208 protein-coding genes, 2 pseudogenes, 2 riboswitches and 1 other annotated feature (2 of these 213 running past the window's edge) are annotated in these 230,686 nt (G+C 40.0%); of the genes and pseudogenes, 29 read left to right on the plus strand and 181 right to left on the minus strand.

All coding sequences use genetic code 11. The annotated features are described in order from the left end of the window. On the plus strand, positions 1–1,178 hold the 3' portion of the coding sequence (locus tag RBB56_RS06240) for an IS256 family transposase (protein WP_306721520.1). 19 nt of this gene lie to the left of the window's left edge; the window shows 1,178 of its 1,197 coding nt (coding positions 20–1,197); its start codon lies off the left edge, out of view; it ends in the stop codon at positions 1,176–1,178. Positions 1,179–1,584: 406 nt separating this feature from the next. Here RBB56_RS06240 and RBB56_RS06245 read toward each other — a convergent pair whose 3' ends face one another. The 19 genes from RBB56_RS06245 to RBB56_RS06335 all read right to left on the minus strand — a co-directional run bounded on the left by RBB56_RS06245 (position 1,585) and on the right by RBB56_RS06335 (position 27,114). Next, positions 1,585–1,947, minus strand: a complete 363-nt coding sequence (locus tag RBB56_RS06245) for a molecular chaperone (RefSeq protein ID WP_306721521.1) — start codon at positions 1,945–1,947, stop codon at positions 1,585–1,587. 533 nt (positions 1,948–2,480) lie between these two features. Next, positions 2,481–4,709: an adenylyltransferase/cytidyltransferase family protein gene (locus tag RBB56_RS06250; protein WP_306721522.1), complete on the minus strand. Its 2,229-nt coding sequence runs from the start codon at positions 4,707–4,709 to the stop codon at positions 2,481–2,483. Positions 4,710–4,730: 21 nt separating this feature from the next. After that, on the minus strand, positions 4,731–5,627 hold the full coding sequence (locus RBB56_RS06255; RefSeq protein ID WP_306721523.1) for a DUF1919 domain-containing protein: 897 nt from the start codon (positions 5,625–5,627) through the stop codon (positions 4,731–4,733). Positions 5,628–5,661: 34 nt separating this feature from the next. Beyond that, positions 5,662–8,199: a hypothetical protein gene (locus RBB56_RS06260; RefSeq protein WP_306721524.1), complete on the minus strand. Its 2,538-nt coding sequence runs from the start codon at positions 8,197–8,199 to the stop codon at positions 5,662–5,664. A 20-nt stretch (positions 8,200–8,219) separates the two neighbouring features. After that, the gene (locus RBB56_RS06265) at positions 8,220–10,769 is read right to left on the minus strand and encodes a hypothetical protein (protein ID WP_306721525.1); all 2,550 of its coding nucleotides are present in this window, start codon (positions 10,767–10,769) and stop codon (positions 8,220–8,222) included. A gap of 34 nt (positions 10,770–10,803) precedes the next feature. After that, positions 10,804–12,174: a glycosyltransferase gene (locus RBB56_RS06270; RefSeq protein ID WP_306721526.1), complete on the minus strand. Its 1,371-nt coding sequence runs from the start codon at positions 12,172–12,174 to the stop codon at positions 10,804–10,806. A gap of 28 nt (positions 12,175–12,202) precedes the next feature. Beyond that, positions 12,203–13,603 carry a glycosyltransferase family 2 protein gene (locus RBB56_RS06275; RefSeq protein ID WP_306721527.1) on the minus strand — a complete coding sequence of 467 codons (1,401 nt, stop codon included), beginning with the start codon at positions 13,601–13,603 and terminating at the stop codon, positions 12,203–12,205. Between the two features lie 114 nt (positions 13,604–13,717). Further along, positions 13,718–15,049, minus strand: coding sequence for a glycosyltransferase family 2 protein (locus RBB56_RS06280; RefSeq protein WP_306721528.1), 1,332 nt, complete (start codon positions 15,047–15,049; stop codon positions 13,718–13,720). Further along, on the minus strand, positions 15,046–16,263 hold the full coding sequence (locus RBB56_RS06285; RefSeq protein ID WP_306721529.1) for a glycosyltransferase: 1,218 nt from the start codon (positions 16,261–16,263) through the stop codon (positions 15,046–15,048). The genes RBB56_RS06280 and RBB56_RS06285 overlap by 4 nt, the downstream gene beginning before the upstream one ends. Positions 16,264–16,314: 51 nt before the next feature. Then, the gene (locus tag RBB56_RS06290; RefSeq protein ID WP_306721530.1) at positions 16,315–17,337 is read right to left on the minus strand and encodes a hypothetical protein; all 1,023 of its coding nucleotides are present in this window, start codon (positions 17,335–17,337) and stop codon (positions 16,315–16,317) included. A 20-nt stretch (positions 17,338–17,357) separates the two neighbouring features. Further along, on the minus strand, positions 17,358–18,596 hold the full coding sequence (locus RBB56_RS06295) for a CDP-glycerol glycerophosphotransferase family protein (RefSeq protein WP_306721531.1): 1,239 nt from the start codon (positions 18,594–18,596) through the stop codon (positions 17,358–17,360). A 2-nt stretch (positions 18,597–18,598) separates the two neighbouring features. After that, positions 18,599–19,336, minus strand: coding sequence for a phosphocholine cytidylyltransferase family protein (locus tag RBB56_RS06300; protein ID WP_306721532.1), 738 nt, complete (start codon positions 19,334–19,336; stop codon positions 18,599–18,601). A 15-nt stretch (positions 19,337–19,351) separates the two neighbouring features. Next, positions 19,352–20,494 (minus strand): iron-containing alcohol dehydrogenase, encoded by a 1,143-nt coding sequence (locus RBB56_RS06305; protein WP_306721533.1) that lies wholly within the window; start codon positions 20,492–20,494, stop codon positions 19,352–19,354. 10 nt (positions 20,495–20,504) lie between these two features. Next, complete coding sequence (locus RBB56_RS06310) at positions 20,505–22,037, minus strand: xylulokinase (RefSeq protein WP_306721534.1); 1,533 nt, start codon at positions 22,035–22,037, stop codon at positions 20,505–20,507. Between the two features lie 15 nt (positions 22,038–22,052). After that, positions 22,053–22,868, minus strand: a complete 816-nt coding sequence (locus tag RBB56_RS06315; RefSeq protein ID WP_306721535.1) for a class II fructose-bisphosphate aldolase — start codon at positions 22,866–22,868, stop codon at positions 22,053–22,055. Beyond that, complete coding sequence (locus RBB56_RS06320) at positions 22,858–23,610, minus strand: glycerophosphodiester phosphodiesterase family protein (protein ID WP_306721536.1); 753 nt, start codon at positions 23,608–23,610, stop codon at positions 22,858–22,860. The genes RBB56_RS06315 and RBB56_RS06320 overlap by 11 nt, the downstream gene beginning before the upstream one ends. Further along, on the minus strand, positions 23,607–24,941 hold the full coding sequence (locus RBB56_RS06325) for a Gfo/Idh/MocA family oxidoreductase (RefSeq protein ID WP_306722103.1): 1,335 nt from the start codon (positions 24,939–24,941) through the stop codon (positions 23,607–23,609). The genes RBB56_RS06320 and RBB56_RS06325 overlap by 4 nt, the downstream gene beginning before the upstream one ends. Before the next feature lie 2 nt (positions 24,942–24,943). Further along, positions 24,944–25,873 carry a sugar phosphate isomerase/epimerase family protein gene (locus RBB56_RS06330; RefSeq protein ID WP_306721537.1) on the minus strand — a complete coding sequence of 310 codons (930 nt, stop codon included), beginning with the start codon at positions 25,871–25,873 and terminating at the stop codon, positions 24,944–24,946. Between the two features lie 41 nt (positions 25,874–25,914). Next, positions 25,915–27,114 (minus strand): sugar phosphate isomerase/epimerase family protein, encoded by a 1,200-nt coding sequence (locus RBB56_RS06335; protein ID WP_306721538.1) that lies wholly within the window; start codon positions 27,112–27,114, stop codon positions 25,915–25,917. A 365-nt stretch (positions 27,115–27,479) separates the two neighbouring features. On the opposite strand from RBB56_RS06335, the gene RBB56_RS06340 reads away from it, so the two are divergent. Further along, positions 27,480–28,553: a glycosyltransferase gene (locus tag RBB56_RS06340; RefSeq protein ID WP_306721539.1), complete on the plus strand. Its 1,074-nt coding sequence runs from the start codon at positions 27,480–27,482 to the stop codon at positions 28,551–28,553. On the opposite strand, the gene RBB56_RS06345 is transcribed toward RBB56_RS06340, so the two are convergent. From RBB56_RS06345 to RBB56_RS06460, 24 genes are all read right to left on the minus strand, one after another. Continuing rightward, positions 28,543–29,220: a glycosyltransferase family protein gene (locus RBB56_RS06345; RefSeq protein WP_306721540.1), complete on the minus strand. Its 678-nt coding sequence runs from the start codon at positions 29,218–29,220 to the stop codon at positions 28,543–28,545. The two genes, RBB56_RS06340 and RBB56_RS06345, sit on opposite strands and share 11 nt — an antisense overlap. After that, a complete protein-coding gene (locus RBB56_RS06350; protein WP_306721541.1) occupies positions 29,213–30,259 on the minus strand; it encodes a DUF3880 domain-containing protein in 1,047 nt (348 codons plus the stop codon). The genes RBB56_RS06345 and RBB56_RS06350 overlap by 8 nt, the downstream gene beginning before the upstream one ends. A 4-nt stretch (positions 30,260–30,263) precedes the next feature. After that, positions 30,264–31,907: a glycosyltransferase family protein gene (locus RBB56_RS06355; RefSeq protein WP_306721542.1), complete on the minus strand. Its 1,644-nt coding sequence runs from the start codon at positions 31,905–31,907 to the stop codon at positions 30,264–30,266. Between the two features lie 25 nt (positions 31,908–31,932). Next, on the minus strand, positions 31,933–32,853 hold the full coding sequence (locus tag RBB56_RS06360) for a LicD family protein (RefSeq protein ID WP_306721543.1): 921 nt from the start codon (positions 32,851–32,853) through the stop codon (positions 31,933–31,935). A 61-nt stretch (positions 32,854–32,914) separates the two neighbouring features. Then, entirely contained in the window at positions 32,915–33,997 is a 1,083-nt protein-coding gene (locus RBB56_RS06365) for a hypothetical protein (protein ID WP_306721544.1), read from the minus strand. A gap of 11 nt (positions 33,998–34,008) precedes the next feature. Beyond that, positions 34,009–35,190: a CgeB family protein gene (locus RBB56_RS06370; protein ID WP_306721545.1), complete on the minus strand. Its 1,182-nt coding sequence runs from the start codon at positions 35,188–35,190 to the stop codon at positions 34,009–34,011. Between the two features lies 1 nt (position 35,191). Further along, positions 35,192–36,367 (minus strand): CgeB family protein, encoded by a 1,176-nt coding sequence (locus RBB56_RS06375; RefSeq protein ID WP_306721546.1) that lies wholly within the window; start codon positions 36,365–36,367, stop codon positions 35,192–35,194. Positions 36,368–36,464: 97 nt separating this feature from the next. Beyond that, the gene (locus RBB56_RS06380; protein ID WP_306721547.1) at positions 36,465–37,304 is read right to left on the minus strand and encodes a flagellin N-terminal helical domain-containing protein; all 840 of its coding nucleotides are present in this window, start codon (positions 37,302–37,304) and stop codon (positions 36,465–36,467) included. A 194-nt stretch (positions 37,305–37,498) separates the two neighbouring features. Then, complete coding sequence (locus RBB56_RS06385) at positions 37,499–37,975, minus strand: flagellar protein FliT (protein ID WP_306721548.1); 477 nt, start codon at positions 37,973–37,975, stop codon at positions 37,499–37,501. Beyond that, on the minus strand, positions 37,972–38,358 hold the full coding sequence (gene fliS / locus RBB56_RS06390) for a flagellar export chaperone FliS (protein WP_306721549.1): 387 nt from the start codon (positions 38,356–38,358) through the stop codon (positions 37,972–37,974). Before fliS ends, RBB56_RS06385 begins: the two co-directional genes overlap by 4 nt. 3 nt (positions 38,359–38,361) lie before the next feature. Then, on the minus strand, positions 38,362–40,428 hold the full coding sequence (gene fliD, locus RBB56_RS06395) for a flagellar filament capping protein FliD (protein ID WP_306721550.1): 2,067 nt from the start codon (positions 40,426–40,428) through the stop codon (positions 38,362–38,364). A 12-nt stretch (positions 40,429–40,440) separates the two neighbouring features. Then, positions 40,441–40,845 (minus strand): flagellar protein FlaG, encoded by a 405-nt coding sequence (locus RBB56_RS06400; protein WP_306721551.1) that lies wholly within the window; start codon positions 40,843–40,845, stop codon positions 40,441–40,443. 175 nt (positions 40,846–41,020) lie between these two features. Further along, complete coding sequence (csrA, locus tag RBB56_RS06405; RefSeq protein ID WP_306721552.1) at positions 41,021–41,239, minus strand: carbon storage regulator CsrA; 219 nt, start codon at positions 41,237–41,239, stop codon at positions 41,021–41,023. Further along, positions 41,240–41,695: a flagellar assembly protein FliW gene (gene fliW / locus RBB56_RS06410; RefSeq protein ID WP_306721553.1), complete on the minus strand. Its 456-nt coding sequence runs from the start codon at positions 41,693–41,695 to the stop codon at positions 41,240–41,242. A gap of 11 nt (positions 41,696–41,706) precedes the next feature. Next, entirely contained in the window at positions 41,707–43,305 is a 1,599-nt protein-coding gene (locus RBB56_RS06415; protein ID WP_306721554.1) for a flagellin N-terminal helical domain-containing protein, read from the minus strand. Positions 43,306–43,411: 106 nt separating this feature from the next. Continuing rightward, entirely contained in the window at positions 43,412–45,259 is a 1,848-nt protein-coding gene (flgK, locus tag RBB56_RS06420; protein WP_306721555.1) for a flagellar hook-associated protein FlgK, read from the minus strand. 10 nt (positions 45,260–45,269) lie between these two features. Beyond that, positions 45,270–46,874 (minus strand): flagellar hook-associated protein FlgK, encoded by a 1,605-nt coding sequence (gene flgK, locus RBB56_RS06425; protein WP_306721556.1) that lies wholly within the window; start codon positions 46,872–46,874, stop codon positions 45,270–45,272. Positions 46,875–46,896: 22 nt separating this feature from the next. Beyond that, complete coding sequence (locus tag RBB56_RS06430; RefSeq protein ID WP_306721557.1) at positions 46,897–47,415, minus strand: flagellar protein FlgN; 519 nt, start codon at positions 47,413–47,415, stop codon at positions 46,897–46,899. A gap of 4 nt (positions 47,416–47,419) precedes the next feature. Beyond that, positions 47,420–47,695 (minus strand): flagellar biosynthesis anti-sigma factor FlgM, encoded by a 276-nt coding sequence (gene flgM, locus RBB56_RS06435; protein ID WP_306721558.1) that lies wholly within the window; start codon positions 47,693–47,695, stop codon positions 47,420–47,422. A gap of 107 nt (positions 47,696–47,802) precedes the next feature. Continuing rightward, complete coding sequence (locus RBB56_RS06440; protein WP_306721559.1) at positions 47,803–48,381, minus strand: dipicolinate synthase subunit B; 579 nt, start codon at positions 48,379–48,381, stop codon at positions 47,803–47,805. A 76-nt stretch (positions 48,382–48,457) separates the two neighbouring features. Further along, positions 48,458–49,339: a dipicolinate synthase subunit DpsA gene (locus RBB56_RS06445; RefSeq protein ID WP_306721560.1), complete on the minus strand. Its 882-nt coding sequence runs from the start codon at positions 49,337–49,339 to the stop codon at positions 48,458–48,460. A gap of 303 nt (positions 49,340–49,642) precedes the next feature. Continuing rightward, positions 49,643–51,493 (minus strand): asparagine synthase (glutamine-hydrolyzing), encoded by a 1,851-nt coding sequence (gene asnB / locus RBB56_RS06450; protein WP_306721561.1) that lies wholly within the window; start codon positions 51,491–51,493, stop codon positions 49,643–49,645. A gap of 228 nt (positions 51,494–51,721) precedes the next feature. Then, positions 51,722–53,647, minus strand: a complete 1,926-nt coding sequence (locus tag RBB56_RS06455) for a methyl-accepting chemotaxis protein (RefSeq protein ID WP_306721562.1) — start codon at positions 53,645–53,647, stop codon at positions 51,722–51,724. A 30-nt stretch (positions 53,648–53,677) separates the two neighbouring features. Then, a complete protein-coding gene (locus RBB56_RS06460) occupies positions 53,678–56,155 on the minus strand; it encodes an ABC transporter substrate binding protein (protein WP_306721563.1) in 2,478 nt (825 codons plus the stop codon). Positions 56,156–56,496: 341 nt separating this feature from the next. Between RBB56_RS06460 and RBB56_RS06465 the strand changes: the two genes are divergently transcribed. From RBB56_RS06465 to RBB56_RS06475, 3 genes are all read left to right on the plus strand, one after another. Beyond that, positions 56,497–57,516, plus strand: a complete 1,020-nt coding sequence (locus tag RBB56_RS06465; protein WP_306721564.1) for a CotH kinase family protein — start codon at positions 56,497–56,499, stop codon at positions 57,514–57,516. Then, complete coding sequence (locus RBB56_RS06470; protein WP_306721565.1) at positions 57,485–57,862, plus strand: hypothetical protein; 378 nt, start codon at positions 57,485–57,487, stop codon at positions 57,860–57,862. The genes RBB56_RS06465 and RBB56_RS06470 overlap by 32 nt, the downstream gene beginning before the upstream one ends. A 75-nt stretch (positions 57,863–57,937) precedes the next feature. Continuing rightward, positions 57,938–58,184: a binding site (T-box leader), on the plus strand. A gap of 67 nt (positions 58,185–58,251) precedes the next feature. Further along, on the plus strand, positions 58,252–59,472 hold the full coding sequence (locus RBB56_RS06475; RefSeq protein WP_306721566.1) for a pyridoxal phosphate-dependent aminotransferase: 1,221 nt from the start codon (positions 58,252–58,254) through the stop codon (positions 59,470–59,472). Between the two features lie 162 nt (positions 59,473–59,634). Here the strand turns inward: RBB56_RS06475 and RBB56_RS06480 are convergent, their stop codons facing one another. From RBB56_RS06480 to RBB56_RS06495, 4 genes are all read right to left on the minus strand, one after another. Further along, positions 59,635–60,843 carry an EAL and HDOD domain-containing protein gene (locus tag RBB56_RS06480; RefSeq protein ID WP_306721567.1) on the minus strand — a complete coding sequence of 403 codons (1,209 nt, stop codon included), beginning with the start codon at positions 60,841–60,843 and terminating at the stop codon, positions 59,635–59,637. Between the two features lie 153 nt (positions 60,844–60,996). Further along, positions 60,997–61,620: a YczE/YyaS/YitT family protein gene (locus RBB56_RS06485; RefSeq protein WP_306721568.1), complete on the minus strand. Its 624-nt coding sequence runs from the start codon at positions 61,618–61,620 to the stop codon at positions 60,997–60,999. Between the two features lie 113 nt (positions 61,621–61,733). Then, positions 61,734–62,654 carry a 1-phosphofructokinase gene (gene pfkB / locus RBB56_RS06490; protein WP_306721569.1) on the minus strand — a complete coding sequence of 307 codons (921 nt, stop codon included), beginning with the start codon at positions 62,652–62,654 and terminating at the stop codon, positions 61,734–61,736. 33 nt (positions 62,655–62,687) lie between these two features. Further along, positions 62,688–62,822 (minus strand): HAD family hydrolase, encoded by a 135-nt coding sequence (locus RBB56_RS06495; RefSeq protein ID WP_306721570.1) that lies wholly within the window; start codon positions 62,820–62,822, stop codon positions 62,688–62,690. A 103-nt stretch (positions 62,823–62,925) separates the two neighbouring features. Between RBB56_RS06495 and RBB56_RS06500 the strand changes: the two genes are divergently transcribed. The 3 genes from RBB56_RS06500 to RBB56_RS06510 all read left to right on the plus strand — a co-directional run bounded on the left by RBB56_RS06500 (position 62,926) and on the right by RBB56_RS06510 (position 64,637). Further along, positions 62,926–63,849: a helix-turn-helix transcriptional regulator gene (locus tag RBB56_RS06500; protein ID WP_306721571.1), complete on the plus strand. Its 924-nt coding sequence runs from the start codon at positions 62,926–62,928 to the stop codon at positions 63,847–63,849. Positions 63,850–63,910: 61 nt separating this feature from the next. After that, positions 63,911–64,186 carry a zinc ribbon domain-containing protein gene (locus tag RBB56_RS06505; RefSeq protein ID WP_306722104.1) on the plus strand — a complete coding sequence of 92 codons (276 nt, stop codon included), beginning with the start codon at positions 63,911–63,913 and terminating at the stop codon, positions 64,184–64,186. A gap of 22 nt (positions 64,187–64,208) precedes the next feature. Then, positions 64,209–64,637: a DUF3788 domain-containing protein gene (locus RBB56_RS06510; protein WP_306721572.1), complete on the plus strand. Its 429-nt coding sequence runs from the start codon at positions 64,209–64,211 to the stop codon at positions 64,635–64,637. 506 nt (positions 64,638–65,143) lie between these two features. Here RBB56_RS06510 and RBB56_RS06515 read toward each other — a convergent pair. The 23 genes from RBB56_RS06515 to RBB56_RS06625 form a co-directional block, all read right to left on the minus strand. After that, positions 65,144–66,562 carry a glycoside hydrolase family 1 protein gene (locus tag RBB56_RS06515; protein ID WP_306721573.1) on the minus strand — a complete coding sequence of 473 codons (1,419 nt, stop codon included), beginning with the start codon at positions 66,560–66,562 and terminating at the stop codon, positions 65,144–65,146. A gap of 13 nt (positions 66,563–66,575) precedes the next feature. Continuing rightward, positions 66,576–68,459 (minus strand): glucose PTS transporter subunit IIA, encoded by a 1,884-nt coding sequence (locus tag RBB56_RS06520; RefSeq protein ID WP_306721574.1) that lies wholly within the window; start codon positions 68,457–68,459, stop codon positions 66,576–66,578. A gap of 20 nt (positions 68,460–68,479) precedes the next feature. After that, complete coding sequence (locus RBB56_RS06525) at positions 68,480–69,352, minus strand: PRD domain-containing protein (RefSeq protein WP_306721575.1); 873 nt, start codon at positions 69,350–69,352, stop codon at positions 68,480–68,482. A gap of 222 nt (positions 69,353–69,574) precedes the next feature. Further along, a complete protein-coding gene (locus RBB56_RS06530; protein ID WP_306721576.1) occupies positions 69,575–70,639 on the minus strand; it encodes an N-acetylmuramoyl-L-alanine amidase in 1,065 nt (354 codons plus the stop codon). Between the two features lie 109 nt (positions 70,640–70,748). Then, positions 70,749–71,291, minus strand: a complete 543-nt coding sequence (locus tag RBB56_RS06535) for a calcineurin (RefSeq protein WP_306721577.1) — start codon at positions 71,289–71,291, stop codon at positions 70,749–70,751. A gap of 231 nt (positions 71,292–71,522) precedes the next feature. Further along, a complete protein-coding gene (locus tag RBB56_RS06540) occupies positions 71,523–71,618 on the minus strand; it encodes a putative holin-like toxin (RefSeq protein ID WP_306721578.1) in 96 nt (31 codons plus the stop codon). 365 nt (positions 71,619–71,983) lie between these two features. After that, positions 71,984–72,697, minus strand: a complete 714-nt coding sequence (locus tag RBB56_RS06545; protein WP_306721579.1) for a tryptophan synthase subunit alpha — start codon at positions 72,695–72,697, stop codon at positions 71,984–71,986. 2 nt (positions 72,698–72,699) lie between these two features. After that, positions 72,700–73,848: an iron-containing alcohol dehydrogenase gene (locus RBB56_RS06550; RefSeq protein ID WP_306721580.1), complete on the minus strand. Its 1,149-nt coding sequence runs from the start codon at positions 73,846–73,848 to the stop codon at positions 72,700–72,702. Between the two features lie 40 nt (positions 73,849–73,888). Next, the gene (locus tag RBB56_RS06555) at positions 73,889–74,680 is read right to left on the minus strand and encodes a BtpA/SgcQ family protein (RefSeq protein ID WP_306721581.1); all 792 of its coding nucleotides are present in this window, start codon (positions 74,678–74,680) and stop codon (positions 73,889–73,891) included. A 27-nt stretch (positions 74,681–74,707) separates the two neighbouring features. Then, positions 74,708–75,463, minus strand: a complete 756-nt coding sequence (locus tag RBB56_RS06560; protein WP_306721582.1) for a nucleoside phosphorylase — start codon at positions 75,461–75,463, stop codon at positions 74,708–74,710. Next, positions 75,460–76,413, minus strand: coding sequence for a carbohydrate kinase family protein (locus RBB56_RS06565; RefSeq protein WP_306721583.1), 954 nt, complete (start codon positions 76,411–76,413; stop codon positions 75,460–75,462). Before RBB56_RS06565 ends, RBB56_RS06560 begins: the two co-directional genes overlap by 4 nt. Positions 76,414–76,445: 32 nt before the next feature. Beyond that, positions 76,446–77,021, minus strand: a complete 576-nt coding sequence (locus RBB56_RS06570; RefSeq protein WP_306721584.1) for a cysteine hydrolase family protein — start codon at positions 77,019–77,021, stop codon at positions 76,446–76,448. A 15-nt stretch (positions 77,022–77,036) separates the two neighbouring features. Continuing rightward, positions 77,037–77,954: an ABC transporter permease gene (locus RBB56_RS06575; protein WP_306721585.1), complete on the minus strand. Its 918-nt coding sequence runs from the start codon at positions 77,952–77,954 to the stop codon at positions 77,037–77,039. Next, positions 77,954–79,027 carry an ABC transporter permease gene (locus RBB56_RS06580; protein WP_306721586.1) on the minus strand — a complete coding sequence of 358 codons (1,074 nt, stop codon included), beginning with the start codon at positions 79,025–79,027 and terminating at the stop codon, positions 77,954–77,956. Before RBB56_RS06580 ends, RBB56_RS06575 begins: the two co-directional genes overlap by 1 nt. Next, complete coding sequence (locus RBB56_RS06585) at positions 79,020–80,561, minus strand: ABC transporter ATP-binding protein (RefSeq protein WP_306721587.1); 1,542 nt, start codon at positions 80,559–80,561, stop codon at positions 79,020–79,022. Before RBB56_RS06585 ends, RBB56_RS06580 begins: the two co-directional genes overlap by 8 nt. A 29-nt stretch (positions 80,562–80,590) precedes the next feature. Continuing rightward, complete coding sequence (locus RBB56_RS06590) at positions 80,591–81,787, minus strand: BMP family lipoprotein (RefSeq protein ID WP_331526674.1); 1,197 nt, start codon at positions 81,785–81,787, stop codon at positions 80,591–80,593. Between the two features lie 62 nt (positions 81,788–81,849). Continuing rightward, a complete protein-coding gene (locus tag RBB56_RS06595) occupies positions 81,850–82,599 on the minus strand; it encodes a GntR family transcriptional regulator (protein ID WP_306721588.1) in 750 nt (249 codons plus the stop codon). Between the two features lie 275 nt (positions 82,600–82,874). Continuing rightward, positions 82,875–83,609, minus strand: a complete 735-nt coding sequence (locus RBB56_RS06600) for a GntR family transcriptional regulator (RefSeq protein ID WP_306721589.1) — start codon at positions 83,607–83,609, stop codon at positions 82,875–82,877. Between the two features lie 322 nt (positions 83,610–83,931). Further along, complete coding sequence (locus RBB56_RS06605) at positions 83,932–84,381, minus strand: helix-turn-helix transcriptional regulator (protein WP_306721590.1); 450 nt, start codon at positions 84,379–84,381, stop codon at positions 83,932–83,934. 216 nt (positions 84,382–84,597) lie between these two features. Then, entirely contained in the window at positions 84,598–85,071 is a 474-nt protein-coding gene (locus RBB56_RS06610) for a pyridoxamine 5'-phosphate oxidase family protein (protein WP_306721591.1), read from the minus strand. 319 nt (positions 85,072–85,390) lie between these two features. Further along, positions 85,391–86,302 (minus strand): AraC family transcriptional regulator, encoded by a 912-nt coding sequence (locus RBB56_RS06615; RefSeq protein WP_306721592.1) that lies wholly within the window; start codon positions 86,300–86,302, stop codon positions 85,391–85,393. Between the two features lie 121 nt (positions 86,303–86,423). Continuing rightward, positions 86,424–87,359 carry an SDR family oxidoreductase gene (locus tag RBB56_RS06620; RefSeq protein ID WP_331526677.1) on the minus strand — a complete coding sequence of 312 codons (936 nt, stop codon included), beginning with the start codon at positions 87,357–87,359 and terminating at the stop codon, positions 86,424–86,426. A 423-nt stretch (positions 87,360–87,782) separates the two neighbouring features. Beyond that, the gene (locus RBB56_RS06625) at positions 87,783–88,664 is read right to left on the minus strand and encodes a LysR family transcriptional regulator (protein WP_306721593.1); all 882 of its coding nucleotides are present in this window, start codon (positions 88,662–88,664) and stop codon (positions 87,783–87,785) included. Between the two features lie 112 nt (positions 88,665–88,776). Between RBB56_RS06625 and RBB56_RS06630 the strand changes: the two genes are divergently transcribed. Genes RBB56_RS06630 through RBB56_RS06640 form a run of 3 tightly spaced genes read left to right on the plus strand, consistent with a single transcriptional unit; the run spans position 88,777 to position 90,260 of the window. Next, positions 88,777–89,349 carry a chromate transporter gene (locus RBB56_RS06630; protein ID WP_306721594.1) on the plus strand — a complete coding sequence of 191 codons (573 nt, stop codon included), beginning with the start codon at positions 88,777–88,779 and terminating at the stop codon, positions 89,347–89,349. 3 nt (positions 89,350–89,352) lie between these two features. After that, positions 89,353–89,916, plus strand: coding sequence for a chromate transporter (locus tag RBB56_RS06635; RefSeq protein WP_306721595.1), 564 nt, complete (start codon positions 89,353–89,355; stop codon positions 89,914–89,916). Positions 89,917–89,951: 35 nt separating this feature from the next. Continuing rightward, positions 89,952–90,260: a ferredoxin gene (locus RBB56_RS06640; RefSeq protein WP_306721596.1), complete on the plus strand. Its 309-nt coding sequence runs from the start codon at positions 89,952–89,954 to the stop codon at positions 90,258–90,260. A gap of 275 nt (positions 90,261–90,535) precedes the next feature. Here RBB56_RS06640 and RBB56_RS06645 read toward each other — a convergent pair whose 3' ends face one another. Both RBB56_RS06645 and RBB56_RS06650 read right to left on the minus strand, forming a co-directional pair. Next, the gene (locus RBB56_RS06645; RefSeq protein ID WP_306721597.1) at positions 90,536–91,378 is read right to left on the minus strand and encodes a PfkB family carbohydrate kinase; all 843 of its coding nucleotides are present in this window, start codon (positions 91,376–91,378) and stop codon (positions 90,536–90,538) included. Positions 91,379–91,380: 2 nt separating this feature from the next. Further along, a complete protein-coding gene (locus tag RBB56_RS06650; protein WP_306721598.1) occupies positions 91,381–92,355 on the minus strand; it encodes an SIS domain-containing protein in 975 nt (324 codons plus the stop codon). A 50-nt stretch (positions 92,356–92,405) separates the two neighbouring features. On the opposite strand from RBB56_RS06650, the gene RBB56_RS06655 reads away from it, so the two are divergent. Continuing rightward, positions 92,406–92,534: a hypothetical protein gene (locus RBB56_RS06655; protein ID WP_306721599.1), complete on the plus strand. Its 129-nt coding sequence runs from the start codon at positions 92,406–92,408 to the stop codon at positions 92,532–92,534. Between the two features lie 310 nt (positions 92,535–92,844). Here the strand turns inward: RBB56_RS06655 and RBB56_RS06660 are convergent, their stop codons facing one another. The 21 genes and pseudogenes from RBB56_RS06660 to metK all read right to left on the minus strand — a co-directional run bounded on the left by RBB56_RS06660 (position 92,845) and on the right by metK (position 115,523). Next, positions 92,845–93,060: a hypothetical protein gene (locus tag RBB56_RS06660; protein ID WP_306721600.1), complete on the minus strand. Its 216-nt coding sequence runs from the start codon at positions 93,058–93,060 to the stop codon at positions 92,845–92,847. A gap of 409 nt (positions 93,061–93,469) precedes the next feature. After that, positions 93,470–93,667, minus strand: a complete 198-nt coding sequence (locus tag RBB56_RS06665) for a hypothetical protein (protein ID WP_442905445.1) — start codon at positions 93,665–93,667, stop codon at positions 93,470–93,472. Beyond that, positions 93,648–93,818, minus strand: a complete 171-nt coding sequence (locus tag RBB56_RS06670) for a hypothetical protein (protein ID WP_306721601.1) — start codon at positions 93,816–93,818, stop codon at positions 93,648–93,650. Before RBB56_RS06670 ends, RBB56_RS06665 begins: the two co-directional genes overlap by 20 nt. Before the next feature lie 131 nt (positions 93,819–93,949). Next, positions 93,950–94,210, minus strand: a complete 261-nt coding sequence (locus RBB56_RS06675; RefSeq protein WP_306721602.1) for a type II toxin-antitoxin system Phd/YefM family antitoxin — start codon at positions 94,208–94,210, stop codon at positions 93,950–93,952. A 475-nt stretch (positions 94,211–94,685) separates the two neighbouring features. Beyond that, positions 94,686–96,191, minus strand: a pseudogene (lysS, locus tag RBB56_RS06680) (lysine--tRNA ligase); the annotation flags it as partial. A 55-nt stretch (positions 96,192–96,246) separates the two neighbouring features. Beyond that, the gene (gene greA / locus RBB56_RS06685) at positions 96,247–96,732 is read right to left on the minus strand and encodes a transcription elongation factor GreA (RefSeq protein ID WP_306721603.1); all 486 of its coding nucleotides are present in this window, start codon (positions 96,730–96,732) and stop codon (positions 96,247–96,249) included. A gap of 49 nt (positions 96,733–96,781) precedes the next feature. Beyond that, on the minus strand, positions 96,782–97,588 hold the full coding sequence (locus RBB56_RS06690; protein WP_306721604.1) for a hypothetical protein: 807 nt from the start codon (positions 97,586–97,588) through the stop codon (positions 96,782–96,784). A 120-nt stretch (positions 97,589–97,708) separates the two neighbouring features. Then, positions 97,709–98,686, minus strand: a complete 978-nt coding sequence (gene dusB, locus RBB56_RS06695; protein ID WP_306721605.1) for a tRNA dihydrouridine synthase DusB — start codon at positions 98,684–98,686, stop codon at positions 97,709–97,711. 2 nt (positions 98,687–98,688) lie between these two features. Beyond that, positions 98,689–99,459 (minus strand): type III pantothenate kinase, encoded by a 771-nt coding sequence (locus RBB56_RS06700; protein ID WP_306721606.1) that lies wholly within the window; start codon positions 99,457–99,459, stop codon positions 98,689–98,691. A 48-nt stretch (positions 99,460–99,507) separates the two neighbouring features. Next, entirely contained in the window at positions 99,508–99,846 is a 339-nt protein-coding gene (locus RBB56_RS06705) for a DUF6145 family protein (protein ID WP_306721607.1), read from the minus strand. A gap of 380 nt (positions 99,847–100,226) precedes the next feature. Further along, positions 100,227–101,207 carry a biotin--[acetyl-CoA-carboxylase] ligase gene (locus tag RBB56_RS06710; protein WP_306721608.1) on the minus strand — a complete coding sequence of 327 codons (981 nt, stop codon included), beginning with the start codon at positions 101,205–101,207 and terminating at the stop codon, positions 100,227–100,229. Beyond that, on the minus strand, positions 101,204–102,205 hold the full coding sequence (gene argF / locus RBB56_RS06715; protein WP_306721609.1) for an ornithine carbamoyltransferase: 1,002 nt from the start codon (positions 102,203–102,205) through the stop codon (positions 101,204–101,206). The genes RBB56_RS06710 and argF overlap by 4 nt, the downstream gene beginning before the upstream one ends. Before the next feature lie 180 nt (positions 102,206–102,385). Further along, positions 102,386–103,309, minus strand: coding sequence for an SPFH domain-containing protein (locus RBB56_RS06720; RefSeq protein ID WP_306721610.1), 924 nt, complete (start codon positions 103,307–103,309; stop codon positions 102,386–102,388). A 1-nt stretch (position 103,310) separates the two neighbouring features. Continuing rightward, positions 103,311–103,754, minus strand: coding sequence for an NfeD family protein (locus RBB56_RS06725; protein WP_306721611.1), 444 nt, complete (start codon positions 103,752–103,754; stop codon positions 103,311–103,313). A gap of 141 nt (positions 103,755–103,895) precedes the next feature. Next, a complete protein-coding gene (locus RBB56_RS06730) occupies positions 103,896–105,125 on the minus strand; it encodes a cell wall hydrolase (RefSeq protein ID WP_306721612.1) in 1,230 nt (409 codons plus the stop codon). A gap of 249 nt (positions 105,126–105,374) precedes the next feature. Further along, positions 105,375–106,169 (minus strand): pyrroline-5-carboxylate reductase, encoded by a 795-nt coding sequence (gene proC, locus RBB56_RS06735; protein WP_306722107.1) that lies wholly within the window; start codon positions 106,167–106,169, stop codon positions 105,375–105,377. A gap of 91 nt (positions 106,170–106,260) precedes the next feature. Beyond that, entirely contained in the window at positions 106,261–107,091 is an 831-nt protein-coding gene (locus RBB56_RS06740; protein ID WP_306721613.1) for a TrmH family RNA methyltransferase, read from the minus strand. Between the two features lie 91 nt (positions 107,092–107,182). Beyond that, on the minus strand, positions 107,183–108,160 hold the full coding sequence (gene pfkA / locus RBB56_RS06745) for a 6-phosphofructokinase (RefSeq protein ID WP_306721614.1): 978 nt from the start codon (positions 108,158–108,160) through the stop codon (positions 107,183–107,185). A 120-nt stretch (positions 108,161–108,280) separates the two neighbouring features. Beyond that, a complete protein-coding gene (locus RBB56_RS06750) occupies positions 108,281–111,730 on the minus strand; it encodes a DNA polymerase III subunit alpha (protein ID WP_306721615.1) in 3,450 nt (1,149 codons plus the stop codon). A 214-nt stretch (positions 111,731–111,944) separates the two neighbouring features. Next, positions 111,945–113,768 (minus strand): glutamine--fructose-6-phosphate transaminase (isomerizing), encoded by a 1,824-nt coding sequence (gene glmS, locus RBB56_RS06755; protein WP_306721616.1) that lies wholly within the window; start codon positions 113,766–113,768, stop codon positions 111,945–111,947. A gap of 555 nt (positions 113,769–114,323) precedes the next feature. Further along, positions 114,324–115,523, minus strand: coding sequence for a methionine adenosyltransferase (gene metK, locus RBB56_RS06760; RefSeq protein WP_306721617.1), 1,200 nt, complete (start codon positions 115,521–115,523; stop codon positions 114,324–114,326). Between the two features lie 82 nt (positions 115,524–115,605). Continuing rightward, positions 115,606–115,721, minus strand: a riboswitch (SAM riboswitch). 182 nt (positions 115,722–115,903) lie between these two features. On the opposite strand from metK, the gene RBB56_RS06765 reads away from it, so the two are divergent. Then, the gene (locus RBB56_RS06765) at positions 115,904–116,980 is read left to right on the plus strand and encodes an HD-GYP domain-containing protein (RefSeq protein WP_306721618.1); all 1,077 of its coding nucleotides are present in this window, start codon (positions 115,904–115,906) and stop codon (positions 116,978–116,980) included. 123 nt (positions 116,981–117,103) lie between these two features. Here the strand turns inward: RBB56_RS06765 and RBB56_RS06770 are convergent, their stop codons facing one another. Together RBB56_RS06770 and RBB56_RS06775 are read right to left on the minus strand one after the other, a co-directional pair. Further along, entirely contained in the window at positions 117,104–118,396 is a 1,293-nt protein-coding gene (locus RBB56_RS06770) for a UDP-N-acetylglucosamine 1-carboxyvinyltransferase (protein ID WP_306721619.1), read from the minus strand. A 156-nt stretch (positions 118,397–118,552) separates the two neighbouring features. Further along, a complete protein-coding gene (locus tag RBB56_RS06775; RefSeq protein ID WP_306721620.1) occupies positions 118,553–120,133 on the minus strand; it encodes a M23 family metallopeptidase in 1,581 nt (526 codons plus the stop codon). Between the two features lie 275 nt (positions 120,134–120,408). Here RBB56_RS06775 and RBB56_RS06780 point away from each other — a divergent pair, with 275 nt between their 5' ends. Then, the gene (locus tag RBB56_RS06780; protein ID WP_306721621.1) at positions 120,409–121,626 is read left to right on the plus strand and encodes a Y-family DNA polymerase; all 1,218 of its coding nucleotides are present in this window, start codon (positions 120,409–120,411) and stop codon (positions 121,624–121,626) included. Positions 121,627–121,643: 17 nt separating this feature from the next. On the opposite strand, the gene RBB56_RS06785 is transcribed toward RBB56_RS06780, so the two are convergent. The 4 genes from RBB56_RS06785 to RBB56_RS06800 form a co-directional block, all read right to left on the minus strand. Continuing rightward, positions 121,644–122,210 carry a flavin reductase family protein gene (locus tag RBB56_RS06785; protein ID WP_306721622.1) on the minus strand — a complete coding sequence of 189 codons (567 nt, stop codon included), beginning with the start codon at positions 122,208–122,210 and terminating at the stop codon, positions 121,644–121,646. 2 nt (positions 122,211–122,212) lie between these two features. Then, the gene (locus RBB56_RS06790) at positions 122,213–122,809 is read right to left on the minus strand and encodes a hypothetical protein (protein ID WP_306721623.1); all 597 of its coding nucleotides are present in this window, start codon (positions 122,807–122,809) and stop codon (positions 122,213–122,215) included. Between the two features lie 597 nt (positions 122,810–123,406). Next, positions 123,407–124,042, minus strand: coding sequence for a GTP pyrophosphokinase (locus RBB56_RS06795; RefSeq protein WP_306721624.1), 636 nt, complete (start codon positions 124,040–124,042; stop codon positions 123,407–123,409). 268 nt (positions 124,043–124,310) lie between these two features. Continuing rightward, entirely contained in the window at positions 124,311–125,993 is a 1,683-nt protein-coding gene (locus tag RBB56_RS06800) for a methyl-accepting chemotaxis protein (RefSeq protein WP_306721625.1), read from the minus strand. Between the two features lie 341 nt (positions 125,994–126,334). Here RBB56_RS06800 and RBB56_RS06805 point away from each other — a divergent pair, with 341 nt between their 5' ends. After that, complete coding sequence (locus tag RBB56_RS06805; RefSeq protein ID WP_306721626.1) at positions 126,335–126,601, plus strand: hypothetical protein; 267 nt, start codon at positions 126,335–126,337, stop codon at positions 126,599–126,601. An 11-nt stretch (positions 126,602–126,612) separates the two neighbouring features. Here RBB56_RS06805 and RBB56_RS06810 read toward each other — a convergent pair whose 3' ends face one another. After that, on the minus strand, positions 126,613–127,794 hold the full coding sequence (locus tag RBB56_RS06810; protein ID WP_306721627.1) for a cation:proton antiporter: 1,182 nt from the start codon (positions 127,792–127,794) through the stop codon (positions 126,613–126,615). Between the two features lie 91 nt (positions 127,795–127,885). Continuing rightward, positions 127,886–127,959, minus strand: a riboswitch (Fluoride riboswitch). Positions 127,960–128,236: 277 nt separating this feature from the next. Here RBB56_RS06810 and trhA point away from each other — a divergent pair. Next, positions 128,237–128,887 (plus strand): PAQR family membrane homeostasis protein TrhA, encoded by a 651-nt coding sequence (trhA, locus tag RBB56_RS06815; protein WP_306721628.1) that lies wholly within the window; start codon positions 128,237–128,239, stop codon positions 128,885–128,887. 59 nt (positions 128,888–128,946) lie between these two features. Here trhA and galE read toward each other — a convergent pair whose 3' ends face one another. Beyond that, positions 128,947–129,963: a UDP-glucose 4-epimerase GalE gene (gene galE, locus RBB56_RS06820; RefSeq protein ID WP_306721629.1), complete on the minus strand. Its 1,017-nt coding sequence runs from the start codon at positions 129,961–129,963 to the stop codon at positions 128,947–128,949. A gap of 302 nt (positions 129,964–130,265) precedes the next feature. Further along, complete coding sequence (locus RBB56_RS06825) at positions 130,266–131,489, minus strand: UTP--glucose-1-phosphate uridylyltransferase (RefSeq protein ID WP_306721630.1); 1,224 nt, start codon at positions 131,487–131,489, stop codon at positions 130,266–130,268. A 280-nt stretch (positions 131,490–131,769) separates the two neighbouring features. On the opposite strand from RBB56_RS06825, the gene RBB56_RS06830 reads away from it, so the two are divergent. Next, the gene (locus tag RBB56_RS06830; RefSeq protein ID WP_306721631.1) at positions 131,770–132,909 is read left to right on the plus strand and encodes a glycosyl hydrolase family 18 protein; all 1,140 of its coding nucleotides are present in this window, start codon (positions 131,770–131,772) and stop codon (positions 132,907–132,909) included. Between the two features lie 3 nt (positions 132,910–132,912). Here the strand turns inward: RBB56_RS06830 and RBB56_RS06835 are convergent, their stop codons facing one another. From RBB56_RS06835 to RBB56_RS06850, 4 genes are read right to left on the minus strand one after another with little or no spacing between them, the layout of a single operon-like run. Beyond that, complete coding sequence (locus tag RBB56_RS06835; RefSeq protein ID WP_306721632.1) at positions 132,913–133,605, minus strand: P-II family nitrogen regulator; 693 nt, start codon at positions 133,603–133,605, stop codon at positions 132,913–132,915. A gap of 14 nt (positions 133,606–133,619) precedes the next feature. Beyond that, on the minus strand, positions 133,620–135,158 hold the full coding sequence (locus RBB56_RS06840) for a DUF1538 domain-containing protein (protein WP_306721633.1): 1,539 nt from the start codon (positions 135,156–135,158) through the stop codon (positions 133,620–133,622). A gap of 15 nt (positions 135,159–135,173) precedes the next feature. Then, positions 135,174–136,541: a citrate/2-methylcitrate synthase gene (locus tag RBB56_RS06845; RefSeq protein ID WP_306721634.1), complete on the minus strand. Its 1,368-nt coding sequence runs from the start codon at positions 136,539–136,541 to the stop codon at positions 135,174–135,176. Between the two features lie 50 nt (positions 136,542–136,591). After that, positions 136,592–137,029, minus strand: a complete 438-nt coding sequence (locus tag RBB56_RS06850; RefSeq protein ID WP_306721635.1) for a MarR family winged helix-turn-helix transcriptional regulator — start codon at positions 137,027–137,029, stop codon at positions 136,592–136,594. Between the two features lie 245 nt (positions 137,030–137,274). Here RBB56_RS06850 and RBB56_RS06855 point away from each other — a divergent pair, with 245 nt between their 5' ends. Next, entirely contained in the window at positions 137,275–137,418 is a 144-nt protein-coding gene (locus tag RBB56_RS06855) for a hypothetical protein (protein ID WP_306721636.1), read from the plus strand. A gap of 84 nt (positions 137,419–137,502) precedes the next feature. On the opposite strand, the gene atpC is transcribed toward RBB56_RS06855, so the two are convergent. From atpC to RBB56_RS06970, 23 genes are all read right to left on the minus strand, one after another. Continuing rightward, complete coding sequence (gene atpC, locus RBB56_RS06860; RefSeq protein ID WP_306721637.1) at positions 137,503–137,910, minus strand: ATP synthase F1 subunit epsilon; 408 nt, start codon at positions 137,908–137,910, stop codon at positions 137,503–137,505. A 19-nt stretch (positions 137,911–137,929) separates the two neighbouring features. Then, positions 137,930–139,318, minus strand: coding sequence for a F0F1 ATP synthase subunit beta (gene atpD, locus RBB56_RS06865; RefSeq protein WP_306721638.1), 1,389 nt, complete (start codon positions 139,316–139,318; stop codon positions 137,930–137,932). Between the two features lie 12 nt (positions 139,319–139,330). Further along, positions 139,331–140,224, minus strand: coding sequence for an ATP synthase F1 subunit gamma (atpG, locus tag RBB56_RS06870; RefSeq protein WP_306721639.1), 894 nt, complete (start codon positions 140,222–140,224; stop codon positions 139,331–139,333). A gap of 6 nt (positions 140,225–140,230) precedes the next feature. Then, entirely contained in the window at positions 140,231–141,742 is a 1,512-nt protein-coding gene (gene atpA / locus RBB56_RS06875) for a F0F1 ATP synthase subunit alpha (RefSeq protein ID WP_306721640.1), read from the minus strand. Between the two features lie 3 nt (positions 141,743–141,745). Then, complete coding sequence (atpH, locus tag RBB56_RS06880; RefSeq protein WP_306721641.1) at positions 141,746–142,243, minus strand: ATP synthase F1 subunit delta; 498 nt, start codon at positions 142,241–142,243, stop codon at positions 141,746–141,748. Beyond that, entirely contained in the window at positions 142,227–142,673 is a 447-nt protein-coding gene (gene atpF, locus RBB56_RS06885) for a F0F1 ATP synthase subunit B (protein WP_306721642.1), read from the minus strand. Before atpF ends, atpH begins: the two co-directional genes overlap by 17 nt. 50 nt (positions 142,674–142,723) lie before the next feature. After that, positions 142,724–142,954 carry an ATP synthase F0 subunit C gene (atpE, locus tag RBB56_RS06890; RefSeq protein ID WP_306721643.1) on the minus strand — a complete coding sequence of 77 codons (231 nt, stop codon included), beginning with the start codon at positions 142,952–142,954 and terminating at the stop codon, positions 142,724–142,726. 46 nt (positions 142,955–143,000) lie between these two features. Further along, the gene (locus RBB56_RS06895; protein WP_306721644.1) at positions 143,001–143,687 is read right to left on the minus strand and encodes a F0F1 ATP synthase subunit A; all 687 of its coding nucleotides are present in this window, start codon (positions 143,685–143,687) and stop codon (positions 143,001–143,003) included. A gap of 396 nt (positions 143,688–144,083) precedes the next feature. Then, the gene (locus RBB56_RS06900; protein ID WP_306721645.1) at positions 144,084–144,743 is read right to left on the minus strand and encodes a ribulose-phosphate 3-epimerase; all 660 of its coding nucleotides are present in this window, start codon (positions 144,741–144,743) and stop codon (positions 144,084–144,086) included. After that, the gene (locus RBB56_RS06905; protein WP_306721646.1) at positions 144,740–145,354 is read right to left on the minus strand and encodes a KpsF/GutQ family sugar-phosphate isomerase; all 615 of its coding nucleotides are present in this window, start codon (positions 145,352–145,354) and stop codon (positions 144,740–144,742) included. Before RBB56_RS06905 ends, RBB56_RS06900 begins: the two co-directional genes overlap by 4 nt. 3 nt (positions 145,355–145,357) lie before the next feature. Further along, positions 145,358–146,068: an L-ribulose-5-phosphate 4-epimerase AraD gene (araD, locus tag RBB56_RS06910; protein WP_306721647.1), complete on the minus strand. Its 711-nt coding sequence runs from the start codon at positions 146,066–146,068 to the stop codon at positions 145,358–145,360. A 68-nt stretch (positions 146,069–146,136) separates the two neighbouring features. Then, entirely contained in the window at positions 146,137–147,852 is a 1,716-nt protein-coding gene (araB, locus tag RBB56_RS06915; protein ID WP_331526699.1) for a ribulokinase, read from the minus strand. A gap of 27 nt (positions 147,853–147,879) precedes the next feature. After that, positions 147,880–148,725 (minus strand): sugar phosphate isomerase/epimerase family protein, encoded by an 846-nt coding sequence (locus RBB56_RS06920; RefSeq protein WP_306721648.1) that lies wholly within the window; start codon positions 148,723–148,725, stop codon positions 147,880–147,882. 22 nt (positions 148,726–148,747) lie between these two features. After that, positions 148,748–149,722 carry an ABC transporter permease gene (locus RBB56_RS06925; protein WP_306721649.1) on the minus strand — a complete coding sequence of 325 codons (975 nt, stop codon included), beginning with the start codon at positions 149,720–149,722 and terminating at the stop codon, positions 148,748–148,750. Between the two features lie 26 nt (positions 149,723–149,748). Continuing rightward, a complete protein-coding gene (locus RBB56_RS06930; protein WP_306721650.1) occupies positions 149,749–150,696 on the minus strand; it encodes an ABC transporter permease in 948 nt (315 codons plus the stop codon). Continuing rightward, on the minus strand, positions 150,693–152,204 hold the full coding sequence (locus tag RBB56_RS06935; protein WP_306721651.1) for a sugar ABC transporter ATP-binding protein: 1,512 nt from the start codon (positions 152,202–152,204) through the stop codon (positions 150,693–150,695). The genes RBB56_RS06930 and RBB56_RS06935 overlap by 4 nt, the downstream gene beginning before the upstream one ends. A gap of 81 nt (positions 152,205–152,285) precedes the next feature. Then, positions 152,286–153,338, minus strand: coding sequence for an ABC transporter substrate-binding protein (locus RBB56_RS06940; RefSeq protein ID WP_306721652.1), 1,053 nt, complete (start codon positions 153,336–153,338; stop codon positions 152,286–152,288). Between the two features lie 66 nt (positions 153,339–153,404). Further along, positions 153,405–154,274 (minus strand): MurR/RpiR family transcriptional regulator, encoded by an 870-nt coding sequence (locus RBB56_RS06945; protein ID WP_306721653.1) that lies wholly within the window; start codon positions 154,272–154,274, stop codon positions 153,405–153,407. Positions 154,275–154,773: 499 nt separating this feature from the next. After that, complete coding sequence (hxlB, locus tag RBB56_RS06950; protein ID WP_306721654.1) at positions 154,774–155,325, minus strand: 6-phospho-3-hexuloisomerase; 552 nt, start codon at positions 155,323–155,325, stop codon at positions 154,774–154,776. A gap of 69 nt (positions 155,326–155,394) precedes the next feature. Further along, positions 155,395–157,404, minus strand: coding sequence for a glycoside hydrolase family 31 protein (locus RBB56_RS06955; RefSeq protein ID WP_306721655.1), 2,010 nt, complete (start codon positions 157,402–157,404; stop codon positions 155,395–155,397). Between the two features lie 21 nt (positions 157,405–157,425). After that, positions 157,426–158,250 (minus strand): carbohydrate ABC transporter permease, encoded by an 825-nt coding sequence (locus tag RBB56_RS06960; protein ID WP_306721656.1) that lies wholly within the window; start codon positions 158,248–158,250, stop codon positions 157,426–157,428. Positions 158,251–158,267: 17 nt separating this feature from the next. Beyond that, positions 158,268–159,146: a carbohydrate ABC transporter permease gene (locus RBB56_RS06965; RefSeq protein WP_306721657.1), complete on the minus strand. Its 879-nt coding sequence runs from the start codon at positions 159,144–159,146 to the stop codon at positions 158,268–158,270. A gap of 17 nt (positions 159,147–159,163) precedes the next feature. Next, entirely contained in the window at positions 159,164–160,489 is a 1,326-nt protein-coding gene (locus tag RBB56_RS06970; protein ID WP_306721658.1) for an ABC transporter substrate-binding protein, read from the minus strand. 197 nt (positions 160,490–160,686) lie between these two features. On the opposite strand from RBB56_RS06970, the gene RBB56_RS06975 reads away from it, so the two are divergent. Together RBB56_RS06975 and RBB56_RS06980 are read left to right on the plus strand one after the other, a co-directional pair. Beyond that, on the plus strand, positions 160,687–162,489 hold the full coding sequence (locus tag RBB56_RS06975) for a sensor histidine kinase (RefSeq protein WP_306721659.1): 1,803 nt from the start codon (positions 160,687–160,689) through the stop codon (positions 162,487–162,489). Then, complete coding sequence (locus RBB56_RS06980; RefSeq protein WP_306721660.1) at positions 162,486–163,259, plus strand: response regulator transcription factor; 774 nt, start codon at positions 162,486–162,488, stop codon at positions 163,257–163,259. Before RBB56_RS06975 ends, RBB56_RS06980 begins: the two co-directional genes overlap by 4 nt. A 394-nt stretch (positions 163,260–163,653) precedes the next feature. Here the strand turns inward: RBB56_RS06980 and RBB56_RS06985 are convergent, their stop codons facing one another. The 15 genes from RBB56_RS06985 to RBB56_RS07055 all read right to left on the minus strand — a co-directional run bounded on the left by RBB56_RS06985 (position 163,654) and on the right by RBB56_RS07055 (position 180,041). Next, positions 163,654–164,430, minus strand: coding sequence for an SDR family NAD(P)-dependent oxidoreductase (locus RBB56_RS06985; protein ID WP_306721661.1), 777 nt, complete (start codon positions 164,428–164,430; stop codon positions 163,654–163,656). Positions 164,431–164,669: 239 nt separating this feature from the next. Then, positions 164,670–165,626, minus strand: a complete 957-nt coding sequence (locus RBB56_RS06990; protein ID WP_306721662.1) for a D-2-hydroxyacid dehydrogenase — start codon at positions 165,624–165,626, stop codon at positions 164,670–164,672. An 86-nt stretch (positions 165,627–165,712) separates the two neighbouring features. Continuing rightward, complete coding sequence (locus tag RBB56_RS06995; protein WP_306721663.1) at positions 165,713–166,618, minus strand: magnesium transporter CorA family protein; 906 nt, start codon at positions 166,616–166,618, stop codon at positions 165,713–165,715. 123 nt (positions 166,619–166,741) lie between these two features. Continuing rightward, a complete protein-coding gene (locus RBB56_RS07000) occupies positions 166,742–167,677 on the minus strand; it encodes a HEPN domain-containing protein (RefSeq protein WP_306721664.1) in 936 nt (311 codons plus the stop codon). A gap of 8 nt (positions 167,678–167,685) precedes the next feature. Then, the gene (locus RBB56_RS07005; RefSeq protein WP_306721665.1) at positions 167,686–167,820 is read right to left on the minus strand and encodes a hypothetical protein; all 135 of its coding nucleotides are present in this window, start codon (positions 167,818–167,820) and stop codon (positions 167,686–167,688) included. Between the two features lie 34 nt (positions 167,821–167,854). Then, complete coding sequence (locus tag RBB56_RS07010; protein ID WP_306721666.1) at positions 167,855–169,375, minus strand: ATP-binding protein; 1,521 nt, start codon at positions 169,373–169,375, stop codon at positions 167,855–167,857. Positions 169,376–169,391: 16 nt separating this feature from the next. Next, on the minus strand, positions 169,392–171,728 hold the full coding sequence (locus RBB56_RS07015) for a DEAD/DEAH box helicase (protein ID WP_306721667.1): 2,337 nt from the start codon (positions 171,726–171,728) through the stop codon (positions 169,392–169,394). Continuing rightward, positions 171,725–172,411: a hypothetical protein gene (locus RBB56_RS07020; protein WP_306721668.1), complete on the minus strand. Its 687-nt coding sequence runs from the start codon at positions 172,409–172,411 to the stop codon at positions 171,725–171,727. Before RBB56_RS07020 ends, RBB56_RS07015 begins: the two co-directional genes overlap by 4 nt. Before the next feature lie 22 nt (positions 172,412–172,433). Continuing rightward, complete coding sequence (locus RBB56_RS07025) at positions 172,434–174,404, minus strand: LlaJI family restriction endonuclease (protein ID WP_306721669.1); 1,971 nt, start codon at positions 174,402–174,404, stop codon at positions 172,434–172,436. 11 nt (positions 174,405–174,415) lie between these two features. Further along, complete coding sequence (locus RBB56_RS07030) at positions 174,416–176,128, minus strand: AAA family ATPase (protein WP_306721670.1); 1,713 nt, start codon at positions 176,126–176,128, stop codon at positions 174,416–174,418. After that, complete coding sequence (locus tag RBB56_RS07035) at positions 176,121–177,161, minus strand: DNA cytosine methyltransferase (RefSeq protein ID WP_306721671.1); 1,041 nt, start codon at positions 177,159–177,161, stop codon at positions 176,121–176,123. The genes RBB56_RS07030 and RBB56_RS07035 overlap by 8 nt, the downstream gene beginning before the upstream one ends. Continuing rightward, a complete protein-coding gene (locus RBB56_RS07040) occupies positions 177,161–178,384 on the minus strand; it encodes a DNA cytosine methyltransferase (protein WP_306721672.1) in 1,224 nt (407 codons plus the stop codon). Before RBB56_RS07040 ends, RBB56_RS07035 begins: the two co-directional genes overlap by 1 nt. After that, on the minus strand, positions 178,385–178,651 hold the full coding sequence (locus RBB56_RS07045) for a winged helix-turn-helix domain-containing protein (protein ID WP_306721673.1): 267 nt from the start codon (positions 178,649–178,651) through the stop codon (positions 178,385–178,387). 17 nt (positions 178,652–178,668) lie between these two features. Then, positions 178,669–178,857 carry a helix-turn-helix domain-containing protein gene (locus RBB56_RS07050; RefSeq protein WP_306721674.1) on the minus strand — a complete coding sequence of 63 codons (189 nt, stop codon included), beginning with the start codon at positions 178,855–178,857 and terminating at the stop codon, positions 178,669–178,671. Between the two features lie 293 nt (positions 178,858–179,150). Beyond that, positions 179,151–180,041, minus strand: a complete 891-nt coding sequence (locus RBB56_RS07055; RefSeq protein ID WP_306721675.1) for a hypothetical protein — start codon at positions 180,039–180,041, stop codon at positions 179,151–179,153. On the opposite strand from RBB56_RS07055, the pseudogene RBB56_RS07060 reads away from it, so the two are divergent. Further along, a pseudogene (locus RBB56_RS07060) lies at positions 180,041–180,634 on the plus strand (site-specific integrase); the annotation flags it as partial. The gene RBB56_RS07055 and the pseudogene RBB56_RS07060 sit on opposite strands and share 1 nt — an antisense overlap. On the opposite strand, the gene RBB56_RS18490 reads toward RBB56_RS07060, so the two are convergent. The 3 genes from RBB56_RS18490 to RBB56_RS07075 all read right to left on the minus strand — a co-directional run bounded on the left by RBB56_RS18490 (position 180,524) and on the right by RBB56_RS07075 (position 181,557). Continuing rightward, the gene (locus RBB56_RS18490; RefSeq protein ID WP_306721676.1) at positions 180,524–180,931 is read right to left on the minus strand and encodes an Arm DNA-binding domain-containing protein; all 408 of its coding nucleotides are present in this window, start codon (positions 180,929–180,931) and stop codon (positions 180,524–180,526) included. The pseudogene RBB56_RS07060 and the gene RBB56_RS18490 overlap by 111 nt on opposite strands. A gap of 15 nt (positions 180,932–180,946) precedes the next feature. Then, positions 180,947–181,135, minus strand: coding sequence for a helix-turn-helix domain-containing protein (locus RBB56_RS07070; protein ID WP_184092689.1), 189 nt, complete (start codon positions 181,133–181,135; stop codon positions 180,947–180,949). A 254-nt stretch (positions 181,136–181,389) separates the two neighbouring features. Then, positions 181,390–181,557: a hypothetical protein gene (locus tag RBB56_RS07075; RefSeq protein ID WP_306721677.1), complete on the minus strand. Its 168-nt coding sequence runs from the start codon at positions 181,555–181,557 to the stop codon at positions 181,390–181,392. A gap of 164 nt (positions 181,558–181,721) precedes the next feature. On the opposite strand from RBB56_RS07075, the gene RBB56_RS07080 reads away from it, so the two are divergent. From RBB56_RS07080 to RBB56_RS07090, 3 genes are all read left to right on the plus strand, one after another. Then, the gene (locus RBB56_RS07080; protein ID WP_306721678.1) at positions 181,722–182,273 is read left to right on the plus strand and encodes a helix-turn-helix domain-containing protein; all 552 of its coding nucleotides are present in this window, start codon (positions 181,722–181,724) and stop codon (positions 182,271–182,273) included. A gap of 1 nt (position 182,274) precedes the next feature. Then, positions 182,275–183,708 carry a hypothetical protein gene (locus RBB56_RS07085; RefSeq protein ID WP_306721679.1) on the plus strand — a complete coding sequence of 478 codons (1,434 nt, stop codon included), beginning with the start codon at positions 182,275–182,277 and terminating at the stop codon, positions 183,706–183,708. A gap of 66 nt (positions 183,709–183,774) precedes the next feature. Beyond that, entirely contained in the window at positions 183,775–184,656 is an 882-nt protein-coding gene (locus RBB56_RS07090) for a toll/interleukin-1 receptor domain-containing protein (RefSeq protein ID WP_306721680.1), read from the plus strand. Between the two features lie 79 nt (positions 184,657–184,735). Here the strand turns inward: RBB56_RS07090 and guaA are convergent, their stop codons facing one another. From guaA to RBB56_RS07120, 6 genes are all read right to left on the minus strand, one after another. Next, positions 184,736–186,277: a glutamine-hydrolyzing GMP synthase gene (guaA, locus tag RBB56_RS07095; protein WP_306721681.1), complete on the minus strand. Its 1,542-nt coding sequence runs from the start codon at positions 186,275–186,277 to the stop codon at positions 184,736–184,738. A gap of 360 nt (positions 186,278–186,637) precedes the next feature. Then, on the minus strand, positions 186,638–187,972 hold the full coding sequence (locus RBB56_RS07100) for an MATE family efflux transporter (RefSeq protein WP_306721682.1): 1,335 nt from the start codon (positions 187,970–187,972) through the stop codon (positions 186,638–186,640). Between the two features lie 52 nt (positions 187,973–188,024). Continuing rightward, positions 188,025–188,291: a sporulation transcriptional regulator SpoIIID gene (gene spoIIID / locus RBB56_RS07105; RefSeq protein WP_306721683.1), complete on the minus strand. Its 267-nt coding sequence runs from the start codon at positions 188,289–188,291 to the stop codon at positions 188,025–188,027. An 83-nt stretch (positions 188,292–188,374) separates the two neighbouring features. Further along, positions 188,375–189,055 (minus strand): 3'-5' exonuclease, encoded by a 681-nt coding sequence (locus RBB56_RS07110; RefSeq protein WP_306721684.1) that lies wholly within the window; start codon positions 189,053–189,055, stop codon positions 188,375–188,377. A gap of 98 nt (positions 189,056–189,153) precedes the next feature. Continuing rightward, the gene (locus RBB56_RS07115; RefSeq protein ID WP_306721685.1) at positions 189,154–189,942 is read right to left on the minus strand and encodes an HD domain-containing protein; all 789 of its coding nucleotides are present in this window, start codon (positions 189,940–189,942) and stop codon (positions 189,154–189,156) included. A gap of 18 nt (positions 189,943–189,960) precedes the next feature. After that, complete coding sequence (locus RBB56_RS07120) at positions 189,961–191,376, minus strand: deoxyguanosinetriphosphate triphosphohydrolase (RefSeq protein ID WP_306721686.1); 1,416 nt, start codon at positions 191,374–191,376, stop codon at positions 189,961–189,963. Between the two features lie 273 nt (positions 191,377–191,649). On the opposite strand from RBB56_RS07120, the gene RBB56_RS07125 reads away from it, so the two are divergent. Together RBB56_RS07125 and RBB56_RS07130 are read left to right on the plus strand one after the other, a co-directional pair. Further along, positions 191,650–192,564: a hypothetical protein gene (locus RBB56_RS07125; RefSeq protein WP_306721687.1), complete on the plus strand. Its 915-nt coding sequence runs from the start codon at positions 191,650–191,652 to the stop codon at positions 192,562–192,564. Between the two features lie 16 nt (positions 192,565–192,580). Then, positions 192,581–192,997, plus strand: a complete 417-nt coding sequence (locus tag RBB56_RS07130; RefSeq protein WP_306721688.1) for a DUF3842 family protein — start codon at positions 192,581–192,583, stop codon at positions 192,995–192,997. A 130-nt stretch (positions 192,998–193,127) separates the two neighbouring features. Here RBB56_RS07130 and RBB56_RS07135 read toward each other — a convergent pair whose 3' ends face one another. The 4 genes from RBB56_RS07135 to cls all read right to left on the minus strand — a co-directional run bounded on the left by RBB56_RS07135 (position 193,128) and on the right by cls (position 198,782). Further along, positions 193,128–194,369: a C40 family peptidase gene (locus RBB56_RS07135; RefSeq protein WP_306721689.1), complete on the minus strand. Its 1,242-nt coding sequence runs from the start codon at positions 194,367–194,369 to the stop codon at positions 193,128–193,130. Positions 194,370–194,417: 48 nt separating this feature from the next. Next, positions 194,418–195,809 carry an asparagine--tRNA ligase gene (gene asnS, locus RBB56_RS07140; protein ID WP_306721690.1) on the minus strand — a complete coding sequence of 464 codons (1,392 nt, stop codon included), beginning with the start codon at positions 195,807–195,809 and terminating at the stop codon, positions 194,418–194,420. A gap of 252 nt (positions 195,810–196,061) precedes the next feature. Further along, positions 196,062–197,132: a trigger factor gene (gene tig / locus RBB56_RS07145; RefSeq protein WP_306721691.1), complete on the minus strand. Its 1,071-nt coding sequence runs from the start codon at positions 197,130–197,132 to the stop codon at positions 196,062–196,064. Positions 197,133–197,315: 183 nt separating this feature from the next. After that, positions 197,316–198,782: a cardiolipin synthase gene (gene cls, locus RBB56_RS07150; protein WP_306721692.1), complete on the minus strand. Its 1,467-nt coding sequence runs from the start codon at positions 198,780–198,782 to the stop codon at positions 197,316–197,318. Between the two features lie 266 nt (positions 198,783–199,048). Here cls and RBB56_RS07155 point away from each other — a divergent pair, with 266 nt between their 5' ends. Then, positions 199,049–199,525, plus strand: a complete 477-nt coding sequence (locus RBB56_RS07155) for a hypothetical protein (RefSeq protein ID WP_306721693.1) — start codon at positions 199,049–199,051, stop codon at positions 199,523–199,525. Between the two features lie 35 nt (positions 199,526–199,560). On the opposite strand, the gene RBB56_RS07160 is transcribed toward RBB56_RS07155, so the two are convergent. The 5 genes from RBB56_RS07160 to ispE form a co-directional block, all read right to left on the minus strand. Next, positions 199,561–200,073, minus strand: a complete 513-nt coding sequence (locus tag RBB56_RS07160) for a DUF1934 domain-containing protein (protein ID WP_306721694.1) — start codon at positions 200,071–200,073, stop codon at positions 199,561–199,563. 154 nt (positions 200,074–200,227) lie between these two features. After that, entirely contained in the window at positions 200,228–201,070 is an 843-nt protein-coding gene (murI, locus tag RBB56_RS07165) for a glutamate racemase (protein ID WP_306721695.1), read from the minus strand. Beyond that, entirely contained in the window at positions 201,036–201,455 is a 420-nt protein-coding gene (locus tag RBB56_RS07170) for a hypothetical protein (protein WP_306721696.1), read from the minus strand. The genes murI and RBB56_RS07170 overlap by 35 nt, the downstream gene beginning before the upstream one ends. 177 nt (positions 201,456–201,632) lie before the next feature. Further along, complete coding sequence (locus RBB56_RS07175) at positions 201,633–202,316, minus strand: GntR family transcriptional regulator (RefSeq protein ID WP_306721697.1); 684 nt, start codon at positions 202,314–202,316, stop codon at positions 201,633–201,635. Positions 202,317–202,352: 36 nt separating this feature from the next. Continuing rightward, positions 202,353–203,225 carry a 4-(cytidine 5'-diphospho)-2-C-methyl-D-erythritol kinase gene (gene ispE / locus RBB56_RS07180; protein WP_306721698.1) on the minus strand — a complete coding sequence of 291 codons (873 nt, stop codon included), beginning with the start codon at positions 203,223–203,225 and terminating at the stop codon, positions 202,353–202,355. 412 nt (positions 203,226–203,637) lie between these two features. On the opposite strand from ispE, the gene RBB56_RS07185 reads away from it, so the two are divergent. Next, entirely contained in the window at positions 203,638–204,240 is a 603-nt protein-coding gene (locus RBB56_RS07185; protein WP_306721699.1) for a hypothetical protein, read from the plus strand. Between the two features lie 61 nt (positions 204,241–204,301). Here the strand turns inward: RBB56_RS07185 and RBB56_RS07190 are convergent, their stop codons facing one another. The 5 genes from RBB56_RS07190 to RBB56_RS07210 form a co-directional block, all read right to left on the minus strand. Next, positions 204,302–205,864 carry a DUF3794 and LysM peptidoglycan-binding domain-containing protein gene (locus RBB56_RS07190; RefSeq protein WP_306721700.1) on the minus strand — a complete coding sequence of 521 codons (1,563 nt, stop codon included), beginning with the start codon at positions 205,862–205,864 and terminating at the stop codon, positions 204,302–204,304. Positions 205,865–205,979: 115 nt separating this feature from the next. Beyond that, the gene (locus RBB56_RS07195; protein WP_306721701.1) at positions 205,980–206,888 is read right to left on the minus strand and encodes a dihydroorotate dehydrogenase; all 909 of its coding nucleotides are present in this window, start codon (positions 206,886–206,888) and stop codon (positions 205,980–205,982) included. A gap of 200 nt (positions 206,889–207,088) precedes the next feature. Next, positions 207,089–207,871: a dihydroorotate dehydrogenase electron transfer subunit gene (locus tag RBB56_RS07200; protein ID WP_306721702.1), complete on the minus strand. Its 783-nt coding sequence runs from the start codon at positions 207,869–207,871 to the stop codon at positions 207,089–207,091. Between the two features lie 52 nt (positions 207,872–207,923). Then, a complete protein-coding gene (locus RBB56_RS07205) occupies positions 207,924–209,198 on the minus strand; it encodes a dihydroorotase (protein WP_306722109.1) in 1,275 nt (424 codons plus the stop codon). 55 nt (positions 209,199–209,253) lie between these two features. Further along, a complete protein-coding gene (locus RBB56_RS07210) occupies positions 209,254–209,688 on the minus strand; it encodes a protease complex subunit PrcB family protein (protein ID WP_306721703.1) in 435 nt (144 codons plus the stop codon). Positions 209,689–209,954: 266 nt separating this feature from the next. Between RBB56_RS07210 and RBB56_RS07215 the strand changes: the two genes are divergently transcribed. After that, entirely contained in the window at positions 209,955–210,695 is a 741-nt protein-coding gene (locus RBB56_RS07215; RefSeq protein ID WP_306721704.1) for a lysophospholipid acyltransferase family protein, read from the plus strand. Here the strand turns inward: RBB56_RS07215 and RBB56_RS07220 are convergent. The 14 genes from RBB56_RS07220 to RBB56_RS07285 all read right to left on the minus strand — a co-directional run. Then, positions 210,692–212,077 carry a UDP-N-acetylmuramoyl-tripeptide--D-alanyl-D-alanine ligase gene (locus tag RBB56_RS07220; protein ID WP_306721705.1) on the minus strand — a complete coding sequence of 462 codons (1,386 nt, stop codon included), beginning with the start codon at positions 212,075–212,077 and terminating at the stop codon, positions 210,692–210,694. The genes RBB56_RS07215 and RBB56_RS07220 overlap by 4 nt on opposite strands. Positions 212,078–212,844: 767 nt before the next feature. Further along, a complete protein-coding gene (locus RBB56_RS07225) occupies positions 212,845–213,903 on the minus strand; it encodes a D-alanine--D-alanine ligase family protein (RefSeq protein ID WP_306722110.1) in 1,059 nt (352 codons plus the stop codon). Positions 213,904–214,029: 126 nt separating this feature from the next. Continuing rightward, the gene (locus RBB56_RS07230) at positions 214,030–215,622 is read right to left on the minus strand and encodes a glycoside hydrolase family 9 protein (RefSeq protein WP_306721706.1); all 1,593 of its coding nucleotides are present in this window, start codon (positions 215,620–215,622) and stop codon (positions 214,030–214,032) included. 203 nt (positions 215,623–215,825) lie between these two features. After that, complete coding sequence (locus RBB56_RS07235; protein WP_306721707.1) at positions 215,826–216,716, minus strand: M23 family metallopeptidase; 891 nt, start codon at positions 216,714–216,716, stop codon at positions 215,826–215,828. A 56-nt stretch (positions 216,717–216,772) separates the two neighbouring features. Further along, positions 216,773–217,783: a SpoIID/LytB domain-containing protein gene (locus RBB56_RS07240; RefSeq protein ID WP_306721708.1), complete on the minus strand. Its 1,011-nt coding sequence runs from the start codon at positions 217,781–217,783 to the stop codon at positions 216,773–216,775. A gap of 55 nt (positions 217,784–217,838) precedes the next feature. Beyond that, positions 217,839–218,933 (minus strand): hypothetical protein, encoded by a 1,095-nt coding sequence (locus tag RBB56_RS07245; RefSeq protein WP_306721709.1) that lies wholly within the window; start codon positions 218,931–218,933, stop codon positions 217,839–217,841. Between the two features lie 540 nt (positions 218,934–219,473). Next, complete coding sequence (locus RBB56_RS07250; RefSeq protein WP_306721710.1) at positions 219,474–221,768, minus strand: hydratase; 2,295 nt, start codon at positions 221,766–221,768, stop codon at positions 219,474–219,476. A gap of 291 nt (positions 221,769–222,059) precedes the next feature. Next, positions 222,060–223,208, minus strand: a complete 1,149-nt coding sequence (locus RBB56_RS07255; protein ID WP_306721711.1) for an anaerobic sulfatase maturase — start codon at positions 223,206–223,208, stop codon at positions 222,060–222,062. A 363-nt stretch (positions 223,209–223,571) separates the two neighbouring features. Beyond that, a complete protein-coding gene (locus tag RBB56_RS07260; RefSeq protein ID WP_306721712.1) occupies positions 223,572–224,924 on the minus strand; it encodes a sulfatase-like hydrolase/transferase in 1,353 nt (450 codons plus the stop codon). Positions 224,925–224,948: 24 nt separating this feature from the next. Then, positions 224,949–227,132 carry a 1,3-beta-galactosyl-N-acetylhexosamine phosphorylase gene (gene gnpA / locus RBB56_RS07265; protein ID WP_306721713.1) on the minus strand — a complete coding sequence of 728 codons (2,184 nt, stop codon included), beginning with the start codon at positions 227,130–227,132 and terminating at the stop codon, positions 224,949–224,951. Between the two features lie 190 nt (positions 227,133–227,322). Then, the gene (locus RBB56_RS07270) at positions 227,323–227,499 is read right to left on the minus strand and encodes a DUF6903 family protein (RefSeq protein ID WP_306721714.1); all 177 of its coding nucleotides are present in this window, start codon (positions 227,497–227,499) and stop codon (positions 227,323–227,325) included. 10 nt (positions 227,500–227,509) lie between these two features. Next, the gene (locus tag RBB56_RS07275) at positions 227,510–228,394 is read right to left on the minus strand and encodes a carbohydrate ABC transporter permease (protein WP_306721715.1); all 885 of its coding nucleotides are present in this window, start codon (positions 228,392–228,394) and stop codon (positions 227,510–227,512) included. A 15-nt stretch (positions 228,395–228,409) separates the two neighbouring features. Further along, positions 228,410–229,324 carry a carbohydrate ABC transporter permease gene (locus tag RBB56_RS07280; RefSeq protein WP_306721716.1) on the minus strand — a complete coding sequence of 305 codons (915 nt, stop codon included), beginning with the start codon at positions 229,322–229,324 and terminating at the stop codon, positions 228,410–228,412. Between the two features lie 139 nt (positions 229,325–229,463). Continuing rightward, positions 229,464–230,686: the 3' portion of a carbohydrate ABC transporter substrate-binding protein gene (locus tag RBB56_RS07285; protein ID WP_306721717.1), read on the minus strand. 196 nt of this gene lie beyond the right edge of the window; the window shows 1,223 of its 1,419 coding nt (coding positions 197–1,419); the start codon falls outside the window, past its right edge — the gene reads right to left on this strand; the stop codon is at positions 229,464–229,466.

A 230,686-nucleotide genomic window follows, 5' to 3' on the forward strand; every position in this document is an offset into this window, starting at 1 on the left:
AATTGAATGAGGACTTAATAAAGCACGATTTAAAGAATCTTGTCCGTAGCAGTGTAGAAGAAACATTGAATGCTCTGCTTGACAAAGAGGCTGATGAGCTTGTGAATGCCCAGAAATATGAGCGTTCTTCCAATCGGCAGGGTTACCGTTCCGGCCATTATAAGCGGAACTTCCAGACCACTTCCGGAGAAGTGGAACTTAATGTTCCAAAGCTTAAGGGGGTTCCTTTTGAAACTGCTATCATCGAACGTTACCGCCGCAGGGAATCTTCTGTGGAGGAGGCCTTGATCGAAATGTATCTGGCGGGTGTTTCCGTACGCCGTGTAGAAGATATCACAGAAGCACTGTGGGGAACCAAGGTTTCTCCGGGAACCATCAGCAACCTCAACAAGAAAGCTTATGAACACATTGAAACATGGCGTTCAAGACCTCTATCCGGTACTTATCCCTATGTCTACGTGGACGGGGTATATCTCAAGCGCAGTTGGGGCGGTGAAATTCAGAACGCATCCATCCTTGTGGCAATCGGTGTCAGCATGGACGGCTGCCGTGAGATCATTGGTGCAGCCGAAGGCATGAAAGAGGATAAGGAGAGCTGGAGGTCTTTCTTTGTATGGCTGAAAAAACGTGGTCTTACAGGCGTTCGCCTCATCATCGGTGACAAAAGTCTTGGAATGCTTGAAACGATCCCGGAAGTATTTCCAGATGCCCATTATCAGCGTTGCACGGTACATTTTTATCGAAACATTTTTTCTGTGATTCCACGCAATAAAATGAAAGCGGTTTCCATGATGCTCAAAGCGATTCATGGGCAGGAAAGCAAAGCGACTGCTCTTGAAAAGGCGCAGCAGGTGGCTGCAAAACTCATAGAAATGAAGCTCTCAAAAGCAGCAAAAAAACTTCAGGATGGAATCGAAGAAACACTAACCTATATGGATTTTCCTACTCAGCACTGGACCAGAATTCGGACAAACAATACGATTGAGCGGCTAAACCGGGAAATCAAACGTAGGACCAAAGCCATCGGTGCTTTCCCGGACGGACAAAGTGCCCTGATGCTTGTATGTGCCAGACTGCGTCATGTAGCCGGAACGGTGTGGGGGACACGATGCTATATGAACATGGATCATCTCAATCACCTGGCTGATGATCCGCTGTCTGATAACATAGCCGGTTAACTACTGGTTGCTAAACGGTAGAAATAAAATTTGCGAAAAAATCTTGACACTATCTGGATTTTATCCTTTTACCTCTTAATAGTTCACAAAAATATTTATCTACAATCACTTAATAAAGAATATCAAAAAAGGATAGAAAACATTAGTTTTCTATCCTTTATAATAAGCTTATATAAAATACATTATTTCAAGGTTAACTCCGCGCTCATTCCCCTTTTACACACTATTAGCTAACACTTAAAATGAATTTTATATATAAGCTAACTACCTTTTTTTTCCATTTCTTGTTCACAATTAGAATTATATAACATTTCTTTTAAAAAGTAAATACCTTTTTTCATTTTTTTTATTTACTTTTCATATTTCTTTTATGAAATCATTAACTATGGGGAAAAATACACATCTTTTATATCGCTTCATCAATTGCATTCGATAAATTATGTAAAAACATTATAATATCTTTTTCCATTGATTCAGCTATTCTGTTATCATCCTTACTCTTCACAGCCTCATTGAATCTCAGTATACTTTCATTTGCTTCCTCTTTTTCAATGCGTACTTTTCCTTCATTAATGAAATCCGCAGTTCCATTATATATCTGTATCAACCAATTAAGTCCATCCAGGCATTGCTTCATGAAGTCATCCGTATCAGGTTTTCGATTACCTCTTAGCTCTAATACTAGCTCCTCCATTCCTATCGTCAACTTTACCAAATATTCCTTGCTTACCTGTAATGCTTCTTTTTGTTCTGCTCTCAATTGTTCCATAACCTTTTATCCTTTCATGTAAGTTTATAAGTAGTTTCATTAAGTATCATAATAATGGCAAACCAGTATTCTCTCTCACTATTTGAAGATACTGAATTACTCTCTCATCCTCAGATGCATATACACTTAATTTGTCCAATAATTTAAGCCATAAAATATCTTGATAAATCTATCACATAAGGATTATATCTTGCAATAATATAATTTTCCAATTCCATAAGTAATGAATTATTCATATCATTAGATTGATAAGGATTTTTATAACTCTTTGGAATATCCTTAACAATGCCATCCTTAGCAAAATAATATATATTAGAACAGAATCAATTCGGAATTATATAATTAACATCATATTTCTGAGATATTTTTTCAAAGAATAAATCAACATAACCGTACCATAATCCCTTGGGTAAATTCATATAATTCACTAACTGCATATCATACAAGTCCATTATGAGATATTTAGCATTAGAGTTTAATAAAAGCTCTATCGTATCTTTTATTGTATCTTAAGAATAATACAATCATCCATTTTACAATAAAGATTTCTCGATTATACCTTTTAGCTTAGTGGAACTTGTTCCCGCCGTATATGGAAAAAATACCATATCTACTCCTTGTTTTTCTAAGAAGGTTTTTGACCCTAGCCAATCTGGATTGTTCACGTAATCACTGCCGGAAAACTGGCAGTCAAAATGATACATCTTATAGGCATCTTCCGTCCCTGCGCTATCTAACGGGATTTCAACCGCCTCGTCTACATATTTGCATGCACGGACTATTTCTATTCTCTCTTTAAGCGGTATAAAGGGTTCTGTTTTTTTATTCTTCCTCACTCCTTCGTCCGTTACTATACCTACAATTAAGTAATCGCATTGCTCCTTAGCCCGTTTGAACATGTTCAAATGTCCAATATGAAATAAGTCAAATACACCCGCAATATACCCAGTGCGATACTTTTTTGGTTCAGAACCCGCATCATCCTCTTTCTTTATTACAACTGCTTTCTTTCTTGAATACTCCACATTTCTGTCATAGACACAATAATCCGTCACTCCCATTCCCTGTAATTGCTTGATAATCGCAAGATAATTCTTAACGCAAATTATAACCCGGCACTCTTGTTTCGGTATTTCATCTATGAGTTGGGGCGCTGTTATCTCTATGCCCTCCAATTGTGTTCCCCATTTCGACTGGTTATTATCCACTATGGCATAGATTTCATATTCCTTTTTAAACTGTGCCAAAAAACGTTTCGTAAAGATTCCTGAACCGAACACAATGATTTTTTTCCTCTCAGCATCCCGAAATAAATCTACGAAAATCCTTTGATATTCCGTCTCCGAATAATTTATCCTCTGCCTATTCGTATGAATTACCCTTGTATTCCCTTTAAATCTTTGATTGAAGCTCCCCAACTCTCTTTGATTTCTCAATTTATACAGGAACTCTGCTGCTAGCTTTATCCATAGTTCTAGATTTTCTTCCAATCCGTATCTTTCGTAGAAGTATTTTCTGGGCAATATCGATTCCATTTCCGGATCATTCATATAGATCACTTCAATCGCTCTATAAATAATGACATTCGCCGGATAATTTTCTTCATAAAATTCCTGGTCATAGAATATATATTCGCCATTATCATAGAAGCAGTTAAGAGGAACTAAATCGATATAACCTTTCTTCAACAATATACCTCTCTCCTCGTCTATAGCTACATGATCTGAAGAACGCAATATAAAATCCCGGAATTTATCTACCTCTTCTTTAAACTTTCCTACGTCTTCCTTTGCGAGCCTCCGAAAGTATACCATTGCTATCTCACTGTCTACATATGGCATATAATAGCTTTTATTCTCAAGGGTTCCTTCCAATACATTTAATCCATGGAGTCGTAAATCCTCTTCGTTCTCTTTAAGCCCTGTTAACTTATCAATTCCCTCTGCATATAGCGCGCGCTTTTCTACTATGTTATTATTTCTGATAATCGTCGCCATCGCGTTATCTTTTCCCCTATCCATAGAGACCGTAACATGCTTTATATTTGCAAAGATATTATTCTTGGAACATTCTATCAGGAAAGAGTTTGCGATAGTATGGAACATTCCATTTTTAATAATATCGGTATATAAGAATTGTTCTTCCAAGAAAACAGAGTCAGGATGTCTATACATAGGGAAAAATCTGATAGACAATTCTTCAGCCGGAAGATAGTCCTGTGCATAAATCAATTGGGGAACTTCCAAATTAGGCAAAACCGAGTAAAACTTTCTATGTATCCAGCCCGATTGTTCTAAAAGATTGATAATTTCTTCTTTTGAATAATTACGCCCCTCCAACTTCTCCCTGTCCACCCCGAGCAAGCTTCGATAATTCTCAATCCCATCAAAGCTTCTGTCAGTAAAGGGATCCCTATCCCCGCAAAAGTATCGCAAGCCTAATCGATTATCCATGCCTAAGAGCATTCGTCCCTCTTCATGAAGCAATTCCCGCCATGAGGAAAGGGCATATACCGGATTAGATAGGTATTCAATCTTACCTACTACAATAACATAATCAAAGTCGGCTCTATATCTATGTTGAAATTCCTCTCGTAAAGAAGAATTAACGGATACTTGAATAACATCGTTACACTTCTCATTTAAAATTTTTGTAATACTACTGTCCTCATCCCCTATACATAATACTTTTCCTTCTTTTAAAAAGTCATACCAATTAAGCAAGCCTTGAGGGAAATCTTGAATCATCTTATCTATAGTCATACTATTCTCCACGCAAAATCATTATTTATTCTCTTCACATCTATAAAAATGTTCATCACCTGATAACAATTTTAATACATTGTACGAATAACTGCCATTTCCAATACCGGCATTATTGTTCACAGCTATATAAAACGCTTTTGCATCACCTGTTTTATGTATGTTGATTAACTCATTTCTTGAATCTTCAAACGGTACAAAGCCTATCTTCGGCGATACCTTTATATTTAAGAACCTTTCTATCATTTCTTTATTTTGGGTGAACATGGCTACAAAAAGATTATTATAATTAATTTTGCTACATCTCCTATTCCAGTTTTCTTGTACCTTTTCAACCTCTGTATCATGATTACAGTGAATTTTAATATCTCTTAATCTCATAACTGGATATTGTACACCTAAATCAGTTTGTTCTTCAAATTTCGAAAACTCAAGTGGATATTGGAGATATTCTTTCATATTGCTTAACAACATTAAATAGGCCCTATCCTTTAAATAAAGATTTTTAAATGGTGAGCAGCATTCGAGTCCTAATGTACGATATACGAGCCCACCCCAACAATTATTGGAAATTATACTAATTCGACTTTCTTTTACTCTGACATATTCATCAAAGCTTAGGTCCGGCACATCTAAAATTCTATATGGCAATATTTTTTCTCTCGTTATACCTAACTGCAACATTTCATAGAGAAATTCCTCTTCATTATCTCTCATAATAATCAAATAATCAAACAATATATTGCTCAGATTAGCTATATCGACAACTGGATAACCATCTATATGGCTAAGAAAAAAATAGTCCTTATCAATTATTGCTACAATTTCTATTTCTTCCTTGTATGTCAAATATTTCAACGTATTAACATGTTTATTATATATTTCTCCGATTCCCCATATTATCACTCTATATTTCATGAAATTCTTCTCCTCTTATACCAAAAGAATCCTTTTATCTATTTTCTTCCAGAATGTGCATCACATATTCGTGCACCTTATCCCCGCAAGTACCATCCAAATTAGCAGCCAAATCTGATAGTTCTTCTATCTGTATCTTCTTAATATCTTCCAATCTACCCAAAATCAAATCATCGAAAAAGTCTTCCAAAGAAAAAAGTTTGCTTTCCCTCTTGAAGAATCCGCGTCCTCTGCTTATCCGTTCAAAACCACGCTCTCCTTCCATCAACTTTATAAGGTCCGCTTCCGTCAAAGCAGGTTTAAACATCTCATATGTTTCTTTTTCTACATGTAGGATTGCCGTAACATCATCACAATTACGTTGGACAAATATGTTATCCGAACCTATTTTAGATCCGAATTCACTAGATAAGTGAAAACCCGGAGTATACCCATTGGCAGGTTCCTCCGCTCTCTCCCAAAATTCCTTCGCAAGCATAGATATTTCACCCGTCGACTTTGAGAGTTTCACCATGCCGTTAGAAAAACCGGGAATAGTTACGATCCATTCCCCCATATCCAATAAACGTAAATGAGTTAATGGGGTCCTTGCAAGCTCATTCCATGAACGAAACGTCTCCGGCATACTGTAGACTCTTGCTTCGAACGTTTGCTTGTTCCACCGAACAATATTGCCGTTTTGAACTTCTGCCAACCAAAGAAAAGTATCATCTACAGATATCCCCGAATAACTGTATTCCGCATTTTCTATCGCACAGCATTTATATGTTCCGTCATCCATATGGAATTTCAAGAGATAGTTTGTGCTTTGTAAACTAATCCACAATTCACGACCATATGCTGCATAATCGCAAAATACTATTTCATGGATACCACTCACTTTTCTTATCTCTTGTATACACTTTAAGTGATATTTCCATTCTTTTGTTTCCATATTAAGTTCTGCGATATAGTCTCCCGTTCCTGAAAGATAGAAGATTCTATTTTCATATACTACGGTTTGGCGGTATCGCAGGCTTTCTTTTGTCCTTTCCCTCGACAGCATACTTATTCTTTGACTATGTCTGTTATACACTGCCGGGTCATCCGCAAGAAATGGTGAAAGAATAAGCTCATCTCCCAAGGACACCATATGCGGATAAGCAGCATCCCATTTAGGCTGCCCTGCAACGCGCTCTATGTAATGGATTTGTTTTGTATCCATATTCATATGAAAAAGTGCATTATAACGATTTGTTGTAACCCACAACACACCATTCTGCTCCACGGTATCTGTAATGTGTATACTTCTTTTCTCTTCTTCTGTATATCCTCCTGTTATGTGATTATTGAGAATAAAAACAGGTTTTCCGATCGCTCCGAACAGATTGACCACCGATGTACTTTCTTCCCCTATATATGCATCTGCAATAGCCACCGTTCTTGAAATATCGGTAGTTGCATCCAATATACCGTTCTCACAGGATAGAAAATCTTCTATCAGTGCACGATATTCCTCCAACAGCCCGGGCCGCATCGCTTTAAGGGTCGCTTCCAGAAGCGGATGCGGCCTCCATATCAATACCAAATTTTTACTTTTTCTGATCGTTTCATATATATATCTGATTTTGTTAAAGTAAATACTACCCTCTTGGAGAATACATCCAATGCTTGTATTTAACATTAATACTTTCTTCCCTTTAAGGAGAGTTCTCCATTGTTCAGGGATGACCGATTCCTCCCGATTCAAACGAATCACGCGGTCTAACTTGGGCGAGCCGAAGGGAAGTATTTTATCATAATAAGCTTTTCCTCTACAGAAACTCTTCGCATATTCTGATTGTACAACCATATAGTCCATATGACGATATATTGGTAAATCGAGATGCTCCTGCGTGATAATTCCTGTTGTAACATAATAAGGAACATAAATAAGCCTTCGTATATATTGCTTTATTTTATCCGAATGAAATGCCGGATGAATACATGTAACAAAATTGCTTCCATCATATGGATTATGAATATAAGCAACATCCGGACTATTTAACTGCAAAGAATATTCTTCATAATGAGTAATAGGAACTTCGGCCGGAAACAAATCGCCTTCGTAACGATATTCCCATTTCGTATTTTCCGAGTCGAACTCATAATATGGCAGCGGCATGACATGGCATTCGCAGCTCTTATCCTCTTTACATGCACGCCATATGCTTTCAAGGCTATCCCACATAGAAGCTTTATAGGGCATAAATATTATGTGATAAATAACAGGGAATTCATTCAAAGCTTTCATCGCCTTACTGGCTAGTTCCTCTAAAATAGATACGTCTTCTTTACTAAGAGCTCCTTCGTAAGATTCTGAAATAATAAAAAGCTCTTCACAATATCGTTCTAAAAGTGAGACGAAATCACCGCTATTCGCAATATTCGCAATCATCCCTTCCACAGCTTCTCCTACTGTAATAGCTGATTCCTGACAGCTCATGAGCATCTCTATCGCTTGCTCTTGATCTTCCGTTATTGTCAGTTGGAGATGAAGTTGTTGAACCGTTTTTAACAAATTCATGAGCTGTTCTCTGATAAATACGCGCATATCCCCTCTTCTTTCCCATACTACTTCTCTTGTTCCAAAATATCCATCATATACTCATGTACTTTAATTCCGCAGGTTCCATTCGGATTAGCCGCCAAATCCGATAATTCCTGCAACTGGCGCTTCTTCGCTTCTTGCAACCTGCCTTGCGCCAGATCATTGATAAAATCTTCGAAAGAAAATATCCTGCTTTCTCTTCGGAAGAAACTATAATGCTTCCCTATTTTCTCAAATCCATCCTCTCCTTCTATCAGCCTATTAAAGTCTTCTTCCGAAAGCATAGGATAAAATATATCAGCAGTTTCTTCCTCTACATCAATAATTGCCGCCGCATCATCATAGCTTCTCTGAACCATAACGAAATCTTTATCTATTTTCACTCCGAACTCACTGGATAAATGAAATTCCGGATTATAATCCTTCTGTTTCTTATCGGACTCTTTCCAGAAGTCTTCCAAAAACATGGATACTCTTCCCGTCTCCTTCTCCAACTTCACCATACTATTGGAAAATCCGGGAATAGTTATCAGCCACTGTCCCATATCGATTAGGCTTCGATGAACCAAAGTTCGAAATGCTTTACGATGCCAAAAACGGAATTCTTCCGGCATAGAATATTCGATAATGTCATTCGCAAACGGATTCCATCGGACAATATCCCCGCTGTGTGTCTCTGTGAGCCAAAGATATCTACCGTCCATAGCAATTCCGGAATAACATTTCCTCCGCTCACCTATAGGATGCAGAGAATATGTTCCATCCACCATACAAAACCGCAACACATAATTCGTATAAGCGGCACTAATCCATAAGTCAGCCCCGCTCATAGCATATCCATATGTCTTCTCTCCCTGTATGATCATTTCTTTGATGAATTCTTCCCCTATTGCCATAGTCTCTTCCAGTTCTCGGATACAGGTAGAATGATATACAAAGGAAGAAGTGCTCGCGTTATATTCTATTATCGTATGGCCTATTCCGGGAAGATAGAATATCCTACTACCATAAGCTACTGCATGCCGGCATTGCAGATTCTCTTCCCCCAAGTCTGTATGTAACGCATCTATCTTTCGAGAATCTGTATGATATACCATAGGATTCACCACATTATAGGGAGACAGGTATATGTTCTTGTCAGAAATCGTAATGGAAGAATAAGCCACTCCCCATTTAGACTGCTCCCCCACCTTTTCTTCCCATCGAACCTTCTTCTTATCCAAATCCAGAGAAAATAGCGAATTATATCTATTACTCACCAACCATATGGTATCCGGCTGCTTCGCCATATCCGTTATATGGACTTTCCGTCTATTTTCCTCAACGTCTTCTTCTATAATATGATTATTCAGAACAAAAATCGGCTTCCCTGCTGCCGCAAATAAATTAAGAACTGACGAGCTCTCCTCTCCGATATACCCGTCTGCAATCGCCACTGTCCTGGAAATATCTGGTGTATTGTCAAATACACCTATTTGATTCTGTATAAAATACGCTATCATCGCATTATATGCTTCTAATAAATGAGGGCGCATAGATTCAATAGTCGCTCGTAAAAGTGGATGAGGCCGCCATATTAATGCAACTTTATCCTGTCCGGTAACTATTTCACAAATATACTTTATCTTCTCTAAATACACCTCTCCATCATGCAGAAGACAATTAACACTCGTATTAAGCATCAAGGTCTTCTTATTCCCCAATACATCTTCCCATTCCGACGGTATCTCTATTCTCTCATTACACAGGCGTACCACTTTATCTATCTTCGGCGACCCTAACGGCAATACCTTATGGTAAAAAGGCATATCTTTGCAATAACTCTTCGCATATTCCGATTGGACTATCATATAGTCTATATTGTCATACACCGGCAATCGCAGCTGATCCCATGACAAAAAGCCCTGTGTCACGTAATAAGGTACATACACGAGCTTGTTAACATGCTGCTTTATTCGCTCCGAGTAAAACGCAGGATGAACATTAATCACGCGATTCTGTCTATCATACGGATTATGGATATACGCGATATCCGGGTTAATTCCTTTCAAATCATACCTTTCGTAATGAATAACAGATATATCGGAATCGAACAACTCCCCGTCATAACATTCTTCCCATTTATTCTCACCAGCATTATATTCAAAATAAGGAATAGGAACGACATGGCATTCACACCTTTTATCGTTCTTGCAAGCCAACCATATACTTTCCAGGCTGTCCCACATAGATGCCTTATATGGCATGAATACAGCATGATATGTATTGGGAATTCCACGAATCATCCGCTCTGCCTTATCTATCAGCTCATTCAAAGTTGAAATATCAGCGGTGAGAATTACCCCGAGCTGCACCAGTAAATAGACCTGTTCACAGTATTCTTCCAAAATCTCTACAATATCCACATTCTCTTCATTATTCTCGATGGTTTCTCCAATTGTAATGGCCGTCTGTTGGCAAGCTGTCAGGATTGGAAGTATTTGTTCATCTTCGGTCAGATTTTCGAGTAATATATGCAATTGTTTCATATCATTTAACAATACAACAAATTGGTCCTTAACAGATACACGCATAAATTACTCTCTTTCTATCTAAAAATTTCAATTATTAATCCAAAAGACTTTCAATCACTTTGTCTATTAATACAATATTTACGTCATTATACTGTTCTAGCATCCTTAAAAGATCATATTGATCTTTCTCTTTTACCGCTAAGATTATAAGTGAATTCTTTTCTATATTTTTATATTCTGAAATTTGACAAACAGATTTATTTTCAATATTTTCTGGATTTCTATTCTTATCTGTAACCAAAAAACCTGCCACTCCATCACTTTTATTACTTAACTCTAAATATTTCCATACTTTTTGCGCTACTTTTCCTGCACCCACAATATATATTGTATCGGCTTCTGCTATTAGCTCTTTAAATCCCTTTACAACAAAGGAATGATTCCATACTTTCGTATGATATATTCGCAAATCAGGATAATCCTTGCTTGTTTTTTTAAAAAAAGAATCCGGGTTCGTTAAGATTTCATTTAATGTCTCCCTTTCTTCTTTTCTCCAATCTTCCCAATCCAACCATTCTCTCTCGGACTCCCTAAATACTTTCATCATCTCCAGAAGAAACATATATTGATACGGCAACGCTATTCGATTATAGTTCCATAAGTATGCCCTATACTTTAGAAGCGTTTCTATCTTTAATAATTTTTCATATCGCTCTTGATTTATATTATCCATACGTTTTTGCTGCTCAATATAAGCTTCTATCTCATCAAACTCACCGCAGATGCAAAAAACCTTATCTTGGTTCTTTACCGAAGCTTCCATATTATCACGGCGGTAATTAATTACGGCATCCTTTATAAAATACACTTTATCTGCTTTCATAAAGGCCTTGAATGCAAAAGAAGTATCCTGGTAAGATGCTCCCGGTGTTTCTCTGAAATAAATATTATTTTCTTCCAAAAAAGTGTGCCTGTATATAGCACTCCAAATACTAGGAGTCATATAAAATACCTGATGTATATCATCAGATGAAAATATGCGATTATAAGGACAGCCCTCCAATACCTCATTAAACATAACGGGCAATGCCGAAGCTTCTTTAAAAATACTATAATTTGCCTTCACAATCTCTGCGTCCGTTCTTTCAGCTGCTTCAAACAGCTTCTGATACATATCTTTTTCTATAAAATCATCGCTTTCTACAATTCCGATATATTCTCCTCTGGCAATTTTAATTCCTTCATTTACAGAATTACCATATCCCGTATTCTTTTTGTCGATAATAATAAATCTTTTATCCTTATCGGCAAATCGGTGTAATATATCCAAAGAATTGTCCGTAGAGCCATCATTTACACAAATAATTTCTATATCCGTCAATGTCTGATTTTTTATACTCTGCAAACATTGCTCCAAGTATTTGCCTGTATTATATACAGGTACGATAATTGATATACAGGTCATATTTCTTCTCCGCTTCTATATCTTAATTTTACCCAAAATAACTTATAAAATCATTGTTATTATATAAATTAATCCGCTTAAAATCTCTTCCCAACGCTTCATCTATCTTTTCATTTATCATACGCTGAAAAATGAAACTTGATATTATAATAATATCTGCTTTCCCTTTTACATTATCAATATTTAATAATGGTCTTCCACAATATTCAGCATTTTCTTCCGTAATATATGAATCTATAAAGAAATAATCGCTTTCTATGTTGCCTATCAGCTCTTCATAGCGACCGAGCAGTTCTTGCGTATGTTTTCCAATACCATATATGCCCACTCGCATTTCACGCGAGCGAAAAGGAAGTGGCTTTATTTTTTCTGCAACTAACCTATTATACTTTTTTTCAATAGCAAAACTATTATTCAAAAGATTAATAATATGCTCCTTTTCACAATTAATCTTATTTTCCCTTATAAGGTTTATCAAATATAACTGACTTTTTAGTTTTACAAAAGAATCTTCCAGTTCTGTTTTAAAGGTTTGGCATGTTTCTAAAAAGATATTTATAATTATTTCTTTATTAAGGCTGCCATCAATTTCAGATATCGTTTTACTAATATCAAATATTTTTTTTAAGTTCGTATATAAAAGAGCCAATATTGTCTCTTGTATACCCGATACCGCGATTAGCTCTCGCTTATCTCTCAAAAAACAGCAGATTTCTAAATATCCCTTATAAATTCCCTCCCACCTTTTATATGACCACCCTGATGTCATAACAGAATTTTCACGGTATCTTCGAATATAAAGCTCTTGTTTTAAATATTTTACACTTTCAGCCAGCATCATAACTTTAAAACTAAATACATCATCTTCGTGGAATATTCCCTCCGGAAATAAGATTTGGTTTTCTAATAAAAACTTGCGGCGATATGCAGCTAAACAAGCAGAAGTAGTGTAGTTCAAAGGATATAATCTGGAAAATAACTCCTTTCCCGAAATAATCTTGGAGTCCAATACCGCACTCCTATTATACAAATATTTTTTTAAGGGATAATCGCACTCCATTAAAGTATCTGCATCATAGCAAAGCATGTCTATACTATTATTTTGCAAACAATTTTTTATCTTGCTTACAGCATTTTTATTAAGCATATCATCTGAATCAACAAATATTATGTAATCGGCTTGCGTCATACGCATTCCCAGATTCCTTGCCGCTCCCTGCCCTTTATTTTCTTGGTGTATGAGTTTAATATTATCTCTCTCACTTGCAATTTTCTTACACTTCTTATAACTTTCATCTATCGAACCATCATCCACGATAATAATTTCATCAATCGTTTCTGTCTGCTCTAGCAAACTATTCAGACAGTCTTCAATGTACATCTCAACATTATAAACCGGTACAATTACACTAATTTTAATATCGAGCATATCAAGTTTTCTCCTTAGCACTCTTATTAATTACAAAATATTATTGTCAACAATATATTCCTATGTACTTTGAACATATAATGATCAGAATTCCTTTTCTTGTTTAGTTCAAAATTATAAACTTGTTTCATAATCTTCTGAAATATTTAATATATTATGATCAAAATCCAATATATTGTCAAATCCATATTCGCCCAAAGTTTTTTTCACATCGTCCTTATAATCAGTAATTACCCCGATTACAATCAGCATATCCTCTTTATGTTCCAGTTCCTGAATTGATATTATCGGGATGCCTTCTATATTATCAACATTTTGGCTTTTATTACTGACAACAAAGTATCTTGGTATAATCCCTTTATTTTTTAAATATTGGCAGGTCTTTTTACCCACTAATCCAGCACCATAAATGACTATTTCTTTATTTTTCTGCAACAATGTGTCACATTCTTCTCTTTCTCTATATAACCTCTTTAAATAAAGCATATACTCTTCTTTATTCATTAAATATTCTATCGGAACCTTTTCTCCAAATAAATCCATTCCTTTATTCAAAATCTCATTCACTTTAAAAACAAGTTCCCACTTATCACTATTCAACAAAATAGTATACAAATATGTTTTTGCAAATTCATTTAAATCTCTTGATATTAGATTAAATAACTCAATAAGCTCATTATTTAATGCCATCACCATCGTGTCTATCATGGCATTGATAAAGTCTTCCGCCTTTTGGGGGGAAAACTTTTCTTCTTTATGCCGAACCCTATACGCATAAACATCCTTATCTATTGCATAAAATTCCTCAGCACATATCAATACCCGAACCAAAAATACGGGATCCTGTCCTCTTCTATATGAAGGATAGCTAATGTCATTATCTAAAAGCAATTTCCTTGAAATAATATAGCGCGCATGCACATACGGATATTGATAATCTTTAAATAAAAGTCTTTCCTCTCTATCAAATCGAATTTTCCTTTGTTTATTAAGAAATTTATTAGAAAAAACACCGTCAAAGTACTTAACTACATTTCCTCCACATACCAAAACCTGTTCTTTCAATGCTTTATAATACAATATTTCTAAAGCATCATCAGATACCAAAAAATCATCCGGATCTACAAACATCACATATTCACCTCCCGCCATTTTCAATCCGTTATTTCTTGCCGGTCCAGAACCTGAATTCGCTTGTGTAAGAATAATCATATTGGAGTAGGTACCTTGATATTCAGCTAATATTTTTGATGAATCATCTGTAGAACCGTCATTAACACAAATAACTTCTATTTCTTTCAATGTTTGATTCAAAATGCTATTCAAACATTGGCACAAATACTTACCCATATTATATATCGGAATAATTATACTTACCTTTACGTCCATTTTAGTATTATTCTCCATTCTTATTAACTCTTTATCGTAATATTCTACATTTTTCATTTCATAATTATGTAATTTGAAAAACCTTTCTTTGAAATATGTTCTATTATTTCCTTATGATAATTTGAAGAAGTAGCTAAAACAATTATTGCCGTATCTATATATTCTTTCATTTCTTCTAATTCATAAATTGGATATCCCATAAAATAATCTTGTTCCTTTTTATGAGTTACAGCAACACCGATTATATTTTTATGCTTCTTTTCTAATAAACTTATAACTTCATTAGCAACTAATCCGGCCCCATATACAATGACTCCCGAAAAACTATCTATACATTGTTCTATTTCTTCATCAATACCCTCGATATATTCATATTCAGGCACTGTTACCGCTAATTTTTTATATAAATAATTACATGCTTCGTCTTCAAATTCAATATTCAATATATTTCCATTCTCTCTTAATGTCATATATATTCTTCTATGAAATAGGTTCAACCTCTTTTTTATCCCTTCACCTATCTCCTTTTGGCATCCCATATTCATCCAAAGTTTAAGTACTTCATAATATACAATCATATATGATTTGACTTGTGTAATTCCATGATTATCCGTAATTGATCCTTTTCTTTTTCTATAAATATGCAAATTTTCGTTTATACATACAACCCTATCAGCATCTAACAATATCTGTAAACTATATAATATATCTTCGTGAAAAATACCTTCATAAAACTTAAATGAATGATCTATAATATATTCTCTTTTCCAGAATTGCATCCAAACAGCATTATAATATTCATTTTCATCATTTGCTTTAATAAAAAATTGTTTTCCTGTGCAAACCTGATTGCTAAACTTTCGATATCCCATTTCCCATCGTACTTTTTTTTCATTTTCATATATTACTTTAGAACCACAAAAAACGCCTTGCAAATTTTTTTCTTCCGCATATGAAAATAAAACTTCCATTGCATTAATTTCTAAATAATCATCCGAATCCAAAAAATAAAGATATTTTCCTTTGGCGCTTTCCATTCCTCTATTTCTAACAAATGATAAACCTTTATTTTCAGACAATTGAATTAATTCAAACCGAGAATCACTATCAATAAATCTCTTTGCCACCTCATAGGAATTATCCGTTGATGCATCATCAATACAGATAACCTGTATTTCAGAAAACGTTTGATCAGCTACACTCTGTAAACATTCTACTACATAATTTTCAACATTATATATAGGTATAATAATTGACACTTTCGGTATCATGAGGTTTCTCCTTCTTCTAATTTATAATGCTTTCATAAAATAATATAATAGCTAAAACAGCTCATTCGCTCTCATTATCTTTTCAAGCAGTTTCGCTCTTTGACTTGTTACATGCTTTTCCAAGTATATATTGTATTTCTGAATATCGACGTCTTCCTTAAGGTACTGGTTCATTAAACTTTCAAATTCATCATACGACTGTACACATTTACATATATTACTTAATTCATACCATCGTGTATCTGCGTTATCTGGATATCTTGCTATAATATGGCATTGCCCTGCAACTTCTTCTAAAAAATGTGGAGTAACCTGATTCCATCCGTTAGCATCTTTTCTTGTCTCATCCATTCCCGGCGTGGAATAAACTGCGATTTTAGACCTCCTAACTAAGTTAATATATTCTTCCCGGGTATCACCATAACTTACGGTCTTTCCTGTTCTTGACTGATAATATATATAGTGCCCGTTTTCATATTTTCTTCTTACCAGATTAAAATCAGGATATTTGTCTTCATATTTATCAACATATTTTTGCAATAATGGATTTTGTCTTGCAAATAATACCAAATCATATTCTTTAACAAATCGTTTTTCCATTTGTATATAATAATCCGGCAAAGATAATGGAAAATGGTATGTTTTAATTGGACATTTTTTTTCAGTAAAATATTCATATACTTCACGACTTGAAACTAAAACAAATGGATTTTTTTTATAAGCATTTATAAAAAATTTATACTGCTCATTATCAAGATAATAATCAATCAAACACGGTATATACTTTTTATTATTATAAATCCCATCTTGTTGCTTTGTAGCCATATCAAACATAAATATACCTTTATCACGTTTTATATCAAAAAGCGAAAATATTCTAAAAATAGGAATTCCAGTTTTTTTCCAAATTCCCCTGCATTTTTCATCAAATTTAAATTCAAATTCGCTGCGGCTATAAATAGGTTTTGATAGCTTTTCTGACAATATATCCTCCCATTCGAAGGCTATATCAAAACAATATTTTTTATGATTTTCTTTGTTCTCCATTATTTTTCTTTTTGTTAAAATAATCATTTATATTTGCTCCATATCTTTTATGAATTTCTTACCATCGATTTTATAGCCTTTTTATTATATAAATATTTCTCTATCCACTCTACAATTCTCTCACTGGCATGTCCATCCTCTAATACCCCATGTTCCTGCGAAAAATCATCTATTTTGTTCCGATACTCTTCTTCCTCAAATGCTTCTATATTTTCAATCAATTCATCATTATTCACTGCTACGGAAAACGGTAAAGAATACATATCCCACATGAGCTTACCTCGTTCCTCCGTATATTGATTCAAATCATCTGCATAGATAAATACCGGCATATACATATTTATAACATCGAATGCTGAACTGGAATAATCCGTTATCAATATATCCGAAGCTGCCGCCAGCTCATTCATATCATCTGCCTGACTTACATCGATCATATTAGCAACTTTATTTTTTAATGGATATTTATCGAGTTGTGCCGCTAATTGCGGATGCAAACGTAAGAATACATACCACGTTCCACCAAACTTTCGCCCCAACGCATCCACCATTTGCTTAAAGTCAATTGTTGGTTCTTCTATAAATACCTGTCGATTTCCTTTTTGACTTCCTCCCCTGAATGTAGGGGCGAATAACGCTATCTTAATATCCTGCGGTACTCCATACCGTTCTCTCACACTCTTATATGTATCATTTCTTTTATTGATAAATATATCACAACGAGGAGAACCTGTCTTGATAATATCGCCGCTGTAAAGCAGCATTTCCGGATATAATCTCGTACACCAATCAGAATTAGATGTAACATAATCTATCAGCCTTGAATCATATTCGCTCACCATGTATGCAATTCGGGGGAAAAGTTTTCCTCTAAACTTCCCTACTGGTTTGAATTCCAACGCAGCATGCCAAGTCTGTATATAGAGCTGCTTCTTCCTCTTAACTGTACCGTATGCCTTTCTACTATTGTCTATCCAGACTTTGGCTGTTGATAAATGATATGCTCTATTAAGAAAGTTATTTTTCACCTTTTTGATGCCGCTCGGGAACTGTCTTTCCATATTATTAACTAGCCAGATAATTTCGAACTCCTCATTCCGCTTTAGCAGTTCTTCTGCTATGTATCGAGGGTTGCAGCAATATCCACCATCTCCTTCAAATGTCGTAAATACAATCTTATCTTTATGAATAGGGAAAATCCTCAGCAAATAATAAAACATACTTGTTCTAATACATTCTCTTTTTCTCTTTCTTATGTATCTTTCTTCAATACTTAACCGCCCCATTCTTAAGACTCCTCTTTCACTATTTTGATAAGAGAATCGGGAATTCCTGCACTTGCTCTTTGATAATCCTCAATAAAATCTACTTCACTCCAAAAATAATCCTGCGTAGATATCGCTTTTATATAAAAACTATTCATATCAATTATTCTCTGTATGGCTCCTTCAAAATAGGAGGAAAATTCTTTCTCTTTCATTATTTGAGTCGTTGCTTTACGCAGATCTTCAATTACTCCTTTACTAATTTTAGCTATCCCGATGAATTCTCCTTCTGAGCTATCACATGGCATTGTCTTATTTATCTCTATAACTTTTCCATTACTTATCTTTACCTTCATCGCCTCTTCATCACACAAACCATATTCTACAGGCAATATCATATCTCCTTCTTCATGCAACATTGACTCAAATATTTCAGGTGCACATAATGTATCCGCATGCAAATACACAAAATCATCATAAAGAAAATCTTTGGCCATATAGAATGACCCTAACACATTAACCTGCTCATAAAATGGATTAAATACACATTGAACTCCATCTATCTTTTTCGTTAATTCTTCAAACCTTTCACTTTGATAACCCGTTACAATAATAATATCTTTAATCCCAAATGCATGAAGCATAGAAATATTATATTCAATCATTTTTATACCTTTAATTTCAAGAAACGATTTAGGAATATTCTCTGTAAGGCTTCCTAATCTGCTACCTTTCCCCGCTGCCATGATAATTGCCTGCATATTTAATCCCCCATTCTATAATGAATCATTGTAAATATTTTCTATTATATCTACCTGTATACTTAATTTGTCATTCCCTATGTCTCCCATTACCTTATGTGCCAATACCGATACCTCTTCTCTTTTGATACCTAAATCAGCAAGGGATTTATTAACATTTATAAACTTCATAAATTCAATCAATTCTTCTTTTGATTCTTTTCCCGATTGAACGTTCTTGCCCGTCAACCAAAATATTGTATCCTTCACTTTCTTCTCATTTACATCGTACTGCCTTTGTATCCATGCCGGATATAATGCCGCAATACCAATCGCATGGCTTGTATCGGTTCTGGCTCCTACTCCATACTGCATCCGATGCGGTAGGCATGTCCCTATGTTAGCCAGATTCATTCCCATAATCATACTCGCATAACTCATAGCTTCTCGGGCTTCATGGTTATCTATATTCTTTTTCAAGAGCGGAAGATTTTCCGCTATTATTTTAATAGCCTTTTCAGATAACATTTCAGACCAATTATTCGCTTTTACCGCCGTGTATGTCTCTATCGCATGTGCCAAAGCATCGAAACCGGTCTCCATCGTAACATCCATTGGGAGCGTCCATGTGTATCTTGGATTCACAATCGCCACTTTGGGTAATATTGCATCACCCCTGATTCCACCTTTTATCCGATATTTTAAGCTGGATACAATAGCGCCCTTACTCAGTTCGCTTCCGCTGCCGGCAGTCGTAGGTATTGCTATAATAGGTAATACCTCCCCTGTAGGTTCCATTTCTTCCAATAGAAAACGTTCTAACTTTTCGGATATACCTATTCCTACAGCCGCTGCCTTTGCTGCATCCAAGGCGCTTCCTCCGCCAAAGCCGACTATTGCCGTTACCCGTCTATCTCTTCCCATCTTAACTGCTTCTTCAATTTCTTCCAGTCTGGGATTCGCACTTATCCTATCAAAAATTATAACTTCTTCCACATTCGGACATCCATCCAAGATATTCTTCAGTTCATCCAGATACCCATATTTCTTCAAACTTCTTCCGGTTGTAACTATCATAATATTTCCGCATAACAACTCTTCTTCTTTTCTCAAGGCACCTTCCACATTATGATTCCCAAAATATATTCGTGTAGGTATTTTTAAAATGAAATCTTTCATTAATGAAACCTCATAAGTTTTCAATTCTGACTTCTCTGTCATCAACCATTTCTTTAATTATTTTTTTTCTTCTTACATACAATTCTTTCACTGTCCTGTATGTATCTTTGTAAAGCTCATACATATATATATACTTTTGATGATTTGTCATATTAGGCTTTATTATCATGCGTACGGATACAAAGCGTTCTGCTGCTTCTCTTAAATCTGAAAAATATCCTTTCCCAAGCAAAACCATCATTGCTGCACCCGTCGACGTCGTTTCAAATTCGGATAAAACAAGAATATCCCTTCCTAAAATATCAGCTTTTATCTGTGAAATGAGATTAATTCTTGCCAATCCTCCCGACAACCGAACTGATTTAATCTTTGTTCCCGTCTCCTCAACCGCCGCAATCATATCCATATCTATATATCCAGTGCTTTCAAACACCGCCCTTGTCATATCTTTTCTTGTATGCATTCTTTCTATTCCGAAAAATACCCCTCGCGCATTGTCATCCCAAATCGGCGCGCGTTCTCCAAGCAAATAGGGAAGAAACACCAGACCTTTTGCTCCTAAAACAGATTCCCCCGCTTCTTTTTCCATGATTTCATAAGGATAGACTTCGTTCTGATAATAGCATTGCTTTACCCATTCTATCAGCCCTCCTCCCAGATTATTGCTTCCCCCTATAATATACGCTTCTTCACTATAAAGCGGAAGATTATAAATTAAGGAATTGTTCTTCGGATTCTTATTTCTTGATAAAGCGCGCAACACCGTCACAGTACCCGATACATCGCTTGCATCCCCATCTTCCGATGCCCCGCTTCCGATAAATGAGCAGATTGCATCATAGGATGAGATCACTACTTCTACTTCCTTATTAAATCCCAATTCCTTTGCGAGATTGGGAAGAACCTGCCCTATCGTATCTCCGGGATTCAACACCTCCGGAAGCTTTTCCTTTGAAATTTCCAATGCTTTCAGAAGTTTCTCAGGATAATATCCCCTTTTTGCATTATAGTGATACTTTATTGCATTAAAATAATCAGTAGCACAAACTCCGCTAAGCATAAACAACATATAATCATTAGGTGTCATGAACTTATCTGTCCTATTAAACGCTTCCGGCATGTTTCTTTTTACCCATAATATCCTAGGCAGCATGAGACTTGCTGACATATCTGTCAAAGTTTCTTTGTATACTTCCTTGAACTCATCCATCTTTGCAATATATAAGCTCTCATCTTCCGCCCTCTTATCAGAAACCATAGAAGCCCTCATCAGTGGTACACCATTTTCATCTATGCATACAAGGCAAGACGCAGACGCTGTAACAGTTATATAGTCAATACACACCTCTTTGCATTCACGAACTCCTCTTATTATGAGTTCCTTCGCACTCTGCCACCATTCTTCCGGATCCTGTTCAACTTTCTCTGCACTAATAGCTGTCTTTATCGGAAGCGCCTCATTGTATAATTTTGTCCCCATTTCATTGAAAATGATACATCTTATACTTTTCAGCCCCATATTAATAACCATTACATTTTTCATTACCTGCTATCCTCTTTATCCAATAATACTAAACTTGTTATATGCCATGTAGTAAATAGCTTCATAAATTTTCTTCTCTACATATATTGCTTGAAATCCATTCTCTTCAAGCAATCCCCCTTCTATCGATTCTAAAATTCCTTTTCTATATGCCAACTTAACTTCTGTCGATATATTTATTTTTTTTACATTTTCTTTTTTTGTCAATTTTCTAACTTCTTTGTCTTCAAGCCCACTGCTTCCATGTACAACAAATGGCACATCCGAGATATTGGCCACGTAATCTATTAAACTATAATCCAAATCCGGCTTTCCTTTATACATTCCATGAACAGTTCCAAAAGCGGCGGCAAACATATCTACCTTTGTCTCTCTTAGAAATTTCTTTATTTCATCTCTATCAGTAACATGGTATTCATCTACAGTAAGGTCATCTTCCGTTCCTTTTATTTGTCCGACCTCTGCTTCCACCAAGATACCTTCTCTGTGGGCTTTTTCAATTACAATATTTGTCTTTTTAATATTTTCCTCGATATCTGAATCAGAAGCATCTATCATGACAGAATCCCACTTTTTTACAATGGCATCTTCAAGTATTTTCATATCCTTACAATGGTCCAGATGCAGCCACACATTAATGCTCTTTTTATCCGCATAACTTTTAATAAAAGCCCTTACTTCCTCCGCATCCATCTGATTATATACTCCCGCTGATGTCTGCAGAATAACATTTCTCTTTTTCGCAGCCGCCGCATCAATTATGGCTTTTGCAGAATTTATATCCCATATATTAAATGCAAGCATACATTCTGCTAACAAATCATTTATCATCCCTTATCTCACTTCCCAAATCCGGTTTATTGGTAATAATCCCATTTACCCCCATATCACAGAAGCGACGGATTTCTTTCCCGCCGTTTACCGTCCAGATGTTTATTTCTATTTCTCTCTGCCTAAGGGCTTCGAAGGAAGCGTTCCTATCCATAAGGTACCATGCCGGGTGAACTGTATTAACATTATATCGCTGAGCATAATCTTCGACATTCATAATACCATCGCAGTAAAGAAATGCGACTCTCGCTGCCGACTCCAGCTCCCGAATCTTCAACATGGAGGCGTGAGAGAACGAAGAAAATAAAGTATTTTCCAATACATTTTTCTCCTTTACTATCTGTAAAACCTTCTCCTCCATGCCATCATAAGGAAAAACATTGTTTTTCAACTCGATATTAAATAGAAATTCTCTCTTATCCTGATTGCATCTTTCCCTTAACTGTTCCAACACCTCTTCTAACAAAGGAATAGCGCTGTCTTCCTGTTCCGGATGCAACTTATTAAACTTAAATTTTCTTAATTCTTCCAAATCATAGTCCTTAACACATCCCGTACCATCGGAGACTCTGTTAATCCACTCATCATGAGTAACTACAAGATATCCATCTCGAGTCACCTGTATATCGAACTCAACTCCATCAGCTCCCATATCGTATGCCATGTGGAATGCTTTCATCGTATTCTCTGCGGCATATTCACTCGCCCCACGATGCCCATATATTTTCGTCTGATATTTCATCCTCTTGTCTCCAAAAACTTCTCTACGACCCCTGCCATAGCAATCGATTCCGCTTCCGTGAATTTATAAGACTTTCTTTCCCCATTATGAATCAACGATACAAATTCGCTTAATTCATACCGCAACCCATCTCCTAGGAATTTGGCCGTATATTGTTCTTTCTTGGATGGATCCTCGAAACGGACTTCAAAAGATTTCGTCAGCCACCATGGGGATTCCGCCAGAATATACCCCTTCGTCCCTGCAATAATAAGCTGACCTTCCGACTTTACCTCTACGCCAGTCTTGGATAATGCCATTCCCTTATCGAAAGAGAACGATGCTTTGGTATACAAATCGATTCCTTTATCATCCTTGATACTATCAAAATGTACACTCTTATACTGCGTACCCAACAACTTGAAAATAGGAAGCATAGTGTGATTACCGAATTCCAGAAAACCACCTCCATAGCGAGCATCCTTTCTTTCTCTGGAACTCGGATCCGTAATCCTGGTAAAACAAGCCTCTACATCCACAATACTGCCTATGATTCCACTCCGAGCCACCCCCAGAAGCTGCCCAAATCCCGGACAATACGCCGTCTTAATTGCTTCTAACAATAAGCAATCATTCTTCTTGGCTATGGCAAATAATTCTTTCGCCTGACTTTCCGAAAGAGCCATTGGTTTTTCACATAGGACATGTTTCCCACATTCTAATGCAGTCTTTACATATTCAAAGTGTGTTTGGTGAAGAGAAGCTACATAGATAGCTTCTAACCCCTCCATAAAATCACAGAATTCTCCCCAATAAGCCTGAATGCCAAAACGCCTAGAAAACCGCTCCACGCTCTCCTTATTTGGATTATAGGCTCTGATTACTTCGATTCCACTGACATACTTCGCTTCCGGTATGAACCTGGAAGCAATACGTCCGGTACCCACAATACCCATTCTTATAATTGGATATTTCTGCTCTCTTAGTAAGGTACTGGATATTTCTTTCGTCCGCTCCAGGTATACTACTTCACAGAAGTCCTTAATATAGTCAAAAGCTCCTACCCAATCGGAACCGATTGCGAATATATCAATTCCGTATTTATGTATATCCTCAACCTTCTGTCCCACATGGTCTTCCACAATAATTCGATCTGCAAATCCAGTCTTCTTCACATTTTCAATTCGATCAATAATAGAATCTACAACATTGAGTTTACCGCGGGATTCGTCATATTGCTCTGTCGTAATTCCTACAATCAAGTAATCACCCAGAGCTTTTGCCCTCTCTAATAGCTTATAATGTCCCTCATGGAACAAATCGAAAGAACCATATGTAATCACTTTCCTCATTCTCACTCACCCAATCTCCCAGCGAAATATTTTCCTATATCCGCAACCATCCTCAGCACACTGTCATGAAGATCCTCCGGAAAGCACTTCAACGCCCCAAAAGTTTCAAAACTGAGCACCCCCTTGTATCCTATTTCCTTCAATCCACTAAGATAACCTTTCCAATCGGTACTCACCTCTCCCGCTAATTTTTTCGTAAAGGTGAACGGAAGCTGGTGCAAGTCATTAAGCCCATCGTTATCATGAATATGTACTGCTTTTATCCTATTTCCTAAGATAAGGATGGTATCTTTCATATTCTTACCCAAAATATTCGCATGGCCTATATCAAAACAGAAAGCAAAGATTTCTTCTTCGGCTATCCGATTTAATTCATCAATATACTCGGATGCTTGATAAGGATCTGCACATACTCCTTCACATATCCTTCCATTGAAGCCATCGTATAAATTCTCCAAGCAAATCTTCACTCCGTATTCCTTAAGCAACGGAATCAGGCTTTGGAAAAATTCTATATTCCTTTTATATTCTTCCTCTCTGTCCAACGGATATGCTAATTTAAAAGGATGGACAATTAAATATGGGGCATGAAGCGCCGCACAGATTGCAACACTTTTCTCAGCCACCATATGTAAATAATCCTTATCTTCCTCTTTACCATAAATATATAATGGATATGGGGCATGTACCTGTGAAAATTCTAGTTCTGCCTTTACCGCCATATAATAATATTCCGAGAAAAAATTACATAACTCCTCGACAGAACGATCGAAGAAATGGTTTATTTCTCCCCCATAAATAAGATAATTAGGTAAAAAGCGATCCAAATTAAAATCTATACAGTCAAAACCTGCTGCCTTTATTCTATGAAAATCTCCCTCTTTCGGAATATCTCCAAGCAAAAGACGCGATTGAATTCCTATCTTCATCATAAATAAGCTCTCCTATCTATTTTCGGGACTTTCTTCTATAATTAAAGCGGCCGACCGGTCATCCGGAGAATCTCTTCCGTCAACTCATATTGACATATGCCCATATCTTCTAATTGCTGTATTACATCCTCATAGTACCCATTGCATAAAATTACAATTCGTTCTTCTTCTGGCAGATTTAGAATATCTTGAGGATTACGAATATCAAATCCCAATTTATTTCTCCCCCATAGAGAAGGATTATTATCCACAACAAAATAAGGTGGATTCTTTTCACCGAACTCTTTCATGTATACATCAAACATTTTTCCTGTTCCAAATAAGATTTTCTTCTTATTTCCCATTTGCTCTAATATTTCTTCAAAACAAATAATTCTAGAAAAATTAGTACCTACACTCTGAAGAAAACTAAGCACTGCTTCCTGCAGAACTCCCGGAACACCTGAAAAACAACCATAGGTTTCAAAACTAAGCACTCCTTTATATGAGATTTCCCGAAGTCCCGTTAAAAATCCGCCCCAATCGGTAGTGGAAAGCCCAAGCCGAGAAAAAGTATGGGGAAGTTGATGAGAATCGGTAACTCCATCGTTATCATGAATATGCAACACTTTTAAATGGGTTCCAAGCACTTTTACCTCTTCCTTGAGGTTCTTACCAAGCACATTGGCATGTCCTACATCAAAGCATGCTCCAAAGCACTCCTGCCTAGCCGCTTTATTCAATTGATTAATGTAACCCACCATCTCTCTTGCTTGAGAACATGCTCCTTCCCATAATCTTCCATCCTTTTTACTGGGCATATTCTCAATGCAGATTATTATGTTCTGGCGTATAGCCTCTTCGGCCAAAGCTCCGAAGTACTCTAAATTAATTCTTCTTTCCTCCGCTTTTCCAAGTTCAAAAGCCAATTCAAAGGGGTGTATTACAAGATAACGACTCCCGAGCAGGCGACAAATTGCAATACTTTTCTTCATTTCCTCCAGAATATATGTCATTCGCTCAGGCTGTTCAGGCTTATATTTAAATAAAGGGGCATGAATTTGCTCAAATCTTAATCCATACCTCGCCGCACACTCCCTATGCCTTTTAAAATACGCAACCTCTATCCTCTCCATCTCATCTTTCGGAGTCATAATATTATAATCTATACAGCTTATTCCGGCTTGCATAATCTTCTTATATCCATCTTCCAGTACATTTTCTCTAATGATTCCTCTTGATTGTATACCAATTTCCAACATTTCTTAAGTACCTCCATCTTCCAGTACAATGCTTTATAGATAAAAAGGGAACATCAAATCCGATGCCCCATTCCGCTTTCCCATTTTCACGGCTCCTTCCGTAAAATCATCTGCCTCCATGCATCCTCTTATTCTACTATTATATATATCGACAACATTTGTAAAATAATAAGTTTATATCACAATATTATTCCGCCCAGCATATTCTTCTTTCTTACTTTTCTTCATACATAGTCACTGTATCAAATATGCTCCTCTTTCATATTTCGATTTTTCATGCTATACTACATCAATAACTTCTATAATTATTATAAAGATTATAAAGCAAAACATGAGCTTTGTGAAGATAAGCAAGGGAGGGATATATGTTTCCAATATCTGTATGTATCATTGCCAGAAATGAAGAAAAATACATCGGCGAATGCTTAAGCCGCCTCAGCAAATACGACTGGGAAATTGTAGTTGTAGATACTGGTTCTACCGATCAAACATGTGATATCGCTCTTACCTATACCCCGCAAGTCTTCCACTTTGATTGGTGCGGCGATTTCAGCATGGCTAGAAATTACTCCATTTCTAAAGCCCATAACGATTACATATTGGTAGTGGATTGTGACGAATATCTGGAAGATTTTCCTGTTACAGAAGAAGTCATTTACAATCTAACTCACTTAATTTCCCCAAATCAGATTGGTATGATTGATATCACAAATATTTATTCCTCTGACATCTCGGGCGACAATTCCTTCGAGATAATACATGAGCATATTGCCCGTTTCTTCCATAGACAATACACTCGTTACCAAGGCTCAATACATGAACAGCTTGTTTCCAAAGAAGGAAAAAAACTATCTTTTGTCCACTTACCCATTTGCTTTCATCATATTGGATATAGTACACATAACATTAGAGAAAAAAAGGCAGAGCGAAATATTTCTATGCTTAAACAGTTCTTAAAAAATGAGACAGCTAATCCTTATCTATATTTTCAATTGGGACAATCTTACTTTGGGATTTCAAATTATGAAACTGCACTTTTCTACTTCGAAAGAGCATTATCAATAGCAATCAGCGAACAGGAGGATTATGCTCAGACGCTTGTTGAATCATATGGATATTGTCTGTTATACCTGAAACAATATAAAACAGCTTTGCAATTAGAAGGAATCTATGATATTTTTTCCAGACGTGCAGATTTCGTATTTCTGATGGGATTAGTTTATATGAATAATGCTATGTTTGAACAAGCTATCGATGCCTTCCTTCATGCTACTTCCATATCAAACTATGCGGTGGAGGGAGTCAACAGTTATAAGGCATTCTATAATATCGGAGTCATCTATGAATGCATGGGCAACACTTCAAAAGCATTGGAATATTACGGAAAGTGTTCTGATTATCTGCCTTCCTTGCAGAGACTTGAAACGCTCACCCTTTAGTAATTGTCACCTGCATATCTTCTGTATATTCTTCCAAAAATCTCCGTCTATACTTATCATGATTCCATAAGTTAGTAATTTCTTTATCATCATGGATATACCACGGTTCTTTTTGCAAGGGAACTACTACAGAATATTTTCTTCGTTTCATCTCAAAACATTGAGAAATATCATAGTAATCCCATCCATCAAACAAGTCTTCTCTCCATGGGACATCATACTGAGTGACCATAAGAAGTCCATCTACCGCTTCTACTTCCCAATATCCATCCTCCATTACGCTGTATCTATAATTTTCAACCGGAACCTCTTCACTTCCAAAAGCAACCCTCTCTCCATACCACATAACAGCATCAGCAGGCAAAACAAGGCTACCTACTAATCCAATCAACCCTATCTTATTATCCTCCTTGAAAATATTCATTATATCCATTATAAAATATTTATTTCTAATAAATACATCCTGATGCATATACACTTTATATTTTGCATCGCTGCTTTGCATTCCCTCATTATATCCTGCAGTCATTGATGACGCTTCTCTTATTTCAATAAGTTCAATTTCAATATCTTCCGGCTTTATCAATCGCTGTATATACCGTACACACTCAGAAAAGAAGAATTCATCATTAGAGCATATAATAAAACTAATTTTCTTTTCATTCATTTCCATATTGTCTCCTCAATTCCTGTAATCTTTTATTTACCTTCGATTTATCAAATATCCTCGCTTCTTTTATGATATATTCTAAGGCAGTTTCAGATAGCCTTTCCTGCGCGATATAGCATAAAATTTCTTTTTCCTCTCCTAAATCTATATCATATTCAATTCTTCGAAGATAGAAGACCGTCTGTAAATAAGTATGACAAATTTCTTCCAAACTATCATATTGAAGAATGCTCGATATTCCAACTCCATTATTCTTTGACATTTCCTCAATTGATATATTTAGGAAAATAAGTAAACAGGTAAATTCCCAACAAGATGCATGCAATTCTCCAGAATAGTTGCGATTATACCACATAATAATTTCCAAAAGTATATTTATATCTTTATCTTTAAGCAGACGATTAATATAATCTATTAACTTTCCCTTAAGAAAAAACGTAGCTTCTTTTTCTTCTTTCATCAAATAATATATCTCATCTGTTGTAGTACTCTTTATATTCCTATAATCTTTGAAGCAACTATTTATCTCTTGAATCCAACAGCGATTGTCATTTCGTTTTCTTACGGCCTCTAACCGCTGCATCGCATCAAATACATCCAATTCACCTTCCTTAAACAACACAGAAAACATAAACTGAATATAATATCCGTAATTCCTGATATCTTCTACTTCTCCCAGAGGAAGAAAAAAAATACGCTTGCATCCCCGCGCTACAAAGTCTTTATATAATGCATTATCATTCAAAAATATATAATTTGTATATTCTCCAATATTTCTTAGATCATCTAATAAAAGAAAAGCATTATAAACCCACGACACATACTTAGTAGATATTTTTTTACATACTCCAGCTACTAATGATATGTAATTTACTGTAAAAACAAAGTGGTATGTCTTCTCTCTCAAAGTTCTTCCCAGCTTCTCTTCATCCCCATCCCAAGAATATATAACGATGTTACAATCTGACAGCTTTAACTGATTCAACACCTGTCTTTCTTCTGGGAAATCACCTTTTAAAAATAATACTTCCAACATCCTGCTATCTCCCGTTTTCACATATTTTATTGCACTTCTCACTTTCTATTATTTCAAGCAACTCTTTCCCTCTATGATTCCATAGATGTCTATGATTAGCTTTTCGATATCCTGCCTCCTCAATTTGAGCCAGTCTTTTATCATCCTCCAATAACCTCTTGGTAATTTGAACCACTTCTTCTAATTCCTCTAAATCAAAAAGGACTAATTCTTTTCCTTCTTCAAACACTTCTGTTAAATATCGACTTTTATCAGACAATACCACTGAGCGGCATAACATAGCATGTAAAATCCGTTCCGTAAATCCGTCTTTATGCCATGACATAATATTAAGAGAAATCTTAGAAGCACTCATCACCCCTATACTCTCTTGAAATATAACCCCAGGGTGACATGTAATGTTCTCATGTCTTGCAAATGAAGCCTTTTCCCAACTTTCTCCAAATACATCAACACATATTCCCCCATCCAACAAGGCTAAAAGTATCTTCTCCCTATAATAACTCATCACACAAAAGCATGCTTGCCTTGATTCATAAAACAATTCAAGAAAATTGGTATCACTTAGCTTCCAGCCATAATAGTCCAAAACCCTTTGAAAAGCCTCTTCCGCTGTTATATTAGGATAGCGCTTCATAATATGGAGGTATCGCGCGACTAGAAAACGTTTTTCACGCTCATATCCCTTAATTATAGCAAGTCTCTCCCTATAATCATGATAAGTCCCAATAAAGGAAACATCATATCTTTTCTCAATACGCCCAATGCCTGATGATACTCCAGCAAGAGGAAAATGATAGTTTCTCCCAATATGTTTATAAAAGCGATTAGCAAACATAAGATAATTTCTATCATGTATAAGTAAATGGTAATCCTTGGGAGCATGTGAGAAATGCTCCTTCATCCAAGCCGGGTGATCAAGAATCAGATTATATTTAGGTCCCACAACAAGGTCATGTAGATTTGTTTCCTTATCTTTCATCATAATCGAAAACACATATGTCTGAATCCCTATAATTGCTTTAAATCTCCGTCCTATCAGCCTTGTAAGAGCAGCATTCCCTTCTTTTTGCACGTCAATTACTTCTACTCTCTGTCTGCAGGCAATAAATGACGCTGCTATCTGCTCAGCAAAAAGATTTAATAAATTGAAAACAGAATCGTTTGTTTTATATATTAATATGGGTCCAATATTATCTTCTATCTCATAGTATTCCCACTCATACGCAATCATCTTTTCCAGCCATTTTACTCCTTTTTCAAGACAATCAAGCTGCACTGCACGGGAAAGTAATATTGTTACCGCCTGGTCAAAATATCCTGAGGTCAATAGTTCCTGCTGATACTTCCCTAGCACATAGCAATCCGTTTTCAATGCCTCCCACGTATCCTCTTGGGATATATCATCACAGCCTTCTATCCCCGCTCCAATAGCCTTTACCCGGAATCTTTTAGCAGCTCTCAACACAAATTCATAGTTTCGCTTTTGTGAAAGGCAGGTATTCTTATCCCCTATCTCCGCAACTAAAGAATCTTCATATTGGATATTGTCCCCCACCCAGGTGTCGTCTAATAAAATATCTAAAAATGATAATTCTTTCTCTTCACCTCTCGGCAAACGCCTTGTATAGCAAATCACTGCGTTCATAGTTGTCATTCATTCCTTTCCACCTCTATTCACTATACTCTGCTTTCTGCTTGTTGAGCAAATGTTCCTCCCACTGTTTTTTCTGTTCAGCATAAAATGGATACGCATGAAGTTCCTCACGTACCGGTACGCTATAATCACCATACTTCGCCTTAAGTATTTCATCATATCCTATAGGAACAGGAAGTGTGATATTCTCAAAAGGCATATCTACCACCTGTTCATACCACTCCCTCTTGTATATATTTGATCTGTTCGCTCCCATATACACGAGAATTGACATATCTTTAACTTCATCCTTTTCATAAAGTCTGAGAATCTTATCTGCCAAATGTAATAATTCCGATATGATATTGCTTTTCTCCAACTTTACGTGACACAATTCCTCTATTCCCGCTACACCTTCCCATACCTCAGGTGTATCAATTCCCTCCTTAATGTGGCTAGCAACTGTTCTGATCAGCATGTATAAATCTATCATGAGCTCCCTTTCCTCAAGATTATCGGGCAAGTGATCGATAGGAAAGATATCCACTCCGATTACCCACGGACATCGATGCCACCGTTCTAAATGCCCCTTCGTAAAGTTTACTTTATCACCATTTATAATACGCATAAAGGGTTCCTCCCATCCTACGTTATTATGGATATTTCCTATCTTATAGGATCTTGGAAGCTCTTCTTTCGCAACTACAAAAAACCTTTCATAGTCTTTTCTTTTCATCGCAATATCCAAATCATCATCCCATGGAATAAAGCCTTTATGCCTTATAGCCCCCAATAAGGTACCAGCATCCGCGTAATATTGAATATCATGTTTTTTACATATCCGGTCTATCTCCATCAGCAACTCCATCTGAGCTGCCCATGCTCGCTTCATTTCCCCTGCTACAAAAAAATCTCCCCGCCATTCTCCATCATAAAAACTATCCTCAAATACTAGCATATATATTCCCACCTTGTCATTCTCTTATCGTTTATCTCTAATCACTTTCTCTTCTTCCCCATTACATATGGGTATTAATAATGTACTCATTATCATTTATGAACTGATTACAAAGCGCAAACTTAAAATTCTTCTGCCATGCAGCATAATTAAAACCATATCTGCCATAATTGAAATCACTTACTGCATCTCTCCACCAACTTTCTAATACCTGCCACAGCAACTCATCTTTATGGTTCCGGAAAATACACCGGATATCAATAAGTCCAAAATGTCGAGGGTAGCCTTCCTTTTGATATTCATAAAGCTTCTTTCTGTGAGCAATATTATTGTCATCATCCTTTAATGTTGTTCCTATAATATGATGAATACCATCTGCTTTATCATCTGGAAATGCCAAAAAGGATGCATTCTTTCCATAGGCTTCATACCACTGTTCCAATTCTCCTACCATCTGCATCTCCGGGGTAATCCATATACTAAAATCATGATCCGGAAATATCTGATGAGGATTGATCATATAATAATCTCTAAGCAAACCATTATGCCACCCCTTAGGATTTTTCATTTCGTAAAACTGCCAAACGCCCTCTTTTTTTCCCCATTTTTCTTTTTGATCAGTAAAACATATATAATCCCAAAAGGCATTCTTGTATATTGGTTCCCATATTGACATATTTCCCCCAAACAAACACATATAAATAACACCTCTGCTATTTGCCAAAGGCTTCTCATAGCCTTCCCAGCTCCCCTGCCTCTGCTCATGAAGTTCATATTGTAATTCCGACCATGCATTTCCTGCCTCTTTTACTCTATTCCGATATCTATCACAGTGCTCCAATGCACCATATAGACTTTTGTACTGTATCCCGAATATCCTAAGCAAATCAGCACATCCCTTAGCATCTTTTTCATCACGCAAATGCTTAAACAAGCGCCTATATACCTCAAGAACTTCTTCAACCTCCTTCCTATCTCCCCCCTCTGTACGGGGCCAGCAAGTCTTCCCTATGGTACTTTCCAACAAATTAGAAATAGTTTCCATCGGAAATTCTTCTACCGATATCTTCCCCTCCTCCAAGGCTTGTCTTATCTTACCAATGCTTTGTAATATTCTAGGATTCACGCTCGATATACTATCCACACATTCTCTCCTTACTGTCTTCTCTCGCCATATATTACATCCAATATCACATCTAAACGGTTTTTATAAGAATGATATTTTTTAATCTTCTCATAACCATTTCTAGCAATTTCTTCTCTCTCTTTTTCATGAACCAAATAATATTCTGCCTTCTCCATCAGCTCCTCATAACTACTATAGCAATCAAAATCTTCCCCTGGAATAAAATAATCCAAGAAATCTGCTTGAAAATTGGACAAAAGAAAACCACCACTGCCCATAATTTCAAATACTCTATAGGGCATGCCCGAAACAATGCTACGAAGCGATATATTCAAATTAATCTTAGAGCAACGGTATATATACACCGATTCCTTCAATATTCCGGCTGGCCCCCTATTCTCTACCTTAGTTAACTGGGGGGTTTTCTCATTCGTATATAGAACCACTTGATATTTCTCTGACAGCATCTTGAGTACCTCATATCTTTCCAATGAGGTTACCCTTCTGGCCAGAAAATAATGGGAAAATACCCAAGAAGGTCTTTCAAATCCATCCTCATTCATCGTCCATGGCTGAACCTTGGATATCTCCTCCATAATATCCGGAGTCATCATCTCCTCGAGGATTAATTCGCCATATATCTTCTTCTGAGCTTGAATCATACCTTCTAAATAACCCCTCGTATAATCATTCACATTCTGCAAGCGGCTATAAAGTTGATGCTTCTTCTCTGTATAAGTAGAACCAACAAAAGCAATGGATGCGGTATATATATCACGAATACCCTGATTAACATTATAATTATCATACGTTCCTGCATCCGTAGCCATAGGTAAATAGTACACAGTATTGACACCACACTTTATCAAATCGATATACGCTGCCTTATCAAAAATAAATACATAATTATAGGGAAAATAAATAGTATTGGAATACAAGGCTACCATTGGACTATCATATACCCACGCAATATATTTCACCTGACAAGCATTACACGCTAATGAGACTACAGGAAAATAGTTATATGAGAACACGAAATCAAACTTTTTTTCTGCTATATAATGAACCATTTCCCCTGCATATTCCTGGTTCAACCGCATATTCTCTGCACGATTCAACACAAACTGCTCTACCTCGTATCCTCTATTTATAAATTCCTTATAGATTCCATCTCTTCCAAAAGAATCCCAATCCATCCATAAAATTTTCATTCTACTTCAGTTCTCCTTTTACCCGATCCAGCATTTCTCGAATTCTACATTCATATGTATGATAGCCGGATACCTTTTCGTAACCATTCCTGGCAATTCGCTCACGCTCATTCTCATGTGTAAGGTAATATTCTATTTTCATAAGCAAATCCTCATTATCTGTATAATAAACATAGTCTACATCCGATTCGAAGAATTCCAAAAAGTCTTCTTGATAATTGGTAAGAAGAAAACCGCCACATCCCATAATATCCATAGCCCTTAACGGAATTCCTGTATAGATGCTTCTAAGTGTCATATTCAAATTAATTTTAGTGTTTTTAAAAACATATGGCATCTCACGTACGTAATCTATGGGGCCGCAATTATCCACATAAGGCAACGCAGGCGTCTTTCCAGGTGTATATAACTTCACCTTATGAATCTCAGAGATTATTTTCAATATTTCTTCTCTTTGTATTCCTGTCAATCTCCTTGCCAAAAAGTAATTGGCATATATCCACTCTTCTGACTCCCACTCATCTTCTCCTCTGGCAACCGGACAAACTCTACGAAGTTCCTCCACTATCGGCCCTTTCAATAGTTCCTCAAGAAAAAACATTCCATATATATTCTTCTGCGCCTGAATCAACGCCTCCAGGTATCCTTGCGTATAGGCATTAATACCTGTTAAATTTTTATAAAAGTTCTGAGTTTCCTCCGTATAAAGTGATCCTACAAAAGAAATTTCCGACTGAAAGTATTTTCCCACATTCTCATTTAAGCTATTATAATACTCTACCGGCGCTGCCATAGGCATATAGTAAGCATTATTGATACCATTTTTGTTCATTTCTCTACAAAGAGTCTTATCAAAGAGATATACCGTGGTGGTCGTATATCTGATATGATCAGAATACAATAATAAATAAGGTGTATCGTATACCCATGCTATATAATTAATTCCTACAGAATGGCATACTTTAGAAACCACTGGAAAAAAGTTCAGAGAAAAAACAAACGAGTATATCTCACCTCGTAATTTTTTCTCCAATTCATCTTCTAATATACGATTATCTCTCATATTCTGTTGACCGAATGGCCATGGATATATTTCTACCTGGCAGCCTGACCTTTGAAATGCAGCACCGATATATTCCTGTGCAAAGCTGTCCCATTCCAGCATTAGTATCCTCATTTTATCAAATGTGCCTTTCTAAACTAAGCTTTATTTCGAAAAAAGAGAGCTGATATAATCAGCTCTCTTATCAGTTATTATTGTACGATAGTTTATCTTACTGAATTAAGGATAATACACCCTGATTAACCTGATTAGCCTGTGCAAGCATAGCCTGACCTGCCTGTGCAAGAATCTGGTTGTTAGAGTAAGAAACCATTGCCTTAGCCATATCTGTATCACGTACACGAGATTCAGCTGCTGTAGTATTTTCAACAACGTTATCCAAGTTACTAATTGTGTGTTCTAAACGGTTCTGCATAGCACCAAGCTGGGAACGCTGAGATGAAACTTTCTCAAGACCATCTTTAATATTAGTAATCAAAGTTGTAATCGAAGAAAGCGCTGCTGAACTCCATGTAAGGCTGCCGTTAAGACCAGTGGTGATAGCAGATGCGCGCATATCATGAATCTGAATCTTCATTGTCTCATTTACTTCATTACCAACCTGAAGTACCATAGCTTTACTAGCTGTCCCGAAGCCACCAGATAAAAGCATCTGATCATTAAATCTCGTTGTTGTAGCAACTCTGTCAATTTCAGATGTTAACTGGTTGATTTCATCCGCAATATACTGCTTCTGTGTTGTTGTGTAAGTACCGTTAGCAGCTTTAACTGTAAGCTCATTCATTCTCTGAAGCATAGAAGTAACTTCACTTAAAGCACCTTCTGCTGTCTGAACCATAGAAATACCATCCTGAGCATTCGTAGAAGCCTGTGTAAGACCTCTAATCTGACGTCTCATTTTCTCAGAGATAGAAAGACCTGCTGCATCGTCTGCTGCGCGATTGATTCTGTAACCTGAGGATAATTTCTCTGTCTGTTTTGCCTGTGCACTTGTTGTAATACCTAAGTTTCTGTTAGCGTTCATCGCTGTAAGATTGTGTTGTACTACCATAATATATTCCTCCTTGAATATGTAGTGGCTTCCTTGCCACCAAATTTTTTTATAATATTTCCTATCGGATCGTACGCTTCCTTTAAGAAACATTAATTTTCTAAGTAATGATTTACTTGTACTATATATCGGCACGAATTTTGGATACTTTATACCTTTTTTGTAATTATTTATTTTATTTGCTTCAAAATTTATTATTTCTTTTTATCCATAAATTGAGGCGATATTGACTGAGAGTTATTCATACTCTTATAATAATTGAGCGCCGCTTTCGAAGATGTCCTATTTTTCTGGATATTTTTTCTTTCAATCGTAAAATAACTCTTGGCAAGTTTATTATTTCTCGTTTCTTGCGTCTGAATAGCTACACTTTTTTCCGTCACCTTGGTTATTAGTCCTTGTAGACGACTAATTTGGTTACTATATTTCTCTTTACCTACCGAAAGTTGCTCCTTCACATGATTATACAAAGCTTCGAAACCTTCGTCTAACCGCTCTAGTTCTTCTATCAATAATTGCTTTTCATCAATACTAGCATCAAAAGCCTCTGCTGACACCTCTTCTTTCTTCAGAAGATACTCCTGCTTTATACTCACGTCCTGTATACGAGATAGTATATCTATTTTTTTATATAGACTTTGCTCCAGAACTTGAAGATAATTTTCTATCATACAGCTCCTTTTTCCTTATTCAAGCGCATAACTTCCTTCCATGTATCCCTTACTGAACGAAGATGTTCGCATATCTCTTCCAAGATAGCCACATCCTTCTTTACATTCGCTGCTACTAACCGCCTATCCAGATAGGAATAGATATTATCGAAGTCCTGAGCTACCGGATATTTCATATCTAATGTTGTCCTAAGATATTCCACAATCTTCTCCGCCTTCACAATATTAGTATGTGCCTTACCCATATCTTTCTTCTCTATTGCTACTATAGCAATATTGCAGAACTTAATTGCCCCACTATATAACATAAGGGTCAATTCTGCCGGAGTAGCTGTCAGTACCTGATTATTATTATATTGCGTATATCCATTCGGTAAAGCCATACCCTACAAACCTCCTAGTAAACTCGATACAGCACTCTGATTAGACTGAAGCTTAGCTAACGCTGTCTCCATTGCTGAGAATTGTTTATAGTATCTATCCTCCATAGCATTGAGCTTCTGCTCCAATGTCTTAATTCTAGTAGTATAGCTGTCATAATCCTCTTTCATCTTTTTATCATCATAAATTGAACCAAAGCTTCTTAAATCTGTACCTGCTGTCATTTTATTCAGATTACTATATAGACTCTGTGATAGTTGTGAAAAGAAAGCAATTACAGTATCCGAATCGGACGCAATCGCCGCCTTTAATTTATTTTCTTTTGTACTCGTATTACTATCATTTTCATCACCATCGATATGATAAGCACTCTTTTCATTATTCGCCGAGCTGAAATATCCTAATGTTTCTATGCCAAAATCCGATAAATTCATTCTTTTTCCATTCACTTCCGTTCCGGCAAGCATAATACTTTTCAAACTAGAAGCAACAGTAGAAAGGTTAGAATCTCCCTTCAGGATAGCATCCTTAACCTTAGATTCCCATTTCTCTACTTCGGATTCTGACATCTCCTTCTTCTCTTCTTCCGTCAGCGGCTCATAGCCTTTCGCCCGATCCGCATTATAAAGCTTATCCATTTCATTTATTAAAGAATTATATTCCTTAATAAAATTGGTAATCATATTATAAATACCATCGGTATCCTGTCTCGTCGTAAGGGTCGCTTCATCTCCCTCCTGTCCGAGCACCGTTATTGTAAGGCCATTCACTTCGAATACATTGCTGGTCGATGTATATTCCACACCATTTAATGTGATAGTTGCGTCTTGTCCGTCAATTCGTTTCATATCAGCATTCGTCGATGCGTTCGCTAATACCTCGATTGCCGATTCAATCTTGTCATTAACCATATCCGTCACTTCATCAATTAACGTATCACTCGCACTGATTCCATCTTCATCAAGATAAGACTCCACTTCAGCGAGCGAAGCTTCCGTAGCAGCAAGACTTGCCTTCGCCTTTTCATAAGAAGTCACATACGCCATTTCTTTCCGGAGCTCCGCAAGCGCTTCATTCTTCTCCGCTAATGCCGTCGCTTCAGGAGTTCCCTCTTCCGGCGTTCCTAAATTCTCGATTTCCGACTTCAAATCATCGATATCCGCCTGAAGCTTCGACTTCGTATCCGCATCATCTAAATTTCCTGTATAACCGTCCCTGGTATAATCGGTCTTAAGTTCCTGCAATTTCGTTTCTTGCTTTTCTTTCGTTTCGTTCAGACTCTTTTGCTGCTTTATGTAGGAAACGAGACGTTTCGCCACTTCCGCATTGATAGTTGCCTCCTTATCCTCTTGAGTCATATCCGCATATTTCTTATATTCTTTCATGACAGCCGTATCTTCACCATCGTCGCGAATACCATTATCGAAAATACCTAGCGCACTGAGAGCCGTAATGCCTTTTTTATTGGAAGCCGTAATGGAGAAGTCACCGTTTGTCCCGCTTGTAGTCGCTCCGATGAATAATCTTTGATTCTTTTCATCGAAGTTAGCATCCACACCGGCACTTTTCAATGCACTGACCAAACTCCCCATGGTCATATTCTCGGTAACCGTAATATCCGTAGTCTTTCCTCCTACCGTAACGCTAAAGGAACTTCCTGCTTCAATTTTATCACCATCTGCATCTGTTATATCTACCAACTTACTACTCTTCGTATAACTACCACCATTCAACTTGGCTCCGGTCAAAAATCCAGCAGATGCCTTTCGGATAATCTTCAACTCCTGTGCTGCATTCATTGCATTATCACTACTTACCACACTCGCTACAGATGAATCAGAAACAGAGGTTATCTTCTTGCTATAATCTGTTGAAAAACGCATATTATTAAGAGTAGTATTAAACAACTTATATACCTTGCTATTCAAGTCCTTCCATGCATCCTGTTTCCACTGTAACTTTGTCTGCTGTTTCTTTACATTATCTACACTTATTCTTTTTGCCTTCATTAATTCCGAAATAATTGATTCTGTATCCAATCCGGAATTCATACCTGTAATTCTTATCGGCATGCTACTTTCCTCCTATCTTTTCTCATCCACTAGAATACCTGCTAATTCCCATACCTTAGCGATCATATCCAAGGTCTCTTCCGGTGGATATTCCTTAATCAATTCTTTTGTATCTTTATCCACAATTTTAATCATAACCCTATTAGTTCCTTCATGGATACCAAACACAGCTTCTGAATGGGGCATTTTTTTGTTAAGCTGTTCTACCGCCTTTTTAACTTTTTCGCTGTCTGACTGCCGCGCTTCTCTGCTATCAACGTCTGCATTCTGATTATCTGTCTTCACAGATGTACTAATATTGGCTGATGTTTCAGATGAGAAAACCTCCTTGTTCTCCGTGACCGACCTGGGCTCTGTCACACTCTGCGCCATCTGTGTCTGAATATTTCTAATATTCCCTACCGGTTCCATTGCCATTGTAACCACCTCCATGTGATAATATGTTAAATTAGATATTTCTCTACTACATGCTTATTTATTATATCGGATAAATTTGATAAAAACTTAGTCCCTTTTTCTAATATAAGCCTTGCAGCAAGTTCTCACCTGCCCAAGGCTCATTATTTGCTAAAAATTAGTCTTAACTTCTAAATTATCCCAATAACTTCTTCAACGCATCTACACCCTCGACATCCATAGATGCTTTGTTTTCATCCTGTATCTGAACGTACACCTCTTTACGGTATATAGGCACTTCCTTCGGTGCTGCAATTCCGATTTTCACTTGCTCGCCTTTGATTTCAAGTATTGTAATTTCAATGTTATTGTTAATAATCAAGGCTTCATTTTTCTTTCTCGATAAGGCTAACATCTATTCACCCGCTTTCTTTGCCTGAAGAATATCGTAAATAGGATATTTAACCTGATATTCATCTCCCTCTATGATTACCTGGCATGCTTTTTTGGCTCCTGCATTGATAACGATAGGGCCTCTTAGGTTCACAGACATCTTCGTAAGATCCCCGGGCACCGTAACAGTTACGAGTACAAGCAGTTCCTCGGGATTCAATTCACCTAACGGCTTAATCCATTCTTCCTCAACTTCCGGGTTATAATCCTCCTTTATCAGCAGTGGATCCATAACCGGCATTGCAAAGGCAGGTTCCTGTATGGACTGCAGCCAATGAATAGAACCGGCTCCCGTTTCTTCATCGTGAATCATCGTAAACTCTGTCAAATCAGGAAAGCCTACAATCCCTTTGGGGAATGTAATAATCTTCTCTTCATCTATCGTAATTTCACCAAATACCTTCGTCTGTATTATCATGGCTTCTCCTTTTAAATGTAATGCATCAATGAGTTCTGCAGAATCTTACTCGTCGCCATTAGGGCTGACTGATAAGAATAATTCATACTCGTAAGCTGTATCGTCACTTCTGTAATCTCCACATCCTCATTCGATGACTGTAATGTCTGGAATGTAGTCTTCTGAGTCATCAAACGGTTCGTGATTAAATCAAGACGGCTGCCCCTCGTACCATTATCCGTAATCGCCACATTCGTAGTGCTCAATGCTCCCTGAATCTTGGTGGTCAACCCTTCGAACATTTTCTGCATATTTTCACGAATATAGGTGTATGCTTTATCTGCCGCATCATAGGTAGCTTTTAAATTATCATACCCTGTCTGACCTTCTTCCATACCATCCAGCATTCTCTTCAAATTCGTCCTGCTCTTATCGATTTCCTTCAGCGCTTCCAACGCATTCACCATATCATCAATATTTCTATCTATATCGAGAGTAAAGACTTCATCTGCTGTTGTGTTGATACGAATCTTCTGGTTATATCCTACATCGTATTGGATTACTTGGGAAACACCTTCTCTGGTTATATAGTAATCATTGGGAGGTAGCGCCGTTTCATCTGCGTTTTTGTTATAATTATATTTTATTCCGTCTGCTGACTCACATGCAAAGTAATGTTGAGGACGCAAATCCCCTTCCTTCCACGAGTCTTTCGTATAACTAATTCTTATCTCGGCATTCGAATCTACGAAGTTGGGAGAAGTATCATCCGTAATGTCATCATATACCGCTTTCCCTATCAAAAGCTCTCCCGTCTCAGGAATCAACACTACTTTATCGGGATTATTAATAATATATTCATACGGATTCGGTGTTGCTGTCGATGACATAGCTGTCACCGATGTTCCTGCCGGAAATAAAGGAGCCTCTGTCGGAGGAGTCGTCGTCTGATTCGTCACTTTTGTTAAATTAGCTGCACTGAATGCCGCAGCATCGGCTGATAAATTGTCATAAGACAATCGAATACGATAGATATTACTGTTCTCTATTGTAGTATCGCTGATTGCCGAGGTTGCCGGGTCATAATTCTCCTTCGATATCCCCTTCAAAGCTCCTATATTCGTATAATTAATCGTATCGATAGCGGAAATATTAAGCTGTTCGGTAATCTTAAACTCTTCCTTTGTATCCTCCGTATAGGTCAGTGTAGTATCTGTACGGTATCCGGTAAATACATAGCGTCCGGCAAAGTCTACATTACCTGTTGCATAGAACTCATCTCTTAAAGATTTCAGCTGCGTAATGATGATTTCCAACGTATCTGCGCCCAGGTCCTTATTACTTCCCTTATTACTTTGCTCTATCATATTATAAATAACTTCTGTCGTTGTATTCAGAGCATCCGCGGTCACCTTAATCCAGCTTTCCGCATCGGGAGCATTTTTCTCATAATATTGCTTAATTTGGGATACATCGCTTCGAAGTCTTAACGCACGGATTGCAATAACAGGATCATCCGAAGGTCTCGTTATCTTCTTCTGTGTGGACATTTGCGTACTTAACTTATCTTGAAGCACTTTATTATTATTAATATTATGCAAAGAGTTATTCTGCATAATTTTATTCGTCATTCTCATCGTAACACCGTGCCTTTCTCCTGCTTATACATAGCTACCTGTCGAACTTTATAATTCCATACACACTTTCTCAGAAGAGAACTCATCATATGTGAAATTCCTATACTCCGGTTTCAAGTATCAGACGGTCGTAGATTTCCGTTAATACCTGTACCATCTTAGATGAAAGGGTGTAGGCGTTCTGGAACTTTATCATATTCGTCGCTTCCTCATCCTCGTCCACACCGGAAATGGATGCTCTTTGATTCTCAATCGTTACCGCAATCCCAAAATAGGTATCATAGAAGGTATTCGCATTGCTGGCATTAAGAGCCACATCGGACAGAAGATTCTGCAAGAACTCGCTGGCTGTTGCATTGCGGAAGTTGAACTTCGTCTTATCGCTCAGTGTGGCGATTAACTCCGTGATCTTGCCGCATTCTTCCACACCTACCTCTTTGCTGGATCTTGTTCCGAGTAAGTCGGCATTGGCGAGCAGTTTATTGTTGATTTGGAGATTGAAGGCAGTCATCTCATAATAGCCCTTATCACTGCTAAGAAAATCATCCTTGTCATACTGCGAATCATTCGCGCTGCTTCCTGTCATTGCTTTTGCTGCGGTAAAAAGTATTTCACCTTCTTCACCTGTTGCTCCGAATCCACTCGCAAATATTTCATTCACCTTAGCTGCAAAAGCACGGACGAATTCATTCATCTGAGATAAGTAGTAGGGAATTCCCTGATAGGAAATATTCTTACCTACTTCTGCTTCCTTTGCAATTTTAGAAGCATCGATAACGGAATCGCATTTTGCATCATCCATACGGAAAATATAAGTGGAATTCGCTTCATCGTATTCCCAAGATTTATAATAATAAATCGTATTTCCTATAACAATACTTCCTCCCGTATCGGAAAGATTATTTTTGTCCATATTCTTCAGGTGTTCCTGCGTCACTTTGATCCTAACTTCCGCATCCGCACCATCAGCCGTCCTTCCTACATTTGTTACAATTCCGGAAAACGCCTGACTATTATTGCCGTCACGCATCGCCACAAGGCCTTTTAGCGCTCCGCCCATAGCCGCATTATTTAAATTGAACTCATTGCCGTTATTCCAATAAATATCATACAGACCATCCGCGTCCGTCATATTGATTTTCTCATTTTTCGCTCTGGAACGGCATTCCAGCGTATTGAAATCATTGCCATTCACAAGCGGTTGTCCACCGGCGATAGATACGATAAATCTCGTTCCGCCAGTCTCTCTATTCGGATTGTTGGCATCCGTAACAGCCACTTCCTGAGTCTCAATATCTACGATTTCAGACAGCTCATCCAGCATCAAATCGCGTTTGTCACGCAACTCATTCGCTGCAGCACCTGTCATTTCAATTACATTTATCTGCTTGTTCAATGTAGCTATTTCTGTAGCAATCGCGTTAATTCGATCCACTCTTATCTTAATCTCGGAGTTAATATCTTTCTGTAATTCTTTCAGGTTACCCGCTGTATTGTTGAAATATTCCGCCATGCTCTGTGCTGCTGCAATAAATTGTGCCTTGCTGTCCGTGGCGCTTGCTGCGGTAGACACTCCCTGTAATGTTGCCCAGAAAGCATCATAGATCGTTCCGAAACCCGAGATTCCATCATCATCCAGATACTGTTGAATCGTACCTGTATAATACTTCTTAACATCGTACTCACCAAGCGTCGTATTATTATTGCGAAACCGCATATCATAGTAGCTATCGCGGATACGCTCGATTGCCACCGTATCAACTCCGGCACCGGCACAGCCATATGTGGCAAATACGCGAAGAGCATCTGTAGCCTCCTGTGATACCGTTTGTCTGCTATATCCATCTGTATGTACGTTGGAAATATTATTTCCCGCCGTATTCAGTGCTGCATTCGCTGCCCGAAGTCCTGATGATGCGATTGTCAATCCGAAAAATTGTGATGGCATCTACCTCACCTTACCTTCCTAATGTATTTAAAATATGTTCCATCATTTCGTTGATTACGTTAATATACCTGCTGGATGCATTATAAGCATTCTGGAACTTAATCATGAATTCCATTTCTTCATCCGAGGACACGCCTACAATCTGCTCTCTTGCGGAGAAAGCTTCATTTACCGTATTGACCTGCGCCGCCGCAATTGCTTTATTGGCTTCTCCAGTATTACTTATCTGGGAAATCAAGCTGGAATAATATTTCATCAAGTTCGTAGTTGTCTTAAGGTTAGGATTTAATGTATGCGTTTCTTCCGAAAAAGCCTTGATCAACTTACCTGTTGTTTCCTTGTCCTCTTTACCATCCGCAAGCCGGAAAGAAAGCTTGGCCGGGTCGGCTACAAGAGCTTCATTTATAACAATATTTCCAATCGTAAATCCTACTGCTCCATCCGGCGAAATAACCTCAAACAGCTTATACGGATTACCATTCTCATCTTTCATATAATCACTGTCCGGTTCGCTCAGCGCTGCTTCCTTCAATACATCATTGATTATCGTCGTAATCTTATTCACTAGCTGATCGAATTCCGCCTGTATATTCATAAGTAAAGACTGTGATATATTAGTATTGTAGTGATCTGCATCCTGTACATCGTGGTAAGTCGCACGTTTCTCGCCTCTGGCAAGCAATATCGCTCTCATGGAACCTATATCCGTATTGAGATCGGAGGAAATAATCTGTGTTGGGTCATACAATCTCGCTGCTTCCAAATCCAATGTCATCTCACCATAAGCATTGGGTTTGTAGGTCGCAAGCTGTGACCAATAAGGAGTATAGAATCCTGTGGACTTATCTTCGTATAATTCCAACTTGTTAACACTGTCCGATCTTACGAAATCCACGCCTTCGAACTTCACGGTCACAATGCCATACATATCTTCTTCATAGCTCATATTTCCCATCTTGGAAAGCTCGTCGAGAATTTGATTCCTTCTATCCCGTAAATCGTTGGCTTTTTCTATATTGCCCGATTCAATTTTCAATATTTGCTTGTTAATATCAACTAATTGCTGGCCATAATTGTTAATCGTATTGATATTATTCTTCACTTGTATATTCAGGTTATCCTGCTGATCGCATAATCCCTGATAAATAAGACCTGCTCTTTGCAGAAATTCCGCACTGCGGGTCACAAATAAGTTCTGATTCGTAAGCTTCAAAGGATCCTTGTCCAGTTCTTCGATCGCTGTCCAAAGGTTCTCTAAAGCTTCTGAGAATTCCACGCCTTGGAATTCACCGAACAAGTCCTCCATCTCCTCGATGACTTGTGTATTCGTCTCATAGAACGCACTGCGCCCTGATTCCTTGCGATATATTTTATCCAGAAATTGATCTCTGACTTGTTTTGTTTGGGAATAGAGTACGCCTAGACCTGTCTGTTGGTATGAAATAGCAGAAGCATTGACCGAGAGAATATTATAACTTCTCGTGCCGAGCTGGATTTGTTGTCTCGTATATCCTACGGTATCGACATTAGACATATTGTGCGCTGTTGTGTTGAGCGCATTTTGACTTGTTTGTAAGCCGGATGTACCGACATATAAGCTTCCAAATAATGACATATGATATTACCTCGCCTTGGGATTATTGTTTTGCATCGAAATCGCTTCTGTCCACCCCAATTACACTTCCAGAGCTGTATGCACCCTTATTGTAATTGGCTGTTGCAGGAGCTGCCTTCACTGCCTGGAGCATATTTATTTCAAACTCGACCATCTCAAGCGCGCTGGATAAAAGCTCTCTGTTCTGGGAATTCACCCTACGTACCTGACCGACTACTTCCGTCAGTCTGTCATATACTACCGCCAGCTTCTGCTGCTCTACCGGTCTTGGCTCAAGCATCTGAATAATGTTAGCAAGCTTCAAATCTTCAACATCCCTGTTTACTACGTTGGCAATATCACGAACCGCTTCTTGCCTGCTGCGGTCCAAATGATTGATTATACTTACAACGATTTGTTCTTCATCCGTGATTTTTGATAGCTCTTTCAAATCACCGGCAATAATTACCGGTGTCTTTTGTGTGGAAAGTCCCAGCAAGTTCTCATACTCATCGCATAATTTCCCTAATACATCTATTAGGTTCTCCATCAAACTTGCCACGGGACTACCTCATTTCTTCGTATTTCTGTAATAGCTTATCAGCAAATTTCTCCGTGCTCACCTCGTAAGTACCCGTCTGAATACTCTTTTTGAGAGGAGCGGTTATTTCTTCTCTGACATCCGCACTGTTTGCTATCGCCTGCTTCGCAAGCTGGTACTCTCTTCCCATACTGGAAATCTGAAGCTGATCCGACGCACTTTGGCTGACCGCTTTCTGGCTTTTGTCAATTTTTGTTTTTTTATAGATCTGCTGAACCTGTGAATAAGCTTCTATACGCATCTTTCACTCCTCCTTTCTGAAACTTTGCATAAAACTCTTACTGATATCTTATTATAAATATCGGTTTTTTTTCGAATAACTTTATAGGAAAAGTTTTTATTTTTGTTTTATTGTATTAGCGGCTGGCACTGTATGCCTTCCAACGCGTACTCCATAGCAGGGATGAGCCATTCGGTCTTCGCTATCATAGATTTTGTTTTTTGCATGGCGTTATCTTGGCCAAAAGGTACAAAATAAATTTCTTTCGCATTCATCAATACACCGATATTGGTAAGATTCAATCCGAGTGCATCATTGGTAGATACCGAAATAACGAGAGGCTTATTATTCCTCATATGCGCTTTTGCAGCCATTAATACCGGTGTATCGGTAATACCTGCGCTTAACTTCGCAAGCGTATTCCCGGTGCAAGGGGCAATAACGAGAATATCCAACATATTTCCGGGACCTATCGGCTCCGCATCCTCAATGGTAAGAATCAGTTCATTCCCTGTGATTGCCTTTACTTTCTCCTTAAAATCAGCCGCTCTACCGAAGCGGGTATCCATAGAGCTGGCATGGAAGGAGAGAATCGGTACAATATTCACATCCTCACTTTTTAACTTTTCCAGCTCCTTTAGTATATTATCGAACGTACAAAAAGAACCCGTAATAGCGAATCCTATATTTTTTCCCTTAAGCTTCATCTTTTACACCTTTCCCTTTCCCCATCTTTCTATTCATACACGTAACCATTCAGTCCCCTCACAGTTACCCATACTTTTACAAACGCTTCTCCTTCTCACATATAGGCAGCATTGCCCGGAGCAAAATATCAGCACTCGTCTTCGGAGAATACCTCCCCGGAATTCCAAGGGAGAGTACCGCTTTTATCCCGAGCCGTTCACACGTTTCAAAGTCAGTTCCGCCAGGTGCGGATGCGATATCCACAATGACTGCATCTTTTTCAAGTCTGTCTAGCAACTCCCCCTTTAGCACCATCGCCGGTATCGTATTAAAGATAAATGTCATACTTCCTATCCGCTCCGTTAACTGCTCTAAAAGCACTCCATGAAACCCCTGGCTTTCTGCTTCTGCCCTCGCCTCTTCCCTTCGCACAGCAACGGTGGTAGGTATCTGCCAGCCCTTCAGCAGATTAGCAATTGCTTTCCCGCACTTTCCGTATCCGAGGATCAGGCAATTGCCTGTATGAAGGTTGTTAACACTAAGGGTAATCGCTTCTGCCAAAGCCCCTTCCGCCGTAGCAAGTGAATTCTCTTCCTCCACCTGCTCCATCTTCATAAAATCATGGCAAATTACCCTCTTCTCTTTTATCTTATTTATCAGAGTCTCAGGTATCTTCCCTGCAAACAGTTGCTGCCCTTTTTGCATATATTCACCGAACACATCTATCGTAACCATCTTTCCTCTTTCACTCCACACATGCACACCATCTCTGGAAAAAGGAATGGGCCCCACGATAATATCTGCTTTCGCAAATGCTTCTTCCAAAAAAGCTATCTCGGAATCGGAAATCTCCTTGCCATGGTCACAACTATGAAGCGGATAGGTAATTACCTCGGTAAAATATTCCGTCAGCCCCTCGGCCAAAAAGGTAAGCCTTCTATCTCCCCCAAAAACCAGAACTGTACCATTTGCTTCCATATTTCTCCTCCTTCTATCTTACCAGCTCTATTTAGATAATTGCGAAACTCATCAACTGTTACAATTTCATACACAATTCGCTACATTAAAGACAGAAAGAATTGTGTGAAAGATTTTTCAGGCGATTCTATGCTACGTAGCTGAGACATAGAAAGCCTTGAAGCCTCTGCTGAAAAGGCTGACTGTTTTGGCTCAGTGCAGTGTATAGCATAACCAGAGCATGGAAAACTTTCATACAATCTTTCTTTGCAAACTGCACTTATTGTGTGTGAAATTTTCACAACTTAATCGTTTCGCAATTACCTATATCAGCTCTATTTGATATTTCTTAATCCAATAGTTCACTTGATATAGATAAGCCAGCATCTGCGGACCCGCCATTAACTGGCCATACCAAGGTTTCCCATAATCCGAAGGAGCTGACAAGAACTTCTCCAATTTGTTTTTATCGATGAATTCGAGTACCGGAGAAGAGCTATCCTCTGTTATCTCCTGCATCTTAAGAATAAGAAGCTGTTCGTACTCCCTATCATAGGTTTTCGGATATGGTGATTTACGCCTATATAATATTTCCTCCGGCAAATATTCTTTTGCACTCTCTCGCAATAATCCTTTTACCACACCGTCAGGGCACTTCATATCCCAGGGAACATTCCATACATATTCCAGAATCCTATGGTCTGCAAACGGCACCCTCGCCTCAAGTCCGGTATACATACTAGCCCGGTCCATTCGGTCCAGAAGAGTCTGCATGAACCATTTTTGATTCAGATATGCAATTTCCCGTCGTCTCGCCTCCTCTTTCGTATCCTCTGCAAGCCTGGGTGTTTCCGCTATGGATTTCTCATAAGCCGCAAGTACATATTCATCCATATCCAAATATTCAATAAATTCATCTCTAAGCAGAATCTTCCTCGCCTCCAGATTCATGGTCCACGGGAATGTATGCGCCCGGAAACATTCTTCCTTATGGAACCACGGGTAACCTCCGAAGATTTCATCCGCACATTCGCCCGTTAAGGCGACCTTATTATATTGACTCACCTTGGCGCAGAAATAATGCAAAGAAGAATCCACATCCGCCATAGCCGGCAGATCTCTGGCATCCACCGATTGTTTCAGCAACTCTACCTGGTCCGGCGTTGTGCATTCCAGATACCTGTGATCGGACGCCAAATATGCGGCCATTTTCTCCGCATAAGGTCTGTCTTGAGATGGTTGAAATGCAGAAGCCTTGAAATATTCATCATTCCTTACAAAGTCAAAAGAAAAGGTATTCAGACGCTCCCCTTTCTCCTGAAGCTTTTTCGCGCACACTGCCGATACCAGACTACTATCCAACCCTCCGGATAAAAAGGTACAAATAGGAACGTCGGACACCATCTGGCGTTCGATGGCATCGACCACTAACTCCTTCGTCTTCTCCACCGTCTTTTCATAACTATCTTCATGAGGTAAGCTAACGAGAGACCAATAAGACCGTTCCTTCACCTCTCCTTTTCCAAAGCATAAGTAATGGCCTGGCAATACTTCATCAATTCCCATGAATACACCACTGCCGTATGTTTTTGCCGGTCCAATAGAGAATACTTCATTTAGCCCCTTTTTATCCAACACGGGCTTTACTCCGGGATAAGAAAGTATTCCTTTTATCTCCGAAGAGAAAATTATCCGACTTCCTTCTTTCTTATAAAAGAGCGGCTTCACTCCGCTTCTATCTCGATATAAGTACAGTTGTTCCCTTACCGGTTCCCATATGGCAAAAGCAAAAATGCCGTTTAACCGGCTTACGAACTCAGAACCGTATTCCAGATATGCCATAAGAACTATCTCCGCATCGCTCTTCGTGCGAAAGGTTCTTCCTCTTGCACTAAGCTCATCCTGCAGTTCTTTCATATTATAAAGCTCTCCATTATAAACAATCGTCCATGTATGCCCTTCCGCCGCATAGCTTATGGGCTGCTTTCCCGTTTCCAAGTCGATAATAGAAAGTCTCACGTGACCCATACCGATATGGTTGTCGAGAAAAATACCCTCTTCATCCGGTCCGCGATGCTTTTGTACCGCATTCATCTTCATTAGAATCTCCGTGTAATATACCGGATACTCCTTGTAGTTTATTTCCGAATCAAAAAAACCTCCAATACCACACATGCTAATTTCTCCCAATTAGAAAACGACACCATTCTTCCTTATTATATGTTCAAATCCAGAGACGGTCACAATCCATCTCTTTGAAACCTCAGCACAAACCTAACGTCTGCAATGTAATCAATGTAAATACGTAACTGTGAGGTAACCTGACTATTACGTAAATACAATGCGGGGAAGAAATCTGTTGGATTCCTTCCCCGCTTCTCACTCTTCTTATTCCATTTTTCTCTATTTCGTCTGGAACGTATTGATCAAACTGTCCAATTCCTCTGACATTTCGCTCAATTTAGCTATATTTCCCGTAATTTCATTCACTGTCATGGACTGCTCTTCCGCGGCCGAAGAAATATTCTCCATAGCAGATACATTTTCTTCCGCTGTCTCCGTCACACTTTTCAACATTCCTAGAATATGATCCTTCTTCTTGTTCGTCTCCTGATTATGTCCGACGATTCCGTGGATATCGGAAAGAAGATTCTTTAATTCTCCAGCCATTTCATTGAAAACATCTTCTGTAGAAGCCACTGACTTATTAATATTCGCCACACCGTCCCGGTTCTTGCCAACGAAGTGCACTGCATCTTCTGATTGTCTCAGCATCTCCTCCACTTTCTCCCTGATGCCTTCCGTTGCTCTTGCAGTTTCGGTCGCCAAACTGCGGACCTCACCGGCAACTACCGCAAAGCCTCTTCCTGCCTCTCCGGCTCTCGCTGCCTCAATATTGGCATTCAAGGCCAGTAGATTCGTCTGTTCTGCAACACCGGCGATAATATCTACGATTTCCTTTATCTTCTCGGAATGTCCGTTAATTGCATTGATAATCTCTTCCATCTTCCTGGAATTATCGTCATTTTCATCGCTTGCCCTTTTCAGCTCCTTCACAGAATCAAGCCCTTGTTCTTTTAAGTTCATAGTCTTTTCTGCAGCCTGTGCTATCTTACTTCCGGCTTCAGCCGTCCGTTCGATATCTCCACCCAGCAAGCCAACTTCTTCCACACTCTTTACCGTATTCTGCGTCTGTTCCTCACCGAACTGCGCCATATGGGTAATGGAAGCCGTTACTTCTTCGGTCATACAAGAAACGTTATCCGCAGCCTCCTTCAACTCCCCTGAAAACTGGCTTAGTTGATTGCTGGAAGAAATCATCGACTTAATGATGAGATTCAGTTTATCCGTCAGGAGATTCACAGAATCCGCCAATACCTTCGTCTCATCCTTTGCCTTAATATTGATTTTTCCAACGGTCAAATCCCCTCTGGACACCTTTTCCAGAATCCCTGAAATCATATTAATCGGCCTTGTCAGCCTTCTCGTCATCAAAATACCTAATCCTAAAGATACTGCCAGAATAACAGCTAACGCTATCAGATTGTAGTTCAAAATAATCTGAGATCCCCGGAAAAGGTCATCATTGTAAATCACTGCCGCAACCGACCAATCCCAATGCGGAAAATATTGTGTATACACCGTCTTCTTACCGGATATGCTGCTGACCTCTTCTCCTAATTCATAAGTTAAAATACCGCCGCCGCTCTTAGCAGTCTGTATCATTTCCTGAATGACCTGTCTACCATCTAATGTCTCTACGTCCAGAATATTACCATCTAAAAAAGGATGGAATATAACATCACCATCGGAATTAACAATGAAAAAGTATCCTCCTTCTCCCAGATTCAACATATGATCTTTTAAATGTGAGTTAGCCGTAGCCGCCGACACTGCGTCCACATTTTCTCCCGATGCCGAATCTTCTGTCGTTGCCCCGGATACCGCATCCGCACCTTCTGCCGTTGCACCTGATTGTGCAGCCTCATTCTCCTGTGAAGATGCATTTTCTGTCGTTGCACTAGAAACTGCATCTGCGGAATCTCCTTGCAACTCCCCGTGCAGCTGTCTTATAGCTCTCAAAGAAGCGGCCTGTGCCTCTTCCTGCGTCATCCATCCATTTCCCTCCAATGTACTTTGATAATTCTTATTGATTTCAAACAGGCTGGATTCAATTACATTCTTTAAGATAATCTCATTGGAGCGAGTAATTTCCGCTTTCGCTATTATATAATTAACGGCAGACACGCTCGTCAATGCAATCAGAATAATAGCAATGATAAAAATACTGATCTTTTTATTTATGGTATCTAATTTAAAATATCTCATGGTCTTTTCTCTCTTCGTCTCTCTCAACTCTTATCCTTTAATAGGATTCTTTAAAAGCGCTACCTCTCCCCCTGTTATTGGCTTACTAAAATAATAGCCCTGTATACAATCACATCCAAAAGCTGTCACTTTGTCGCTTTGATGTTTTTCTTCAATTCCCTCGACCGTCACTTTAAGACCAAGGCAATGCGCCATCCGTATGATATTTTCAATGAACTCACCGCCTCTATCATCAAGGAAAATATCAACGAGCGATTTATCTAACTTTATCTTCTCCACCGGTATGTAGGTCAGATAATTGATGGACGAATAACCGGTACCGAAATCATCCAGTGCCAATCCAACACCGATCGCCGAGAAATCCTCAAATAGCTGCATAGCATTTTCATTGTTATTGATAAAAATACTTTCTGTGATCTCAAGTTCAATTAAATGAGGAGAAATTTCATTTTTCTCCAAAAGACCCTTTAAATAATTGACATATCCTTTATCCCGTATTTGCTTACTCGAAAAGTTAATCGCCACCGGATATAACTCTAAGCCATTACTGCGCCATTCCACCATTTGCTCGATTACTTTCTTTGTTACTATACGTCCTATGTTTAAAATAAGCTCTGTCTCCTCCGCTATGGAGATAAACTCCATTGGAGAAATAAGGTGATTCTTCAGCCGTATCAAGGCCTCATAGCCATTAGTCCTACCTGTTCCCGCATCGACCTGAGGCTGATACAGAATATAGAATCCATCATTGATACAAGCCTCGTTTAATATATTTTTTATGTCTTTTCTTTTTACTGCCTCATCCTTCATGTTGACATTATAATATACCCATTCATTTTTCCCGGATTTCTTAGCAGTACACAGCGCAAAATCCATATTGGAGACAATTTCACTGGCTTCCGTCTCATCCCCTTTAACTTCCGCAATTCCCATACTCATTTTTATATAATGTTTCTTATCCTCGAAAACAACAGGTAATTCAAGCACCTGCTTAATCCGATGCATGTACTGTTCGTTCTGCTCGTATTCAGCTCCATTCATAATGAGCAAAAATTCATCGCCGCCGAACCTGGAAACATAGAAGAGCTTATCATCTGTAATTTCCAACAATCTTCCGGCAATCTCACGCAGCACTTCATCACCGCAAATATGTCCGTAGGAATCATTGATTTCTTTGAAATCATCAATATCCATAATAATAACAGTACATTCTTTTTTTTCATGAATCAGAAGCTCTATTTTCTCCATTGCCGCGCGCCTATTAGGCAGATTAGTCAAATAATCGTGTTCTGCCTGATATAAAATATATTCATTAGAACGCTGCAGATCCTTCATCAAGAGACGTCGTTTCAAACTATCAATAACAATAACTAAAGATACGCACAAGCAAAAGAGGGAAAATACAAATACAGGAATCAATACGACTTTGTACTTTTCAAATATAGTAGGTTCCTTATTAACAATGACCGTATCATCCGGTACAAGTGAAAGATCAATGTCATACTTTCTAAGAATATTATAATCGAAATAATACTGGCTTTCTCCTGTCAGATATACCGGCATATCTGCAATATCTACTCCCTTTAAAAGATCGAGCACCATAGCAGCCGCCATATATCCTGACTTATCATATGATACCATCCTGCCGCCGATTAAACCATCTCCGACCCCCGAAACCGAAACCCGGTATACCGGGACTTTCGCACGTTCTGTAATATAGCGTACACTTTCAAATATCGTATAATAATTATTATCTATATCTTCGAATTGATCCATAAAAATAAGAATGGTATCATCTTCTATCCGGCCGAGTATTTGCCCGAATTCATCCAGCGTATATTCCGATGCATTAATTCCCACGAATTCATATTCAGGATAACTGGATTTTATATTATTAAACTGCTTCCAATCCCCCTTCCCAGTCAATGTATTATCATAAATTGCAGCGACCTTGGTTGCCTTAGGCTGAAACTTAATGGCAATGTCTATCGTGTCCTTCAAATAGAGCTCTTCTACTGCACCGGTAATGTAAGGATTCTCTCCTGCCGTTATCGCCAGTTCTTTATCATTAATACAGAAAAAAACCATAGAAATCCCTGCGAAAAGCTCCTCCTGATGAGCCATCGCGAACTTCAGCGCAGCATCATCCCCTAATAGGATGGCATCATACGCCTTACTATTTTTAATCTTATATTGAAGACTCTGATAGAATAAATCTTCGTTTTCTTTCCTATCAAACCTCTTCATATCCATATATTCAATATCGAGTTGAATATTATTGCCTTTAAAGGCCTGACGAATCCCTTCCTTCTGTAAATCTACAGTATCGAAACTTTCGCTATAGGAGCTTATAAAAAGTACACGCTTTGCCGGAAAATAATCTTTCTCAACAAATACACTCCTTTCCCTGTAAAAAAACAGATAAAAAACCAATACCGATAAGATTAACACAAGTAAGCTAACCCCTATCGCTACTCTTCGTGCCGTTATCTTTTCTTCTTTTGTCATATTACTAAATCCCCTCTATAATGTATTACAAAAAATGTAAAACAAGTGTCTGATCTAACGAAGTATCGTGAAAGGCTAAATATAGAGATGAAAATAAGTTTTCAATCCTCAATTTGGAGGATGATTATGCAAGCATATTATAACTTATTTTAATAGAAAGTGAAAGCTTTATTACCAACTAAGGATAAGATTGTTTTAAGATTACTTTGCGTTTTACAAGACAATACCGTTTATCTTTTCAGTAATTGACATAACCAGACAATATTGTATAACAAAAAGGTATAATATGGGAATTAATTTTCAATAGGGATTTTACGAACAATGAGCAGGAAATTAAATTAATGGACAAACGAATTATAGGACTTATAAGTATTATCATTACTTTCTTTTTGATTGTAACCGTTACCACACAAATAGATAATAATTCATCGGCAAGTATAGATTATTTTGAAGGTTTACACTTTTCTATCGGTAAAGGTGTAAATACACAGGATATTTATTGCTATTATGCGGAAGCCGATGATTCCAATTATTTATTTCTACCTGCCTATGCGTCCGATATACAAGTAAACATTTCACATCTGGATTGTGCCTATTTTACCTATCAGGGCACCGTCTATCAGCAGGGTGATCTTTTCATTGACAAGCGCGGAAAAACGAACGAACTGATTTTCTATGACAAAGACGGAACTATCCTTCAACAAGGAAATTTGAAAGTTTATCAATCGGCCAATATCCCGTGCATCGATATTTCTACCGCTTCAGGAAGTATGTCTCATATTTATGAAAACAAGGAAAACAAAGAAGAAGGTATGATAAAAGTACTTTCCGAAACCGGAGATTTATTACGTTACGATAACTTCTCTGCTCTTCACGGTCGAGGAAATACCTCATGGGAAAGCGACAAAAAGGGATTCGAGCTCCGCTTTGACAACCCGGTCGATATGCTGGGTATGAAGCCTGCCAATCGCTTTATATTATTATCCAACTACTATGACAGCACCTATTTGAGAAATAAAATCGGTATGGATCTTGGTACGAGTCTTCTTATGGGGTCTACTCCCCAATCACAATTCGTCGACCTTTATATCAACGGCAATTATGCCGGGTTATACCAGATTATGGAAAGAATTGGATTAGAAAGCAATCAAACCGACGTTAAAAGCGACTATTTATTGGAAATAGATTATTTAGAAAGAACCGTTGACAAAAACTATATTCTACTGGAAAATAAGCAGCCTATTGTAATAAAAGAATGGAACAATACCCTTTCGGATAAGGAGCTGAAACAAATAGAAAGTAAGATTTCGAACAGCCATCAAGGAGCCTATGGATTTAATCTTTTTATTCTGGTCTATTAGCGTAGGTATTATATGCGGTGCAGGTTTGCCTCAAATAGCGGTACTCATGTCGCTTTTTGTTACTGCGGCCGTTATCTGTCTCGAGAAGATTCCACTCGTTCGACCGCCGATGATTCTGGTGATTCACGCGGCAAGGGGAACAGATGCGGATGAGATCGTAAAGACGGTAAATACTTATTGCAAATACAGCAAAATTAAAACCAGAACATTGCTGGAAAGAAACTTAAATCTTGTAATCGAGGTTCGCACAGATAAAGGTAATAACTTACTGCAAGCTATCGATTCTCTGGATGGAATCAATTCAGTCTCGCTGTTGGAGCACAACGGGGAAGTAACTTATCAATAAAAGCTTATTAATGAAAACACAACTTTGCTATTGACAAAACTTTTATCAGTCATTAGAATGTGTTTAATGATAAAGATAAATGCAATGAAGGAAAGTAGTAAGCATGAACGAAATTGCAGAGAGAGGATGGCTGGTGAAAATCCTTATGGAGTCCATGGTGAAGCAGTTCCGGAGCAGGGGAGCCCAAAGGCACAGTAATGTATGTGTTCAGTAGGTTTCAACGTACTCCCACGTTACAGGGGAACACCATGATTGTGGTGGCTGAGAGCAGGTCTTCCTGAATTTAGGTGGTAACACGGATATAAGTATATTCGCCCTAAGCGTAAAAGTTTTTACGTTTAGGGCTTTTTCTTTGTCATAAAATAGTCGGAAAGGGCATGGTATTTTATATGAAAACGTTTGAAAAATCATCAAAGCTTAACAATGTGTGTTACGACATCAGAGGACCCGTAATGGATGAGGCTAACCGAATGATTGCCTCCGGAGAAAAAATAGTAAAGTTGAATATAGGAAATCCGGCACCATTTGGTTTCCGGGCGCCGGATGCCGTAATAAAAAGTATGTCAGAGAATCTTACGAGCACGGAAGGCTATTCGGACTCTAAGGGACTCCTCAGTGCAAGAAACGCAATTGTTGAATATTGTAAGATCAAACAGATGCCCGATGTTTCTGTGGAAGATGTGTATACAGGAAATGGGGTCAGCGAATTGATTACCCTATGCATGCAGGGTCTTCTAAGCGACGGCGATGAAGTACTCGTTCCCATGCCTGATTATCCTCTGTGGACCGCTTCCATCACTCTTTCGGGAGGCCGCGCTGTCCATTATCGATGCGACGAAGAAAATGAATGGTATCCGGACATTGAAGATATGAGCAGAAAGATTACGGACAGAACGAAAGCAATTGTCGTTATTAATCCGAACAATCCAACCGGCGCACTTTATCCGAAAGAAATACTACTACAAATCGTAGAATTGGCAAGACTGCATGAACTGATTTTATTCGCGGATGAAATCTATGATCGTCTTGTCATGGATGGGCATGAGCACATTGCTCTGGCTTCCCTCGCTCCGGATCTTTTTACCATATCCTTCAACGGCTTATCAAAGTCTCATCTCCTAGCCGGTTATCGATGCGGATGGATGTGTCTTTGCGGTGATAAATCCCGGGCACAAGGATATATAGAAGGAATCAATCTTCTCTCTTCCATGAGATTATGTTCCAATGTACCCGCACAATCCTTAATTCCAACTGCTCTGGAACATCTTGACGATGCAAAAGATATGCTTTTACCGGGAGGAAGGGTCTATGAGCAAAGAGAATATATGTATAATGCCATTAAGGATATTCCGGGGCTTAGCGTCGTCAAACCTAAGGCTGCTTTTTATATGTTCCCACGCCTGGATATTGAAAAATTCGGTATTGTGAACGATGAACAATTCGTCCTGGATTTCCTTAAAGAGAAAAAAATACTGTTCACACACGGCGGAGGCTTCCACTGGGCAACGCCCGATCATTTCCGTATCGTATACCTGCCTTATGTAGATGAGCTCGGTATGGCTGCAGAAGCATTGAGGGATTTTCTCCAAAGTTATAAGCAACATTGTTAATAGAAGCTATTCCGTAACTATTCAGCAGGTCTGCGCATTTACTGCGCTGACCGTAAGATAATGTCGAATAACAAGTAAAAATCCCATCACCGAAGGTGATTTTAATGGATTTTTACAAAGCAATCTTTGCTTTTGTGACTGTGAGGGTACTGAACAGTTACGCTATTCCATAAAGGTGAGCACTTTATATGCCCATTGAACGGACTCCAAATATCCTTCATATAGCAAACCGGTATTGAGCCGGATCGCTTCGGCGTATTGATGAACTTGCGCCCAATCTCCTTGTTCATATGATAACATCAGGGAGCAGAAAGGTTTTAAACTACCCTTTCCATAAACAAGCGCATCAAATACATCCCCGGAAATCAACATCCCTTCCAAAGCCTTTTCCATCGGCTGATCTAAAAGGGCATCCAAAGTGCTGAACAGACACATCATAGAAATCTCTTTTTTACGATTCTTATATATGCTGTTGTCTGCCACAAATTCACCAAATCTCGAGCGGACCAGCGATAACGTCATAAGCTCTAACGGCTTATTATGAGCAATATCTTGGAGCATTAATATATTTATCCATCTCTCCAAATCGGTAAGTCCCATGCGCACCAATGCATATCGAATGGAATGGAAGGCCGATTCCCCTTTCTTATGGCTGATAACTTTCATAAAACGATAGGCAAGATTTACGTCCGTTTCAATAATTTCCGTCATAATATCATAGGAAGGCTCTTCTTTCTTCAATTCCTTAAGGAGCATGAAATATTGCTCCTTCGAGCTCCTCCTCACGCTGAATCCTGTCACGATTGCGGGTTTACTGAAAAAATATCCTTGAAACAGATGAAACCCCATATCGGATGCTTGACGGAATTCACTTTCCGTCTCAATTTTTTCTGCCAAAAGAGTCTTTTTCTCGGAAAGTGCCCGTCTTACATCGCTGACAAGTGTATCCAGGGGTGTAATCCTAATATCATATTTTATGATATCGGCTAATGGAACCAGAGGATAGGCGTCATAGCCTTCTTCAAAGTCATCCAGCGCAATCTGATAACCTTGATTTTTTAAATATTCAATTCTGTTCATTAATGTTCCATCCACCTTCACGGTTTCAAGCACTTCAATAATAAGCGCATCCGGTTTGATTAACTCTATATAATCGGACATAATAAAATCATAGTCAAAGTTAATGAAGGCTTTGGCTGTGCCGACAACCCTATCAATACCCTGTTCGAACAGATTACCGACAACAGAGGCTGTAGCTGCCATAGCGGAAGCACCTTCGAATTTCCCTGAGTTCGCATCGGAACGGAACAAAAGTTCATATCCATAGATTTTCATTGCCTTATTGAATATAGGCTGCCTTGCCATAAACATAAATAACCACCGGATTCTTTCTTATGAGAGTTATTTTATCGGGAGTAGGACAATTGATGCTCTAAGTAAAATACAATAATTTATAATTAATATTTTACCATAAAATGTACAGATTATACAACATATGATATTTTATAAACAAAAAAACCGGGGTCATCCCGGTTTCTTCTTTTGATAAAGTAATATTGGCTGTGCTAAATGCTTGTTAAAGAATTGGATTAACGGTCCCATACAAAAGGCGGTAATAACTGTTCCCACTCCTACTGGTGCGCCCAAAAGTCCACCCGTAATTACGCAGAATAAATCGGTACCAATACGGCATATGCTGAATCGCGCCACCTTTTTCTCAGATAAATACAGTGCGATTGAATCATAGGTCGAAACACCGAGATCTGCCGTAAAATACAAAGAGGACGCTATACATAAAAGCAATAATCCCAAACACAAAAATATGATCTTACTGCTAATGCTTTCTACAGGATATTGTCTTTGTAACCAGCCATATGTCCACTCCACTACATAGCCAAGCAATGTTATATTTAGGACCGTTGCGATTCCTATGTATTTTCTCTGTACCAAGAATACAACAAGTAGCATAAGTCCATTAATTATCATATATAATAATCCAAAGCTAATTCCTGTTAATTCCTGTATTCCCGCGCAAAATGTTTGAAACGGATCCGTTCCCCAATGTGCCATTCGAAATAATGCAACGCTAATACCGCATATAATTATTCCGACACATGACATCACAATTCTTCGATTTCTATTTTCCATTGCTTAGTATCTCCCTTTGTCTCATATGTAAAAATTGAGCCGATTTTTCTATTTTAACGGATTTGTCTCCGGAAAGCAAACATAATCAGAATAAATAAAAGGGCATCTCACAGTTACATTCCATTCATGGTACGAACTTCTCGATATATTGCTTCTATTTCTGCCCTAGTCGCTAATTTCTCCGAATAAGCCGTTGCACAACCGGCTGACAATCCCCAATGAAATGCCCGCCCATAGTCTCGGCTCTCCATCCAGGCATACATAAATGCAGCCAGCATTGCATCCCCTGCACCCACTCCGTTTACAAGATTTCCTTTGGGCACCGGACTGCTATGAACAGTCCCATCTTCAGCCAGCAAAACAGCACCCTCGCCAGCCAGAGAAATCAGCACATTCTTCGCACCCATTTGCTGAAGCTTTCTACCATAAGGCAGAACCTCCGCTCTTGTCTTTAATTCCACCTGAAAGAGTTCACTTAATTCGTGATTATTCGGCTTAATTAAAAATGGGCGATAAGGAAGCACATTCAGCAGCAAATTTCCTGTAGCATCCACTACCGTCTTCACGCTGCGTCCATCCAAGTTTTTCATAATCCTTTGATAAATATCCTCAGGCATAGAGGCAGGGATACTGCCGGATAAGAACAAAACATCGCCCTCCTCAAGCTGATCAAGTTGCTCCATAAGTTGAGCGATTTTTTCTTTATTAATCTTAGGTCCTTGTCCGTTAATCTCTGTTCCTTCGATTGATTTTAGCTTTAAGTTTATCCTGGTAAGCCCCTCTTTCACCCGGATGAATCCGTTATTAATCCCAAGACTTTCAATATACCTACTGACCTCATCTCCTGTAAATCCGGCAACAAACCCTAATGCCGTGCTCTGAATGCCCAGATTCATCAGTACGGCAGAGACATTGAGGCCCTTTCCTCCCGGCACTAAACGCTCAGAACCGGTTCGATTAGTATGTCCCAACCGAAAATCATCGACAGCTACAACATAGTCCAATGAAGGATTGAGGGTTACTGTATAAACCATACAACATCCTCCTTTTCCAATTCTATTATCACATTATATAAACCTTAACTGTTTAAGCCCTATCGTCACTCTATCCCGGGCAAACTTTCCTGCCACTAAGTCAGCTATTTTTTTTACTTCTTCAGGAGCATCACCCATGGCAATTCCTACACCAACATATTCTAACATTTCTATATTATTTTGACTATCCCCAAAGGCATAGGTGCTCTCTTTTCAGACACTTACATAGAATCTGTCAATATTCCGTGCTATAATAATCCATAATACTATAGTGATTGGAGTGAAGGTCATAAAGAACTATCGTTTATTTCAAATAATTTATCTGCTGTTGGAAAAGGGTACGATGACTGCCCCTCAGCTTTCCCATGTCCTAGAGGTTTCCGTACGCACCATTTATCGGGATGTGGAAACACTCTCTATGGCAGGCGTTCCGATTTATACCTCGGCAGGAAAAGGCGGAGGCATTTCTTTGCTGCCCGGTTATACCTTTGACAAAATGCTGCTCTCTGATGATGAACAGAACGAACTTCTTTTTGCCATACAGAGCTTGAAAGTAACTGACCGAAATGTGGATGCTTTGTTACAAAAGCTCGGAACCACATTCCAAAAGCCGCGCCATAATTGGATTGAAGTGGATTTCTCCCGTTGGGGTATGAGGGAGATGGATACTGCCCGATTTGAAATGCTCAAGACAGCAATTATAGGGCGGCAAATGCTGAACCTGACATATTGCGGCGTATCCGGTGCAACAACGAATCGCATCATTTGTCCGCTTAAGCTAATTTATAAGGACAAGCATTGGTATTTACAGGCATTTTGCCGCAAGGCCGATGATTTTCGCTTTTTTAAAGTGGGACGAATCATCGAGATGTCAGGAACAGGTGATACCTTTAGCGATGAGTATGAAGATGAAATTCCACCCATTGAAGTGGAGGCACCGTATTTTTCTGCGGTCCATTTGAAATTGCGCATGACGGATCGCCTTGCTTTTCGAGTCTACGATGAATTCGACCGACCCCTTATTACATCACAGCCGGATGGCAGCTTTATGGTAGAAGTAGATTTCCCAATGGACAGTTGGGTAATTAGCTATCTGCTCTCTTTTGGCACTGAAATTGATGTGTTGGAACCTCCTGAACTTCGGAATGAATTATCGAAATACGCACAAAAAATTGCCGACCACCACAAAACATGACATACAGTTGTCAGCTTTTGTTTGGTATCATAGGATTATTAAAATCAAGGAGGAAATTATAATGAACTATGAGAATCAGAATTTTTGTCAGAGTTGCGGTATGCCTATGGGCGACACAGATGAGTGGTACGGTGCAGAAGCGGACGGCAGTAAGAATACCGACTACTGCAAATATTGCTATGAAAATGGGGCGTTCACCTCAAACAGCACGATGGACGAGATGATTGAATTCTGTGTCCAGCCAATGGTAGAACACACACCCGGCATGACCGACCAAAAAGCGCGGGAAATGATGCAGCAGTTTTTCCCCACACTAAAACGCTGGAAAGCACAGTAAAAAGAGATGGGGGCATAGACAAGTGAACTGGCATGAGTTTTATCCCAAAGATAACCGACCGGATCTATCAGCAATATCCGCATATATCAACAACCCCTTGTGGGATGAGCTGTGCAGCCATCTGGAAAATTCTTATGGCGTTTCTCCCACAGTGGAATATAGCATCTGTTCCGGTGCCCCGGGCTGGAACCTCAAGTATAAAAAGAGCGGACGTGCCCTTTGCACACTCTACCCTGCAGAGGGATTTTTCACCTGTCTCGTGTCCATAGGCAGCAGGGAAGCCATGGAAGCTGATCTACTACTTGTCACCTGTACCGACTATCTTCAGGAACTTTATCAAAACACCGAACCGTTTAACGGCGGACGCTGGCTGATGATTCGTGTTGCCTCTCCGGAAATTCTATGCGATGTCAAGGCTCTCATTGCCCTGCGTGTGAAGAAAAAGAAATAATCGGGTAAGAAGTCATCAATTAATTGCTCGCTGCCCATTACAGAACAAAAGTGTGCTTCGCCCACTCTCGCAATTAAAACTTTTAGCAGCACAGCTTTTGTTCCGCGCGCGTAGCTGCGCATCAATCGGTTCTTTAATAGGAGCACTTTCCTATTAAAGAACAAAAGTGTGCTTCGTCCACTCTCGCGATTTAAACTTTTAGCAGCACAGCTTTTGTTCCGCGCGCATAGCTGCGCATCCTGCACGGAGTGCTTTTATTCTATAGGATCAACACTTTTATACTTTAATGCAACAAGGTCTTTCCTATAGAATAAAAAAAGGACATTTCCCACTCAGGAAATGTCCTTAAAATATCACTTATTAAATCTTTATGGCTGAATACTTACGTCTATATAGTGGGGATATTTTCCCCTTAGTATAACCCACATACATCGAGGCTTTTTGGATGGTGCATCCGGAAGTTCAGACAAGTAATTCATGTGGTTAATTTGGGTAGGTTATACTAGTCATTCCAAATCATTTCCATTTGTTTCTATAACTTTTTTATACCAATAAAAACTATCTTTTCTATATCGATTACCCGTACCTGTTCCATCGTTATTCAAATCTACATAGATATATCCATATCTTTTGCTCATTTCTCCCGTAGATTGGGAAACCAAGTCGATACATCCCCAAGTCGTATAACCTAACACATTAACCCCATCATCTATAGCTAAACGGAGTTGTTCGATGTGTTTTCTCAAATAGCTGATTCGATAATCGTCGTGTACTTTATAATCTTCAGTTAATATATCGTTTGCTCCTAATCCATTTTCAACAATAAATAACGGTTTTCCATATCTGGTGTAAAAATCATTCAATACTATACGCAATCCTATCGGATCTATCGACCAGCCCCACTCACTCGTTTCTAAATAGGGATTCTCAAAAATTGTCGAACCACTGCTATCCGAAAGATCCACCTTATCCAGTTCCACCGGCATTCTGCTCATGTAATAGCTGAACGGAATATAATCTCCGGTTCCTTCTTTTATAATCTGAAGATCCTCCGGACGCATATCTATTTTCAGATTTTCTTTTTCAATTCTATTTAGCCAGTAATAAGGATATTCACCCTTAAGCAATACATCCAGATAAGCATATGTGTATTCTTGATTCGATGATAATGTCTTAAATACATCCGCAGGATTGCAAGTTGGTTGATAGGCAATTGCCGCCTCCATCATTGCGCTGATATAAGAACCGGGAATAATTTCATGACACAGTTTTACGCATTTTGCATTTGCAACAAATTGATTATGAGCAACTTGATATTGCAATTGTTTAATGTTATCTCCTTCGCGTAAAATGACCCCGCCATTTTGATATAAAAATCCTTTCATAAAAATAAAATTAATTTCGTTGAATGTGATCCAATATTTTACTTTATTTCGATATCTTGTAAACACGGTTTTCGCATATCTCACAAAAATATCAATCATATCTCTATTTTTCCACCCACCATACTTTTTCAATAATGCTACCGGCATTTCACAATGGGATAATGTGACTAACGGTTCGATACCGTATTTATGACATTCATCAAATAGATCGTCATAATGTCTGAGCGCTTTTTCATTAGGCTGTTCGTCATCACCGTTGGGGAAAATTCTGCTCCAGGGAATGGACAACCTAAAGCATTTAAATCCCATTTCTGAAAACAATTGAATATCCTCTTTATATGTGTGATAAAAATCGATCGCTGTGTGGCAAGGATAATAATAATCAGGATCTAATTCCAATTTCATCTCATCTTTACCATACGTTTCTTTACACAATAAATCAGCGGTACTCAACCCTTTGCCATCTTCATGAAAAGCCCCTTCACTTTGATTAGCTGAAATAGCCCCTCCCCATAAGAATTGTTCCGGAAAATTTTTCATTTTTAATACTCCTTTATTCAATGCCGAAAATGACATCTCCACTTTTGATCTTACCTTTCGCTACTATATTCATGTTGCTATATGAATCCTCGTTTGTAACAATAACAGGAGTTACGAGATTATAGCCTTTATCTTCTAATTCTGCTTTGTCAAATTCAATTAATTTATCACCGACATGAACATAATCACCCACTTCTACAAACTCTCTGAATCCATTTCCTTCATTCATTACTGTATTTAATCCAATATGAATCAAAATATCCGATCCATTCTCTGCTCTTATTCCTACCGCATGCTTTGATGGGAACAAAACAACTACTTCACCGTCACAAGGGGCCGCCACTACATTATTCTGGGGAATGATAGCACAACCCTTTCCCAGAATTCCCTTTGAAAACATTTCGTCCTCTACATCTTTAAGTTCGATTGCCTTTCCATCTAACGGAGAACATACGTCTAACTTTTTGAACCCATCGGCACTTGATTCAATTGCCTGGAATGTTTTTGATACTAAAGGAGCTATATCATTTTTTTGAATTCTGTAATCTTCCATTTCACTTTCCGGAATAGCCCAAAAATATGTCAATGCCGTTGAAATAACAAAAGCCGTAATGATAGCAATTAAAATTCCATGCATCGGAGTATATGACATAAATCCTAAGGAGAACACATTATGCAATACGTATGCTTTTTCAGCCCCTCCAAATAATCCGGCGATAAAACCGCCAATACCGCCTGCAATCATTGTAGTAGGAATTAAACGTTTGTGCTTTAAGACAATACCATATAAAGTAGGTTCACCAACTCCGGCTAATAATTGTGAGGATAAACAAGAAGCTGCAACTGCCTTCATTTTAGAATGTTTTTCAGCTTTTAAATACGCACCGAATGCAACTCCGGCACAACCGTAATTCGAAGCGATACCACCGGTTCCTTCATAGGGATCTAATCCTGTTCTCGATAATGAATCAAAGCATATGGGTGCTAATCCCCAATGAACACCGAAAATAACAAAAATTTGATAAAACATACCTAAGATTGCGCCTGCTATGGCTGTATTTAAATTGAACAAATATGAAACGATACCTGCGATAGATTCTGATATAATAGTTCCAAAAGGTCCAAAAACAATGGCTCCCAAAGGCACAAGAATAATTAATTCTAAGAAAGGAACCATAAACATCGCAATTCCATCCGGCACATATTTCCTTAAGAATTTATCAAAATAAGCATAGATCAATATGATTATAAATATAGGCAATAGTGAGGAGCCATAATCGATTGCTTTCAAAGGAATGCCTAAAAACGTGGTTCCTGATTCGCCGATGATACTTTGAAAATTCGGTTCGAGTAAAGTAGCTCCAAGTACTGCTCCTACATACGGGTTTACATTTAATTGCTGAGAAAGCGTAAAGCCGATTAAAATAGGCAAGAAATAAAAAACAGCGTTTGCTGCTGCCGTCAAAACCAAACATGTTGAACTGGTTTCATCAAGGACACCGAAATTAACTAAGGCAGAAAGAATTGCTCTAATTAATGCACTTCCGCAAATAGCCGGTAACAAGGGGGTAATGGAACCCGAAATACAACGAATTACAAAGTCCGCTAACCCGCCCTTTTTTATTTTTTTGTTTGATTCTTTCGAAATTTTAATATCTATTTGATCATTAATTGCATCAAAATACTTTAAAACTGACGGTCCTATTACTACTTGATACTGTCCACCTTTATTTACTACTGATAATACGAATCTTAGTTTATTAATCGCTTCAGTATCTACTTTATTATCATCATTTAACTGAAAGCGTAATCTCGTTGCACAATGTACTAAAGAAATAATATTCTTTTCTCCGCCAAGAAGCCTTATTAACTCCTTGCTCTCATCTATAATGCTCATATTTTCATTCCTTTCATAATTTAAACATTCTTTGAATCTGAATCTTTTGCAATAGTAGAAACCCTATTAAGATGCAATGTTAAATATAACAGTTCGCTTTTACTTATTTTCCATTTGTAGGCACGAACAAGAAATTCCTCTATCTTTTTCGCACAAGAATAGTCAAACGGACATTTTTCCGCAATGACCTCCATTAATTCAGAATTGTTATTAACCTCAATTCCTCCCAATTGTCTTCGCACAAAATAACGAATATGAACGACAAATCGTGAAAACTCAAAGGAATTCTGATCTACTTTAAATCCATAATGATATCGCGTTATATCCAATATATTTTGAATTATTCCTGTATATAATATTGTTTCTGTCATGTCATTCAAGCTATTGGATTCATTTATTTGAGAATTAATGAAATGTAAAGCAATGAATGGAGCTTCTTGATTAGGTATGACAATTTTACAATAATCCGATATATATTGAATTGCTTTTAATGAGAACTCATACTCTTTTGGGTAGATCACTCGAATATCCCATTCTAATGGCGTACTAAAGAACGTATTGTTCTTCGCACGTGTAATGGCAAAATCCAAATGATCTGCTAAAGCCAATAATATCGAATCATTACATCTATACCCTAATTCTTTTTCTCCCGCTTTGATAATTTTGCTGGCCAGCACAATATTATCAGGCTGAATATTCTGAATCGCTTTTTCTACGTCCGAATTCTTAGTATCTTCATCTTTTACAATATATAAATTTTGAATTTTACTTTGCTCAACTTCATCCCCTGCTCTTTTTTTAAATCCAATCCCATTTCCTATGGCGACTTGTTCAATGCCATTTTTATCTTCTGTTAATACTGCATTATTTCCTAACGGCTTTTTGATCTTCATCAAAATCACCTCCTATTCTTAAATTAAGGCACAAAAAAAGGCACAACTTTACACCATAGTGCAAGGTTGTACCTAATCTAATAGTAATACGCTTGATATGATTGTATTATATTAAAAGTGCACAATTTTGTCAATCAATCTTTCCATATAATCATATTCTTGTATAAAATGTAGATTTTATAGTTCGTCTTTTATTAGTATTAAACAACTTTGATTAAATTATTATTGAAAGTATTCATCAATTCCATTTGCGATACCTTCTGCAATCAAATACTGGTACTCATCCGTCGCCATTTTCTGATCCTCATCCGGATTAGTCATATATCCCATTTCCACAATAGTAACCGGAATTAAACTCCAGTTAATCCCGCTCATTGTATCTGTTTCCCATACAGATTGCTTTCTACAGCCTGTATTATCTACCATTGCATCGAGTATGCATGTAGAAAGCTTTTTGCTTTGATCGTAAAGCGATACATAAGGGCTATTAGCCGTCTGGCAAATTGTCATCGCTCCATTTATACTTGAATCTTCAGATCCATTCGCATGAATTCGAATTAATATCTCGGCACCGGCATCATATGCCATTTGTGCTCTTTCTGAATTACTGATATTTACATCATTAGTTTCTCGAATCATATATACATCATAACCCTTATTTATCAATTCTTCTTTCAACTTAATCGCTACTTCCAGATTTAATTCATACTCCTTAAGTCCGGTAGAAACTCCGCTGGTACCGCCGGATACTTTTGCTTTCATCTCACCGGATCCCGGCCCAATAGGTTCTTTCTCACTATTACCTTTACTCTGATGGCCTGCATCTATTGCAATTAGATGCCCTTCCGTAGTTGAAACTACCGGCTTCTCATCTAAATACTCCGTTTTGGCATAATATTCATTTCCATCCAGCGCTATCCGGCTCCATCCGTCTTCTATATCCTCAATTTTTTCTAACGCCGTACCGCGGGCTAGTGTTTTATAAACATTCTCTCCCATTGATGGACTTGTTCTTATATTAATACGATCCGTTGTATATACCTGTATTACCTCTATTTCTGCTGACCCTTCAGCCAAGTCAGAATCTTCTGCCATTTCTTCCGAAGTATTTTCTTGGGATTGTATCGCCTCTTCAGATTGCATGGTATCTTTAATGATTTCTTCAGTTCGCTCCGCTTCTTCGGCTACTTTTATCTCACCTTCAACACCGGCATTTTTATCGGCCATACAGCCTGCGCCTAAAACGGTACATAGGCTGATTGCCACTATAAGTATAATATTTTTCATAGCATCCTTCTTTCCCCTTCTTTTTACATTATGATACAACTTAAATTCTGACAAAACCCACGAAGCGAATTTGCTCCGGCATAAACATTGATTATCGCTGTAATATTACTTATATATAATATTCAGTATTATCATCAATCCGATACATTGATATTTTACCGCCGTCTTTTCTATAACCGGAACCCGTATCCATACACATATACTTCTTTTTATGTACTATCTTGTATGAGTTATCATCATTGATCGACATAACCGGAACATGTCCGACTATAACGAACATATTTATTCTATCTATTAGTCTTGCAGGTACATAATGCAAATCATTTGAAATAAGATAATCAAATTCATCTTCTTGTACTGCTCTTTCAATCGACCGCACAATATCAATTTCTCCATCTGCAAGCCCCATTATATAATCTGCATGCAGACCTGAATGTGTCAAAACAGCCTTTTTATATTTCGAAAAATCAATAATTTTATAATGTTCTAAATCTCGAAGGAAACCATGCAACTCCTTTAACTGAAAGTCTGTCAACGCTTCTATCTCTCTTATTGTACCAACACCGCCCCATAATTTCCATTGCTTAGCTTCTAAACGGCTTTCCAAATACATTTGTGCAAATAATTCGTGATTTCCTTTAATTAAGCACATTACTCCTCTATCTATATATTGCTTAATTTAAAAAAGAAGTTCCCGACTTTTATCCCCTCTATCCAAAACATCACCCAAAATATATATGAAGTCATTCGTTTCACCTCTTGCAATTTTCCGCATCACATACTATAATTAAGACATAAAAAGAGAGTAACCGTCCACAAAGTGGTTAACCTCCAGATAACTGTTAAAGCCTACCTGTACCGGTCAAGTAACAAGGTAGGCTTTTTATTTTCGCTTGTTGTTCCTATCTATGTAGGCAAGCAGTGCTATGATTAACATTCCAAACGTTATCATTAAAGATATTGCTTCATATGTACTCATCTGCACCACCTCCCCTCTATCTCTAGTTTGGGAGGCTACCACCCTATAACACGATTACTCTCTCCAAAAATCATAGCACACTTTTTCGTTGCAAACAATCCTAAAACTCCCAAAATCTCTATGTTCAAATACACTGTTTTTCCTCGCGAATATCTCTTGCTACACTCACATTGCGTGCCTATTATACGCCTATTGTAATTTTCACTCTAATATTGTGGATGGGGACGCCGTCCTCACATAAACCAATGCATTATAGCTTTTCAAGGGGGATTAGCGCTGCGTGTACCCTTTCTCTAATAATCCTTGTATATCGCAAAAAAGACGTATGAAACTGTTACCTCTCATACGTCTTATCTTTTATTCACTTAGCACTGTGCCTTAAATTCCCGAATCGTCTCCTTCATTAACGGAATATTATCATGCAATTTTAAAATTGTACTTCCGACAAAAGCAGCATCGATTCCTGCTTCCTTCGCCATCTTCACGTCCTCCGGTGTATGTATTCCTACGCCGCAGTAAATCGGGCGTTCGATACCGCAATCGCGCAGGTGCTTAACACAGTCTTTTAAGGTTCTATACCGAGGGTTGATTTCATCGCCCGGCTTAGCCTGTATATAAACAAATCCATTGGACTGTATCGCCGAATCAATTTCCTCCTGCATCATCTGATACTGTACATAGCATGAAACTTTTAATCCGCTGGCAATAATTTCATTTTTTATCACTTCATCTTTTAATCCAACCAGTAAAATGTCCTCAATTTCGTTCTGTTTACAGAAACCAATGAATTTTTCAATTCCGATCTCCTCAACTGTATTTTCATAAGCCAGCAGTAAAAACTGAGTATCCGGCAGTCTCTTTTTTATGGCAATGATACTTTCCATATACTTTTCATAGTCATCGCAGACGCTCAAAGCATGCTTCATTCGGTCAGCAATGTACTCACTTTCTAAATATGGATTGCGGGAAGGAAAATCAATTTCTATAATTTTGCAGCCTGCATCTGCATATTCAATTGCTGTCTGATAACTGCTCTCCAGGTTCGGATATCCATTGGATAAATATAAAATAATTTCCATGCCTATTCTCCCTTATATGCCTTTATGAAAAGTTCCTTAAACTGCTGTAAACTTGGTTTTATAGGATTTGTTTTCGTGCATCCATCCGCACTGGCTGCCATCGCCATATCATCGAGACGGTTCATATATGCCGCTTCATCGGAAATGACTTCACAAAAACCAGTCGGAATATTAAGCTTTTTATTTAGCTCACGTACCATATCTGCCAAATTAGTTCCGCCTGCCTTCTCAGCGAGCTGACGGTAAATTTCTGCTGCCCTTTCATCCTGACTGTTAAAATCAATCACATAAGGCAAAAGCATCGCATCGCCCAATCCATGCGCAATATGAAAACATCCGCCCAAAGTATGCGCCATTGAATGTACAATTCCAAGAGATACATTGGTAAAAGCCATTCCGGCTGCCATAGAGGCATTCAGCATATGTTCTCTTGCCTCGCCGTCATTGCCATTCTCATATGCTTTTGGCAGATAGGTAAAGATATCGAGAGCCGCTTGCGTTGCCAGAATATCACCGATATAATTCGCTCTTGTGGAAGCCAATGCCTCAACCGCATGAGTCAGCGCATCCATTCCTGTCTCGGCGGTAATTTTATCCGGCATCGACATTGTCACCTGTGGATCGCAGATCGCAATATCCGGCATCATTTCCATGTTCCCTAGACCATGCTTCATACCCGTTTCCTTATCGGAAATTACAACCGAACGCGATACCTCGCTAGCCGTTCCGGCTGTAGATGGAATACAACAAAAAATCGCTTTTTTCCGTAGCTTTGGGAATGGATTGGCTTCCAGCAACTCCTCCAGGGTTGTCAGCTCCGGATGCTCATAATACACCCACATCGCCTTTGCTGCATCCATTACAGAGCCTCCGCCCAAGGCGACAATCAGATCAGGTCCAAATTCTTTCATTTGTTCGGCTCCCCGCACTACAGTCGAAAAAGCCGGATCAGGTTCTACTCCGTCAATGACCATCGTCTCAGCGCCTGCCTCCTGTAGATAAGCTCTTACCGTATCGAGCATTCCGCTCTTTATCATACTGGATCCACCAATTACAATGGACGTCCTTTTGGTATTCAGGCTCTTTAAGTGCTCCAGACATCCTTCTCCAAATAACAACTGGCTTCCTGCCAGCTTCATCGGTCTCATCATAGCTTTCTTCCTCTTCTCTCTATTTCAGTTTGTTCATCTCTTACATTAATCCTTCTATTACTTCCCTTACCAGTTCGTAGGAGATTGGGTTGCTAATCTTTCCATTCTTTTTCAGACTGGAACCGATTATCGCACCGTCTGCTATCTCCATTTGATCTTTTATATTATGTGCATTCACGCCACTGCCCGCCAAAATAGGTATCTTTACCACATTTTTGGCTTTCTTAATTGCCGCAATCGGTGTCTCAGCTCCAATTACACTACCGGTCACAATAATTGCATCAGCACCATTATCAGCGGCCTCTTTTGCCGACTGTTCAACCGTTATTCCCGAAATCAGCATATGGGCATGTTTTACCTGTATATCGGCCAAAATTTTTACATGCTCCAACCCCATATTCTTACGGAAAATCATACATTCTCTGGCTGCCGGATAAATAACACCGTCGGTGAATACTACCGTATCCACAAATACCGGAATCCTTACAAAGTCAGCACCCGTGATACCGGCAATCGAAAGGGAAGCTTTACAGTCATTAAACGCGGCATCAATCCCTATCGGAATTTTTACAGCCTGCCGCACCGCCATAGCTGCCACCGATAGGGCTGCAACCTGTGGGGTATCCATAATGGCCGAAAACGGCGTATCTCCCATGTTTTCCACAATTAATGCATCCACACCTGCCCTCTCTAATGTCACAGCATCCTCTACTGCGCGTTCTATAATCCGTTGATAATTTCCGTCGAAACCTGCCGTCCCCGGAAGCGCAGGGCAATGTACCATACCAATAATCGTGGTTTCTTTTCCCGTTAAAATTTCCTTCTTGCTCATCGTTTCACCCTTCCTTTCAACCAGTTACTATGCTTCTACCGCCTGATGATACTGATAGATTCCTTCAAGAGCGACGCGGCACAGCAAATCTTCAGCCGCCACTCTTTCTTCTCCAAGGAGAACCTCCTTTAAATTTTCCAATACCGTCGTAATCGTTACGACACAGGCTTTTATTCCCATTAACCGTCCAAGCGTCAGCATACAGGAGGACTCCATATCAATTCCAACTACATGCAGTTTTTTTAATTCCTCAAAAGTCTGGCTCATATCTCTGCCCCATTCCTTTGAAAATTTGGAATCGTGCATATGACTGTAAAAACCGTCCATCGTACAATTCAATCCGTTACGATACTCTGCTCCCATCTCGGTTACGGTCCGATTCATCGACTGCACCAACTCAAAATCAGCCACCGCCGGATAACTTTCCTCCACGTAAGTGCCGCTGGTACCTTCCCGTCTCATTGCCGCTACCGGAATAATAAATTTTCCGAGTAAGTCATCCTCCAGTGCCATCACAGTTCCCATACGAACCGCTACTTCCATACCGGCCTCATACATCTCCTCCATTGCAATTGCTGCAGAAGGAGCACCGATTCCGGTACTGGTGACAGTGATTTCCACACCCTTATAAGTTCCTGTATAGGTATTGAACTCTCGCCGAAAGGCTATCTGCCTTGGGTTGTCGAGATATTTTTTTACATTTTCCACCCTCCATGGATCGCCGGAAAACACTACATATTTTGAAATGTCCTTCGCTTCTACTCCGGAATATAAAGTACTCATTTTTTATCCTCCTTTACCTGATGGTATTTTTTCAAAAACTCCTCTTCTGTCGGCAGATTCGTACAGCAGCCTTCCTTTTGCAATACGAACCAAGAGAGCACACTTCCCATACGGCAGCACTCTGCGCAATTCATTCCGTTCAGATAGCCATACAGAAACCCAGCCATATAAGAATCGCCGGATCCGGTCGCATCCACTACCTTTTCCACCGGACACACACCGATTTTCTCTGTTTTAGCTCCCTCTGAAGTCCGTTCATAGTAAATACTGCCTTCACTCCCAAGGGTTGTAACTATCACACGTGCACGTCCGATTTTAAACAACTCTGTAATATCTTTAAACCCGTATAGTTTTTCTATAATTTCCCGTTCAACTTCGTTGGTAAAAATAATATCACTTTCGGTTAAAATTTCTCTCAAAAACGGTTCGGGAAAGGCATCAAAATCATCCTTCATCCCAAATACTATCGGTACATGATGTTTTTTACACTGTTCAAAGAATATGCGGTTATCTTCTCTGGAAGCTACAGTCATCACTCCAAGCCGCACACTTTGAAACAAATTATCTTCCACCGGCTCTGCTAACGAACCATCCATCGAACCAGGATAAAAGATTGTAATATGATTATTGTTATTATCTTGAATCAAGTAACAAAGAGAGGTAGTCTCCTCCGGCAGAACTTTAATCCCATCAAGAGGTACCCTGCCATTTTCCAGAAATCCTTTAAATCCATTATTCTCCCAATCGCCTCCTACACGCAAAAGCGGTAAGGCCGACTTTCCCAGCCTGCAGAGCGCATAGGCAATATTTACAGAACAACCGCCATACTGAATTCTAGCATTGTCCCTATTGGTCACCAGCGAAGTAAATCCTACTTTTGCCGGTGTAGCAATTTTGATAATATGGTCCATGCTCACATATCCGCTGGTAATTACATCATATTGTTTCATGTCCGCTCCCTTTCGTAATAGTTACCTTTCTTCTATAATTCTCCTTCGCTCAGCCTGCGAAACAACTCGTGACTATCGATGACAGTACCTAAATACTTGTTAATATCCTCAAGATGAACCTGATTCACCACTTCGGAATTAGTTGCCACACAATCACCGATTACATATCCGTCATAGTCCAGATAGAAGGCATCGGTAATCGTTGCCCGGATACAGCAATTGGTCTTAGTCCCTACCACCAACACATTTTTGATTCCGTTTTCCCGCAGCACCAGATCCAGATCCGTACCGAAGAATCCGCTGTAGCGTCGTTTCTTGATAATATAATCCTTTTCCTCATCCACCAAAAGCATCGGATCTATTTCCTCTCCACCGCTTCCTTCAATACAATTAGGGCGCATACTTGCCGCTTTGCGGTCGAATTTCCCCTTTCGGTTACAGTGCTGTAAGAATACAATTAAAACCCCATTTTCCCGGCAGGTTTCAAGGACCGTTCTTATCCGCGGCAGAATTTTTCTATTTTGGGGGTAGAAAACAAGCCCCTCCGGATCAGTAAAGTCCTTTACCATATCTACAATTAATAAAGCCGTCTTCGTCGTCTTTGCCATCTGTCCCTACCTCCATCACATCGCGGATCCAAGTCCCCGCTCTTTTATATTTTTATATTTTACGCCGGAAACTATTGCCAGTACGGCTACCATAATAATATATGGAATAATATCGAACAAACCGGAAGCCGGTCCCGCATAAATACTTAAATTTACCGCCAATGCCCTGGCCACTCCGAATAAAATCGCATACATCGAAGACAACACCGGACGTCCCTGACCGCAATAGATTGCAGCAATGGCAATGAATCCACGCCCGGCCGTCATGTCGTTGGTATATAAGCCCAGACGTTCCACCGAAAGATTCACCCCTGCCAAAGCACAGCAGAAAGCACCGATTAGTACTGCCGCATACTTATAATAATTTACCTTGATTCCCAGGCTGGAGGCAGAGTCCTCATTTTCTCCTGCCACTCGCACATAGATACCGAATCTAGTCTTATACATCAGCACATAAGAGCAGGCGATTCCAATAAATGCCAAGTAAGTAATCGGCGGATGTCCGCTTATGATACTTCCAAGAAGCGGAACTTTTCCAATCAGAGGTATATGAATCTTATAGTTTGCAATATTAACATTCTGCAGCGTTATGTTTGCCGTACCCATTATCTGCATGACAAACCCGGCAATTGCAGAAGTTATCAGATTGATTGCAAGACCTACCACAATTACATTTCCACGATAGCTGATTCCGAGTATCGAAAAGATAAAACCGTACACAAGCGTCGATAAAACAGCTAGAAAAATGGATAATGGCAAGCTTCCGCTAAAGAACATCACAAGGGTTGCCACAAAAGCACCATTAAGCATCATTCCTTCCAGCGCAATATTTAAAACATTTGCCTTATAAGCAAACATTCCGCCGATAACACAGAGAATGATCGGTGTGCTGTGATAGATCGTGTCATACAAAATATTACTCAACAAACCCATTATGCTGCCTCCTTTTTATCTTTTCCTACTTTTTTGAACCGTGCAAATATATCGCGGTTATCGGATATGAATTTTACGGCCAGGAATAATATAATCAGCCCCTGAATCAAGGCCACAATTTCCTTCGGAACATTCGTATACATATTGATATTATCGCTTCCTGTTTTAAGAGCTGAATAAAAAACAGCAGCAATCAGAATACCAATCGGTGAATGTCCTCCTAAAAGGGCAATCAGCATTCCATCCCAGCCAAGGCCGGGAGTACCGGAGAAACTCAGCGTATATTTAAACTGTTCGCTCATCATAAATCCTGCTCCTGCCAGCCCTGCCAGCGCTCCGCTTAACAGCATCAGTACAATAGTCTTTTTACCAGTGTTCATTCCTACCGCTTCTGAAAATTCCGGGTTCATTCCGAGTGCAGTCAGTTCATATCCAAGCTTCGATTTTTTCATCACAATATACATAATTATCAGCACTACAATCGCTATAAAAAAGAACATCGTCAGCCGCGACCTGCCAAATCTGGAAAACATCGCACCTTCCGCAATAGTAGGGGTTGCCACGTAGCCGGAGCTCAAATCGCGGAATACACCGGTGGATAAAAACTCCAACAGCTTTGCCATTGCATAATTCAACATCAGAGTTACTACCATTTCATTGACACCGCATTTTGCCTTTAAGATTGCCGGAATCAAAGCAAACAGCATTCCGCAAAGGATGCCCACTGCAAAACAGATAAGTTTGTGCAGGAGGGGATTCATATTGTGTATGTAAGCACCGCAGATTCCTGCAAAAAATCCTCCAAGCAAAAGCTGTCCTTCCACACCCATATTGTATAAATTTGCCTTAAAGGTTACCGCAATCGCCAGACCGGTAATAATCAGCGGCGAGGCATAATGTAAGGTGTTCATAAAGCCTGTGGAAGTTAGAAAAGATTTCTCCAACAAAATCCAATAAGTAGATAGAGGATTTTCACCTATCCCTGCAATTACAATGCCGCCAATGATAAAAGCCAGCAAAATCGGCAATATCGAGTTTAGTATACTTTTTATCAGTTGCTTTTCTTTACTCATGCGCGGCCTCCTTTGCTTTCGAATTTATTCCTGCCATAAACAATCCAAGCGCTACCGAATCTATCTCATTGCGGTACATTTTACCGGAAATTTTCCCTTTATACATAACCAGAACCTGATCCGAAAGACTGAGTATTTCGGAAAGCTCACTGGATACCAGTATGACTGCATTTCCTTCATCCCTGAATTTCAATATCTGTTTGTGAATAAACTCGATGGAACCAATATCCACACCGCGAGTAGGCTGACAAGCAATTAAAAGCTTTGGATCTGCCGAAAGCTCCCTGGCAACAATAATTTTTTGCGCATTTCCACCCGAAAGGCAGGAAACTTTACCGTCTAAGTCACCAACTCGTATATCAAATTCTTTTATGAATCCATCTCTTCTTTGGCAAATGGCTTTTTGATTCAGGATTCCCCTCTGGCAGACCTCTTTATCTCCGTGATAACCGGCAATACAGTTTTCCGCAACGCTCATATCCTTACACAGTCCTTGTGCATAACGGTCCTCAGGAATAATTCCCATCCCTTCCTCTCGCAACCTTGCCGGCCATTGGTTTGTAATATCCTGTCCTAAAAAAGTGGCCTTCCCGCTGGTGGATTCCATCAACCCTGTAATTACCTTTATCAACTCTGACTGCCCGTTTCCTTCTACTCCGGCAATTCCGAGAATTTCTCCTTTTCGCACACAGAAGGATACATCGGAAACAACTTCTTTGCCGTAAGCATTGGTCGTACAAAGCTTCTCTGCTTCGTATACCACTTCCTCTTGAATCGGCTTCTTTCTGCTGCTGTCCACCGTCAGAACAACGTTTCTCCCTACCATCATCTGGGCTAATTCCTCTTCGTTCGTCTCCCTGGTCAAAACGCTGCCTACTACCTTTCCGCGTTTAATTACGGTAACACTGTCACTGACCTCCATAACTTCACGCAGCTTATGAGTGATAATGATGATCGTCTTCCCTTGTTTCTTCATATTCTTCAGATTGACCATAAGTTCATCGACTTCCTTCGGTGTCAGCACAGCCGTTGGCTCATCCAGAATCAAAATATCGACATTGCGGTAAAGCATCTTTAAAATTTCTACTCGTTGTCTGCCGCCTACGGAAATATCTTCAATCTTATCCAATGGATTCAACTCAAAATGATATTCCTCAATCAAGCGCTGAACCCGTTCAATCTCTGCTTTTTTGTCCACAAACGGAGTCCTGCCCTTGCAAATTTCAACACCCAGAAGAATATTTTCATATACTGTCAGGCTGGGCACCAGCTTAAAATGCTGGTGCACCATGCCTATCCCATTTGCGATAGCATCAATAGGGCTGTTTAACCTGACTTCCTTACCGCGAATCAGGATTTTCCCGCTGGTAGGCTGTAGAAGGCCATAGAGCATATTCATCAGAGTAGATTTTCCCGCACCATTTTCTCCTACGATGCACTTTATCTCTTCCGCTTCCACACTCAGGTTAATCGCATCATTGGCTGTGAAATCTCCAAATTTTTTTGTTAAGTTCACTACTTCTATCATGCTCATACGTAGAATCTCCCATTTTATTGTTTATATCATTTAATGGTTATATTTGTACATGATGCTGTATCAAGTTCTTCTCCAACCTGAGCATTGGTAACCTTGATGCTTCCGTCACCAATCTTTGCTTTTAAATCATCAAGATACTTAATAATCTCATCCCACTTTGCTTTCGCTTCATCAGTATCTGCCAATACCTTCTGAATCTCTGTCAAATCCGTAATCGAGGTTGCACCGGAAGCCAATGAAAAGGTCTGTAAATTTTCTGTCTCACTTATTGTTCCTTCCACAACCGCTTTCGTAATGTCATATACCGGCACTTCGGTATTTTTGATTACACTGGTTAAAATATATCCCGGCTGTAAGGCATCCTTATCTGCATCTACATGGATTGCCAGCTTACTTTCTTCTTTTGCCTTAGCCGCAACACCGTCGCCCACACTTCCCGCTACCGCATATACCAAATTAGCGCCTTGATTATAGAAGGTACCCGCTACTGTGCTTCCGGTTGCCGGATCAGAAAAACCTGCATCATATTTTGCATAGTAGTCATAGTTAACACCTAGATCGGCAGCAGCCTGATTGATTCCTTCAATAAATCCATAAGAAAATACAGTAATACCGTTAGAATTTGTTCCGCCTACAAATCCAATAGTGCGTCCTCCCTGATCGATCGGAGTAAATTTGTACTGATTGGCAGCAAACAAAACATCTGCATTTTCCAATGCTTGAACAGATAGAGCACCTGCAATATAGGATGCTTCATGAACATCGAAGAGTACAGAAATTACGTTTTTGTGCAGTACATTTCCACTCGCATCAATATTCGGATTGTCATTAAAGATTACAAATGTAGTATCCGGATACATCTCCGCAATCGGCTTGGAACCTCCTACTACTTTTATCAATGCATCGAAGTCGTACTCCAAACTGAAAATAACATTATAACCGTCCCCTGACAGAGTTTCCAAAGCCGCCGGAACTCCATTGGTAGGTTCCACGACCTTATATTCCACGCCAAGCTCGTCCGCAACTTTCTTCGCCCCTGCTACTGCAGATTGGTTATATCCATTGTCGTTTTGCCCTGCGGAATCACAAACAATAGCAATTTTAACATCGGACTTCGCACCGTTTTCTTTATTTTCTTCACTTTTTGCACCGCAACCGGTGAATAATCCTACTGCCATGGTTACCGTTAAAACAACCCCTAAAAACTTTTTCATTTTATTCATCCTTTAACCTCCTACATTATAAGCCCCAATTTTTATCTTCTTCTCCCGGGACTGTCTGCACTTCACTTCCTGCTACTGCTATCACCTATCTGCTCCATATAAAACTTGTACTGGTCGGTTCTGTAATAGCACTGGAAATACTCAATCGGTATCTCCTTTCCATTCACGACTCCATAGGTCACACAACCGAACAAAATAACCGGTAACTGCTCGTCAATATCCAGATATTCAGCGATCTCCTCATCCGTTAGAACAGCTTCCAGTGTCCTTCTGGATTTTGCAAATTTCACATGATACTGATTCTGGATCAATTGATATAATGGCTGTTCGTTAAAATCATACTGTTCAATCCCCGGAAATATCTTCTGCGGAAGATAAGTAATCGTATAATTCAACGGTTCCCCATCCGCCATCGTAATCCTCCCTAGCCGAAGCAGCTTATCATTGGCAGCCACATTTAAAATCCTTGCTCTCTTTGCATCTGCTGCAATTACCTCACTGACCGTTACTTTTTTTGAAGGCGTCTTTCCCAACCGAATTACATCCTCGGTACAGCTCGTAATAGCAAACAAGTTCTGGCTGTATACCTCATCATTCTTGACATATGTACCCTTACCCTGAATTCGATAAAGGTAACCCCCTGCCACCAACTCATCAATCGCTTTTCGCACCGTAATCCGGCTAACCTGATACTGCTCCATCAATTCTCGTTCGCTGGGAATCAATGTACTGGGGCCATACTCTTCCTCTTCTATCTTCTGTATCAGTTCTTTTTTTAATACAAAATATTTGGGAATTCTGCTTTCCTCCATTCTTCTCCCCTTTCTTTTTTATTGTTATGTCATCATGTTGTCATGTCGTCATGACCAGTTGTATTTTTATTATAACGCTATTTTCTATTTTGTCAACATATTATCCAACTTTTTTATTTTATCTCTATGTATTTTGTGTGTTTTGTACTATGTAATTTTCTGACGCATCAAAATACGTTGTAAGAACCACTACAAATAACATTTAAAGTATTGATATCTGTATTTTTCTATGAAAACTCTTCGGAACAATCTTTTGCAGAAAAAAAGGTTGCCATTTACTTGGCAACCTGATCAATGTAAAATTTGTATTTGTCGGTTCGATAATAGCACTTAAAATTCTCGATTGGCAACTCATGTCCATTTATAAGCCCGAAGGTAACACAGCTAAAAAGAATGACCGGCATCCGCGATTCAATTTCTAAGTACTCAGCAATTTCGTCCTTTACCAGAACCGCTTCTATGGTTCTTCGTGCCTTTGTAATCACTACGTCATATTCACCAGTCAAAACCTGATATAAAGACTCCTTTGCAAAATCATGTTTTTCTAATTTGGGGAAAAGTTTAAGCGGAAGATAGGTTAACGTGTAATTTAGAGGCTCCTTGTCGGCATATAAAACCCTGCCTAAACGAAAGACCTTATCTTCGTCTGCAAGATTCAACGCTTTGGCTCTTTTTCTGTCAGTTTTAACAATTTCGGAGATTATTACCTGTTTGCTCGGCTCCATCCCCATATCGCGCACAGCCTGTGTGCAACTGACAAGTGAAAAGAGATCGTTTCCTCTCTCATCTCCCTTTACATAAGTTCCCTTTCCCTGTATCCGGTATAGATAGCCTTCAATTACCAATTCATCAATCGCTTTGCGGACTGTTATCCGGCTTACATGATATTGCTCCATAAGCTCGCGTTCACTTGGAATCAGATTCTGGGTCGTATATTCTTCGGCTTCAATTTTGCGAATGATTTCCTGCTTTAACAGATAATATTTTGGTACCAGCCTTTCTTCATACATTCGTATTGCCCCTCTTTTTCATAGTATTTGTGATTTTGTGGATAGATCTTTACTCAAATGTTTTACGAAATACTGTCACTCTAATAACCTTATCAATATTGAAACGAGATCTATTCACTCTCTTCGAATGCTTCTCCACAGGCGTAAGAATCGAACAGCCATGTACGACTTACATCATCCTTTTTCCCCTTTATTATAGCATCCCACCTCCCTTGTTTCAATTAGATTCAACATGGATTGATTATTCGTCTCTATAAATCCTTCCGCCAACAGAACCACTGATATTTTCCCGATCGGGAATATCAATAACAAATGTGCATTCTTAGCCTTTTCTATTCCAAATTTGTGCTAAGATATCTTTCAGAACCAGAAAAGCGTCTTCGGCACTATATCCATATTCCTGTTGCAATCGGGCTAGCATTTCTTTTAATTTTATAATATAAGCCTCAACTTTAACCTCCTGCTGATAGGTTGTCAAAACCGGGTATTTTTTCCCCCACATCTTTGTCCAATCAATTTTCTTTTGAGTTTCTTCGCTTGTCTTTTCGATGACTTCTTCAATTTCTTTTACTTCGATATCAAAACTTACTAATTCATCCAAAGTAATATGATATAGGGCAGACAATTTTTTTGACTGGCGTATATCCGGGAGTGTTTCATCAAGCTCCCATTTAGAAATAGTCTGTCTGCTTACACCTAGCTTTTCTGCCACTTCTTCCTGCGATAAGCCGCTTCTTTTCCGGGCACTGAATAAACTGTTTCCTAAACTCATAGTTATTACCTCCTTCTTTTTATATGTAAACCAAGTATAGGTGATATATGGATAGAAATCTACCAACAGCATTTCACATTTATGCCCGTTTTCTTAACATTACGGAGCTCAGATCATAACTCATTGGGCACTGTCTTCATTGTTTTCGACCATAACAAAAGGACACTGACCAAATTTTCAATTGGAAAGTGCCCCTAAAAATACTCAAATTCTGTCTTATTGGCAAGTCTTATTGGTAAAATCCATGTGATATAGTTTTTCCCAATGGTTTACATTTAAAATTCCCTTTGTGAGATGAATTGCTAAAAAAACGCAGTTTTCATCCTTTTCATTATTTGCCATGTCGTACCAATCGGAAAAGGCTTTGCGAAGCTTGTTTCTTATTTCAGCATTTTTAGGGTCGAGCACCCAACCGAGATTTTCACCTACTCCGCAAGCAGTAAACATCTCATGACAAGCCGCAATTGAAACTTCCGAGTTTTGTGCAATTTCCTGCATTTTGTTCGATTTTCCATATGTGACAACATAAAATGCACCGTCTTCATAATAAGCGTCCACAACACGGACGTTAGGGCAAGGTTTTCCGTCTATACTCGGCTCAAGCGCAATTGTCGCCAGCGAGATGTTATTATCCTTTCCATTGCCGAATGCCTCATCAATTAATTTTAATCCTTCTTCATACATACTCATTTCATTTTCCTCCCAATTAATTTTATTAATTTAGATGATTGCGAAACTCATCAACTGTTATAATTTCATACACAACTAGCACAACTTAAATATGAAAGAATGGTATGAAAGATTTTTCAAGCGATTTTAGGCCACGGAGCGGAGATATAGGAATCCCTTGAAGCCTTTGCTGAAAAGGATTCCTTCTCTGGCTCAGCATAGTGCTTGGCATAACCAGAGCTTGGAAAACTTTCATACCATCTTTCTTTACCATCTATATTTGTTGTGTATGAAATTTTCACAACTTATCTGTTTCGCAATTACTTAAACTTTACTGATCTTATGTCTTTTCCCGTTTCTTAAAAGGAATCCACAACTCCGCATAAGCGACACCGGACGTATTTTGATAATACATCTCGGGGAAAAATCCATCGGCAATCAAATCATGCTTTTTCAACCAAAATCGAGTGTATTTCATCGCTTTTCCCATACAAATAATCATCTGGTCGTGACTCTCTGCCTCGAATCCGCAAACTACATATTCCCGTACAGGCAGCTGCCAATTTGCAAAATTACGGCTTTCCTTATCTTTTGCGACTTCTGCTCCAATAAAATAACTGGAATAACCGTCTGGTGCATCGCCGTGATAAGAAACACCGATCAAACGTCCTTTCGAGACACGAGGAATATTCGGAAGTTCCCCGAAAAACCTGTCCCAAATCTCACTGACCGTATCGACACCGGTTCTTTCTCCGGACATTTTACCATATTTGAATGGATAATATCCCGTCACACCGAGAAAACAAATCGGTTCTTCAAGAAATTTTCGGTTCATTTCCAGCACCAATCCGTCACTAATCAGCGGCACACCTTCATCTATCACTATGTAGCCAAGGAGTAAATCAGGTTTATGAAAATTCTGTAAGCTAACAGGTTTATCCCGGTACTGCGATGGGGTAATACCGTAAGTTTCCTTAAAAGCTCGCGTAAAAGTTTCGTGACTGCCAAAACCGTATTCCATTGCAATGTCGATAATATGTTTTTTCTTATCACGCAGCGGAGCGGTTGCCCTTGCCAATCGACGTAATTTTATATAATCCCGGACCGATGTTTTTACCAATCGCGTGAACAATCGCTGATAATAAAACAGTGAAAGTGCGGCAATTTCTGCCAACTCCTCGATTTGCATTTCCTCGCCGATATGCTCTTCGATGTGATTCAGCGTTTTCTGTATGGCTTCCCATGCATGCATTATAATTCCCTCTCTATAAAAATATACCACGGTCGAAAAACAAATGCTTGACCGTGTCTGCTCTTTTTGTCAACCGTGTGAAATATAAATTCATAACGACTCTGACATCATTTAATAATTGTTAAGACGAAGTTATCTGACCACCATTTACATGAATTGTTTGCCCGGTTACAAAACGTGAATCATCGGAGGCAAGATAAACATAGGCAGGTGCAATTTCAAAAGGCTGCCCGTTACGCTGCATAGGGTTACCGGGTTGAGTAACGGTATCTGCAGAAAAGCTAGAAGGGATTAACGGAGTCCATACCCGCCCGGGGGCAACGGCGTTCACACGGATACCTTTACTTACCAGATTATTGGCAAGTGCACGGGTGAAGCCGACGATAGCAGATTTCGATGCACTATAATCAATTAGTTGATCATTGCCATAATAAGCTACAACGGATGCTGTATTGATGATTGAATCACCTGGATTTAAATGGGGGAGTGCAGCTCTCGTAGTATAGAAATGTGAATATATATTAACTTTAAAGGTATCATCAAACTGTTCGTCTGAGATATCAAGTAGGCTTAACTGTTGAAATTGTATGCCTACATGATTGCATAAAATATTAAGCTTACCAAAGGTTTTAATCGTCTTATCAACGATAAAAATACACTGTTCTTTTACCCTTAAATCTCCAGGTAAAAGTAAGCATCTCCGTCCTAATTCTTCGACTCTCTTTTTCGTTCGATGAGCGTCCTCATGCTCGTCTAAATAGGAAATGGCAACATCTGCACCTTCTTTGGCAAAAGATATTGCTATGGCTGCACCAATACCACTATCACCACCTGTTATAAGTGCAACTTTATCTTTTAGCTTTCCACTTCCTATATAATTACAGTTTTCTATAATCGGCCTTGGTAACATTAACTTTTCAAGGCCAGGCTGTCGTATTTGACGTTGTTCAGGTACTGCAATCGGAACCTCTTCATATTGTGTTATTTTCCCGTAATTAGGATACATGGGATAATCCTGTTCCTTATTTTTAATGCTGTAAAATTGATTACCTTCCAATTTAATATTGTCCTCAGAAAACATCTTAACATTATTTTATGCTACTAAGGCCTTGCAGTGTATACTTTTCAGATTTCTATATTGATTTTACTATCAATTATTAAGTTATTTAATATACTATGAATATAAGTGACTAAAAAAGATTGGAGACATCGATTGTGTTACACGATAATACCTGTAAGGATGTAAACTTACTTTTAGTATATGATTCTGATGCTAAAGTAGGAGTAGTGTATACAGCTAATAATCATACATTTGAATTACCAGAAATAGGATTTAGACCACCATATTATTGTAATCCTAGATGCGAGCCTTATTACACCATTATTTAGATATTCAATTATAGTATATCTTCTTTTAATGGTATCCACTGCTTTATCCATTTTCCTTTGTTTTTCTCTTTGTTCTACACTGGAAAACAATTCAATCTGTTCCCTCAACATGGCACAGGCTAATAAACTCTCGCATGATGCCTGTGATGTATTTGTTTTTGTGGTGGATGATGAAAAACTTCCGTTTGAGGGACATCCCTTCAATCGGCCTGCTGATAAGGCTGCCTTGCACCAGAAGGGGTTCCACCAGCATGAGGGGCAATACGGCTACCCCCAGACCATTGACTACTGCCTGCACTATGGCCTGAGTGCTGATGCTTTCCCATGCGGGTTCGATATCGATATCATGCAACAGCAGGGCACTTTCCAATATCTCACGTCCTCCGCTGCCACTCTCCCGCATCAGAAAGGGTTCCTCTTTCAACTGGCCCGGTGTCACCGATATCTGCGTCTCCCAATGATGGCCAGGGGCAAATATTAACACCAACTCATCATCCCGGAACGCCTCACTGACAAGCTGTGAACTGTGAGCCACCCCCTCTATTAGACCCAGATCGATTTGGTTGTTCAATACAGATTGCTCAATTTTTTTGGAATTGTCCACCTGCATTTTTACGGCTATACCAGGTCGGTTTTTGGCAAAGGATTTCAACAAACCCGGTATTAGATAATTTCCTATGGTTATACTAGTCCCGATATGCAGAGTGCCTCTACTATCTAAATTCTGTGCTTCGACTTCCATTTCGTCGAACATCAAAACGATGTGCTGTGCATAAGGCAGTAGTTTCCTTCCGGCATCAGTCAAATATAGCCGCTTGGAGAGCCGGTCAAACAACTTGACTCCATAGTGCTTTTCCAACTCCGACACTGCAAAGCTGACAGTAGGCTGCGCCATAAACAGTTTTTGTCCGGCTTTGGTGATACTGCCTTCTTCACATACCGCCACAAAGATCTTCAAGTGCCGAATAGTCATATTTCTTTCCTTCTCTCTATACATGGTTAAATAGCTATGATATTCATATAATAATACTATTTTTATTATATGAAGGCAAGGCTTATAATGTATATAGTAAAGGAGGATATCTGTGGAAAAAAATCTAAAAAATTATTTTAAGCTATTCAAATCTATGTTCTTTCTAAGTGCTTTCACTTTTGGCGGTGGGTATGTCATCATCCCATTGATGAAGAAAAAATTTGTGGATGAATTGGCATGGCTGGAGGAAGAGGAAATGCTGAACATGGCAGCAATCGCCCAATCCTCGCCAGGAGCAATGGCAGTCAATGCTTCCATTCTGGTAGGTTGGCGGATAATGGGCTTATCAGGCGCACTGGTGGCGATCCTTGGCACCGCGTTGCCACCGTTCATCATCCTCTCCGTCATCTCATTGTTCTACGCCGCCTTTCGTGACAATGCCATCGTGAGCGCCGTGCTCAAGGGCATGATGGCCGGCGTATGTGCAGTAATTTTCGATGTAGTATTCATAATGGGCGGCAATATCATCAAGGCAAAAAAGTGGTTGCCCATTCTCATCATGGCAGGGACTTTCGCCGTATACTTTTTCCTGCATATTAACATCATTTACATTATTCTATTCTGCGGTACTCTGGGGGCATTGGTGAGCCTGCATGACAAACGAACCGGAAAGGAGCACATATAAGATATGATTTATCTGCAACTATTTTGGAGTTTCTTTCAAATCGGTTTGTTCAGTTTTGGTGGTGGCATGGCTGCTATGCCGTTGATACAAAATCAGGTGGTTGATCTCCACAACTGGCTTTCTCTTACGGAATTTACAGATCTTATCACCATTTCAGAAACAACACCGGGTCCCATCGCTATCAACTCGGCCACATTCGTGGGAACCCGAATCGCAGGCGTGGGTGGGGCCTTAGTATCTACCTTGGGCTGTATCCTGCCCTCATGTTTCATTGTGTTGCTGCTGGCATGGCTATACAACAAATACAATGAGATGGCGGTAATAAGGGGCGTGCTTGCGGGCTTGCGGCCCACAGTGGTCGCCCTGATTCTGTCGGCAGGGATGTCCATTCTTGTGCTGGCGTTCTGGGGGACAGATGGCTTCACTGAGAATATAACCTCTATTGACTTCATCGCCGTTTCTCTATTTGCAGCCGGGTTTTTCCTGCTACGGCGGTTTAAGCTGAACCCTATCTTTATCATGCTGGGCAGTGGTATAATTGGCGGAACCTGCTATCTCCTAATTTAAGGAGGTAATAGAAATGATTATCATAGTAAAAATTCATGGCTATTCGGTGGATACTGACCATTATTTCTATCATCATTTTTTCCTGGATAGCTGACAAAATGATAAAAGATAAGGACTTGCAGGGCAAAGTGCTGACACAAGCGGGGCTTCACATCAATCGGGATGCCTGTATGGGTTGTACTCTCTGTGCAAAAAATTACCCCGAAGTATTCGAGATACAAAATAAGAAAGCCTTTGTAAAATCGTATGAAGAATTGGACATGGATAAATTAGAAAACACAATAAAGTCATGTCCAACTATAACAAATATATTTATTCTATCTATTAGCCTTAACGGTACGTAATGCAAATAATTGGAAACCAGATAGTTAAATTCATTTTCTTGTATTGCTTTTTCAATCGATTACACAATATTAACTTTTCCGTCTGCAAGCTGCACTACATATTGTAAAACATATTAATTATATTAGATGCCTGCCTACACAGAAAAAGATAGCTAGTTATTTATACCGGCTATCTTTTTGCTCATATTATTTATTTACATGTTCTTTGGATATTTGCTTAGTGTCCGCGGATAATGTCCGGCCTGGATATCATTATATCTATTGAATTTTATCGATTATTCTACCGGAAACCCTCCTGCCACCATGCAGTTATCTGCCGAATATTCTGCTGCCTTGCTAAGCGCAGCCTGAATAGCCGTTCTCTCCGCTTTTTTTCCCTTCCGCCACCCCTGATTGAATAATTCTACCACCAGAGCGGCGACAAAAGAATCCCCGGCACCCATGGTGTCTACAGGCTCCCGGTACTGCATCGCACCCCCGATCAGTTCGCTGCCGTTATAGAAATACTGCCCTTTGCTGCCTTGGGTAATTAATACATTCTTCGGACCGTATTCCATGATTTTCTTCGCAAATTTATAGGCCTCCTCTTCGGTATCATAGTCACAGGAGAATAACGCCAATTCAACATAAGGTCCCACTTTGTGCAGATAATCCGGTGTCCGGTACTTCTCTTTCGTGGAAAAATCAAAGGTTACAAGCGCGGATAATTCGTTCAATTTATATATTTCATCTTCCATCTTCGCATTACAGCTGCTGTGAATGACATCGAACTGCTCCATGAATTCCAGTTCCTTCGTTCCAATCGTCAGCGGACCGGACCATTGATTCCCCAAATCTAAGCGAACGAAGCTCCGTTCTCCTTCCACGACCTCATAATAGCAGCATTTTGTCGTTCCTCCGGGTATTGTGATACAGCGGGATATATCGACTCCTACTTTATGTAAAGAAGTACGGATACAATCCGAGAAAGAATCTTCCCCGAGATTCCCCAGGTAGGACGCCTGCTGCCCCAATAACGCACCGTGAGCAGCTACATTGACTGCATTACCGCCGGGATACATCACATTCAGATTCGTATAATAATCGATTACATTATCGCCTAAACCTAATATCTTCATAATTAATAATCACTCTTTCTATAATATCTTCTGATATCCAGAGAATGGTTTGTAATTACCTCGATATTCTTACTGATTCTCTGAAGAACCGCCGCCATAACTACCGGCGATAGGTAACATCGGAAGCATTTGCTGATTCCGGGGAGCTGATAGTCTTTTGTATCAAAGCAGGTAAGCTTCTTCGTATGCTGTCCGGCAAACCTCTTTACCCGTTCATCCAGCAGTCTTGTCGGTCCCTCGGTTAACAGCAGTGTCACACAGACATCCTCCTCTAAAAGCTCCAGAGTGCCGTGGAAAAACTCCGGCGAGCTGACGGATTTAGTTCGAATCCACTGGGATTCCTCCAATACACACATAGAATAAGAATAGGCGGTGGGCCAAAGATCTCCCGATCCAATCCATATATTATACGGTTCTTTATGATAATCGGCGGCATATTTCTTACACTTTTCATCCGCCGCCTTCCTTACCTGTACCAATGCCGACGGCAAATTACGAAGCTCCTCAGCAAATTGCGGGTAATCGGGAAAGGCTCCCTGAATATATAATATTTTTCCGATTAAGAGGTAAAAGACCAGCTCCTGGGGACGTCCCTCTTTGTATACAATGCTGTAATCCGATATTTCTTCCAGAGGTGACTCCTCCACTCCGACTACCGATACCAGTCGAACTCCTCGTCCCTTCAAATGTTCCGCTGCCCGGAGCGTTTCCTTGGTGTCCCCTGACTTCGAGGTGAGAAATGCTACCGAACGGTCGCTCAACCGATTATACCCTGTCAGCAGCAAGTCCGCTGACAACATACTTCCTACATTTATTTCGGACATATTATTTATCATGTGTTCAAAAGGCTGCATCATCGCCAGAGAACCTCCTGAGGAGGTGAAAAACAATAAATCAAAGCCTTGTCCACAAATCTCTTCCGCTATTTTTTCTATCTTAGCCCGTTGATTATAAATATAAGCCCCATTTTCTATCATTTGTTCTTCATTAAAATTAATCAGAAAAGTGGCACATCTCTCAAAGAAGAGTGGCTATTTATTGTAAAGAAGGAAGATTTGAAGGAGCGGTAATAAAAGGGAAGATTTGGCTGATTCCAGAAAATGTAGAAAAGCCCAAAGATCCGCGCCGGTTGAAAAAGAAGATAAACGAGGAATAGTATACATGGGGACAGACATCAAGCCAATCATTCATAAAATATCGGATGATATAAGTACTTGATGCGGATGTCCTGGTCGAAAGGGAAATATCTGATGAAGATATGATAAAAAGTTTATTACATGTGGTTCTATGTCCAAAGAGTACAATACCTGAAAATGTACGATGTAGAAGTTGCTGCTGTAGTTAAATATTCCATTGTTTTTCCTCCATCAAAGCTACAACATATACCTTTTTAGTATATTCTTATACACGAATATTTTCAACAGATTTCCATATTTTGCACATTTCTTTTCATGCTTGTGAGTAGCCTAAGCACCTTTCATGCTGCCTACTGTCATTGCCACGGTAAATAAGAAGTATTTACCGTAAGTCACCACCGTGTGGCTGACTGTTCTGTTTCCGCCCAACATTGAAAATACAATTCTCCAAGCGGCACAATAATCAGAATCTTTAAAAATATGAAATATACTGTGTACTATCAATGGATAATGTTGTGCCCGTTCCAGCCAATAGAAGATTGCCAATGAAAGTAAAAAATGCTTTCATAGTCGTCACATTATTTGCAACAAGCCATTTGGCTAATGCAACTCTTATCAGCACCTTTAAGATAACTTCAAACGCATCTTTTCCCTGACATCCACACGCTCCGAACAGAACCCGATTACAAAGAACAGAGCTACTATAACAACCCCACCACTACAAGGATTAGTTCAATCCCCTGAATAGCTGCCAGGATCCATTACCCTTAGAATCTATGAGAGACTGTCACAACATCGAAAATACTAAAGATATCTGATTATTTCAAAATCAGAACATCATTCCTAACAAAGACAGAATCTTATCATAAAGGTTAAAAATATCCATCCTTGTTCTTCACCTTCTTCCTTCATCTCTGCGAGGCCGAGCCTGCCTCGCATTCTCTGGCTGCCATTCTCAGAATCCTAAGAATGTTAATACGGTAGAAACGCCTGCCATCATGACACCTGCTGCACCGATAACTGCAATGACAAATGTCTTTAAGTTCTCAAGTGGCTGTGTAACTACCGGTGTCCCTTTACCAACTGCAAAACATGAAAAAAGCACCAGATTTTTGACGGCCTGATGCTTCCCCTTATAACTTCTCTTTATAATTCTCTAACTGATGAAAAATACCAATAACATAGACAATATCCTCTTCCACACGAAAAATAATAATGTATTCCATGTCCAAAACCACTGCTTCTTTATATCCTTTGCTTTTCAGAAAAGAATAAGTTGTATAACAGGCTGGAAGATAATCCATTTCAGTTTACGGATTGCAGAGATTCAATTCCATCCAATAAATGTTTTGCTGCAGGTCCATTCTTGAATTTATACAAAATATGATAAACGCACTGGTCAAGTAATTCCTCTGCTCTTTCTGTGATAATAAGTCTATAAGCCATATTTTTCCTTCATAGAACTAAGTGAACTTCTTGCATCTTTCGTTCTTCCTTCTACAATCTGCTGCTCTGATACTTCCAATTCTCTATATATACTAAGTTTACGAATAGTATCTTCATAGTTTTCCATACTCATAATAACCATATCTCCATATCCATTTTTTGTAATATAGATTGGCTCATCTGCTTTATGGCACATTTCTGAAATTTCAGAAGTGTTTTTCAAATCTTTAATTGGAATAATCTGTGGCATAGTATGCACCTCCTTAACAATGGATTAATTATACCATTATTATCCCACAATTTCAATCAGTTATTCTTTCCAAAGTCTTACAAAGTTGAGTGCATCTTCCCAACTTCATAACTAGTCCTTGCATCCTTGGCCGACTGTTGAAACTTTGATAATCTCATTCCGTTAAATTTCTGCGCCCTCTAAATATCAAACACATTTGCTGATCTTTTTCTTATTCTGCTGATTTTTCATCATAATTTCCATTCTTTCATTAAACTTCTTTTGACTATTTCACATAACGCGAAAAGAGAATATTTTCTAAATTTCTTTAGAAAATATCCTCTTAGTAGTGCTAATAATATTAAATTAGATTTCAAAACCTAACTGTACACTGTTTCACGTATTTTCTTACGACCGCTTATTTTCTTGGTTAAAAATTGGTCAAATTAATTTTCCAATCCTTGAACCCTTGATTTTACTGACTTTATTTATCCAAAGTCTTCATGGTTGGGAAGAGCAATACATCCCTAATTGCAGGTGAATTAGTTAAGAGCATAACCATACGGTCAATACCGAATCCAATTCCACCTGTCGGAGGCATACCTACTTCAAGTGCATTCAGGAAGTCCTCATCAATACTATTGGCCTCTTCGTCGCCTTGTGCCTTAAGCTCTTCCTGTGCCAGGAAGCGTTCACGCTGGTCAATAGGGTCATTTAACTCGGAGTATGCATTTGCCATCTCACGGCAAGTAATGAACAACTCGAAGCGCTCTGTATACTCAGGATGTCCCGGCTTTTTCTTCGTAAGCGGAGAAGTCTCAATCGGATGATCCATAACGAAAGTAGGCTGCACCAAATGTTCCTCTACGAATTCTTCAAAGAATAGGCTTAGGATATCGCCCTTTTTATGTCTGGCTTCGTAGTGAACACCTTTATCGTCCGCAAGCTTTTTCGCTTCTTCTGTCGTTGCTATTTGATCGAAGTCAATGCCTGTATACTTTTTAACGGCATCTACCATTGTAATTCTCTCGAAAGGCTTTCCTAAATCGATTTCCACATCGCCATACTGAATTGTCGTTGTTCCAAGCACCTCTTGAGCCACATGACGATACAGATTCTCGCTAAGATCCATCATGCCGTGATAGTCGGTATATGCCTGGTATAATTCCATCAAAGTAAATTCCGGATTGTGTCTCGTATCGAGTCCTTCATTACGGAATACCCTTCCGATTTCATATACTCTCTCCATGCCGCCTACAATCAGTCTTTTTAAATATAATTCAAGGGAGATACGAAGCTTCACTTCCTCATCCAAAGCGTTATAGTGGGTTTCGAAGGGTCTTGCAGCCGCTCCGCCCGCATTGGAAACGAGCATAGGGGTTTCTACCTCCAGGAATCCCTGTCCATCCAAATAACGGCGGATAGAACTGATAATTTGAGACCTTTTCACGAAAGTACGTTTCACTTCCTCATTCATAATAAGGTCTGTATATCTTTGACGATAACGAATATCTGTATTAACAAGCCCGTGATATTTTTCAGGAAGGATTTGGAGACTCTTGGAAAGCAGAGTAATCTCTTCTGCATGAATAGAGATTTCTCCCGTCTTCGTCCTAAATACTTCACCTTTTATACCGGCAATATCGCCTACATCATACTTCTTAAAGTCCGCGTAAGCTTCTTCGCCAAGGCTATCTCTTGCCACATATGACTGAATATTTCCCTCTAAATCCTGTATATTGCAAAACGAAGCTTTTCCCATAATACGTTTGGACATAACACGTCCCGCTATGGATACCTTCTGGCCTTCTAATGCTTCGAAATTATTTTTTACATCAATACTATGGTGGGTCACATCATATTTCATGATTTGGAAAGGATCTTTTCCATTTTCCTGCAATGCCGCAAGCTTCTCTCTTCTTACCTTTAACAGCTGGTTAATATCTTGCAGTTCTTGCTGCTGTCCCTGCTGCTGCCCTTGTACATTCTGTGTTTCTTCCACTTCCGCCACTCCTTTTCTCTTTATTTTTCCAACGGTACTAAAAGCGATAATTTAGTTAGTTGCTGGAACGCTGAATTTCGAGTACCTTATATTGTATTAAACCAACCTGTGTCTCCACGCTGACTATATCCCCGATTTTACCACCGATTAAAGCCTTCCCTACCGGTGATTCATTGGAGATTTTACCCTTTAGGCTATTTGCTTCCGTAGATCCAACAATTTTATATTCTAATTCCTCATTATATTCCATATCGAAGATTCTTACTTTACAACCAATGTTAATCTTATCCAGATCAACTTCATCTTCTACGACAACTTCAGCATTCTTCAATATCTTTTCCAGCTCTTCAATTCTTGCTTCGATATCGCGCTGTTCATCCTTAGCTGCATCGTATTCTGCGTTCTCGGATAGGTCACCTTGTTCCCTGGCTTCTTTAATTTTCTGCGCTACTTCCTGTCTTTTTACCACTTTTAAATCATGAAGCTCATCCTCATATCTTTTCAAGCCTTCATAAGTTAAAATATTCTTCTTTTCTTCCATTTTCGATCACCCTTCCTACGAGTGCTTATTACTCGTTATCCACAAATTTCTATTTCTTCTCTTTCTGCTTATGGGTCTGATTAACTCTAGTATTGTACCCATTTTTCGCCAGAGTGTCAAGGAATTTCACTGTTGACAGATATCTGACATCCCTTCGCTTCATTTGAAGCCTCTCTCTCTTTTCCTCTTCCGACCAAAAATCGATATACGTTGCCTCCGTCGGTATCGATGCATATGGAGGCAAATAACGATATCTAATATCCAGAACAGTCGTTTTCTTACTCTTTCCTATACGTTTCTCCAACTTGGACGCGTAGGCGGTCGGTATCCCATATTCCTCATAGACATAATCGGCGATTTCCGCATATATCCTAGGGTTGTCAGTCACTACTGTCAGATGATTAATACGTGAAAAATATTCTTGCAACAAGGCGAAAAGAAGCCTTTTTTGTTCCTCTGCCTCACATCCATCCGCCTGATCTTCCGAACCGATTACAAATAGATACTCCCAGCAAAGATTTTGTTTCATCACCTGACGAAGCAGAATTTCAGGAGGGAGTTTCTCCTCAATTTCCATCATTTGGCTCAAAGCAGGTTGCAAATAATAATCTACAATTCCCGGCTCCTCCAGCTTCTCTTTAAGAAGTTCAAGAAGCTGTTCCCTCTTCCAAGACTCCCCCGACTTTCCCTTTTTCCCCCATTTCCCACAAAAAAATTCCGGTACCTCATAGAGAAGCAGCTCGTACTCCTCCATATCGCTACGAATGCAAGGCATTTGGACGGAACTCCAGAAATGCTTTTTGGCACTGCTTTCTTTTTTTAAATAAAAATATACGATTTTCTTATCCAATTCCATCTATCATCCTGCCTAAATACTCATTTTAAATACAATTTGTTATACAATGTGTTTTTAAGCATTATCTGCATTTTAAACAGAATATGAAACTGTACTTTCTCTTATACCTGGATTTACTTTTTAAAAGCCGATTGCCTCAATACCTCTTTTTAAATCATCAAAGCTTTCCATTTCATTTACTCTTTGTCTGAATTTGGCAGAATGAGGATAACCGGCAGTATACCAGGCAACATGCTTGCGCATCTCTCTGATACCAACATATTCTCCTTTACATTCTAGTTGAAGCTCTGCATGACGCAGAATCGTATCTCTCACTTCTTCCGATGTTGGCGGCGCAAGATTCTCACCCGTCTCCATATACGCCCTGATTTCCCGGAAAATCCAGGGATTCCCCCTAACCCCGCGCCCTATCATTACACCATCACAACCTGTCTGTTCCATCAATTGTACTGCAGACCTTCCATCGATGATATCTCCATTACCAATAACAGGAATACTTACACTCTCCTTCACTTTTGCAATAATATCCCAATCTGCCTTCCCTGAATAGTACTGCACCCGCGTTCTTCCATGCACCGCAATCGCACTGGCTCCTGCCGCTTCGGCTGCCTTGGCCACCTCCACTGCATTCACATTTTCCTCATTGAAACCTTTTCTGATCTTAACAGTGACAGGTTTTCTTATCGCCTTTACCGTCTTCGACACAATTTGTTCCACCAGGGCAGGATTCTTCATCAGGGCAGATCCTTCTCCGTTATTCACTATCTTGGGCACCGGACAACCCATATTAATATCCAATATAGCAAAAGGCCTTTCTTCTATCCTCTTCGCCATCTCACTGATAATATCCGGATCCGAGCCAAAAAGCTGTAGAGATACAGGAAGCTCTTTAGGATCGATGGCAAGCAGCTCCTCTGTATTTTTATTCTGATACATAATTGCTTTGGCGCTCACCATCTCCATACATAAAAGACCTGCTCCCTGCTCCTTACATAGCAGACGGAATGGCAGGTCGGTAACACCTGCCATGGGAGCTAGTATCATATTATTTTCAAGCTCTACATTTCCTATCTTCAGCTTCTTTAATCTATTCACCATTATTATTTCCTATTCTTCTCATAAATTATCCGTAATCCATCCATCGTCAGTGTACTGTTATAGATGCCGATGCTTTCCGCTTCTTCCGATATCAATCGGCCAAGCCCTCCTGTGGCAACTACCTTCAGATTCTCATAACCGCTTTCCTTCTTCACTTGTCCTACAATATACTCCGTCTGACCAATCTGCCCATATACAAGTCCGGCCTGCATACTCGAAATCGTCTCCTGAGCCAAAATGGACTTCGGCTTCTTAATCTCTACCTCCGGCAGCTTTGCCGTATCCTCCCATAATGCTTTTGCACTGATACGAATTCCCGGCGCCGTTATTCCCGCCGCAAAGCATCCATCCGCCGTTACGAGGTCATAGGTCGTAGCTGTACCGAAATCGATTACCAATACAGGGCCTCCATATGTTTCATATGCCGCTACCGCATCCACGATACGGTCCGACCCGATTTCCCTTGGATTCTCCGTAATGATTTTGATCCCTGTCTTCACTCCCGGGCCGACAATAATGGGCGGTGTACCTAAATACCTTGTTACTGCCCCTGTCAGGGAATGCATAACATTAGGGACAACGCTGGCTATAATCGTTCCCTCAAGATCTTCTTTACGTACATTATTTATCTTCAACAACTCCATAATATTCATGCCGTATTCATCAGAAGTCCGGGCTTGCTTCGTAGTCATGCGAAACGTTGTTAAAAGCTCTTTTTCTTTATATACACCACAGGTTATATTTGTATTGCCTACATCGATTGCAAGTATCATCTTCCCAATTATTCTCCTTTTCCTACAGCACTTTTTCTATTATTACTATTAGTCTAATACAACATCTTCCTGTAAAATAAAAATCCGATAATACAGGCTTAGGGACTCGAACAGCTCCTGCCTGCTGTTTTTTATCTTTCCTACCATCAATCCGCTGCTTATCTCGTCATATAGAAAATCATCATCGGCAAAATTAGTTTCTATCGCAACATTACCATCCTCTTCAAATACGACAGTAAAGATTCCGCCGACCTCTTCCGTAAAAAGCACACAGATAATATGCAACTCATCCTTAATCGACTGTGGAATCCCGGCGAATTTCTCATTAAAATAATATTTCTGCTCATAGGAATTCGCACCGCATAAAACAATTCTATTCTCTTCCATATCCAGTTGAAAATACTCCTTTCACACTCGTTCAACCAACAAAGATATATAATTACAAAATCCATAACCTCACTCATTTACACGTATTTCGATAACGCTAGCCGGATTTCCCGGGGCAGTTTAGTTTTCTTTCCCTTCGCAAGCAGTTTATATTTTCTTAATGAAATGCTCGGAACCCAGGGCAAACGGCGCATGGATGCGACGTTTAGGAAGCACGGTACAAGGATGTACCTTGCTTCCGCCCCGGACACTATCAAAAGTCCCTCCATTTCATTTAGAAAATGACAACTGCGCGCACGGAAGGAAAACTAAAGCTGCCATGGGAAATCCCTCCCAACCTAAATAAATCACATATAAACTTTATATCAATTATATATCTTTTAAACATATCCAAAGAGTCCCCGCACCGATACTTCCCCCGCATACACTTCCACGATCCTCTTATCTTCAAGTTCCACCAACAGCTCTCCCATTGCATTAATTCCTCTTGCAATTCCGTGGAATTCACCTTTGGGATCCAATACTCTTACTTCTTTATTATAATTAACGAGATGTTTATTATACTCATCTAAAATACCGCTGACATCCTCTGTCTGTAAATATTTTTCGTAGTATTTTTCAAAATATTTTAGTACCATCTGCAGAAGTTCGGCACGCGGCCACTGTCTTCCACTCTCCAGATAAAGAGAGGTCGCGGTTTCCTTAATATCATCGGGGAACTCGTCCAAGTTCACGTTAATACCAGTACCGATTACTACATGCTGGATATATTCGGGCTCAACATTCATCTCCGTCAGAATTCCACAGACCTTCCTCCCATTTACGACGATATCATTCGGCCACTTAATACCTGCTTCCAGATTACCAAGCGCCGAAATAGCCTTCACAACAGCCAGCGCCATAACGAGCGTGAGGCCTGATGCCTTATTGGGGGCAAATTCCGGGCGTAGCAAGAGTGTGAAATAAATATCCTTACCGGCTGGAGAGCACCAACCCCTTCCCCGCCTTCCTCTGCCTGCATTCTGCTTATCGGCTACAGCGATCGTTCCATGGGGTGCGCCCTCCTCTGCCAAACGCTTCGCATCGGCATTGGTAGAACCCGTTTCATCATAATAATAAATTGTATTGCCCGCCCACTTATTATGAATACGGCTCTTTAATTCACTGAAAGAAAGGACATCCGGATTTTCCTTTAATTTATATCCTTTATTCTGAACTGCCTCTATGACGTAACCCTCTTCTTTTAACTGATTGATAACTTTCCAGACCGCTGTTCTGGACACGCCAAATCGTTCACAAAGTTCCTGTCCTGAGACATATTCCGTACTTTCCCGAAGAAGTATCAAAATCTCTGTTTTCATTCCACCTCTAAAACTCCAATCGTTGCTGCCATCACTGCCTTAATCGTGTGCATGCGATTCTCTGCCTCTTGAAATACAATAGATGCCGGTGATTCGAATACCTCATCCGTCACTTCCATTTCTGTAATACCGAACTTTTCTCCCATTTCTTTCCCGATTGCCGTCTTCAAATCGTGAAAAGCAGGAAGGCAATGCATAAATACCGCCTTTTCCCCGGCATTTTCCATTACCTTACGATTCACCTGATAAGGGGAAAGCTCATCGATACGTTCTGCCCATACTTCATCGGGTTCACCCATAGATACCCACACGTCCGTATAAATAACATCTGCCCCTTTGGTTCCTTCTTCTACATTTTCGGTCAGCGTAATCGTTGCATCTGTAACAGCCGCTATTTTTTTACATTCCTCCACAAGGGATTTCTCAGGGAAATATTTCTCTGCTGTACATGCGGTGAAATGCATTCCCATTTTCGCACATGCTACCATCAATGAATTCCCCATATTATATCTCGCGTCGCCCATATAAGTCAATTTGATACCTTTCAAATAGCCGAAATGTTCACGAATCGTCAAAAGGTCTGCAAGCATCTGAGTGGGATGGAATTCATTCGTTAACCCATTCCATACCGGTACCCCGGCATATTTCGCCAACTCTTCAACAACCGCCTGTCCATAACCGCGATACTCTATTCCTTCATACATACTGCCAAGCACTCTTGCCGTATCCGCAATACTTTCTTTTTTCCCAATTTGAGAACCAGCCGGATCCAGGTAAGTCGTTCCCATTCCAAGGTCATTTGCCGCCACTTCAAAAGCACATCTCGTCCTCGTACTCGTTTTTTCGAATATCAGTGCCACATTCTTTCCCCTGTGCCATTGTGTCAGTATCCCCTTTTTCTTTTTCTCCTTTAACTTTGCCGATAAGTCCAGCAAATATGTAATCTCTTCCGGTGTGAAATCCAACAGCTTTAAAAAATGACGTCCCTTTAAGTCCATGTTTTCTTCCTGCCTTTCCTAAATATGACGGTATCGTTACAGTATCATAAAATTCCGGCAGTCGGAAACCTTTTTCCAACTGCCGGAACCGATAAACTTTGTTTCTTTATTTTTCAGAATTATTGTAACAGTTCGGTCTTCTTACGGTCAGCGCAGCAAATGCGCAGACCTGCTGAATAGTTACGAATTATTATCCGTACTAATTTCTTTCATGGAAGAAACCAGCCCCGCAATTCCCTGAATCTCAGAAGGAATAATAATCTTGGTAGCCTTTCCATCTGCTGCTTTGGCAAACGCTTCCAGACTCTTAAGCGTAAGTACCGCCTGATCAGCACCAGCCTCACGTATCATACGAATACCGTCCGCTGTCGCCTTCTGTACGGTAAGGATAGCTTCCGCCTCACCCTCCGATTCACGAATCCTTTTCTCTTTTTCTGCTTCAGCGCGAAGAATTGCTGATTGCTTATTCGCTTCCGCTTCCAGAATCACAGATTCTTTCTTACCTTCTGCTACGAGAACCGTAGACTTCTTCTCACCTTCCGCACGTAAGATAGATTCACGGCGTTCACGTTCTGCCTTCATCTGCTTCTCCATCGCATCCTGAATAGCAGCCGGAGGAATAATATTCTTAAGCTCCACGCGATTTACCTTAATCCCCCACGGGTCTGTCGCTAAATCAAGAGACGCTCTCATCTTCGTATTAATAATTTCCCTGGAAGTGAGAGTCTGGTCTAACTCCATATCACCGATAATGTTACGAAGGGTCGTTGCCGTCAAGTTCTCAATTGCCAGGATTGGCTTCTCCACACCATACGCAAACAGTTTCGGGTCTGTAATCTGGAAAAATACAACCGTATCGATGCGCATTGTTACGTTATCTTTCGTAATAACCGGCTGCGGCGGGAAATCCGCTACCTGCTCTTTTAAATTTATCTTTTTTGCAACTTTATCGATAAATGGAATTTTAAAATGAAGTCCTACCGACCATGTACTTTGGTAAGCGCCCAATCTCTCCAGAACAACTGCATTCGCCTGAGGTACAATCTTAATACAAGATATTACAAGTAAAATAAAAATAATTATAAGTATCGCTACTGCTAACATATTAATCCTCCTCTTTCCTCTCCTCAACAATAAGTTTCACACCATTAATAGCCACTACCATTACTACACTTCCTACTGCCAGCCTCACATCTTCTCTGGATGCCCGTGCAGACCACTCGAGCCCGCCGACCGTCACCTGTCCTGTTCCCTGCAGATTATCAATCTCACCAGTAACAATCGCCTGCTTCCCTACAAGACTCTCCGCATTGGTCTTTATCCTGTCCTTATTAAAATACTTCACCGCAATCGGTCTCGTAAAATAAAGAAGTACAAGTGACACCAGTAAAAATAAAACAACTTGAAGGGTTAACGGAGCATTAAATAGCGAAGCTATTACTGCAACAAGCGCGCCGCCCGCAAACCAGATAGTCGTAAGTCCTAAAGTCCCTATCTCTATTATTATAAACAGAACCAGCACACTCAACCACAAAATCGTATCATTCATATTCAGTCTCCCTTCTATGTCCTTCTATTATATTACTATATTTTAGCGTTTTATTCAATATTACTTATAGGAAAGATAGGATAAATAAAATAAAGGTTTTGCGTATACCTCGTACACACAAAACCTTTATCACTTATCTTTTTACCAAAATACATGATCACCGATTACAATTCCATCACGGGCCCCGGCACGTTTAAAGTGAGTTGCTGTTCCTACGTTGGTAGCTCCGTCAATCGCATCTTGAGCAGCCTTGATACAGCCTTCCGGAATATTTCCTTCATAAACTCTCGCAACTTTCCCATTAAGCGCCGGCGGAAACTGCCCTGAAGCATAAATCACTCCGGTAATAGAATTGGGATATGCACCGCTCCGTACACGGTTCATTACAACAGCTCCTACTCCCAGATGGCCTTCATATCCCTGATTGCCCGCTTCACAGTAGATCAAAGCAGCGAGGAGTCTTGTATCATCTGCTCCCACAACAACTGCCCCCTGGTTGGCCGTGCGCTTCGCTTTGGCCTCTGCTTCTGCCTTTTCTCTCGCCTGAATCGCACTCATGGTCTCACCTTCATCAATATGGAAATCCAAATCTACGAATTCTGAGGAGACATAACCTATTTCATCGTCATATGCAACGCTAATCCACTCATCATTAATAACTTCAATCACTTCCAGCTCGTCATCTTGTGCCATTAACACATATACGCCGGCATCTACACTCGGCTCCTTACGAACCCGCAAGGCATCCGTTTCTATTGTTACGATCAGATTCCCCACTTCTTCTGCCATTTTCTCGGCTTCCTCATCGAAGAAGAGGTATTCGTCCTTGGCCCAGCCTACCAGATCACCGGATTGTAATTTCGTCCACCCTTCCTTGCGCTCTAATATCCTGCCGCCACAGTCCTTATATAACAGACCGACTTTCTCAGACTCTTCGTCCGCTTCCATTCTCACATTCAAGGCATTCTGTACATCCGCCATTACAAGGTTCGATGATGCTTTTGGAGTCTCTGCTTTTGATGCTGCGTCTCCTGCTGCATTATCACGCCTTAATGTGTCCGCATTTAAATTACCTTCTTTTAATGCAAGCTCTTTTCCTTCTTCAATTGTTATACCTTCCGTCGAAGCCTCAATAGCATCGTTTGCTTCCGTAACGCTTCCTGACGTATCTTTTACATCCTTTTCCGCGCCAAGCTCCATACTGGGGTTAAGAATCTTAGCAACTCCGGCATTCAATGATTCCAGATATTCCTTGCTGCCTTGCGTATTATCACTTGCTATAACTGTAATGCTCCTATCCTCCGCTAACATTAACATCAGACCAAGCAATATACTTAACAAAGCATAAATAGGCTTTTTATTTCTTGACATTTTTATTCCCTCCAAGTCTATATCTTGTATCAAAAGCAATCGATACAAAACACTTCCTTTCTGCTATCATATGTAATTATTACAAATTTGTTAAATTTATTACGGGAATAATAATAACAAATGAAGCAGTTATTGTCAAGTTTATGCCATTTTTCTAATTCTTATACAAGATTTAAGCCGAAATTGATAGGACTTTTTTCCGTATTTCTCCATAATTATTACAAAATAATTATAATTTGTTTCATAGTTTTACAACCTTTGGGATTTCTCCACGCAGGCTCCGAGTGCCTCCATAATAGCAGAACGCATCCCTCTTTCTTCCAGTACCCTAACACCTTCAATCGTTGTACCTCCCGGGGAGCAGACCATATCCTTCAGCTCTCCCGGATGGATTCCTGTCTCCAATACCATCTTCGCCGCTCCCAGTACCGCTTGGGCTGCGAATTCATATGCCTGCTTTCTGGGCATTCCGGCCGCTACTGCCCCATCTGCCATAGCTTCAATGAACATAAATACATAGGCAGGAGAACTACCGGAAACGGCTCCGGCGGCATCCATCAGACGCTCCGGAATCGATACTGCCTTCCCGAAGCTTCCCATAAGCCTCAGGCAAAATTCTTCCTCCTCTTTCGTCACTCCGGCATTCGTACATACCGCTGTACAGCCTTCTCCCACGAGTGCCGGGGTATTCGGCATACAACGGATTAGTTTCACTTCCTTGGCAAAACTTTTCTCGATCCATTCCATCGTCTTACCTGCTGCAATACTGATAATAAGCTTGTCTGACGTAATTTCATCCTTGATCTCTTCGATAATCTCAGGGAAGAAGATCGGTTTCACCGCCAGAACAATAACTTCAGATTCTGCCGCTATTTGCCTATTATCATTTACAACATGAATACCGAATTCTTCCTTTATCCGTTCCATCGTAGAAACAGTCTTCGCTGAACCGAGAATATCCTCCGGCAATACGATATTTTCCCGCAACATTCCCCCGATAATAGCTTTAGCCATATTTCCAAGTCCGATAAATCCTATTTTCATTTTAATAACCATGCCTTTCTCACAGCCTGCAAACTTTGAGCCGCAGGCACAAATTTGCGTGTGAAAAGTTCATTTTTCACACTATCTCCTTTCAAATACCCTCTCTCTGGCGTGTCACCTCATAGACCAGAAGCGAAGCACTCACCGCAGCATTCAGCGACTCCACTTCCCCCTTCATGGGAATTTTAATATATTCATCCGCCGTCTCAGCTAATGCCGCAGATAACCCGTTTCCTTCATTCCCGATCAGGAAAGCGGCACCGCTCCTATAATCACATTGATAATAGCTTTTTTCCCCTTTCAAATGAGCTGCATATGTCTGAATCCCGTTTCTTTTTAACTTTTCTACCGTCTGCACTATATCTTCCACATAAAGAAAAGGGACACGATATACCGATCCCATCGTAGAGCGTATTGTCTTCGGATTGTAGATATCCACCGTATCCTTACTCATAATCACTCCTGTCACCCCCGCGCCTTCTCCTGTACGTATAATCGTACCCAGATTGCCGGGATCTTGTAGTGATTCTAACATAAGAAAGAGAGGAATGCCTTCTTTTTTCATTATATCCTCAAAGGAATAATGAAACTGCTTTAAAATGCATAATATCCCTTGCGGCGTCTGGGTATCCGATATTTTGGTGAAGACATCATCGTTAGCGGTTTCATAACCGCACCGTTTTAACTTTTCCCGCACAGCCGTTGCCGCTTCCCCTACGGATGTACTTTTGCTTTTCTCTCCTTCTCCAAGAGACCTTAAAAAGCTTTCCGATACGTAGACTTCCTGAATATAGGAGTCCGGCGCCTCCAGGAACATCTTTATCCCTTCAGCAATAAAAACGCCCTCTTTTCGTCTCTGTCCTGCCTTCTTATTGAGCTGAACAATATTTTTCACCTTTTTATTTGTTATACTCGTTATCATCCATTACCACCTATTATTTACAACAGGCGGACCAGCACTTTCATGCAGTCCGCCATATAAAACTTGTAACCGTCCGATACCCTTATTAAATTTACATCGATAAAGCTCTGCTTACCTCAAACTGGTATTCATTGATATTTTTTTCCATTGCCAACGCTTCTTCTATATCGAAATCTTTAAATTCTCCCTTTTGGTAAGCGATTACCCGGTTCGTCTTCTTGCCCTCACAAATGAGATCCGCAGCATAAGCTCCCATTATGGATGCATAGAAGCGATCCTTGCAAGTAGGACTTCCGCCCCTTTGCATATAGCCCAAAATCGTAGCCCTCGTCTCAATACCGGTTGCCGCTTCAATTCTTCTCGCCATGGAGGTAGAATGCCCTATACCCTCTGCATTGATAATGATATGATGGGTCTTTCCTCTTTTTCTATTATTAATAATATTATTGATGATGCTCTGTTCGTTATAATCATATTTTTCTGGAAGGAGGATATCCTCTGCACCGTTTGCCACACCGCACCATAAAGCGATGAATCCTGCATTTCTTCCCATTACTTCGATAATACTGCATCGCTCATGAGAGGATGAAGTATCCCGCACCTTATCGATGGCCTGCATCGCTGTATTGACTGCCGTATCGAATCCAATCGTATAGTCGGTACAAGCAATATCCAGGTCGATGGTTCCCGGTATTCCAACAGTATTGATTCCTTGCTTCGAAAGATCCTGAGCTCCCCGATAGGAACCGTCTCCGCCAATTACCACGACACCATCGATTCCATGCTTTCTACATATATCAGCCGCCTTCGCTTGACCTTCTTCTGTCCTGAACTCAGCGCAACGCGCTGTTCCGAGAATCGTACCGCCTCTTTGGATCGTATCGGAAACACTATTTCTCTCCAAATCTATAATTTCTTCATTCAAAAGTCCCTGATAGCCTTTTTTAATACCTTTCACCTTTACTCCATTGGCTAATGATTTTCTTACCACTGCACGAATCGCAGCATTCATACCCGGCGCATCACCGCCACTTGTCAATATTCCGATTGTCTTAATTTCTTTTGCCATTTTTACACCTCTTCCATCCGGTTTCGCAGATGCTTGATCGATAAATTAACCTCTTACATTCTACCTTGTTTCCATACCGTTTTCAATGTTTTTTCTTCCTGTTTCCAATTTTGTACGTCTTTACATCACTTTTATATTTTCTTTTCCATATAATTCTTCCAACTTTTCCACTAGCTCCCGATCCGCATTGACACTCCGGTTAGGAGGTAGATTCTTCACTGCTTTCGGATTTTCCACATAGATGCAGACTCCATCCTTACCGTCAGAAGCGGCAAGCAGAGCAAGAAGAGACTGTTCCACTTCTTCATAGGCTTCTTTGGTAGGAAACTTAATCCACAACTTTTTCGTGATTTCATCAAATCCGGTTATCTTCTCACAAATAAGCTTCCCATCCTTATCCTCTTCCACAGAAACTCTTCCTTTGATGAAAACCTTATTATCCTCCATTAGCTTCTGGACATTCCTCTCATAATCCTTGGGGAAAACGATAACTTCTACAGTTCCGACCAAATCTTCTACCTGTAAAAAAGCCATTACCTTATCATTTTTCGTATATTTAATCTTCTTATCCGCTATAATACCGCCGATAATGACAGGCTCCCCGTCTCTGGCTTTCGTCTCACCACTCTCTTCATCCAGAATAAAATCTGCTGTTGTATTCGTAGTGTTTTTCCGCCATATCTCCTCATATTCCTCCAGAGGATGCCCACTGACGTAAATTCCCAGCACTTCCTTTTCAAGAGCAAGCCTCATCTCCTTGGAATATTCTCCTACATCCGGCATTTTAATCTCGTAATCTTCCTTTTCTTCTTCGGACACGATATCAAAAAGTGAAATCTGACCTGCCATATTATTTTTCTTATCCTGGTGCAGACGATCCATTACCTGCACATAAATATTCATAAATTGCTTTCTCGTGCCTCCAAGTCCATCCAAAGCTCCCGACTTGATAAAGTTTTCCACGGTACGCTTATTCATATCTTTATCTGACATCCGTACGATAAAATCATTCAGATTCGCAAAAGGTCCTCTTTCTTCACGTTCCTTCACCACCGCATCGATAACAGGGCGGCCAACACCTTTAATTGCGGTCAAAGCATAGCGAATGGAACCGCCGCTTACGGAGAATCCGGCTTCCCCTGCATTAATATCAGGCGGCAAAATAGCAATTCCCATGCTTCGGCATGTCATAATATACTCCGAAACTTTACTTGAAAAGTCAATAACGGAAGTAAGTAACGCTGCCATGAATTCTACAGGATAGTAATACTTCAAATATGCAGTCTGATAGGAAACTATCGCATAACATGCTGCGTGGGACTTATTAAATGCATACTTGGCAAAGTCCATCATATCTTCATAAAGCTGACTCGCCGTCTTCTCATCGATTCCGTTAGCCACGCATCCGGGGACTCCCTCCTCGGAATTCCCATAGATAAAGTTATTTCTCTCCTTTTCCATCACTGACTGCTTTTTCTTACTCATGGCTCTCCTTAACAAATCACTTCTGCCAAGAGTATATCCACCCAAATCACGTACGATCTGCATAACCTGCTCCTGGTATACAATGCAACCATACGTAGGATTCAAAATAGGCTCCAACTGAGGGCAGGAATAAGTAATTGCATGATGGTTATTCTTTCCTTTAATATATTTGGGAATAAAGTCCATGGGACCCGGGCGGTAAAGGGAAATTCCCGCTATGATATCCTCCAGGTTCTGGGGCTTGAGCTCCTTCATAAAGCTTTTCATTCCGCCGCTTTCCAATTGGAAAATACCATCCGTCCTTCCCGTACCAATAGAGGAAAGAACTGCCTTGTCATCGTAATCAATCCCATGCATATCCAGCTTAATGCCACGGCCTTTTTCCACAAGACGTACTGCATTCTGAATGACCGTCAATGTGCGAAGCCCGAGGAAGTCCATCTTCAAAAGGCCCAATTCCTCAATCGTATTCATAGAAAACTGAGTAGTAATAGAACCATCACTTCCCCTGGAAAGGGGCACGAATTCCTCCGCAGGTCTGCTGCAAATTACTACCCCTGCCGCATGCATAGACGTATGCCTGGGAAGTCCTTCCAGGCGCTTGCTCATATCGATAAGGGTCTTCATCTGTTCATCTTGTTCATAGAGCTTCCGGAATTCAGGGTTGATGGTGAGCGCACGGTCAATCGTAATATTCAATTCATTCGGTATCATCTTAGCAATGGAATCCACATAGGCATAAGGAAGATCCATCACCCTTCCCACATCGCGTATAACACCTTTCGCAGCCATCGTACCGAAGGTAACAATCTGTACCACCTTGTCCGCTCCGTACTTGCTACCCACATAGTCGATAACCTCTTGCCTGCGCTCGAAACAAAAGTCAATATCGATATCAGGCATGGAGATTCGTTCCGGGTTCAGGAAACGCTCGAACAGCAAACTATATTTAATAGGATCAATATCCGTAATTTTCAAGCAATACGCTACGATACTTCCTGCCGCCGAACCTCGCCCCGGCCCTACGATAATATCATTTTGTTTCGCATAATTGATGAAATCCCATACGATCAAGAAGTAATCCACATATCCCATACTTTGAATAACGCCGAGCTCATAATCCAGGCGCTCTTTTAGCTCATCGTTTACTTCTCCGTATCTTTCTATCAGTCCGTCGTAGCATAATTTATTCAGATAAGAAAGGGAATCATGACCTTCCGGCACTTCAAAATGTGGCAGCTTCGTCACGCCGAACTCAATATCCACATGACACCGGTCCGCAATTCTCTGCGTATTTTCCACCGCTTCCCAAGCATAAGGGAACAAGGCTTTCATATCCTCTTCGCTCTTCACGTAATACTGTCCGCCTTCATAGCGCATACGCTCTTCATCCGCCAGCTTCTTCGCGGTCTGTATACAGAGCAAAATATCATGAGGCTTCTCATCATCCGCATACGTATAATGAACGTCATTGGTAGCAACAAGGGGAATGTCAAGCTCCTTACTCATCTGCAAAAGAGCGGAGTTCACTGTCTTTTGTTCCGGAATTCCATGGTCCTGCAGCTCCAGGAAATAATTTCCTTTTCCGAAGCAGTTCTCATATTTGCGCGCTGCCTTTTTGGCTTCCTCGGGCAGTCCCTTCATAACATATCTCTGCACTTCCCCTGCCAGACATGCGGAAAGAGCTATAATTCCTTCATGAAACTCTTCCAGAACCTCCATATCCACACGGGGTCTGTAATAATATCCTTCAGTAAATCCCCGGCTGACTATTTTCATCAGATTAGCATATCCTGTATTATTCTCTGCCAAAAGAACGAGATGGTAATATCTGTCCTCTCCTCCCGTCAGCTCCTTATCAAAACGAGAATTAGGTGCCACATATACTTCACAGCCAAGAATCGGATTGATGCCAGCCGCCTTCGCTTCCTTATAAAAGTCAATAACACCGTACATAACGCCGTGGTCGGTAATCGCCGCACTGTCCATACCGAGCTCTTTAACGCGTTTTATATATTCTTTTATTTTATTGGAACCGTCCAAAAGGCTGTATTCCGTATGGACGTGCAAATGGGTAAATGCCATAATTGACGCTCCTTATTTTTCTCTGTTGTAATACAATAATGTAACACATATTTAATTACCATATTTATTTCTCAATATTTGTACTACAACATTGTACCATAAATAATGTCTGCAGGCATCCCGAAAATCTGCCGGCCTACATTATTTTTGCATTGATTTCAGATACGCAGAACCGGAACCGACTGTTTCATAATTCCTTTTTCCCATTATTTGCTTACTCTACAGTAACTACTTTCGCCAGATTGCGCGGTTTATCTACATCCAGACCTTTATCCAGCGATACATAGTAAGCCAGAAGTTGCAATGCGGCAGAAGCCGGCATTACCATAAACTCATCTTCCATCACCGGAAGCTTAAATACCCCGCGGAAAGAGGCGGCTTTATCCAGCGTATAAGTTTCCTTCATAAATAAGACAACTTCCGCCCCTCTGGATTGCACTTCTTTTATATTGGAGAATTCCTTGGACTGAACTTTATCCTGTGTCACTACAGCTATCACAGGTGTATCTTCTGTAATAAGCGCAATTGTTCCATGCTTGAGTTCTCCGGATGCATAGGCTTCGGAATGAATATAAGAGATTTCTTTTAACTTCAGCGAGCCTTCCAGAAGAATGCAATAATCCAGTCCCCTTCCTATCATAAATACATCCGCGGCGTCTAAAATCCCCCTGGCAATATCATGAATTTCCTCTCGTCTATCCAGCACCTGCTTCATCACTTCCGGTACTCGCATAAGCTCTCTTGTAAATGCGGCTGTCCTCTCTTTATCAAAAACCCCACGCACATACGCCATCCGTGCCGCCAAAAGATAAAGTACCGCCAACTGCGTCGTATAAGCCTTAGTGCTTGCCACCGCAATTTCCGGTCCTGCATTCGTATAGATCACATATTCGCTTTCCCTGGCAATGGAGGCTCCCCGCACATTCACGATTGCCATCGTCCTTGCACCATTTTTCTTCGCATATTTAAGAGCTTCTAACGTATCGATGGTCTCTCCCGATTGAGAAATGGCAATTACGAGCGTTTTCTCATCCACTACAATATCCGAATACATGAACTCGCTGGCAAGTTCCACATCCATATGAATTCGTACCAATGAATGTATCAATGCTTTGCCTACCAACCCTGCATGCATCGCCGTTCCGCAAGCCACCACGCAGATACGCTCACAGTCTCTCAGTAAGTGGTCGGGAATCTCATCCTGCGTAAAGTAAGGAACTCCTTCATAGATTCTAGGCTGCAGAGTTTCACGAATAACTTCCGGCTGCTCCATAATTTCTTTTTCCATATAAAAAGGATAGCCGTCCTTACCGCTGCGGCTCGTATCCCAGTCCAGCACAAGCCACCGCGGCTCTGCTGTTTCTCCTGACAAATCATATAGAGTGGCTCCTTCTTCCTTAAGCTCTAAAATATGGAATTCAGGCAACACAAAATACTCCTCGGAATATTGTCCGAGAACCGCCGCATCAGAGGCAAGCATCATACCATTGTCCGTCCTTGTCACCACGATAGGGCTTACATTTCTGATTGCAAAGATAGTACCCGGTATATCCTCGAACAGAATTCCGAGAGCGAAGGTGCCTTTCAATTTAAGAACAGCTTTTCGGATTGCCTCGTAAGGATCTCCCTTATAAAAATGAGAAAGTACAGCCGCTGCCACCTCACTGTCCGTTTGTGAATGCAGCTGATCCAGTAATCCGTATTTTCCTATTAAATCCTTATAGTTTTCAATAATACCGTTGTGAATCAGCGTTACTTTTCCATATTTATGGGGGTGCGCATTCTCACTGCTCACGCCTCCATGAGTTGCCCATCTCGTATGACCGATACCGCAGGTGCCTTCTATTTCTTCCTTCTCACACAGATTTCTTAAATCTTTTACTCTTCCCGCACATTTATAAACCTGTATTTGACTTTTCTCTCCTTCACACACTGCAATACCGGCACTGTCATACCCTCTATATTCCAACAGTTCAAGAGTATCCAGCATAATATCCTTTGCCGCATCTTTTCCTGTATATCCAATAATTCCACACATAAATCTTCCTCATCTTTCTATATTTATCATTTTCATGATTGATTACTTTTTATCCTCCGTTATACCGTTTTTGTTTTGCGGTTACCCGCATATTTGTGTCGGTATATCTCGCACCGGAGTTTGTACGGGAAGGTATCCGCCGAATTTTCGATAACCTTCCATCCTCGTTAACCTGTGCTTTTCCGGCCACAGGTGCATGGCGCTAGATGGGAAAACGTGAGAAATTACTGCAACAGTCGATACGTACCAAGTTTTGCGTATCTGAAATAAATGCAATGTCATATTCATTTTTCAAGGTGCGAATTACTGTGGAATTATAGCACAGTTTTTTTTCGATGTAAATGCTGTACTCTCCCGGAGGAATTATTTCCTTCCTATATAATATGATGTTGGAGGTAAAAGGTATTTTGCCCCCTGATACCTGCGGATTGTCACGCACTTTCCGGTATCATAATATATAGAATGCCGGCCCTGGAAAATTGTAACTTCCCGGCCGGCATTTTTAACATTCTTACGGTCAGCGCAGTAAATGCGCAGGCCTGTTGAAAAATCACCTTATAAATAACTTCTCAATACATCTGCCTTGTCCAATTTCTCCCAAGGAAGATCCAGATCATTGCGTCCAAAATGTCCGTAAGCAGCCGTCTGCTTGTAAATAGGACGACGTAAATCCAGCATTTTAATAATTCCTGCCGGACGAAGGTCGAAGTTCTCACGGATAATTTCTATCAGCTTTCCATCTTCTATTTTACCTGTTCCGAAGGTATCCACCATAATGGAGGTAGGCTGTGCCACACCGATAGCGTAGGACAACTGAATCTCACATTTCTCCGCAACTCCGGATGCTACGATATTCTTCGCTACATATCGAGCTGCATAGGCTGCCGAACGGTCTACCTTCGTGCAGTCCTTACCGGAGAAAGCACCGCCGCCGTGACGCGCATATCCGCCGTAGGTGTCTACAATAATCTTTCGTCCTGTCAATCCGGCATCTCCGTGAGGCCCGCCGATAACAAAACGGCCTGTAGGATTGATGAAAAACTTCGTATTCTCATCGATTAATTCCTTCGGAAGTACCGGTTCAAATACATATTTCTTAATATCTTCATGGATCTGCTCCTGAGTCACAGCTTCATCATGCTGTGTAGATAATACAACAGCTTCTAAACGAAGCGGCTTACCGGCTTTATCATATTCTACAGAAACCTGGCTCTTTCCATCGGGTCTTAAATATTTCAATGTTCCGTCCTTACGAACTTTGGTAAGCTGAAGTGCAAGTCTGTGAGCAAGCGAAATGGAATATGGCATATATTCCTCTGTCTCGTTCGTCGCATATCCGAACATCATACCCTGATCCCCGGCCCCAATCGCTTCGATTTCCTCATCAGTCATCTTCTTCTCCGCCGATTCCTGTTTTGCCTCAAAGGCTTTATCTACGCCCATAGCGATATCGGAAGATTGCTCATCGATTGCAACTAATACCGCACAAGTATTGCCGTCAAAGCCATATTCCGACTTCGTATAACCGATTTCCTTAATTGTCTCACGAGCAATTCTCTGTATATCCACATAAGCATTCGTCGTAATTTCTCCCGTTACCAATACGAAACCGGTACAAGTAGCAACCTCACATGCAACGCGGCTCATAGGGTCCTTCTCCATTAATGCATCGAGCACTGCGTCCGAAATAGCATCGCAGACTTTATCGGGATGTCCCTCTGTTACTGATTCTGAAGTAAATAAAAATTTCTCCATCTTAGTTCCTCCTTTTAGTTGATGAATGGGAATAAAATAAATCCACTTACAAGAAGCGGATTCAATAGTTGATAATCAAATCCTCTTATCGTTCGACCTGCCATTTCCGGCAGTTTACTCGCTCAGGCAGGCACCTTCCTCATTAGGGGTTGCCGTGGCTTCTCAGGTCCTCTGTACCTCCACCACTCTGAATAAGAGATTTTCTACAATATGGACTTTTCATATCTTTTTTTAAAATACACTACTTCCTCTAATTTGTCAATGTATATCATTGACAATATTCGCCAAAACTCCTATAATTTCTATGTGGTATTTGCTAATTTTTCGTTAAATTTGCTTATGCCTGACTTATGGGAAAATACTACATTTGGAGGGGCGATATGAGGAAAGTCAACGCATCTAGGTTGGTACCCGGTATGGTAACAGCAGAAGATGTTTATAGTTACACCAATCACCTTATTCTGCCAAAAGGATTAATACTAACAGATAAGGCCATTACAAAGCTGGAATTCTACTCTATCATCAGCGTGAAGATTGAGGATGAAGAGGTAGAAACACCCGAGACACAAGAAGAAGAGGATATTTCTTATTCGGAACGTCTTAAGCAGACTCCGGAGTTTCAAAGTTTTCAGAGGGATTTCGACCAAAAGACAGAACAATTTCAATCGACCATCACCGATTTGCTGGAAGACGATTCAGAGATCAATCCGGATCAATTGGTAGAGCATGCCTTATCTTTGCTTTCTTCTGAAAACAAGTACGTCAACGTATTCGATATGCTTCACTGCATGAGACAAAGAGATGACGTCACTTTCGTTCATTGTATGAATGTGGGACTGATATGCAACATTTTCGCACATTGGCTTCGTATGGACGAGGAAGAAATACGCATTGCCACAATCAGCGGTATGCTTCATGATATCGGCAAAGTCAAGATGCCGGAAAAAATCATGAAAAAACCTGGAAAATTAACGACTTGGGAATATAGTATCGTTAAGACTCACCCTCGTGAATCTTATAATATGCTGGAAAAGCATTCTATCGATTCACATATTAAAAACGTAGCACTGATGCACCACGAGCGTTGTGACGGCTCCGGCTATCCCCTGGGTCTTAAAGAGGAGCAGATCGACCCCTATGCGAAAATCGTTGCTATTGCCGATGTCTACGATGCTATGACGAGCGCACGCATTTATAGAGGACCGCTTTGTCCCTTTAAGGTTATCGAAACCTTTGAAAATGAAGGTTTCCAGAAATACGATTCCCAATATATTCTCACCTTCTTGGAGAATATCGTACACACCTACCTGCTCCATGATGTCCGCCTTACGAACGGCGAAGTAGGAACTATCGTATATATTAACAAACATAAACTATCCAAGCCGACGATAAAGATTGGGACGAAATACATTAATCTTTCCGAGGAACCGCATCTGTTTATCGATGCCATACTTTAAACTTATTATTAAAGAAGGTTCTCTACATTATAAAAACACATAAACAGTCTTCTGCTTATGTGTTTTTCTTTATCTTATTTTTATAATACCTTCTTTTCTTCTATTCTGCCTTTATTCCTTACTTCAACTTACCTTCAGTTTGAATTTCTGGAGTTCACGCTCCGTATTGACAATATCAATCTGTGCTCCAAGACCTTTCAGCTTCAAGTGGAAGTCTTCATATCCTCTTTCGATAAAGCGGATATCGTCTATTACCGTAATACCTTCCGCCGCAAGTCCGGCAAGTACAAGTGATGCACCCGCACGCAAATCAGGCGCAGTAATACTAGCCCCGGTATAACGCTCTACGCCGTCGATAATCGCCGTATTGCCCTCTACCTTAATACTGGCTCCCATTCTCGTCAACTCATCTACATATTTGAAACGGTTCTCAAAAATACTCTCTGTAACAATGCTAGTTCCGGCAGATAATCCTAGTGCAACCACGATTTGGGGCTGCATATCTGTAGGAAATCCGGGATACGGAAGTGTTTTAACATGAGTATGGGTCAAAGCCTTAGCGGATACTACACGCACAGCATCATCCGATTCCTCCACCTCGCAACCGATTTCCAATAACTTGGCACTGATGGACTCTAAATGCTTGGGAATCACATTCTTCACCGTAACATCGCCTTTGGTCACCGCTGCTGCAAGCATAAAGGTTCCTGCCTCTATTTGGTCAGGAATAATAGTATATTCACTGCCATGAAGCTTAGATACCCCACGAATTCTAATAACATCAGTACCGGCGCCCTTAACGTCAGCGCCCATACTATTCAGGAAGTTAGCAAGGTCAACAACATGAGGCTCTTTGGCCGCATTTTCAATCGTTGTCTTGCCTTCTGCCATAACTGCTGCCATCATTACATTGATGGTAGCTCCTACTGAAACAACATCCAAATAAACATGGCTTCCATGCAGATTCTCCGCATCGGTAATAATTAACCCATGTTCAATTCTCACATCGGCGCCAAGAGCACGAAATCCCTTAATATGCTGGTCAATCGGTCTTAAACCGATGTTGCAGCCTCCCGGAAGCGCTACTTCTGCCTTTTTATATTTTCCAAGCAAAGCCCCCAATAAATAATAGGAAGCACGAATTTTTTTAATGAAATCATCCTCAATAACTAAATTGTGAATATGAGAAGCATTTATCTTTACAGTATGTCTGTCTATTCTATTTACAATAACTCCGATACTTTCCATTGCCTGAATTAGTACATTCGTATCGCGAACATCCGGCACATTCTCTATTATTACGGTTTCATCCGTCATAATAGCCGCTGCCAGCACAGCAAGCGCAGCATTCTTAGCTCCGCCTACTTCCACTTCGCCCACTAACGGATTTCCACCCTTTATTGCATATTGTTCCATGGCGTACCCTCTATTTAATCTATCTTTCTATTTCGAATCTTTACCGCACGCAAAAAGTGCAGCAAAAGCCAACTGTCAATCTTATCCTAATGATTATACCATAAATTGTCCATTTGTAAATGGTTCATTTCATTCCGGAATTTTAGAATGAATTTTTTAATTCAGATATTTCAAAGGGTTTACCTGGCTTCCATTTATTAAAATCTCAAAGTGGACGTGAGGTCCGGAGCTAATACCGGTATTTCCACTAAGAGCGATCTTCTGTCCCTGGGATACCGATTGACCCGCAGAAACTAAAACCTTACTCAAATGTCCGTATCTGGTCTGTCTTCCGTCCCCATGATTAATATATACAACATATCCATAACCGCTTCCCCAGCCTGCCTTAGCAACTGTTCCTGCGGAGGATGCCATAACTGCAGTTCCTACCGGAGTTGCCCAATCCACTCCCTTATGGTAAGTGCTCGCTCCTCTTGTCGGTCTGCTCCTCGCTCCGAAACCGGAGGAAAGCCGTCCGCCGGAAAGAGGTTTAATATAGGTAGGCGGAATCTTAGTTCCCCTTTCCACAATCTTGGGAACCGCCTGATAAGTCACTTCTTCCTTTACAATCTCTCTTGAAGTCTCCGCATTGTTCCGGTAAGAGACAATCGCCACTACCTTTCTATGCCCTGCGGAAGGCTCTTGCAAGGTCTTCGTCTCGGTCGTATACCAGTTATCATTGTCCACATATACAATATCCGCCTCGTAGTCCTCTTCATAATATACTTCTTCTACACGTTCCACAGATAACTCCGGCTCCGGTACTGTTACTATAATTTCATCCTCCACGCGGATAGTGGAAGTTTCACTTTCGATCGTATCGTTCATTTCTATCAGCTTTTCTATCGTCAGGTTGTTTTCTGCCGCAATTTTCGACAGCGTATCTCCCGATACCACTTCATATATCTGATTCTTCTCCTGATCCTTCGTCACCTCTTCAATAGCGGCGGCAAGAGACGTCAGCTTATCCTCCGCAAGGTAAGACTCCACTATCTCAATATCATCGCCAAACTCTAACGATATCAGGCCTAACTCATAATCCGAGAAATCCTTCTCTCTCGCCGGTTCCACAGCATCGAACATTTCATCCAGCGCTTCATAGATTCCTATCGATGCAAAAACTTCCTTCTCCGCTTCTTCTTCCTGTTTCTCTTCTCTTGAAATGATGTTTGCCGTCAGTACATTCAACTCCCTCGTACAATCCAGTGCAAGGTCTGCATAATATTGTCCCTGTTCATCGTATTTATCGATAGAAGCCTGCAGTAACTGTAATACTTCGTCCTTGCTCGACAGATTCACAGTATATTCGTTTATCTTGACCGTATAAGACCGATGAAGCGTCTTTTTGATATTATTTTCAAGTACGTTCTTCATGTTAGCGATAATTGCACCTTCATTATCGATATGTCCCCAGAGGACTTCCTTGCCTTGCAGCTCCATATCGCATTCAATCAGCACGAGTTCCTCACCGTCTCCGGCCATTATTTTTCTCGCTTCGCTCAAACACGTTTGTGCCGTTTTGCCGTCTCCAACCTTACCCACCTCGGTTCCATTTAAAAATACTGTAAACATATTGTCTCCCGTATTTTCAATTTTAACATAGGATGGCATAAAAAATATGCTGGCAATAACAGCCAACACAGCTATCTTAATTGATCTTATTTGTAATCTCTTATAATATTTCGTAACTTTTTTCATAGTTTATAACCAGTCCCCAAATACTGTTCCTTCATTTTTACATATAGTTCTATTTTGTAATAAAATTGTAACATTTTTATTCTATCAATATTTATTTTAGTTGTAAAGACAATCTTGCAAATACTTCTGGTGGATATTGGAAGTTACTATTCACAGCCAGCCAACGACGGCCCTATTTATCTATCACCTTATTGTCTATAATAAGCCGAAGTGCTAGAATGATATCATGTATTAGCGTTTATAGTTCATAAGAAATTGGAGAAGGGAGGAGCGGTATGGACGAGAAAAACCGGGAACGAATTATTTTTCATATAGATGTGAATTCTGCTTATTTAAGCTGGAGTGCCTTGCAAAATCTTGAAAATGGCGCTTCCGAAGATATCCGGGAGATTCCATCGATTATTGGCGGCGACATGGAACGCCGGCGCGGAGTTGTGCTGGCCAAATCGGTGCCGGCTAAGGCTTATTTGGTAACAACGGGCGAACCCATTGTAAATGCACTTCGCAAATGCCCTCACTTAACCATTTATCCTCCGGACCACGCCCTCTATCATAGGCGTTCCCGAGAACTTATGGATTTCTTATATGATATTTGTCCGGACATCGAGCAGGTAAGCGTGGATGAATGCTACATGGATTATACGCCGGTCGCAGGACGATACGCCTCCCCTGCGGAAGCGGCTCATATCATCAAGGATAGTGTATATGAACGATTTGGTTATACTGTCAATGTAGGAATTTCTAACAGGAAGGTGCTCGCCAAAATGGCCTCTGACTTCAAGAAGCCTAATCTGGTGCATACCTTGTATGCGGAGGAAGTACCTAAGAAACTATGGCCTCTTCCTGTTTCTTCCTTATATATGTGCGGTCGTTCCAGTCAGGAGACTCTGCGCAAATTGGAAATACTCACCATCGGCGACCTGGCACAGGCTGATACCGATATACTTTTCGCCCATTTAAAAAGCCATGGTATCTTATTATGGGAATATGCGAACGGAATCGATTCTTCAGAAGTAATTACAGGAGGCATGGATCTAAAGGGCGTTGGAAATTCAACAACCCTCAGTGAGGATGCCATGACGCCGGAAGAGGCATATATTGTTCTCCTGTCCCTGGCTGAGACAGTATCTGCCAGACTGCGAAAGTCCGAACAGCTCGCTGCTATGATTAGTACGGAAATCAAATATAATACCTTCCACCGAGTATCACACCAAACAACCTTATCCACACCTACCTGCTCCACGGATTTCATTTATAAAACTGCCTGCGGGCTCTTCGATGAACTATGGGATGGTACCCCTATCCGTCTTCTCGGCATAAGGACTTCCAAACTTGTCTCTGCATGTTCTCCGATTCAGCTAAGTCTCTTCGATATACAAAACGAAATGGAATCCATGCCAATCTCGAGCAAACAGCAGAAGCTGGATGTGGCTTTGGATTCCATAAGGAAACGATATGGACCTGACTCCGTTGTTCGGGGCAGTCTTTTATAATCATAGGAAATACCTTATCACTTTTTCTTTCTTACACTAAATCCAAAGGTTCCTATCTGCTCGCCAATCGACATGTAGGAACCGTGGGAATATACGATGGGGGATGCCTCGTTGAAATGAAATTTCTGCTTTTCATCCATATACTTTTCATCCGCATGCACCGCTACTACTCTGGCAATAAACATGTCATGAGTCCCCAGCTTTTTAATCTCTTCCACCTTACATTCGATATTGACAGGACTTTCCTTCAGCATGGGAGCCTTCACCACATCTCCCGGAATTGCCGTCAAATTCAGCTCTTTCCATTTATCGATATCTCTTCCGCTTCTGACACCGCAGTAATCTGTCGCAAAACAAAGTTCCTCTGTCGTTAAGTTAATGACAAATTCCCCGGTCTCTTCTATCATATGGTAGGAATACCGTTGCGGCCTCACCGATATGGATACCATCGGCGGGTCGCTGCAAATCGTTCCTGCCCATGCAACTGTAAATATATTCTTCTCTCCGTTTTTATCCGCTGCACTCACCAATACAACAGGAAGCGGGTACAACATATTTCCCGGTTTCCAGCTTTGCTTTCCCATATTTAGAAAACCCCCATGACATGAGCAATTAAGAGTCCCATATTTGCAAGAGATATAATAAGAGTCGTAACGGCAAGTGCAAAAATGCCTTTGCTCTTTTTCCGGTTAGCCTCATTTATTGTATTCACGCTCGCTAACGCTTCTGCACCGAATCCCATAAGCGCTCGCGTCTGTTTCTCTATTTCTTCCACAAGTACCGCTTGTACATTGCGGTATACTTTCACATTTTCTTTGTGTACAAAGTCATCCGCTTGTTTAAAAAGTTCTTCCAACTTTGTCTCTATTTCAATTTTCTTCTCTTCTTCACCTTTTGCCGACTGAATTTTCATAATACATTCTTCGGTCAGCTTCTCGATTCCCTGATTGCTTTCTGAAAAAAGATTATCAATCTGAACCCCAATACTCTGAAACAGCTCCTGAAGACGCTGTTCACTTTCTACATTTTTCAAATTCAACTTCCGCATCTCCTGCATGCAAGCATTGTATTCTGCCACCTGCAACTGAAGACGCTCAATCTGCGCTGCATCTGCTGCAGAATTCGCCCGAATCACTTCCTGTGAACTTAACTTCTGAGCAATTTTATCCATAAAATTATCCATTCGTTTTCCTCCCGCCATGGTTTTTTCCCTTTTACCAACCGCTTATCCTTCTCAATATATCACGTTTTATATCTTATCATTTTTTTTTTTTATTTACAACCAGTTCGCTTCTTTTGTGCAATATGTTATGTTTTTTCATTCTATCTTTTCCCGGTTTGTAAAAATTAACGTTATTTTCACACGTCGTTCATAGTTTATTCATAACTAATTGATATACTAAGTTCATAGCAAACGAGTGATATCGTAATGTTTTCATTACACATATAGATAAATTTTTTCATAATAGCCCAGGTGTCGAAAGATGTCTGGGCACTCCTCATTTTACGGACAAACTCTTCAAATTGTAATAGGAGCACTTTACTATTAGGATTCGGATATCAAAAGCCTCTCGACCAACTTGGCTTCGTCAATTTGCACTCATATAATTTCTTTCCAAAGTGATAAGAATATGGTTTGATGACGTAAATGGTGCAAATTGATGAAATATATTGCTACAAAGGCTTTTGGCAACTGGAGTCTGATTATAAAAACACTTCATATCCAGAGCATATTATCGCCCATGATATGAAGTGTTTTTATTAGAACTATTTTAATAACTTATTGTTCGCTCAGCTTCTGTACCTTTTCATTCAAAAGAAGCATTCTGGCATCCAGATCGGAAACCATCTTAGCACATTCCACCAATTCTTCTTTAATGGAGTTCGGGGCATTCCCTTCAAATTTATAATGAATCTTGTGCTCCAGGCTGGCCCAGAAGTCCATGGCAACCGTTCGTATCTGAATCTCTACCTTCGTATCTACGATTCGGTCGGAAAGGTATACAGGAACTGTCGCAAGCATATGATAACTCTTATATCCGCTCACTTTAGGACTCTTAATATAATCCTTCACCGAAATAATCTTAATATCACTTTGGTTAGTGATCATATCTGCTATTTCATAGATATCGGAACTAAAGGAACAAATCACCCTGATTCCCGCTATATCATTTACATACTTTACCATATTTTCTATGGTAGATTCATAACCATTCTTTTTTAACTTTTTAACAATACTTTCTGATGTCTTTATTCTCGATTTAATATGCTCAATCGGATTATATCTATGTACATGCTGAAATTCATCATTCAGTATTTCCAATTTAGTAGATATCTGCTTGAGTGCCGAATTATAAATTAAAATGACCTCTTTCCAATTATCTACATCACTATCTCTTTCTACTCTCAGTTCCATGCATTTCCCGCCTTACTTAAACATTTATAATACCCTGATTTCTTACTTGATTCCTTACGGCACCTATACGTAATATCATCGCAGTTATTATGTCATTATACCATATTCTCTTTATGAATGTGCATATTTAACAAAAATTTTATTATTTCTTAACTTTGATTGTATATTTATGCTTTTTTGTTCGTTCCTCCTTAAACTCACACCATACATTCATATGCGGGAAAAACTAAATTATTCCACTTGAATAACTCTAAAGCTTATCTTTATATTAGCCCCTTAATTGGAACTGCGCCAACAGACTCTGTAAGCTTTGCGATTGTGCGCTCTGTTCTTCACCGGCAGCAGCCGTCTCCTCGGTTGCTGCGGAGTTACTTTGAACTTTATCCGATATCATAATAATACTTTCCATCGCGCTTCGTATCTGCTGCGCTTGTGTATTGGCAAGATTCGCCACTTCGTTCATATTCCTCATGCTTTCTCCTGCCATATGATCCGCTTTACCCATGGCCTCCTGTGTTTCCCTGGAAAGAGTAATTCCATATTCTACCGCTTCTATCGTGCGGCGCACCAGCTCTTCTGTACCCTTCACAGCTTCCAGGGAATCTCCTGCCAGCTCTTTTACTTCTTCTGCTACTACCGCGAATCCTCTTCCTGCTTCTCCGGCCCTTGCTGCTTCAATCGCCGCATTCAAAGCCAATAGATTCGTCTGGTCTGCAATTCCGCTAATCGTCGATGTTATACTGCTTATTTCTTCCGCACAGGTTCGAATAACTCCCATAGCTTCGTTGAGTTCAGTCATTTTATGATTTCCCTCATCCAGGCATGATCCAACTTCGTCAGTGACCCGTTTCGTTTCTTCTGCCTGCTTCGAAGTGTTCTCTATACTTTCACTCACTTCCTCCATATTCCTTGTAAGCATATCCACCGCACTCGCTTGGTCTGTACTTCCTTCCGCAAGATTCTGAGCCGCCTGTGCCATCTGCTCTGCTCCCAGCCCTACTTGCTCCGCCGTTTCCTTTATTGTACCGAAAACTTGATTCATATTATCTATAATTGTCTGTACCGACTCCCTTATCTCAAGAAAATCTCCCACATATTCGGCATGGACCGAATGTCTCATGTCACCTTGTGAAAGGTAATCTAAGATTCTTGACATATCTCCGATTACTTCTTTTAAGTATTGTTTGGTATGTATGATGGCTCCGATCAATCTCCCCATCTCAGTCTCATCTGCCGTGAGCTCAAATTCTTCATTCAGCTTGCCTTCGGAAACACTTACCATCTGCGCCTCAATAAGCTGTAACGGCCCAATAAGTTCCTTTCTTACAAACATGGAATAAGTTCTCTGGGTAATGATAACAAAAATCATAATTACAAATAAAATAATATCTAAAATATAAGCAATTATAAGTATTTGATTTCTTTCCTTTACCATCCTTTCCGAAAGGGAACTGATGAACGTCTCTGTATCCGATGCGATCTTATCGATTCCCTGTTTGTATTCTTCCCCATAAACATAATCTGTGGCAGTCTGCAAATCTCCGCCTTTTACCGCTTCCATAGCCAAGGTTTCCAAAGGAATCAACTCATTGGACAGATTACCAATGGTTTCGATCATTCCTCTCTCTTTATCCGTAATACCAATTTCTTTCATTATTTCTATCGCATGGTCCCTGCTTTTTACTTCATCTACTTCCTTCCAATAGTTATTATAATAATTCTCTTCCCCTGTTACCGCATAAGCACGAACTTCAGATGTCAACAGCTGCGAGCCTTCGCGCAACTGAATGGCAGCCACAATAATACTTCTCTCATCCCGTAACTTATTCTGCACCATTTGGTTCGCCCAAATAATAATAAACAACATGAGTATACTGATGAAAATAGTTACCATCGATGTAACCGAAAGCCGTTTATTCTTTGCTGACTGCATTTCTACTTTTTTCTTCATAGTTCTTCTCCTATTTAGTTTGATCGCGCTTATCTTTAGTAAAATTTTGATAGATATTAAGCATTTATGTTTGTTTAATTATATCACTTTTTGTATATTTTTGTCAATATATCACATTAAATGTAACGTTTTTATATATTTTATTATGCACATTTACTAATAGTGGAAAATAATACACATTTAGTGAATATCAAATTCTACCTTACCTCTTTTAATACATTTTTTTATAGCATAGAACCTTTTTACTATAAAACTTTTACTCTATAAAGCTTTTATGCTATAAAAGAACGAAAGTTGGTGATATACTATGAACACTGAAACATTTTGGAAAGGAGATTGTTATGTTTCGCTTATGGGCTAAAATTTTTAAAGATAATAGATTGTTAAAGGATTCGGTTATATGTGACGATAGTCAGGATACACGTACACATAAGGTTTTCCATGCTATCGATGAGATTTCCTACCAATTTGACTTGGGCAAGCCTATTTGGCTGGATTCTACCATTCAGGAGTTCAAACGCCATGATAAAGTCCGTTTTACACAAGATAACTTCATCGAATCTATCGATTTCGATTATCTCGAAATCCATGTTATCGAAGAGGATTAAAGGAAAAACTTTCATTTCTCCTTCGTCAGCAAACGTTTATGCAACACATCAATTCCAAACGCTCCAAGCGGAGCTGTGATTAAAATTGCGAGTACCGCAACCGTCAACACTATATTGCCGCAAGATAAACCCATGGAAAGAGGAATGGAACCTATCGCCGCCTGTACGGTTGCTTTGGGCATGTAAGCAATCATACAAAATAACCGTTCCTTCCATACTAATTTTGTTTTGATAAGACAAACAAAGACTCCAAGCATCCTAAATGCCAAAACCCCAAATATAACAATAATGGTAGATACCCCCGCCGAAATAGCATATTTCAAATCGACGGTTGCTCCCACAAGTACAAATAGCAAGATTTCGGAACCCACCCAAAGCTTTGAGAATTTATTTGAAAGTCTTTTGGCAACTTCCGTTCTATTTTTTTGCAATGCTGCACCTAAACTCATCACTGCAAGCAGACCCGAAAAAGGGACAGTACCTTTTAGAAGGCTCTCAGTGGCAACAAATAGAAATGAAATACTTAATATAATGATAACCTTCATAGAATCACGGATGTGAAGTCTTTTAAACATAAAGGCCAATCCAATCCCTACAGCAATGCCGATCAACAGCCCCGTAACGATAGAAACAGGTATTTGAACAAAGCTCACCGGAGATATCTTCTCACCTTGCGCCAGTCCTGTAAATGCGGCGAACATAACGATGACAAAAACATCGTCCACAGAAGCCCCGGCCATAATTAATTGCGGTATGCTTTTGTTCGTTCCATATTGATTTTCCATAAGATAGAGCATCTTGGGAACGATGACAGCCGGAGAAACAGCTCCGACCACCGCTCCCATAATCGCAGCATCCAGAACGGATATCCCAAGGAGTCCGGGAGCAAGAATTACCATCCCGATTATTTCAAAACATGCGGGAACAAAACACATCAATACTGCCGGGCGTCCCACTTTCTTCAAGTCCTCAATGTCAAGCGCTAACCCCGCACGGGTGAGGATAATAATAAGTGCCAGTTCCCTCAAATCGGCAGAAATCGAAAGTATTGAACTGTCTAATAAGTCAAATGCATAGGGGCCTAAGATAATACCCGTCAGGAGCATGCCAAGGAGACCCGGCAATCGCAGCCGTTTGAATATTCCGGCAAGTAACAGACCTAATAAAAAAATAAGTGCTAAACTAGTAAGCATAATATAATACCCTCCTATTGTATCGCTAATAAAAGAAAGCTGACGATCTCTGTTTTTACAAAAGAACCGTCGGCTTTCTTACGATTGCTATGTAAAAACAGAAGTCATCAGCTTAATAAAGCGGTTTTGGCTATGCCAAGGGAGAACTTCATTCCCTCTCCATAATATACATCATATCAAAAATACATTCAAGCATTTTCTTTTTATATAATCAAGATTTCAAACTAAATTCTCTGAATATTTTTATTGACATACGGAATAATACATAGTAGTATTTAAATACGCAGTATGTAGTTATCATTACTACATATGGCACTTACTATAACCGTGTGTGGTTTTTCTTATAAATAACCCCATAATATCAATTTACAGTCGGTTTTTATAGTTCAAATTCACACCATCTTCTACAAATTAATATCTTATTTTTAAGGGAGGTAATATTATGCAAATAACAATTCGTGAACCCGGCAGTGCAATTACTCATTTCATAGGAATGATGATGGCCGTTTTCGCCGCTGTACCACTTTTGATAAAGGCGGCTACCACATCGGGCAGCGCTTCCTTCACCGCAATGGCCGTATTTATGCTGAGTATGATTTTTCTCTATGGAGCGAGCGCAACCTACCATTCTGTGACGGTGTCCGATAAGGTGCTAAAGGTATTTCGAAAAATAGATCATATGATGATTTTCGTACTTATTGCAGGTTCCTACACTCCGGTCTGTCTTATCGTTCTTGGCGGTAAGCTCGGATATACTCTTTTGGCCGTAGTATGGGGTATTGCCCTTTTGGGAATTACGGTAAAAGCCGCATGGATCACATGTCCGAAGTGGTTCTCCTCCACCATTTATATTGCCATGGGCTGGGTATGTATGGGGGTCTTTGGAACTCTCTGGAATACACTTCCTAAAAACGCCTTCCTTTGGTTACTGGGAGGCGGCGTTATCTACACAATAGGCGGAGTTATCTATGCTTTGAAACTCCCTATCTTCAATTCCAAACACGCTTACTTCGGTTCACACGAGATATTCCATCTTTTTGTTATGGGCGGAAGCATCTGCCACTTCATCTTCATGTACCGCTATGTAGCCTAAGTTTTAAAAATAAGGAAGAAATTTATAAAAAGAAGCCGTCACCGGCTTCTTTCTTCTTATTATTCATCATATCCATTGGGATTATTGCTCTGCCATCTCCAGGAATCTTCACACATTTCCTTAATACCGAACTTCGCTTCCCAATTAAGCTCCCTTTTCGCCTTGCCTGCATCCGAATAGCAGGTTGCGATATCTCCGGGGCGTCTATCCTTAATCACATAAGGAATTGGTACGCCGGTGGCCGCCTCGAAGTTCTTCACAATATCGAGCACGCTATATCCGGTGCCTGTTCCAAGATTATAAATGCAAAGTCCTGCTTTTTCTTCAATCTTTTTCAAAGCTTTAACATGGCCATTCGCTAAGTCCACTACATGGATATAGTCTCTGACTCCGGTTCCGTCGGGCGTATCATAATCATTACCGAATACCCCCAGCTCTTTCAGCTTACCAACTGCTACCTGTGTAATATAAGGCATCAAATTGTTGGGAATTCCATTAGGATTCTCTCCAATCGTTCCGCTTTCATGAGCCCCAATGGGGTTAAAGTAGCGAAGAATAATGATATTCCACTCAGGATCCGCTTTCTGCATATCCGACAGAACCTGCTCTAACATTGATTTCGTCCAGCCGTAGGGATTGGTACATTGCCCTTTCGGACACTCCTCCGTAATCGGAATAATCGCCGGATCACCATATACTGTCGCCGAGGAAGAGAAAATAATATTCTTCACTCCATGTTCTCTCATCACGTCCACTAATGTTAAAGTCCCTGCAATGTTGTTCTCATAATATTCCCAGGGCTTAGCTACAGACTCTCCAACTGCTTTAAGTCCCGCAAAATGAATACAGGAATCAATACTTTCTTTTTCAAACACTTCATGTAATCCCTGTCTGTCCAAAATATCCACTTTATAAAAAGGTACCTTCTTGCCAGTTATCTTCTCCACCCTTTGTAATGATTTCTCGCTGGAATTGCTTAAATTATCCAATACCACCACATCATAGCCTGCATTTTGCAGTTCTACCACCGTATGGCTTCCGATATATCCGGCACCGCCTGTTACTAATATTGCCATTTTACTTACCTCCTGTCGAAATAAACACTAAATTATCCTACTAACTCCCTTATGCTGTCTTCTAAGTATGAAAGTTATATTATTATCTTAAGTTTACTAAAACTACCCATTTTTTCAATATGACAATGTTGTAAATGGCTGTTAAAATGTTATATGCTATTCAACCTGCGGCTTCCTAGCAATAATTCATGCACAGAAATACTGCTACGCAGTATTTCGCGCTTGCTAAACTCGGGTTTTCTGTAATCTTCGCTCACAAAAACACCTCGCGATGTTGATGGCTGAACTGTTACTGTTATACGCTATAGCTCGATTCCATTTTCCTTGCAAAGTTCTCTGGCTGTATCCACAGAATCCACTCCTGTCGCATTCTTGATCGGTGCAAATTCCCTTTTCCTCTCCACTTCATAAGAAAGACAATTATCCACCTGATGAATCATATCCAACACCAACGTCTCATATTTATATCCATTAGGCTGTTCGGGAAGAATGAGTTCTGCATTTTCATCGATATAAGGGATCTTTTTCTCCACCACATGGAGAGGAAGATTACTATCTGCAATCGCTTCCAGATCCTTTTTCCGGAAAAGATAATTCAAGATTACACCAAAATTATAGGCCGGATCTCCGTTTTCATCCTTAGCCGCTTTCATTTCCTCAGTCAATTCATAGTATTCCACGATAGAAGGCTTTCCATCCTCCAGGCAAAGAGCACCCACTCTTTCATCCGGCGCATTCTTCTTCACTACCTTCGCCCCGGAAACACAGCCTTCTGCAATTACTGCGCCGATAAAGCATGGATCCACAATCCGCTGCAGTACATTATCCACCGCAAATACATTCAACCATTCGATTCCTTCCCCGTTTACAATATCCAAAAGTCCCCATTTCTCCATGGAGGAGAACCAGCCTCCATTTCCATTGGGGGAGGTTGATATTTTTCCCCTCTCTTCCATATATACCTTGCCCTCATAATCAGAAGCAGGCACCATCTCCTGTTTAAAAAAGTGTATGAATTCCTTTTTATAACCGAAGTAATTCTTCTCTTCAAAAAATTGTACGGTCACTTCATGATTCTTGTCGCTCGTCATGACAAATAAATGAATCCACGTCTTACCCGCATTTACCACATCCAAAAGGTTCTCTATTATTCTCTGGAAAATATAGACCGGACGTGTAATCCCTATGTCAAACATTCCCTTAGGATTATCGGAACCGAGTCTTGTCCCCATTCCTCCCGCCAGAAGCACCGCTGCTGCCCTGCCCTTTTTAATTTCATCCAAACCGATTCGTGTGTACTCTTCTCTCTTTTCTTCTATCTGAGCAAGCTGCATAGCATTCAACGGTGAAATCTCACCCTTCTGATTCGTCGTATTGTTTTTGCAATACTTCAGTACCGTAAAGTCAACAGATTCTATCTGCTCGAGCAATTCTTCTTTTTCCTTCTCCGTCAGCTCTTCATAATAATTGAGCACATGCAATTGCCCATATCCTTCTAACTTTTCATACGCTTCCCTATAATCCATCCCACAATTCCTCCATCCCCGATATTATTCAAACATCATATTATAACTATAACACGAAAATTCCCGAATAAAGTTTCTGTATTATGAGCATCATTGTAGCAAATTATCCCTATAACCGCAAGCCATTTTGCCCCTGCTGCAGGCGCCGGAATGCTATGCCAAATGCTTTATGTTGGCATTTTTACCGCATTTTGTGTGCATTATGTTGCATTTCAATCGCAACTGTGAACAGTAACGATTGGAATGCATATGATAATAAAAACCCTTAGGGATTTCCATTATGACTATTTATACGGTAAACGCCGGAGACAGCGTGAATTCCATTGCCGCTGCCTACAGCATCTCTCCCGATTCCATCATATATAATAACCAGCTCTCTTCTCCTTACCAACTTGCTGTCGGTCAGGCACTTTTACTCAGCACAGGAGAATCTCCTACCGAAAAACGTACCATCTACACCAATGGATATGCCTACCCTTTTATCAATGAATTCACCTTAACAGAAACACTCCCTTATCTCACTAATCTATCCATATTTTCTTATGGATTTACCACTACAGGAGAATTAGTGCCCCCTCCTCTTGATGATACATGGATGATCGCTCTGGCCAAAGAAGCTGGCACCGCACCAATTCTTACCCTAACGCCTTTTGGACCGGATGGAATGTTTAATAACAACTTGATTACTGTTGTCGTAAATAATATGGAAATACAGCAAAATTTAATCGATAACTTATTGGAAATGGTTTCCCAGAAAGGGTATGAAGGTGTTGATATTGATTTCGAATATATTCTCGCAGAGGATAGAGTTCCTTTTGCAGAGTTCGTAGCCAATGTCCGTACTGCTGTAAATGCTCTCGGCTATCCTGTTTCGGTGGCGCTGGCCCCTAAGACCTCCGATGATCAGCCAGGCCTGCTTTATGGAGGAAAGGACTATGGACTTCTTGGAGCAGCTGCAGATAATGTGCTGCTAATGACTTATGAATGGGGCTATACCTACGGGCCACCAATGGCCGTTGCGCCGATTAATAGAGTACGTGAAGTCGTAGATTATGCAATTACAAGAATCCCCGTCGATAAGATCAACCTGGGGATTCCTAATTATGGATATGATTGGCCGCTTCCCTATGAAAGAGGTGTAACGGGAGCTCGTACGATCAGCAATACGGAGGCGGTTCAGATTGCCATTGACAATAATGTCCCCATCCAATTCGATGAAGTCGCCATGTCTCCCTTCTTCACCTATGAACGCGATGGTATCGCACATGAAGTATGGTTTGAAGATGTCAGAAGCATGCGCGAAAAATTCAATCTCATCAACGAATATGAACTGCGCGGAGCCGGATACTGGCAGATTATGAATCTGTTCCGGGCCAACTGGCTGCTGCTCGCTGACACCTTCAATATTATAAAACAATGATTATTAATCTTCGGATTTGTCTTCTTCCTGCAAACGAAGGCCTGCAGTGCTCGTAACAGGAAGTGAAAATACGATGGATTTCGCCTTACTTTCCATACCTGCATGCTCCATAATCGTCTTCATAATTTCATTTTTATATTCTACTTTTGTAACAATAAAGATAATTTCTTTCTCTGCCGCAATAGAAACTCCAAGGAACTTTTCCGCGCGTTCCATTCCTTCTCCTTTTGCGTGGATGACCGTGCCTCCACTCGCGCCCTTTTCCCTGGCGGCATCCATTACGGTATCGCTATACCCCTGATTTGCTATGACTACCACCAATTCGTGTTCTGTTTCTTTCAATACGGTTTCCTCCTCTTTTTCAAAATTCTGGCTTTCTGTCAGGAACTCCAACGCCTTTTTCCCTCCAATGCTGGAAAGTGGAATGATAAAAGCTACGCCTGTACCGGGAACATCGATATTCATCTCCTTTTGCAGCCCTCTTTTCAGATCTTTCCATCTCTCCTTCGTTACAAGGGAAAACATAACCGCCTTTTCGGTTGCTTCCAATCCAAAGTAGTCCAAAACTTCGCTATTGGCAGTTCCTTCTCCTAATGTTCCTATGATGACCGCCTGCTCATGTCCTTTATAAAAGGAGAGCATTTTAGGACCGACACTTCGATTTGTAATTGTCACCATCAAATATACTTTACTCATAGGATGCTCCTTTTCTATAATTCAATAATCTCATCATCCGCCAATAATGCAAATGCTTCTTTGGGCTCCATACGGGCCATTTTCTTCTCAGAATGTTCTGAGCGAAGTTTATAAATCAGTCCCAATACCTGTATGGTAATTAACGGTGTCATTGCGACCATTGCCACCACACCAAACGCATCCGTCACAATATTTCCGCCTACACTCACAGATGCCCCGATGGCAAAGGGAAGCAGAAAGGTCGCCGTCATCGGACCGGATGCCACCCCTCCTGAGTCAAATGCAATCGCGGTGAATATCTTAGGAACGAAAAGGGAAAGAAACAATGCAATCGCATATCCGGGAATAATAAACCAAAATATGGAGATTCCTGTAAGCACTCTAATCATAGCCAGCCCTAAGGATGCTGCTACCCCGATAGAAAGGCTTAATCCCATCGCTTTGGCAGAAATCGAACCCGAAGTAATCTCCTCCACCTGCTTGGTCAGTACGAATACAGCCGGTTCTGCCAATACGATAAAATAGCCAATGAGCATACCGATCGGAATAATTACCCAACGATAAGGAAGTGCTGCGAGCATCTGCCCCAAATAATTACCAGCCGGCATAAATCCTATATTTACTCCTGTTAAAAATAGAAATAATCCAATATAAGTATATATGAGACCAACCCCAATTCGAATCAAAGCCCTTTTCTGTATTTCCCGGGAAACAATCTGAAAGATACCGAAAAATAAAACGATCGGGAATAAAGAAACAGCCATTTCAATCATATACTTGGGAATTCCCTGAGCAAACATTCCCCATAACTCAATCGAGTTATCTATGGTGGGCAGAACCTCCGGTATATATTCCGAGCTTTCCGGTCTGTAAATCAACCCAAGAACGAGCACCGCCAATATCGGCCCTATCGAACAAAGCGCAACTAGTCCAAAGCTATCATCCGATGCATGCTTATCGCTTCGAATCGCTGAAATACCAATACCCAATGCCATGATAAATGGTACGGTCATAGGTCCCGTCGTTACTCCGCCCGAATCGAAGGCCACAGAAAGAAAGTCCTTCGGAACAAAAAAAGCTAATGCAAAAACGATTGCATAAAATATAAGAAGCATTTGAGGCAGAGATATGCTAAATAACATACGAAGCAACGCCATTACAAGGAATATTCCAACCCCGCAGGCAACTGCCAGTATAAGTACGAGATTCGGAATTGACGGTACCTGTTCTGCCAATACTTGTAAGTCGGGTTCAGAAATAGTAATAATAAAACCAAGTATAAAGCTCAGCAAAACCATAAGCCAAAGCTTCTTGGTCTGAGTCATACTTCCCCCTACCTTTTCTCCCATCGGTGTCATGGAAAGTTCCGCCCCCAAGGAAAAGAACATCATACCGCAAATCAAAAGCACTGCACCAATTAAAAATGCCATCAATATACTGGGTGATATGGGTACGATTGTAAAAGATAAAAGCAATACAATGCCGATAATCGGAAGCACTGCTTTTAAAGCCTCATTAAGTTTTTCTTGTAATTTTGTACGATGTAATCTCAACTTCTACCTGCCTTCCTATCTTCTCTCTTCAATATCTACATATTCTTTTTCCACCATTATACTTTTATAAGCAGGACGGATAATCTTATCCACATTGATAAGCTCCTCCAAGCGATGTGCGCTCCATCCTACAATTCTTGCGATCGCGAATATAGGTGTATACAATTCCAACGGAATATCCAGCATACTATATACAAAACCGCTGTAGAAATCCACATTCGCGCTAACGCCTTTATAAATGTTGCGTTTTTCTCCGATTACCTCCGGTGCAAGACGCTCTATCATGGAATAGAGCTTGAAGTCTTCTCCGCGGTTCTTGTCGCAAGCAAGTCTTTCTACAAAGTTTTTAAAAATAGTCGCTCTCGGATCCGAGATGGAATATACTGCATGCCCCATACCGTAAATCAGACCGCTCTTATCGAATACTTCCTTGTTCAGCATACGTCCAAGGTAATCCTTTACCTCTTCCTCATCGTCCAAGTCCTTAATATTTTTCTTAATATTCGCCATCATTTCCACTACTTTAATATTAGCACCACCGTGCTTAGGTCCCTTCAGGGAAGAAAGTGCTGCAGCGATAACCGAATATGTATCGGAACCCGAAGAGGTTACTACTCTCGTGGTAAAGGTAGAATTATTTCCGCCGCCGTGTTCCATATGAAGAACAAGTGCGATATCCAATACGCGCGCCTCTAACTCTGTATATTTCATATCCGGACGGAGCATTCTCAATAAATTCTCTGCAGTGGACAGATTGGGATCCGGTCTGTGGATATAGAAGCTGTCATCACATTCATAATGGTTATAAGCATGATACCCATAGACAGAAAGCATGGGGAATACACTGATTAAAGTCATACATTGACGAAGGACATTCTCAATGCTCAAATCCGAAACCTGCTTATCATAAGAAGCTAAGGCAAGAACGCTCTTTGTCAGTGAGTTCATAATATCCTTGCTGGAAGCCTTCATAATAACATCTCTCGTAAAATTGGTAGGCAATGTACACATCAGGGCTAAATTCTCGCTGAATTCTGCCAATTCTTCTTTATTGGGCAAACTTCCAAATAAGAGAAGATAAGCAATCTCTTCGAAGCCGCATCTTTCCTTATGCTCAAAGCCTGCCACCAACTCAATAATATCGTAACCGCGATACAAAAGTCTTCCTTCGCAGGGAACTCTTTTCCCATCGATTACATCCTGTGATTTAATATGAGAAATATTGGTAAGACCTGCAAGAACGCCTTCACCATTTTTATCCCTTAATCCCCTCTTTACACCATATTCGTCATAGAGAGGAATATCGATATTATTATTTTCCACACAGATTTGGCTGTATTTCGCAGTATAATTTTCGAGTTTCTCTTTCTTGCCGTTTCTCATAGTTATTCTCCTTTTCTCCGATAAAATATGCCCGATTCCCAACTTTCTTTTTAAAATGTTCCTAATTCCCTATTTATATTGCTCGCAATCTTCTGGGCTACCTTTAGCATAATCTGCTTTTCTTCTTCTGTAATGTCTTGATACATAATATCTGCCAATCGCTGCCTGAGCTTGAGCAATTCTTCGCAGACAGGCTGTGCTTCCTTTGTCAGATGCAAATGAATACATCTCCTATCTTGTTCATCCGCCTGCCCCCTAATGTATCCGCGCTCCGTCAGATGTTCAATTGCCTGTGAAATATGAGCCTTGGAAAAAAACTTATTCTCCGCAATATCCCTTGCCGTATCGTACTTACCATTTCTTAAAAAAATCAAAATTTCAATTTCGATTTTATGCAATCCATACCTCTCTGTAATCAGATTGCTCATTTTCTCGTAAAGCCTTTTAAACTGTTGACCGTTTAATAAGGTTTCAAAATCATTATCCACAACTATTTCCTCGCATCAAGACCGTAATTGAAGGTTCAATCGTTCACATTGGAACAGTTCACTTTTAAACCATTTTCGCATATATAATTTTTACTGTCAATATTTTTTTTATTTTTCTCTTTTTAAGATTTTTATTTTTCTCTTGTTAAGATTGTGCTAAGAAACCTCCCTTTTGCTTTTCACACAGTAATAAATGTTATAATAGACGTGATATTTCAATCACAATCTCAGGAGGTTACAACACAATGAATATTGGAATTTTAATTATCGCTATTGTCGGCGGTGCTGCAGGGCTCCTTTCCACACTTTATCTCACCTTTAGCTTTCCGGCAGTCATCATCTGGAAATTATATCGAAGGATAGTTCATGGGATCCCGGTAACTAAATAAAAACCAATAAGGCCGCAGCAAACTGATCTTGATATCAATTTTCCTGCGGCTTTTTGCTTGTCTCTATTTTCTATATTTTTCTTTTTATTTATATTTTCTCGATACTTTTAAGCGATTCATAGCCCGGGATAACGTAGCCTGGGTATGATAATGTTCGCGGATACTCTGTTGCTGGCGCAGTCGTTCCTGAGCACGTTCCTGAGCCTCCTGAGCTCTTCGAATATCGATTTCTTCCGGTTTCTCCGCTGTCTGAACGAGAAGTCTGGCCCGGTTATTCACCATTTCAAAAAAACCGAGCCCGACAACTGCATTTATTTCATTCCCATCCTCCATGCGAATCTTAATATCACCTTCGACCACAGCAATAACCATATTTTCATGATTGGCAAGGACACCTACCATTCCATCCAAGGTTGGAAGAATGAGAGATTCACAACGACCATTATGAAAAATTCTGTCGGCGGCTATCACCTTTAAGTAAAATGTGTTCATACAACGCCTCTCTTTCCTATCATACCATAGAAGCTGCCTTTTCCTTTACTTCATCAATAGTACCCACGTTGAAGAAGGCGTTCTCCGGATACTCATCCATCTCACCATCCAAAATGGCTTTGAATCCTTTGATCGTGTCCGCAACCGGCACATACTTTCCGGATATACCCGTGAAATTCTCAGCCACATGGAAGGGCTGTGATAAAAACTTCTGTATCTTTCTCGCACGGAATACCGTTATCTTATCTTCTTCGGACAACTCCTCCATGCCGAGGATCGCTATAATATCCTGTAATTCTTTATATTTCTGTAATGTCTCTTGTACCCGTCTTGCTGTCTCGTAATGTTCCTCACCTATTACATCCGCCTCCAGAATACGGGAAGTGGATTCCAAAGGATCTACCGCAGGATAAATACCTTGTTCCACAATCTTTCTGGAAAGTACCGTGGTAGCATCCAAATGAGAGAAGGTCGTCGCAGGCGCCGGGTCCGTCAAATCGTCTGCGGGCACATAAACTGCCTGTACGGAAGTGATGGAGCCGCTTTTCGTAGATGCGATACGTTCCTGTAATTCGCCCATTTCCGTTGCTAACGTAGGCTGATATCCTACCGCCGAAGGCATACGTCCCAGCAGTGCCGATACCTCAGAACCAGCCTGAGTGAACCGGAAGATATTATCGATAAATAAAAGCACATTCTGATGCTTCACATCACGGAAATATTCCGCCATAGTAAGACCTGTTTCAGCAACGCGCATACGCGCTCCGGGAGGCTCATTCATCTGTCCGAATACTAAGGCTGTTTTCTCCAGCACTCCGGATTCCTTCATCTCACTCCATAAATCGTTTCCTTCCCTGGAACGTTCTCCCACACCGGTAAAAATGGAATAACCGCCGTGTTCCGTTGCAATATTACGAATCAGCTCCTGAATCAAAACAGTTTTCCCTACGCCGGCACCGCCGAAAAGGCCAATCTTACCTCCCTTGGCATATGGAGTCAGAAGATCGATCACTTTAATTCCTGTTTCCAGAATCTCCACCGCAGGGCTTTGATCCGCGAAGGTAGGCGGCTCTCTATGAATTACCCACTTCTCTTCCTGATCCAAGTTCTCTTCGCCATCCAAAGTCTCACCGAGCACGTTAAAAAGGCGGCCTAATGTCTTCTCGCCCACCGGCACCCGGATGCCGCTTCCTGTAGCGGTTACTTCCATATCTCTGTAGAGTCCTTCGCTGGAGGCAAGCATAATACAGCGCACCATATTATTTCCGATATGCTGCGCAACTTCCATGACACAACGCTTTTCTCCGTTTTGTACCTCCAAAGCATCCTTGATACCAGGCAGGTCATTGTCTTCAAACTCTACGTCCACAACAGGTCCCATCACCTGAACTATTTTTCCTTGCTTCATATGCTTCGACTCCTAACTCATCTTCTTTTTCTTCTGGGCTTTCGCTCCGCCGATTACCTCCGTAATCTGCTGAGTGATCACCGCCTGCCTCGCTCTATGATATATAATATCCAGTTCCTTCAACATGCTGTTCGCATTATCAACTGCTGCCTCCATCGCCATCATACGTGAATTCTGTTCGCTGCAAAACGATTCTACCAGCGCCCCATAGATAAAGCCTACCAGGTAATCGGATGCCATGTGATTTACCACGGTATAAATATCCGGCAAAAAGGCTAGCTCTTCCATGTGTACATCCGCAGATAAGGCCTGGCTGAACCTGGATTTCTTCAACGGAAGTAACTTCATCATTTCCGCCTCTGCCTGCATGGCCGTTTCCATTTTGGTATAAATGACATAGATTTCATCGAGTTCGCCTCTATTATATCTTTCCATCACTATTTCTGAAATGTCTCTCGCCCTGCTCAGCGTGGGATTCTGAACGACATATCGGAACTCCTCTTCTATCTCAATCTTCTTACGCCTGAAATACTGACGGCCCATTTCCCCCAATACGAACAATACCGGATCGTGGCAGACCGCCATCTGTTCCTCTACCAACTTGATCACATTATGGTTATAGGCTCCTACAAGTCCTTTATCCGCGGTGATAATAATATATCCAACTTTCTTATCTTCCGGATTTCTCTCTTCTTCACTTTCAAAATAACGACTTTCCATATCGGGCACATGCCGCAATATCTGACTCATGGTATTTTGCAGCGTGTAGAAATATGGCTCCGTAGCTTCCAGACTCTTTCTCGCCTTTTTAAGCTTGGAAGAAGAAATCATATACATAGCATTGGTAATCTTCCTTGTATCTTGTATGCTCTTCATCCTCGTTTGGATTTCTTTTATACTCGCCATACGCTATCACCTGCTCTTATATTCCCTTGCCGCCGCAATAATCTGTTCCGCTAATTCATCCGTCAAGGCTTTCTTCTCTTCGATCTCAGCACCTAAATGTGGATGGTTCCTACCCAGAAATCCCAGAATTTCGCTTTGGAAGCTCTTCACTTTCTTCACATCCACATCGTCAAAAATATGATTCTCAGCAAGGCAAAGGGTCATTACTTTCTCGTGAAGGGAAAGAGGCTGTGCCAAGGGCTGCTTCAAAAGTTCCATTAGCACCTTTCCGTGCTGTAACTGCTGTTTCGTCGTCTCATCCAAGTCCGAACTGAACTGTGTGAACACTTCCATTTCTCTATATTGCGCCAAATTGATACGGATGCTTCCCGAAGCTTTCTTCATCGCCTTCGTCTGGGCAGCACCGCCTACACGGGATACAGACAAGCCTACGTTAACTGCAGGCCTCATACCTGCGAAGAACAAATCACTTTCCAGAAAGATCTGACCATCGGTAATAGAAATTACATTCGTCGGAATATAGGCTGATACATCTCCCGCCTGTGTTTCAACGATCGGAAGCGATGTTATGGAGCCTCCACCCATCTTATCGCTCAGTCTGCAGGAACGCTCCAGTAACCTGGAGTGAAGATAGAATACATCGCCCGGATACGCTTCACGTCCCGGGGAACGTTCTAACAAAAGGGATAATGCACGATAAGCGACCGCGTGCTTGGATAAATCATCATAAACCATCAATACATCTTTACCCTGACGCATAAAATGCTCACCGAGTGCCGTTCCCGCATAAGGTGCAATATATTGTAATGAAGAAGGATCACTGGCTGTCGAAACTACGACAATCGAATACCCAAGTGCTCCATGATGTTCCAAGGTAGATACTAATTTCGCTACGCTGGAAGCCTTCTGTCCAATCGCAACATAAATACAGATAACACCTTTGCCCTTCTGATTCAAAATCGCATCCAGGGCAATGGAGGTCTTACCTGTCTGTCTGTCTCCGATAATCAACTCTCTTTGTCCGCGCCCAATGGGAAACATAGAGTCTATCGAAAGGATTCCTGTCTCCAAAGGCGTATCCACGGATTTACGTTCCACAATACCCGGAGCCTCCTCCTCGATCGGCCTATAATCTTCAAAGAGAATCTCTCCCTTATCATCGATGGGCTCGCCCAAGGCATTGACAACCCTTCCGATATATTCATCACCTACAGGGATGCCTGCCTTTTTTTTCGTTCTCGTTACCTTAGTACCTTCTTTTACTTCCGTATCTCTTCCAAAAAGGATACATCCGATTTCATTTTTCCGAATGTCCTGTACCATTCCTTTGACACCGGTATCGAACACTACGATTTCCCCGTACATCGCATGGTCAATGCCATATACCGTAGCAATTCCATCGCCTACCCAGATAACAGTTCCCACTTCTTGTTCTACGGAATCCCAATTGTAATTTTCTACTTCTGCTTTTAAAATGGAAATAATATCTGCCGCACTGATTGCACTCACAGCACTCACCTCCTAAGTTAATTTCTTCTCTAATTGGCGCAGACGGCCTTCATAACTATGATCATATTCCATACCGCCTGCTTTTAAAAGATAACCGCCTAAAAGGTTCTCATCTTGTTTTTCTTCTAATAATACTTCTTCACAAGAAAACCTTCCTTTTAAAAACTGTATCATCTGCTCTTTCTCAGCTTCCCTTAAGGGCTTCACCACATACACCTGCGCACGCATAATTCCATGCTGTTTCGCGTAATACTCACGATAGGCCTCAAAAGCTTCTGTAAGCTGCTCAACTTTCCCATATCTGCATATAAGCTTGATAAATACAGCCAGTTTTCCTTCGAAGACCTTATCGATTACCGCATATTTATGCTTCCTTGCAATGATGGGACTCTTTAAAAATTCTATAAGCCTCGGTTCCTTGTTCAACAATTCCGCCGATGCTTCTATCTCTTTGTTCGGTATGGAAAGTTCATATAGAACTCGTCCATAATTATTAGCTGTTTGCGTCATTTGCCTCACCTGACTTCAATATTTTTCTGGCAGCCAAAAGAGCGAGTTCTGCAATCTGGCTCTCAGCTTCACGTCTGGCCTTCTCTTGCTGAAGTTCAATGTTCGCCTGTGTTCTTTCCATAATTCTCGCACACTGTTCTCTGGCATCTTCCAGAACCTGATTTCTCTCGCCGATTACCTGCTGTCTTGCCTGCAGTATAATCTCTCCGGCTTCCTGATCCGCCCGATTCATTTTCATCTCATACTGCTGCTTCAGCTCAAGAGCTTTCTTTTGTTCCATCCCGGCATCCTCTAATTGTCCCTGAATGAGCTGTTTGCGCTTCTCTATAATGCCCATTACCGGCTTTACTAAGAATTTCTTCATCAGTCCGTATAATACGAGTACATTGATAATAGTAAATACAATATTCCAAAAATTTATATTCAGCATACTGCCTTCCGCCTTTCTTTTGTTCCGGAAATGCTCCAGACCATATTACCTTATTTCAAAAGCAAGATAATTAACAAAGCGATAACAAAGCCGTAAATAGCTGTTGCTTCTGCAAGCGCTGCACCAATTAACAAGGTCGTTCTGATCTTACCATCAGCTTCCGGCTGTCTTGCAATGGCATCCGTAGCCTTTCCTGTTGCCAAACCGATCCCGATACCCGCTCCGATACCTGTAAATACTGCGATTGCCGCTCCTATTGCAATTAATAATGTTGAATCCATAATAAATACTCCTTTTCTCTTTTATCATTTTTTCTTTTTGTTTTATTTATTCTAAAGCCTCTCCCATGAAAAGAGCGGTCAGAAATACAAATACATAAGCCTGAATCAACCCGTCAAAAATATCGAAATACAAACTGAAAGCAACAGGAACTACCGCCGGAATGATGTTCTTAATCAGCTCCATAACTACGAATGCCCCTAATACATTACCGAAAAGCCGCATACAAAGAGACAGCGGACGGATAAATATTTCCATAAGATTGATGGGAAGTATAATTGCAACCGGCTGAGCAAATGCCTTCATCCATCCTTTTATCCCCTTTTGCCTGAATCCTGCCACCTCTATCAGTATGATACTGAGCAGCGCCAGAGCAATTGTTACATTCAAATCCTTCGTCGGAGGTTTAAAGCCGAATAATCCGATCAGATTCGCCATGCCGATGTATAGGCCCACTGTAATCAAATAGGGAATATATCGCCTGCCATGATGACCTGTACAGCCTTCAAAAAAATCAAACATTCCTTCCAAAGCCGTTTCAAGCAAAAGCTGTATTCTCCCCGGATTCTCTACTTTTAAGTTTCTTACGAATACAATTGCCAGCAATGTGAGCGCAGCCATAATGATCCAAGTGACTGCCACTGACTCCAAAACCGGGATTCCCCCTAATATGGGAACCGTAAATACAGCCTCGCAATTCAGCTCCTCTAATAAGGACTCTATGAAAGCATCCATGCCTCACACTTCCTTTCTTTTTCCTATCGATAACAAATTTGTTGTCATTCTATTCCTCCGATTTCTCTTTGTCAATTACTCTATATGATTCTCATTCATCTCTTAACATCTTCTTAACTTTGTTAAACTTCATTAAACTTTTCTTTGATATTCATTCCCATTTTCGTCGGTTTTTACCTTTATTTTCTGGGAAAAATCTTTATTTTCATATCCTGTTTTAATAAAAAACCATAAAAGAGATAAAATAACACATTTTTTTTCTATTTTGCTAACAAAAAATATTCGGAAAAGATTCCCAATTGAACGAAAAGAGACCGGATTCCTTTTATCTGGTAAAAGAAAACCGGTCCCCCGAACGTCCAACAGGACGTACATTATTATATTTCTTCGAATAGATTATGCATATGCAGCCTGTTGAATTTCTCTAATCAGATCCCCTTTATGGGTCTCTGCAAAATATGTCCTTCCCATAATAATTTTATCCGCACCGCTGGCAATGCATCTCCTTGCCCTCTGGGCATTTAATCCGCCGTCTACCGCAATACTTATATCACGCTCGCCGATTAACTGCTTTATCCGCTCTATCCTCTCATATGTTTCTTCTACAAAACAGGAATTCTCTTCCCCCGGAGCCGTACTCATAACGAGAATCTCCATAGCATGATCTAAAAAGGGAAGCAATCTCTCCACTTTCGTATGAGGGGAAATCGCTATGCCGGTTCTCTTACCACATTCTCTTATGTAAGAAATGCCGTACAGCAAGACATCTTCCGGCGCTGAATCTAGATGCAAGGTGATTGTGTCAACTTTCTCATCCATAAAGCGGTCAATCATCTCCTCGGTTGGATAAACCATAAAATGTATATCTCTATTAAGGCAGACATAGTCACCTACCGCTTTCGCCCACATATTGTTAAATCCAAACAGAGGGACAAAGTGGCCATCCATCACATCGATATGAATAGAATCCGCTTTATGTTCTTTTACTGTCTTTAACTCGCTTCCTATTTTAAGTATATCCGCGGCAAATACAGATATTGATACGTGCGTTTTCATTTATCCTCCCCCTCTTCCTCCAGAAGTCTGTTTCCTACTTCTCCTCCGGGATGGATGAGCAAAAACTGTTTCTTCGAATATCCCCTTACTCTTGTTATCGCGATAGCAATGGAATCAAAGGCGGCAATTACTGCCATCGTGCTTGCCGTAGCGAGCATATTGAAATCATCAGGTTCTTTTTCTATTTTTATTTTTAACAGATAATCCGCTCTTTTGGCAAGATAAGAATCCTCCTTTTCGGTAACTGCTATAAGGATGGCTCCCTTCGTCTCACACGCTTTGATCATTTGGTTAATCTCAGGTGTAGAACCACCTTTTGACAGAAGAATCACTGCATCACCTTTTTGTACGACGCCTAGTCCTCCATGTACCGCATCCGCCGGAGATAAAAATAAAGCAGGACATTCCACACAACTGAGGGTATGGGCTATCTTCTTAGCTGCTGCCCCGGATGTGCCGCATCCCGATGTAATTATTTTCCCTTTACATCCTATAATTGTCTTTACAATATCATTTATCTGTTCCTCATTCATATTCTCAGCAAGGCGGCGGATAGTATCTGCTTCACATCGTAATGTATCCCGGATGGATTCCATTATTTTTGCACTCATTCCTTATCCCTGCTTTCCTTGTCCGTAATATGCATTAGGTCCAAACTTTCTATTATAATGTTTATCCATAATCTCTTGCTGTACCCGGCCACACTCCCCGTTTGTCGCAGTGTAATTACAATAAGCCATCTTCGCCACATATTCCAGTACCTGACTATGAAGAACTGCATATTCCGGTGTCTTACCCCATACAAAGGGAGCATGGCTATGTACGAGAACTGCCTGCATCGCATTGCAGTCCAGATTCTTGAATGACTCAAGAATCACTTTACCGGTGTTCTTTTCATAATCTTCCGCTATCTCTTCCGGTGTCATAAGGCGCGTACACGGTATATCCCCATAGAAGTAATCGCAGTGTGTCGTTCCGTAGCAAGGGATATTTCGGCCCATTTGTGCCCACATGGTAGCATACTGTGAATGGGTATGTACAATTCCTCTGATACCTTTATCCTTGAAGCTTTTGTATAATTCTATATGTGTATCCGTATCCGTAGAAGGAGCACAATCTCCTTCTACAATATTTCCATTCAAATCCACAACGACCATATGCTTTACTGTCATATCGGAATAAGCAACACCACTCGCTTTGATTACCATAAGCTCTGTTTCGGGATCAAATCCGGAAACATTTCCCCATGTGGAAATCACAAGTTTTTTTGTCACTAAGTCCAGATTAGCAGCCAATACTTCCTCTTTTAATCTCTCTATACTCATCTGTTTCCTCCTTATGTCTGTCAGTCAACTCTCCTAATTTTCTGTAACTGCGCAGTGAATGCGCAGACCTATCGAACAGTTGCAATTTTCTTTTCCTTAATGCCTTCCGTTATTTTCTTCAGGCGTTTCATCACATTGTTTTCCCCTCTGCCGAAATAATCATGAAGTATTTCATATTCCGCATAGAGCGCATCATATACTTGTTCATGCTCCGCATTAGGTGTATATTTTTTGTCTTGTACATTGCTCAGCCTGTCAACGGCTTCTTCCAAGGTATCAAAGCCGCCTGCCTTGCTCCCGGCCGCCAGAGCTGCCCAGATTGTACTGGATAATGCCGCATTCTGCGAAGAACCTGCTATCTTAATATCTTTCCCTGTAACATCCGCATAAATCTGCATCGCGAAAGGATTCTTTTTAGCAATTCCTCCGGCAATTACGATTTCATTTACCGGAACTCCATTTCGCTCAAAAGTCTCTACAATTTTTCTCGTGCCAAAGGCCGTCGCCTCGATCAATGCCCGATAGATATCTTCCGCTTTCGTCTGCAAGGTACAGCCAATCAGCAGGCCTGACAGCTTCCCGTCCACTAGTACCGAACGATTACCGTTCCACCAATCCAGTGCCAGCACTCCGCTCTCTCCCGGCTCCTTCGCCTGCGCAAGCTCACTCAAATATTCATGAATGTTCTGGCCGTTTTCTTGTGCCTTCCTAAAATACTCCGCAGGTGTACAATTTTCCGTTGCCCATTGGAAATGATCTCCGACACAGCTTTGCCCCGCTTCATATCCTATATATCCCGGTATGATTCCATCTTCTACCACTCCGCACATTCCCGGCACTTCACATTCTCTTTCTCCCAAAAGTATGTGACAACTGGAGGTTCCCATCATAATGAGCATCGTGCCCACTGTTGTGATTCCGGCGCCTACCGTCGCTCCTCCCGCATCCAAATGCGCCACCGCTACCGCCGTTCCCTGCAATAGTCCCGTGAGCTCTGCGGCTTCCGCCGTTATCTCCCCCGCTTTTGTTCCTATGGGAACGACCGGGCCTTTCATCTTATCTTCAATTACATTCTCAAGCCTTTCATCCAAAGCCTTGAAGAATTCCTTGGAAGGGTAGCCTTCTTTCTTATGCCAGATCGCCTTATACCCTGCGGAACAGTTATTGCGCATAAGATTTCCCGTAAGAAGCTTGACAATCCAATCAGCCGCCTCCAAGAAGCAATAAGTATCCTCATATACTTCCGGGCTTTCATTCAACACCTGCCATATCTTCGGAAACATCCACTCGCTGGAAATCTTATCTCCGTACCGGTGAATGAAGCGCTCTCCCCTTTCATGGGCAATTCTGTTAAGTTCGTCCGCCTCCGGCTGTGCTGCATGATGCTTCCATAGCTTGACATACGCGTTCGGCTCCGACTTATACTTTTCCAGCATACACAAAGGAGTCCCGTCTTCAAGAATAGGAAGTATCGTACAGGAGGTAAAGTCTATCCCAATTCCTACGATCTGAGAATTATCAATTCCTATCTGCTTCATGCAGTCCCGTATGGTATAACGCAGCACTTCTTTGTAATCCTCGGGGTGCTGCAGACACCAGTCAATTTGTAAAGGGGTTCCATCCGGCAGAGTTTCATCCATAACCGCATGAGGATATTCATATACGGAAGTCGCTTCCTCTCTGCCCGTTCTTAAATTTACCAAAATACAACGTCCCGAAAGGGATCCGAAATCTATTCCTGCCGTATAAAGTTCCATATAAACACCTGCTCTCCTAATTTCCACATTCATCTAATTATTTAGCTATGATTATTACATAAGCTCCATAATAAAATTTAACATTTTAATTGATTTAGTCATATTCTGTTCTAGCTCATCGGGATCAAGCATACCTGCACTAATTTCTTCTGGAGTTAAACGATTGGGAAGAGGTTCAAAAGATACTGCTCCCTCAAAATCGATATCTCGCAAAGCCATAAAAATTTCTTTCCAATTCATACATCCCATACCAGGTACTTCTCTATTATTATCTCCTAGATGTTGATGCATAATAAATTCTTTTCCAGCACTACGGATTGCGTTAGCTATGCCATCTTTTTCTTCTAAATTCATATGGAAAGTATCCGTAACTAGCCCTACATTCCCTGTCCCAATTTCTTCTGCCATTTGTTTTCCGTCATTTGCCGAATATACCAAATTTACCTCATATTTATTTACACACTCCAACATAACTTTTATATTATTTTCTTTTGCGTATTCTGCGACTTCTCTAATAGATTCAACGGAATGGTTCCAATCCGTCTGCCTATCCACATAATACGTAAGCCTATTTACCATACTGGGAACCAATAATATTCTATCAGTCTCCATATACAAAGCCATATCAACAAGTTTCTTTCCATATTCTATTGCATTTCTTCTCATCATTTCATCAGAATGACTAAACGATCTTTCTTCCATAGAAAAGGTTCCGCAAACAGAAATAGCTTTGAGTCCTGTTTCTTTTAAGACTTTTTTCATATGTACCAGATCAATCGTATCCGGTTCTCCATCTAACTCCAAACCATCCAATCCAATCCTCTTTGCTCTTTTTGCCAACTCCTCAAATGAAATAGGTCCAAACACCCAACTATTTACAGAAAAATTAATTTTCTTCATAACTTATATTCCTTTCAATACTTTATATTTTTATGAATATTTTCTTTATATTCTTAAACTCCGGCATATGTACAATTGCCTGAATTACAATTACCAGTAACAATACAAATCCTACAATAACATCCTGCCAGACAGGATTAATAAACTTTTGTAGATTAAAAATATTGGAAAAAGAACCCATAATTAATGTTCCAAACAGAGTACCTACTATTTTACCAACACCGCCGGTCAACGAGGCACCACCAATTACTACCGCTGCTATAGCATACATCTCATAGCCAGTCCCTGCCAAAGGTGCTGCTGATCCTACTCTTGAAGCAAATAATATTCCACCTATTGCAGTTAAAGTACTACAGAAAATATGTGCTATATATTTAGTTCTCTTAACACTTACTCCCATCATCTTAGCAGCCTCTTCGTTACCTCCAACAATATACATGTTTCTTCCTATTACTCTACGTTTTAATATATAATCGGAAATAAGCAAAAAAATAATGAATATAACAAAAGGTACTGCCAAATATTCCAAAACACTTCCTCTCCCCAAGCTTTTTAATATTCCTTCTAATTTAGGTCCTTTTACTGTGGACTCACCGGTCCACAGCAATACAACGCCTTTTACCAACAACATTGTAGCCATTGTCCCAATAAAGGGGGGAATGGTTAATTCATTAATTAAAAATCCATTAACAGTGCCTACTATAATCCCAGCCAACACAGGCAGCAAAATGGCTAAAAATATACCTTTATCTGCATTAACAATAAAAAGATAGCCAGATAGCGCAAATAATGAACCTACACTGATATCAATTGATCCGCATAATACCACAAAAGTCATCCCAATGGATATAAATCCAATGAAGCTGGCACTTCTCAATAAATTACTTAAATTATCAGGAGAAATGAAAGTTCTAGATACCATAGCGCCTATCACAAATACAAGAATCAATCCCAGCAAAGAAACGTTCCCCTTTGCATAATCTATAATTTTTTTCATTTTTATCTATGCTCCTTTCACTCCTATTATCTCTTGTTCTTTCCCAAACCATGAAAAAACAGAGCAAAAACTATAATACATGCCTTAATAATTAATGACACTGAATAAGAAATATTATTCATATTGCACATCATAGTTACTAGTTGAAGAATCAGTGCTCCAAAGACGCTTCCTATTATATTGGGATACCCGCCTGTGATTGGAGTTCCTCCAACTAATACAGCAGCAATAGCATCTAACTCCATATCTGATCCAATAGTAGAAGGATCCGCACTAGAAACCATAACCATATCCAACTGGCCACTGCACCATGCCAGCAATGCTGAAATAACATAGCAAGATGCCACTGTTTTTACCGTATTAATTCCTACATTTTTGGCAGCTACCGGATTATTTCCATAACTTTCTACTTTTAATCCAAACTTCATTTTATTAACAAGTAAATAAATAATTATTGTAGCAATAATAATGATAAAAAATTGAACTGGGAAGATTCCCCCAATTCTCTGGATAAAAAATTGTGTCAAATCTTGATTATCATATGAAATCGTTCCCCGTCCACTAATACCTTTTGCCATCCCTCGCATAATATATCTTAATGCTAAGGTAACAACCATAGGAAGAATCGCAAACTTCGACACAAGAATACCTGCCATCCAACCCATTATCAGAACAACAAGCAGTGATACAAATAAACCGGCAGTCATGCCTTTAGCAAGAAAAATTGCTGATATTGTAGCACCCAAACTCATAGCCGATCCTACTGAGATATCTATACCACTTGTAGCAATTACAAGCGTCAATCCAAGAGACACTAATATTACCTTTGATGACTGAACAATTAAATTAATGAATGTAACTTTACTTACAAAGTTTTCAGTAAAAAAGCAATTGAAAATAACAAGTAATATAAATGCTATTACCGCAACATATCTCTGAAAAAGAGCAAAATTCTTTACTTTTACAATTTTCATGATTTTCCTCCTTCTTCATCTGATGCAATAAATTTCATAATATTCATCTCAGAAATTTCCACGGTATCCAACTCTCCACATATCTTACCTTCCCTAAGAACAATAACCCTGTCACAGTTTCTAACCAATTCTTGAATCTCTGAAGAAATATATATAATACTAATGCCTTCGTCGGACAACTCTCTTATAATTTTTTCAATTTCTGCTTTGGCACCTATATCAATCCCTCTTGTAGGTTCATCCAAAATAATTAACTTAGGTCTAGTAGATATCCAGCGTGCCAGCAATACTTTTTGCTGATTGCCACCCGAAAGGTTTTTAATGAGTTGTTCTCTTGAGGCTGTCTTAATTTGAAGTTTCTTGATATATTTATCTACTAATTCTAATCTCTTGGTATTATTTATAAAAAGTCCACTTACAAGCTCATCAAGAGAACAAATTACCATATTATTTTTCACTGATACAAACGGGAAGATTCCTTCCTCACGCCTGTTTTCAGTACAAAACGCCAGCTTATTTTTCACTGCATCCTCAGGTGTCTTAATAATTGTCTTTTTTCCATCTATAAAAATCTCACCGCTATCCATCTGGTCACATCCAAAGATTAATCGCACAAGTTCTGTTCTTCCAGATCCAAGTAGTCCAGCCAAGCCCAAAACCTCACCTTTTTTAACCTTGAAGCTAATATCATTTACGTATGGAGTTCTTACAATATTTTTAACATCTAATACAACTTCTTCCTTTGACAAATCTTTGGCTTTTCTTTTATTATCCAAATCCAGTTGATTCTTACCTATCATTTTCTTGACAAGATCCAACTCTGAAATATCATCTATATCATATGTTCCTTCATATTGCCCATCTTTTAATATTGTTAACCTATCACACTTCTCATATATTTCGCTCAATCTATGTGATACAAAAATAATTGTTATTCCTTTACTTTTTAACTTATCCATAATTTCAAATAGAATATTTACTTCATTTGTATCCAAAGAAGACGTCGGTTCATCCATTACAATCAGCCTGGCTTCTAAGCTGATCGCTCTTATTATAGAAATAATCTGCTGCTTCGCAGTGCCATACTCATTTAATTTTTTCTTTACATCAATATGAATTCCCAAATCATCTATCATTTTCTGGGCGTTTTTATTCATTGTATTCCAGTCTATACCGGTTGCATTTTGGGGATAACGTCCAAGAAATATATTTTCACTCACCGTCAAGTATGGGATCATATTTAATTCCTGATAGATAGTGCTTATTCCAGCATGTTGAGCATCTAATGAGCCATGAAAATCACATTCTTTATCTTCAAATATAATATGACCTTCGTCCTTTTGATAGATACCCGTAAGTATCTTTATAAAAGTTGATTTTCCTGCCCCATTTTCTCCCATTAATGCATGAACTTCTCCTCGCCTTATCGTAAAAGAAATATCATTCAAAGCAGGAATTCCATTAAACTTTTTTATAACATGCTTTACCTTCAAAATTTCATTATCCATACATTTAGCCTCTTAATTTTATTATGAGGAAATAGAGCCTTTCAGTTCTATTTCCTCTACTTTAATATTTATCGAAATATTTTAGAATCCTAATTCATAGAATTCATCCACACTTGTCTTATCTACTACTGCATCATTTACCGCAATAGAAGTAGGTACTTCTTCTCCCGCAATATATTTCTCTATTGTATCAAATACAGTGTCTGCATATTTAGGAGTACATGTTACAGAAACAGATATTGTATCGTTTCTTACCGCATCAAGTGCCTCTTTCATACCGTCGATTCCTACAATATAAATATCTTTATTAATTTCATATCCTGCTGCCTGAACTGCTAAAGATGCTCCGAGTGCCATTTCATCATTATGGCAGTAAATAACATCTACCTTATCTCCCTGTGACTGAAGGATGTTCTGTGCAACCTCTTGTGCTTCAGAACGCGACCAGTTTGCCGACTGCTGTGCTATAAACTCCATATTTCCAAATTCATCAGCTATATTGTGAAATCCTTGAGATCTGTCCCTTACATCCGTACCACCGATAACACCTTGAATTTCCACTACATTTATTACATCTTTTTCATCTTTAAGCTGTGTCTCTATCCACAGCCCTGCATTATATCCCTGCCATACGAAATCAGACATAATAGCAGTTGCATAATCAACTCCTGCTTCTGCATTAGCGCCTCTAGCTTTGATAATGACCGGAATTCCTTTATCACTACACGCGTCTAAGGCTGGCTGAATAGCATCTGCATCTATCGGTACAATAACCATTACATTACAACCCTGCGCAATTAAGGATTCTACGTCTGAAATCTGCTGCTCGGTATCGCCTTCTGCATTTGTAATTGAAATTTTATATCCACGCTCATCAGCAATCTGCTGCATATGGTCACTTTCTACAGTTCTCCATGTACTTGCCAAGTCTGCCTGCGAAAATCCAACATATATTTCCTCATTTGATGCCGGCCATGTCCATGTTGTATCTTCTGCTGATACAGTTTCTTCCACCGGTTCCGCTGCAACCTCTTCTGAAACCTGAGCCTCCGTTTCCGCTGGCTGTCCCGCTCCACACGCCACTAAAGAAATTGCCATTGTCATTGCAACAATTGATGTAATTAACTTTTTCATTTCCTTCTCCTTTTCATACTCTCTTAGGGGTTAAATTGACCTAATATACTTCCAACACTGTCGTAATTAAAAATATGTTGCACTTGTTTCATTTGTCTTCATTTTGTTGAAGTCAATTGCTTTTTGCTGTTTTTTGATATACTTGCTGAAGTCTTTGCCCGACTTTGTCAAGACACCCAAATACAAAGCATCCATAATCGCCTGATCAGCAACTCTTCTCGTGACCCTGTCCCTGCCTACCGTCAAATCGCTGACTGCTGTAAAAAGAGGGATATCCGTCACCTTCAGCAGAGGGGATTTATTCATTTTTGTAATGCATATTGTTGTTGCCCCCAGACTTTTTGCGATGGACATTGCATCCACAATTGTTCTGGAGCGTCCTTCATAGGAAACTGCAAAAGCAATATCTCCTATTCCAAGGCTTCCTGCTGCCATCATCTGCAGCATGACATCACTATGTGCCGAACCCGGAATCCCTAATCTGGCAAATTTCATATAGGCAAGCTGGCATGCCGCTGCAGCATCTCCGGCTCCAAAGAAATGGATGGACTTTGCTTTCACGAAAGCTTCCAGAGCCAATTGATAATTATCGGAAGCAAGCGATAACGTATCCGTAAGTGTTTGAATATTACTTTGAAACACCTTCTTCAATATTTCTTTCATACTGTCATCTTTGCTAACTTCTTCTGCAAAAATCTCATCTCCATCGGCTATGGCTGTAGTAATGGCCTGCTTCAATTCCGTATATCCGTTATATCCCATCCTTCTGCAGAAACGGATAATCGAAGCATCACTGCTCCCCGTTTCTCTCGCAAGATCTGCCAAAGTAAACCTTAGAACTGCTTCCGGATTTTCAATAAGCGCCTGAGCTACCAGTTTTTCGGCACGTGGTAATGAAGGAAGTAAAAATCTGATGCGCACCAATATTTCATTCATACTTTTTCTCCAAACCTTGTTTGTCTTATTGAAGTATTAACTTCGATATCATCTTATCATTTTGAAGTATTGGAGTAAATACAAGCAATTTTTTTTGGAACTATGACATATAATCGTCGCTAATTTTATTGTTATTTATATACTTTTTGTATATTTTATATAAAATACGAAAAATATCACTTCATTTTTCTTTTTTCACTCCATCTTATTACTTCATCTTATCATATGCATTATGGAGTATATATCCATATATGGCATAATATTCTCAAGGCAAAGAGCCCATAATCAGATCCGTACATCTCTGAACCCTCGTATTTATGCCACTTCTGCCCGTACTTCAATATACAGCAATCTGCACGGAGTGCTTTTATTCTATAGGATCAATACTTTTATACTTTAATGTAACAAGGTCTTTCCTATAGAATAAAAAAAGAGGACCCTTACGGCGATCCCCTCTTTCTACTGCTATGTAATTACATAGACATTGATATATTTTTACTTATTCCAAATTCGCGTGATTTCTATACATCTCCTCACCGGATATGCCGCATTCTTCCATAATCCGTATTACCAACGCATCCAAAAGAACAAGCAGACTTTGTTCGAACAAAGCTCCCATAGGCTGTATAGACTTCTTTTTGTCGATTATATCTGTTTTATTCGGGGCAGGCAATATACATAATATATCCGCCGCATCCGATAGTGTACTTTTATCACTTGCCGTCAAGACAACAATTCTCATGCTGATTTTCTTTGCCTTGCGGACATAGGACTTCAAACTCTCTGTTTCTCCCGAACCACTGCCGATAATAAGCAAATCTCCTTTACCGGCTCCGGGTGTTTCCGTATCCCCTATCATAAAACTTTTAAATCCGGCGTGCATCAGTCTCATGGAAAAACAACGCATAATATAGCCCGTCCTTCCAACACCCGCCACAAATATTCTGTCTGCTTTCTTTATTTCTTCTATCAATAACTCTTCTTCAAAACAGCAATTTTCCAATGTACTCCGTACTTCTTCCAACATTTCAATACTAAGTTCTCTAATCATGATACCCTTTCTCGAAATATGGTGCGCATTATTTATTATATAACAATATTATCGCCAATTGTAAAGAGGTTAAGGAAAAATTGCAAAAACTTCCTCTCTGTATCCTTGTTTTACAAACACCGGAATTGTGGAAATATCCGCTTTGACTTCTATACTTTGCCCGCCTTCATAAACTTTCCCGGTATGTATATCTTCCCACATTTCTCCATAAGGCAGATACACTTCTCTCTGACGTTGCTCTTCATATAGAATAGGACAAACGAGTACCTTATCGCCAAACATATACTCATCCTCTATAAGCCAAGAATGTTTATCCTCTGGGAAATCGTAGAAAAGCGGTCTCATGACCGGGCTTCCTTTCTCATGAGCAGCCTTCATCAATCCTGTAATATAAGGTCTCATCTGCTCACGAAGTTCCATATATTTCTTACAAATTTCATATACCTCTTCTCCGTAAGTCCACACTTCATTATCCGCACCGCTGGGCGTACGTCCGCCTCCCGTATTGGATAATGGTTTTTGATGAGGCTCCCTGTCACCATGAAGGCGAAATACAGGACAGAAAGCTCCAAATTGGAACCAGCGAACGAGGCATTCCTTGAATTCTTCCGATTCAATATGGCCTCCATGGAATCCTCCAATGTCAGTCGTCCACCAGGGAATACCTGCAATCCCCATATTTAATCCTGCCGCCAGTTGGTTTCTCAAAGAAAGGAAGCTAGAGTCAATATCACCCGACCATACAAGGGCGCCATATTTCTGTGAACCGGCCCAGGCACATCGAACTAAGTTCAATATGTTCTCCTGCCCTTCCTTCTCCATTCCTTCATAAGCCATCTGACTATAGTATTTAGGGTAGCTATTCCCCACTTCTAAATCAGCTCCCAAGAGGTAGCGATACTGATCGAATTCGTAATCCGTAAACTCCGGTTCTGCCTCATCGAGCCAGAAAATCTTAATTCCTTTCTCATAATAGTTCTTCTTCATTTTATCCCAGACATAGTCTCTCGTCTTAGGATTCGTTACATCGATAAAACAGGCTTCTCCTAATTGGGTCATGCGACTTCCTGCTTCATTTCTGGTAAGCATCCCCAGCTCCTTCAGCTCATGATAATTCTCGCTGCCCTTCTCCACCGTAGGCCAGATAGAAACCATTAACTCAATTCCCATTTCCTTTAATTCTTTCACCATTCCTTCCGGGTCCGGCCAATAGTCCAAATCGAACTTCCAATCTCCCTGATAAGGCCAATGAAAATAATCACATACGATTACCGAAATAGGAAGATTTCTTCGCTTATACTCTCTTGCTATTTCCATCAATTCTTCCTGCGTTTGGTATCGAAGCTTACACTGCCAAAATCCGGTTCCATACTCCGGCATCATAGGAACCGTTCCTGTCACCTTAGCATAAGACTCTTCTATTTCTGCGGGAGTATCTCCTATCGTAATCCAATAATCCAATTGTTTCGTCGATTTGGCCTCCCACTGAGTCATATTCCTTCCAAACGTAACAGAACCAATTCCGGGGTTATTCCACAAAAGTCCATACCCTTTATTCGATAACAAGAAAGGGACACTCGCTTGAGAATTCCTCTGCGCCAGTTCCACGATACACCCCTTCAGATTCAAGAATGGCTGTTGATATTGTCCCATTCCATATAGCCGTTCTTCTTCATGAGCTTCAAAGCGAACCTTTAATTTGAAGTGATTCGTTCCTCTATGAGGAATAAAAGTCCTCGGATCCAGTTCCAAAGCACTATTAAATCCCTCATCTTCTTCGCGGAATCTATTCCTGTCATATTCCTCTAAGACCATTTGACCATGTTGATTGTAAAATCTCATTTTCCCGGATGGCAACACCTCACAGCGGGCCTTCCCATTTCTTATCGTCGCTCTCATTCCATCAATTACTATTTCTGCCGCCTTCTCTACTTCCATGGATAACGCAGAGTATTCAAAATCAAGAATCTCCCCCATCATGGTCGCACGAATTCGGAAACTGTCGTTCCCCCATGGCTCTATGCATAAGAGCTCCTCATCAAATCTACGATATAGAGCATTATTTTCTATGTAAAACATGTTTCTTCGTCTCCTTTCTCTTTACCCTTTGACAGAGCCGGCTGTCAATCCTCCTACAATATACTTCTGCCCTAAGATGAAAATAATCATAATCGGAAGGGTCGTTAACAATACATCTGCACAAACTAAATTCCAATTCTGTGAATACCTACCAAAAAAGTTATATACGGCCAATGTCATTGGCCACATCTTCGAATTATTCAGAAAATAAAGCGGTAGGGTGAAGTCATTCCAGATATTCATAGTATTCAAAACGAATAGGGTAGCAATAATTGGCTTTAACAGAGGCATAATCACCCTTAGGAATAAACTGGTACTATTACATCCGTCTATAATTGCCGCTTCATCAATTTCCCTCGGGACGCTGCTAACAAATGATTTGCATAGAAATAATGCCAGGGAAGCGTTAATAGCTATATAAATGAGAATTACTCCTATTCGTGTATTCATCAAATGTATACTCTTCATAATTCGAATTAAGGTAATATTGGATGCGGGTATCGCCAAGCCTAATAAAATAAAGTAATATAAAAAATTCGATAATTTGTTCCGTCTTCTATCGATGACAAATGCTGCCATACATACAATAATGATTAGAATCGTAACACTTCCAAAGGCATTGATAAGGCTGTTCTTAAATGAAAGAATCAATTTACCTTGTTCAATAGCAATGGCAAAGTTCTCAAACATCAGTTTCTTAGGTAAGGTGAGAGATATGATATTCGCTTCTGCATTCGACTTAAAAGAAGTAATAACAACCGCAATACTGGGTACGATAAAAACCAAACTAATCAGTATTCCCAATAAATTTACCATGATGCTTTTTATGATTTTCCTGCTCTTCACGTTTTCTTCCTCCCTATCTAAGATTCCACTTTTCCTTCTTGGAACTTAATAATAAAATAAGACAACGCCATTAAAAATACGAACAAGATACTGGAAAGCGCCGAACCCATTCCATAGTTTCCATCTGAAAAAGATTTAAATACCGCCGTATTAATTACACTTGTGGCATATCCCGGTCCTCCACCGGTCAAAGCATAGACAATATCAAACACTCGGAATCCATAAGTGAGATTTAACACGGTACAGCTTATAAATATAGGTTTTAACAAGGGGAGCATAATATAGTGCACCCTCTGAATTCCGGTAGCTCCATCTACTGCTGCCGCTTCATAATATTCCGGTGGTATGGATTGCATCCCTGAAATGAGAACCACCATAATATATCCCACACCTTTCCAAGTATCTACTGCCATAACGCTGGGAAATGCCAAGCTTAAATCTGTGAGCCAACTCTTTGCCAGAAAATCAAGACCTATACTTCGCAAAAAAACATTCAAGAAGCCCCTAGTCGGCTGAAGCATCGCTCGAAATACTAAACTAACAATTAGAGCAGACATAACCTGAGGTGAGAATATTATCGTTCGATGAATTCCCTTTCCTTTAATATTGCTAGTAAATAAAAGAGCGAATAAGAACCCTATGACCGTCTTTAAAATAGTTGTTACAACAGCAAAAACGAAGGTATTCTTAATGTAACCAAGATACTGCTTTCCCTCCAAAAATATCTGCTTATAATTTTCCATCCCGATGAAATCTACCTCATCAGTAAAGCTATTCCAATTGGTAAAGGAATAGCCTATACTGACAAGCCCAGGAAGGAAACTAAAGGTAAAGAAGATAACTAATACCGGCAAAATATAAGCAATGGGATAAATCTTCTGATCCTTCATTTCCATTTATTCCTTTCTTTTATCTACTTCCAATACTCATCACCCTGTAGCTTAGCCTGTTCTGCCCTTCTTCCATCCATAGTTTGTAATACCTCATCTACAGACATAGCGCCTGTATAAAGGGCCTCTAAGTCTTTGCCTATATCCATCCACTGAGAATCTACATATTTTACTTCATACTGCATAACTGTTCCCGTCTTCGCTTGGTCTAAGTAGTCTTTCCATTCCTTAGGAAGTCTTTCTTCCTTGGCATTAACATCCCAGCAGAAATCTATCTGTCCTGTATTAATCTCATTGAAACTCCAATCTAAAATATCTTGTCTCGTCATAAATTCAAAGAACTTCTTCGCTTCCTGCGCATGATCAGAATTCTTATTGGCAAAGAACGAGGGATTTGCCGGATTCGTCCCTATCACATCGGCATCACCATAAGGCATCATAAATATCCCGATATTGTCTTTCTGCTCCGGATAATCCTCTATCACTTCCAGTCCCCACCCTACATATCCTACATACATAGCCGTTTTGTTGGTTCCCATTTTTTCTTTCGCATTATCTACGCTCTCAGATAAAAAGTCTGCTCCGTAATACCCCAAATCTGCCAACTCTTTCGTCTGTTCTATTATGGTTCTCAACAATGGGATATCCGATAACTTCATTTGATTCTCATTTAACTTCTTATATAGGTCACTATCGGATTCCAGCATATATCCTCCCGCTTCGAATAGCGGTAAAGTCTGATGCCATGCATTCTGTGTAGCTTCAAAGATTGGAATAGCATCTGTCTTTTCAGCAATCTTCGCACATGCCTCTTTTAATTCTTCATATGTGGTAGGAACTGCTTCAATGCCTGCTTGTTCAAATAACTCTTTGTTATAATGGAACACCCATCTCTTGGGAACAGCAAAAGTCATTCCATAGACCTTGTCCTTATAGGATACGGATGGTAACATATTTTCATCCATTCTCCCTACCCACTCTTCATTTGTGAAATCGATACAATTTTCCTCCGGTCTGATTCTATCGTTAATGCTCATCGGGTCTGCATCTATCAAAAATATGTCAGGAGCTTCCCCTGCCTGTAACTTTGTCTTCAACAAATCTCTCCATTGGTCATCAGGATTCACTTGTATATCAATTCCAATTCCTGTCTCCTCTTTAAACTTCTCGCCCATCTCCGTTAAGTTCTCTACATTTGTCCCCGTCTGATTCGTCCCGATTGTCAGGACTACATCTCCTTTACTTTCCCCCGAACTACTGCTTTGCCCCTCTGGCTTAGATGAGCATCCCGCCAATCCGCTCACCAGCATTCCCGTTGCCAGTAATAATGCCATTATACGTTTTTTCATACGAACCTCCTGTTTTTTGATATGTGTTATTTTACTTATTTCCATTATATTGAACATCATTACTGTATAACATGCACAAAACAAGATTCTATTTGTACTTTTTCGGACTACACTTTGAATACTTTTTAATTTGACTTTCCTATATTTTGTGTTAAAATTTCTAATAGTAACTAAATACAGAAAAGGAAGGTGATACCATGTTGAAACAAAAACGTTCTATACAATCCAGAATCTTCCTCTATAGTACCTTTATTACTGTTGTTATTTTACTCCTCTTCACAAGTATTATCTACGTCATCTCCTATAGGAACATTACAGAAAATATTAAAACCACCCAACAAAATCTACATTCCCAAATTAAGGGCAGTCTAACTTCTGAGATCGAATCGATGAACTCTATTTCCCTGAATTTTATCTATTCTAATATGGTAAAATCAAATTTCGATGAATATATCAAATTGGAACAGTCTATCGCGAATACAGATAAGACCCAAAGAAAATATCAAAAGAGACAGACGATTTACGATTTCGTTATCGCTATCTTAGGTCCCAATAACATGAACAACCAAATCAACATGTATTCCTTAGACGGATATCATATAGGGAGCGGCCTTATATCCAATTCGGGCATGGCATCACTTACCGATTTTCCATGGTATGACGAAGTATTGAAAAACAAGGGAAAAGCAACCTTCACTCAATTCGCCTCCTCCGGGAAAAAAGAAATGGTCTCTCTATCAAGAACCTTCTATAATTCCAACTACACTCTGGACGGAATCATAGAGATACAACGTCCTTATGATGAGTTCTACAAAGAAATTATGGATATAGAAAAATCGAACCCCAATTATACTCTTTACATTGTAGATTCCAATGACCAGCTCCTATATCCGGCACTGGACGACTCTAATACTTCCAAAGAGCTGATACAACTCATTTACCAAAATGAGATAGAACCGAATCTTCCCAATGTTACTTTCAGGGATAAGTTCCGGCAAAAAAAGATTCTTTACTGGGATACCATCGCCAAATCTAATTGGAAAATCATAATGGTTCTAAACTATCAGTCTATGTACAAGACTTTAAACGATTTTACGAAGGCTGCTATTTTCATGCTTCTCCTCTCCCTTTGCATGACTCTTACCTTTTCCCACCTGTCAGCAAAGAAGATATCCACTCCCATCCAATTGTTGAGCAAAGAGTTAGAGACAGTACATATTGATAACACTGGAACTTTTTCCTCTAATATTCAACTAGAAGACACCTCTATCTCTGAAATCAACACTCTTTACCACGGAATTAGCATTATGGAGCAGAAAATACACCAATCCCTTAGTGAACTGCTGGTAGCCCAAAAGCATGAGTTGGATGCAAAGTCTCTCGCTATGCAAAATCTAATGGGACCTCACTTTCTGTTCAATAGTTTAGCTGCAATCAGTGCCATGGCTATTACAGAGAAAAAGAAGGATATTCCCTTCTTCTGCCAAAACTTATCTTCATTGCTTCGCTATGCTTCCTCCAATCTCGGACATTCTGTACTGCTTAGAGAGGAAATAGAATTTGCCTTAAAATACGTCTATTGCATGGAAATAAAGTTCGACCATCTGATTCCCTGCCACATAGATATACCAACGAAATTAGAAACTGTCTCACTTCCTAAAATGACTTTACAGCCATTGATTGAAAATGCCTTTAAGTACGGGATGAACTCTATCGATACCTTTGAGATCACTATAGAAGGTGAGATGGTTCATGAGGGCTGGAGATTAAAGATAAAAGACAATGGATTTGGATTCGATCCCCTTATCCTTGATGGCATTAACGATGCAATTTCCTCCAAGTCTCCCGTCTCCTTCGAAAAAGGAATTGAGTTGGGAGGGATGGGAATCTGCAATATCTATCTGCGCTTGAAACAACTATATGGAGACCGCCTACTCTTTCAAATTCACAGCGATGAATCATCCGGAAGCGAAATATTAATAGGAGTGACTTACTTATGAAAAATAAAGAATTAAAGAAGTTTAGAATATTGATTGTAGAAGACGAAGTAATCGTAAGGAATAGCATTGTAAATATTTTAACGGAACATCAATATGATCTCGATTCTATCACATGTGCGGACAACGGATTCCAAGCTCTGGAATCCATCGACGAAAGACCTCCCCACATTGTCATTACGGATATTCGCATGCCGTTAATGGATGGATTAACTCTGTCAAGAGAGATTCACTACAGATATCCGGCAATTAAAGTCATTATCTTAACCGGATATAATGAATTCGAATACGCCAGAGAGGCCTTGAAAACAGGTGTGACTGATTATCTGTTAAAACCTATTGATGAGAAAGAGTTAATCCAATCCATGAATCAGGTTCTCATCTATTTGAATAATCATTACCACAAATTATACGCCCAAACCAGCCTTGCAGGGCATTCCTACACGCCACAGGAACTGGCGAAAATTAGTTTAGATTATTTAAAGCAACATTACACTACGAATCAATATCTAACAAATCTATCGAAGGAACTGGGATATACATCTGACTACTTAAGTAAAATCTTCAAAAAGACCCATGGAATCTCACCCAGCAAATACGTCACTGACCTGAGAATCTACCATGCCAAAATGCTATTAGAAGAGGATTCTAAGCTGAGTATGAAGGAGATTTCAGAACTGTTAGGATATACGGACCAGTTCTACTTTAGCCGTGTTTTTAAAAGTGTGACAGGGGTATACCCTAGCAACTACCAAAAACAAGTTCGCACGTAGCGGCGCATCCATTTAATGTAATAGAAGTACTTTCCTATTATGATTCGAGTGTCAAAAGCCTCTTGTATAAATTGATTTCGTCCATTTGCACCTATATTTTCCCTGTCTAAAGTGATACCTCATATTGTTTGATAAGCAACTGTATGAAGCCGTTGGTACTTAGACCACGTATTTTTGGTCAGGTCATATATTTTTATGACCTTTGTACCACTACGTGATTCATCCAAGCGAGAGCGTGTTGCTAGCAAATTATATGAGGTATCACTTTTTATTAGCATAAACTGTGCAAATGGATGAAATATATTTATAAGAAGGCTTTTGACACCCAAATGATAATACATAAAAACGCAGTCAGTTACTCACGTCCTGAGAAACTGGCTGCGTTTATTTATTCTTATACTAAGGCACTTCCACCGTCCACAATAATAAACTGTCCCTGTACATAGCTGGAAGCATCACTGGAAAGATAAAGAACTGTTCCATTCAATTCTCCGCGATTACCCGGACGCCCTGCAGGATTGGTATAATTATAAGCATTCAAGAATTCTTCGGATTTGAATAAGGTCCCGCTCGTCATTTCACTCTCAAAAAGTGCAGGTCCAATGGCATTCACTGTAATACCATATCTCGCATAGGAAGCCGCCATGCCTCTTGTCAAACCTACTACCGCTGCCTTGGATGAGTTGTAGGAATGTCTGATGAATACATCCATTTTATCCGCTATCAGCGCATTGATCGATGCAATATTGACAATTTTCCCATATCCCCTCTCCTTCATACGGGGGACAACATATTTACTCGCTAAAAAAATGCCTTTCACATTGGTATCAAAGGATTTGTCCCATTCTTCCACGGTCATGCTGTCCACACCGCCTCTTACCGCTATTCCGGCATTATTCAGCAAAATATCAATATGTCCGAAAAACTCCAAAACCTTACCGATTGCTGCTTTTACGCTTTCCTCGTCTGTAACATCGCAAGCTACTGCCATTGCTCTTTTGCCTATTTTCTCAATTTCAGCCTTTACTTCATCTAACTTCTCCACACGCCTTGCAAGTAATGCCACATCAGCTCCGGCCTTTGCATAAGCAAGCGCCGCATCCGCACCGAGCCCTGAACTAGCACCGGTTACTACCGCTACTTTTCCCGTTAAATCAAAAAAATTATCCATCCTTCCACATCCTTTCTTTGCTTATTTGAGTCTACATCTATTTTACCTCTCATCCTATGAAATATCTACTGGCTTTTGGCAAAAAGGACATGAAAGTTTTTACTCTCACATCCTTTGTTTTAATATATTTCTTTTATTCTTTTATTTCAAAATTATCCACAAATCTATGAAATCCCTCTATGAATCTATCCGCTCTAAGCATTCAATGAATTGATGATTGTGTATAGCTCGGAAAAATATCAGTCACAATAACCGGTATTAAAATCCACAGTATTCTTCAAAGCCTTTCCCGAAAGATAAGCTTTTAGGTTCGAAGCTGCAATTTCTACAATTTTATCCAATGTTTCCGGCAAATGATACTGTCCCGAAACATGAGGAGTAATGAACATATTCTGTTCCCGCCATAAGGGATGATCGCCGGGCAGCGGTTCAGGCTCAGTCACATCCACTCCTGCAGCTAATATTTCCTTATTTTTTAATGCCAGAAGCAATGCATCCTGATCAACGGCCGTGCCCCGTCCTGCATTCAAAAAAATACCGGATTTCTTCATGCTTTTAAAGAAAGCATTGCTGTATATATTCTGTGTGCTCGATGTACTGGGCAGCACCGATAGTATAATATCAGCCTTCGGCAAAATCTTTTCTAAATCTTCCATAAGATAAAGCTCATCTACCTGCTCAGGACAATCGCTCATCCGTCTTTTAACTCCGATTACATGAGCACCTAAAGCCTTAGCCATACCGGCAAAGTGCAGCCCTATATCACCCAGGCCAATAACCAGAACCGTTGCATCTGAAATCGATGTAACTGTTCCATAATCATTCCATCCACCTGTTGATCTGTCATCTCTGTAAAGATGTAACTTTTTCTGCATCATCAGAGCCATGGCAAACATATGCTCACCTACCGTTTTCCCATATGCCCCTCTGGCACTTAACAGAATCGTCTCCGGGGCAAGGACGCCCGAAATTATATATGGGTCCACACCGGCTGAACCCAACTGCAAAACTTCCAATCGGGACGACTGTTCAATATAACCAGCCGGGACATTGCCGATAATATAATCTGCTGCTTTCACTTCTTCAGCAGTTACCTCCTCCCAAGGAAGATACTGAAATTCACAGCCCGCTCCGGCCTGTTCTAACTTCTCCTTGTGATGCTCGTTCACCGGAAGAACCACTAAAACCTTTTTCATATTATAACCTTTATCCTTTCAAAATCCAGAGGCTTTGTGCATGGCACAAATCTCAAATTAAATATTTACAAAACTCACTACAGAAGTCAAAACCATCCTTTTTTCTTACAATAAAGAAGGCTGAGAATAACAAACACGATGCTTACAATAATTACAATCGGATAAGTTATCCCGAAGGCTAATTCAGGCATGCGAAGATTCATGCCATACCATCCAACAATCAACGTCAGAGGAAGGAAAATCGATGTTATAACAGTAAAGAAACGCATCGTTTCATTTAAACTAATATCCAATTGATTTTGAAAAGCCTCTCGTACCTGAGTAAGATAATCCCGTAAATTTAAAACTGTATTTAGCAGACGATTGGCCTTATTTTTATGCACACGGAAAATTTGTAACTGAGCTTTGGAGAAAAGATTGTTTTTATTATCCTCCAATTCTTCCAACAAATCATACAACGCTTCAAAATATCTCTTTAGAGCCAGAAGCTGCTTACGAAGCGCAATAATCGTTACCGAATGATCCTCCGGTTTTCTCAATGTAGATTGCTCTTCCAATGCTTCAATACGATTATCAATTTCCTCTAACAAATCTGCATCTTGCTTCAAAATATAACTAAATAAAATAGAAAGCATCTGTGCCGGTGAATTCCCATCACCATCGCATGAAGCAAACTCTGTTTCCAACTTTTCCAAAGTGCTGCTATCGCTCAATATCACCAGAAATTCACGGGTAATATATACTTCTATAAAAGTAGGGACCGAAGAAAGATTGTTAAAATCCGGCAAATGAATCGCAGCATAATCATATTCATTCCGGGATTCGAATCGGATGTCCTTGCTTTCCTCACCTGGAAAAATAGAGGCCACTTCAAGTCCTACTGCAGAAAGGGCGAGAGCACTTTGAGTAGAATTGGCGAGAATCGTTGCCGAACCTTTTATTGTATTGGGTTGGAAGTTATTTTCTGCTTGTTTGTTCAGGGAAATAATCATGTCTGTTGCCTCTTCTTTATCCAAATCAATTATAGATTCTTTTTTATATAATCATAAACTCTAAATACATGTAAAGCTTTTCTTTCATAATCCATGTATAAAACCTTGGATTGCGATTATATCCTAAGAAGTTTTGTACATCAGTTTCTCTAAAATGTCATTCCATTTATTCCAACGAATAATGCAATTAATTAAATTGTCGTGATATATCTCTTCATCAATATCCAACATCTGAAACAATATATGTCTATATAACAAGCTCATTTTATTGATATATAAAACCGATTCTTTTCCACTAAAGAATTTCTGCGTTTGCTTGCGCTTTATATGCATTATCCGATTTCTACTATTTACCATCATTGACAAAATCATCTCATAGTTTCTCTCTATCTCTATTCTAAAAATATCTACTCCATATTTGGTAATTAATGAATCCATGCAATTTTTAAGTGATGTTCCCCTCTTCCCAGGTTCTAATGATGTGAAATAATTTTTACGTACTTTTACAATCTCAATCAGTGGTTCTGACAGTTCAATCAAAAATGCACACTTCAAATCAATCGGCATACGACTATCACTTAGTGAATACAGATACATCTGATTTACAACATCGAGCTCATCTAATAATACTTCCCACCTTACATATAAATCCGATGTAATTACAGATTCATACCCTATTAAACAGTTCACTTTCGCTTTTGAAAAATCCGATGATTCAAAATAAGAAAGTCTATTATTCATCATGTGCTGTGCATAATTTTCGAGCTGAATTTCAGTATAAGTTACTGAATCAGAGAATTTCAATTCTGATAATTTAATAAAACACCCTTCAAATAGCATAAGGAGTCTTTCAATTCGTGTAAGAACCGTATACATTTCTAGTTGTGTTATTTCGTTCTCCGTAGCTATTGTAATAGTACGTATTCCACACTGCTCAATCTTGACAGTAATTGTGGTTTCTTTTTCAATATTAAATGATAAATTATGCGGTCCGCTCAAAAACAGATCCTTTTCTTGATAAATAGCCACTAACCGTTTACATGTAAATTCACTCTCCACTTAATCACCTACACTCTATCTATTTTTCTTTCCCATGATTCAATATAACCATCTACTGTTTCACCTAAAACTTCAATTACATTTTCATCCAATATACTGGTGATATAGTAACGGCTAGTTATCATTTTATCCTTTTTTCCCATGGGGTTTGTTCTCTCAATAAGAATTGATAAATACTTATTTCTTCTGTGACTCATCCTTATTAATAAATCGGCTCTTTCCCTTACCTTTGCCTTTAACTGCTACCACAACTTCCAATTCTCTTAATTTAGACATTATTTCAGACGCTGTTGAATCGGAACAATTTAAAATTTTTCTTACGTCCGATGCTCCAAACACCTGATTAGTCTCTATTTCATTATATATTCTCAAAATATTATCAATTGTTGGTTCGTTGTATTTGTATTTTTGAATCTCCGATTTTATCTTGTCAAAATCCAGCTTTTCATTTTGAATATCCGACTCTTTACTATCAATCTCCGGTTTTTCGATTCTAATCTCCGACTTTTTATCACCAATCTCCGGTTTCTTAATATTTGAATTACGAATAACTACCTGTAACATAAAAGCATTACTGTAATATTCTGGTGCTTGAAGACCTGCTGCTTCCAGTTCCTTACACATACGATCCACACCTTCACCATACTCTTTTACAAAACTATAGATTTTTAAAAATTCTGCAATCTTTGGATTTCTTGAAAAATGTGTGTGTCTTATGTTTTCTGCCCTTACAAGTCCTGGTAATCTACCCGGACTCTCAACAACCATACGGTTATCAAAAAGCTTAAGTTGTATATCTGTTCCGCGAATACTATAGTCCCTATGCGTAACTGCATTAACTACAATTTCTTGTCGTACAAATTTAGGATATTCTTCTTCGGTAACAAACTTTCCATCTTTCCCTAGATATGTTTTCTCTTTAATCTGAGTATCTAAAAATGCTATGGAATCATTAATCATTTTCAGAATATTTCCTTCAAAAATAACGTCCTTAATGACATTCATTTCAGTACCAAACTTTTCCTCAATTCCTTCATATCGAATAAACCGTACTCTAGCTCTTGGAAAATATAATTGTGGATTCTTGCCAAATAATAAAATTGCAGCTGAACTGACTTGGATATTCCCCTTCTTCTCTTTTACAAATCCTTTATTTTCTTTAAGATATTCTATGGGACTTTTCGAATATCCAATTTTTTGAATATATGCTTTAACAAATTCCATATCGATATCTTCGATATCTGCTTCTGGAACAGGCTTGTCTTCGAAAAATCTTTCTCCCTTGTCATACATTAGTTGTGTACGCTCTTCAAAAGTTAATTTCTTTGATTTATCTCCCACTCGCATGAAAACTTCATCTGCTTGATTTGCATGAACTTCTACACTTGGCTCAATATGCATTAAAGTAACATGATTCTCTCGTCCTTTTGAATCAATACATGGAATTGTTTCAATCTCCACCTTAACTGTTGGAACACAAAAATCAAATGGAACGCGCAAAAGCTCATTTAACTTTGATGTTTCAAAATCCACTCCTTCGACTCTACGAGTCTTATCCGATATCCCGATCGCAATCGTACCACCATCCGCATTTGCAAATGCCACAATGTGTATAGCCAATGCTTTGGGTTCAATACTTATACTTTTACGATCAAAAATCTGTTCCTCTTCGAAATGTAATACTTCATCTATATTCAACAGGCAACACTCCTTCCTACATAAATCTATTAATTACATTCATTTTTTCAATTGGTAGTTTATTTATCTCTCTATTAAATATCACTTCCTCTTGATTTATCCTGACTATGTAAGGTTCCAGCCATTCGATATCTTCAAATGTAAAACCATATCGCAACATCCATATTTCTTTTTCATTTTCCGTACCATATTTAATCAATTGCACCATTTTTTCAGCTCTATTGTCATTTGTTCTTTTATAGTATTCAGAAAATGTAGCAATATAAATATCACTTAATTTAAATCCGATAATTTTATCTAAATAGTCGTACGTATCAAATACAATTCTGTCGTAATCTACTGCAATAGCCCGTGTTTCTTTATTTCCAAACATGCTAAAAACCGGAAGTTGTTTATCTGGAATATCGGCATACCCTGTTACAAAAGCTGCATCCAAATGCTCCAGTTTTAATTTTGCCAAATATTTTTCAAATTCTGTACCATCATCAATGACTTTTTGCAATTGATCTCTCTCCTGCTTTTTACTTGCGTACGAATATCTATAGAAACAAATATCTTTAAAAGATTTGCAATGAATCTGCCATAGCAAAATTTTTATTGCTGTATTAAGAACATTTTTTTCACCAGCACACAAATCTCGTCCCAAATAATGCTCATATAACCCTATAAACTGTTCATAAAGCTCTAACTGGCACTGTTTATCCTCATTGATGGTGTTTAAACTGACTAATGTACCATTTCTATACATATCATCTAATATATTTTTAATTGTATTATCAGCATTAAAAGATCTTAATTTGTCTAACTGTTTTTCGGTAATATTATACTCATCAGAAAGTGTTCCATCTAATATAGCTTCTTTATACTCTTGTAAATCTTGTTCCAATTCTAAATCCTCTTCCAACATTGATACCGTTTCAAGTACTTCACCTTCATTAATAATATCCCTTAATTGAGACATGTTATTCTTTTTAACAACAATACTTCCATAATCAAATTTTTTATCTAACGATGAACGACCAGCTCGTCCTATTAAATTCTTTAATGATAATGGTTTACTAGCCTCAAAAGTATTTAGAAACACAATATCAAATGGCATATTTATTCCTTGTTCTAATGTAGATGTAGCAAAACAAATCCTGCAATAACCTGCTTGTGTAAACTGCTCTAATAACAGCCTGGCTTGTAATGGCAACGATCCATGATGAATTACTATTCCATGTTTCATCATATGAATCATCTGCGAATATCTTTCTGCCGCACTATCATCGTTTGCTCCTATATACTTCTTTATATGCTTTATATATTTTTTTGCATCTTTGTCAATAATCTCAGGACACATCTTAATATATCTACTAAATTGAGAAAATACCTTTTTATTATATATACTTGCCTTTGTTGTATATACCAAGATACTTCCTTGCTTTTTTATTGCTTCTTCTAATGGATCATAGCAACACAGATGTTTTTGGTTTCCCATAATATCCTTGTTAATACCAAAATGATAATACTTTCCTCCATCTAATGCATAAAACATCTGACCAACGTTTCTGAATTTATAGCATTTTGCACTTGAATTATTTGTATTGAAATGATTTTTAACAATCTGTGCATCAGGATTTTCAACAAATGGATGTGCAAAAACAAATTTAGAATCTGGATAGGCTTTTTGTGCTCTTCTTATAATACTATCAAAAAATAATCCTCTAGACGATTTTTCATTACTTAACTGCGCCTCATCAAATAAAAAAATATCGACAACAAATTCATCCTTTTTCTTAAATAGTTCTTTGCATCTCTCTGGTGTAACAATAAACACATTTCGTTTTGCCTTTTTAACATTAATCTTATCAATAAAAGTAAGTATATTTACGCTCTTATCCTCAATAAATTTACATAACGAATAATAATATTCATTTATTAATGCTCTTGATGGAACAACTATTACAACATCATGATTTGAACTATATATTATGTTTCTAAATACATAGGATTTTCCTGTGCTTGTGGGAGCTGAAAAACTAAAACAATTATTATCCGCTATACCGTCTACTATATTTGCCTGAACAGGTGTATATGTATGATTATATGTTTCTTTTATATGTTTTGAATACATACCAAATATAACTTCCGGCAAACATTCAGTATTAGTGTTTTTGTAATACAACCCCATATATTTTAATATACGATTTTGCCACTTGATAAATTGATTAGATTGGTATATTGATAGGTAACATAATACTTCCATATTAGTAATACTATCTGGTCCATTTTTATATATGTCAGACACAACATGTTCCATGATCTGTTCGATTTCTTCACCTTCAATAATTTTCTTTATTATATTATTCATATGTTCACCGCCAAATACAAAACTTCTTTATTTTCTGCAATATTAGTATAATGGCTATTTGAAACAATACCTTTAATAATCGTTTCAGATGAAGTTCCTTTAGATGCAAATGCTATCGCATATGCTTTGTCACCATTATTTGCATAATCCAAAGATTCATCCTCAAAGAATTTATCAATATCATTCAAGTCTGACAAATCCTGACCTTCTCTAATAAATCTATCAACCTGTTCCATTCCAACTCCATATGCATTATTTCTTGAATTGTATTTTGCTTCTCCGAAGATAATAATATTATCGTTATTAGCAGAATAAAAATCGAATCCAGGATTACCAGATACTTGTTCCTTAAAAAGTTCCGCCAATGGTACGTCTAAATATTTCATTTGACTGACTAGTGCCTTTCTTGCTAGTTCAGATACCACATACTCCCCTGAATCTTTTGTAATTACATCATCAATATTCTTTTGAATTTTATCTGCCAAGTATTTTGCTGACTCGTCCGCTCGTTTGAAAAAACAATTTCTTACATACGTTTTATCAAATCTTGAAATCCACGACATATCCGAGAGAGATGAAATTATGTCCCTAAGTGTAACAGAAATATCTTCTGGTTCAATTCGTATATATGTAATATTATCGTAATTTTGTGTATCTATTCTTTTACACTCAAGAATTTTCATAATCGCACCCCTCCGCACCACTCTACAAATACACGTCTCTCACCAACTCCATTATCTTATCTGTAAGACTATTCAAATTATTTTCTTCAGCCATTGAGCTAATTTCTTCCTTACCACCAAAACACTTTCTCAAAACTACACTCACTACTTTTTCATCTGTAAGTTCTTGTTCAGATAAGTCTTTAATAATCTTCTCAATCTCAATTGCTACATCAGCGATCTGATTACACTTCTCATTAGAATTTCCGATATCCTCTGCCACCATACTGCCACTTTCTTTTTCATACGGATTAAAACCATAAAATGCACTGCATGCAATAGGGCAAATTGTATCGTAAATTATTTTTGCTCCCAATTCTCTTTTTATCTGTCGAGGATATATTAATTTTCCCTTTTCTGATTCCATTTCCAGTTTTTCTTCTGCTATCTTGCTTGGCTTTGTAATTCTTTGCAGATAAGCCAACATACGATTTGCAAAATTCTGATTAAATGTTGATTCTTGCACTATATTTGGTATATACTGTGTAATCTTGTTCTCCTCAATTTCTTTATTTGACAGATATATATTATACATTTCTGATGCACACAGCTTAACCACAGCAATATTTTCTAGATTCTTGTCGGTAATGGTATGTAGCATTTTCATTTCTACATATCCGTATTCTGATTCTGATTTTTCCTGTGGACAGAAAAACATATTCTGAACATATTTATAGCCTTGTTTTGCAATGAATTCGCCAAATGCCAATTGATATAAATATTGCTTGGTAACATCTCCAACCCCAGGCTGCCCTACTGCTTTCCATTCATTTTTCTTTAATTCAAAATCAATGCAATAGTACTTTGCATCATATATGCCAAAACAATATTGCTTCTTTTCAATATCTACTGGATATATGCAAATTAGATCAGGGCGCAAGGTTTCTTCCTTAGCAGGTCCTGCTGGAGGATTATTTCTATACCAAACTGGTTTATCAATTATGCTTCTTAATGTTTCGTTTTTTATAGATTCGTACTCAGGAGCTGGTCCCAGTGGAAGACTTTCTATTTTTTCATCTAAAACACTTCCGAAATTATTTGAACATACTTTTTCCCAAATCAGATTAAAAGAATTTGTTCCATATAAACTATAACTTATGTTTTCTTTATTTGATTTATCATTTGCAACATACGTATATAACGTTTTAAGAAGATTCTGTTTTCTTGTCATATACTGGGTTTGAATTTCATTTTGCAATCTATATAAAATATAATCAGTATCACCAAAATCGATTAATGTGGTATCCGTCAATTCAACATGTGCGATTTCAAACAATTCCAATAGTCCCGTTTCTTTTAGTTCTTTTGAACATACCGACAAAATACATTCATGCAAGCGTTTAAAAAAATCTAAATCATTATCAACAATGTTCTGTGTTTGCAACTCAACATAATATGGTCTGTTATTTTGAATCAACGCATATGTCTCATTAATTGTCTTATCCCACAAAATTTCCCCATCACCGTTTGTTTCAATGATTTCATGTTGATTTGTATAAAGACCATATAAAAAATATTCCTCTAACAAATGCAGTGATACTGCCAGCTTATTAAAAATTTTACTGTCATCTTCTCCATTGTATAGATAAATTAGCTGTTCATTTGAATTGTATTTTTTAATCACCTTAAGAACCTGCTTAAGTTCTTCCAATGGTGCATCACTTGACCGTATGTATTTCGGATAACATTTAAAAACTCGTCCTTCAAGAAGAACCACGCCTACGTAATCAAATACATATTCAATATCTCCAGTATTGTCTACCACATCCGTCAACACAATATCTTCGTTTGATATATCTTCAAATTCTGGTTTACTTCTTTTAATTGCTTTTACAACTCCATATTTCTTAAGTATTCCAACAAGGCGTTTGGTCTCTTCACCGTTTTCTTTAAGAATTTCTGAAATCCTTTGCAATGTGTAATGTTTTCTTTCACGAAGGAAACCTTTCGCCATGCTCTTCACCTCTATTCTTGTAACGTTTTTTCAACATACTGGAGATCAGAAATTCCAAATATTTTTTCACCATCAGTTTCAAAAGCTTCGCAAATTTTAGAAAATAACTTTCTTTCTTTACACCCTGGGAATATTTTCTCAGGACGCATTTTCATGACATCTTCAAATAAGTACATAATCACTTTACTTTCAAACGATTTAACAAAATTATCTTTTGCCTCTTCATCTCTAAGAGCATTTTCTAATACTGATTTTGAGATAAAAAATGGTCCAAGTAGTTTGTCCTCATTTATTCTATTTTCTTCTTGAGATAGAATAGAATTAATTCTTTTACGTAATTCATTCCAATATACATATTTTCTGTTTTCCCCTATTCCAATAGGTATAACATATTCTGTGACTTCGTCTTCTTCCTCATCTATTCCAATATATTCAAATTCCCATCTTCTTTTAAATGCAGTATCCATAGGAAATACTCCTTGATCAGCACTATTCATAGTAGCCCAGATGAACATATTTCTTGGAATACACATATGAGTACATTGTTCCATCTGTGATTTATCACATTCAGTTATTAACTTCTTATCATATAATGTTTTTAATAAATGATTACGTATATCTTTGCTTGTACCAATTCTATATTCACTAATTCCTTTTTTACGATCAAGCAACTGAAATATGTCACCAAAAACTGCTGCAATATTTGCTCTATTGATCTCCTCAATAAGCAACAAATAATTTTCGTTAGGATTATTCAAAGCCTTTGTGTAGATTCTCATAAATGGTCCTGGCACATATTCATATCGTATTTCTGTTTCTCCTACCCCCTGCACAGGTTTATATGTACCAACAAATTGAGCATAAGAATAGTTTGGATGAAAAGTTACTCTTTCATAATTTTCTTTAAATAATTCACTGTTTTTCTCTAACCTATGACTTTTACCTGTCCCAGGTGCACCAAAAACAATTCGATTGTATGCATACTTCCTAAATATGTTTTCTTCTTCACTTTCTTCAGTTTCTTCAATTAACGCAACACTTTGAATCCGTTTAATGCCATGAAGCATTTCTCTGTTGGCAAAATAAATCCCAATATTTTCTGCCGTAAATATTACTTCTTTTAATTCAGAATCTGGATCCGAAAATATTCCATATTTTCTTGCTCTGTGTAGATTTCTACATGAAACTCTATAACTCTTTTGTCCATCTCCAATTACCTCTTCTGGGAAAGCAATATATAATGATTTATCAACACTTTCTCCTTCAACAAACGAGTATCTTGCTAGAATAGTCTTATTCACCAATTTTTCATAATACAAATTTCCTTGGCAACGTAACTTCACTGAGTTAGTATGGTCTTTTAAATTGCTGGTTACAACCTTATCATCACCCTTTTTTCCGTTCTCTCGAGTATCTTTCTGAACCGTCAAAAAGGCAATATTATACTCATTAATATTTTCATGGAAATCTTTCTCCAATTCTCTATCCATCTGCGGATCACTATTCCAATCGTCTTTAGATTTCATATTAATTCTGTAATATGGTCCTTCTGAATTATCATAACTACCTGGTAATATCTCATAACATTTCTCTGCATATGCAAATAATCTTTTTAAGCTTTCTAGATTAACTTGGGACTTAATTGTCTGATCCCATACTAAATTATAATCATAATCAATTTGCCATCTTTTTCCATCATCAACATTTTTTTGTTCATCACTCATTAAAGTACTCCTCCCTTATTTCGCTGGCAATTATTTCAGCCATTTTAGATGGAACTGCATTTCCAATCTGTCTCCATTGCTCTTTAAAATCTCCGACTAATTCATACTCATCTGGAAATGTTTGAATTCTTTTTACTTCTTCTATTCTCAAGAATCGGTTTTTCCAATGAAATGGTCCCTGATTATTTGAAAAACTTGCTTGTAAAGTCCATGAAGGTCTATTGGGACTAAGTTTCAGTAAAAAGGTCCAATATCTGGATTTCCATTTAAACTTAGGATTTTTGCAGCCTCTTTTTTCTGTATAATATAAATAATTATCTCCTGGTGGTATATTAACAAGTAGATCATAATCTTTTGATCCCGGTCTCTGTAATTTTTCATCTTCTGTAATACTATCAAACTCACCTATAACATCCCCACATGTTACCCAAGACAACGTACCTTCAACCTTTGCGTTTTCTGAATGGGTTTCATTTGGAAAATTAAATTCACCCTTTAGATCTTCTCTTACTCCTACACAAATAAATCGTTTTCTGGTCTGCGGAATTCCATAGTTAGCACAATTAACAACTCTATATGTTATCTTATATCCCAATTTTTGGCTTTTCTCTTTAAGGAAGTCAAATGCTTCCGTATGTGTTTTAAATGCAAAACCATCCACATTTTCAAATAAGAACACTTTAGGTCTTATTTCATCTATTGCTCTAAAATATTCTGGCACTGCAAATCCAGCCTTTTCATCATCCAAGCCATTTGCTTTTCCCACTAAGTAATGACGCGTTTGACTATATGGTGGACATGGAGGTCCACCAATTATACAATCTATCTCACCGTGCGTATCTTTTATTTTTGCAAAATTTATATTTCTAACATCATCACATACAACTTCCTCTGCAATTCTATTTTTTTTTAATGTGTCACACGCAATTTGCCAAACATCAGATGCAAAAACTGTGTAAAATCCTGCTTTTTTAAATCCAATATCTAACCCACCAGCTCCCGAAAATAAGCTTACAACTTTTGGTTTATTCATTATATCCACCTACATAATTCTTCTATAATTTTCTTTGCCAATAATGGTGGCACTGCATTTCCTATCTGTTTTCTCACTGATCGTTCACTACCAGAAAAAACATAATCATCTGGAAATGTTTGAATTGCTGCACATTCTCTGGTTGACAATCTTCTATTGTTCCAATGAAATGGTCCTTCCCAATGTCCTGGACTAGCAATAATTGTCCATGAAGGATTTAATGGATGAAGTTTTAACAGTGAACTCCAATATCTTTTTCCTGCCTCAAATATAGGATCTGGATAACCAGCTTTTTCTGATAGTGCTATATAATTTTTACCTGGTGGTACACAAGTAAGCTCGTGTTCCCATTTTCCACTTGTTTCTACTTGATCTTGTTTGTAATAACAAGGTTCATCAAATTTTCCTATCCAATCTATCACTCTCTCATATGGCAATAAACTTGAATCATTAGCTATTGCTTTGAGATCACCATGTGTTGCATGTATAACCGCATTAATCCTTTTCTTAGAGGCAATAAAAAACACACGCTTTCTCTTTTGTGGTATGCCGTAATCAGCAGCATTAATTTTTAGCATAGTATAATTGTATCCTAATTGCTGAGTATTGTTTACAATCATGTCTACAGCTTCTGTGTTTGAAGGATGTAAGATACTTTCAACATTTTCAAGAACAAAGCCATCTGGCATTATTTCAGATATCAATCTAAAATATGATCCAATCATATTTCTAGGATCATCATTCGCTTTTCTATTCTCATTTTTCACCCAATAACCAGCTTTTGAAAATGGTTGACATGGTGGTCCACCTACAAGCACTAACTTTTCTGGATTGCTTTTATTTATGATATTTAAATAGTCTGAACCCTTTACATTCGTAATATCTTCATGTGTATGCAGAATATGATTAAAAAATAGATTTTTTCTTAATGTATTGACGCTGTCTTCATAAAAATCAAGACTTGATAATACTTTTACACCGGCCAACTGCGTTCCTATGTCCAATCCTCCACATCCTGAAAAGAAACTGATTGCATGAGTTCCAGAATCTTCAAATAAATGCCGTTTATCGTTACAGGTATACCCTTTATGTTCATACGGAATCAATATATTTCCTTTTCCGTCAATTTCAAAATCACACAAAAATTCATCTAATTGTGTTTTTGTAATGTTTCTCAAATATTCACTTTTTAATTTGTAAATTGAATTCATATAGTTCTCCATCTATGCTTTTTTCCATATTCCTCTTTTAGGATTATAGATCTTACCTTGTTTTTTTAATTCTGTTCTAACCCATCTCATCCGATAATCATATGCAGTTCCGATTCCACTCTCATCCTCAGTTTTTAAATATTCTTCTGTTAACTGTAATAATATCGCAACTTGATCGTTTATATCTTTGGTTGTATATTCTTTATTTTCATCTGCTAAAACCTTTAATGTTGCTTCACACAATTCGGTTTTTGTTGGTCCAATAACTCCTTTACGCATTATAATTCCTCCAATTTTTACTGTAATGCACTTTTCCCACTCTTAACCCACTCATCAATTTCAGAAAATTTAAATTTCCATAATCTGCCAACTTTGTGAGCAGGAATAGCCGATTTTTTTATCCAGCTTCTAATTGTATCTTTTGTTACACCCAGATACTCTGCTGTCTCTTCTAGGCTAGACCATTTTTCATTGATTTCAGACATTTTTAATCCTCCATATTCTGGACTTTTGCATAATAACTCCATGGATTATTATATCTCAAACTATGATTAATAACAACTTTTTAATTATTTAAATATGGTTTAATATGATTTATCGGTATGTTTTAAAATAATAAATCTAAAACCCGTCCGAAAAGTAAAAAATTAAATTCCACCTTTTTACCCCTTAAGAATATCAAATCTGGAATTTACTCTTGCATACGTTACTTAATACAATATGCCTTTATGATAAAGAAATAGCCAGCCAACACAAACCTGCATCAGCCAGCCCTCTCTTATCGCCTCCAATCCTTTTCATCTTTTTTCTTATCCGTCATACTTTCCGTATAGACCTCATCAAATTCATCATAAATATTCATCAAATCTTTCTCTATTCCTAATTTCTCAAGAACCCCACGATAAACCTTAACACCGACTTTGTAATCCAGTTCCTCCAGATGAAAGGCCCTTGCTCTTATATCTGCACTTGCCTGCTGGAACAATACTGGTGTCATGCCCATTATGTCACATAGATTCATGGATTTCTCAACTTCTCGCTCAATAAGTTTCTGTTCCTGTATCTTATCCCAACATCCTGATATTTCAGCAAATTCATCGTAAGCTTCACTAAATCCCATTCTGCTTCCAATCTCCGTCAAATAATCCATGAAATAATTAAATGCCTTATCATCAGGTAGTATTTCAAATGGAAATCTTTCTGCTTTTTCTTGCAAAGACAATCTTTGATATTCAGCTAGAGCCTTAGGAAGTTCAATACGTTCTACGGCATTGCTCTGTCGCATATCCACTAGGGTTTCATCAATACCCGAACTAGTTGTTTCTCTTTCAACCATATCTGATGATTCTATTACCGAATCAGTTACTAGTTCGATTGATGGTTCAGGAACTATTATTGGTTCATCTTCCCTCACAAATTCATTCATCGCTTCCAATTGCGGTACTACTATCCGTTTTGCTTCGTCTGATATAGCTACTTCATCCACCGCTACAACAACTTCCTTAAACGGATTTTCTGGAACTTCTACATCATAGATATCAGTAATCTCTTCCATTTCATCAACTGGAAACATTCTATCCAATGCTTCTGCCACTCGTGATATTTCTTTTGCACAACATCTTTCTGCAATCTTGATCTGCTCTTTAATCTTCCCCTTTCGTTCCTTCAAGAGACGAGAATGATAAGCCATATTCGCAGACTTATCTTCGTACAGTGCAAAATCAGCTCAGTGCAATTTTTAACCACGGATGCAGATTCTATGGTCTTACTGTTAATCCGTCAAAGCAGGCAGGGAAAATGGGAAAAGCAAAAGGAAAAGAAATGCTTTTCTGGACAAAAGAAGAGTATTTGAAATTTTCAGAAGTTATGAAAGAAAAACCAATTTCGTTTTATGCTTTTGAAGTCTTGTACTGGACTGGGATTCGTGAAGGTGAATTGTTAGCTTTGGAGCGTGGAGATTTTAATCTAGAAAATCGGAAACTCACCATTAATAAATCTTATCAGCATTTACAAGGCAAGGATTATATTACTTCTCCCAAAACAGAAAAGAATAATCGAGTAATCGAAATGCCAGAGTTTCTGTGCAAAGAAATGGAGGATTATTTTGGAATGTTATATGGGTGTGAAGAACATACGAGATTATTCACATTTTCAAAAAGCTACCTCCATCATGAGATGGATCGTGGAGCTAAGAAAGCTGGAGTAAAACGAATTCGTATTCATGATTTGCGTCACAGTCACGTTGCACACTGTATTGATATCCTTCATTTTCTTGTCCTTAAAATAAGGGAGTATCTTACTGTTAATAACCGCTTCTTTCGTATTCCAAGTATTTTCCTTTAATTTGGGTTTCATATCTCTTGTATAGGCTTCTACAAAGTCATCAAAAGTCATTTCCAAATTAGCTTCTTCTTTCATACGAAAATGCTGTTCCCACTCTAATGCTTCTCTTCTGGTCTTGAACCCACGCTTCAATTTGCGCTTATTCTTGCCAGTCCAGTCATAATAATGGAACGAGACATACCATGTGCCTCGCTCCTCATCTTTATATGCTGCCATCCATTTCTCCTTTCGTTACGCTGTTACTGTTACTCCGTAAAACTTCTCTTCAAAATACTTAATTGCTACTTTGCCAGGAATGGTAATAAAACCTTTTGCGTCAAGCTCTTCATTCATCTGTTTGATGAGCTTATACGCATATGGTTTTGAAATGCCAAGCATTTCTGCCATCTCAGCTGCTGTAATATAAATTGCTCCTTCCATCCGTCCACCTCCTTTGTATAAAAATTTCAAAATCTAACTAGGGACCTGGGGAACCACCCCAGCCACTCAACTATTGTTTGGACTATTGCAGCAAGATCAGGTGCTATAACTCATGTTATAGCTACGGTTTTCCTGTTTGGAAAATCGTTGGCGTTCTGTGTATTCATTTGTTGTTGATGTCTCGGTGTTAGAAATTCTTTCTAACACTATCGCGGTGCTCCTCGAATACTTATGCAAGCATAGTATTCTCATCGCTACTCGCGTAAATCAACCTCGGCTATGCGCCCCGGGCCTGCTCTTGTTTGAGATATTCCCGCCAGTTCTGGGAGTGTCATCATCGCTCTCTTCCTTATCAGAAGATCTTGGCGAATGTCTGTTAACATATGGTACCGCTCATTCAGTCGTATTAGCATTCGCTTCATAGCGAATATTCTATTGTGATACTTATTATAATTCGCTTTATAGAGAATGTCAATATTTTTTTCGCCTCTAGGCGAATATTTTTATTTACTGTATCTCATTTATCAGATATAATAAGTCCTATAAGGTTTCATTTTTATTTAATTTCCAGTAAAGGAGGCAGACTATGACCATTGGTAAAAAAATAAAATTTGTACGAAAACTCAGAAAAATGACCCAGCAGGAACTTGGAGTTGCTGTTGGTTTAGAAGAAAAGGGAGCTGCAAATCGTATTGCACAATACGAATGCGATTACAGAGTCCCTCAAAAAGACATGCTTATAGATATGGCAAAGGCTATGGATATCAATCCCCTGAACTTTGTCAGTGAAATTCCAGGAAGCGCAGAAGATATTATGCAAACTTTCTTCTGGCTAGATGAAGATAACCGTGGTGCAATCAATCTTTTTTCTCTTATCCGTAGTAATAAAAAAGAAAAAGCCACCACAAAGGCGGTAGCCCAATATGATGACAATGACGATTACTGGCCAGATGAACCGCCAGTCGGTATGTGGTTTAATTATGGGTTGGTTGATGAATTCATGAGGGAATGGATGATTCGAAAGCAGGAGCTTGCAAAGAAAGAGATTACAGAAAATGCGTATTTGGAATGGAAACTGAACTGGCCAGATACATGTGATGATTGTGGGAAATTTGAAGCAAAGAAAGGATGGAGATAAAATGCCAAATAATGAAATTATAGAAACTAATAATCAATTAGCAACCCAAATGACTCAATTTGAGAATTTACTTATCTCAATGGGGTTACCCTCTGAAAATGTAATCGCTCCTATTGATGAAAGAGAAAATATTATGACCATGCTGCCCAATCTCATTTCAAAAATACCACCTGAACAAAAGAGAAATGCCACCTATCTTTCAAGATTTGTTGCTGGCGCAGCTATCGGTCTTTTTGATGCAGCTCTTAACTATGTATGGAATGAAGTAGTTCTAAACCTACGTCAAAAAATTGTTTACTATGGTTTAGACACTTTTTTTGAAAATGCAGTCGGAGCAAAGATACGTGATCAGTATAAATCTGAGGAAGATTTATCAGGTATAAAAGATAAAACCATGCTTGAAACATGTAAAAAACTTGAATGGATTTCTGATATCGTTTACAGAAAGCTATGTCATATACTAGATATGAGAAATCAAATTGGTGCTTCTCACCCTAATACATATGATATAAATTCCTATGAATTAGTAGGTTGGTTACAAACATGCGTAACAGAAGTAATTAATGATAAACCATCCGCATCTGCTATTCAAATAAGAACAATCATAGAAAATATTAAAAAACAAACTACTCCTTTAGACCAATTAACCCTTCAATCATTTGGTAGTGCAATTTCAGATCTTTCTTCTGGGATGGCTTCAAATTTATTAACTTCTCTTTTTGGTCTTTATATTTCAAATGATACAAGCAATGAAATTCGAAACAATATCCTTGCCCTTTCAAAAGTATTGTGGACCTTTAGTAAAACTGAAACTAAATATGATTTAGGAGAAAAAAAAGAATTTTACAGAAATAATCTTGATAAAATAAAAGAAGACTTAACTTATACTTTTTTTGAAAAATGTGATGGTTTATCATACTTGTCACTTACAGAAAGAAGTTTACAATTAAGTAGTTTATGCGATAATCTATCCTCAGCACACAGCGGGTGGGATAATTATTATAATGAACCTCCAATTGCAAAAGAAATTATGAAATATATTAAAACCTCAATTGATATTCCTATAGAACGTTCTGAAAAATTAATTAATACTTTTTTAGATTGTCGTATTGGTAGAGAAGTAAATTACTGTAATGGAGTATCACAAGGAGCTTTACCTATTTATAATTCCTTCTTCAAAATTCTTTCAAAAGAACAAGTTAAAATACTGTTGGAATTATTTAAAAACCATATGGATTCAATATATAGTGGAAATGGCATCCGTGCCAAAAATGCTCATGAAGTACTTTTACTTTTAAAATCTCCATTGGTTGGTGATCGTTTAAATGAAATCATTGATTTTATGCTGAATTTTGCAGACAAAAAAATCCTCAATAAAGTATATAAAGATAAAAGCTTTAAAGATCTTTGCGATGGAGTTATCAATCTGGACTAGTTGCTATTTTAGTCAAATTCTTAATTATATAAAATTGTCATAATTCTTAAAGCTGAAAGGATAAAAATGAACCCAGAAGTTTTTATATCTTATAATTGGAATAGTAAAGTTATTGTTGATGAGTTAGAATCTATTCTTATTGGTACTCATTTTCAAGTAAAACGTGATATTAGAGATATCGGTAACTGGTCCAGTATAAAAGAATTTATGGATCATATTCCAGAAAATACAAATATAGTATTAATAATTAGTTCTGATTACCTCAAATCACTAAATTGTGTATATGAGGGTATTATCTCAATGAAAAATTGCAAATCAGCAACTAGCCTTTTCATTACAAGTGATGCTGCCAATATCTACTCTCCTAATATGAAATCAAACTTTTTACACTTTTGGCTTGATAATAAAACAGAATATTTATCATCTGATTTAGAAAAATTCACATTGGTAAAAGATAACATTTCTGACTTTATTAACTGGATTACAGACTCAAACAATCCTAAAGCAAATGATATATTTGATTTTACAGATAAATTTATCGAAAAAAATATTGTTGATACTTTAACGGATTCTAATTACGAGAATCTAGTTGATGATTTAAAATTCTGTGACTATATTGTCATTTCCGAATTTCCAGAATATCCATTTTTAGAAAAAAGATATACCTACTTAAAACATAAATATTTGGTGGCTGATAATGGATTAACTTTCGTATTCTATCTTAAGGATGAAACTGATTCTATAAAAAGAATTCTAATTTCAAATGTTCAGAAAATTGAGAAAGGAAATGAAGGCAGCGATTTCTCAAAATACTATTTTAAATGTGTTGATACCAAAATTTTACTGCGACAATATGAAGCAGAAACATTTGGTAAAAAATATAGTGATGATGATTTAGATCCTATAGAACGTGTAAGAATTATAATTCATTTTAATCTTTGCAATTAAACAGGTATCAAAAAGGTATCACGCCCAAAAGAAAAGCCCCAAGAACTGCGTAAATACGCCATTCTTGGGACTTTGTTCTCTATTCGAATTCTATCGTCGCCGGCGGTTTCCCGGTACAGTCATACATAACTCTATTCACACCCTTAACTTCATTCACAATCCTTCTTGTGACATGTCCAAGCACTTCCCATGGAATCTGTGCGGCTTCGGCTGTCATGAAGTCGGAGGTATTTACTGCTCTGAGTGCCACTGCGTAGTCATAGGTGCGCTCATCGCCCATAACGCCTACGGAGCGCATATTGGTAAGAGCGGCAAAGTATTGGCCGAGTTCTTGGTCGATACCGGCTTTTGCGATTTCTTCCCTATAGATTGCATCCGCCTCCTGAACGATGGCTACCTTTTCTGCAGTAACTTCACCGATAATACGGATACCGAGGCCGGGGCCGGGGAAGGGTTGTCTATATACGAGATGGTTAGGAATACCAAGCTCTAAGCCCGCTCTTCTCACTTCATCCTTGAAAAGGAGACGGAGCGGTTCAATAATTTCTTTAAAATCAACATAGTCGGGAAGCCCGCCTACGTTGTGATGAGATTTGATTACAGCACTTTTGCCGAGGCCGCTTTCGATAACATCGGGATAAATGGTACCCTGTACGAGGTAATCGACTGCGCCGATTTTCTTCGCTTCTTCCTCGAATACACGGATAAATTCTTCGCCGATAATCTTTCTCTTCGCTTCAGGCTCTGTAACTCCTGCCAGCTTGTTATAGAAGCGTTCCTGGGCATTGACACGGATGAAGTTCAAGTCATAATGACCGTTCGGACCGAATACTGCTTCTACTTCATCGCCTTCGTTTTTACGAAGGAGTCCATGATCTACGAATACACAGGTGAGCTGTTTACCGATTGCCTTCGATAGAAGAACCGCTGCTACGGAAGAATCTACTCCACCGGAAAGGGCGCACAGTACCTTGCCATCTCCTACCTTCTCTCTGATCGCTCTGATATTTTCTTCTACGAAGGGTCCCATCTGCCAATCGCCTTTGCAGCCGCAGATATCGGATACAAAGTTCTTAAGCATTGTCATGCCTTCCTGTGTATGCATTACTTCCGGATGGAACTGTACCGCATATAATCCCTTTTCCACATTCTCCATGCCTGCTACCGGGCATACAGGGGTATGTGCTGTTACTGTGAAGCCTTCCGGCGCTTTTTCAACATAGTCTGTATGGCTCATCCAGCAGATTGTCTTGGGAGAAACTCCTTTAAATAGTGCTCTGCTCGTATCTGTATCTACTTCTGTTTTTCCATATTCACTGACCGGTGCTGTTGTTACCGTACCACCGAGCAGATGTGACATAAGTTGAGAACCATAACAAATTCCGAGTACAGGAATACCCAGTTCGAATATTTCTTTTTCACAAACCGGTGAATCCGCCGCATATACGCTGTTTGGTCCTCCTGTTAAAATAATTCCTTTCGGATTGATTTCTTTAATCTTATCCAGCCCTATGTTATGGGGATGAACTTCACAATATACATTGCATTCTCTTACTCTTCTGGCAATCAACTGATTGTACTGTCCGCCGAAATCCAGTACAATAATCATTTCTCTTTCCATTTTAGCTGTTATCCCTTCCGCTTTATCCCAAGTGTAGACCAAAAGACAGTCTTCTGGCAGAATCTTGGCAAGTTCTTTCTTTTCCTATAACCGTTCAGTACCTTCACAATTACAAAAACAAAGATTGCTTTGTGAAAATCCATTAAAGTTACCTTTTTCTTACTAATTGTTAAACGTTCGCACTTCATTATATAAGAAAGAGTAAAGTCTTGTCAAAGCCTTCTTATTTTTACCTCAAGCTCTCATCTTCATCTTAAGATCCGACTTTCATTCTAAGCCTTTATTCTTATCCCAGGACTTGACTTTCATCCCGGGTTCTTATCACATCTTAGCAATTCCTACCTTATATCTCCATCTTAACTACTTTTCACTTATTACATAATGTTCCCATTTATGCCCTCGGTATCGATAACCGTAACAAATTGCACGGAAAACCCAATCCAATGTCATAGCAATCCACACACTCATAAGGCCCAAATCAGTATAGGCGCTTAAGAGGTACGATGTGATAATGCGGAAGGTCCACATGGAACCTATGGCGATTACCATAGTCCAGACTACATCTCCCGCTGCCCGCAGAGTATTAGGGATCGTAAAGGATGGCATCCATAAGAATACAGCCATTACGGCATGATAGCGAATTACTTTCGTGGCAAGTATCTCCGTTTCCGGACTGAGATTGTAGATTTTCAGAATCCATGGAGTGAATAGAATGAGTACCGAAGAGATTACTGCCGTACAGACAATGGCAAGCTTCAGCATCTTTCTTGTATAGTATCTGGCCTGGTCATAATCGCCCGCTCCCACGCAGACTGCTGCTACTGATAAAAGAGCCAAATTGATTGCCATCCCGGGAAGGACATTGAAACCGGCCAGTATGTTACATACCGCATTTGCCGCTATGGCGAAGGTTCCGAAGGTGGAAATAAGACTGAGAAGCAATATCTTACCAAGCTGGAACAGGCTGTTTTCCAAACCATTGGGAATTCCTATATAAAGTATCCTTTTAATCAATTGAGTATCTATCTTCCATATGATTTTGCCCTTGATATTAATCACTTTATTAGGATCGAACATCATATATAAGATGATAACTGCAGCCAAAGTCCTGGCTATGGCCGTAGCAATTGCAGCACCGGCAACTCCCATCTTCATTCCATAGATTAAAATAGCGTTTATAATTACATTCACCACATTCATCATTATGGAAATCCACATCGTTATCTTTGTTTGATTCATAGCCCGGAATAAGGCTGCGCAAGAATTATAGATCGTAATGGGAATAATGGCTACCGCCGTTATCGTCAGATAAGTGATGGCATTTCTCATAACATCCGCATCTACTTGTCCGAAGACAAGATGCAGAACCGGCTTATGCCATATCACTAAGAAAAACGAGATTACCGCAGCAACGACGGAAGAACATAAGATAAGCTGCCACGCCGCCTTCCCTGCATTTTCAGGATTCTTCTGTCCGAGAAAGTGACCGGCCACTACAGCACCTCCGGTAGCCATAGCCGCCGATATGTTGATGACAAGAATATTGATATTGTCAACCAACGACACACCGGACACTGCCGCCTCTCCTACCCCTGACACCATAACCATATCTATCATGCCTACGAGAATTGCCAGAAGCTGCTCTAACACGAGAGGCAGAATTAATTTTTTTAAGTCTTTATCTGAATACAACATTTTATCTTTTGTCCTTTATATGTTTACCATCAATATTTTAACCCTCTTCACCTCATTGTATTCCCAATTCATGCTGATGTAAATACTTTTCTCTTGTGGCAAGCCCACCCCTGATATGGCGCTCAGACTTATTGATATCAAGAACTTTTCTAGCTTCTTTCGCCAGCGTCGGATTAATTTGTCTCAATCTATCCGTAACATCTTTATGTACTGTAGATTTGCTAATCCCAAACTGCTTCGCCGTCTGTCTTACGGTGGCATTGTTCTCAATAATATAATTAGCGATATCGATTGCTCGCTCTTCGATATAATCCTTCAAAAGAAATCCCCTCAGAATACTTTTTTACATTGTATGAAGGATTCGGAGGGGTTATGACTGAGGAAAATAATTTAAATTCTTCCTTATCGTATGTTCATCGTAAACCGGCATCCGGGATAGCTTTCACAGCCATAGAATTCGCCGAATTTACCCTTACGCTTTATGAGCGAACTACCGCAGACAGGGCATTCCCGTTCCGGCTCTGTTTCTGTTAATGTCTGCATGATTTTCCCTAACTCTTCATAACACCTTTGATTCATAATACAATCGTTCAACGCGCGGTGAGCACCCGCCGTTTCAATCCGGAAGTGTCTGGAAACATCGGTCAGCTTATGATGAGAAAGCTGGGGCAGGCATTTTCTTGCCAAGTATAACGTATCCACGTAGTCATTATTCATTTCCTTGCTCCAATGATTATAAAGGGCATCGTAAGCAAAGTTAGTGTCAAAGGTATGTATATTATGGCCGACCAGTATATTTCCGCTGATAAACTCGGCAAATCCGCCGATGGCTTCCTTGATATCCGGCGCGTTGCTTACCATCTCATCCGTAATACCATTCACCGCTGTCGCACCTGCCGGGATATGTCTCGCCGGATTAACGAGAGTGGAATATTGCCCGGCAATTTCATTATCGCATACTTTAATCGCCGAGATTTCAATAATCGCATCTATCTCCTGATTAATACCTGTCGTTTCCAAATCGAATACCACATAATCTTTTACATATCTATTCAAACGTTTTCCTTTGTTTCTTGTAATCAATTTTCTCTTCCTCTTTCTGTATTGCTTTTTATTTCGCACCATTTAAATTATGCCTATGTTACTCCTCACTTTATCTGACAATACGGTTTCCCGGCTTATTATGGGGTATTCGACTTTCTATTGCTGACATACTTACTCATTTTCGTACGTATCCGTTCGAACTGTTTCATTGTCACCGGATTATCCGAGGAAAAATTCATCATCTTTTCCAAATATCCCTGTTTTATCACAAGATCCAGACTTATCGGGTAGACGAGTTCATAAACGAGAGAAATATGCCCTACTACATGATCCACCGCTGATCTCTTCAAGCTGCGAAGTACCGCCTGCTCCTGTGCAAAGCAGTCCAGCACTTCTTCGGTGACTTGCCCGCTCCGCAGTTCCTCACGAGTCACATTGTATATTTCTTCCAGAGGGAAATCCACATTTACTTTTAAAATATCGATCTTATCCGCATCTCTAATAATATGACAGAACATCTCCGTCCGCTCATCCAGATTGTCTGGAATACGATAGGCACTATGATAAGTCACCGCCGTCTTTATGAGCATATCCTCTGAGGCGTCTTTTACATAGTCTCTAATCCTCATTTTCCCCTCATTAAAAAGAATACCGGCTCCATATTCCGCATGGTTGATAGACTGCGCATCAATAAAAGTGCCGTAATTCTTTAACTGCTCGAATCTGCCAATATCATGCAAAAGCCCGATCAACCAGGCCAAATCCACATCCTCTTGCGGCAACTGCAAGGATTTCGCAACGTTTTCGCTAAGATCACTGACGCGATAGGTGTGCTCCACCTTGAGCCGTACTTTTTCCTCTCGAAGGTCATAATCCTTCACATAATTCTGAAAGGCCTCTTTCGCCTTTTTCCTATCTATCTTCATCACTATTTCCTTTTCTTATTATTCCGATAATCCGTTCAATTCTTGATACAGAAGCTTCGCATAGCTATCCGTCATTCCGCAGATATAGTCGGTTACCAGAAGCAATCGCAGATATAGCTTTTCCACTTCATCCTTATCCTCGGAATATATTTGATAGATCGCCTTATAATTATCGGATATAAGCGCAATCATTTTCTTTTGTACCGGCGTTAGTTTCTGCCCGGTATCATAATGAACTACTGCATCGACGAACTTATCCAGAAGAAAGTTCATAATTGTTTCCGCCGCAATCTCTAATTTTAAAATAGGTTTGGATATAAAGGTATAACGGTAAGCGATATCTCCTAATACATATGCCATATGCTCCATCGAGGTACCGGCAAATAAATCTTTCGTATAGGTACCTTTCATAATGTCCTCGTAATTTTTCGCAAATCCATAGGTAGCACTGGCAATCATTTTCCCTTGGATTCTCACCACCCAATTTTGTACTGCATATACCTCTGGCTGTGAGATACCCCTCTCCAGCGCCTTTTTATATCTCTCATCTAAGGACGCTGTAAGCCACATATAATCTCCATCCGCTTTTTCCCCGTCTCCTCCTTCTCTCAGCTCCTGCAAGAGCTGCCCGTAGGTAATACGGCCCTTTTTAAAGGAATCTTCAATATCTGCCGTCCGATAGGCAATATCGTCCGCAGCTTCCAGTACATAAGTTAGGGGATGTCTGGCTCCGCATGTGCCCAGGCTTCTTTGCAAATCGGCGAAAATCTCCTGCTCCGCATAATAATATCCCATTTTTTTATCTTTGATATTGCCGCTTTTATCATTAATTTCGAGGGAGGATACCGGATATTTTATAATCGTTCCCAGTAGTCCCTTCGTTAGATTCATTCCGTGCTTATCCACCAAATAATGCAGTTTTGTTACCAATCTCAGCGCCTGTGTATTTCCTTCAAAATTATATAAATCCGCTTTCATCTGCGGAAGAAGCTGCTCTTCCAAGGTTTTCCCCTGAAATGTCAACCTTCCTAAATTTTTCAAAAACCACTCCCTAATTACCGTTTCTCCAAAGTGGCCAAAAGGGGGATTCCCAATATCGTGCAAAAGCCCGGCACACTGCAAGATATCGCACACGTCAGCCTGATAGGATTCCTTAAAATCAGGATCCTTAATCTCTAACAGTATTTTCTTCGAAATATTCTGTCCCAGCGACTTGGCAAAAGAGGACACTTCCAATGAATGTGTCAGCCTCGTCCTTACAAAATCACTCTTGTCCAACGGAAAAACCTGTGTTTTATCCTGCAGACGCCGGAAAGATGCACTTCCTATAATACGGTGATAATCCTTCTCAAATTCCGTACGCAAATCTCCGGAGGACTTGCTTCCCTGATACATCCTAATTCTGTCACCACATAATAATTGCTTCCATTCCATCTGTTTTCCTCCGCTGCGCCTTCGCGCTTCCCCTTCGACATTCCCTTCGGTGATAGGATTTCACTTATCTTTCCACGTGCGCCCACCGGACGCACTGCTTACGGTCAGCGCAAGCAATGCACAAACCTACTGAATAGCTACCCTAAATTTACTACGTTTCTGCTTCAAACACAAGTTTTTCCCATGAATTGACATTCCTTCCGCCCATAGTATATTATATAGTTAGATAAATTTAGTTTCATCTTCTGAAATAACAGGAAGGATACATAACTTATGAAAAGAGGAACGGGAACGCTCGCTGTACTTCTTGCTGCCGGCTGTATCGCCATCAGTGGATGCGGTGCCGCAAGTGAACTGAAAAATACGCAAGAACAGGTAACGGATGTACTAAGTACGGATATAGAAACCGCAGAAATTCCGGATACGGGGGAACAGGCCGCACAAGGAAGCGGGGATATTACAAACACCGATTTAGCGCCTGACAATAATGCTGCCGATCAAGACGATACGGGAAAAGATAGGTCTCACACCGGTTTAACTTCTGATGAGGTTCTCGGCCTTGGAGCGTTCGCTCCTCCTGCTCCGGGTACTGATATCTCTGAGGGCGACTCCCTTAATACAGATGGTGAAGTCCATAGTTTCGTCGGCATTATTGTAGATGCCACGCCCCATTCTCTTTCCGCTCAATCATCTCTTGGGAATATCTTCTACTTGGACATCCCGGAGTCAGGCGTACAAGGTAATTTGAATTATATTACAGTGGGCCAACTTGCGACTATTACCTATACGGGCGCTCTGGACGAAAGCCATGCCACCCTTGTAGGCCTCTCGGACAGTTCTTTAATCACCGGAATCTACGTGGAAGAGTATGCTTTTGCTATTAAAATTATTAATGCGGTAAAAACAATGAATAAAGATGCCCTTATCAATCTGACTAATTTCCCTGTTTTTCTCGATGCGGGAGGCGACCAGCGCAGTTCAGTGGATAGTGCGGATACCTTGCGCAAGATGGAAAGCGAAAAGCTTTTCACCGAAGATTTGGTAGAGCGAATGGGCAATTATAATCTCTTTGATTTGCAATATACCTCTGCCGGCTTCGTTATGGGAAACGGCGGACCTAATATTACCTTCGATGTGGATGACGATGGAATCCTCGGAATTATAGGAATTAACAGCGTCTCCCGTTAAGATACGGAGTATACTTATGAAAATTGTTATTATAGATGGGCAGGGAGGCCGAATCGGCAGCCTGTTCATAGAAAAGTTGAAGACCTTAAACTTAAACGCTGAAATTATAGCCATCGGCACCAACAGCATCGCTACTACTTCTATGCTCCGTGCCGGAGCCGATGCCGGCGCTACCGGAGAAAATCCCGTCATTGTCAATTGCCGTGATGCTGATTGTATCATCGGGCCTGTCGGAATTATTGCGGCAGACTCCCTCCTCGGCGAAGTTACTCCTGCAATGGCTGCCGCCATCGCATCCGCACCATGCCAGAAGATACTTCTTCCCGTGAATAAATGCTGCCTGCACGTTGTAGGTCTGAAGGACCTGGCTGTTCCGGCCCTGATTTCAGAGGCAATCGAATACTTGCAAACCTTACTTATACAAACAAAATAGTAAAATACAAAAGTCCGCAGCGAATCATATTATCATTTCGCCGCGGATTTCTATTATTCTATAGGTAAGCCCCATATGTCAGAACTAAAAACTATTATGACCGAAGCCAGATTTCTTATAAGTATGCGGCTTAAGCCACTCTTCTTACCGACAATATAGATTTATACGTTGCGGATGTAATCTTAATTCCTGTTCTTTCCGTACTGGCATGAACGATGTTTCCATTGCCTATGTATATGCCCACATGCCCTGCGTAGCAGATAATATCACCCGGCTGGGCTTGGGAATATTCCACGCCGCTTCCTGCATTTCTTATCTCCCACGAAGTACGCGGTACGGTATAACCCTTATCCTTGAATACGCGCCATACGAATCCCGAGCAATCTGCTCCATCGGTAAGGCTGGTACCTCCTGCCACATAAGGATTCCCGATAAATTGGCAAGCATAGGATGCTATCGATGAGCCATTTCCGCTGGAAGGGATGCTTACAGAGGGACTATCCGAAGAGGAGCCGCTTCCTGTTGAGCTGCCCGAAGAGGAACTATTTGAGGAACCTCCGGAAGAATTTCCGCCATTTGCTGCTTCCTGCTTCCTTCTTTCCTCCTCTTCTGCCCTTTTTCTCTCTTCTTCTTTCTTCCTTGCTTCCTCTTCTAACTTTTTAATCTGTGCTGTCTGCTGCTTAATTTTCGTTTTATAAGCGGCTGCTTCCTGCTTCGCTCTGGATATCTGCACATTATAATTTTCATATACCTGCTTCTTCTCTTCCAGCAGCTCTTCCATATAAGCCTGTTCTTCTTCAAGCTCATGTTTGGAAGCTTCTAATTCCGCTTTCTCATCTTCCAAGCGATTCCATACCTCCTGAACATGCTCCTTAATCGCCTGATACTCCTCCAACATCTTCCTATCGTATTCATAGAGCTGTTCGATATAATCCGCCTTATTCACCATATCACCGAAGCTGCTGCTGGACATCAGAAGCTGCACATACGGGACATCGCCTTGTTCATACATGAACTTAATACGAAGCTTCATAGAGGCATACTGCTCCTCTTCTTGCTTTTTTGCTTCTTCGTATTCTGCTTCTGTCCGTACAATCTGGTCCTGTTTTTCTACAATTTCTTCCTTGATAATATCCACGCTGGCAATAATTTCCACCACGTTAGCATCCAGTTCATCGATCTCATTTCCAACTTGATTTTGCTGGCCCTGAAGCCCGGATATCTGCCCTTGTACATTATTCAGTTTTTTCTGGTCTTCTTGTTGTTGTCTTTTGATATCAGAAACTGTAGACGCATACACGCTTCCCGAAGGAAGGAGCATCATCGTAAGCGCCATGCCTACACTGATAATTTGTACAACCTTTTTTTTCATATGCAACCCCTATAAGCCTTATATCGCGGACGAATCGTTACCTATTTTTTATAAATCGCAATTATTTACGGTTCTAGGGAATGGAATGACATCCCGGATATTGCTCATTCCGGTCAGATACATTACACATCTTTCGAAGCCAAGACCGAATCCGGCATGGCGTACGGAACCATATTTTCTTAAATCTAAGTAGAAATCATAGTCTTCCTTGTTCAAGCCAAGCTCGTCCATGCGCTTCTCGAGAAGATCTAACTTATCCTCTCTCTGACTTCCTCCGATAATTTCACCAATTCCCGGCACCAGACAGTCCATAGCAGCCACTGTCTTTCCATCCTCATTTAACTTCATGTAGAAAGCCTTAATTTCCTTCGGATAATCTGTTACGAATACCGGACGCTTGAATTCCTGTTCTGTCAGATATCTTTCATGTTCTGTCTGCAAATCGCATCCCCAGAACACCTTATATTCGAATTTTTCATTATTCTGTTCCAAAATCTTAATCGCATCTGTATAAGTCACACGACCGAAATCAGAGTTGAGCACATGTGTAAGACGTTCTATCAATCCCTTATCCACAAACTGATTGAAGAAGTTCATCTCTTCCTTCGCATTCTCAAGCACATAACGAATCACATGCTTTAACATTGCTTCTGCAAGAATCATATCATCCTTCAAATCAGCGAATGCCATCTCGGGCTCAATCATCCAGAACTCTGCCGCATGCCTTGTGGTATTAGAATTCTCTGCACGGAAGGTAGGACCGAAGGTATATACATTCTTAAAGGCGAAAGCATATGCTTCCACATTCAACTGTCCGCTTACCGTAAGATTGGTCGCTTTGCCGAAGAAATCCTCTTCGAAATCAATACTTCCATCTTCCTTCCTGGGCATATTCTGAAAGTCCATGGTCGTTACCTGGAACATTTCACCTGCACCCTCGGCATCGCTGCCCGTGATAATGGGAGTGTGTACATATACAAAGCCTCTTTCCATGAAAAAGGTATGAATCGCATAAGCAATTAAAGAACGAACACGGAATACTGCTTGAAACGTATTCGTACGGGGACGCAGATGGGAAACCGTTCTCAAATACTCAAAGCCATGTCTTTTCTTCTGAAGCGGGTAATCCGAAGTAGAAGCTCCTTCCACGAGAACCTCCGCTGCCTGCATCTCAAATGGCTGCTTCGCATCAGGGGTCTCCACAATCGTTCCTCTTACAACAATTGCAGAGCCTACATTCAGCTTGCTAATCTGTTCGAAATTATCTAACTTGTCACTATATACAATCTGTAATGTTTCAAAAAATGTGCCGTCATTTACTACGATAAATCCAAATGTTTTCGAATCGCGGATACTTCTTATCCATCCTCCTACCGTCACTTCTTTGCCTGCAAACTCACTGTGCTTACGATATAAATCTCTGATGTCTGTTAAATTCATTCTTAATGCTCCTTTCGAAGTCTGGAGACTTTGTGCATCGCACAAATCTCCGGTTGAAAGAATTATATTCTTTCAACCTTCTCCCTTACTCTCATAATTTTATTATAACAGTTCAGCCGAAGGCGGAACTGTTATGTGTGAAAATCCATTAAAATCACCTTCGGTGATGGGATTTTCACTTGCTCTTCCGGATATTCTTACAGTCAGCGCAGCGAGTGCGCAGACCTGCTGGATAGCTACATTACAACAATATTATCCCTGTGTAATTACCGCGTTTTCATATAGCATATCGAGCACTTTCTCGCCCATCATATACTCTTTGTAAGCTGCAGCATTCACTTTCTCTTTGAACTCTTCCACGGAGTCATAATTCGCTTCCGATGCCATCTGCTCTATCTTCTCTTGCAATTCCTCATCAGAAATATTCAAGTCCTCTGCATCCGCAATTGCCTTTAATGCAATGTACTGCTTCGCAGAATTGAGTGCCTGATTCTTGATTTCTTGCGGATAGGTCGCAGCATCCATTCCATAATAGAGCTGCATGAAATTATTCAGATCCATCCCGTAATTAGCCGCTTCGTAAGTTAAGTTCTCCGTCAAAGTAGTCTCATAGCGTTCCAGCATCGCCACAGGAGGTTCCTTAATAAACTCACTTTTTTCTACGATTGCGCTGGCAAGACTACTCTCCGCCTTCGCCACATTAGCCATTTCCTGCTCTTCATACATCATATCATAAACATACTTCTGATATTCTGCTACCGTACTGCATTCGAGTCCCAGTCCCTGAACGTATTCATCTGTCAGCTCCTGAGGAGTTGCTGCCATAATCGTATTCACCGTCACAGTGAACACCACAGCTTTCCCCGCCAAATCCTCTGCATGATAGTCTTCCGGGAACGTAAGATCGATATCACGGGTCTCTCCTACCTTCGCTCCTACCAAAGCTTCTTCAAATCCAGGAATAAACTGACCGGAACCAATCGTAAGGTTAGCCCCCGCTGCAGTACCTCCTTCGAAAGCAACTCCATCCAACATTCCTGCATAATCGATATTAACGGTATCCCCTTCCTTCACACCTTCCTCCGGATTCAGGCTGAGAAGATAATTGATGTAAGAATCCCTCATTTCGTCCGTTACTTCCGTATCCGTCTGTGTAATTTCAAGACCCTTATATTCTCCAAGCTTAATGTAATCCTTTGTCTTGATTTCATCCAAGTATACTTTCTCACTATCATCAGTACCTTTGCATGCAGCAAGTGATGCCACAGCCGCCGTCATTGCAGCGAACGTCACTATTTTTACCCATATTCTATTTCTTTTCATTCTAAATAAACCCAAGCCTTTCTCATACCTATCTTGCCTTTTGAAAAGAAGGCAGTATCTCTTTTATACCACAAATCTTCTTTCCTTAAAACCCTTTTCCTACTTTTTTCATAACTTCTTCACATACTGCCTTTGTGTTACTGTTTGCAGGCTTGCCTGTGAACAGTAACGCCTTTGTCACTGCTACAGCAAGGGGGAAAGCGGCCTGCTTACTTGCTCAAGAAACTTTACTTTGATTGAACGGCTCATGTATACACTTCGCGTAACCTTTTTCGACTTTTTTAAATCTTCATCGAAGATTTCCCGCATTTTTCTTGCTTGCTCTTCGCTATATATCACTGCATTTACTTCAAAGTTCAACGCAAAACTGCGAATATCCATATTGGCGGTACCATAGCACAGCACCTTATCATCCACAATCATCCCCTTTGCGTGAAGAAAACCATCCTCATAAGTGTAGCAGTTTGCGCCTGCCATAACCAAGTCTCCAATATAAGAATAGGTCGCCCAATAGACAAAGGGATGGTCCGGCTTGCATGGAATCATCACATTCACCTCGATACCGGAGTGAATTGCTATCATCAACGCCGCGAAAATAGCTTCATCGGGAATAAAATACGGCGTCTGAATATGGATACTTTTTTTTGCTTTTCCAATTAAACGCAAATAATTGTCACGGATATTCTGATATCTGGAGTCAGGACCGCTGGAAACAATCTGAATCTCACAGTACTGCTTGGAGACCACAGGATCTTTATTCAAGTAAGCACTCGTCAAAAACAAGTTCTCCTTAGCCGTATAATTCCAATCCAGGGCAAAACGAATCTGGAGCGCCAATACCGCCGTTCCTGTTATCCTTAGATGGGTATCCCTCCAATTTCCGAACTTTTCATCCAGGCCGATATATTCTTTCCCGATATTAAAACCGCCCAGATATCCGATTTTTCCATCGATAATTACTATTTTCCTATGATTGCGGTAATTAATACGAAGATGTAGACGCCGTAGGAGAGCAGGAAAAAATTCTGAAGTTTTTATCCCCAGATCGTTTAGCTTTTTCCAATATCTTTTAGGTATCGAACGGCAGCCCATCCCATCATAGAGAATACGTACTTCTACTCCTTCTCTTACTTTTTCCACAAGTACATCTTTAATCCGTTGGAATAATATATCATTTTTTATAATATAATATTGCACATGGATATATGTGCTGGCTTCCCGCATATCCGTAAGAAGTGCCTCAAACTTCTCATTTCCTTCTGTAAAAATACTAATATCATTGTCATCCGTCAGCATAGCTGCCGAAGCATCCAGATTGTACATAACAAGATCTGAATATTCCACGATTCCCGGATCCCTCTTCTCCAGTTCTTTGTTGCGCAGGCTGTATTCCTGGCTGCGGATAGCATCGCTTAAGTGATCTTCAATCTCCTTGATCCGGAACATCTTCTGCTTATGCATATCCGTTCCTATGAGCAGATAGAAAATAAAACCGAGAATAGGGACAAAATATAGAAGCAGGAGCCATGTCCATACGACCTTAGGATCCTTCCTCTGGAAAAATATAATGATTACCGCAAATATTAAATTAATAAAAATCAGATGGTTAAAGACGAAGAAAATACCCATCCGAACGCTTTCCCAAATCATAAATTCACCCTTGCTCCCATCTGCGTGCTTTGGCACGCATAAAAATCAGAGAGCGTGAAAATTTATTTTTCACTCTTATATTTCCCCTCTCCGCTTGCGGCTGATTTCACATCAGCTCGTCTCACTGCTTATTATATAACATATTCCCCGTTTCTTCAACGGATTTACTACTGCTCACCATACTATATCTTATTAATTATTCTTGCGTATTTGAAGAAACAATGCTACAATAAACCTTGCATTAACGTAAATCAGGAGGTTATATTGTGAATACATTATCTATTGTATTATTAGTTATATTGGCTGTTTTACTCATCGCTGTTGTGGCATTATATTTTCTCGGGAAAAGAGCCCAGAAGAAACAGGAAGCACAGCAGGAACAAATCGATGCAATGAAGCAGACCGTCTCAATGCTCGTTATCGATAAGAAGCGGATGAAGATGAAAGATTCCGGACTTCCTCAGGCAGTCATCGAACAGACTCCCCGTCTGTTACGCGGTTCCAAGTTCCCGGTAGTAAAGGCAAAAGTTGGTCCGCAGATTATGACTCTCGTATGTGATGAGAAGATTTTCGACATGGTACCGGTGAAAAAAGAAGTAAAAGCAGTCGTTAGCGGTATCTATATTACCGACGTAAAGGGACTTCATGGTAAAGCAGTAGCTGCTCCGAAGAAAAAGCAAAGCGCTTTCAGAAATGCAATTGAGAAATTACAGGAAAAAGCCGGAGCAAAGCCATTGAAATAAATAAAAACATAATATGACATAAAAAGCAAAAGCGACTATTTTAATGAATAGCCGCTTTTTTTAGAACGTATCTCTATTGTTATCTTGCAATCTGCAAAATGTTCATAATTCAATTCCAAGGCATAATCCACATTCACCACAATATGCTCCTCCTCTTCCTCGAAACGAATGCTTCTGGCATCGATTCCAATGAGGATTTGTCCGTAAGGTGTATGGTAGCTTGTCATATTCTTTTTATTCTCTTCAAAAACCATATGAACATTGATAAGGCCTTTTTTCGTCAGTTCCAGAGAATTATTTTTGAACTTAATAATATTTTTGGTGCTTTCTTCGAACCCTTCCGTCACTTCCTCATAGAGAATATAATGGCTTTCATCCCTTTTATAATATTCCGCCGGAGTAATCGTCTCGATTTCATCTCCATCCGAAGAATGGATATCGAACTGTAACCCTTTTAAGGACAGCAATACCTCTTTTGTCATAATAATAACCACATCTTTCTGAATGTTACTATTCAGCCTACGGCTTCCTAGCAACAATTTTTGCACAGAAATACTGCATAGCAGTATTTCGCGCTTGCCAAACTCGGGTTTTCTGTAATCTTCGCTCACAAAAAACACCTCGCGGTGTTGATGGCTGAACTGTTACTTCTAAGTTTCTAATAGTGTTACCAGGATGCTGTGAGGGCACTGAACAGTTGCCCTAATAGTTCTCAATATGGATGGTTTTGGCAGACAGAATTCCATATTCCAGAATAGAATTGGCAAACGTCTTGAATTTATCCGCCATATCACTCACATAGAACTGGTAGCGGTTATCTCCAAGTTCGGGAGTCTTTTTATTCAAAAGCCCTTCCATTTCTAACAGCTCCTTTAATTCCTTCGCGGTCTCATACGCAGGATTCACCAAGGTCACCTTTTCTCCCATAATCTTTCCTACCGTAGAACGAATTAGGGGATAATGTGTACAGCCCAGGATTAGCGTATCGATGCCGCTGTCAATCAACTCGCTCAGATATCTTATAGCAATTTCATCGGTAACCGGGTCTTGCCAAAGTCCTTCTTCCACAAGAGGAACGAATAAGGGACAGGCCTTGCCAAGCACAGTTATCCTCGGATTGATTTTATTGATATATGTAGAATAAATACGGCTTCCCACTGTACCTTCTGTTCCTATCACTCCGACTTTACCATTTATAGTCGCTTCCACCGCAACCTTTGCTCCCGGCTTAATTACGCCGATTATCGGAATATCCAGTTCCTTTTCAATTTCGTCCAAAGCATACGCGCTTGCCGTATTACAGGCGACAACAATTGCCTTCACCGGCTGTTCCTGCAGAAAGTGTACAATCTGCCTGGAATATTTCGTAATTGTTTCTTTGGATTTGCTCCCATAGGGTACTCTGGCCGTATCCCCGAAATATATAATCTTCTCGTTAGGAATCTGTCTCATAATTTCCTTCGCTACGGTCAATCCTCCTACACCGGAATCAAACACTCCGACCGGCAACTCACTGAATGCCTCTATTTCCTTTATCACCGTCATTACTGCTTCCTTTACTTTCTATTATGCCCACCTTCCCTGCCATTTCCTTAGGGGTAAGCATATCTTCTCTGTGAAAAAACTTCTGTGACTGTTCAGTACCATCACAGTTATAAATTTCTTCCTTCTCTTCTTCCGGCTTCTCACGAAATAAGCTATGAAACAATGCACTTCTTACACGAATTTGTTCCGGCTTCGCTTCACAGATCTGCGTAAACATATCTGCTGCCTTCCCAGAATCGTTATCGGACATCTCCTCTGTCCCGCCAGCGCTCTCTTCATAAACAACTTCACATACTTCCTGCGTAAAACATAAGTCAGGATATATCATACCCCAGAATCCCATCGTTGCAAATAGGATAATACCAGTTTCCCATATCTTCTTCATCAGGTCTCTCCTTGCCATGCTTCGCCTTATCTTTGCAAAGCTCTGTTACAAGAAGTCTACCCCTATTTTAGATACTTATTCCGTAAATACCCAGACCTACTGAATAGCTATTACTTTATTTGTAACTGTTCTGTACCTTCACAGTTACATGCGCAGACCTACTGAATAGCTATTACTTTATTTCTGTCTGTTTTCCAAGCGTATCTGCTTAATAATAGATATTTCCTGATTATCGATATGAAGCATTGCTGCCTTTGCTGCTGCCTCACTATCCTTGTTCATAATACTCTCATATATGATTCTATGTTCCTCTATCAGCCTCTCATGCTGACTTTCGTCCTTAATATATTCAAAGCGATAACGATACATCTGCTCCGCCAGATTATTAACGAGCTGCACCAGCCTCTGATTGCCCGTAGCTTTCACTATAATATCATGCAGAGCCACGTCCGCTTTGGCAATAATCGTAAGGTCCTTAGTCTTCGCCGCCTCTTCGAATTCTCTGCAAGCTTCCTTTAAATGCTCCATCTCTTCCTCTGTGATACGCTCACAGGCAAGCTCCGCACAGAGCGCATCTAGAGCACGGCGCACTTCCAGTACATCCCTAAGACTTTTCTCCGTAATCTGTGCTACCTCTGCCCCTCTTCTGGGTATCATGATAACCAGACCTTCCAGTTCCAGTTTACGAATCGCTTCCCGTATCGGGGTTCTGCTGACTCCTAACTTATTGGCAAGGTGAATCTCCATCAGCCGTTCTCCCGGCTTCAGTTCTCCGGTCAGTATCGCCTTGCGCAGTGTATTGAATACCACATCCCTCAGTGGCAAGAATTCATCCATACTTACTTGAAAATTATTGCCCATATCGTAACCATGCCTTTCCTATTCGCCCCATTTCCTCTAGTCCCGATTATTTACCGGAACAGTAACATATACCTCTTTTGCCAACCCCTCTTTTGTTAATCCCTCCTTCGCCTTCTGTGCTCTCTCCTGCGTAGAATAAATACCGAACACAGTAGGTCCACTCCCGCTCATCAGCGCCCCCATCGCTCCATTCGCATTCATAAACTGTTTGATTTTGTCCACTTGCGGATATTCCTTTACCGTTACCGTTTCCAGAACATTTTCTATTCTCGCCGCAATTCCATCTAAGTCCTCTGCCTCCAGGGCATCTATCATCCCATGGATATCCGGATGATCCGTCAGATAATCCGCGTGCAAGTTCTCATATACGAACTTCGTGGATACATCGATATCCGGCTTCGCAATCAGCAGAAAACAATCCGGCATCCCGGGAAGCTGTTTGAGCTTCTCTCCAATCCCTTCTGCCAAAGCAGTACCACCTTGTATGCAGTAGGGAACATCTGCACCGATCCTCACAGCAAGCGCACATAGTTCATCAATGGTAAGTCCTAAGGAAAATAGCTCGTTCATCCCATGAAATACTGCAGCCGCATCCGTGCTGCCTCCTGCCATACCTGCCGCCATGGGAATTCTCTTCTCCAGAGTAATATACACTCCTTCTTTTATGCTATAATTATCCACCAAAAGCTTCGCCGCCTTATAGACTAAATTATTCTCATCTCCCAGCAGCTCTTCCTTATTGGTAACCAACGTAATTCCCGGCTCACCTTTCTTATGAAAAGTAAGCGTATCATACAGGCCGATGGACTGCATAATCATCTTTACTTCATGATATCCATCTTCTCTGCGCCTTATGACATCCAACCCCAGATTAATTTTTGCGTAAGCTTTTCTCGTAATCGTATCCATCGTTTACTCCATCTGCATTTTATATGTAACAGTTCACTACCCTCACTTGTCTTCCCCACGTATTCTTACAGTCAGCGCAGCAAATGCGCAGACCTACTGAATCGTTGCTTTTGTATACACATATTGTACTTAATTATATGTAATCTGTATGCGTTCGTCAATGCTTACGGTATAAATATGGCATCTCTTATACAAGATACAGTATGTGAAAATTTCGTTACTATTCACCGTACCGGTCGAAAAATCCGCCAAATAAGATAAGGATAACATAAAAACACATCGTAAATTTGGGAAAATCCAGTTTATGCTCTAAGCAAATGAGCATAACTAGACGATATATATAACAAATCAGGAATAATTCCCAGTTTTATTTTTTACTATTCAATCTCATGCAACCAAGGAGGGTTTTACGATGGGCGTAAATGGAATTACAAGCGGAGTAAGCGCTGCCGATGCTTACAACAATACATATAGCACCGCTTCAAAAAAAGGCAATGATAAGGAAGTAACGAAGGAAGAAAACAACAATGGCGTAATTTATGAGCCTTCTGCTAACGAAAGCACCAAAAAGGTATACAAACAAGATACTGAACTAATTGCTAAATTAAAAGCGGATGCCGATGCCCGCCTTTCACAGTTTAAGAGCCTTGTAGAACAGATGATGGCTAATCAAGGTAAGACTTTAGGAAAAGCAGACAGTATCTGGAGTTTTCTCGCAAGCGGTGATTTCACCGTAGATCCTGCCGTAAAGGCACAGGCGGAGAAGGATATCGCCGATGACGGCTATTGGGGCGTGGATCAGACTTCCAGCCGCATCGTCGATTTTGCAACTGCTTTGACCGGAGGAGACCCGAGTAAAATCGAAGCAATGCGCGATGCCTTCAAAGAAGGCTTCGATCAGGCCACAAAGACATGGGGCAAGAAGCTGCCGGACATCAGCCAGAGAACTTATCAGGCTGTTATGGACAAGTTCGACCAACTCGTGGAGAAGTCCAAAGCTCCGGAATCTAATTAAATACTAACAGTTTGAATTAAATTGAAATGGGAAAGCGTAATGAACACACTTTCCCATTTTTTTATTTTGTAATTCCTTTTACAATAAGCAGTTTATCGCCCGCCTTTATTTCCTCACTGGTCATTTCGTTCGTCTCTTTAATCTGGGAAATCGGTACATAATATTTCTTCCCTACATCCCACAGACTATCCCCTTCCTTAGCAACATAAATAACAATTCCCGGAAGTTCATTGAGTTTATTCATATCGAGTTCCGAAACGGCCACATCTGTTACGATATCCTCTGTTCGATTACCGAATACTGTCCCTTTAAGCGAAACAACTGCTTTTATATCAACTTCATCGCTATCGATCATGGAAGTCGTCATTTGCTCTACGTCCGCATCTACTTTATAGATACTATTTGCGTTAATGTCCGGCACTTCCAACGTATAATCGAAGGAGAAGATTCCCTTTACCGTACCATATGGGACCTTACTATCACTACTTAAATAAAGTGTCTGTACTTGCAAATCACCCTTTACATGAATACCGTTTTCTACAACTTCTTTGCTCTCAACTCTTGCCTGCGCTTCACTATGAAGCAGTTGCATCATATGAGTATCCGTTCCCTGAAGCTTCATGCGGTCGTTCACCTTTGTTCTACCGCCCGGGCTTCCTAAGAAAGTCCGGAATTGTGCCGGTCTGCTTACTGCCTCTACTTCTTTCACCACACCGTAAATACCACTTAAAATATCAAGTCTCGTTTCCTCATAGAGATCGATATCCAAATCTAACACGAGCTCAATTGCAAATACTCTCTGTTCTCCATCAAAATCCGGCCGAATCTCCACTTCCATATTTCCAATGGAATGCTCGATGTCCGAAACCATTCCTTCACTGCTTCCATGACATTCTATCATTCCGCTAAAAGGCACCGTCGCTTCGAAGGCCCTCACCGGACTTTCTTCTCCCTCACCCTCATAGAGAAAGAAAACAGAAAGATTACCCTGTATGGAAATTTTTTCTTCCAAAGGTCTGCATTCCACACGCTCTGCATCCACGCTTTGCCATATGATCTGGAAAATATTCGGATAATTCTGCGGAATCTCTATCTCTTCCTTAACGCGGAAAATATCTCTCTTTTTCACTGCCATTTGCAGCACTTCCAGAGGCTTTTTCCTATATTCCACCGGCTCCTCATGATACAAATCCACCGCCGTTTCTTCATCGCACATAGTTTCCGATGTCAGCCTAACGGTAATAAGCGCCTGTACGCTCAGCTTCCTGGAGTTAATCAATCCAATGGTAAGATCCTCCAGATCCCATTTTGCCTTTACACTATCTCCGCCTTGTACTCCTTCCATATAAACCTGTTCTTCAAAGGGGATGCAGCCTTCCATAGAAGAAGGAATCATGCTTTCTCCCTCAGCCAAATACATTACCGCAAACGTCAGCTTTCCTTTGACAGTCACATGATCTTCCGACACCTTCACCTCGTCAAATGAAACACATCCTCTATCATAAATCAGCTTGCCCGCATCCGGCTTGGAATCGGAAATATTAATATCATCTTCTAATGTAATCTGAGTTGCCGCTTGACTTTTTATGCGGTCCATATGTATATTTTTCCTTACTAATTCCACAAAAACACCTCCGTATCGCTTCCATCACCATTACTAAACTTTAATCAAGTTTACTTATAGTAATTGTATTGCACACGGAGGTCATTTATTCCTGTTGTTTTAACGAGTTTTAAAGTTACAGTTCAGATACAGTTCCGATTAAATCTGTAATATTTTCTATCTCATACTTTTTCATATATGCTTCGATACCATCTACAACTTCTACCGTCGCATAAGGATTCACGAAGTTCATCGCACCTACAGCCACCGCAGCAGCTCCTGCCAGTAAGAATTCAATAGCATCATCCGCATCAGCAATTCCGCCCATTCCGATAATCGGAATTTTCACCGCTTGGGATGCCTGATATACCATACGCACAGCTACCGGCTTAATAGCCGGGCCGGATAACCCTCCGGTCTTATTCGCCAGCGCAAACGCTCTCTTATGAATATCTATCTTCATCCCTGTAATCGTATTAATCATAGAAAGTGCATCGGCTCCTGCCGCTTCTGCTGCCTTTGCCATCTCCGCGATATCCGTCACATTAGGGCTGAGCTTCATAATAATAGGCTGCTTTGCCTTCTTCTTAATCTGAGAAGTAATATCATAGAGGCAATCCGCCTGCTGTCCGAAGGCTATGGCTCCTTCTTTTACATTCGGGCAGGAAACATTAATTTCCAGCATATCCACCGCCGTATCACTAAGCTTCTCCACAACATCCAGGTAATCCTCTACCGTTTTTCCACAAACATTGACAATAACTTTCGTATCATATCTTTCTAAGAAAGGTAAATCCCTCTCAATAAATACATCCACTCCCGGATTCTGTAATCCGATGGCATTGAGCATTCCGCCGTAAGTTTCCGCTATGCGGGGCGTAGGATTACCTTCCCATGGCACATTCGCCACTCCCTTCGTCACCACGGCGCCCAGCCTGTTCAAATCTACAAATCTCGAATATTCCATACCGGAGCCAAAAGTTCCCGATGCCGTCATCACCGGATTCTTGAACTCGATTCCCGCTATTTTTACCTTTGTATTCATACCATACCCTCTCTTTTAATGTATTTCATTCGTTACTGTTCACAGCCACTATTCCGCGAAGTCAAAATCACGATGCCAAATGCTTTATCTTGGCATTTCTATGCGATTTTACGAGTGCTTCAGGCGCCAAAGTGCAGTTCTTTGCATTTTGTGTGCATTCTGTTGCTGGGCGCAGCGGAGCTGTGAACAGTAACTTTAATTCAGATATCCACATCCTGCGCATCGAATACCGGACCTTCAGTACAGATTCTCGTATTATTAACGTGAGAGTGCCAATCTTTTTCTTTTGTCTTGCAGACACAGCCAAGGCACGCGCCCACACCACAGGCCATACGCTCTTCCAAAGAAATATAAGCTTTAATACCTTTTTCCCCCGCATATCTTTTTATTGCCCGAAGCATCGGCATGGGACCGCATGCCATAATCACATCTGCCTCCAAATGATTGACAGCCATCGCATCCAGCACGTTTCCTTTCGTTCCTTCGCTGCCATCCTCTGTAGCCACATATACGGATGCATACTTCTCCATATCTGCTTTTAGGAAAAGCTGATGATTTCGGTAACCGGCAACCATCGTAATCTCCTTCGCCTTCCCTTCCTTTCTCAATTCCTTAGCAAGTTGCAGCATAGGCGGTATGCCGATGCCTCCGCCCATCAAAACAACTCGTTTTCCTTCCGCTTCTTCCAGAGGAAAACCATTACCCAGATTCCCCAGAATCCTAATATTTCTTCCCGTATGGTAAAGAGACAACTCCTTCGTCCCTTTTCCTGCCACACGATATACAATTCTCAGACGATTACCCGGACCATCCACCTCGCAAATACTGATCGGCCTTGGAAGCAGCGTGCTTTCATTATGGGGATATACGCTGATAAACTGACCTGCCTTTGCTGTATTTGCCAAATCACTCTCTATCCACATATCATATACATCGTCCGCTATCTCTGTCTGGGAAATAACTTTCGTTTTCACCTTCTTCATCCATCTATCCTCCGTATTTTTGCTTTTCCTTTGCTCGTTTCGTTGCGGTACACTATATCGAATAAACGATTTCTCCTCCGCAAATCGTATAGTATACCTTGCCGGGCATAGCTTCCCCTGTAAAAGGAGTGTTGGAGGACTTGGATGCATATGTTTCCGCCTTCCAGATTTCCTCCTTATCGAAAATCACCACATCGGCCGGTCCGCCTTCCTCCAAATATCCGGCTTCCAAACCGTAGAGCTTAGCCGGTCGGTAGGCCATCCGGTCCATTAATTCCATCATCGTAAGGTATCCCTTCTCCACTAATTCCCGAAGGCCCAGGGAAAGAGCTGTCTCCAAACCGATAATCCCACTGGGTGCCTCCGTAATGGACCTTGCCTTCTCTTCCTCACTATGAGGAGCATGATCCGTAGCAATCATATCGATCGTCCCATCCTGTAAGCCCTTTATAATAGCAAGTCTATCCTCTTCCTCCCGAAGCGGCGGGTTCATCTTAGCCAAAGTTCCATGTATGATGACCGCTTCCTCCGTCAATGTAAAATGATGCGGGGTAGCCTCCGCAAAAATATTAGAATGAGTCTTCTTCGCTTCACGCACAAGCTCCACTGCCTCTTTTGCACTAATATGCTGAATGGAAATATCTGCCCCGGTTTCTTTCGCAAGCTCAATATCACGCCTTACCATATCGATTTCCGCCATTCTTTCCGATCCCGTAATCCGATAATGTCTCGCGGCTGCTCCTGCATTCACACCATTATTCTTAATATACGCCGGATTCTCTTCATGGAAGCTAAGGGGTTTTCCAAGTCTTTTTGCCCTCTTCATAGCTTCTTTGACAATCTCCTCATCCAGAAGGGGAATGCCATCATCTGTAAATCCCACTGCCCCGTTTGCAGCTAATCCTTCCATATCCGTAAGGACTTGTCCTTTCATTCCCATCGTTATATTCGCACAAGTCTCCACATGAATTCCTGTTTCTTTTCCTTTTTCCCGCACATATGCAAGCGTTTCCTCATTGTCCACCACCGGCTTAGTATTGGCCATCAGCACTACTGTAGTATAGCCTCCTTTGGCCGCCGCCTCCGCGCCTGTAGAAATATCCTCTTTATAAGTAAACCCCGGGTCTCTGAAATGCACATGCACATCCACAAGCCCCGGAGCCACTACTTTTCCCGCTGCTTCTATGATACGAACGCCTTCTCCGGCCTCCTGTAACGAAATCTCCGGGCATATTTTCACAATTTTCTTATCCTCGATTAAAACATCCATCTTGCCTTCCCGGCCGTTTTTCGGGTCAATCACATAACCATTTTTTATCAGAAGCATTTCATTCTCCATATCCCTGTTTTTTACATAGTATATCGCATTCTTCCTATAACAATCAATCAAAAACTACCGACTTATCAAAATATTCCGTTTTTATAACGATATATGGATAGGATGCACTTTCCGACTCTTGGGCTTGATACAATTCCCTGTTTTCTGCCTCAGGTCCGATAAGATTCGTATCCACATATACAGAATTGCCTGTGAGATATAAGTCTTTTACTACTATACTGTATCCCCCGGTGTCCTGTTTTCCATAGCCGACACAGATATAGAGGAAATCATTGTCCTGATAGGTAATTTTAAATTCCTTCTCCTTCTTCTCATCGATAATCATCTTCAATTCCTCAGGCAGTTTATCCTCCCCTATTACCGTGAATTCTATATCCTTAATCTTCCGGTTCATATCCTTCGTCCCGCCTCCACAACCACATAAACTGGCAACCATCACGATGGCGGCAATCACACCTACTATATAGCATTTCTTCATTTCCAAGCTCCTTCCCTGCGCTCGTTGAGCATATCCATAACGCATATTTTCTCATCCGAACTGCAAAAAGGTCATACTTTCTTTACTCTATTCTATTTCCCAGCATAGGCGACTATTCCTCTCCTTCTACAACTCTTTTTTCCTATTGCTTAATAAAAAGCCGTCCGCTATAATAAATACGTTATACATAAAAAATATTAAAAGAATGTAACTGTTCACTAAACTCACAGTTATAAAAATTTCAATAGCAGGAAGGATACACTATTATGATTCGTTTTATCGGCGTTGCCTCTTTCGTCATTTTATTCCTTATATTCAGCATTCCGCTTCTAATTGCCGAATGGATTCTCGGCAAATTCAATATGGACAAGAAAAATACAAGTTCCCTCGCTATTGTTAACTGGACATTCAGAATGTGTTTAAAGATCGCAGGTGTGACCGTAACCGTAATCGGAGAAGAGAACATCCCCACCGATGAACCTGTTTTATATGTGGGTAATCATCGGAGCTATTTCGATATTCTTCTCACTTATACAAGAGTTCCGCGCCCAACCGGTTATATCGCCAAAAGGGAAATGATTAAAATCCCTTTACTCTCTCACTGGATGAAAAATTTACATTGTCTTTTTCTGGACAGACAGGATATTAAACAGGGCTTAAAAACCATTTTAGAGGGAATTGAAAAGGTGAAATCGGGGATTTCTATTTGTATTTTCCCCGAAGGAACAAGAAACAAGGTGAATGACACCTTCCTTCCCTTCCATGAGGGAAGCTTTAAGATTGCTGAGAAGTCAGGTTGCGCCATTATCCCCATGTCTATCAATAATGCCGCTGCCATTTTCGAAGATCATCTGCCTAAAATCAAAAAAGCACATGTGATCCTCGAATACGGCAAACCTATCTATATCAAAGATATGTTAAAAGAAGAGAAGAAATTTGTAGGTGTCTACGTTCAAAATATAATCAAAGACACTTATTTTAAAAACAAGGAGCATTACAACATTTAATCATTTTCCAGCTCTTTTACGATTTCTTCAAAGGCCATTCCATGAGAAGCCTTTACTAAAACTGTATCTTCTGCCTGCAGAATACTGGAGATTTTCCCGAAAAATGCTTTCTTGTCCGGGAAATAATGAATCTGTATGCTTTTATCCTCGGATTCTTCCAGCGTTTTGCAGGCATTTTCATACATATGCACCGATAGTTCACCGATACATATAATGACATCGATTCCCTTCTCTACCGCATAATGTCCCACCTTCTCATGCATCTTCTCTTTATTCTCCCCGAGCTCAAACATATCACCGAGTATCGCTACTTTTCTTGTGAGCGCGCTGGAAAGTAAATCCAAAGCGGAACACATAGATACCGGATTGGCATTATAGCAGTCATCGATAACCACTCTATTCTCAAGACGTATAATATGGCTTCTGCCGCCTACCGGCTTAACCTCTGCAATCCCTGTACAAATTTCTTCTTTCGTAAGTCCGCATAGAATTCCTACACAGGCTGCTGCCAGCGCATTGTACAACATATGCTCTCCGGGCAGAGGGATATCCACAGTCAATTCCCCCTCTTCCATGTGGATTACTGCACTGCTTCCAAACAATCCCTTATTCTCCAACTTATCCGCATACATGTCATTGGAAGAAGAACGACCAAAGAAAAAGGGCTTTTTCCCTTTCACCTTTTCGACCGTACGAAGCATAGCATCATCACCATTTAGGCAGACAACTCCTTCTTCGTTCATAAAGTCAAAAATCTCTGTTTTAGCCCTTAAGACCCCTTCTCTGGATTTCAAGTTTTCCAAATGGCAGTCACCAATATTGGTCAGCACGCAAAGATCAGGTCTCGCCACCTTACTCAACCTATGCATCTCACCGAAATCGCTGATTCCCATCTCCAGAACTGCCGCCTCATGATGGTCCCGTATCTTAAGGACCGTAAGGGGAAGCCCAACCTCATTATTATAGTTTCCTTCCGTCTTAAGTACCTTATATTTTACCGAAAGAACCGAGGCGATGAACTCTTTCGTGCTCGTCTTACCCACGCTTCCCGTCACCCCTATAACCTTTATCGTAAGCTGCTTCCTATAAAATTCCGCAATATCCTTAAGTGCCTGAAAAGAGTCCTTCACAAGGATATAAGGACCGTTCACCGGTTCAGGAGCCTTCTCGCACACTACACCGGCTGCTCCCTTCTCCATTACCTGTGCAATGAAATCGTGACCGTCAACCCTTTCTCCTTTCGTAGCAACAAAGAGAAAATTCTCCTCTACCTGTCTGGAATCCAACACTACGCCGGATACCTCCCGGTCGGAGGAACTATCAAAATGAAACAGTTCACCTTTGCAGGCTTCTGTAATTCTTTGTAATGTAAGGTTTTTCATTTCTGTGTTACTTCTCCTTTCGCGGATAAAATATATATTGGTAATTGTGAAAACCAGAAGGATAATTTGTAGGTTGACGAACGGAATGAAGGCGTCTGTATTTGTTGGGATTCCGGGCGCAAAGGCTGTATTTTCTAAATGGAATCGTTGGATATCCGATAGCGTTCGGGGCGGCAGCAGGTACATCCCTGTACCGGCCTGCCTAAATGCCACATCCTTGTGGCATTTGCCCTTGGTGTTCTCGATTCCATTAAGAAAATGCTAGCCTTTCGCTTACAGGAATCTCAACGAACACAGACGCCCCCATCCCTTCATTTACACTACGAAATTATATGTGGAATTAACATAGCTATCGCATTTCACAAACTCTTATTTTCACTGTTTTAGGTAACGGTAGTTAAGATACTCTTTGTTGATTCTTAAGGTTTATAAAATAAATTATCAGCTTACTAAGCGTCTTACTTCCACAACGGCATTTATTTTGAAGTCGCGCCTCTTAATAACTAGCTAAATAGTCTTGGCAGAATTTCGCTTGGCTGTTTCCTTTTACTTCCTTTCGCAAACGGTTTTCATTTTCTTAATGAAACACTAAAACGTCCAGGGAAAACACCGCACGGATGCGGTGTTTAGGAAGCGCGGTACAGGGAAGCACCTCGCTTCCGCCCCGGTCGCCTACAAACCCATCACGTTTCATTTAGAAAATACAACCGTATTGCGTAGAAGTAAAAGGAAATTGCCAAGCGAAATTCCTACACAGACCCCAAAAATCATTCTCCTTTGAAAGACTTAGCTTCACAATTACCATGCCCCAGAGCATTTTCCATAATTTTCTCGCACAATTGTTCAAAACTAATTCCCTCCGCCTGTGCTTCCTGCGGCAGCAAGGACGTTGGGGTCATTCCGGGAAGGGTGTTCGCCTCCAAGCAGAAAAGTTCTTCCTTCTCGTTCATCATAAAGTCCATGCGCGCATAGTTTTTCAGACGAAGTATGCGGAAGGCGTCCTCCGCCATCCGCTGCATTTCTTCCGTTTTTTTCACGGAAAGGAGGGCTGGGCATGTTTCTATCGTACTTCCTGCCTGATACTTATTCTTATAGTCATAAAATCCTTGAAGAGGTGCAATCTCTATAACGGGCAGAGCCTTACCGTCGATCACGCCTACAGAAAACTCTCTTCCTATAATATATTGCTCCACAATTACTTCATCATCGTAACGAAATCCTTCCTCAAGTGCTGCCACATATTCCGTTTCATTATTCGCAATACAAACGCCTACGCTTGAGCCTCCATTGCAAGACTTCACAATACATGGAAAAGGTACGCTCCTCATGTCCTCTCCCTTTTTCAAACTGATTCCCCGGGGAATAGGCACTCCATGGTAATCGAGCAGTTCCTTCGTAAGCCCTTTATCCATACAAAGGGCAGAACTGACATAGTCCGTTCCTGTATATCGAATTCCCATTAAGTCAAAACAAGCCTGTATCTTTCCATTTTCACCATTTTGCCCGTGCAGAGCCATGAATACCATATCCGCTGCTTGGCAAATAGCAATCACATTAGGGCCAAAAAAGTTCTTTTCGCCATCGATACGCAGGGCTTTTATCGCCTCAATATCAGGATTTTCTTCACCCACAGCTCCGATTTCCTTCGCCCAATCCTCTTCCTTGTGGAATATCTCATCCACATCATCTTTTTCATATCCTAAATATACATCAAGAAGGATAGCCTGATGACCATTCCTTTTCAGTGCTTCATATATCATTCTCCCGGAACTTAAGGATACATCTCTTTCCGTGCTGATTCCTCCCGCCAACACCACTACTTTCATAGGTCTTCTACCGCCTTTCTCCATTCTACCCTATTCTATATAGCATAGCACCAATTTCTCCCATATGAAACGGATAAATTGCCTATATATTTGCAAAAGATGCTATTCCGTTGCTGTTCACAGCTACTATTCCACAGCCCTTCGCCAACTTATCACTTCGCTCATCATAAAAATCAGCTTGGCATTCTGCTCCTGCCTGGGCATAATACCGAGGGCAGTATCGATATCTTTATAATTATTATCACCCTCTCCATCTATATAACTAATCGCCTGAGCATTACATCCCATAAAGTAGTGCAAATGATTCTCTATGAGCGTCTCATATTCGTGATTGGCAATAATATGATCCACTACCACAAGCCTTGTCATCCTATGAAGAAGCTGCCCATTATTATCCGGTTCACCGTTTCCAAGCGCAAGATATCCACTCACTCTGGCAGCCTGAGATACCTTCTCCGCATCTTCCATCAACTTCTTCGTCACATTGCCGCATATAGTAATATCTACGTTCCGCTTCGTAGATATATACGTGGTACAGCCCCAGAATATATAATCATCATCCATCTCTTCCCATATATTTTTCCCGAAATATCCTTCCGCTGCTCTTTTGTAGGAACTATATCCGGATGCACGATATAACTCAGCCGCTGCAAAAAATCGCTGTTCCACATCTTCTATTCCCCTCTCACCTTCCACATAACGCCATGCTTTATCCGCTGCCCGCAGGCACTCCTTCGCATAGTCGGCATCGTAGACCTCATAAATATAAGAAAACTTTGCTGCTATTGCCGCAAAGAAAGCCGTCGCCTCCAAAGAAATAGGCTCCATAACACTTTTTATTCCGGGCGCCTGAACATTATCACCTTCTTTTCCATTCACAATCCCCGAGTATACGCCGCCTGTCCTTTTGTTCTGCATAATTAGCAGCCAGTCCATTTCATATTTTATCTCATCCAGAATATCCGGAATTCCATTCCCGCTCTCAGGAATACCGCTCCCATCTGAAAATACCTCAGGATATAACTCATATGCCAATAGAAGGTCGGCCATTACCGATCCTCCTTTTACCACATCTTTGGAGTCGTCTCCATCCGTATGCCATCCGCCTTTTATCTCTATCTGTTCACCGGCTTCCTCCTTTGATACAACAGTCCCCGTGTGGCAAGCACTGCGAGCCCTCTCCCCTGCCCATTCCTTTTCTAATTCTATCCCACATCTGCTGAAATAATACTGACGGCATGCAAGCTCGAAGGCATTGGTATATATCTCTTTTTCTATACGAAAGGAGTAGGAATGTCCAAGAATAGGCGCTTGTATGTAATAATCTCCCGGTTGAGCCAGCGCATCGAAAACACCATAGCCACTATACTCCCCCGTTTTCTCATCGAAGTCTTTCTCCTCTACCACACCGGAGAACACCACGTTTCCCGTATTCTCATCAACAACTTCGAAACGATCCGGCAGTTTATCGCCCCGAAATACCGCTTCCTTTTTCCCGGTAGGTAAATACCCTGTCTGATTGACCAGAATCCCCGGACGGCTTACCGGCATCTCATAATCAAACTCCGGTACGAGCCCGAGACTTTCCGCTTCTTCCCCCTCTCCTTCTATCTCCGATATCTCGTTCTTCCTCGTCTCATATTCACTATTTATAACATTGCATCCCATCAAACATGCAATCCCCAAAAGTCCGATCACTCCTAAATGCCTTAACTGCATTTTCTCTTATCCTTCCAGTGTAACTGTTCAGTACCCTCACTGTTACCTTTTTTCAAATTATACCCCGAACCCAGGACAAGGTAAAGACCCACCCTCTTTTTATATTTCATAATCTCCAAAGAGTAGTGAGCCTCTATCTATTTTCATATTGTTTCAGTTCAGCCTTCTACTAAACTGTAACCTTTATGCACAGCACTTACATATTAACTTAGTTTTGTCATCGGATTGACAGGAATTCCGTTCTTTGTGAGCTTGAAGTAGACATTGCATCCTTCCACAATATAATATTTCGTAGGTGCCGCCACGCTGCCTATAATATCTCCTTTGTTCACGTAACCACCTTCCGATACTGTAATATCTTTCAGCTGTCCGTAGGTAAGCTCATAGCCGTTACCAAGTTCCACTACAACTCCATCTCCTATCTCAGGATCAGAGAATACACTAATAACCTTTCCGGATGCCGCCGCGGTAATCGTTTCACCCTCTACTGCGGAGATAATAATGGCCGGATTGTATTTATACTGCTGCAATGTTGGGAAATATATGGTCTTGTCCATACTGTAATTGATAAGTATATTACCAACAATGGGCCAAGATAGACTGTCTCCGTCACTGAATGTCAGTGCGGGCTGAATGGAGGTTGCAATTGCCATGGTATCCTCCATCTGCTCAAGACGCGCCGTGTCTATTGTCTCATCGAACATTCCTTCCTCATTTTTGTCATTTTTCTCTTTATCTTTATTTTCCTCTGTATCTTTCTTCGTCTTATCGTCCGTATTATTCTCTTCTTCCATTTCCTGTTCGTTTTCTACGCCATTCGAATTCGTCTCTTGAAAATAAGGATCATAGTCCAAATCATCGGAAGTGACCAGATTCTGCTCAATATCCTTTGCTCCTGTCACATCATTACCATCCGTCAGATCCTTCGTTTCATTTTCTATTGCGCTGAAATCAACTACATATCCATCGTTCTTCTCTTCGCTTCTTCCTCTTACAAACAAACCTGTCACTGTGAGAGCTGTAAGCACAAATACCGATGAGAACAGCATAATGGTTTTTTCCCGTCTTGCGCTGTTTCTATTTCTTCTTCTCATATCGATTCCTCCTAAAGTTTTTATCCTCACCGATAGTTTTGCCTGTTTCGCATTCTTTATTCAGTTTTTTCCATCACAATGTCAGTAAAAAAATAGTTTAAGATATCTATAAAATCGCTTCCTTTTTTTGCCGCCTCATTTGCTCCATATTGAGAAAATCCTACCCCATGTCCTATGCCCTTTGTTTTGATAACAATTGTGTCATTTATAAATGTATTATTTTCTTCCTCCAATGTGAAATGGGCAGAGTTCAAGGAAAAAGCCTGTCGGAACGCTTCTCCCGATACCATCATATTTCCAAAGATAAGCTCTGTGACATAGCCCGATTTATCACGCTCTATCTGAAGCAGCTCTTCTATACCCTTTCCCGCTTCCCTTGTGAACTCCGGGTATAGTTCTTTAAGCTTCACCCAAAATACTGCTTCATTTATTTGTATAGTTTGTATGTAGCCATCTGCCATAAAATCTCTTTCACACATCACAGACTTTAAATAAGGATATTCCTCACTTCTAAATGCCTCATTTCCATTTCTCGTCTTTCCTGCACTGACGGCAAAATAAGGGGCTCGTATGGGGCTCCCATTATATGCCATATACATTCCCTTCGTTTCTTCAACTGCTTTCCGGCTCTTCTCATACTCCTCACCATCTGCTGACAAAATATTACTTCTCATGTAAATATACTGTTCTTCCTTTTCTGTGCCTTCTTCATATGCCTTCATAAGCTCTGTCCGAAGAATTACGGCCTGCGCCTTTAGAACTTCCGGTTCGTAATTCATATCGATTGTCGCAGGCAAGCGAAGCATAAGATAAGTCTCCATAGGCATCCGCTCTGTTCCTGCCGCCGTCGTATTACATACCATAAATCCCGTCGTTTCATTTCTATCCTTCACATATTCTGACTCCACATTTCCGAAGAAAAAGGATATGATATACGGAATCAACAACACAAACAGAAGAACCGCACCCATATCCCAAAAATCCGGCGAGTGTGCGATTCTTCCACTTTCTATCTGACTCTTTATTTTCTGTCTTGATTTCCACCCTGCTGCTTTGTATTTTCTCATGGGACACCTCTACCCTATTGTATGTGAGGATATCCTCTTTCTATACATGCAATTTTCAGCAGGATGCGTCTAAGTGGGCATCCTTATGCGCCACATCTAAATGTTGTATACTTCCTGCTCCTCCATTTTCATACAAGAAAAGTCCGGTTCGCCGTATCATCCCATTCACAGCGTTCCTCTCATTATTTAAGGAGAAATCAGTAGAAATATTGGACAAGCAAATAGCTCCTATCTTTTTCTCAGATAATTTATAACATTTATCTCCGTTTTCATCTTTGACCCAAATACATAGTTTCTCCCAAATATCATCCGCTTCATCGATCCATCCATTGCCATCGGAATCATAAGCTGCCAAATCCTGAAAACCATTGCCGGACTTCGCTCCGAACAGCTCATTTCCATCATTAATGATGCCATCTCCGTTTTTATCGAAGGCAAGGTAACCGCTCTTCTTATTCAGTTTGGAAATCTCATCCAATACTCCATCCCCATCAATATCGAAAAAGAAGGTCTGATCCTCCATCTGTGCCATATTCCCCTCCAGATTAATCACTAACGGGTCACACATCCTCGTCTGTATCTGCACATAATTTTCCTCATAATATGCCGAGAAACTTCGGCTCATTCCGATATCCATCTGAAAGCGCAGTTCTCTTCCATCCGCGCAAATAACAGTACCTTCGGCTGAAAAACTAGTGCTTTCTTCCTCTCTATAATAAATCTCTCGCTGATAATAAAGAACCTCCGTGACAGGTCCTGAAGATGCGCCTTGCATGTTGCGTATCCCGGTGAACATTTCATTGTAATCCCATCTTTTAGTCTCACCAAAGAAGAGTTTTATAAGATACTGCATACAGGTCTCCCTGACCGTACTTAATGCATCCCTCTTATTCTGCAGATGAGAAGGCCTTTTCACTTTTGAATTAGAACTCATTTCCTGAAGCTTATTTTGCAGCTCTTTCTTACGCTCCTGTGCTGTTTGTTCCCTTCCTTCTCCCTGTACTCCTTTACCAAAGGCACCACCGAGCAGTACGCCACCGCCCACACCTGTGGCTTCCCCTACAAGGCGAATAACACTCGTCTTCCCTGACATATAAGAACTATAATTTCTTGCGGACTCCATTCCTACACTCGAGGAACTAATAATCATACTATCTCCCTTCTTTTTTCAACTATCCTCAAATCTTCTTCCCCTTAAAAAATGTGTTTTCCTCAAGAGACTTTTATTCTGCAACAAGTATATAAAAAGGATGGTATCCGCCTAGCTGTCTTACAGCTATAAACAAATACCATCCTTGGTCTCACGTTATATACGCATTTGCGAAACGGGGTAAACTTTATAATTTCATACACAATTCGCTAAGTTTAAAGTTGAAAGAATTGTATGAAAGATTTTCCAAGCGATTTTTTGCTACGGAGCTGAGACATAGAAAGCCTTGAAGCCTCTGCTGAAAAGGCTTCTTGTTATGGCTTAGCGCAGTGCATAGCATAACCAGAGCATGGAAAACTTTCATATAATCTTTCTTTTAAAAACTATATTTATTGTGTATGGAATTTTCACAACTTAATCGTTTCGCAATTACTTGCCCACATCATAATATAAAAGGAGAATTAACAATCAAAGATTTGACCTTTATACCTTTTATATCGGATATGCATGAGAATACTTTACCTTATCAAGAAAAATCCATTAAACCCTATTATAATTAATTAAGCAGCCTTTTAAGATAATCTGACGTTCTTCATCGGTCAACTCTCCAAGAGAAAGCTCGAATCTTGTCAGTTCTCCTTCGCCTACCGAGTAAGCTTCAATTACGTCCGCTTTTTCTTCTACCGCTTTTTTGATATCCGGAAGGAAGATATAATCCAGATTCTTAAACGGAAGCTTCTTATGATCTTCATCTATTACGAGAGGAAGCATCCCCCAGTTGATCAGGTTCGAGCGATACCTCTTCGTTGCATATTCATTGGCAATATTCGCCCATCCTCCCAATACCTTCTGGCAAGAGGCTGCTTGTTCTCTGGCAGAACCATCTCCCGGCTTTACCGCGAAGATCGTGGAACCGAAGCCTATATTTCCTTCTCCTACTTCAGGATAAGTTTTATTGATTACTGCCATCACCGGTTTTAATTCCGGTTTCGCATCCAGAGGGCATGTCCTTGCCATTACGGCGTCCTGCGCTTCCTTCATCTCTTTCGCCCGGCCTACATAAGCAGGATCCTTTCTGGATAAGGTGAATTCTGCAAGTCCCAAAGGATTGGAACGATAAGAGGATGTTTCACCGGAAGGAATGAGCTCGTCAGTTGTAGTTACCGGGTCATGAATCTCGGAAACAACGCGAAGTACCAAGTTCTCCGGGAGTGCGCCCATCTGCGGCCAATCTTTAATATTAGGGCCGAACTGTATTTCTTCTTCCGGATTGGCAACTCCCTTGGAATCGAATACTCTGTTAGCGTAAATATTGGAATCAAAGTGATATTTATATTTGCCGATATCTCCATCAAAATCTGTTGCCGCAGTCAGTATTCCTTTGTTAGCGCTCGTAGCTGCTACTGAACGCGCATCCATAAGAGCTACTGAGGAAATCTGTCCGCTTTGCAGCTTAGAACCTTCTCTGTTCGGGAAGTTTCTCGTACTGTGACGAACGCTGAACGCATTATTTGCCGGTGTATCACCTGCACCAAAGCAAGGACCGCAGAAAGCTGTCTTAAGAATTGCACCTGTCTCCATCAAGGCCGCCGCACAGCCATTTTTAACCAGTTCCATATAAATAGGCTGGGATGCCGGATACACGCTTAAGGTGAATCCATCGGAACCGATATAGGAACCTTTCAATATATCCGCTGCTGCGCATATATTCTCGAATCCACCGCCTGCACAACCTGCGATGATTCCCTGATCCACATAGAACTTTCCGTTTCTTATCTTATTTCTTAAAGTGAAGTCCACTGCGCCGTCCAGACTGGCAACAGCCTTCTTCTCCACCTCATTCAAGATATCATCGAGATTCGCATTCAATTCCTCGATAGTATAGGTATTGCTCGGATGGAACGGCATTGCAATCATCGGGCGAATGCTGCTCAAGTCAACAGTAATCATCCCGTCATAATATGCTACCTCTCCCGGATTCAATTCTTTATAATCTTCTTTTCTGCCATGAATATCATAGAATTCTTCAATCTCTTTATCTGTCTGCCAAATAGAGGACAAGCAGGTTGTCTCTGTTGTCATAACATCAATGCCTATTCTAAAGTCAGCGCTTAAGGATGCCACGCCGGGTCCAACGAATTCCATCACTTTATTCTTCACATAACCATTAGCGAATACTTCACCGATAATCGCAAGCGCCACGTCCTGAGGTCCTACGCCTTTTACCGGCTCTCCTGTCAAGTAAACACCCACAACTTCCGGCATGTTAATATCGTAAGTTTGCTCCAAAAGCTGTTTTACCAACTCCGGACCGCCTTCCCCCATCGCCATCGTACCGAGCGCACCATAGCGGGTATGGGAATCCGATCCAAGAATCATACGTCCTCCGCCTGCAAGCATCTCCCTTGCATACTGATGAATTACCGCCTGGTGGGGAGGTACGTATACGCCGCCGTACTTCTTCGCACAGGATAGACCAAACATATGGTCATCTTCATTAATCGTTCCGCCTACCGCACAAAGGGAGTTGTGGCAGTTCGTCAGTATATAGGGAATAGGGAATTTCTCAAGCCCTGATGCCCTCGCTGTCTGTATAATTCCCACAAAAGTAATATCATGAGAAGTTAATTTATCGAATTTAATTTTCAGCTTATCCATATTGCCGGAAGTATTATGCTCTTGTAAAATACCGTAAGCAATCGTTTCCTTCGCTGCATCTTCTTTATTTATTTCTTTTCCGATCTTGCTCTTGATTGCCGCCTGTGCTTGTACATCATCTGGAATCAGTTCCGTTCCGTTAAGTAAATAAGCACCAGCTTTATGTAATTGTATCATGCTGGTATCCTCCTCTTCATCTTATCTGTCAATTATCCGTAACAGCTCAGTATTCTTACGGTCAGCGCAGCAAATGCACAGACCTACTGAATAGTTACAATCTTTTTTATTATAAGGGAAAAAAGCAATACATGCAACGATAAATAAACCGTCCGTTATATAAGGAACATGTAAATATTATAGATATTAATTCCCATAATAACAATCATTAGAGCAAGGAAGAGTTTGTTCATATGCTTCTCTGGAATCTTTTCATTCACCTTGGCACCTGCAAGCGCACCCACATGATTACTATCTGCCTTTTTCCTTTTCTTTTATTTTATATGCAATATCCTGAAGCCTGTCCGCGCTATGTTCAAAAAACATACGATAAGATCGGCAGAAGTAATTTCTCTTACCTTCCATTTTGGAAGGGTCTTCCCTGTCGGAAAGCTCTGTTCTATGTCTTGCACATCCGCCTCGGCACAAGGAAAAATATGGGCATCTTCTGCATTCTTCATCGTGATTAAAGGAAGATTGAATAAACTCAATTTCTTTTCTTCTTTCATCGATATCCGGAAAATCGCATTCTTTTAAGTTCCCCAGCTTATACTCATCCAGCACATAAAAGTCACAAGGATATACCTCACCATCAGCCTCCACCACATACTGAATGCCGCATGTTCCCCTCTGCTCGCAGCTCTCCGGCTGATACCCCATTAAAATAGCGACATAGTTCTCGAATTGCCTAATGTAGGGCTGACGTCCCCACTGTAAGTCAATATACCACAAATCGAACAATTCCTTCAAAAACTCCCCATAGGCTTCGGGTGTCAAAGAATATTCTTCCTCCCCCTGTCTTTCGAATACAGGATCCAGACATGCGATATACTGCTGATAAGAAAATCCATTCTTTTTATAAAACTCATAGATTTTCCTCACCTTGGCTGCGGTCTTTCTATGAACTACCGTCAAAATATTATATTCTACTTCCATTTCTTTAAACAAAGAGGCTGCATTCATAATCTGCCAAAAGGTATCTTTATCCCCTGACGCTTTCCGGTAGCTGTCATGCGTTGCCTTAATCCCATCTACCGAAAGCCCTACGAGGAAATGATTGTCATGAAAAAAACGACACCATTCTTCGTCTATGATATATCCATTCGTCTGAATGGAATTTTGTATGTTAAGGTTTTTTGCATTATACTTTTTCTGCAAATCGACAACAGACTTAAAAAAATCGAGGCCTGCAAGAGTAGGCTCTCCCCCCTGAAAAGCAAATCCACACGTATAATCGGCATAAGAAAGCGCCTTCTTTATTACCTCTTCCAATGTCTCCAAAGTCATAATGCCATAGGAAGCTGTTTCCCGCTTGCTTGTGATATCTGAATAGAAGCAGTATTTACATTGCATGTTACACAGGCCTGAAGCCGGTTTGATCAAAAGTTGTAGGGCTGGCATGTGGTTCCTCCTTGTTATCGTTATTCGGTCACTCTCATCATCTTAGTTGTACAGACTAATGTTCATCATTCCTTATCCTATCACATATGAGAACATAGTAGCAACACCCCACACCGCCACGCAGCGTAGAGCGGATTCCGGGATTGATTGACTATGGGCCGACGCCTTAACACACCTTAGTGCATTCTTAGGGAATAGCCATAAAAACAGGAAAGCGAGGCAGGGGCGTTTCCGCATATCCCCGACTCCCTTCCCTATTCCCTTAGACACTCTTAGGTGTGAAGTGGCGGCAACTATAGTCAATCAACCCAGAAGCCTCACAAAAACACCTTGTGATGTTGATGGATGAATAATAACTCCACCTCACACTATCGTCGCCGCCTTCTCTCCTGCCTTCTTCAATTCCTCCGACAGAAGACCTTTCATCTCTTCCTCAACTTCCCGATACGCTTCCTCACCGGCTACATTGTTAAGCTCATAAGGATCTTTCTTCAGGTCGTACAGGAAATCTACCTCATAGACATCGCTATCCTCATACTCGAACCCATTTTTATTCGGCGCATATACGCTGAACAAATAGTCCTGCGTTCTGATACAACGGCCTACACGGCTTTCGCTGATTTGTGCAAAGATAACATTTCTTCTGCCTTCCACGTTGCCATCCGCCACTCCGTGCAGATCTTCACCTACCATGGCATCCCCGGCAGAAACACCTGCCATAGCGAGGAAGGTCTTCGGAAGACTTACGGTACTTACAAGGTCTTTAATACGCTTACCTCCCCGGAAGCCCGGACCTGCAATAATCAAAGGAACATGCAGGGCGGAGGAATGGCAGGATCTTTTATAATCATCACCGCCGTTTAAATGGCTGTCCGTATTCCTCGTCTGAAAGTGGGAACCATGGTCCGAGGCATAAACGATAATCGTATTCTCGTATAGTCCCTTCTCCTTTAACTTATCGATAAGTCTCCCCAGGTTATCATCCAGACTCTTGCAGCAACCAAGATAGTCAGGATATTCTTCCCTCGCATTGCCTCCGAGGGCCTCTAAATCTCCGGGAAGTATAAAATCCTTGAATTCCTCTTTTGAGCCATCGGGACCTTCGTAATGCTTGCGGTCATTTTGATGATGGGGTTCAATATGGGAAATGGTCATAAAAAAGGGCTTTTCCTCATCGTACTGATCCAGATATTCCAGCGCATAGTCTGTAATCTTATCTACCCGATAACCTTTAAACTCGCATTTTTGCATATTTTCATCGTATACATAGCCGTCATAACCGTGAGAAGTGAATTCCAGAATATCCGATACGCGCCAAAAACCTTTATATCCGCCTCTTTTTTCCAGAGGGATAGCTGTTGTTGAATAATCCACTTCGGGCCTTATGCTCTCCTTATCATCGCTGGCCAAATGCCATTTCCCGATATAAGCACAGTCATAATCCGCTTCATACATGTAATCAGCCACCGTTTTTACATCCTCCGGCAGAGAGATTCCATTCTTATAGCATCCTGTCTGTGTAGGATATAATCCCGTCTGGAAAATAGCACGACAAGGTCCGCAGACAGGTTGCGGCGTATATGCCTCTTCGAAAACCACTCCCTCTTTTGCCAACTCGTCCAAGCGAGGTGTGATATTGAGAGGCTGACCGTAGCAGCCTATCGTATCCCATCTTTGCTGATCCGAAAAATAAAACAAAATATTAGGCTTTTTCATCCTTAATAATCATATCCTTTCTTATTATCCCCTTTTTAAATCCACCCATCTCATTTCCATCCCTTCCAAATCCAGACGGTAAGACAGGTTTCCATCGATATAAAGCTCTGTATAACGTTTTTCATGTGAGTTGTTAATTACCGCGATTTTTCCGGTTTCTTCAAATACAGTTACCTCAGTATCCACATTCGTTACGTAGAAACGTTTCATCTCACTCTCTTTTCCTGCAGCATAATAAATAGCACGAAGCAAAATGCGGCAGTTCTGAGGTGAATACGGAAGTCCTGCGAAATAGACACCACGCCCTTTTCCATATTCATTCACAACCAGTCTACTATACTTTCCGTCCTGATTCAATATCTGATAGTTCTTACCATGTGCATAGATGCGGCTCTTCCCTTCTCCGAAGTCTATCTCTCCTTCAATATCCTCCAGAATAAAGTGCTCAGCATTCAGCTCATTATATTTATCCGTGCTAAGAGAGAATCCCAGTTCCCTGTCCACGCCAAGTACATCGCTAAGCTGGAAATAGCGACCTTCGAACTGGCAAGCCGTAGGTTCCCCCACACCGATAAGGCCGCCGCCATTATCTACGAATTCACGCAAAGCGGTAAGAACAGCAGGATCTTTCCAATTTTCAGCACCGCTGAACGAAGTATAAGCATCGCCTGCATTGATAATTACTTTAATATCTTCCGGAATGCCTTCTCTTACTTCATCGAAAGTAATGAATTCCACATCGAAAGGCATGCCGCTCAAGCATTCAATAACACCTACATAGGAGTAAATCTCTCTATGCCAAATCGAATGATGCACCTGATTAGCCATCCATCTTCTCAAATTACCCCAGCAGTTTAATACCGCCACTTTAAATGGAGCCACATAAGCCTTTGTTCCATTCATATTCTCGTGAATCAGACGGAATTCATTCACTACATGAGTAATCTCATCGATGAATCCCGGCCACTCGGAAGCCAATTTCAAATATCCGCCGTATCCGATGCGGTCGAGAGGCGAACGAAGAATCGCACGCCTTGCTTTCAGCCAATTATCCCTTGCCTCTCCGATCGGATCGCCGCCTTCGCAGAATACATCCGGGAAGAAATAAGGAAGAAGCCTTCCTTCCGTATAGTTCACTCCTTTAATATCCGAAATCATACGGAGGGTCACACCGTCGCCTACCGAGCCTACTACCGCATCCAATCCGATTGTTTCGAAATATTTTCCAAAAGGTTCTGTTCCGATCCAGTGATCACCGAGGAACATCATCGCTTCTTTACCGTATTCATGTACAATATCAACGAGTTCCTTCGCAAGCTTGCTAACTTCTATCTGCTGGAATTCGACGAAATCTCTGAATTCCTTGCTCGGTACACGGAACATAGAGTTATGATAACCTTGATCCACAATGAACTCGGGGCGGAACTTATAACCGGCCCACTTCTCGAATTGTTCCAGAATATAAGGACTTACGCTCGCACTATAACCGAACCATTCCACATATTTTTCACGTTTTTGCTCATCGAAGGTCAAAGTGAACTGATGGAAAAAGGTAGTGAAACGAACCACATCGATATGAGGGTTTTCCTCGCACCATTTTCTGAGTTTTTCCTTCACATGCTTCTGTGTCTTGGGCTGTCTTACATCGAAGGTGAGCTGATGAGGTGCATCCTGCCAATCATTCGTGATAAAGTTATACATATGAACCGGATCCCATATGAGAAATGCCAGGAAACTCACTGTATATTCATGATATTTCTCTGTCTGAATTATGACCTCTTCGGTCTCCGCATTAAATTCCCACTTATCGGTAGGTACTACTTCTCCGGTCGTGCGGTCCATAACTTCCCACCAACGCTTCGGATCATCTATCGTGTTGACCTTAAGCTGTTCGGTATGGAATCCTTCCATTAGCTTAATGTTAAGAACCGTATCCTTAGCTGTCAAACGATTGCTGATTAAATATTCCTGCTGGATTTCTTCCGGGTTCTCAAGCGCCCACTCATTGTCTTTTCTAGTCGTGTAATAAGTCGCATATTTTTTGCCGTCTTGCGATAACAATGCCTCCGGCATCACTGTTCCGTCACAGTCTCTGAGCGCATCAGCTCCTAAAAGATTCTTCAATCTTATCGTTTCGTCTACCATATCTATGTCGGTAGGTAATGTCAATCTGCCTGTCGTCAACATCGTTCTCTCCTTTTTATCCATTCGTAACAGTTCAGATACCTTCGCTGTTACATGCAAAAATCCATGAGAATCGCCTACGGCGATGGGATTTTTGCCAGCAGCATTTACGTTTTCTTACGGTCAGCGCAGCAAATGCGCAGACCTGTCTGAACTGTTACATCTATTCGTTATAACTGTTCAGTCCCCTGGCAATTACACTTGTTTTGCTCTGTTACCGGTACTTTTTATTGTAAAGGTACAAAAGTGAAAGCAAACCGACAAGGCCGCCAAGCATCATCAACAGGTTGCCGTATCCTGTCTGCTTTTGTCCCACTATAATCATCGTCAAAAAAGTGACAAACAAAATAATATTTATTACTCTCCCTATTAACTGCATTGTTTTATCCATGTTCTTCCTCCTATCCCTTCAGACCGCCAAGGCTCATTCCCTGAGTCAGACGCTTCTGTACCAGCATGTATAGTATCAATGTAGGAAGCATAACAATAACGAGTCCTGCGTATAACTGCCCGTAGTTCGTTGCTGCTTTCTGAGCACTCACCAAGTTCATAAGTCCCACAGGAAGTGTCTTGAACTTATCTTTTGTCATAAGTGTCATAGAGATAATATATTCATTCCAGAATGCCAGGAAGTTGAATAAAATAATCGTGACCACTGCAGGACGTGCCATAGGAATCATAATGGTTACCATCGTCCGCACATAACCGCTTCCATCCACAAATGCTGCCTCTTCATAATCCTTTGGAATAGAAGCAAAGAACCCGGATAACAGATAGATAGTAAAGGGAAGATGCGTAGATGCATAGATAAGCGAAAGCACCACCAGGTTATTTAAAAGAAACGGCGGAAGGTTACTCCCTCTAAGAAAGGTATCTCCATCTACCAACATTAAGAAAATCGGTACTACAATATAGTTCACATTAACAAATAATCCTGCCATAAATACAACGTTCAATAGTTTACTGCCTTTAAAGCGATATCTCGCCAGTACGTAAGCTGCAGGAATCGCAATCAGCAAGAGGAAAAAGAGGGACAGCACCGTTACAAACACTGAGTTTGCCATATAGGTACCCATATTCGCCTTCTCGAAGGCATCGATAAAGTTCTGGAAATTCAATCCTTCAGGAAGTGTCCACGGACTTCTTCCGTAGAATTCGGAATTTTCCTTCAAAGAAGCCATGAATACCCATGCCACCGGTATAACAATCACTACCGCCAAAGCGATTAACGCCAAATAGACGAAGAACTGCATCACTATTTTCGAAGTGTTAAACTTTTTATTCATTTGCCGTCCTCCTTCCTAAAATTCCAATGTTTCCCGCTTCGTCACAGCATTGACAATGCCTGAAAGCGCGAATGAGAAAGTAAATACAACAACACCAATCGCCATACCATATCCATAAGAGGAGTTGGTATAGGCCTGATTATACATATAATTCAAAAATACGTCGGAAGCTCCATCCGGTCCGCCGCCGGTCATTGCTTTTACAAGCATAAAGCTTAAGTTAATCGTACTGATAATGAAAAAGGTAAGTGTGGTCCTTATATTGCTCCATATGAGCGGAAGCGTCATTGTGAAGAACTGCGTAAACCCTCCTGCCCCCTCGATCGATGCGGATTCATATATACTCTCAGGAACACTCGCCATACTTGCCATGTACATAACCATATAGTAGCCGATGGCCTGCCAGATAAGAGCGATTATAATTGCCCATATTACAAGCTTCTGATTACCGAGCCACGCAATTAAGCCCTCTCCATTTTCCCCCACCGGGCGGAAAAGATAAATAAATGTGTTCAAAAGCCCTTCTCTCTGATCGTACACTGCGGAGAAGATCGCAGATATTACGACGATAGACAAAATATTGGGGATGTAAAATATAACACGAAAGATACCCTGCCCTTTTATCTTTTGTCTGGATAAAATTGCTGCAAAGATAATAGCAAGAGCCATCGTAATCAATGTTACTACTACAATAATTAAAATGGAATTCTGCATGGAACGAAGAAATTTCTCATCTACAGCCAGCTTTTTAAAATTTTCAATTCCTACAAAGGTCTTTTCTGCCGAAAATCCTCCCCATTTATAAAGCGACATTTTAAACACGTTAAATGTCGGCATAATCATAAACAGAAACAATAATATTGTTGCCGGTGCGACGCAGCAGAAAATAAATGCTCCTTTTTGCCTTTTTCTACTTTTCTTCTTTCCCATCGGTCTACCTCCTGATTACATTTCCTGAAACAAGCGGTGAGTAACCTTCATTACCCACCGCCCCGTTTACCTTGAATAAATGTAGCTACTCAGTACCTTCGCATACCTACTGAATAGTTACGAATAAATTTCTTTTCTACTACTTTAAAGCTCCCCTTAACTGGTCACTCACGTTTTCTACCGCTGCCTGCCATTCTTCCACTGTCTTATCACCTGTTACGATACTGTCGATAGTGAAGAATAAAGTTTCTTTCATGCTTACGCCTTCTACCGCTTCTGTTGCTGCGAATCCACCCATAGAAGCAATTGCTCCTTTATCATAAATAGAATAGATCATTTTTGTCTCTTCATCAGCAATGAAATCACTTACACCCTTAACCGGCTGAATAGCTCCGCCTGTTGTTGCAAAGATTTCTGCTGCTTCATCAGAATACAGATAAGCCATGAATGCTTTTGCAAGTTCCGGATTCTCTGCCTGAGCCGGAATCCATGCCTGCTCGAAGAATGTAAACGCACATCTGTCACCGCCTGCTGTTACTGCCGGAAGAGGTGTGAATCCCCATTCGAATCCTTCTGCTCTCGGAGCATCTGCCATCTCTCCGATGATCCAGTTTCCATTCGGCATAAAGATCGCTTTATCATCCAATACTAACTGCTGATTTTTCTTAAAGTTATCTTTGTTCGCATTACCAACTGTTGTAGGCTCCATATACTGTGCAAGCTTACCTATAATATCAAATACTTGTTTTGCTTCCTCTGTTTCCCAGATACCGTCTTCATAGCTCATCGCTCTATTATAGAAATCGCTTCCGCCTGCCTGTGTCAAAAGTCCGAATACAAAAGCATCGAAGTATCCTGCTACCGGATAAGTAAACAAGGAAATTCCTTCTTCTTTTGCCTTATCGCCAAGTTCCCACATTTCATCCCATGTCTGAGGAACTTCCCAGCCTTTTGATGCTAAAAGGTTCGCATCATACCAAAGTCCGCAAGGGCTATAGAACATAGGTGCAAGATATGTCTCGCCATCATTGTAAGGATTTGTTACCAAGGTATCCGTGAATCCGGTGATAATTTTATCTCCTACGGATATATCTTCTCCCGGTACCTGCATGGATAATACATCAGTGATACTCATAATTGCATTGTCTTTCAACAGTGTTTCAGGAAGAGCGAGCTCACGTCCTGTTGCCAAATATACGAAATCAGGATAGTCGCCTGCTTTCATAAGAGGGCTGATAACTTCTTCCAGATTTTTCTCTGCTGTTAATTCAATGGTAACGCCCGGATTATTTTCCATAAACTTATTCGTTACTTCTGTCCACATCTCTGTGCCATATCCGCCGTCAAAAGCTGCAACCTTAA

The organism is Kineothrix sp. MB12-C1 (assembly GCF_030863805.1).
Taxonomy (GTDB): domain Bacteria; phylum Bacillota; class Clostridia; order Lachnospirales; family Lachnospiraceae; genus Kineothrix.

Bases quoted from the DNA above. Each gene is read 5' to 3' on its own strand.
- RBB56_RS06370 (WP_306721545.1), bottom strand. From the start codon at position 35,190: ATGAAAATTTTATGGATGGATTGGGATTCTTTTGGAAGAGATGGAATC.
- RBB56_RS06855 (WP_306721636.1), top strand. From the start codon at position 137,275: ATGAATATTGGAATTTTAATTATCGCTATTGTCGGCGGTGCTGCAGGG.
- RBB56_RS06770 (WP_306721619.1), bottom strand. From the start codon at position 118,396: ATGGAACAATATGCAATAAAGGGTGGAAATCCGTTAGTGGGCGAAGTG.
- RBB56_RS06905 (WP_306721646.1), bottom strand. From the start codon at position 145,354: ATGAGTGCAAAAATAATGGAATCCATCCGGGATACATTACGATGTGAA.
- RBB56_RS06270 (WP_306721526.1), bottom strand. From the start codon at position 12,174: ATGACCTGTATATCAATTATCGTACCTGTATATAATACAGGCAAATAC.
- galE (WP_306721629.1), bottom strand. From the start codon at position 129,963: ATGGCAATATTAGTAACAGGCGGTGCCGGATATATCGGAAGCCATACG.
- RBB56_RS06320 (WP_306721536.1), bottom strand. From the start codon at position 23,610: ATGAAATATCAGACGAAAATATATGGGCATCGTGGGGCGAGTGAATAT.
- tig (WP_306721691.1), bottom strand. From the start codon at position 197,132: ATGAAAAGAAATAGAATATGGGTAAAAATAGTGACGTTCGCTGCAATG.
- RBB56_RS06555 (WP_306721581.1), bottom strand. From the start codon at position 74,680: ATGAGCAAGAAGGAAATTTTAACGGGAAAAGAAACCACGATTATTGGT.
- flgK (WP_306721555.1), bottom strand. From the start codon at position 45,259: ATGCCATCACAATTTTTCGGATTGACAATCGCATCATCAGGACTTCGG.
- RBB56_RS06645 (WP_306721597.1), bottom strand. From the start codon at position 91,378: ATGAAGATATTAGGTTTAGGCGATAATGTAATCGATTATTATACGAAT.
- RBB56_RS06545 (WP_306721579.1), bottom strand. From the start codon at position 72,697: ATGGAAATTATTTTATATTTATCCAATGGATATCCGAACCTGGAGAGC.
- RBB56_RS07205 (WP_306722109.1), bottom strand. From the start codon at position 209,198: ATGCTTCTGATAAAAAATGGTTATGTGATTGACCCGAAAAACGGCCGG.
- RBB56_RS07280 (WP_306721716.1), bottom strand. From the start codon at position 229,324: ATGGGAAAGAAGAAAAGTAGAAAAAGGCAAAAAGGAGCATTTATTTTC.
- RBB56_RS06340 (WP_306721539.1), top strand. From the start codon at position 27,480: ATGTTTCCAATATCTGTATGTATCATTGCCAGAAATGAAGAAAAATAC.
- RBB56_RS06305 (WP_306721533.1), bottom strand. From the start codon at position 20,494: ATGAAAGATTTCATTTTAAAAATACCTACACGAATATATTTTGGGAAT.
- RBB56_RS06285 (WP_306721529.1), bottom strand. From the start codon at position 16,263: ATGATACCGAAAGTGTCAATTATTATACCTATATATAATGTTGAAAAT.
- RBB56_RS06835 (WP_306721632.1), bottom strand. From the start codon at position 133,605: ATGAGTAAAGTATATTTGATGGTGACAATTACAAATCGAAGTGTCGGT.
- RBB56_RS06245 (WP_306721521.1), bottom strand. From the start codon at position 1,947: ATGGAACAATTGAGAGCAGAACAAAAAGAAGCATTACAGGTAAGCAAG.
- RBB56_RS06520 (WP_306721574.1), bottom strand. From the start codon at position 68,459: ATGAGCATTATAGATGAGAGCAAGGAGTTAATAAGGCTTCTTGGCGGA.
- RBB56_RS06800 (WP_306721625.1), bottom strand. From the start codon at position 125,993: ATGAAGAAAAAAGTAGAAATGCAGTCAGCAAAGAATAAACGGCTTTCG.
- RBB56_RS06485 (WP_306721568.1), bottom strand. From the start codon at position 61,620: ATGGAAAATAGAAATCGAAGAATTGTGATGTCATGTGTCGGAATAATT.
- RBB56_RS06255 (WP_306721523.1), bottom strand. From the start codon at position 5,627: ATGAAATATAGAGTGATAATATGGGGAATCGGAGAAATATATAATAAA.
- RBB56_RS06575 (WP_306721585.1), bottom strand. From the start codon at position 77,954: ATGGGTTTGTTGAGTAATATTTTGTATGACACGATCTATCACAGCACA.
- RBB56_RS06400 (WP_306721551.1), bottom strand. From the start codon at position 40,845: ATGGCAATGGAACCGGTAGGGAATATTAGAAATATTCAGACACAGATG.
- RBB56_RS06605 (WP_306721590.1), bottom strand. From the start codon at position 84,381: ATGAGTTTAGGAAACAGTTTATTCAGTGCCCGGAAAAGAAGCGGCTTA.
- RBB56_RS07275 (WP_306721715.1), bottom strand. From the start codon at position 228,394: ATGAATAAAAAGTTTAACACTTCGAAAATAGTGATGCAGTTCTTCGTC.
- RBB56_RS06335 (WP_306721538.1), bottom strand. From the start codon at position 27,114: ATGTTGGAAATTGGTATACAATCAAGAGGAATCATTAGAGAAAATGTA.
- RBB56_RS06805 (WP_306721626.1), top strand. From the start codon at position 126,335: ATGTTTCGCTTATGGGCTAAAATTTTTAAAGATAATAGATTGTTAAAG.
- RBB56_RS07225 (WP_306722110.1), bottom strand. From the start codon at position 213,903: ATGAAAGTAGTGGTGTTGGCGGGAGGAATCAGCACGGAAAGAGATGTA.
- RBB56_RS06445 (WP_306721560.1), bottom strand. From the start codon at position 49,339: ATGGAAGCAAATGGTACAGTTCTGGTTTTTGGGGGAGATAGAAGGCTT.
- RBB56_RS06955 (WP_306721655.1), bottom strand. From the start codon at position 157,404: ATGTTTTACATAGAAAATAATGCTCTATATCGTAGATTTGATGAGGAG.
- RBB56_RS06635 (WP_306721595.1), top strand. From the start codon at position 89,353: ATGATTTATCTGCAACTATTTTGGAGTTTCTTTCAAATCGGTTTGTTC.
- RBB56_RS06550 (WP_306721580.1), bottom strand. From the start codon at position 73,848: ATGATGAGACCGATGAAGCTGGCAGGAAGCCAGTTGTTATTTGGAGAA.
- ispE (WP_306721698.1), bottom strand. From the start codon at position 203,225: ATGGATACGATTACGAGAAAAGCTTACGCAAAAATTAATCTGGGGTTG.
- RBB56_RS06740 (WP_306721613.1), bottom strand. From the start codon at position 107,091: ATGATAACGAGTATAACAAATAAAAAGGTGAAAAATATTGTTCAGCTC.
- RBB56_RS06705 (WP_306721607.1), bottom strand. From the start codon at position 99,846: ATGGAAGAGAATAGAATTGTTTTATGCGGTGCGAATTCCTATGAGCAG.
- RBB56_RS06495 (WP_306721570.1), bottom strand. From the start codon at position 62,822: ATGTTAGAATATGTTGGTGTAGGAATTGCCATGGGTGATGCTCCTGAA.
- RBB56_RS06945 (WP_306721653.1), bottom strand. From the start codon at position 154,274: ATGAATGAAATATTGGTGCGCATCAGATTTTTACTTCCTTCATTACCA.
- RBB56_RS06325 (WP_306722103.1), bottom strand. From the start codon at position 24,941: ATGAGGAAAGTGATTACATATGGTTCTTTCGATTTGTTCCATGAGGGA.
- RBB56_RS06385 (WP_306721548.1), bottom strand. From the start codon at position 37,975: ATGATAGAAAATTATCTTCAAGTTCTGGAGCAAAGTCTATATAAAAAA.
- RBB56_RS06380 (WP_306721547.1), bottom strand. From the start codon at position 37,304: ATGGTAGTACAACACAATCTTACAGCGATGAACGCTAACAGAAACTTA.
- RBB56_RS06920 (WP_306721648.1), bottom strand. From the start codon at position 148,725: ATGAAGAAAATTAATTTTTCTGTAAATAGTTGGGTGTTTGGACCTATT.
- gnpA (WP_306721713.1), bottom strand. From the start codon at position 227,132: ATGGATAAAAAGGAGAGAACGATGTTGACGACAGGCAGATTGACATTA.
- RBB56_RS06250 (WP_306721522.1), bottom strand. From the start codon at position 4,709: ATGACTATAGATAAGATGATTCAAGATTTCCCTCAAGGCTTGCTTAAT.
- asnS (WP_306721690.1), bottom strand. From the start codon at position 195,809: ATGAATTTAACAGACATCAGAGATTTATATCGTAAGCACAGTGAGTTT.
- asnB (WP_306721561.1), bottom strand. From the start codon at position 51,493: ATGTGTGGTATTGGAGGTTTTTTTGATTCGGAAATAAACTACAAGGAG.
- araD (WP_306721647.1), bottom strand. From the start codon at position 146,068: ATGAGTATAGAGAGATTAAAAGAGGAAGTATTGGCTGCTAATCTGGAC.
- RBB56_RS07235 (WP_306721707.1), bottom strand. From the start codon at position 216,716: ATGAGAAGAAGAAATAGAAACAGCGCAAGACGGGAAAAAACCATTATG.
- RBB56_RS07085 (WP_306721679.1), top strand. From the start codon at position 182,275: ATGCCAAATAATGAAATTATAGAAACTAATAATCAATTAGCAACCCAA.
- RBB56_RS06330 (WP_306721537.1), bottom strand. From the start codon at position 25,873: ATGATGAAGATAGGAATTCAATCGCGTCTTTTGCTTGGAGATATTCCG.
- proC (WP_306722107.1), bottom strand. From the start codon at position 106,169: ATGAAAATAGGATTTATCGGACTTGGAAATATGGCTAAAGCTATTATC.
- RBB56_RS06260 (WP_306721524.1), bottom strand. From the start codon at position 8,199: ATGCGCGTATTTATCAGAGAACAGCTCATGAATTTGTTAAAAACGGTT.
- flgM (WP_306721558.1), bottom strand. From the start codon at position 47,695: ATGCGTATAGAAGCTTATTCACAGGTTCAGCAGATCTATAAAAAAACA.
- dusB (WP_306721605.1), bottom strand. From the start codon at position 98,686: ATGGTGAATAGATTAAAGAAGCTGAAGATAGGAAATGTAGAGCTTGAA.
- RBB56_RS06595 (WP_306721588.1), bottom strand. From the start codon at position 82,599: ATGGAGGAAAGCAGAATTCCCAAATATTTTGTATTAAAAAAAGAACTG.
- RBB56_RS06975 (WP_306721659.1), top strand. From the start codon at position 160,687: ATGTTGAAACAAAAACGTTCTATACAATCCAGAATCTTCCTCTATAGT.
- RBB56_RS06795 (WP_306721624.1), bottom strand. From the start codon at position 124,042: ATGGAACTGAGAGTAGAAAGAGATAGTGATGTAGATAATTGGAAAGAG.
- RBB56_RS07195 (WP_306721701.1), bottom strand. From the start codon at position 206,888: ATGAATACAAAGGTAAAAATAGCGGGAATCGAGTTCAAGAATCCGGTG.
- RBB56_RS06895 (WP_306721644.1), bottom strand. From the start codon at position 143,687: ATGGATGCTTTCATAGAGTCCTTATTAGAGGAGCTGAATTGCGAGGCT.
- RBB56_RS06280 (WP_306721528.1), bottom strand. From the start codon at position 15,049: ATGAAAAATGTAGAATATTACGATAAAGAGTTAATAAGAATGGAGAAT.
- RBB56_RS06460 (WP_306721563.1), bottom strand. From the start codon at position 56,155: ATGACAAAAGAAGAAAAGATAACGGCACGAAGAGTAGCGATAGGGGTT.
- RBB56_RS06570 (WP_306721584.1), bottom strand. From the start codon at position 77,021: ATGGCAAAGACGACGAAGACGGCTTTATTAATTGTAGATATGGTAAAG.
- RBB56_RS06690 (WP_306721604.1), bottom strand. From the start codon at position 97,588: ATGGAATTGGATAAGAAAATCGTATATTTTTATTTAAAAAAAGAAAGC.
- RBB56_RS06985 (WP_306721661.1), bottom strand. From the start codon at position 164,430: ATGGATAATTTTTTTGATTTAACGGGAAAAGTAGCGGTAGTAACCGGT.
- RBB56_RS07025 (WP_306721669.1), bottom strand. From the start codon at position 174,404: ATGGCGAAAGGTTTCCTTCGTGAAAGAAAACATTACACATTGCAAAGG.
- RBB56_RS06590 (WP_331526674.1), bottom strand. From the start codon at position 81,787: ATGAATAAAATGAAAAAGTTTTTAGGGGTTGTTTTAACGGTAACCATG.
- RBB56_RS06310 (WP_306721534.1), bottom strand. From the start codon at position 22,037: ATGAAAAATGTAATGGTTATTAATATGGGGCTGAAAAGTATAAGATGT.
- RBB56_RS06350 (WP_306721541.1), bottom strand. From the start codon at position 30,259: ATGTTGGAAGTATTATTTTTAAAAGGTGATTTCCCAGAAGAAAGACAG.
- RBB56_RS07230 (WP_306721706.1), bottom strand. From the start codon at position 215,622: ATGCAGTTAAGGCATTTAGGAGTGATCGGACTTTTGGGGATTGCATGT.
- RBB56_RS07080 (WP_306721678.1), top strand. From the start codon at position 181,722: ATGACCATTGGTAAAAAAATAAAATTTGTACGAAAACTCAGAAAAATG.
- RBB56_RS06930 (WP_306721650.1), bottom strand. From the start codon at position 150,696: ATGAAAATTGTAAAAGTAAAGAATTTTGCTCTTTTTCAGAGATATGTT.
- RBB56_RS06345 (WP_306721540.1), bottom strand. From the start codon at position 29,220: ATGAATGAAAAGAAAATTAGTTTTATTATATGCTCTAATGATGAATTC.
- RBB56_RS06600 (WP_306721589.1), bottom strand. From the start codon at position 83,609: ATGTATGAAGAAAGGCTGGTACCAAAATATTATCTGTTAAAGCAGGAA.
- RBB56_RS07120 (WP_306721686.1), bottom strand. From the start codon at position 191,376: ATGGAATGGAAGCAATTATTATGTGGTGACAGAATTAGGATGTATCAG.
- RBB56_RS18490 (WP_306721676.1), bottom strand. From the start codon at position 180,931: ATGGCAGCATATAAAGATGAGGAGCGAGGCACATGGTATGTCTCGTTC.
- RBB56_RS07260 (WP_306721712.1), bottom strand. From the start codon at position 224,924: ATGAAAAAGCCTAATATTTTGTTTTATTTTTCGGATCAGCAAAGATGG.
- RBB56_RS07005 (WP_306721665.1), bottom strand. From the start codon at position 167,820: ATGGGAAAAAAGGATAAAATGATAACTAGCCGTTACTATATCACCAGT.
- fliS (WP_306721549.1), bottom strand. From the start codon at position 38,358: ATGGCTTTACCGAATGGATATACGCAATATAATAATAATCAGGTACTG.
- RBB56_RS06470 (WP_306721565.1), top strand. From the start codon at position 57,485: ATGGATTTAATCTTTTTATTCTGGTCTATTAGCGTAGGTATTATATGC.
- RBB56_RS06675 (WP_306721602.1), bottom strand. From the start codon at position 94,210: ATGCCACAGATTATTCCAATTAAAGATTTGAAAAACACTTCTGAAATT.
- RBB56_RS07215 (WP_306721704.1), top strand. From the start codon at position 209,955: ATGATTCGTTTTATCGGCGTTGCCTCTTTCGTCATTTTATTCCTTATA.
- RBB56_RS06615 (WP_306721592.1), bottom strand. From the start codon at position 86,302: ATGCATGCATGGGAAGCCATACAGAAAACGCTGAATCACATCGAAGAG.
- RBB56_RS06990 (WP_306721662.1), bottom strand. From the start codon at position 165,626: ATGAAAAAGGTTTTAGTGGTTCTTCCGGTGAACGAGCATCACAAGGAG.
- RBB56_RS07175 (WP_306721697.1), bottom strand. From the start codon at position 202,316: ATGGGCAATAATTTTCAAGTAAGTATGGATGAATTCTTGCCACTGAGG.
- cls (WP_306721692.1), bottom strand. From the start codon at position 198,782: ATGATTTGGGAAAGCGTTCGGATGGGTATTTTCTTCGTCTTTAACCAT.
- hxlB (WP_306721654.1), bottom strand. From the start codon at position 155,325: ATGATTAGAGAACTTAGTATTGAAATGTTGGAAGAAGTACGGAGTACA.
- argF (WP_306721609.1), bottom strand. From the start codon at position 102,205: ATGGACTTAAAGGGACGTCATTTTTTAAAGCTGTTGGATTTCACACCG.
- RBB56_RS06725 (WP_306721611.1), bottom strand. From the start codon at position 103,754: ATGAATGATACGATTTTGTGGTTGAGTGTGCTGGTTCTGTTTATAATA.
- RBB56_RS06565 (WP_306721583.1), bottom strand. From the start codon at position 76,413: ATGAAACAATATGATGTAATTACCAGCGGATATGTGAGCATGGACCAT.
- RBB56_RS07185 (WP_306721699.1), top strand. From the start codon at position 203,638: ATGGGCGTAAATGGAATTACAAGCGGAGTAAGCGCTGCCGATGCTTAC.
- metK (WP_306721617.1), bottom strand. From the start codon at position 115,523: ATGGAGAAATTTTTATTTACTTCAGAATCAGTAACAGAGGGACATCCC.
- atpG (WP_306721639.1), bottom strand. From the start codon at position 140,224: ATGGCGAGTATAAAAGAAATCCAAACGAGGATGAAGAGCATACAAGAT.
- RBB56_RS06775 (WP_306721620.1), bottom strand. From the start codon at position 120,133: ATGAAAAAAGTTACGAAATATTATAAGAGATTACAAATAAGATCAATT.
- RBB56_RS06375 (WP_306721546.1), bottom strand. From the start codon at position 36,367: ATGAGGATACTAATGCTGGAATGGGACAGCTTTGCACAGGAATATATC.
- RBB56_RS06360 (WP_306721543.1), bottom strand. From the start codon at position 32,853: ATGCTAGTATTTGAGGATAGTTTTTATGATGGAGAATGGCGGGGAGAT.
- RBB56_RS07090 (WP_306721680.1), top strand. From the start codon at position 183,775: ATGAACCCAGAAGTTTTTATATCTTATAATTGGAATAGTAAAGTTATT.
- atpF (WP_306721642.1), bottom strand. From the start codon at position 142,673: ATGCTGAATATAAATTTTTGGAATATTGTATTTACTATTATCAATGTA.
- RBB56_RS06535 (WP_306721577.1), bottom strand. From the start codon at position 71,291: ATGTGCTTAATTAAAGGAAATCACGAATTATTTGCACAAATGTATTTG.
- RBB56_RS07170 (WP_306721696.1), bottom strand. From the start codon at position 201,455: ATGAAGAAGATATGGGAAACTGGTATTATCCTATTTGCAACGATGGGA.
- RBB56_RS06940 (WP_306721652.1), bottom strand. From the start codon at position 153,338: ATGAAAAAGTTAATTACATCAATTGTTGCAATGACAATGGCAATTTCT.
- RBB56_RS06580 (WP_306721586.1), bottom strand. From the start codon at position 79,027: ATGAGTAAAGAAAAGCAACTGATAAAAAGTATACTAAACTCGATATTG.
- greA (WP_306721603.1), bottom strand. From the start codon at position 96,732: ATGGAAGAAAAGAAGAATATTTTAACTTATGAAGGCTTGAAAAGATAT.
- RBB56_RS06790 (WP_306721623.1), bottom strand. From the start codon at position 122,809: ATGGATAATTTTATGGATAAAATTGCTCAGAAGTTAAGTTCACAGGAA.
- RBB56_RS06465 (WP_306721564.1), top strand. From the start codon at position 56,497: ATGGACAAACGAATTATAGGACTTATAAGTATTATCATTACTTTCTTT.
- RBB56_RS07240 (WP_306721708.1), bottom strand. From the start codon at position 217,783: ATGAGAAAATACAAAGCAGCAGGGTGGAAATCAAGACAGAAAATAAAG.
- RBB56_RS06765 (WP_306721618.1), top strand. From the start codon at position 115,904: ATGAGGAAAGTCAACGCATCTAGGTTGGTACCCGGTATGGTAACAGCA.
- RBB56_RS06810 (WP_306721627.1), bottom strand. From the start codon at position 127,794: ATGCTTACTAGTTTAGCACTTATTTTTTTATTAGGTCTGTTACTTGCC.
- RBB56_RS07250 (WP_306721710.1), bottom strand. From the start codon at position 221,768: ATGATACAATTACATAAAGCTGGTGCTTATTTACTTAACGGAACGGAA.
- RBB56_RS07035 (WP_306721671.1), bottom strand. From the start codon at position 177,161: ATGAATAAACCAAAAGTTGTAAGCTTATTTTCGGGAGCTGGTGGGTTA.
- RBB56_RS06925 (WP_306721649.1), bottom strand. From the start codon at position 149,722: ATGAAAAAAATTATAGATTATGCAAAGGGGAACGTTTCTTTGCTGGGA.
- RBB56_RS06995 (WP_306721663.1), bottom strand. From the start codon at position 166,618: ATGATTATTTCCCTGAACAAACAAGCAGAAAATAACTTCCAACCCAAT.
- RBB56_RS06290 (WP_306721530.1), bottom strand. From the start codon at position 17,337: ATGATTATTTTAACAAAAAGAAAAATAATGGAGAACAAAGAAAATCAT.
- RBB56_RS06480 (WP_306721567.1), bottom strand. From the start codon at position 60,843: ATGTTTATGGCAAGGCAGCCTATATTCAATAAGGCAATGAAAATCTAT.
- RBB56_RS06540 (WP_306721578.1), bottom strand. From the start codon at position 71,618: ATGAGTACATATGAAGCAATATCTTTAATGATAACGTTTGGAATGTTA.
- RBB56_RS07070 (WP_184092689.1), bottom strand. From the start codon at position 181,135: ATGGAAGGAGCAATTTATATTACAGCAGCTGAGATGGCAGAAATGCTT.
- RBB56_RS06780 (WP_306721621.1), top strand. From the start codon at position 120,409: ATGGACGAGAAAAACCGGGAACGAATTATTTTTCATATAGATGTGAAT.
- RBB56_RS06750 (WP_306721615.1), bottom strand. From the start codon at position 111,730: ATGGCATTTACCCATTTGCACGTCCATACGGAATACAGCCTTTTGGAC.
- fliW (WP_306721553.1), bottom strand. From the start codon at position 41,695: ATGATAATACAGACGAAGGTATTTGGTGAAATTACGATAGATGAAGAG.
- RBB56_RS07040 (WP_306721672.1), bottom strand. From the start codon at position 178,384: ATGGAGAACTATATGAATTCAATTTACAAATTAAAAAGTGAATATTTG.
- RBB56_RS06475 (WP_306721566.1), top strand. From the start codon at position 58,252: ATGAAAACGTTTGAAAAATCATCAAAGCTTAACAATGTGTGTTACGAC.
- glmS (WP_306721616.1), bottom strand. From the start codon at position 113,768: ATGTGTGGAATTATTGGATATACAGGAAAAGATGCGGCAAAGGATATT.
- RBB56_RS06935 (WP_306721651.1), bottom strand. From the start codon at position 152,204: ATGGATAATGAAATTTTGAAGGTAAAGCATGTTATAAAAAAGTTTAAT.
- RBB56_RS07015 (WP_306721667.1), bottom strand. From the start codon at position 171,728: ATGAATAATATAATAAAGAAAATTATTGAAGGTGAAGAAATCGAACAG.
- RBB56_RS06670 (WP_306721601.1), bottom strand. From the start codon at position 93,818: ATGGATTATCTTCCAGCCTGTTATACAACTTATTCTTTTCTGAAAAGC.
- RBB56_RS07100 (WP_306721682.1), bottom strand. From the start codon at position 187,972: ATGTTGTATTCAGATAAAGACTTAAAAAAATTAATTCTGCCTCTCGTG.
- RBB56_RS07045 (WP_306721673.1), bottom strand. From the start codon at position 178,651: ATGCGTAAAGGAGTTATTGGACCAACAAAAACCGAATTGTGTGAAGCA.
- RBB56_RS06650 (WP_306721598.1), bottom strand. From the start codon at position 92,355: ATGATAGAAAATGGGGCTTATATTTATAATCAACGGGCTAAGATAGAA.
- RBB56_RS07115 (WP_306721685.1), bottom strand. From the start codon at position 189,942: ATGAAGATAGATAGGAAAAAGGCGAAAGAGGCCTTTCAGAATTATGTG.
- csrA (WP_306721552.1), bottom strand. From the start codon at position 41,239: ATGTTAGCCTTATCGAGAAAGAAAAATGAAGCCTTGATTATTAACAAT.
- RBB56_RS06965 (WP_306721657.1), bottom strand. From the start codon at position 159,146: ATGGAAATGAAGGATCAGAAGATTTATCCCATTGCTTATATTTTGCCG.
- atpE (WP_306721643.1), bottom strand. From the start codon at position 142,954: ATGGATTCAACATTATTAATTGCAATAGGAGCGGCAATCGCAGTATTT.
- RBB56_RS06525 (WP_306721575.1), bottom strand. From the start codon at position 69,352: ATGAAGATCAAAAAGCCGTTAGGAAATAATGCAGTATTAACAGAAGAT.
- RBB56_RS06530 (WP_306721576.1), bottom strand. From the start codon at position 70,639: ATGAAAAATATTATACTTATAGTGGCAATCAGCCTATGTACCGTTTTA.
- RBB56_RS06300 (WP_306721532.1), bottom strand. From the start codon at position 19,336: ATGCAGGCAATTATCATGGCAGCGGGGAAAGGTAGCAGATTAGGAAGC.
- RBB56_RS07075 (WP_306721677.1), bottom strand. From the start codon at position 181,557: ATGAAGCGAATGCTAATACGACTGAATGAGCGGTACCATATGTTAACA.
- RBB56_RS07020 (WP_306721668.1), bottom strand. From the start codon at position 172,411: ATGAAAATTCTTGAGTGTAAAAGAATAGATACACAAAATTACGATAAT.
- RBB56_RS07050 (WP_306721674.1), bottom strand. From the start codon at position 178,857: ATGTCTGAAATCAATGAAAAATGGTCTAGCCTAGAAGAGACAGCAGAG.
- RBB56_RS06700 (WP_306721606.1), bottom strand. From the start codon at position 99,459: ATGATACTTGCAATCGATGTAGGCAATACAAATATAACCTGTGGTGTA.
- RBB56_RS07200 (WP_306721702.1), bottom strand. From the start codon at position 207,871: ATGAAGAAGGTGAAAACGAAAGTTATTTCCCAGACAGAGATAGCGGAC.
- RBB56_RS06785 (WP_306721622.1), bottom strand. From the start codon at position 122,210: ATGGGAAAGCAAAGCTGGAAACCGGGAAATATGTTGTACCCGCTTCCT.
- atpC (WP_306721637.1), bottom strand. From the start codon at position 137,910: ATGAACACATTTTACTTAAAGGTGATAGCCGCCGACAGAATTTTTCAT.
- RBB56_RS06720 (WP_306721610.1), bottom strand. From the start codon at position 103,309: ATGTTAGCAGTAGCGATACTTATAATTATTTTTATTTTACTTGTAATA.
- RBB56_RS06295 (WP_306721531.1), bottom strand. From the start codon at position 18,596: ATGGGGCGGTTAAGTATTGAAGAAAGATACATAAGAAAGAGAAAAAGA.
- RBB56_RS07125 (WP_306721687.1), top strand. From the start codon at position 191,650: ATGAAAAGAGGAACGGGAACGCTCGCTGTACTTCTTGCTGCCGGCTGT.
- atpH (WP_306721641.1), bottom strand. From the start codon at position 142,243: ATGACGCAAACAGCTAATAATTATGGACGAGTTCTATATGAACTTTCC.
- RBB56_RS06970 (WP_306721658.1), bottom strand. From the start codon at position 160,489: ATGAAAAAACGTATAATGGCATTATTACTGGCAACGGGAATGCTGGTG.
- RBB56_RS06825 (WP_306721630.1), bottom strand. From the start codon at position 131,489: ATGGATTATAGGGAAGCGTATGAAAAGTTAGAAGGATATGGGCAATTG.
- RBB56_RS06640 (WP_306721596.1), top strand. From the start codon at position 89,952: ATGGCTATTCGGTGGATACTGACCATTATTTCTATCATCATTTTTTCC.
- RBB56_RS06560 (WP_306721582.1), bottom strand. From the start codon at position 75,463: ATGAGTACTTTATATTCCGGAGTAGAAGCGAAGGACATTTCAAAATAT.
- RBB56_RS06455 (WP_306721562.1), bottom strand. From the start codon at position 53,647: ATGAGATATTTTAAATTAGATACCATAAATAAAAAGATCAGTATTTTT.
- RBB56_RS06315 (WP_306721535.1), bottom strand. From the start codon at position 22,868: ATGATAAATGATTTGTTAGCAGAATGTATGCTTGCATTTAATATATGG.
- RBB56_RS07220 (WP_306721705.1), bottom strand. From the start codon at position 212,077: ATGAAAAACCTTACATTACAAAGAATTACAGAAGCCTGCAAAGGTGAA.
- fliD (WP_306721550.1), bottom strand. From the start codon at position 40,428: ATGCCGATAAGAATTACAGGTATGAATTCCGGATTGGATACAGAATCA.
- RBB56_RS06265 (WP_306721525.1), bottom strand. From the start codon at position 10,769: ATGCGTGTATCTGTTAAGGACCAATTTGTTGTATTGTTAAATGATATG.
- RBB56_RS07030 (WP_306721670.1), bottom strand. From the start codon at position 176,128: ATGAGTGATGAACAAAAAAATGTTGATGATGGAAAAAGATGGCAAATT.
- RBB56_RS07210 (WP_306721703.1), bottom strand. From the start codon at position 209,688: ATGAAGAAATGCTATATAGTAGGTGTGATTGCCGCCATCGTGATGGTT.
- RBB56_RS07135 (WP_306721689.1), bottom strand. From the start codon at position 194,369: ATGAAAAAAAAGGTTGTACAAATTATCAGTGTAGGCATGGCGCTTACG.
- RBB56_RS07270 (WP_306721714.1), bottom strand. From the start codon at position 227,499: ATGGATAAAACAATGCAGTTAATAGGGAGAGTAATAAATATTATTTTG.
- RBB56_RS06275 (WP_306721527.1), bottom strand. From the start codon at position 13,603: ATGCTCGATATTAAAATTAGTGTAATTGTACCGGTTTATAATGTTGAG.
- RBB56_RS07130 (WP_306721688.1), top strand. From the start codon at position 192,581: ATGAAAATTGTTATTATAGATGGGCAGGGAGGCCGAATCGGCAGCCTG.
- RBB56_RS06710 (WP_306721608.1), bottom strand. From the start codon at position 101,207: ATGAAAACAGAGATTTTGATACTTCTTCGGGAAAGTACGGAATATGTC.
- RBB56_RS06585 (WP_306721587.1), bottom strand. From the start codon at position 80,561: ATGAGCATGATAGAAGTAGTGAACTTAACAAAAAAATTTGGAGATTTC.
- RBB56_RS06900 (WP_306721645.1), bottom strand. From the start codon at position 144,743: ATGAAAACGCACGTATCAATATCTGTATTTGCCGCGGATATACTTAAA.
- RBB56_RS06610 (WP_306721591.1), bottom strand. From the start codon at position 85,071: ATGAGTATGTATGAAGAAGGATTAAAATTAATTGATGAGGCATTCGGC.
- RBB56_RS06505 (WP_306722104.1), top strand. From the start codon at position 63,911: ATGAACTATGAGAATCAGAATTTTTGTCAGAGTTGCGGTATGCCTATG.
- RBB56_RS06515 (WP_306721573.1), bottom strand. From the start codon at position 66,562: ATGAAAAATTTTCCGGAACAATTCTTATGGGGAGGGGCTATTTCAGCT.
- flgK (WP_306721556.1), bottom strand. From the start codon at position 46,874: ATGTCATTATTTGGAAGCTTATATGTCGGTACATCCGGCTTACAAACA.
- RBB56_RS06625 (WP_306721593.1), bottom strand. From the start codon at position 88,664: ATGACTATTCGGCACTTGAAGATCTTTGTGGCGGTATGTGAAGAAGGC.
- RBB56_RS06730 (WP_306721612.1), bottom strand. From the start codon at position 105,125: ATGTCAAGAAATAAAAAGCCTATTTATGCTTTGTTAAGTATATTGCTT.
- murI (WP_306721695.1), bottom strand. From the start codon at position 201,070: ATGACGGTGATAAAGGAAATAGAGGCATTCAGTGAGTTGCCGGTCGGA.
- trhA (WP_306721628.1), top strand. From the start codon at position 128,237: ATGCAAATAACAATTCGTGAACCCGGCAGTGCAATTACTCATTTCATA.
- RBB56_RS07245 (WP_306721709.1), bottom strand. From the start codon at position 218,933: ATGATTATTAGTTCCTCGAGTGTAGGAATGGAGTCCGCAAGAAATTAT.
- atpD (WP_306721638.1), bottom strand. From the start codon at position 139,318: ATGAAGCAAGGAAAAATAGTTCAGGTGATGGGACCTGTTGTGGACGTA.
- RBB56_RS06845 (WP_306721634.1), bottom strand. From the start codon at position 136,541: ATGAGAAACGGCAAGAAAGAGAAACTCGAAAATTATACTGCGAAATAC.
- RBB56_RS06440 (WP_306721559.1), bottom strand. From the start codon at position 48,381: ATGAAGCTTAAGGGAAAAAATATAGGATTCGCTATTACGGGTTCTTTT.
- RBB56_RS06980 (WP_306721660.1), top strand. From the start codon at position 162,486: ATGAAAAATAAAGAATTAAAGAAGTTTAGAATATTGATTGTAGAAGAC.
- RBB56_RS06355 (WP_306721542.1), bottom strand. From the start codon at position 31,907: ATGAACGCAGTGATTTGCTATACAAGGCGTTTGCCGAGAGGTGAAGAG.
- pfkB (WP_306721569.1), bottom strand. From the start codon at position 62,654: ATGGTTTATACAGTAACCCTCAATCCTTCATTGGACTATGTTGTAGCT.
- pfkA (WP_306721614.1), bottom strand. From the start codon at position 108,160: ATGGCAAAAGAAATTAAGACAATCGGAATATTGACAAGTGGCGGTGAT.
- RBB56_RS06830 (WP_306721631.1), top strand. From the start codon at position 131,770: ATGACTATTTATACGGTAAACGCCGGAGACAGCGTGAATTCCATTGCC.
- RBB56_RS06415 (WP_306721554.1), bottom strand. From the start codon at position 43,305: ATGACGAATAAAATTATGCAGAATAACTCTTTGCATAATATTAATAAT.
- guaA (WP_306721681.1), bottom strand. From the start codon at position 186,277: ATGGAAAGAGAAATGATTATTGTACTGGATTTCGGCGGACAGTACAAT.
- RBB56_RS07255 (WP_306721711.1), bottom strand. From the start codon at position 223,208: ATGCCAGCCCTACAACTTTTGATCAAACCGGCTTCAGGCCTGTGTAAC.